General features: G+C 31.1%; 218 protein-coding genes, 2 tRNA genes, 3 pseudogenes and 1 riboswitch (1 of these 224 cut by a window edge). Of the genes and pseudogenes, 71 read left to right on the forward strand and 152 right to left on the reverse strand.

Translation table 11 applies throughout. The features are described from left to right. Positions 1-61: 61 nt before the first annotated feature. The 12 genes from LFT63_RS03320 to zapA form a co-directional block, all read right to left on the reverse strand. Complete coding sequence (locus LFT63_RS03320) at positions 62-580, reverse strand: YfcE family phosphodiesterase (protein WP_029055489.1); 519 nt, start codon at positions 578-580, stop codon at positions 62-64. Continuing rightward, a complete protein-coding gene (locus LFT63_RS03325; RefSeq protein ID WP_340767932.1) occupies positions 573-1,160 on the reverse strand; it encodes an XTP/dITP diphosphatase in 588 nt (195 codons plus the stop codon). Before LFT63_RS03325 ends, LFT63_RS03320 begins: the two co-directional genes overlap by 8 nt. Positions 1,161-1,175: 15 nt before the next feature. Then, on the reverse strand, positions 1,176-1,973 hold the full coding sequence (gene racE / locus LFT63_RS03330) for a glutamate racemase (RefSeq protein WP_017637635.1): 798 nt from the start codon (positions 1,971-1,973) through the stop codon (positions 1,176-1,178). A 173-nt stretch (positions 1,974-2,146) separates the two neighbouring features. Then, on the reverse strand, positions 2,147-2,980 hold the full coding sequence (gene sdhB / locus LFT63_RS03335; RefSeq protein WP_017637636.1) for a succinate dehydrogenase iron-sulfur subunit: 834 nt from the start codon (positions 2,978-2,980) through the stop codon (positions 2,147-2,149). Further along, positions 2,980-4,746: a succinate dehydrogenase flavoprotein subunit gene (gene sdhA / locus LFT63_RS03340; protein WP_029055491.1), complete on the reverse strand. Its 1,767-nt coding sequence runs from the start codon at positions 4,744-4,746 to the stop codon at positions 2,980-2,982. The genes sdhB and sdhA overlap by 1 nt, the downstream gene beginning before the upstream one ends. 53 nt (positions 4,747-4,799) lie before the next feature. Beyond that, complete coding sequence (locus LFT63_RS03345) at positions 4,800-5,414, reverse strand: succinate dehydrogenase cytochrome b558 subunit (RefSeq protein ID WP_029055492.1); 615 nt, start codon at positions 5,412-5,414, stop codon at positions 4,800-4,802. 410 nt (positions 5,415-5,824) lie between these two features. Beyond that, a complete protein-coding gene (gene uvrC, locus LFT63_RS03350; RefSeq protein WP_070452732.1) occupies positions 5,825-7,609 on the reverse strand; it encodes an excinuclease ABC subunit UvrC in 1,785 nt (594 codons plus the stop codon). A gap of 131 nt (positions 7,610-7,740) precedes the next feature. Beyond that, the gene (gene trxA, locus LFT63_RS03355; RefSeq protein ID WP_017637640.1) at positions 7,741-8,055 is read right to left on the reverse strand and encodes a thioredoxin; all 315 of its coding nucleotides are present in this window, start codon (positions 8,053-8,055) and stop codon (positions 7,741-7,743) included. A 172-nt stretch (positions 8,056-8,227) separates the two neighbouring features. Next, positions 8,228-10,576: an endonuclease MutS2 gene (locus LFT63_RS03360; RefSeq protein WP_029055494.1), complete on the reverse strand. Its 2,349-nt coding sequence runs from the start codon at positions 10,574-10,576 to the stop codon at positions 8,228-8,230. Positions 10,577-10,585: 9 nt separating this feature from the next. Next, a complete protein-coding gene (polX, locus tag LFT63_RS03365; protein WP_029055495.1) occupies positions 10,586-12,298 on the reverse strand; it encodes a DNA polymerase/3'-5' exonuclease PolX in 1,713 nt (570 codons plus the stop codon). 75 nt (positions 12,299-12,373) lie between these two features. Continuing rightward, positions 12,374-12,895, reverse strand: coding sequence for a CvpA family protein (locus tag LFT63_RS03370; protein ID WP_017637643.1), 522 nt, complete (start codon positions 12,893-12,895; stop codon positions 12,374-12,376). Then, positions 12,896-13,162 (reverse strand): cell division protein ZapA, encoded by a 267-nt coding sequence (zapA, locus tag LFT63_RS03375; RefSeq protein ID WP_017637644.1) that lies wholly within the window; start codon positions 13,160-13,162, stop codon positions 12,896-12,898. A gap of 375 nt (positions 13,163-13,537) precedes the next feature. Here zapA and rnhC point away from each other — a divergent pair, with 375 nt between their 5' ends. Further along, positions 13,538-14,476, forward strand: a complete 939-nt coding sequence (rnhC, locus tag LFT63_RS03380; RefSeq protein WP_029055496.1) for a ribonuclease HIII — start codon at positions 13,538-13,540, stop codon at positions 14,474-14,476. A 335-nt stretch (positions 14,477-14,811) separates the two neighbouring features. On the opposite strand, the gene pheT is transcribed toward rnhC, so the two are convergent. From pheT to isdC, 9 genes and pseudogenes are all read right to left on the reverse strand, one after another. Further along, positions 14,812-17,214, reverse strand: a complete 2,403-nt coding sequence (pheT, locus tag LFT63_RS03385; RefSeq protein ID WP_340767936.1) for a phenylalanine--tRNA ligase subunit beta — start codon at positions 17,212-17,214, stop codon at positions 14,812-14,814. Continuing rightward, complete coding sequence (pheS, locus tag LFT63_RS03390; RefSeq protein ID WP_029055498.1) at positions 17,214-18,272, reverse strand: phenylalanine--tRNA ligase subunit alpha; 1,059 nt, start codon at positions 18,270-18,272, stop codon at positions 17,214-17,216. The genes pheT and pheS overlap by 1 nt, the downstream gene beginning before the upstream one ends. 438 nt (positions 18,273-18,710) lie before the next feature. Then, on the reverse strand, positions 18,711-19,451 hold the full coding sequence (locus LFT63_RS03395; RefSeq protein ID WP_029055499.1) for a TrmH family RNA methyltransferase: 741 nt from the start codon (positions 19,449-19,451) through the stop codon (positions 18,711-18,713). Between the two features lie 227 nt (positions 19,452-19,678). Further along, the gene (locus LFT63_RS03400) at positions 19,679-20,002 is read right to left on the reverse strand and encodes an antibiotic biosynthesis monooxygenase (RefSeq protein ID WP_340767940.1); all 324 of its coding nucleotides are present in this window, start codon (positions 20,000-20,002) and stop codon (positions 19,679-19,681) included. A gap of 16 nt (positions 20,003-20,018) precedes the next feature. Further along, positions 20,019-20,747 carry a class B sortase gene (srtB, locus tag LFT63_RS03405; protein ID WP_029055500.1) on the reverse strand — a complete coding sequence of 243 codons (729 nt, stop codon included), beginning with the start codon at positions 20,745-20,747 and terminating at the stop codon, positions 20,019-20,021. 37 nt (positions 20,748-20,784) lie between these two features. Continuing rightward, complete coding sequence (gene isdF / locus LFT63_RS03410; protein ID WP_154827738.1) at positions 20,785-21,762, reverse strand: hemin ABC transporter permease protein IsdF; 978 nt, start codon at positions 21,760-21,762, stop codon at positions 20,785-20,787. 12 nt (positions 21,763-21,774) lie between these two features. Beyond that, positions 21,775-22,656, reverse strand: coding sequence for a heme ABC transporter substrate-binding protein IsdE (gene isdE, locus LFT63_RS03415; protein WP_017637652.1), 882 nt, complete (start codon positions 22,654-22,656; stop codon positions 21,775-21,777). Further along, positions 22,653-23,687, reverse strand: a complete 1,035-nt coding sequence (locus LFT63_RS03420) for a hypothetical protein (protein ID WP_108000284.1) — start codon at positions 23,685-23,687, stop codon at positions 22,653-22,655. The genes isdE and LFT63_RS03420 overlap by 4 nt, the downstream gene beginning before the upstream one ends. Further along, positions 23,687-24,334: pseudogene (gene isdC / locus LFT63_RS03425) on the reverse strand (heme uptake protein IsdC). Before isdC ends, LFT63_RS03420 begins: the two are co-directional and overlap by 1 nt. A 207-nt stretch (positions 24,335-24,541) precedes the next feature. Here isdC and LFT63_RS03430 point away from each other — a divergent pair. Then, entirely contained in the window at positions 24,542-25,732 is a 1,191-nt protein-coding gene (locus tag LFT63_RS03430) for an NEAT domain-containing protein (RefSeq protein WP_208970250.1), read from the forward strand. Between the two features lie 160 nt (positions 25,733-25,892). Further along, complete coding sequence (locus LFT63_RS03435) at positions 25,893-28,505, forward strand: NEAT domain-containing protein (RefSeq protein ID WP_340767948.1); 2,613 nt, start codon at positions 25,893-25,895, stop codon at positions 28,503-28,505. Between the two features lie 58 nt (positions 28,506-28,563). On the opposite strand, the gene rpmF is transcribed toward LFT63_RS03435, so the two are convergent. Then, positions 28,564-28,737 carry a 50S ribosomal protein L32 gene (gene rpmF / locus LFT63_RS03440; protein WP_017637655.1) on the reverse strand — a complete coding sequence of 58 codons (174 nt, stop codon included), beginning with the start codon at positions 28,735-28,737 and terminating at the stop codon, positions 28,564-28,566. Positions 28,738-28,815: 78 nt separating this feature from the next. Continuing rightward, positions 28,816-29,376: a YceD family protein gene (locus LFT63_RS03445; RefSeq protein ID WP_017637656.1), complete on the reverse strand. Its 561-nt coding sequence runs from the start codon at positions 29,374-29,376 to the stop codon at positions 28,816-28,818. A gap of 126 nt (positions 29,377-29,502) precedes the next feature. Here LFT63_RS03445 and LFT63_RS03450 point away from each other — a divergent pair, with 126 nt between their 5' ends. Continuing rightward, the gene (locus tag LFT63_RS03450) at positions 29,503-30,645 is read left to right on the forward strand and encodes a nucleotidyltransferase (protein WP_233074587.1); all 1,143 of its coding nucleotides are present in this window, start codon (positions 29,503-29,505) and stop codon (positions 30,643-30,645) included. A gap of 59 nt (positions 30,646-30,704) precedes the next feature. Here the strand turns inward: LFT63_RS03450 and coaD are convergent, their stop codons facing one another. Beyond that, on the reverse strand, positions 30,705-31,190 hold the full coding sequence (gene coaD / locus LFT63_RS03455) for a pantetheine-phosphate adenylyltransferase (protein ID WP_017637658.1): 486 nt from the start codon (positions 31,188-31,190) through the stop codon (positions 30,705-30,707). 1 nt (position 31,191) lies between these two features. Next, positions 31,192-31,734: a 16S rRNA (guanine(966)-N(2))-methyltransferase RsmD gene (gene rsmD / locus LFT63_RS03460; protein WP_029055506.1), complete on the reverse strand. Its 543-nt coding sequence runs from the start codon at positions 31,732-31,734 to the stop codon at positions 31,192-31,194. A 68-nt stretch (positions 31,735-31,802) separates the two neighbouring features. On the opposite strand from rsmD, the gene LFT63_RS03465 reads away from it, so the two are divergent. After that, on the forward strand, positions 31,803-32,192 hold the full coding sequence (locus LFT63_RS03465; RefSeq protein ID WP_017637660.1) for a DUF7147 family protein: 390 nt from the start codon (positions 31,803-31,805) through the stop codon (positions 32,190-32,192). Between the two features lie 26 nt (positions 32,193-32,218). On the opposite strand, the gene LFT63_RS03470 is transcribed toward LFT63_RS03465, so the two are convergent. After that, the gene (locus tag LFT63_RS03470; RefSeq protein ID WP_017637661.1) at positions 32,219-32,470 is read right to left on the reverse strand and encodes a YlbG family protein; all 252 of its coding nucleotides are present in this window, start codon (positions 32,468-32,470) and stop codon (positions 32,219-32,221) included. 270 nt (positions 32,471-32,740) lie between these two features. Between LFT63_RS03470 and LFT63_RS03475 the strand changes: the two genes are divergently transcribed. Next, positions 32,741-33,661, forward strand: coding sequence for a glycerophosphodiester phosphodiesterase (locus LFT63_RS03475; RefSeq protein ID WP_029055507.1), 921 nt, complete (start codon positions 32,741-32,743; stop codon positions 33,659-33,661). A 73-nt stretch (positions 33,662-33,734) separates the two neighbouring features. Here the strand turns inward: LFT63_RS03475 and hisIE are convergent, their stop codons facing one another. From hisIE to cyoE, 12 genes are all read right to left on the reverse strand, one after another. Further along, on the reverse strand, positions 33,735-34,364 hold the full coding sequence (gene hisIE / locus LFT63_RS03480) for a bifunctional phosphoribosyl-AMP cyclohydrolase/phosphoribosyl-ATP diphosphatase HisIE (RefSeq protein WP_017637663.1): 630 nt from the start codon (positions 34,362-34,364) through the stop codon (positions 33,735-33,737). After that, the gene (hisF, locus tag LFT63_RS03485) at positions 34,361-35,119 is read right to left on the reverse strand and encodes an imidazole glycerol phosphate synthase subunit HisF (protein ID WP_340767956.1); all 759 of its coding nucleotides are present in this window, start codon (positions 35,117-35,119) and stop codon (positions 34,361-34,363) included. Before hisF ends, hisIE begins: the two co-directional genes overlap by 4 nt. Further along, complete coding sequence (hisA, locus tag LFT63_RS03490; RefSeq protein ID WP_029055509.1) at positions 35,116-35,820, reverse strand: 1-(5-phosphoribosyl)-5-((5-phosphoribosylamino)methylideneamino)imidazole-4-carboxamide isomerase; 705 nt, start codon at positions 35,818-35,820, stop codon at positions 35,116-35,118. Before hisA ends, hisF begins: the two co-directional genes overlap by 4 nt. Then, positions 35,813-36,391: an imidazole glycerol phosphate synthase subunit HisH gene (hisH, locus tag LFT63_RS03495; protein WP_029055510.1), complete on the reverse strand. Its 579-nt coding sequence runs from the start codon at positions 36,389-36,391 to the stop codon at positions 35,813-35,815. The genes hisA and hisH overlap by 8 nt, the downstream gene beginning before the upstream one ends. Continuing rightward, on the reverse strand, positions 36,388-36,966 hold the full coding sequence (gene hisB, locus LFT63_RS03500; protein ID WP_340767960.1) for an imidazoleglycerol-phosphate dehydratase HisB: 579 nt from the start codon (positions 36,964-36,966) through the stop codon (positions 36,388-36,390). Before hisB ends, hisH begins: the two co-directional genes overlap by 4 nt. Before the next feature lie 59 nt (positions 36,967-37,025). Continuing rightward, positions 37,026-38,264 (reverse strand): histidinol dehydrogenase, encoded by a 1,239-nt coding sequence (hisD, locus tag LFT63_RS03505; RefSeq protein WP_029055512.1) that lies wholly within the window; start codon positions 38,262-38,264, stop codon positions 37,026-37,028. Further along, the gene (gene hisG / locus LFT63_RS03510; RefSeq protein WP_154827757.1) at positions 38,257-38,871 is read right to left on the reverse strand and encodes an ATP phosphoribosyltransferase; all 615 of its coding nucleotides are present in this window, start codon (positions 38,869-38,871) and stop codon (positions 38,257-38,259) included. Before hisG ends, hisD begins: the two co-directional genes overlap by 8 nt. A 30-nt stretch (positions 38,872-38,901) precedes the next feature. Beyond that, positions 38,902-39,720 carry an ATP phosphoribosyltransferase regulatory subunit gene (locus LFT63_RS03515; RefSeq protein WP_029055514.1) on the reverse strand — a complete coding sequence of 273 codons (819 nt, stop codon included), beginning with the start codon at positions 39,718-39,720 and terminating at the stop codon, positions 38,902-38,904. Positions 39,721-39,966: 246 nt separating this feature from the next. Then, positions 39,967-40,401, reverse strand: coding sequence for a YlbF family regulator (locus LFT63_RS03520; protein ID WP_017637670.1), 435 nt, complete (start codon positions 40,399-40,401; stop codon positions 39,967-39,969). Positions 40,402-40,420: 19 nt separating this feature from the next. Beyond that, positions 40,421-41,464 carry a CAP-associated domain-containing protein gene (locus LFT63_RS03525; protein WP_046466562.1) on the reverse strand — a complete coding sequence of 348 codons (1,044 nt, stop codon included), beginning with the start codon at positions 41,462-41,464 and terminating at the stop codon, positions 40,421-40,423. Between the two features lie 196 nt (positions 41,465-41,660). Continuing rightward, positions 41,661-42,122, reverse strand: a complete 462-nt coding sequence (locus LFT63_RS03530; RefSeq protein WP_029055516.1) for a DUF420 domain-containing protein — start codon at positions 42,120-42,122, stop codon at positions 41,661-41,663. Between the two features lie 27 nt (positions 42,123-42,149). Continuing rightward, on the reverse strand, positions 42,150-43,061 hold the full coding sequence (gene cyoE / locus LFT63_RS03535) for a heme o synthase (RefSeq protein ID WP_017637673.1): 912 nt from the start codon (positions 43,059-43,061) through the stop codon (positions 42,150-42,152). 246 nt (positions 43,062-43,307) lie between these two features. Between cyoE and LFT63_RS03540 the strand changes: the two genes are divergently transcribed. Continuing rightward, positions 43,308-44,225: a COX15/CtaA family protein gene (locus LFT63_RS03540; protein WP_017637674.1), complete on the forward strand. Its 918-nt coding sequence runs from the start codon at positions 43,308-43,310 to the stop codon at positions 44,223-44,225. Positions 44,226-44,279: 54 nt separating this feature from the next. Here the strand turns inward: LFT63_RS03540 and LFT63_RS03545 are convergent, their stop codons facing one another. The 3 genes from LFT63_RS03545 to LFT63_RS03555 all read right to left on the reverse strand — a co-directional run bounded on the left by LFT63_RS03545 (position 44,280) and on the right by LFT63_RS03555 (position 49,861). Then, a complete protein-coding gene (locus tag LFT63_RS03545) occupies positions 44,280-47,732 on the reverse strand; it encodes a pyruvate carboxylase (protein ID WP_340767964.1) in 3,453 nt (1,150 codons plus the stop codon). Between the two features lie 319 nt (positions 47,733-48,051). Further along, positions 48,052-49,275 (reverse strand): cell division peptidoglycan polymerase FtsW, encoded by a 1,224-nt coding sequence (ftsW, locus tag LFT63_RS03550; RefSeq protein ID WP_340767966.1) that lies wholly within the window; start codon positions 49,273-49,275, stop codon positions 48,052-48,054. Positions 49,276-49,585: 310 nt separating this feature from the next. After that, a complete protein-coding gene (locus LFT63_RS03555) occupies positions 49,586-49,861 on the reverse strand; it encodes a YlaN family protein (protein WP_017637677.1) in 276 nt (91 codons plus the stop codon). 147 nt (positions 49,862-50,008) lie between these two features. On the opposite strand from LFT63_RS03555, the gene LFT63_RS03560 reads away from it, so the two are divergent. Together LFT63_RS03560 and LFT63_RS03565 are read left to right on the forward strand one after the other, a co-directional pair. Then, the gene (locus tag LFT63_RS03560) at positions 50,009-50,491 is read left to right on the forward strand and encodes a hypothetical protein (RefSeq protein WP_017637678.1); all 483 of its coding nucleotides are present in this window, start codon (positions 50,009-50,011) and stop codon (positions 50,489-50,491) included. Continuing rightward, positions 50,492-50,671, forward strand: a complete 180-nt coding sequence (locus tag LFT63_RS03565; protein ID WP_017637679.1) for a DUF2197 domain-containing protein — start codon at positions 50,492-50,494, stop codon at positions 50,669-50,671. A gap of 80 nt (positions 50,672-50,751) precedes the next feature. Here the strand turns inward: LFT63_RS03565 and typA are convergent, their stop codons facing one another. Next, complete coding sequence (gene typA / locus LFT63_RS03570) at positions 50,752-52,599, reverse strand: translational GTPase TypA (RefSeq protein WP_017637680.1); 1,848 nt, start codon at positions 52,597-52,599, stop codon at positions 50,752-50,754. Positions 52,600-52,698: 99 nt separating this feature from the next. On the opposite strand from typA, the gene LFT63_RS03575 reads away from it, so the two are divergent. Next, a complete protein-coding gene (locus tag LFT63_RS03575; RefSeq protein WP_029055520.1) occupies positions 52,699-52,890 on the forward strand; it encodes a DUF5325 family protein in 192 nt (63 codons plus the stop codon). A 153-nt stretch (positions 52,891-53,043) separates the two neighbouring features. Here the strand turns inward: LFT63_RS03575 and LFT63_RS03580 are convergent, their stop codons facing one another. Further along, on the reverse strand, positions 53,044-53,862 hold the full coding sequence (locus LFT63_RS03580; RefSeq protein ID WP_017637682.1) for an inositol monophosphatase family protein: 819 nt from the start codon (positions 53,860-53,862) through the stop codon (positions 53,044-53,046). 166 nt (positions 53,863-54,028) lie between these two features. Here LFT63_RS03580 and LFT63_RS03585 point away from each other — a divergent pair, with 166 nt between their 5' ends. Then, positions 54,029-54,643 carry a YktB family protein gene (locus LFT63_RS03585; RefSeq protein WP_340767971.1) on the forward strand — a complete coding sequence of 205 codons (615 nt, stop codon included), beginning with the start codon at positions 54,029-54,031 and terminating at the stop codon, positions 54,641-54,643. 137 nt (positions 54,644-54,780) lie between these two features. Next, positions 54,781-56,127 (forward strand): Nramp family divalent metal transporter, encoded by a 1,347-nt coding sequence (locus tag LFT63_RS03590; protein ID WP_017637684.1) that lies wholly within the window; start codon positions 54,781-54,783, stop codon positions 56,125-56,127. 153 nt (positions 56,128-56,280) lie between these two features. Here LFT63_RS03590 and LFT63_RS03595 read toward each other — a convergent pair whose 3' ends face one another. From LFT63_RS03595 to LFT63_RS03655, 13 genes are all read right to left on the reverse strand, one after another. Then, on the reverse strand, positions 56,281-56,784 hold the full coding sequence (locus tag LFT63_RS03595) for a DUF4064 domain-containing protein (protein ID WP_340767973.1): 504 nt from the start codon (positions 56,782-56,784) through the stop codon (positions 56,281-56,283). Between the two features lie 137 nt (positions 56,785-56,921). Then, entirely contained in the window at positions 56,922-58,055 is a 1,134-nt protein-coding gene (auxB, locus tag LFT63_RS03600; protein WP_029055523.1) for a lipoteichoic acid stability factor AuxB, read from the reverse strand. A gap of 72 nt (positions 58,056-58,127) precedes the next feature. Then, positions 58,128-59,201: an ABC transporter substrate-binding protein gene (locus tag LFT63_RS03605; RefSeq protein ID WP_029055524.1), complete on the reverse strand. Its 1,074-nt coding sequence runs from the start codon at positions 59,199-59,201 to the stop codon at positions 58,128-58,130. Further along, positions 59,198-60,010: an ABC transporter permease gene (locus LFT63_RS03610; RefSeq protein ID WP_029055525.1), complete on the reverse strand. Its 813-nt coding sequence runs from the start codon at positions 60,008-60,010 to the stop codon at positions 59,198-59,200. Before LFT63_RS03610 ends, LFT63_RS03605 begins: the two co-directional genes overlap by 4 nt. Positions 60,011-60,015: 5 nt before the next feature. Further along, on the reverse strand, positions 60,016-60,819 hold the full coding sequence (locus tag LFT63_RS03615; protein ID WP_017637689.1) for an ABC transporter permease: 804 nt from the start codon (positions 60,817-60,819) through the stop codon (positions 60,016-60,018). Then, positions 60,812-61,906, reverse strand: coding sequence for an ABC transporter ATP-binding protein (locus LFT63_RS03620; protein WP_017637690.1), 1,095 nt, complete (start codon positions 61,904-61,906; stop codon positions 60,812-60,814). Before LFT63_RS03620 ends, LFT63_RS03615 begins: the two co-directional genes overlap by 8 nt. Positions 61,907-61,919: 13 nt before the next feature. Beyond that, complete coding sequence (locus LFT63_RS03625) at positions 61,920-62,459, reverse strand: helix-turn-helix domain-containing protein (protein WP_017637691.1); 540 nt, start codon at positions 62,457-62,459, stop codon at positions 61,920-61,922. A 128-nt stretch (positions 62,460-62,587) separates the two neighbouring features. Beyond that, on the reverse strand, positions 62,588-62,863 hold the full coding sequence (locus LFT63_RS03630; RefSeq protein WP_017637692.1) for a UPF0223 family protein: 276 nt from the start codon (positions 62,861-62,863) through the stop codon (positions 62,588-62,590). A 165-nt stretch (positions 62,864-63,028) separates the two neighbouring features. Beyond that, positions 63,029-64,435 (reverse strand): dihydrolipoyl dehydrogenase, encoded by a 1,407-nt coding sequence (lpdA, locus tag LFT63_RS03635; RefSeq protein WP_017637693.1) that lies wholly within the window; start codon positions 64,433-64,435, stop codon positions 63,029-63,031. 4 nt (positions 64,436-64,439) lie between these two features. After that, positions 64,440-65,753, reverse strand: a complete 1,314-nt coding sequence (locus LFT63_RS03640; RefSeq protein ID WP_340767978.1) for a dihydrolipoamide acetyltransferase family protein — start codon at positions 65,751-65,753, stop codon at positions 64,440-64,442. A gap of 63 nt (positions 65,754-65,816) precedes the next feature. Further along, positions 65,817-66,794: an alpha-ketoacid dehydrogenase subunit beta gene (locus LFT63_RS03645; protein WP_017637695.1), complete on the reverse strand. Its 978-nt coding sequence runs from the start codon at positions 66,792-66,794 to the stop codon at positions 65,817-65,819. Between the two features lie 3 nt (positions 66,795-66,797). Next, a complete protein-coding gene (pdhA, locus tag LFT63_RS03650) occupies positions 66,798-67,910 on the reverse strand; it encodes a pyruvate dehydrogenase (acetyl-transferring) E1 component subunit alpha (RefSeq protein ID WP_154872675.1) in 1,113 nt (370 codons plus the stop codon). Between the two features lie 172 nt (positions 67,911-68,082). Next, complete coding sequence (locus tag LFT63_RS03655) at positions 68,083-68,709, reverse strand: YkyA family protein (RefSeq protein WP_029055529.1); 627 nt, start codon at positions 68,707-68,709, stop codon at positions 68,083-68,085. A 311-nt stretch (positions 68,710-69,020) separates the two neighbouring features. Between LFT63_RS03655 and def the strand changes: the two genes are divergently transcribed. From def to rnjA, 3 genes are all read left to right on the forward strand, one after another. Next, positions 69,021-69,572 (forward strand): peptide deformylase, encoded by a 552-nt coding sequence (def, locus tag LFT63_RS03660; RefSeq protein WP_017637698.1) that lies wholly within the window; start codon positions 69,021-69,023, stop codon positions 69,570-69,572. A 551-nt stretch (positions 69,573-70,123) separates the two neighbouring features. Next, positions 70,124-70,342, forward strand: coding sequence for a DNA-dependent RNA polymerase subunit epsilon (locus LFT63_RS03665; RefSeq protein WP_017637699.1), 219 nt, complete (start codon positions 70,124-70,126; stop codon positions 70,340-70,342). Further along, complete coding sequence (gene rnjA, locus LFT63_RS03670; protein WP_340767984.1) at positions 70,342-72,030, forward strand: ribonuclease J1; 1,689 nt, start codon at positions 70,342-70,344, stop codon at positions 72,028-72,030. The genes LFT63_RS03665 and rnjA overlap by 1 nt, the downstream gene beginning before the upstream one ends. 177 nt (positions 72,031-72,207) lie before the next feature. Here the strand turns inward: rnjA and LFT63_RS03675 are convergent, their stop codons facing one another. The 3 genes from LFT63_RS03675 to LFT63_RS03685 all read right to left on the reverse strand — a co-directional run bounded on the left by LFT63_RS03675 (position 72,208) and on the right by LFT63_RS03685 (position 75,353). After that, positions 72,208-72,867, reverse strand: a complete 660-nt coding sequence (locus tag LFT63_RS03675) for a potassium channel family protein (RefSeq protein ID WP_017637701.1) — start codon at positions 72,865-72,867, stop codon at positions 72,208-72,210. Positions 72,868-72,984: 117 nt separating this feature from the next. Next, a complete protein-coding gene (locus tag LFT63_RS03680) occupies positions 72,985-74,001 on the reverse strand; it encodes a cytochrome d ubiquinol oxidase subunit II (RefSeq protein ID WP_017637702.1) in 1,017 nt (338 codons plus the stop codon). Next, positions 73,998-75,353 carry a cytochrome ubiquinol oxidase subunit I gene (locus LFT63_RS03685; protein ID WP_029055531.1) on the reverse strand — a complete coding sequence of 452 codons (1,356 nt, stop codon included), beginning with the start codon at positions 75,351-75,353 and terminating at the stop codon, positions 73,998-74,000. Before LFT63_RS03685 ends, LFT63_RS03680 begins: the two co-directional genes overlap by 4 nt. Positions 75,354-75,552: 199 nt before the next feature. On the opposite strand from LFT63_RS03685, the gene LFT63_RS03690 reads away from it, so the two are divergent. After that, on the forward strand, positions 75,553-75,783 hold the full coding sequence (locus LFT63_RS03690) for a glutaredoxin family protein (RefSeq protein WP_017637704.1): 231 nt from the start codon (positions 75,553-75,555) through the stop codon (positions 75,781-75,783). Between the two features lie 67 nt (positions 75,784-75,850). Here LFT63_RS03690 and ptsP read toward each other — a convergent pair whose 3' ends face one another. From ptsP to auxA, 5 genes are all read right to left on the reverse strand, one after another. Further along, complete coding sequence (gene ptsP, locus LFT63_RS03695; protein WP_017637705.1) at positions 75,851-77,569, reverse strand: phosphoenolpyruvate--protein phosphotransferase; 1,719 nt, start codon at positions 77,567-77,569, stop codon at positions 75,851-75,853. Between the two features lies 1 nt (position 77,570). After that, positions 77,571-77,837 carry a phosphocarrier protein HPr gene (locus LFT63_RS03700; RefSeq protein ID WP_017637706.1) on the reverse strand — a complete coding sequence of 89 codons (267 nt, stop codon included), beginning with the start codon at positions 77,835-77,837 and terminating at the stop codon, positions 77,571-77,573. 155 nt (positions 77,838-77,992) lie between these two features. After that, positions 77,993-78,535, reverse strand: coding sequence for a hypothetical protein (locus LFT63_RS03705; RefSeq protein ID WP_046466549.1), 543 nt, complete (start codon positions 78,533-78,535; stop codon positions 77,993-77,995). A gap of 58 nt (positions 78,536-78,593) precedes the next feature. Next, positions 78,594-79,766 (reverse strand): class I SAM-dependent rRNA methyltransferase, encoded by a 1,173-nt coding sequence (locus LFT63_RS03710; RefSeq protein WP_029055533.1) that lies wholly within the window; start codon positions 79,764-79,766, stop codon positions 78,594-78,596. A gap of 270 nt (positions 79,767-80,036) precedes the next feature. Further along, positions 80,037-81,335 carry a lipoteichoic acid stability factor AuxA gene (gene auxA / locus LFT63_RS03715; protein ID WP_029055534.1) on the reverse strand — a complete coding sequence of 433 codons (1,299 nt, stop codon included), beginning with the start codon at positions 81,333-81,335 and terminating at the stop codon, positions 80,037-80,039. A 154-nt stretch (positions 81,336-81,489) separates the two neighbouring features. Between auxA and graF the strand changes: the two genes are divergently transcribed. The 5 genes and pseudogenes from graF to LFT63_RS03740 form a co-directional block, all read left to right on the forward strand. After that, on the forward strand, positions 81,490-81,624 hold the full coding sequence (gene graF / locus LFT63_RS03720; protein ID WP_017637048.1) for a glycopeptide resistance-associated protein GraF: 135 nt from the start codon (positions 81,490-81,492) through the stop codon (positions 81,622-81,624). A 275-nt stretch (positions 81,625-81,899) separates the two neighbouring features. After that, positions 81,900-82,001, forward strand: a riboswitch (TPP riboswitch). A gap of 87 nt (positions 82,002-82,088) precedes the next feature. Then, positions 82,089-82,664, forward strand: a complete 576-nt coding sequence (locus LFT63_RS03725) for an ECF transporter S component (protein WP_029055535.1) — start codon at positions 82,089-82,091, stop codon at positions 82,662-82,664. A 12-nt stretch (positions 82,665-82,676) separates the two neighbouring features. Further along, positions 82,677-84,080, forward strand: coding sequence for an ABC transporter ATP-binding protein (locus LFT63_RS03730; RefSeq protein WP_340767991.1), 1,404 nt, complete (start codon positions 82,677-82,679; stop codon positions 84,078-84,080). Next, a complete protein-coding gene (locus tag LFT63_RS03735) occupies positions 84,073-84,879 on the forward strand; it encodes an energy-coupling factor transporter transmembrane component T family protein (protein ID WP_017637045.1) in 807 nt (268 codons plus the stop codon). The genes LFT63_RS03730 and LFT63_RS03735 overlap by 8 nt, the downstream gene beginning before the upstream one ends. A 475-nt stretch (positions 84,880-85,354) precedes the next feature. Further along, positions 85,355-85,716 (forward strand): annotated as a pseudogene (locus LFT63_RS03740) (hypothetical protein); the annotation flags it as partial. Here LFT63_RS03740 and purD read toward each other — a convergent pair. From purD to purE, 11 genes are read right to left on the reverse strand one after another with little or no spacing between them, the layout of a single operon-like run. Continuing rightward, the gene (gene purD / locus LFT63_RS03745; RefSeq protein ID WP_340767994.1) at positions 85,680-86,918 is read right to left on the reverse strand and encodes a phosphoribosylamine--glycine ligase; all 1,239 of its coding nucleotides are present in this window, start codon (positions 86,916-86,918) and stop codon (positions 85,680-85,682) included. The pseudogene LFT63_RS03740 and the gene purD overlap by 37 nt on opposite strands. Positions 86,919-86,945: 27 nt before the next feature. Continuing rightward, positions 86,946-88,424, reverse strand: coding sequence for a bifunctional phosphoribosylaminoimidazolecarboxamide formyltransferase/IMP cyclohydrolase (purH, locus tag LFT63_RS03750; RefSeq protein ID WP_340767996.1), 1,479 nt, complete (start codon positions 88,422-88,424; stop codon positions 86,946-86,948). Positions 88,425-88,441: 17 nt separating this feature from the next. After that, a complete protein-coding gene (gene purN, locus LFT63_RS03755; protein ID WP_017637042.1) occupies positions 88,442-89,008 on the reverse strand; it encodes a phosphoribosylglycinamide formyltransferase in 567 nt (188 codons plus the stop codon). A 2-nt stretch (positions 89,009-89,010) separates the two neighbouring features. After that, positions 89,011-90,039: a phosphoribosylformylglycinamidine cyclo-ligase gene (gene purM / locus LFT63_RS03760; RefSeq protein WP_029055540.1), complete on the reverse strand. Its 1,029-nt coding sequence runs from the start codon at positions 90,037-90,039 to the stop codon at positions 89,011-89,013. Further along, on the reverse strand, positions 90,032-91,516 hold the full coding sequence (gene purF / locus LFT63_RS03765; RefSeq protein WP_340767998.1) for an amidophosphoribosyltransferase: 1,485 nt from the start codon (positions 91,514-91,516) through the stop codon (positions 90,032-90,034). The genes purM and purF overlap by 8 nt, the downstream gene beginning before the upstream one ends. Next, on the reverse strand, positions 91,495-93,684 hold the full coding sequence (gene purL, locus LFT63_RS03770; protein ID WP_340768000.1) for a phosphoribosylformylglycinamidine synthase subunit PurL: 2,190 nt from the start codon (positions 93,682-93,684) through the stop codon (positions 91,495-91,497). Before purL ends, purF begins: the two co-directional genes overlap by 22 nt. Further along, positions 93,677-94,348 carry a phosphoribosylformylglycinamidine synthase I gene (purQ, locus tag LFT63_RS03775; protein ID WP_017637038.1) on the reverse strand — a complete coding sequence of 224 codons (672 nt, stop codon included), beginning with the start codon at positions 94,346-94,348 and terminating at the stop codon, positions 93,677-93,679. Before purQ ends, purL begins: the two co-directional genes overlap by 8 nt. A gap of 1 nt (position 94,349) precedes the next feature. After that, positions 94,350-94,610, reverse strand: a complete 261-nt coding sequence (gene purS, locus LFT63_RS03780) for a phosphoribosylformylglycinamidine synthase subunit PurS (protein ID WP_017637037.1) — start codon at positions 94,608-94,610, stop codon at positions 94,350-94,352. Continuing rightward, positions 94,610-95,314, reverse strand: coding sequence for a phosphoribosylaminoimidazolesuccinocarboxamide synthase (gene purC, locus LFT63_RS03785; protein WP_017637036.1), 705 nt, complete (start codon positions 95,312-95,314; stop codon positions 94,610-94,612). Before purC ends, purS begins: the two co-directional genes overlap by 1 nt. Next, on the reverse strand, positions 95,314-96,441 hold the full coding sequence (purK, locus tag LFT63_RS03790) for a 5-(carboxyamino)imidazole ribonucleotide synthase (RefSeq protein ID WP_029055543.1): 1,128 nt from the start codon (positions 96,439-96,441) through the stop codon (positions 95,314-95,316). The genes purC and purK overlap by 1 nt, the downstream gene beginning before the upstream one ends. After that, the gene (gene purE, locus LFT63_RS03795) at positions 96,428-96,910 is read right to left on the reverse strand and encodes a 5-(carboxyamino)imidazole ribonucleotide mutase (protein WP_017637034.1); all 483 of its coding nucleotides are present in this window, start codon (positions 96,908-96,910) and stop codon (positions 96,428-96,430) included. Before purE ends, purK begins: the two co-directional genes overlap by 14 nt. 199 nt (positions 96,911-97,109) lie before the next feature. Between purE and folD the strand changes: the two genes are divergently transcribed. Further along, positions 97,110-97,967 (forward strand): bifunctional methylenetetrahydrofolate dehydrogenase/methenyltetrahydrofolate cyclohydrolase FolD, encoded by an 858-nt coding sequence (folD, locus tag LFT63_RS03800; protein WP_029055544.1) that lies wholly within the window; start codon positions 97,110-97,112, stop codon positions 97,965-97,967. A 79-nt stretch (positions 97,968-98,046) separates the two neighbouring features. Here the strand turns inward: folD and LFT63_RS03805 are convergent, their stop codons facing one another. Further along, positions 98,047-99,192, reverse strand: coding sequence for a globin domain-containing protein (locus LFT63_RS03805; protein WP_017637032.1), 1,146 nt, complete (start codon positions 99,190-99,192; stop codon positions 98,047-98,049). A 261-nt stretch (positions 99,193-99,453) separates the two neighbouring features. On the opposite strand from LFT63_RS03805, the gene LFT63_RS03810 reads away from it, so the two are divergent. From LFT63_RS03810 to rihC, 6 genes are all read left to right on the forward strand, one after another. Next, positions 99,454-99,771 carry a DUF5011 domain-containing protein gene (locus LFT63_RS03810; RefSeq protein WP_029055545.1) on the forward strand — a complete coding sequence of 106 codons (318 nt, stop codon included), beginning with the start codon at positions 99,454-99,456 and terminating at the stop codon, positions 99,769-99,771. A 284-nt stretch (positions 99,772-100,055) separates the two neighbouring features. Beyond that, entirely contained in the window at positions 100,056-101,174 is a 1,119-nt protein-coding gene (gene qoxA, locus LFT63_RS03815; RefSeq protein ID WP_017637030.1) for a cytochrome aa3 quinol oxidase subunit II, read from the forward strand. Then, positions 101,174-103,162 (forward strand): cytochrome aa3 quinol oxidase subunit I, encoded by a 1,989-nt coding sequence (qoxB, locus tag LFT63_RS03820; protein ID WP_017637029.1) that lies wholly within the window; start codon positions 101,174-101,176, stop codon positions 103,160-103,162. Before qoxA ends, qoxB begins: the two co-directional genes overlap by 1 nt. After that, complete coding sequence (gene qoxC, locus LFT63_RS03825; protein ID WP_017637028.1) at positions 103,152-103,757, forward strand: cytochrome aa3 quinol oxidase subunit III; 606 nt, start codon at positions 103,152-103,154, stop codon at positions 103,755-103,757. The genes qoxB and qoxC overlap by 11 nt, the downstream gene beginning before the upstream one ends. Beyond that, complete coding sequence (qoxD, locus tag LFT63_RS03830; protein ID WP_017637027.1) at positions 103,754-104,044, forward strand: cytochrome aa3 quinol oxidase subunit IV; 291 nt, start codon at positions 103,754-103,756, stop codon at positions 104,042-104,044. Before qoxC ends, qoxD begins: the two co-directional genes overlap by 4 nt. A gap of 97 nt (positions 104,045-104,141) precedes the next feature. Then, the gene (gene rihC / locus LFT63_RS03835) at positions 104,142-105,050 is read left to right on the forward strand and encodes a ribonucleoside hydrolase RihC (protein WP_029055546.1); all 909 of its coding nucleotides are present in this window, start codon (positions 104,142-104,144) and stop codon (positions 105,048-105,050) included. A gap of 66 nt (positions 105,051-105,116) precedes the next feature. On the opposite strand, the gene LFT63_RS03840 is transcribed toward rihC, so the two are convergent. Then, positions 105,117-106,313 carry a serine hydrolase domain-containing protein gene (locus LFT63_RS03840; RefSeq protein WP_117239346.1) on the reverse strand — a complete coding sequence of 399 codons (1,197 nt, stop codon included), beginning with the start codon at positions 106,311-106,313 and terminating at the stop codon, positions 105,117-105,119. 782 nt (positions 106,314-107,095) lie between these two features. Between LFT63_RS03840 and LFT63_RS03845 the strand changes: the two genes are divergently transcribed. The 4 genes from LFT63_RS03845 to LFT63_RS03860 all read left to right on the forward strand — a co-directional run bounded on the left by LFT63_RS03845 (position 107,096) and on the right by LFT63_RS03860 (position 113,697). Beyond that, entirely contained in the window at positions 107,096-108,349 is a 1,254-nt protein-coding gene (locus tag LFT63_RS03845) for an LCP family protein (protein WP_340768006.1), read from the forward strand. A gap of 35 nt (positions 108,350-108,384) precedes the next feature. Continuing rightward, entirely contained in the window at positions 108,385-108,855 is a 471-nt protein-coding gene (locus LFT63_RS03850) for a DUF2538 family protein (protein ID WP_017638081.1), read from the forward strand. A gap of 76 nt (positions 108,856-108,931) precedes the next feature. Next, a complete protein-coding gene (locus LFT63_RS03855; RefSeq protein WP_017638080.1) occupies positions 108,932-109,357 on the forward strand; it encodes a GNAT family N-acetyltransferase in 426 nt (141 codons plus the stop codon). 236 nt (positions 109,358-109,593) lie between these two features. Beyond that, positions 109,594-113,697: a glucosaminidase domain-containing protein gene (locus tag LFT63_RS03860; RefSeq protein WP_340768008.1), complete on the forward strand. Its 4,104-nt coding sequence runs from the start codon at positions 109,594-109,596 to the stop codon at positions 113,695-113,697. 225 nt (positions 113,698-113,922) lie between these two features. On the opposite strand, the gene LFT63_RS03865 is transcribed toward LFT63_RS03860, so the two are convergent. Next, positions 113,923-114,342 carry a MarR family transcriptional regulator gene (locus LFT63_RS03865; protein ID WP_029055549.1) on the reverse strand — a complete coding sequence of 140 codons (420 nt, stop codon included), beginning with the start codon at positions 114,340-114,342 and terminating at the stop codon, positions 113,923-113,925. 153 nt (positions 114,343-114,495) lie between these two features. On the opposite strand from LFT63_RS03865, the gene LFT63_RS03870 reads away from it, so the two are divergent. Together LFT63_RS03870 and LFT63_RS03875 are read left to right on the forward strand one after the other, a co-directional pair. Then, the gene (locus LFT63_RS03870) at positions 114,496-115,503 is read left to right on the forward strand and encodes an acyltransferase family protein (RefSeq protein ID WP_017638077.1); all 1,008 of its coding nucleotides are present in this window, start codon (positions 114,496-114,498) and stop codon (positions 115,501-115,503) included. A gap of 138 nt (positions 115,504-115,641) precedes the next feature. After that, positions 115,642-116,823, forward strand: coding sequence for an aminotransferase class I/II-fold pyridoxal phosphate-dependent enzyme (locus tag LFT63_RS03875; protein WP_017638076.1), 1,182 nt, complete (start codon positions 115,642-115,644; stop codon positions 116,821-116,823). 78 nt (positions 116,824-116,901) lie between these two features. Here the strand turns inward: LFT63_RS03875 and menB are convergent, their stop codons facing one another. Genes menB through LFT63_RS03895 form a run of 4 tightly spaced genes read right to left on the reverse strand, consistent with a single transcriptional unit; the run spans position 116,902 to position 121,524 of the window. After that, a complete protein-coding gene (gene menB / locus LFT63_RS03880; protein ID WP_017638075.1) occupies positions 116,902-117,720 on the reverse strand; it encodes a 1,4-dihydroxy-2-naphthoyl-CoA synthase in 819 nt (272 codons plus the stop codon). Then, positions 117,713-118,516 carry a 2-succinyl-6-hydroxy-2,4-cyclohexadiene-1-carboxylate synthase gene (gene menH, locus LFT63_RS03885; protein ID WP_340768009.1) on the reverse strand — a complete coding sequence of 268 codons (804 nt, stop codon included), beginning with the start codon at positions 118,514-118,516 and terminating at the stop codon, positions 117,713-117,715. Before menH ends, menB begins: the two co-directional genes overlap by 8 nt. Continuing rightward, entirely contained in the window at positions 118,503-120,176 is a 1,674-nt protein-coding gene (gene menD, locus LFT63_RS03890; protein WP_340768011.1) for a 2-succinyl-5-enolpyruvyl-6-hydroxy-3-cyclohexene-1-carboxylic-acid synthase, read from the reverse strand. Before menD ends, menH begins: the two co-directional genes overlap by 14 nt. Beyond that, complete coding sequence (locus tag LFT63_RS03895; RefSeq protein ID WP_017638072.1) at positions 120,169-121,524, reverse strand: isochorismate synthase; 1,356 nt, start codon at positions 121,522-121,524, stop codon at positions 120,169-120,171. The genes menD and LFT63_RS03895 overlap by 8 nt, the downstream gene beginning before the upstream one ends. Before the next feature lie 175 nt (positions 121,525-121,699). Here LFT63_RS03895 and LFT63_RS03900 point away from each other — a divergent pair, with 175 nt between their 5' ends. Beyond that, complete coding sequence (locus LFT63_RS03900) at positions 121,700-122,638, forward strand: 1,4-dihydroxy-2-naphthoate polyprenyltransferase (RefSeq protein WP_017638071.1); 939 nt, start codon at positions 121,700-121,702, stop codon at positions 122,636-122,638. Positions 122,639-122,685: 47 nt separating this feature from the next. Here LFT63_RS03900 and LFT63_RS03905 read toward each other — a convergent pair whose 3' ends face one another. Next, a complete protein-coding gene (locus LFT63_RS03905) occupies positions 122,686-123,237 on the reverse strand; it encodes a GNAT family N-acetyltransferase (protein WP_017638070.1) in 552 nt (183 codons plus the stop codon). Positions 123,238-123,453: 216 nt separating this feature from the next. Here LFT63_RS03905 and LFT63_RS03910 point away from each other — a divergent pair, with 216 nt between their 5' ends. Further along, entirely contained in the window at positions 123,454-123,666 is a 213-nt protein-coding gene (locus LFT63_RS03910; protein WP_017638069.1) for a TM2 domain-containing protein, read from the forward strand. 103 nt (positions 123,667-123,769) lie between these two features. Then, a complete protein-coding gene (locus LFT63_RS03915) occupies positions 123,770-123,871 on the forward strand; it encodes an SAR1012 family small protein (protein ID WP_017638068.1) in 102 nt (33 codons plus the stop codon). A gap of 53 nt (positions 123,872-123,924) precedes the next feature. Here the strand turns inward: LFT63_RS03915 and LFT63_RS03920 are convergent, their stop codons facing one another. From LFT63_RS03920 to LFT63_RS03930, 3 genes are read right to left on the reverse strand one after another with little or no spacing between them, the layout of a single operon-like run. Then, on the reverse strand, positions 123,925-124,530 hold the full coding sequence (locus LFT63_RS03920; RefSeq protein WP_029055553.1) for an FMN-binding negative transcriptional regulator: 606 nt from the start codon (positions 124,528-124,530) through the stop codon (positions 123,925-123,927). A 16-nt stretch (positions 124,531-124,546) separates the two neighbouring features. Then, on the reverse strand, positions 124,547-125,056 hold the full coding sequence (locus LFT63_RS03925) for a GNAT family N-acetyltransferase (RefSeq protein ID WP_037555483.1): 510 nt from the start codon (positions 125,054-125,056) through the stop codon (positions 124,547-124,549). 15 nt (positions 125,057-125,071) lie between these two features. Continuing rightward, positions 125,072-125,524: a MarR family winged helix-turn-helix transcriptional regulator gene (locus tag LFT63_RS03930; protein WP_029055555.1), complete on the reverse strand. Its 453-nt coding sequence runs from the start codon at positions 125,522-125,524 to the stop codon at positions 125,072-125,074. Between the two features lie 302 nt (positions 125,525-125,826). Between LFT63_RS03930 and LFT63_RS03935 the strand changes: the two genes are divergently transcribed. Continuing rightward, complete coding sequence (locus tag LFT63_RS03935) at positions 125,827-126,183, forward strand: DoxX family protein (protein WP_017638419.1); 357 nt, start codon at positions 125,827-125,829, stop codon at positions 126,181-126,183. Between the two features lie 70 nt (positions 126,184-126,253). Beyond that, positions 126,254-126,388: a hypothetical protein gene (locus LFT63_RS03940; RefSeq protein WP_256219674.1), complete on the forward strand. Its 135-nt coding sequence runs from the start codon at positions 126,254-126,256 to the stop codon at positions 126,386-126,388. A gap of 705 nt (positions 126,389-127,093) precedes the next feature. Here the strand turns inward: LFT63_RS03940 and LFT63_RS03945 are convergent. From LFT63_RS03945 to LFT63_RS03955, 3 genes are all read right to left on the reverse strand, one after another. Beyond that, positions 127,094-127,182 (reverse strand) — tRNA-Ser (locus LFT63_RS03945). 1 nt (position 127,183) lies between these two features. Continuing rightward, a tRNA-Asn gene (locus LFT63_RS03950) sits at positions 127,184-127,258 on the reverse strand. A gap of 148 nt (positions 127,259-127,406) precedes the next feature. After that, the gene (locus tag LFT63_RS03955) at positions 127,407-127,976 is read right to left on the reverse strand and encodes a competence protein ComK (RefSeq protein WP_340768015.1); all 570 of its coding nucleotides are present in this window, start codon (positions 127,974-127,976) and stop codon (positions 127,407-127,409) included. Positions 127,977-128,193: 217 nt separating this feature from the next. Here LFT63_RS03955 and LFT63_RS03960 point away from each other — a divergent pair, with 217 nt between their 5' ends. Beyond that, complete coding sequence (locus LFT63_RS03960; protein WP_017637367.1) at positions 128,194-128,412, forward strand: IDEAL domain-containing protein; 219 nt, start codon at positions 128,194-128,196, stop codon at positions 128,410-128,412. Positions 128,413-128,490: 78 nt separating this feature from the next. On the opposite strand, the gene LFT63_RS03965 is transcribed toward LFT63_RS03960, so the two are convergent. Continuing rightward, positions 128,491-129,477, reverse strand: coding sequence for a lipoate--protein ligase (locus LFT63_RS03965; RefSeq protein WP_017637368.1), 987 nt, complete (start codon positions 129,475-129,477; stop codon positions 128,491-128,493). Between the two features lie 203 nt (positions 129,478-129,680). Here LFT63_RS03965 and LFT63_RS03970 point away from each other — a divergent pair, with 203 nt between their 5' ends. Together LFT63_RS03970 and LFT63_RS03975 are read left to right on the forward strand one after the other, a co-directional pair. After that, positions 129,681-129,866 carry a YkvS family protein gene (locus LFT63_RS03970; protein ID WP_002450747.1) on the forward strand — a complete coding sequence of 62 codons (186 nt, stop codon included), beginning with the start codon at positions 129,681-129,683 and terminating at the stop codon, positions 129,864-129,866. 5 nt (positions 129,867-129,871) lie between these two features. Then, a complete protein-coding gene (locus LFT63_RS03975) occupies positions 129,872-130,474 on the forward strand; it encodes a CPBP family glutamic-type intramembrane protease (RefSeq protein ID WP_017637369.1) in 603 nt (200 codons plus the stop codon). A 156-nt stretch (positions 130,475-130,630) separates the two neighbouring features. Here the strand turns inward: LFT63_RS03975 and LFT63_RS03980 are convergent, their stop codons facing one another. The 7 genes from LFT63_RS03980 to LFT63_RS04010 all read right to left on the reverse strand — a co-directional run bounded on the left by LFT63_RS03980 (position 130,631) and on the right by LFT63_RS04010 (position 140,101). Continuing rightward, positions 130,631-132,139: a bifunctional metallophosphatase/5'-nucleotidase gene (locus LFT63_RS03980; protein WP_029055556.1), complete on the reverse strand. Its 1,509-nt coding sequence runs from the start codon at positions 132,137-132,139 to the stop codon at positions 130,631-130,633. Between the two features lie 144 nt (positions 132,140-132,283). Further along, positions 132,284-133,642, reverse strand: coding sequence for a TrkH family potassium uptake protein (locus tag LFT63_RS03985; protein WP_017637371.1), 1,359 nt, complete (start codon positions 133,640-133,642; stop codon positions 132,284-132,286). Positions 133,643-133,658: 16 nt separating this feature from the next. Beyond that, positions 133,659-135,500 (reverse strand): trypsin-like peptidase domain-containing protein, encoded by a 1,842-nt coding sequence (locus tag LFT63_RS03990; RefSeq protein WP_108016842.1) that lies wholly within the window; start codon positions 135,498-135,500, stop codon positions 133,659-133,661. A 205-nt stretch (positions 135,501-135,705) separates the two neighbouring features. After that, complete coding sequence (locus tag LFT63_RS03995) at positions 135,706-136,512, reverse strand: TerC family protein (protein ID WP_340768020.1); 807 nt, start codon at positions 136,510-136,512, stop codon at positions 135,706-135,708. Between the two features lie 304 nt (positions 136,513-136,816). Beyond that, positions 136,817-138,379, reverse strand: coding sequence for a peptide chain release factor 3 (locus LFT63_RS04000; RefSeq protein WP_029055559.1), 1,563 nt, complete (start codon positions 138,377-138,379; stop codon positions 136,817-136,819). After that, entirely contained in the window at positions 138,379-138,636 is a 258-nt protein-coding gene (locus LFT63_RS04005; protein ID WP_231577495.1) for a YueH family protein, read from the reverse strand. The genes LFT63_RS04000 and LFT63_RS04005 overlap by 1 nt, the downstream gene beginning before the upstream one ends. Continuing rightward, a complete protein-coding gene (locus tag LFT63_RS04010) occupies positions 138,617-140,101 on the reverse strand; it encodes a UDP-N-acetylmuramoyl-L-alanyl-D-glutamate--L-lysine ligase (RefSeq protein WP_017637376.1) in 1,485 nt (494 codons plus the stop codon). Before LFT63_RS04010 ends, LFT63_RS04005 begins: the two co-directional genes overlap by 20 nt. Positions 140,102-140,690: 589 nt before the next feature. On the opposite strand from LFT63_RS04010, the gene LFT63_RS04015 reads away from it, so the two are divergent. Continuing rightward, positions 140,691-141,866, forward strand: coding sequence for a diglucosyl diacylglycerol synthase (locus LFT63_RS04015; protein WP_017637377.1), 1,176 nt, complete (start codon positions 140,691-140,693; stop codon positions 141,864-141,866). Then, positions 141,844-143,031, forward strand: coding sequence for a lipoteichoic acid biosynthesis MFS flippase LtaA (gene ltaA, locus LFT63_RS04020; RefSeq protein ID WP_017637378.1), 1,188 nt, complete (start codon positions 141,844-141,846; stop codon positions 143,029-143,031). Before LFT63_RS04015 ends, ltaA begins: the two co-directional genes overlap by 23 nt. 105 nt (positions 143,032-143,136) lie before the next feature. Here the strand turns inward: ltaA and LFT63_RS04025 are convergent, their stop codons facing one another. From LFT63_RS04025 to LFT63_RS04035, 3 genes are all read right to left on the reverse strand, one after another. Continuing rightward, a complete protein-coding gene (locus LFT63_RS04025) occupies positions 143,137-143,646 on the reverse strand; it encodes a YjcG family protein (RefSeq protein WP_017637379.1) in 510 nt (169 codons plus the stop codon). Positions 143,647-143,850: 204 nt separating this feature from the next. Further along, on the reverse strand, positions 143,851-144,597 hold the full coding sequence (locus tag LFT63_RS04030) for an esterase family protein (protein WP_340768026.1): 747 nt from the start codon (positions 144,595-144,597) through the stop codon (positions 143,851-143,853). A 183-nt stretch (positions 144,598-144,780) separates the two neighbouring features. Next, on the reverse strand, positions 144,781-146,346 hold the full coding sequence (locus LFT63_RS04035; protein WP_340768027.1) for an alanine/glycine:cation symporter family protein: 1,566 nt from the start codon (positions 146,344-146,346) through the stop codon (positions 144,781-144,783). A 209-nt stretch (positions 146,347-146,555) separates the two neighbouring features. On the opposite strand from LFT63_RS04035, the gene cozEa reads away from it, so the two are divergent. After that, positions 146,556-147,641: a lipoteichoic acid biosynthesis protein CozEa gene (cozEa, locus tag LFT63_RS04040; protein ID WP_017637382.1), complete on the forward strand. Its 1,086-nt coding sequence runs from the start codon at positions 146,556-146,558 to the stop codon at positions 147,639-147,641. A gap of 195 nt (positions 147,642-147,836) precedes the next feature. Here cozEa and fabI read toward each other — a convergent pair whose 3' ends face one another. The 7 genes from fabI to LFT63_RS04075 form a co-directional block, all read right to left on the reverse strand. Further along, positions 147,837-148,607 carry an enoyl-ACP reductase FabI gene (gene fabI / locus LFT63_RS04045; protein ID WP_340768029.1) on the reverse strand — a complete coding sequence of 257 codons (771 nt, stop codon included), beginning with the start codon at positions 148,605-148,607 and terminating at the stop codon, positions 147,837-147,839. Between the two features lie 212 nt (positions 148,608-148,819). Next, entirely contained in the window at positions 148,820-150,664 is a 1,845-nt protein-coding gene (locus tag LFT63_RS04050) for a monovalent cation:proton antiporter family protein (RefSeq protein WP_029055563.1), read from the reverse strand. A 10-nt stretch (positions 150,665-150,674) separates the two neighbouring features. Continuing rightward, positions 150,675-152,048, reverse strand: a complete 1,374-nt coding sequence (gene mgtE, locus LFT63_RS04055) for a magnesium transporter (RefSeq protein WP_371106437.1) — start codon at positions 152,046-152,048, stop codon at positions 150,675-150,677. 41 nt (positions 152,049-152,089) lie between these two features. After that, positions 152,090-152,944, reverse strand: coding sequence for an RluA family pseudouridine synthase (locus LFT63_RS04060; protein WP_029055564.1), 855 nt, complete (start codon positions 152,942-152,944; stop codon positions 152,090-152,092). Further along, positions 152,941-153,750: an NAD kinase gene (locus tag LFT63_RS04065; RefSeq protein WP_017637387.1), complete on the reverse strand. Its 810-nt coding sequence runs from the start codon at positions 153,748-153,750 to the stop codon at positions 152,941-152,943. Before LFT63_RS04065 ends, LFT63_RS04060 begins: the two co-directional genes overlap by 4 nt. A 12-nt stretch (positions 153,751-153,762) precedes the next feature. Next, a complete protein-coding gene (locus LFT63_RS04070) occupies positions 153,763-154,398 on the reverse strand; it encodes a GTP pyrophosphokinase (protein WP_340768034.1) in 636 nt (211 codons plus the stop codon). 16 nt (positions 154,399-154,414) lie between these two features. Further along, positions 154,415-154,762 carry a UPF0738 family protein gene (locus tag LFT63_RS04075; protein WP_017637389.1) on the reverse strand — a complete coding sequence of 116 codons (348 nt, stop codon included), beginning with the start codon at positions 154,760-154,762 and terminating at the stop codon, positions 154,415-154,417. 260 nt (positions 154,763-155,022) lie between these two features. Between LFT63_RS04075 and LFT63_RS04080 the strand changes: the two genes are divergently transcribed. The 3 genes from LFT63_RS04080 (at position 155,023) to yjbH (ending at position 156,891) form a co-directional block, all read left to right on the forward strand. After that, the gene (locus tag LFT63_RS04080; RefSeq protein WP_029055565.1) at positions 155,023-155,604 is read left to right on the forward strand and encodes a CYTH domain-containing protein; all 582 of its coding nucleotides are present in this window, start codon (positions 155,023-155,025) and stop codon (positions 155,602-155,604) included. Between the two features lie 89 nt (positions 155,605-155,693). Continuing rightward, the gene (locus LFT63_RS04085) at positions 155,694-156,065 is read left to right on the forward strand and encodes a truncated hemoglobin YjbI (protein ID WP_029055566.1); all 372 of its coding nucleotides are present in this window, start codon (positions 155,694-155,696) and stop codon (positions 156,063-156,065) included. Between the two features lie 16 nt (positions 156,066-156,081). Next, positions 156,082-156,891 carry a protease adaptor protein YjbH gene (gene yjbH / locus LFT63_RS04090; RefSeq protein ID WP_017637392.1) on the forward strand — a complete coding sequence of 270 codons (810 nt, stop codon included), beginning with the start codon at positions 156,082-156,084 and terminating at the stop codon, positions 156,889-156,891. Between the two features lie 322 nt (positions 156,892-157,213). On the opposite strand, the gene pepF is transcribed toward yjbH, so the two are convergent. The 4 genes from pepF to spxA form a co-directional block, all read right to left on the reverse strand. Continuing rightward, on the reverse strand, positions 157,214-159,022 hold the full coding sequence (pepF, locus tag LFT63_RS04095; protein ID WP_029055567.1) for an oligoendopeptidase F: 1,809 nt from the start codon (positions 159,020-159,022) through the stop codon (positions 157,214-157,216). Between the two features lie 43 nt (positions 159,023-159,065). Next, positions 159,066-160,058: a competence protein CoiA gene (locus tag LFT63_RS04100; protein WP_029055568.1), complete on the reverse strand. Its 993-nt coding sequence runs from the start codon at positions 160,056-160,058 to the stop codon at positions 159,066-159,068. A gap of 117 nt (positions 160,059-160,175) precedes the next feature. Then, entirely contained in the window at positions 160,176-160,895 is a 720-nt protein-coding gene (gene mecA, locus LFT63_RS04105; protein WP_340768041.1) for an adaptor protein MecA, read from the reverse strand. 262 nt (positions 160,896-161,157) lie between these two features. After that, complete coding sequence (gene spxA / locus LFT63_RS04110) at positions 161,158-161,553, reverse strand: transcriptional regulator SpxA (RefSeq protein ID WP_002450775.1); 396 nt, start codon at positions 161,551-161,553, stop codon at positions 161,158-161,160. A 289-nt stretch (positions 161,554-161,842) separates the two neighbouring features. Between spxA and trpS the strand changes: the two genes are divergently transcribed. Both trpS and LFT63_RS04120 read left to right on the forward strand, forming a co-directional pair. Beyond that, a complete protein-coding gene (gene trpS, locus LFT63_RS04115; protein ID WP_017637396.1) occupies positions 161,843-162,832 on the forward strand; it encodes a tryptophan--tRNA ligase in 990 nt (329 codons plus the stop codon). Between the two features lie 97 nt (positions 162,833-162,929). After that, positions 162,930-163,421 carry a GNAT family N-acetyltransferase gene (locus LFT63_RS04120; RefSeq protein ID WP_340768043.1) on the forward strand — a complete coding sequence of 164 codons (492 nt, stop codon included), beginning with the start codon at positions 162,930-162,932 and terminating at the stop codon, positions 163,419-163,421. Positions 163,422-163,546: 125 nt separating this feature from the next. Here the strand turns inward: LFT63_RS04120 and opp4C are convergent. From opp4C to opp4A, 5 genes and pseudogenes are all read right to left on the reverse strand, one after another. Beyond that, a pseudogene (gene opp4C / locus LFT63_RS04125) lies at positions 163,547-164,430 on the reverse strand (oligopeptide ABC transporter permease). A 14-nt stretch (positions 164,431-164,444) separates the two neighbouring features. Next, positions 164,445-165,407, reverse strand: a complete 963-nt coding sequence (opp4B, locus tag LFT63_RS04130) for an oligopeptide ABC transporter permease (protein WP_126568178.1) — start codon at positions 165,405-165,407, stop codon at positions 164,445-164,447. Further along, on the reverse strand, positions 165,407-166,378 hold the full coding sequence (locus LFT63_RS04135) for an ABC transporter ATP-binding protein (protein WP_340768046.1): 972 nt from the start codon (positions 166,376-166,378) through the stop codon (positions 165,407-165,409). The genes opp4B and LFT63_RS04135 overlap by 1 nt, the downstream gene beginning before the upstream one ends. A gap of 3 nt (positions 166,379-166,381) precedes the next feature. Further along, the gene (locus LFT63_RS04140) at positions 166,382-167,365 is read right to left on the reverse strand and encodes an ABC transporter ATP-binding protein (protein WP_119622817.1); all 984 of its coding nucleotides are present in this window, start codon (positions 167,363-167,365) and stop codon (positions 166,382-166,384) included. Positions 167,366-167,414: 49 nt separating this feature from the next. Further along, positions 167,415-169,127: an oligopeptide ABC transporter substrate-binding protein gene (gene opp4A, locus LFT63_RS04145; protein WP_340768049.1), complete on the reverse strand. Its 1,713-nt coding sequence runs from the start codon at positions 169,125-169,127 to the stop codon at positions 167,415-167,417. A gap of 159 nt (positions 169,128-169,286) precedes the next feature. Between opp4A and LFT63_RS04150 the strand changes: the two genes are divergently transcribed. Then, the gene (locus LFT63_RS04150; protein ID WP_225880643.1) at positions 169,287-169,649 is read left to right on the forward strand and encodes a DUF3899 domain-containing protein; all 363 of its coding nucleotides are present in this window, start codon (positions 169,287-169,289) and stop codon (positions 169,647-169,649) included. Positions 169,650-169,693: 44 nt separating this feature from the next. Here the strand turns inward: LFT63_RS04150 and fabF are convergent, their stop codons facing one another. Together fabF and LFT63_RS04160 are read right to left on the reverse strand one after the other, a co-directional pair. Beyond that, on the reverse strand, positions 169,694-170,935 hold the full coding sequence (gene fabF, locus LFT63_RS04155) for a beta-ketoacyl-ACP synthase II (protein ID WP_340768051.1): 1,242 nt from the start codon (positions 170,933-170,935) through the stop codon (positions 169,694-169,696). Between the two features lie 11 nt (positions 170,936-170,946). Beyond that, on the reverse strand, positions 170,947-171,888 hold the full coding sequence (locus LFT63_RS04160) for a beta-ketoacyl-ACP synthase III (protein WP_017637404.1): 942 nt from the start codon (positions 171,886-171,888) through the stop codon (positions 170,947-170,949). Positions 171,889-172,201: 313 nt separating this feature from the next. Between LFT63_RS04160 and LFT63_RS04165 the strand changes: the two genes are divergently transcribed. Continuing rightward, entirely contained in the window at positions 172,202-172,396 is a 195-nt protein-coding gene (locus LFT63_RS04165) for a YjzD family protein (RefSeq protein WP_017637405.1), read from the forward strand. Between the two features lie 56 nt (positions 172,397-172,452). Here the strand turns inward: LFT63_RS04165 and LFT63_RS04170 are convergent, their stop codons facing one another. From LFT63_RS04170 to LFT63_RS04185, 4 genes are all read right to left on the reverse strand, one after another. Further along, positions 172,453-172,986 carry a YbhB/YbcL family Raf kinase inhibitor-like protein gene (locus tag LFT63_RS04170; RefSeq protein WP_029055575.1) on the reverse strand — a complete coding sequence of 178 codons (534 nt, stop codon included), beginning with the start codon at positions 172,984-172,986 and terminating at the stop codon, positions 172,453-172,455. Positions 172,987-173,179: 193 nt separating this feature from the next. Next, positions 173,180-175,786, reverse strand: coding sequence for an ATP-dependent chaperone ClpB (clpB, locus tag LFT63_RS04175; RefSeq protein WP_340768055.1), 2,607 nt, complete (start codon positions 175,784-175,786; stop codon positions 173,180-173,182). A gap of 298 nt (positions 175,787-176,084) precedes the next feature. Then, complete coding sequence (locus tag LFT63_RS04180; RefSeq protein ID WP_029055577.1) at positions 176,085-177,887, reverse strand: acyltransferase family protein; 1,803 nt, start codon at positions 177,885-177,887, stop codon at positions 176,085-176,087. 493 nt (positions 177,888-178,380) lie between these two features. Beyond that, complete coding sequence (locus tag LFT63_RS04185; protein ID WP_017637409.1) at positions 178,381-178,689, reverse strand: metal-sulfur cluster assembly factor; 309 nt, start codon at positions 178,687-178,689, stop codon at positions 178,381-178,383. Between the two features lie 112 nt (positions 178,690-178,801). Here LFT63_RS04185 and LFT63_RS04190 point away from each other — a divergent pair, with 112 nt between their 5' ends. Together LFT63_RS04190 and LFT63_RS04195 are read left to right on the forward strand one after the other, a co-directional pair. After that, positions 178,802-179,626: a Cof-type HAD-IIB family hydrolase gene (locus LFT63_RS04190; RefSeq protein ID WP_029055578.1), complete on the forward strand. Its 825-nt coding sequence runs from the start codon at positions 178,802-178,804 to the stop codon at positions 179,624-179,626. 76 nt (positions 179,627-179,702) lie between these two features. Further along, positions 179,703-181,019: a CoA-disulfide reductase gene (locus tag LFT63_RS04195; protein ID WP_340768058.1), complete on the forward strand. Its 1,317-nt coding sequence runs from the start codon at positions 179,703-179,705 to the stop codon at positions 181,017-181,019. A 66-nt stretch (positions 181,020-181,085) separates the two neighbouring features. On the opposite strand, the gene LFT63_RS04200 is transcribed toward LFT63_RS04195, so the two are convergent. The 8 genes from LFT63_RS04200 to LFT63_RS04235 form a co-directional block, all read right to left on the reverse strand. After that, a complete protein-coding gene (locus LFT63_RS04200) occupies positions 181,086-181,487 on the reverse strand; it encodes a YisL family protein (protein ID WP_029055580.1) in 402 nt (133 codons plus the stop codon). A gap of 235 nt (positions 181,488-181,722) precedes the next feature. Next, positions 181,723-182,625 (reverse strand): fumarylacetoacetate hydrolase family protein, encoded by a 903-nt coding sequence (locus tag LFT63_RS04205; RefSeq protein ID WP_017637413.1) that lies wholly within the window; start codon positions 182,623-182,625, stop codon positions 181,723-181,725. Positions 182,626-182,760: 135 nt separating this feature from the next. Next, the gene (gene addA / locus LFT63_RS04210) at positions 182,761-186,420 is read right to left on the reverse strand and encodes a helicase-exonuclease AddAB subunit AddA (RefSeq protein ID WP_340768061.1); all 3,660 of its coding nucleotides are present in this window, start codon (positions 186,418-186,420) and stop codon (positions 182,761-182,763) included. Beyond that, positions 186,417-189,887, reverse strand: coding sequence for a helicase-exonuclease AddAB subunit AddB (gene addB, locus LFT63_RS04215; RefSeq protein ID WP_340768063.1), 3,471 nt, complete (start codon positions 189,885-189,887; stop codon positions 186,417-186,419). The genes addA and addB overlap by 4 nt, the downstream gene beginning before the upstream one ends. 462 nt (positions 189,888-190,349) lie before the next feature. Then, positions 190,350-190,925, reverse strand: coding sequence for a signal peptidase I (gene lepB, locus LFT63_RS04220; protein ID WP_017637416.1), 576 nt, complete (start codon positions 190,923-190,925; stop codon positions 190,350-190,352). An 18-nt stretch (positions 190,926-190,943) separates the two neighbouring features. Then, the gene (gene lepB / locus LFT63_RS04225; RefSeq protein WP_017637417.1) at positions 190,944-191,465 is read right to left on the reverse strand and encodes a signal peptidase I; all 522 of its coding nucleotides are present in this window, start codon (positions 191,463-191,465) and stop codon (positions 190,944-190,946) included. A gap of 4 nt (positions 191,466-191,469) precedes the next feature. Next, the gene (locus tag LFT63_RS04230; RefSeq protein ID WP_017637418.1) at positions 191,470-192,045 is read right to left on the reverse strand and encodes a TVP38/TMEM64 family protein; all 576 of its coding nucleotides are present in this window, start codon (positions 192,043-192,045) and stop codon (positions 191,470-191,472) included. Between the two features lie 205 nt (positions 192,046-192,250). Further along, entirely contained in the window at positions 192,251-193,582 is a 1,332-nt protein-coding gene (locus LFT63_RS04235) for a glucose-6-phosphate isomerase (protein WP_029055583.1), read from the reverse strand. A 323-nt stretch (positions 193,583-193,905) separates the two neighbouring features. Here LFT63_RS04235 and LFT63_RS04240 point away from each other — a divergent pair, with 323 nt between their 5' ends. The 5 genes from LFT63_RS04240 (at position 193,906) to LFT63_RS04260 (ending at position 199,230) form a co-directional block, all read left to right on the forward strand. After that, positions 193,906-195,108, forward strand: coding sequence for an argininosuccinate synthase (locus LFT63_RS04240; protein WP_029055584.1), 1,203 nt, complete (start codon positions 193,906-193,908; stop codon positions 195,106-195,108). Then, the gene (gene argH / locus LFT63_RS04245) at positions 195,101-196,480 is read left to right on the forward strand and encodes an argininosuccinate lyase (protein WP_029055585.1); all 1,380 of its coding nucleotides are present in this window, start codon (positions 195,101-195,103) and stop codon (positions 196,478-196,480) included. The genes LFT63_RS04240 and argH overlap by 8 nt, the downstream gene beginning before the upstream one ends. Positions 196,481-196,681: 201 nt before the next feature. Then, the gene (locus LFT63_RS04250) at positions 196,682-197,590 is read left to right on the forward strand and encodes a glycerophosphodiester phosphodiesterase (protein WP_029055586.1); all 909 of its coding nucleotides are present in this window, start codon (positions 196,682-196,684) and stop codon (positions 197,588-197,590) included. A 381-nt stretch (positions 197,591-197,971) separates the two neighbouring features. After that, positions 197,972-198,874: a glycerophosphodiester phosphodiesterase gene (locus LFT63_RS04255; RefSeq protein ID WP_425332002.1), complete on the forward strand. Its 903-nt coding sequence runs from the start codon at positions 197,972-197,974 to the stop codon at positions 198,872-198,874. 62 nt (positions 198,875-198,936) lie between these two features. After that, complete coding sequence (locus LFT63_RS04260; protein WP_029055588.1) at positions 198,937-199,230, forward strand: TfoX/Sxy family protein; 294 nt, start codon at positions 198,937-198,939, stop codon at positions 199,228-199,230. 75 nt (positions 199,231-199,305) lie between these two features. Here LFT63_RS04260 and LFT63_RS04265 read toward each other — a convergent pair whose 3' ends face one another. The 5 genes from LFT63_RS04265 to LFT63_RS04285 form a co-directional block, all read right to left on the reverse strand. Next, positions 199,306-200,550, reverse strand: coding sequence for a Glu/Leu/Phe/Val family dehydrogenase (locus LFT63_RS04265; RefSeq protein WP_029055589.1), 1,245 nt, complete (start codon positions 200,548-200,550; stop codon positions 199,306-199,308). A 109-nt stretch (positions 200,551-200,659) separates the two neighbouring features. Further along, positions 200,660-201,850: an ornithine--oxo-acid transaminase gene (locus LFT63_RS04270; protein ID WP_340768068.1), complete on the reverse strand. Its 1,191-nt coding sequence runs from the start codon at positions 201,848-201,850 to the stop codon at positions 200,660-200,662. 390 nt (positions 201,851-202,240) lie between these two features. Further along, a complete protein-coding gene (locus LFT63_RS04275) occupies positions 202,241-203,368 on the reverse strand; it encodes an NADH-dependent flavin oxidoreductase (protein ID WP_123186353.1) in 1,128 nt (375 codons plus the stop codon). Positions 203,369-203,603: 235 nt separating this feature from the next. Continuing rightward, a complete protein-coding gene (gene ygs, locus LFT63_RS04280; protein ID WP_017637429.1) occupies positions 203,604-203,984 on the reverse strand; it encodes a S1 domain-containing post-transcriptional regulator Ygs in 381 nt (126 codons plus the stop codon). A 313-nt stretch (positions 203,985-204,297) separates the two neighbouring features. Continuing rightward, positions 204,298-204,891 (reverse strand): peptidylprolyl isomerase, encoded by a 594-nt coding sequence (locus tag LFT63_RS04285; protein ID WP_340768071.1) that lies wholly within the window; start codon positions 204,889-204,891, stop codon positions 204,298-204,300. 65 nt (positions 204,892-204,956) lie between these two features. Here LFT63_RS04285 and kapB point away from each other — a divergent pair, with 65 nt between their 5' ends. The 8 genes from kapB (at position 204,957) to mnhG1 (ending at position 211,236) form a co-directional block, all read left to right on the forward strand. Then, complete coding sequence (kapB, locus tag LFT63_RS04290; protein WP_029055592.1) at positions 204,957-205,337, forward strand: sporulation phosphorelay system protein KapB; 381 nt, start codon at positions 204,957-204,959, stop codon at positions 205,335-205,337. A 127-nt stretch (positions 205,338-205,464) separates the two neighbouring features. Beyond that, positions 205,465-207,888 (forward strand): Na+/H+ antiporter subunit A, encoded by a 2,424-nt coding sequence (locus LFT63_RS04295; RefSeq protein ID WP_017637432.1) that lies wholly within the window; start codon positions 205,465-205,467, stop codon positions 207,886-207,888. Beyond that, positions 207,869-208,297 carry a Na+/H+ antiporter Mnh1 subunit B gene (mnhB1, locus tag LFT63_RS04300; protein WP_029055593.1) on the forward strand — a complete coding sequence of 143 codons (429 nt, stop codon included), beginning with the start codon at positions 207,869-207,871 and terminating at the stop codon, positions 208,295-208,297. The genes LFT63_RS04295 and mnhB1 overlap by 20 nt, the downstream gene beginning before the upstream one ends. Next, complete coding sequence (mnhC1, locus tag LFT63_RS04305) at positions 208,297-208,644, forward strand: Na+/H+ antiporter Mnh1 subunit C (RefSeq protein ID WP_017637434.1); 348 nt, start codon at positions 208,297-208,299, stop codon at positions 208,642-208,644. Before mnhB1 ends, mnhC1 begins: the two co-directional genes overlap by 1 nt. Next, a complete protein-coding gene (gene mnhD1 / locus LFT63_RS04310; RefSeq protein ID WP_340768076.1) occupies positions 208,631-210,127 on the forward strand; it encodes a Na+/H+ antiporter Mnh1 subunit D in 1,497 nt (498 codons plus the stop codon). The genes mnhC1 and mnhD1 overlap by 14 nt, the downstream gene beginning before the upstream one ends. A gap of 2 nt (positions 210,128-210,129) precedes the next feature. Then, positions 210,130-210,609 (forward strand): Na+/H+ antiporter Mnh1 subunit E, encoded by a 480-nt coding sequence (gene mnhE1 / locus LFT63_RS04315; RefSeq protein WP_026083494.1) that lies wholly within the window; start codon positions 210,130-210,132, stop codon positions 210,607-210,609. Next, positions 210,609-210,902 (forward strand): Na+/H+ antiporter Mnh1 subunit F, encoded by a 294-nt coding sequence (gene mnhF1 / locus LFT63_RS04320; RefSeq protein ID WP_017637437.1) that lies wholly within the window; start codon positions 210,609-210,611, stop codon positions 210,900-210,902. Before mnhE1 ends, mnhF1 begins: the two co-directional genes overlap by 1 nt. Continuing rightward, positions 210,880-211,236, forward strand: coding sequence for a Na+/H+ antiporter Mnh1 subunit G (gene mnhG1, locus LFT63_RS04325; protein ID WP_017637438.1), 357 nt, complete (start codon positions 210,880-210,882; stop codon positions 211,234-211,236). The genes mnhF1 and mnhG1 overlap by 23 nt, the downstream gene beginning before the upstream one ends. A gap of 71 nt (positions 211,237-211,307) precedes the next feature. On the opposite strand, the gene bioB is transcribed toward mnhG1, so the two are convergent. Beyond that, positions 211,308-212,291: a biotin synthase BioB gene (bioB, locus tag LFT63_RS04330; RefSeq protein ID WP_029055595.1), complete on the reverse strand. Its 984-nt coding sequence runs from the start codon at positions 212,289-212,291 to the stop codon at positions 211,308-211,310. Between the two features lie 218 nt (positions 212,292-212,509). Between bioB and LFT63_RS04335 the strand changes: the two genes are divergently transcribed. Then, positions 212,510-213,667: an NAD(P)-binding domain-containing protein gene (locus tag LFT63_RS04335; protein WP_029055596.1), complete on the forward strand. Its 1,158-nt coding sequence runs from the start codon at positions 212,510-212,512 to the stop codon at positions 213,665-213,667. 81 nt (positions 213,668-213,748) lie between these two features. Here the strand turns inward: LFT63_RS04335 and LFT63_RS04340 are convergent, their stop codons facing one another. The 6 genes from LFT63_RS04340 to LFT63_RS04365 form a co-directional block, all read right to left on the reverse strand. Beyond that, positions 213,749-214,123, reverse strand: a complete 375-nt coding sequence (locus LFT63_RS04340) for a PaaI family thioesterase (protein WP_340768080.1) — start codon at positions 214,121-214,123, stop codon at positions 213,749-213,751. A gap of 21 nt (positions 214,124-214,144) precedes the next feature. Then, the gene (locus LFT63_RS04345) at positions 214,145-215,461 is read right to left on the reverse strand and encodes a Na+/H+ antiporter family protein (RefSeq protein ID WP_029055597.1); all 1,317 of its coding nucleotides are present in this window, start codon (positions 215,459-215,461) and stop codon (positions 214,145-214,147) included. Positions 215,462-215,613: 152 nt separating this feature from the next. Further along, a complete protein-coding gene (locus LFT63_RS04350) occupies positions 215,614-217,098 on the reverse strand; it encodes a M17 family metallopeptidase (RefSeq protein WP_340768082.1) in 1,485 nt (494 codons plus the stop codon). A 182-nt stretch (positions 217,099-217,280) separates the two neighbouring features. Next, positions 217,281-218,489, reverse strand: coding sequence for an NAD(P)/FAD-dependent oxidoreductase (locus tag LFT63_RS04355; protein WP_017637444.1), 1,209 nt, complete (start codon positions 218,487-218,489; stop codon positions 217,281-217,283). A gap of 261 nt (positions 218,490-218,750) precedes the next feature. After that, positions 218,751-219,110, reverse strand: coding sequence for a HesB/IscA family protein (locus LFT63_RS04360; RefSeq protein ID WP_017637445.1), 360 nt, complete (start codon positions 219,108-219,110; stop codon positions 218,751-218,753). Positions 219,111-219,122: 12 nt separating this feature from the next. Next, positions 219,123-219,368, reverse strand: a complete 246-nt coding sequence (locus tag LFT63_RS04365; RefSeq protein ID WP_017637446.1) for a YuzB family protein — start codon at positions 219,366-219,368, stop codon at positions 219,123-219,125. A gap of 325 nt (positions 219,369-219,693) precedes the next feature. Between LFT63_RS04365 and LFT63_RS04370 the strand changes: the two genes are divergently transcribed. Next, positions 219,694-220,758 (forward strand): NAD(P)/FAD-dependent oxidoreductase, encoded by a 1,065-nt coding sequence (locus tag LFT63_RS04370; protein ID WP_123186352.1) that lies wholly within the window; start codon positions 219,694-219,696, stop codon positions 220,756-220,758. Between the two features lie 207 nt (positions 220,759-220,965). On the opposite strand, the gene LFT63_RS04375 is transcribed toward LFT63_RS04370, so the two are convergent. Then, complete coding sequence (locus LFT63_RS04375; RefSeq protein ID WP_017637448.1) at positions 220,966-221,286, reverse strand: YuzD family protein; 321 nt, start codon at positions 221,284-221,286, stop codon at positions 220,966-220,968. 99 nt (positions 221,287-221,385) lie between these two features. Between LFT63_RS04375 and LFT63_RS04380 the strand changes: the two genes are divergently transcribed. Beyond that, positions 221,386-221,628 (forward strand): NifU family protein, encoded by a 243-nt coding sequence (locus LFT63_RS04380; protein WP_002433501.1) that lies wholly within the window; start codon positions 221,386-221,388, stop codon positions 221,626-221,628. A gap of 170 nt (positions 221,629-221,798) precedes the next feature. Here the strand turns inward: LFT63_RS04380 and LFT63_RS04385 are convergent, their stop codons facing one another. Next, positions 221,799-222,653: a LysR family transcriptional regulator gene (locus tag LFT63_RS04385; RefSeq protein WP_017637449.1), complete on the reverse strand. Its 855-nt coding sequence runs from the start codon at positions 222,651-222,653 to the stop codon at positions 221,799-221,801. 134 nt (positions 222,654-222,787) lie between these two features. On the opposite strand from LFT63_RS04385, the gene LFT63_RS04390 reads away from it, so the two are divergent. Beyond that, the gene (locus tag LFT63_RS04390; protein ID WP_017637450.1) at positions 222,788-223,780 is read left to right on the forward strand and encodes a YeiH family protein; all 993 of its coding nucleotides are present in this window, start codon (positions 222,788-222,790) and stop codon (positions 223,778-223,780) included. A gap of 68 nt (positions 223,781-223,848) precedes the next feature. Here the strand turns inward: LFT63_RS04390 and dltD are convergent, their stop codons facing one another. The 8 genes from dltD to LFT63_RS04430 form a co-directional block, all read right to left on the reverse strand. Continuing rightward, positions 223,849-225,042 (reverse strand): D-alanyl-lipoteichoic acid biosynthesis protein DltD, encoded by a 1,194-nt coding sequence (gene dltD, locus LFT63_RS04395; RefSeq protein WP_340768086.1) that lies wholly within the window; start codon positions 225,040-225,042, stop codon positions 223,849-223,851. Continuing rightward, the gene (dltC, locus tag LFT63_RS04400; protein WP_017637452.1) at positions 225,039-225,275 is read right to left on the reverse strand and encodes a D-alanine--poly(phosphoribitol) ligase subunit 2; all 237 of its coding nucleotides are present in this window, start codon (positions 225,273-225,275) and stop codon (positions 225,039-225,041) included. Before dltC ends, dltD begins: the two co-directional genes overlap by 4 nt. 17 nt (positions 225,276-225,292) lie before the next feature. After that, entirely contained in the window at positions 225,293-226,507 is a 1,215-nt protein-coding gene (dltB, locus tag LFT63_RS04405; protein ID WP_340768088.1) for a D-alanyl-lipoteichoic acid biosynthesis protein DltB, read from the reverse strand. Then, positions 226,504-227,961 (reverse strand): D-alanine--poly(phosphoribitol) ligase subunit DltA, encoded by a 1,458-nt coding sequence (gene dltA / locus LFT63_RS04410; RefSeq protein WP_029055603.1) that lies wholly within the window; start codon positions 227,959-227,961, stop codon positions 226,504-226,506. Before dltA ends, dltB begins: the two co-directional genes overlap by 4 nt. 14 nt (positions 227,962-227,975) lie before the next feature. Then, positions 227,976-228,128 (reverse strand): teichoic acid D-Ala incorporation-associated protein DltX, encoded by a 153-nt coding sequence (locus LFT63_RS04415; RefSeq protein WP_017637455.1) that lies wholly within the window; start codon positions 228,126-228,128, stop codon positions 227,976-227,978. 361 nt (positions 228,129-228,489) lie between these two features. Next, positions 228,490-229,452 (reverse strand): 2-hydroxyacid dehydrogenase, encoded by a 963-nt coding sequence (locus tag LFT63_RS04420; RefSeq protein WP_029055604.1) that lies wholly within the window; start codon positions 229,450-229,452, stop codon positions 228,490-228,492. A gap of 22 nt (positions 229,453-229,474) precedes the next feature. After that, positions 229,475-230,254 carry a TIGR01457 family HAD-type hydrolase gene (locus LFT63_RS04425; protein ID WP_017637457.1) on the reverse strand — a complete coding sequence of 260 codons (780 nt, stop codon included), beginning with the start codon at positions 230,252-230,254 and terminating at the stop codon, positions 229,475-229,477. Next, on the reverse strand, positions 230,254-230,686 hold the 3' portion of the coding sequence (locus LFT63_RS04430) for a DUF86 domain-containing protein (protein ID WP_029055605.1). It continues 2 nt past the right edge of the window; only the last 433 of its 435 coding nucleotides appear in the window; the start codon is cut by the window's right edge — 1 of its three bases falls inside, at position 230,686; the stop codon is at positions 230,254-230,256. Before LFT63_RS04430 ends, LFT63_RS04425 begins: the two co-directional genes overlap by 1 nt.

Genomic DNA, 230,686 nt, shown 5'->3' on the forward strand with positions numbered 1-230,686 from the left:
TAATAAGCTTTCTTGTCCGTTGAATATATAATTCAACTTTGAAGAAAGCTTATGCATATTTTTAAATATCATTTAGTTTAAATTCAATTGTATCTATCACTTTATGCTCTCTATTTCTAAAATTTAACGTTGCTTTGTTCTCATCATCTACAATAATTAATTCGGCATATGTTTCTTCAACAGCACTTCTTGATTGAGAAATACTACCTGGATTAATCACATGTACATCAGCTATATTTTCATATTTAGCAACATGTGTATGCCCGTAAAATGCTAGTTGAGCGTTTAATGTTTTAGCTTTTTCAGCTAATTTCATTCTCGTTTGATTTACTTGGTATAAGTGCCCATGTGTATAAAAGGCATTGATCCCATTATTTGAGATTGTATTTTCTTCAGGAAATTCTGGATAAAAATCACAATTCCCTTTCACTCTGTTGTAAAGGCTAAGTTCAGTATCATCATATTGAAATTCTGAATCACCTAAATGAAGAAAAACATCTGCATCATTATGTTTCTCGTAAATATCGTAAAGAATTCCCGATTCATTATGATTATCACTTACTACAATCCATTTACTCATTATTCTCACCTGCTAAAAATTGTTGTAATTGATTAATAGCATTTCCACGATGACTGATTTTCGCTTTTTCCTCATCTGTTAATTGTGCCATTGTTTTACCAAGTGACGGAACATAAAAAACAGGATCATAACCGAAGCCATTTTCTCCTATAGGTTCAGTTGTGATTTCTCCTGATACCGTTCCTTTAAATTGCTGAGTTTGTCCGTTTGGTGAACTCAGACTAATAACGCATACAAATTGTGCAGCTCTTTCAGTCTCGTTATTCATATTATCAAGTAACTTTTTAATATTATCTTGGTCATTTTTATCTAAACCAGCATATCTTGCAGAATAAACACCTGGTTCTCCATTAAGTGCTTGTACTTCAAGGCCACTATCATCTGCAATGACTTGCTTATTTAATGCTTTAGCTGCAGCTACTGATTTTAATTTAGCATTTTCTTCAAATGTTGTACCAGTTTCTTCTACATCAAAATCTTTAATCAATTCACTTATTCCTATGACATTTTTATTAGGAAATATAGCTTTAAAATCATTTATTTTACCTTGATTATTAGACGCAATAACGATATCTTCCATTATTTTTCCCTCCATTTATCCAACATTAACTCGTTCAACTTCAGCATCCATACCTAACCATTCTTGAATAATATTTTCAATATATGTCGTATCTCCTGTAGCAAAAAAGCGATGTGCTGGATGTTCTGTATAACTAGCATGTTCATTACTAAATGTTAATAATGCACTTACTTCTCGAGCTGTCTCTAGTCCAGAAGAAATAACAGTTTTCTTACCACCAAAATAATCATATATAGGTTGATATAATAATGGATAGTGTGTGCAACCTAATATAACAGTATCAGCATCACTATTTCTCCATTGTTTCAATGTTTGATGTATGACAATACTTGTAATTGTCGGATCGTTATATCTCATTTGTTCTACTAAAGGAGCAAAAGCTGGACAAGCAATACCATATACTTCTACATTAGGATTAATTTGTTTAATGTGTTTACGATAAGCTTCTGATTTAATTGTACCTTCTGTTCCTAATATTAAAACATTTTGATTTCTTGTTGTCATAATAGCTGTTCTAGCACCAGGTTCAATGACACCTACCACTGGAATCGGTAATATTTTCTGTAAATGTTCTAATGCAACGGCAGTCGCTGTATTACATGCGATGACTAGCATTTTAATATCAAATTCTACAAGTTTTTGTGCAATTTCAGTTGTAAATTGTTTAACTTCTTCACCTGGTCTTGGACCATATGGACATCTACCAATATCTCCTAAGTAATAAATCGTTTCATTAGGAAGTTGTCTCATAATTTCTTTAGCTACTGTTAAACCACCAACACCTGAATCTATAACGCCAATTGGTCTATTCATAGTCTTACATCCTTATTTCATAATTAAGTTTTATTTTATCATACGCGATTCAATGTGTTTATTATTTTGAATTGTTACAGTCGTTATCTATTCATGGCCAATACAAAGTAAATCATTAAATAAAAAAGCGATACCCCTTTTATTGGGTATCGCTAAATCTGTTACTTAAATTATTAATCTACTTTATGGTCAGAACCAAAGAATGATTTGAACATATGGAATGAAGTTTCTCTATTCATTGCAGCAATTGATGTTGTTAAAGGAATACCTTTTGGACATGCATTCACACAGTTTTGAGAATTACCACATTGTTGTAGACCACCTGCGCTCATTAATGCATCTAAACGTTCATCTTTTGTCATTGCACCTGTTGGGTGTAAGTCGAATAAACGAACTTGTGAAATAGCTTGTGCGCCAACGAAGCTATTATTTTGTGTAACGTTTGGACAAACTTCTAAACAAACACCACAAGTCATACATTTAGATAATTCATAAGCTGTTTGACGTTTTTTCTCAGGCATACGTGGTCCTGGTCCTAAATCGTAAGTACCATCGATTGGAATCCAAGCTTTCATACGTTTCAAGTTGTCGAACATTCTTGAACGGTCAACTTGTAAGTCACGAATTACTGGGAAAGTACTCATTGGTTCTAAACGAATAGGTTGTTCTAATTGGTCAACAATTGCAGAACAAGATTGTCTTGCGCGTCCGTTGATAACCATTGAACAAGCACCACATACTTCTTCTAAACAGTTCATATCCCAAGTTACTGGAGTTGTTTTTTCACCATTAATATTAACTGGATTACGTCTAATTTCCATTAGACAAGCAATAACATTTAAATTTTCTTTATAAGGAATTTCAAATGTTTCTTCATATGGTTTAGATTCACTATCGTCTTGACGTTTGATAATTAATTTAACCGTTTTTTGTTTTGGTTGATCGTTTTGCTGTTGTTGTTGATTACTTTGAGTTTCTGGAGTGTCTTTTACTGATTGGTCAGCCATTATTTTTTACCTCCTTTAGACTTACTAGTGTAATCACGTTTACGTGGTGGGATTAAGCTAATATCAACTGGATCGTATTCAAATCTAGGTGCTTCTGTTCTACCTTGGTAATACGCCATAGTTGTTTTTAACCATTCATCATCATTACGATCAGGGAATTCTGGTTTGTAGTGTGCACCACGTGATTCATTACGGTTATAAGCCCCAATTGTAATTACTCGTGCTAGCACAAGCATATTCCATAATTGACGAGTGAAGAATACAGCTTGGTTACTCCAAGTTTGTGTATCTTCCATATCGATATCTTCATAACGTTTCATCAATTCTTGGATTTTCTTATCTGTTTCTAATAATTTATCATTTTCACGCACAACAGTTACATTTGCTGTCATAATTTCACCTAATTCACGATGAAGTTTATAAGCATTTTCTGAACCGCGCATGTTTAATAATTTATCAAAGCGTTCTTGTTCTTCTTTTACACGTGCTTCATAAATACTGTCATCTAAGTCAGTGTATGAAGTTTCAATATCATCAAGATATTTAATAGCATTAGGGCCAGCTACTGTACCACCATAGATGGCAGATAATAATGAGTTAGCGCCAAGTCTATTACCACCGTGTTGAGAGAAATCACATTCTCCTGCAGCAAATAAACCTTTAATGTTAGTCATTTGGTCATAATCAACATATAGACCACCCATTGAGTAGTGTACTGCTGGGAAAATTTTCATTGGTACTTTACGTGGATCATCACCAGTGAATTTTTCATAAATCTCAATAATACCACCAAGTTTAACGTCTAATTCATGTGGATCTTTATGAGATAAATCTAAGTAAACCATGTTTTCGCCGTTAATACCTAATTTTTGGTTAATACATACATCGAAAATTTCACGTGTCGCGATATCACGAGGTACTAAGTTACCATAGTCAGGATATTTTTCTTCTAAGAAATACCAAGGTTTACCATCTTTATATGTCCAGATACGTCCACCTTCACCACGTGCTGATTCACTCATCAGACGTAATTTATCGTCACCAGGAATAGCAGTTGGATGAATTTGGATGAATTCACCATTTGCGTATGCTGCACCTTGTTGATAAACGATAGATGCTGCAGAACCTGTATTAATCATTGAGTTAGTTGTTTTACCGAAGATGATACCAGGACCACCTGTTGCCATAATTACTGCGTCAGAACCGAATGATTGAATTTCAGAAGTTGTCATGTTTTGTGCAACAATACCTCTAGCAGCATTGTCGTCATCTTTAACTATACCTAAGAATTCCCAACCTTCGTATTTTGTTACTAATCCATCTACTTCAAATGAACGAACTTGTTCATCTAACGCATATAATAATTGTTGACCTGTTGTAGCTCCAGCAAATGCTGTTCTGTGATATAACGTACCACCGAAACGTCTGAAGTCTAATAGACCTTCATTAGTTCTACTAAACATAACACCCATACGGTCTAATAAGTGAATGATGTTAGGTGCAGCTTCAGCCATTGCTTTTACTGGTGGTTGGTTTGCTAGGAAGTCGCCACCATAAACAGTGTCATCAAAGTGAATCCAAGGTGAGTCACCTTCACCTTTTGTATTTACCGCACCGTTAATACCACCTTGGGCACAAACTGAGTGCGAACGTTTAACAGGTACTAATGAGAATAAATCTACATGTGCACCTTTTTCTGCTGCTTTAATTGTTGACATCAGACCGGCAAGTCCTCCACCGACAACAATAATTTTTTTCTCTGCCATAGAAATGTCACTCCCCTGAAATATAAAAACTAAGACTAGTTAATCTGTATTTGTTACATAAATGCGATAATAGCAGTTACGCCGATATAAGAGATAATTAAAAATACAATTAACGATACCCATGTGAAGACACGTTGTGATTTTTTTGATTGTAAAATACCCCATGTAACTAAGAATGACCATAATCCATTTGAAAAGTGGAATACTACTGCAATTACACAAATAATGTAGAAAATAGCCCACAATGGATTATGTAAAGTTTCGTGCATCATATTATAGTCAACTGCTTTACCGTAAAAAGCTTTTTGTAAGCGTGTTTGCCATAAGTGCATACCAATAAAGATGAATGCTAAAATACCACTTATTCTTTGGCAAAAGAACATCCAGTTTCTGAATAATGAGTAATGACCCACATTCTCTTTTGCTGTAAATGCAATGTGTAAACCAAATAAACCATGGTATAAAAGCGGAATATAAATAAATAGAAATTCAACTACCAATAAGAACGGTATTGATTCCATGAAACCTGAGGCTTTATTAAAAGCTTCCGCCCCTTGTGTTGCTTGATGATTGACCAATAAGTGAACAATTAAGAATGCACCGATTGGGATAATACCTAATAACGAATGGATTCGTCTTAAGTAGAATTCATTTTTTGATTGAGCCAAAAGGAGTCCCCCCTGTAAACATTTAATTAATTGACTAAAATTATAAAGTTGTATGTAAACTGCCGTAAAAAACCATATAAAATACTAGCTTCTTTTACTTCTTTATTTTGTACTCGTCTTAATTAAATCACTTTAAAGATACTTGGGAGCATCTTCCTGTTAAATTTAAAATCAAACAAGTATTTCATAAAAAAGAAAAGGGCTAGTCATGTTATAGATTTCATATAATGATGTCGTCATATGTGAGTATTCTATAGCAATTCATGTAACCCTACATGATTGATAACAATTCTCAATTAGAAAACGCTTCCAAACAACTTTAAAAAAATAGCCTTTTGTTAACTATATTGTAACATTATTTAAAGCACTTTTGGACATGAGAATAATTCTCATGTCCAAAATTTGTCAATTTATTTTGATTGAAGTGCGTGCTGTAAGTTTTTTGCAACATTTTCGGGTAGTCCAGATTTTTTTAATTCTTCTAAAGATGCTGCTTTCATCTTCTTAATTGATCCAAAAGTTCTTAATAATTTCGTTTTACGTTTACTTCCAATTCCATCTATATCATCAAGTACTGACTTAAGACCTGTTTTTTGTCTCGTTTGTCTGTGGAATGTAATAGCAAAACGATGGACTTCATCTTGAATGCGGTGTAATAAATAGAAAGCTTGGCTATTTTTCTTCAATGGCACTATTTCAGCACTCGCACCATATAATAATTCTGACGTTTGGTGTTTGTCATTCTTTTGTAGTCCTGCAACTGGAATATCCAAACCTAATTCATTTTCAAGTACGTCCATAACACCGTTCATATGCCCTTTACCACCATCAACAATGATTAAATCTGGTAATGGGGTACCTTCATTTAGAACTCGAGTGTATCGTCGACGGACTACTTCTCTCATTGATTTATAATCATCTGGCCCTTCAACCGTTTTAATTTTATATTTGCGGTAGCCCTTTTTATCTGGCTTACCATCTACAAAAGTTACCATGGCTGATACGGGATCCACACCTTGGATATTGGAGTTATCAAATGCCTCAATTCTAATAGGAGTTTGTATTCCCATTCTTTCACCGAGTTCCTCAATTGCTTTAACTGTTCTTGATTCGTCTCTAGCGATTAATTCAAATTTATTTGTTAATGACACTTCGGCATTATGGTTAGCTAAATCTATCATTTCTTTTTTTGCACCTCTTGAAGGTTGCACTATTTTAGTATCCACAACAGATTGAATAATTTCTTTATTTAAATTTTTAGGGACATGAACTTCTTTAGGTAGGATGTGTTGATTTAAACTGTAGAACTGACCTATAAATGTATAGAATTCTTCTTCTTCTGTTTGTTGAATCGGAATCATCGTTGTATCTCTTTTAATCATATTGCCTTGCCTAATGAAAAATACTTGGATACACATCCATCCTTTAGACACACTATATCCAAAAACATCACGAATCGTATTATCGGTAGACATAATTTTTTGCTTTTTAGTGAGATTATGAATGTGTTGAATTAAATCACGATATTCTTTAGCACGTTCAAAATCTAATGATTCACTAGCTTTCTCCATACGATCTTGTAAATTGTTTAATATCGTTTTATCTTCACCATTTAAAAAATCACTAATTTCTTTTGTCATTTGAGCATATTTATCTAAATCTACATCATAAACACACGGCCCCATACATTGACCAATATGATAATAAAGACATAATTTATCCGGCATTTTATCACATTTTCTAAATGGATATATCCGGTCTAATAATTTTTTTGTCTCTTGTGCGGAATAAGCGTTAGGATATGGACCGAAATATTTACCAGATCCTTTTTTAACTGTTCTGGTTACGATTAATCTAGGATGTTTTTCTTTAGTAATTTTAATGAATGGATAGCTTTTATCATCTTTCAGCAAAATATTGTAACGTGGTTGATATTGTTTAATTAAGTTTAATTCTAAAAGTAATGATTCTGTCTCGCTTGAGGTTACAATAAATTCAAAATTACGTATTTCACTCACTAAGCGCGTTGTTTTAGCATCATGTGCACCAGTAAAATATGAACGTAATCGATTACGTAATTTTTTAGCTTTACCAACATAAATTACTTGATCATTACGATCTTTCATTAAATAACAACCAGGTTCCAATGGTACGACATTTAACTTAGTTTTAATTTGTTCTTGATACGTTTCCATGTTTTTCCTCCTTTCTTGTTGGTTTTAATTACGATAAATTCTTTTATGAAAAAATATTAATATTAAATAGGAATAGACAAAACAAAGCTGGAGCATTCTTATGAAATGCCCCAGTCTTCATGTCTATATTCTTATAGGTGTTTATCTAATACTTCAGCTAAGTTTTCTTTAGGTTGGAAACCTACTACTTTATCAACTGGTTGTCCATCTTTGAATACAATTAAAGTTGGAATACTCATTACTTCGTATTTTGCTGCAGTTGATGGGTTTTCATCTACATCTAATTTTAAGATGTCTGCTTTACCATCATAGTCCCCTGCTAATTCTTCTAAAACTGGAGCGATCATTTTACATGGTCCACACCAAGTAGCCCAAAAATCTACTAATTTAACTCCAGATTCTATTTTACTATCGAAATCAGAATCAGTTACTTTTACGATTGCCATAATTGCCAATCCTCCTTAATTTTTAAATGATGAGCAAATTATAACAGAATTTATAAGGTAATGCATTGCAATCTGCTTGCTCTTTTTTTAAAGTGGCAAATTTCCTCAAGAAATCATTCAATTTTCCACTTACTTTAGGCTAATGCCTCAACAAAATATCTATTATGAAGATTTATTTTAAAGAAGCTACGGTAACACCAAATCCACCTTCACTTGGCATACCACCTCTAAATGTTTTAACACTTTTATGTCGTTTTAAATGTTGTTGTACACCTTTTTGTAATGCACCAGTGCCTTTACCATGAATAATATAAACCTGTTCGAAATTGCTTAATACTGCTTGATCTAAATACTGGTCTAATTCGATTAGTGCATCTTCATAGCGATAACCTCTTAAATCAAGTTCTGTTTTTACAGTTTGTCTATTCGCACGGGTAACCATTTTCGTTGGTTTCTCTTTTTTCTTTTTCATTTTTTCTAAATCTTCAATAGGTAGTTTCATTTTTAAAATACCCATTTGAACAACCGCTTCTTCATCGCCAACTAATTCAAGCACTTCACCTTTTTGTCCATAAGATAAGACTTTAACTTCATCGCCAGCTTGAATTTTATCATACTTTTGTTTTTGAACATGTTGTTTAATGGATTTCGCTTCATATTGATCATCTAATTGTTTTTTCTTATCAATAAGTTCATGTTCTTTAACGTCTGCACCTTTTTTATCTCTTAATTCTCTCAATTCTTTAAGAATCGCATCAGCTTCTTTAGTTGCAGATTTCACACGTTGATTCGCTTTTTCTTTCGCTTCATCCATTAATGATTTTTCATAATTTTGATACTGTTGATATTGTTTTTCTAGTTCGTCGTGTGTTGTTTGTGCTTCCTTGACTAGTCTATCTAATTCAATACGTTGTTCATCCACACGTTTTGAATTTTTCTCAAGTGATTCTATCATATTGTTTATTTCTTGTTCATCAGTACCAATCATTGTCTTAGCTCTATTAATAATATGAAGACTTAAGCCTAATTTCTTAGATATATCAAATGCATTAGAACGTCCAGGCACACCCATAAGTAATTTATATGTTGGACTTAATGATTCAACATCAAATTCAACACTCGCGTTCATCACGCCTTCACGGTTATAACTATAAGCTTTTAATTCTGGATAGTGAGTTGTCGCCATAACTAAAGCTCCTAGACTTCTTACATGATCTAGTATACTCATCGCAAGTGCTGCACCTTCACTAGGATCTGTTCCTGCACCTAATTCATCAAATAGAATTAAGCTATTTTTATCTGCATCTTTTAATATTTCAACAATATTTTTCATATGTGATGAAAATGTCGATAATGATTGTTCTATTGATTGTTCGTCACCTATATCACAATACACGTTTTCAAATACACTTAATTGGCTACCATCTAATGTAGGAATAAGCATCCCTGATTGTGCCATGACAATAATTAATCCTAATGTTTTTAATGTTACTGTTTTACCACCTGTATTCGGACCAGTAATAATGACTGTTTCGATGTCATCTATAAATTCAATCGTATTAGCTACAACTGTATTTTGATCTAATAATGGATGGTATGCATTGGGTAAATAAACGGTTCTCTCTTTATGAAATGTTGGTTTAGTTCCTTTGATAGAACGTGCATATCTCGCTTTTGCAATTAAAAAATCAAGGTGACCCATAATTGACTCTGCTGTTAACAAAGCATCCGCTTCAGCTGCTACTTGACCCGTTAACTCAGTTAAAATACGTTCACGTTCAACTGCTTCATCATTTCGCAATCGGCTAATTTGGTTATTCATTTCAACAACTGAAGATGGCTCAATATACAATGTTTGTCCAGAAGCTGATTGGTCATGAACGATACCATTAAAGTCCTGTCTATATTCTGCTTTCACAGGTATAACATTTCTATCATTTCTTACTGTCACAATGGCATCAGACAATTTTTTTTGATTAGCCTGACTTTTAACTACTCTATCTAAATTTTGTCTAATACGTTGGTTAGTACTTGATATCTTACTACGGATACTTTGTAACTCGTAACTTGCATGATCAAATAAATCATGTGTGTCACATTTTTCATTAATATCTTTAAAAAGGTCAGTTAGTATTGGTAGTTGTGCCATATTACTATCTAAAATTGGATATTTAACCTCTTCATCTTCTTCTAATAATTGATTATAGAATGTCTTAAATTGATTTTGAACTTGTATCAAACGTTTAATCGCAGTTAATTCAGTTACATTTAAGACGCCACCAATAGTTGAACGATGAATATATTGCGCTACTTTTGATAAACCACTCAAACTTGGAAGTCGATGTTTATTATATATTTGCGAAATTTCGTCAGTTTCATTGATTTGAAATTCAACTGTTTCAAAATCTGTTGCTGGAGACATTTCTGCTACCTTTTCTCTTCCTAAATCACTGATAGCTTCATTTGATACAAATGATTTTATTTTATCAAATTCTAAGACATCTAATGTTTTTTGTCTCATGCAATCCCTCTATTTCTTCATTTTTATGTTGTTATTAATAAACGATTTAAATGCCTCTCTAGACATTGTATTGATTACTCTATCTTTCGTAACAAATCCTTTTTGCGCTGTTGCAACACCATATTTCATAAATTCTAAATGATCAGTATGATGCGCATCTGTATTAATGGTTAATTTAACATTTGGATATTGTCGTACTGTTTGTGCATTTAAATCCAAACGCTTTGGATTCGCATTAATTTCTAAAATTGTATTTGTTTCTTCAGCAAGTTGAGCTAGTTTTTCAATATTTGGTTCGTATCCAGGACGACGGCCAATAATTCTACCAGTTGGATGAGCAATATGTCTTACGTATGGATTACGACACGCATTTTCTAAGCGTTTCATAATGTCTTCTTCAGATTGATTAAAACTTTGATGTATCGCTGCAATGACATAATCCAATTGTGCAAGAATCTCATCATCATAGTCTAATGAACCATCGGGTAATATGTCCATTTCAATACCTGAATAAATATCAATTTCATCATATTCTTCATTTAATTGTTTAATTTCTTCATTTTGACGTAACAAACGTTCCACTTGTAAACCATTTGCCACTCTTAAACTTTGTGAATGATCAGTAATAACCATAAATTCATATCCCTTAGCGATATTGGCTTCTATCATATCTCTAATTGAAAATGCCCCGTCACTATACGTGGTATGCATATGAAGATCACCGTTAATATCATCTAATTGGATAATTTGACTTAAATCTTTATCAAATTCGCTTCCATCTTCACGCATTGAAGGTTCAATCCAAGAAACTCCAAAATGTCCATAAATTTCCGCTTCGCTATTAAATTGCAATACTTCCCCATTATCTTTTTCAATACCATATTCACTAACTTTCTCATTTTGAGCTTTGGCTAATTGTCTAATGCGAATATTGTGATCTTTTGATCCAGTGAAATGTTGCAACGTGTGATAGAACGCAGCAGGTTCAATCAGTCTAAAATCTACGCCAATTGTTTCATCATCGTATTCTAGTTCTACTGATATTTTAGTTGAACCTATCGCTACATCTTTAACTTTATTAGGAATATTTAATAATTGTTGTTGTACTTTTTCTGGTTCATTCGTGCTAATAATAAAATCTAAATCTTTACTTTGTTCTTTATATCTTCTAAAACTTCCCGCTGAAGAGTATCGATCGATATCGTCTAATTGACTAATATAATCTATAATTTGGTGATTAAGTCCTCTCATTTGATCAATTGGATAACTTTCTTTTTTAGCACCTAATGCTTTAACTGCTTCAAGAATATTTTGTTCCGTCTTTTTAGCAAAACCACTTAATTCACTTACTTTACCTGATTCACATGCTTCTTGTAATGACGCTTTATCAGTAATATTAAGTTCTTTATATAATTTAGCGATTTTTTTACTACCTAACCCTTGTATCTTTAATAAAGGTACTAGTCCTTCAGGAACTTCTTTTTGTAAATCTTCTAATGCAGTTGAATGTCCAGATTGTCGATATTCATTAATGACATCACCGACTCCTTTTCCAATACCTTTTAATTCAGTTACATCCTCAATCTCATCTAGTGGTCGTTCATCTACTTCTAAACTTTGAGCTGCTTTTCTATACGCAGACACTTTAAAGGTATTTTCTCCTTTTAACTCCATATAAGTAGCTATTTTTTCTAATAATTGAATAACATCTTTTTTAGTCATATACATCTCTCCATAAAAATAAGACCAGGACATATTTCTATTTCAAATTGTCTGTCCTGACCTCAACATCATTTTTTATAAATTTAAAATTAATTGTGAAACATAAGGTGTGTGCAATAGAATATGCTTAGCTAATAATGAATGACCCAATGAATTTTGTATCATTACATTAGGATATAAAGCTAAAATATACATCATGATTTGAATAAATATAATACCCATTATTAAACTTAATATAATACCTAAGATACGGCTAATGATATTTAAAGGTTGATATGCAACTATATTATCAAATGTGACGATGATTAGATATAAAATCAACTTACTGCATAGCGCAATTAAAATAAAAGCAACTATAGATTCAAAACGATATTGTAAGTGATCAAAAGATATCGCATATTGGGTATCATATGCAACAGTCTTTGGAAAAGGTAAAAACACGATTAAACGTTTTGCGATGTCTCGATAAAATTGCATTGCAATCCATAACGACACTATTGAAGAAATAAAATGTAAACTTGTAAGCCACAATCCTCGTCGAAATCCAACGATTGCAAAATACAGTAAAATGATTAATATAACAATGTCTAATAACATCTAATCTTCTCGTTGTTTTAATTGATTAAGTTCTTGTTGTAATCGACGGTTTTCTTCCTCTAAGCTTACTTTTTCATGCATAATATTGACGGCTGTTAAAATAGCTTTCCTTGTTGTGTCTAGTCCAGCTGATTTTTGCCCTAATTCTCTCATTGTCTCATCTACTAAATGAGCAACATGTCGTATATGCTCTGGGCTATCATCACCAATTATTGTAAAGTGTTGGTCATTAATTGTTACATTTATTCTATTCTTAAAATCACCCATAATTATATCTCCTGACTTTTAATTAAATTATTCCGTATCTCTATTTAATTTAACCAAAATCATGTTTCTATATTATTTGTACATAATATTAATTTTTGGTTTTATTCTTTTTACTTATCATTAAACATTATACATGAGTCATAATTATTTTGTAAGTATGTGGTTTAATAAAGTCAATCTTTTTCTTTAGAAAATTACGCCTACCTTTTTAATTTTTAGTATTATATATTTTAGAAAAATCCATACTCAAAGACTTCAAATGTAATTTAAGTATCTAATCTCTTTTGATTTTCACTTATGATATAAAAGATAATGTTATGATATGATTTGATTAATGTACCATAATAGTATGAATAAAGAGAGGTTTAACAAAGTATGGCTAATATAGTCCATAAATTAACAACAAATGAAATCAATACTTTAATGTCTAAAATAAAATTTGATACTTTACAGTTGCCACAAGGTATGAAAGCTCGCACGAAACATAATGGTGCTGTTATCAATATATATAATTCTGGAAAAGTCATGTTCCAAGGTAATAATGCCGAAACCGTAGCGCAACAATTGCTACCTGAAAAACAAAGTAACACTACTAGTTTAAATACTTCCAAATCTTCTAAGACACAGGCATCTTATATTAAATACAATCAATATAATTGTATAGGTAGCGATGAAGCTGGCAGTGGTGATTATTTTGGCCCACTAACAGTATGTGCCGCATATGTTACAAAAGAGCATGTGAAAATTTTAAAAGAATTAGGTGTTGATGATTCTAAAAAATTAACCGACACTAAAATAGTAGAAATAGCAGAACAACTTGTTAACTTTATTCCCCATTCATTACTTACACTTGATAATGTTAAATATAATGATCGACAACGTGCTGGATGGTCACAAGTTAAAATGAAAGCTGTATTACACAATCAAGCTATTGCAAATGTTGTCCAAAAAATTGAAACTAATGATTTGAATTATATTGTCATTGACCAATTTGCAGAACGTGGCGTATATCAACGTTATGCTTTATCCGATTTGCCTTATCCGAAATTAACAAAGTTCGAAACAAAGGGCGAATCTAAATCTTTAGCAATAGCGGCTGCCAGTATTATCTCTCGATATGCCTTTGTAAAACATATGAATCATATATCTAAATCATTAAAAATGGAAGTTCCTAAAGGCGCAAGTAATAAAGTTGACTTATTCGCAGCAAAAATAATTGAAAAATACGGTATTGATAAATTGGACAGTATTTCTAAAAAACATTTCAAGAACAGAGACAAAGCTCAGGCTTTAGTTAAAAAGAAATATTTATAAATGCAAACTAATGCAAGTAAGTAGTATTTATATTGATTAGTAATTATATTAGACTGTCCGTAAAGTCCATGACTTTGTTGGCAATTTTTATACCCATGCTTTCCCAGGGTACAGTTTCAGTCAGAAATTCTACACAGATAAATCTTTGGGAATTTCTAACGTCTCAACAAATACTGTTACCTCTGGAGTCAGCGCATAAATACAGCTCATTATTCCTCAAATAATCTAACAATGAGATGATTTTAAAAAGACAAACCTATCGCCAAGATAGATTTGTCTATAAATATGGCAAGTATCAACCTTTAAGGAATGATACTTGCCTTTTACTTACTTTATTATCTTATTGTTGCGCCTTTTTCTTTCAATGCTTCGATAATTTGATCATGTACTTTTGATACACGCTCATCAGTTAAAGTATTTTCAGTATCTAAATAATTTAATCTGATTGCTACTGATTTTTTACCTTCTTCTAAATGTTCACCTTCATATACATCAAATACTTGTGTATCTTGAAGAATATCAGCACCATTATCATGAATTGTTGAGATAAGTTCATATGCTGGTACATCGTGATTTACCTCTAATGCAATATCACGTGAAACACCTGGATATTTTGGAATTGGTTGATAATTGATATAACCAACAGAAACTTTCATCATTTCTTCGTAGTTTAATTCAAACACATATGTGCGTTTTAAGTCATTATCAGCCGCTACAGAAGGATGTAATTCACCGATAAAACCAATATCTTTGCCATTTAAAGAGACAATTGCAGTTCTACCTGGATGTAAACCTTCAATTTTAGCTGCACGATAATCTAATGTTAAATTAAGTTTTTCAGCAACTCGTTCAATAACACCTTTAGTTAGATAAAAGTCGACTTCTTCTTTTTTACCTTGCCATTGATTTACAACATAATCACCTGTCATAATACCACTTAAATATTCAACTTCTTCAGGTAATTCACCTTCACCATTGCCGAAGAATACACGTCCAATTTCATATAATTTCACATCTTTATTTTTACGTGCAACATTATACGTTGTTGCCTCAATTAAATGTGGTAGTAAACTTTGACGCAATGTTGAATGTGCTTCACTCATTGGCATAAGTAGTTCAATTGTTGATCTATCTTGTAATGCAAAGTCTTTAGCATGTTCTTTAGATACAAGTGAATATGTGATAGCTTGGTTTAAACCTGCACCTTCTATTGTTTCTTTCACTATTCGTGTTTTACGTTGACGGTCAGTTAAAGTACCACTAGTCACTTCTTCAAACACTGGTAAAGTTGATGGTATCTCATCATAGCCGTATATACGTGCAACTTCTTCAATCAAGTCTTCTTTAATAGAAATGTCTTTACGACGAGATGGTACGAATACCGTAAGTTCATTATGATTCACTTCTGTTTCAAAACCTAATTGTTCGAAATTCTTTGTAATTTCATCTGCAGATAAATTAAATCCGACTGTTTCATTGATTTTGTCAGTTGTAATGTGAATTGGTGTTATGAATTCACCTAAATCGCCTGCAGACACTCTATCTTTAAGGACGCTACCAGAAGCATACATTTCTAATAAATAACATGCACGGTCAACAGCTTCATTGACAAATTCTGTCGCAATACCCTTTTCAAATCGACTAGAAGCTTCACTTCGTAAATTTAAGCGTCTTGATGTATGACGAATAGAAGCAGAATCAAAAATAGCGCCTTCTATAACAACATTAGTTGTTCGATCACTCACTTCTGAAAAATCTCCGCCCATCACGCCACCTAATGCAATTGGTGTTTGTCCATTAGTGATGACAATATCTGATTCAAGTAGCGTTCTTTCTTGATCGTCTAATGTCGTCATTGTTTCATTTTCTCGTGCTTGACGAACTTCAATATGATTAGAACCAATTTGATCTTGGTCAAACATATGTAAAGGTTGTCCATATTCTAATAGAACATAGTTTGAAATATCAACGACGTTATTAATTGGTCTAATTCCCGCTTTCATTAAACGTGATTGCATCCATATTGGTGATTGACCAATAGTGACATTTTTAACTATTCTCGCGCTATAATAAGGTACTTTATTTTCATTTTTAACGGTAACAGATAATTCATCTGTAGCGGATTCATTTAACTCATTACTAGCAGTTTGTGGTTTAGTCATTTGAGTTTGATATAACGCTGCTACTTCATATGCAGTACCTACCATACTTAATGCGTCTGCACGATTTGGAGTTAAATCAAATTCCATAATTTGGTCATTTAAATACAATGCATCTAATGCATCTGTACCGGGTGTTACCTCTGTAGAAAATACGAAAATGCCATTTTCAAATGCTTTTGGTACAACATTACTTGAGATACCTATTTCTTGTAATGAACAAATCATGCCTTCAGAACGCTCCCCGCGTAACTTGGCACGCTTAATTTTAATACCACCTGGTAAACGTCCACCTACTTTAGCAACAATGACATATTGTCCTTCATCAACATTAGGTGCACCACAAACGATTTGTACAGGCTCTTCCTCACCAATGTCTACTTGGCATATATTTAATTTATCTGCATCTGGATGAGACGTTTTAGATACGACATAACCTACTACTAAGTTTTTAATGTCTTTTGTATAATCAATAATATCGTCAACTTCGATACCAGTGCGTGTTATTTTTTCTGCTAAATCTTGAACATTTTGATTCACGTCTACATAATCTTTTAACCATTCATTTGAAATTAACATTAAATCTCACCTCTATCTTCTACAGCTTTAAACTGGTCTAAGAAACGTACATCATTTGTATAGAAATGACGAATATCCTCAATACCATATTTCAACATTGCGATACGGTCTGGTCCCATACCAAAGGCAAACCCAGAATATTCATTTGCATCAAAACCAGCCATATTTAAAACGTTAGGGTGTACCATACCTGCCCCTAAAATTTCGATCCATCCAGTATGTTTACAAACATTACAACCTTGACCTTTACATTTGAAACATGACACATCCACTTCAACAGATGGTTCTGTAAATGGGAAATAACTTGGTCGTAATCGAATTTCTCTATCAGCACCAAATAATTCTTTCGCTAATAATTCTAATGTCCCTTTTAAGTCACTCATTTTAATATTTTTATCTACTACTAATCCTTCAATTTGAGTAAATTGGTGGCTGTGTGTGGCATCATCTGAATCACGACGATAAACTTTACCAGGGCATATTATTTTAACTGGACCTTGACCATTTCGTTGTTCCATTGTTCTTGCTTGCACTGGTGACGTATGCGTTCTCATTAAAATTTCTTCAGTAATATAGAAACTATCTTGCATATCACGTGCTGGATGAGATTTAGGTAAGTTTAAAGCTTCAAAATTATAATGATCTTGTTCTACTTCAAATCCATCTACAATTTCATAACCTAATCCTAAGAATAAATCTTCAATTTCTTCAATAGTTCGAGTTAATGGATGTTTAGAACCTATTTCAATTTGACGACTTGGTAAAGTAACATCGATTGTTTCTTCTGCTAATTGTTGATTTAACTTTTCATTAGCTAAAATCGTTTGTCTTTCGTCTAGTTCTTGTTGAATTGTTTGTCTTAGCTCATTGACTTTTTGTCCATAAGCTGGTTTTTCTTCATTTGGTAAGTCTTTCATATTTTTCATTAATGCACTTACCGAACCCTTTTTACCTAAATATTTAACTTTCACATCTTGTAAAGCTCTTTCATCATTTGCAGCATTTATATCAACCAATGCTTGTTGCTTTAATTCACCCATATGATCATTTTGAGTCATACGTTTTTCCTCCTTTTATCCCATCAACAATATATTAATCAATCAATTATTTATTTATTTTTTAAACAAAAAAGACTTTCACCCCTCTAACTGGGACGAAAGCCTTCCGTGGTACCACCCAAATTTATGCCTATGCATACACTTGTATACGTTGTTAACGAAGACGTACTCCGACTTAAATCTCTTTAAGTAGCCAAAAAGATGAAAAAAACTAATCAAAATTGGAATAACTTTCAGTCATGGTTATTCTCCCTTAAACAATTTCACATGTTAGTTTACGTCTTTTTATAGGCTATTAATTCTCTTGTAGACCATATCATTGATTATTTATGAATTCATTATTTATTATAGACGATTGATTGATATAGGGTCAACCGGCAATAACCGTTTTGAATATCATTTATAAATTTTAAAGTCACCTAAATGTAGACAAATATTTTATCCTTTTAATTGGTAAAGTAAGATACTACCAGCAATTGCAACATTTAAACTTTCAGCTTTTCCATAAATAGGAATAGTTAAATTTTGAGTTGTACTATTTAATAGTGTTTCATTTACACCTTCACCTTCGTTACCCAAAATAAGTGCAAATGTGTCTTGTGCTTCAATTTCTTTAAAGCTTACAGCTTCATCTAATGCTGTACCATAAATGGGTCCATCAAATGTATCGATGAATATCTGTAATGATTCTGACATAACAGGAATATGAAATACACTACCTTGACTCGCACGTAATACTTTATCTTGATATGGATCTGCAGTGCCTTTTTCCATTACTATTAGATCAATACCTGCTGCATCTGCAGTGCGGATTAACGTTCCTAAATTACCTGGGTCTTGTATTCTATCAATTAATAATACTTGTTTCGCAGTTGATATATCATATTCTGGTTTTTTTATCACTGCGAAAAAGCCTTGAGGTGTCACAGTTCCAGACAACGCTTCTGCAACTTTTAAATTAATTTCAAATGTTTCATTAGCATACTCAATTAATTGTTCATCTGTTCTACTAGGATCAACAACAAATAATTGTTCAATGTCTAAACCACTTTGATATGCTTCATCTATTAAATGTATACCTTCGATAAGTGCTAAACCTGTTTTATCTCTATCTTTCTTTTTCTTAAGTTTATTCGCATTTTTAATTTTACTATTTTGAGCCGACGTAATTTGTTCCATATAATTAATCTCCAATATGATAATTTCTAATTATCCTTAATTGTATATGATTAAGTTATAAATTGAAAATAAAGTATCACTACTATTTTAATAGTTAAGTGATACTTACGTATTAGTTTTAGCTAAGTTGTTCTACTAAGAAACACCTTCATAATATTAAAATAAAAAAACTTCCGACTAAATTTATTGATATTTAATCGGAAGCTAATTGCTCGTTAAACGAATGGTTATTTCAAATAATGATAGCCAATATCATATGTATGAACGCTATTTTTAATAATCGGACTACTTTTATCATCAGATTGACTGCGAACATATTGATGTGCTTTTTTAAATACATCTGATTTCAACCAGTCTGTAAAAGCTTGTTTATCTTTCCATAAAGTTAAAATTTTAACTTCATCATAATCCTCTTTTTCTAATGTACGAGTAACAAACATACCTTCAAACCCGTCTAATGTCTCAATACCATGTCTAGTATAAAATCTTTCAACAATTTCTGTTGCTGTCCCTTTGTTTAGCGTTAATTTGTTTTCAGCCATAAATCTCATGATTGTCTTCATCCTTTTAGTTAATTTTAGTTAATTTGGCAACAACTGCTATTCTGCCTGCTGTTTGTCTAAATGCATCTTCACAAGTCGATAATGTCACAATTTTATCTCCTTCATTGACATCTACATTCGTTTTAATCAACGAACGCTTCTTTGTTTTGAGTAAAAATGCTTTAAACTGTTCATCATTATCAAAAGTCGTTTGGATATAATTGTCATTACTTGTTGTTTTAAATGCACTAAAAATTTGTAATTGATATTTACCATATTTAGTATCAAAGTGGATTGATTTGTGTTTGTCATAAAATGATTGTTTTAAATAATCATCAAGTACATCAAACATAGTTTGATCACCAATATGATGACCATATATCACCGTATTTTTATCTAAAGGGTTCAATGAATTTCGATAATCCATAAAAATACTTCCTTTACGACGTTGTTCTCTTTCAAAATCTAAATTTAAATATTCATGATTTGTTTTACCTTGTAAAATAGGATAATTGAGCGATGTTCCCTCTAATTGAATCCAACCAACGATGTCTTTATTAATTTTTTCTAAGGATTCAAATTGTGGTCTTACTGATGATTGATGTTCATTTGATAGTGTTTTAAATTTCTTTTGTATTTTGGCATAACTTTCTTGTTCATCTTTATCTTGAACATAAATTTTAATTATTTGATAAGTAAAAACGACAATAACAACGATTAAAATAATTTGTATTATTCTTATTATGTGTTTCATATAATGTGATAATCCTTTATTCTTCATTAGTTAAGCCTTACATAGATTTATAAATACGTTGACGTTTACCCTTACATAATAAATAAATCAATGTAGGTCCACCTACAATCATTAAAATAGCATTGGCAGGTATTTCTAATGGTGGATGTATTGTACGTCCTGCTAAATCAGCTAAAAGTAAGAACCAAGCTCCTATGACTATTGAAAATGGTATAACTGCTTTATAATTAACACCTACTATTTTTCTTACTATATGAGGTACAATAATCCCTAAAAAGGCCATTTGACCTACTATCGCAACTGTTGCACTTGCTAAAAATACTGCTAATAAGCCAATTATCCATCTATACGTATCTATTTGAAAACCAATACTCTTAGCTTGCATATCGTCTAAATTTAATAAATTCAACTTAGGAGATAGTAAAATACTTAAACTTAATCCTATCATTGCAGAAATCGCTATAATATATACATCTTTCCATGTTTTCATAGTTAAACCTTGAGACATTTTCAGTAATGGATTTTGACTTAAGATGTCATATACACCATTTAATAACACAAATAATGCTACACCTACTAAAATCATACTTACCGCATTCAACTGATATTTAGTGTGTAAAAATATAATGATTATAAATGGAATCAATCCTCCGATAAAAACTAAAAAGGGTAAATAATTATATAGTTGAGGAATATACATCATACATAGTGTTCTCATAATTAAAGCGCCAGTCGAAACGCCTATTAAGTTCGCTTCAGCTAATGGATTTTGAAGAGACGCTTGTAAAAGTGCTCCTGATACTGCCAACATAGCCCCTACTATCATTGCTATTAATATTCTAGGTAATCTCAAATCTAATATCGCATCCACCGCATTATTTTCACCAGTTGATAATTTATCTATCCAATCATTAAATGTAATTTTTAAAGTACCAGTAACAAATGATAAATATGCTGTTAAAACAGTTAATAGTATAAATATTATTAAAAATAACTTCTTATGGTTCTTTATCATACAATCATTCCATTACTTTTTATTGTTATAAAATAAGTCATATAACTGTTTCATTGCTTCGTCAGCATCAACATTCGCTGTAATTCCAAATGGAATTTCTTCTAAATCATAAACTTTATTATTTTTAACAGCTTTAAAATGCTTCCAAATATCATTTTGTTTAAATTCTTTTTTAAACATTTTTTTCACTTCATCTGGCATGCCATGTGGTAAACGTAAAATGATATCAGGGTCTACATTGAGTAAGTTTTCAGTATTTGACGAAATATACTGTCTATCTTTTACTTTAATTACATTTTCTCCACCAGCAATTTTCACTAAGTCGCCAATATAAGATTTATCAGTCGCAACTAAATAACTTCCTGGCACACCCATAAGTATTAGTACTTTAGGATGTTTACGTTGTTTAGCAGCTTTGTCTTCAATTTCCTTTTTCACTTTATTTAAGTGATCATTTAATTCTTTTGCTTTTTCAGTTCTATTAAACTGTTTACCTAATTCTGTAATTGAATTTTCCATACCTTGCAAACTATCGTAGTCATAATAGTAACCTTTCATATTAAGCTGTTTATAAAAAGGTTTCATTTCATCTTTGATTGTAGACACACTTAATACGTGAGTTGGATTTAATTTTTTAACTGCTTCTACACTAGGTTGCATAGGTTGTCCCACTTCGGGAACATCTTTATATCGTGCCGGTAATGTTTTATAAGATGTTGGTTTTCCAACGATTGGTAAATCCAGTTTGTCTAGTGTCATTGTCAATGCAACAGTGGTAGGTACTATTCTATATTTTTCAGCTTTTTCTTCTTTTTTTGGTTTCGACGATGATTCACAAGCGACTAATAAAATAGCACATATAATTCCTAAAATTATTGTTTTTACATGTTTCAATCTTTTTTACCTCGCTTTCTCATTAATAAATGAGATACAACTAGGAGTAACATTGCTAATACTATAGCTACGCCCAATATCGCATATTCTTTTTTATGACTTTTTGCTTTTTGATTATTTTCATATTTTTTATTATTTGGTTTATGTTTCTTTACATCATCATCTCTATTGAATGATGGTAATGTTTTATCTTTTTCCTTTTTAATATTGTCCCTAGTACTTTGAATTTTAGTTGATTGTGAATCAACATTATTTTTCAAACTTTGATCATTATTATTTGAATTTTCAGACGATTGAGTATGACTGCTGTTACTATTTTTAGTCACATTTATATTTGTTGTAGTTGATTTGTTTTTTTGTTCTTGAGTACTATTCTTATATTCTTTTGGTTTATTTTGACCAGTCTTTTTATTTTTAGATATATCTTTATCTGTAGTTCGTGTTTGTTGATTATTATTCTTATTTTGTTGAACTATTATTTGATTCTGATTTTTATCTTTTTTGTCTTCTTTATCATCTTTATTTTGTTTTAAATGAATGAATAGTACACTGTCTTCCTTATCATGGAGATTTTGTTTATAACGCATTTCCAAGGTTTGTATATTTTGCTTTAATAATATTCTTATCGTTGTTGTATTATCATTACTTTTAGTTACAAATGGTAATGGCTGAGAATTGGATGTCAAAAATTGATAATTTTCAATCTTAGTATGTGGAGATAATTTGATTTCTAGGTAAACTTGATTTTTACTATTAAAAATAAGTCGACCTTTTTCATCAAATACTTCTACTTTTTTATCATCTTTATCTCTTACATCTAGATAGATATTATTAGTCTTTTTAGGTAATTCTTTAAAAATAGCTTCATCTAATTTCTGAGGGTTATCTTGCTGTGTATTATAAGAATTGGCTGATGGACTATTCATCTCATCAGCCAATAATAATGCATCTTTATTATTTAAAATCATAAATGTCGATACACAACAATAAATGATTAACGTTTTAAAGCTAGTTTGTAATGATACATTCATTATTTCACATTACCTTTGTTAACCTTTTTAGCATAAAATGTAATGAAAACGAATGACATCAATGCAACTGCAGGAACGATATAAATATATCCTGGAATACCAGCACTAGTTTGTGGGTTTTCTACACCACCAGTACCAGTGTTTGTAGTACCCCCTGTAGTATCATTACCAGTAGTACTTGCACTGCTACTACCATTACCAACTACATTAGATGGTCCATTAAATTTATAAGTAATATTGTAATGGTGATCATATAAGAAAGGTTTGCCATTTACTTTTTCATTAATATATACATCAATTTTACCTTGGACTTTACCGCTCACTTTACTTACTTCAAATTCAGAAGTACGTTCATCTTTCGCAGCATTTTTATTAATAATTTTTTATTTATGGCCTTCGATACTCATACCTGTAATCCAATGACTGTGGTTAACAGTAATTTGAACATATAACTTACCGTTCTTTTTAACATATTTAGCTGGTTTATTAAAATAATCATTGGCAATAGATGTATCGTTAGTATTATATTTTAAGATTTCATAATTGAACGTTCCGCTATCTTCAGCAAAAGCATTATTAACAGTTGTCGCAAAAAACAATATAAAAGACAATACGGCTACACTAAAAATTTTATGTAATTTTTTCAAAATATATACCTCCCATTTAAGACGAATATTACGTCTTTACAAAAATAATAAATGATAACTATTATCAAAGTCAATATTTATTTTATAATAAAATTATATTATTGTTATAACGATATACTTGTGGTACTATTATTGATAACCATTTTCAATTAAATTGGTTAATCACTTTTAATGACATAGCACAATCATTTTTAGGAGGAAAACATCATGAACAAACATTATCTAAATCCTAAGTTTTATAAGGAGAATAATCATGCATCATTAAGAAGATTTACAATTGGAAGTGCAACTCTTTTATTAAGTGTATTACTTTATGCAAGTAATGGAGAAAATCATGCGCAGGCTGCTGAAACAAATCAAAATAATAATCAAAATACAGCAGTATCACCTTCTTCATCACAAAATAATACTGTATCTGAAGAATTGAATTTCCAAGTTCAAAGAGATGGTTCAAATGAAGTGTCACACATGGATGAATATATGAAGCATCCTGGTAAAGTAATTAAAAAAGATAATCAATATTATTTCCAAGCTACATTAACAAATGCTTCATGGTGGAAAGAATATAAATTTTTCGATAAAAACAATCAAGAATTAACTACTAATGTTGTTAATGATGACACAGCAAATGATACAAAAACGTTAGATATTTCAGTAGAACCAGGATATACAAATATCACATCAAGAATACATATCGTTATTCCAAACTTAAAGTATGATCATACTTATACAACGCATTTGGAATTTGCGAAACCTATTCCAACATTAGGCGAAATTAATACTAATAGTGATAATAATACAGCATCTCAACCTAACAATGATGTAGTAACTACTCCAGCTACTGGAGACAATAACAACGGTGCTACTGCTCCAAGTACTGGAGATAACAACAATGTACCTACTACTCCAGCTTCTGGGGACAACAACAATGCATCTACTACTCCAAATACTGGAGACAACAACAATGCACCTACTACTCCAGCTACTGGAGATAACAACAATGCACCTACTACTCCAAACACTGGAGATAACAACAATGCACCTACTACTCCAGCTGCTGGGGACAACAATAATGTACCAACTACTCCAGCTGCTGGGGGCAATAATAATAATGGAACTAATACAAACACTGGTGACAATGTCGGTAAAGATGGTAAAGATGGTAAAGGTGGCAAAACAGGCAAAAAAGAAGATGAAGGTAAAGATAGCAAATCTAATCAAAATAACGGGGATAAAGATGCTAAAAACTCACAAAATAGCGACGACAACAAATCAAAAGAATTACCTGATACAGGTAAAGTAGCTTCACATAGTTACTTTAATGAATTAGCTATGGCTACGATTGCCCTATTCACATCTATTACAATGTTTGTTTTCAGAAGAAAGCACTCTAAATAATCATATGAAACCTATATTAAGAAGTTGATATCTCTCAGTATAGGTTTTATTATTTTTTTATAAAATGGATTGCAATATATTTATACTTTGAGTTACAATACATGTGAACGATTGATAATGATTATCAATCTGTATTAAAACTATAGGAGTTGTTTACAACATGAACAAACATCAACAGCATAACTTCCCAAAATTAAGGTCTTTTTATTCAATACGCAAATCTACACTTGGTGTAGCTTCGATAGTAGTAAGTACACTATTCATTTTTACTTCTCATGGACAAGCCCAGGCTGCCGAAAATTCTAATGACAATAATGTACAAAATCAATCGGCATCTACGGCGAATTCTGATCAATCAAACCAATCTCAACCTGTAACTCAACCGGTTGAAAATAATAATCAAACACAAACAACGAATCAGCCTACTGCCTACCCTGCAGCGGATCAGTCTATAAAAGATGCTATTAAAAACCCTGCAGTTGAAAACCAACCTCATGACATTGGTCCAAGAGAGACAGTCAATTTCCAACTATTTGATCAAAATAATGAAACACAATATTATCACTATTTTAGTATTAAGAACCCTGCTGATGTCTATTACACAAAAACTAAAGCAAACGTTGAACTTGACCTTGATACAGGTTCAACTTGGAAGAAATTTGAAGTTTATGAAGGAAACACAAAACTTCCTGTTAACTTAGTGTCTTATAATCCAGACACAGATCATGCATATATTCGTTTCCCTGTGACTGATGGTACACAAGAACTTAAAATTGTATCGTCTACACAAATTGATAATGAACCTGAAACAAATTATGATTATACAAAATTAGAATTCGCTCGACCTATTTATAATGACCCATCACTCGTTTTAAATGATAATAGCAGTAATAATGCTTCGGAAAATGCAACTGATAACACAACACCAACAAACACTACCAACAATTCAGATAATAATGTAAATTCAACATCAAATAATAACGATGTAAACTCAACAATTGATAATAATCAAAGCGTTAGTAATCAAACTAATAATAGTCAAAATCAACCAAATGAAAACCAATCTGTAGATACAACACCAAATAATAATCAATCAAATACTACAGATAATAATAATCAAAATGATGACACTCAAAATCAAACTGCAGATACAACACCAAATAATAACCAAAGTAATAATGAAGAAAATCAGTCACAAGCTAATGATACAGTCTATCCTCCTGCTGATGTATCAATAAAAGATGCTATTAAAAACCCAGCAGTATTAGATAAAGATCATAGTGCACCCGTTACACGACCTATTGATTTTGAAATGAAAAAAGAAGACGGTGACAGACAATTTTATCATTATGCAAGCACATTAGATCCAGCAACTGTGATATTTACTAAATCTCAACCAGAAATTGAATTAGGATTAAAAACAGCACAAACATGGAGAAACTTTGAAATTTATGAAGGAGACAAAAAACTTCCTGTTACGCTCGTATCTTATGATTCAGATAAAGACTATGCTTATATCCGTTTCCCAGTTTCTGTAGGCACAAAAGAAGTTAAAATTGTATCATCTATTCAACTTGGTGAAAATAAAGTCGAAAATTATGATTATACTTTAATGGTTTTCAAACAACCGATAACTAATAATCCTAATGATTACAAAGATGATGAAACTTATACTGTAGATAAATTATTGGCACCATATCGCAAAGCTAAGACACTAGAAAGACAAGTATATGAATTAGAAAAGTTACAAAAAACTTTACCTGATAAATATAAAGAAGAATATAAATTCAAATTAGAAAAGACAAAAGCTGCTTTAAAACAACAAGTTCAATCAGCAATTGTTGAGTTTGAAAATGCAAAACCAACTAACGATCAATTAACGGATGTACATGATGCTAATTTTGTTGTATTTGAAAGTGAAGAAAATAATGAGTCAGTAATGGATGGATTTGTTGAACATCCTTTCCAAATTGGTACATTAAATGGTAAGCAATATGTAATTATGCGTACTAAAGAAGATAGTTATTGGAAAGACTTTATTGTCGAAGGTGAACGAGTGACAACTATTTCTAAAGATAAAGAAAAAAACACTAGAACATTAATTTTCCCTTATGACCCTAATAAAGCAGTTTACAATGCAATAGTTAAAGTCGTAGTATCTTCTATCGGTTACGATGGTCAATATCACGTAAGAATTATAAATAAAGATGTCCCAGTTGAAGATACATCTTTTACAAACGTAGACAATTCAATAATTGATGCAGAAAATAATCAAAATGACCCAACTACAACAACTAACAACGAAAACACTCAAATAACTGATGTAGTTAAAGATAACAACACTGATAATCAAACAGATGAAAATGTAGATAATAATGAATCAAATAGTGATAATACAACAATCCCTGATCATAATGTTGATGATATTGCAGATATTGTCGAAGATCACGATGTCGATAAAAACGAAGATAATGAAGTAACTCAAAAAGTTGATGAAGACAGTGATATAATAATACCTGAAAGTGTTAAAACAGATGAAGATATTGATAAAGAACATGTTAAGAAAAAAGGAACAACTGAAACCAAAACTGAGAGTAAAGATAATGTAAAAGATAGTGATAAACAAAAATCAAAAGAGCATGACATGAAAAAAACAACATCTCTTCCAGAAACTGGTCAATCTTCATCTCAAGGATTGACATGGTCATTATTGTTAGCGTTAACTGGTTTAACTTTTATCTTACCAAAGAGAATTAAACATTCTAAAAAATAATACAAAAAAATCCCGTCTGAAAATTAATTTCAGACGGGATTTTTAATAATATCTAAAATTATTTAGATACTACTTCTTCACCATTGTAAGAACCACAGTTTTTACATACGCGGTGAGTTAATTTGTATTCGCCACAACTTGGGCATTCTGTCATACCAGGTACTGACATTTTGAAATGAGTACGGCGTTTGTTTTTTCTAGTTTTAGACGTTCTTCTTTTAGGTACTGCCATGATTTATCCTCCTTAAAATTAAACACATAATTAAATGATATCAGTTTATTTAACAATATTATATCATTAATTAAACCGTTATTGTTCTTTATCGTATAATTGTTGTAATTTCTGAAGCCTTGGATCAACTTGATTACTATTTGAACCATCGTCTTCTTGATCTTGTTCTTGGACAAGTTCAACGAATTCATCTTCATCAATCACTTCCCAACCATTGCCTTCGGTTAACATTTGATCACTGTTGTCTGAATAAGCACGCATCGGTTTTTCGATGATAACTAAATCTTCAACAATATCTTTAATATTAATCATACCGTCAGTAGCTAGATGATAATGTTCATCCTGCTCTTCTTCATCGGTATAATAATCACTACCTTCTAAATCAAATATTTCAGAAGTTTCTACATCCAATGGCACTTCTACAGGAACTAAAGTACGAGCACACGGCATCGTATATGTCCCAGTGACATGTATGTCAGCAATAACTTCATTTGATTTGATAGTTAATTTACCGTCAACATTGATTTCAGAAAGATCAATGAGATCTAATGATTCTTTTAAATGCTCAAAATTCGCCGTTTGATTAAATTCAAAAGGCTTACCTTGATATTTTCTTAATTGTGTTATTGACCATTTCATATGGCTTCACCTCTAACAAGCACAAAATTTATTTTAACTTTCTCAGTATAATATGTCAAGATTTTTTCTTAACATACGTACTTCTGTTACAATACTAATAATGAATTCTGAAAGGAAGAAATGCAAATGAAAAGTGTTGGCTTGATTACTGAATATAATCCTTTCCATAATGGGCATCTATATCATGCTCAACAATCTAAAATAAATTCTCAAGCAGATGTTTCTGTTGCAATAATGAGTGGCAACTTTGTAATGCGTGGCGAACCAGCTATATTCAATAAATTCATTCGTACTCAAATGGCACTTTCTGGTGTTGATTTAGTTGTAGAATTACCTACTATCGCAAGTTTATCTTCTGGAGACTTCTTTGGAAAAATGGCTATTAAAGTAGCGAATTATATCGATATTAACACAATATCTTTTGGTAGTGAACATGGTAATATAGTTGAGTTACAAAATGCAGTCAATCACGTGCTTGAATTAGAAAATAATCCTATATTCAAGTCCAAAATTAAAGAAGGTAAAAGTTATCCAAGAATTATCAGTGAACTGATTAAAGACCAACAAACTTTAAATATTTTACAATCACCTAACAACATCTTAAGTATAGGATATCTTAAAGCAATCCAGCAATATGCACCACATATTGAAGCAATGACGATTTACCGTGAGTCAGCACAACATCGTGATAACACAATAAAGCATCAACAATTTGCGAGTGGGTCTTCCATCCGCCAATCTTTAATCAATCAAGAAACTGATTGGTATAAAGTAGTACCTCAAAATATTAAATCACTGTATCAAAATCAAATGACTACAGTTGAAGATACTTTCCCTTACATCAAACATCAATTGTTAACACAAGACACTAATACTTTAAACACTATATATACTGTCAGTGAAGGGTTCGAAAACAGATTAAAAACAATCATCAAAGATGTCAATTCGTTTAAAGAATTACTAAGTAAAACCAAAACCAAACGATATACCTATACACATATACAACGTATCCTAATGAATATCCTGCTCAATATTCATCAACATGATATTACAAACGATATACGAGCAATTAGAATTTTAGGTATGAATGAACAAGGTCGCGCTTATTTAAAATATTTAAAGCAACAATATCCAGAACGTCGTTTTATAACCAATATCAATAAATCTTCAGCTACATATTTCCCTATCGAAATTAAAGCAACAAATGTATACAACTTATTAAGCCAACAATCTCAAAATGATTTTAATACACCAGTGATTCAAACATAATTTAAGACCGTACTATCGATGATGACTATTAAAAGAGTCACATAGTACGGTCTGCTTTTTTATTTATAATATTTTTCTTTTAATGCTTCAGCAACATTAGGAGGTACAAATTCCGAAATGTCTGCTTTATAAGCTGCAACTTCCTTAACGATACTAGAACTAATAAATGAATAATTCGTACTAGTCATCATATACATAGTTTCAATATTATTATTCAACTTTTTATTCATTGATGTTAAGCGTAATTCATATTCAAAATCACTTACCGCACGTAATCCACGTACAATCGTTTTCGCACCGACTTGTTTGCAAAAATCTACTAATAAACCATTAAAATGATGTACTTCCACGTTGGAAAGATGTGCTACAGAGCCCCTAATTAAATCCATACGTTCTTCTATATTAAACGTGCCGCCTTTACTACTATTTTTCAAAACACAGACATGTATTTCGTCAAAACGATCTGCACTTCTTTCAATAATATCTAGATGACCGTATGTAATTGGATCGAAACTCCCGGGAATGACTGCTTTCGTCTTATTCATATTAATCTCCTTTTTCTAATAGCAATGTATCTGTCAAACCATAATGATATCTTTTTATTTCTTTAAACGGTGCACTTTGAATATGTTCTTCATTACTAAACTCACAAATGATAATACCATTTTCTTTAAGCAAATTAAACTCATCAATGCTTTTTAATGCTTCATCAATAAGACCTTTTTTATATGGCGGATCTAAAAATATGTAATCAAATTGAATCTCTCTTTTAGCTAAAGCTTTTAACGCACGATCAGCATTATTTTTATACACTTCAGATTGTGCTAATAAATCAAGTTGCTTAAGGTTTGATTTAATCACTTTAACTGCTTTAAAATTTTGATCGACAAAGATTACTTTATCCATACCTCGAGATAATGCTTCAATCCCTAATGCGCCGCTTCCAGCGAATAAATCCAAAGCTATACCTGATACTTCATGTAAACTATTAAAGATGCCTTCTTTAACTTTATCCATAGTTGGCCTAGTATTTCGACCTTCCAAACTTTCTAATGCCTTACTTTTATGTATTCCCGCAATGACACGCATCACTTTCACACTTCCATTTCACAATATAATTTAATATAATTTGGGATAAAAGGAGATTGATTAAACAAATGAAACAATCATTTATTGTTTTAGGTGAGGGTTTAACAGATTTATTCGAATTCACCACTCTCATCGACTACAACCATACTAGAATTGATAAAATAATCTATTTTCATTCCCCACAAACTGAAAAGCAATTATCATCAGTAGCTATCATTATGCAACCGACTGAAGGTAATTATTTCCAAGCAATGTATATGATGATTAATGCATTAAAATATCCATATCCAAATAGTAATAAGAAATTTGACATGATTAACCAGAAAGCAGAGGAATACGATATCCCAGTATTAGGTATAGATGTTCAACCTCCAGAAGCTTTCCATGACAATGACTTATATTTTAACTATTTAATTAGCGTTTTACGATTACAACGTTGGATACCACCATTACAATAGGAAACACATTTCTTAACGAACACGAGTTATATGACTTCGTGTTTTTCTTTTTCATACGTTTTCTTTAAAAATTTGTATGGTGAACCATCTATATGTTGAACATATTTTAATTTCATTAGTTTATTAACGACATCGTCCGCTTCACTTTCATTAACATACATGATAACGAATTTACGTTGACGATTAGAATGAACGATGTGTCCATATTTTCTAATTTGTCTTTCATGTTTGATATGTTTTAAATAAACAATAAGGCTCACTCTTTGAACTAAATTCATCTTTGCTCACTCCATTTAATATACACAGTTTTTATCATATCATGAGTTTAAATTTTATGAAATAACAATCACTTCCATATATTCCATCCCTATTTATATTGTTCTATTAAATCAAAACCAATCTTCATAATGGGATATTCCTATACTTAATTCGTCAAGTAAATATTTGTCTATAAAAAATAAAATAATATTCCGTTCTTCACGCACTTCATTTTTCAAATATGAAGGATATCTGTTAATATAACTTTAATACCTAAAGGAGGATATCAAATGGTTAAACTAAATAAGTGGTTCATTAATGGTTCATTCGCAATTGCAAGTATTGTTGGAAGTGTGATTTATGTAAATAAAAATAAAAAACCACGTGAAATTAATGCAATCCCTCCATTTTTCACAGGTGTAGCACCATATTTATTTGCGCATAGAGGCGGCATGGCTGTTAGACCTGAACAAACAAAGCTTGCATTTGATAATGCAGTACAATATGGCGTAGATGGATTCGAAACAGATGTAAGGCTCACTAAAGATAAGGAACTTATCGTATTCCATGATGCAACTGTTGATAGAACAACTAACGGTTCAGGTAAAGTAAGTGAACATACTTTAGAAGAATTAAGAAAATTAGACGCTGGATATTATTTCACAGATATAAATCGTCAATATCCATTTCGTGGACATGAAGATGCTAAAATTTTAACATTTGAGGAACTTTTAGAGCTTTATCCAGAGATGTATATTAATGTTGATTTGAAAGATCATCCAAACAGTTATGAAGGTTCTATTGCACCTGAAGTCATTTATCATCAAATTGTTAAACATCATGCAGAACATCGTGTATTAGTAACAAGTTTCCATAAAGAACAAATTGAACGCTTTGATCAATTAAGTAAAGGTACTGTAGCAATTGGTGCGAGTCAAAACGAAGTAGCAGATGCGTTTATTAAGTTTAATACGTTTAGAGGACATAAATTCCATCCGAAAGCTAATACTTTCCAAATGCCAACCGAATTTAAAGGAATCAAGCTTACTTCTTCTAGATTTATTAAATGGTTAAAAGTATTAAATATTGTACCAGGATTTTATGGCATTAATAGTATTGATTTAATGACAGATTTATACCAAAAAGGTGTGCATACACTTGTAACAGATCGACCTGATTTAGCACAACAATTTAAAGAGACATTAAAATAATAAATAGCAAAAATCCTTAACGAATAATCACCTTTTCGTTAAGGATTTTTACTTTTACAGACACCGATGTGTATTACCAATTTTCTATAGAATCTCTTTCACCTTTAAAATTGTTACTTTTATGATGACGTTGTTCTAATACTTTTTCAATTGCTGAAAAAGAAATATTTAACGAATGTAATAAGACAAATAAATGATATATTAAATCCGCCGCCTCGTTGATAACTTCTTTGTTATCATTTTTCATAGCTCCTATTACAACTTCAAACGATTCTTCTCCAAATTTCTTAGTGATTTTTTCTATACCTTGTTCTAACAAATAATTGGTATAAGATTTAGATTGATTAGTTCTAGATCGTTCTTTTATTGTATGTTCCAATAATTGAACTGCAAAATGTGTCTTTGTACTAAAACAGCTTTGATTCCCAGTATGACATGTTGGACCATTAGGAATAACTTCGATTAGTATTGCATCATTATCACAATCTGTATGTATCGTAACGACTTGTTGCGTATGCCCCGATGATTCCCCTTTAGTCCACAATCTTTGTTTAGACCTTGAATAAAAAGTTACTACGTTCTCTTCCATTGTTTTATTAAATGCTTCTTCGTTCATAAACCCGAGCATTAATACTTGCTTCGTTACATAATGTTGTAATATGACCGGTACTAAACCTTTACTAAAATCTACTGTGACTGTCATCTTACTGGCATACCACCTTTTCTTAATGTGTGCTTAATATCAGCTACTGTATATGTTTTACTATGTAAAATACTAGCAGCTAAACCGGCAGATACATCTGTTTCTTTAAATAAGTCTAGAAAATGTTGAGGATTTCCACCACCACCTGAAGCAATGATTGGTATATTCACCTTTGATTTAATATCTGATAAATGTTCAATATCAAAGCCAGTTTTCATACCATCGTGATGGATACTGGTTACAAGTAATTCTCCAGCACCAAGTTCTTCAACTTGTTGAATCCAATCATATACTCTTATAGAGGTTAATTGTTTACCTCCATGTGTAGTACAAAAATAGTCATTTTGTTCCGCACTATAATAACTATCAATAGCAATACAAATACATTGACTTCCAAATTTTTGGCTAGCTTCTTTAATTAAATTAGGATTTTGAAGTGCACTAGAATTTAATGACACTTTATCTGCTCCATGATTAAGTAATTGCGAAATATCATCTAAAGTTTGAATACCGCCTCCAACAGTCAATGGTATAAACAATTGTTTAGAAATGGTTTCGATAACTTCCAACATTAAGTCATGTCCTTTTTCAGTTTTAGAAATATCTAAAAATACAAGTTCATCTGCTCCCGCTTCATTATAGTATTGTGCTAATTCAAGTGGACTACCTATATCGATTAATCCCTTAAATTGTATCCCTTTAACAACACGCCCATCTTTAACATCTAAACAAGGAATGATTCTTTTTTTAATCAAGATAACCCCTCCCAAAAACTGGGATTATGTGCAGCTTTACCGATAATCGCAGCATAAACACCCAATTTTTCAAATTGGTTTAAATCTTCTTGATTTCTAATACCTCCAGAAGCAATAATACTTAATTCAGTTTGTTGTACTAATTGTCTTGTTAATTCAAAATTAGGACCAGCTAACTTCCCATCTTTTGAAATATCAGTATAGATGATGCCACCTAAAGGTAAATGATTCACTTGTTTAACAACATCAAACAAATTGAGTTGTGTATCTTCTAGCCAACCATTAATCTTTATATCTTGTTTGTATGCATCTATAGACAAATAAATCTTTTTAGGAAATAGATATGACATTCTTTCCAACCAAGTTAAATCTTGAATACCTTTAGTTCCAACTATGCAGTAATCTATACCTATATCAAAATAATGATTTAAAGTTTCTTGTGATCGAATCCCTCCACCTACTTCTATAGGTTTTTGAGATAATGATCTTAGCTTTTTAATATAATGACATTCTTGAGTTTGCTTTAATTTTGCTCCTATAAGATCCACAATATGTATACGTGAAACACAATCAAATTGATTATAAAATTGGATGCTTTCCTCAGCTGTCATTGTCATTTGCTCTTTAGATTCATATTTACCTTCAGTTAGTCTTACACTCGTTGAGTCAATCAAATCGATTGCCGGCCATATGTTAATCATTTATAAAACCGCCTTTCAATGCTTGATTTAAAATTGCCAATCCTTGTTCACCACTTTTTTCAGGATGGAATTGTATTCCTATACAATTGTTATATTGTACTACTGCAGGAATTTGACACTCATAATCTGCATATGCAACAACATGATTATTCATTATCGCTTGATAAGAATGTATAAAGTACACATCACATTGAAGTAATTGATGATCACTTTTCAATAAATTCCAACCTAAATGCGGGATAGGTTGTGTTGTATGGATTGGCACTATTCGTCCAGGTATCAGTCCTAGTCCTTCTACATTACCTTCCTCACTATATTCAAATAACAATTGCATTCCTAAGCAAATACCAATGATAGGTTGGTTTTTAATTTGGTTTAAGATAGTGTCTAATCTTTTATTTTTAATTTCTGTCATTCCATCTTTAAAATGTCCAACACCAGGTAATACAACTGCATCTGCCTTATAAATAATACTTTCGTTGTTGGTCAATATTGTCTCGTAGCCTAAGAATTCAATTGCCTTTTTCAAGCTATTAATATTGCCTAGACCGTAATCAACTATAGCTATCATTCAATCACACCTTTAGACGAAGGTATTACAAATTCAAGAGTTGGTGTTAATGCCTCTTGTAATGATTTAGCAAAAGATTTAAATAAAGCTTCAATTTCATGATGGGTATTTCCACCTCTAATTAAGTCCATATGCACAGTTAACCTCGCATTAATAATAAGTGCTCTAAAAAATTCTTCTACTAATTCTGTATCAAAATGACCTACTTTTTCTTTACTTAATTGAACATTAAATGAAAAATATGGACGGCCACTAATATCAATTACAGTTCTTGCTAACGTTTCATCCATAGGTATATAACTTGTACCATATCTTTTAAAGCTTTGCTGAGTCTTAACCATTTCCAATATCAACTGTCCTAAAACTATACCAATGTCTTCTGTCACATGATGATCATCAGCATATGTATCTCCTTTAGCTTCAATTTGTAATGATAAGCCACTATGAAAAGCAAAAAGTGTTAACATATGATCTAAAAATCCTACGCCTGTATGTATATTGGATTTTTCCTTTTCTTTACTTATAGCAATTGAAATAGAAGTTTCAGCGGTTTGACGTGATTTTTGATAGTTCATTGAACTTCCTCCTTGTTGTTAATTCTGAAAATCACTTTTAAATATGGCTTTACCATATGTCAATGTCGAATATGTATTGATTGTTGATGATTATTAAGTGATTCTACACATGCTAACCTTTCTGCAGAATATGCTACCTTTTTAAAAGTTGATTTTGATAGATTAATCACACTGTGACGTGTCATAAAGTCATTAACTGATAAACCATTCGAAAATCTAGCAGTTTGGTTTGTTGGTAAAACATGACTTGGTCCAGCAATATAATCACCAATTGCTTCTGGAGCATAATGCCCTAAAAATAATGCACCTACAAATTTGATTTGATCAATAAACTGTTCTGGATGTTTAGTTTGAATGGATGCATGTTCAGGTGCAATTTTATTCAAAATATGACAGGCCTCTTCCATATCACTTACTTCAATTAAGTAATGATGATTGGCTATACTTTTGGACACTATAGAATGACGATCTATTGTTTTTAATTTATTATCAATATTTAACTGAAGTTGTTGTAATATTTGAGCATTGTCGCTAATAACAAATGTACGAGCCATTTCATCATGTTCAGCTTGAGCAAAAATATCATATGTAATGGCGTCAATTTGAGCAGTCTCATCAATAATCATAGCTAATTCAGTAGGGCCGGCAATTTGATCAATGCCTACATCTCCATAAACATATTTTTTTGCAAGCGCAACATACTGATTACCTGGACCAACTATTTTATCAACAGGTTTAATAGTTTCTGTACCATATGTAAGCGCCGCTATACTTTGTGCACCTCCAACTTGATAGACATGATTTACGCCAGTTAAGTGACAGGCAGCTAAAACTTCTTTAGAAACGCCATTTGTTTTTGGAGGTGTCACAACAACAATCTCTTCAACGTTCGCGACTTGTGCAAGTGTAGCCGTCATTAGAACAGTAGAAGGATAGCTTGCTTTACCACCTGGAACATATATCCCAACGCGTTCTATTGGATGGTAAACTTCATAACATTCTCCCTTTTTAGTAGAGGAATACTTTATCTTTTCTTGATATGATTTAATCCTTTCATAGCTTTGGTGTAACGCATTAAGTGTATCTTTATTTAATTCATCATAGGCCTTTTGTATGTCTTGCTTTGAAATTTCTAGAGATGTTGTGTCTACATGATCAAAAGTTAAATTATACTTTTTCAACGCTGCATCACCATTGACTTTAACATCATCACAAATATTTTTAACTAACAGGTATAAGGACTCATCTAATGATTGATTGTTACAATAAAGTTCTAAAAATTGTTGTGCTTTAAGCATTTATCATCTGCACCCCTAACATATTAATAAATGATTCTATTTCTTCACCCTTTTTAAAATACTGTGTTCTATTTGTAATCAATCTTGCCGAAATATCAGTGATTTTTTCTTTTTCAACAAGACCATTTGCTTTTAATGTAGTACCTGTTTGAACAATATCAATAATTCCATCTACCATTCCTACAATGCAAGCGAGTTCTATTGAACCACTTAATTTTACAATTTCAATATCTATTCCTTTGTTTTTAAAATAACGTGAAGTTGTTTGAACATAACTCGTAGCAATTTTTTTATAATCATTCGTAACAGGTTTAGCTGCTAAGGAAAAATGACAGTGTCCAAATGGTAAGTCGCATAAATTATTAATATTATATTTATTTTCATTTAAGATATCACTACCTACAATACCTATATCTGCAATGCCTTGTTCCACGTATATTGGTACATCACTTCCCTTTACTATAATAAAATCAATACCATCTATCGTAACTAATAATTGACGTTGTCTATGCTTTAGTCCATTTGATAATAAAAATAGTTGTTCTGCCTCTAAATAGTTGATAAAACTTTCTAATAATCTCCCTTTCGCTAAAGCCACTCTAATCATATTGTCACCCCTATTCTTTGAATATGCTGATTATAAAGTCAAAGCCATACCGTATCCTTGGAGGTCACCAGAGTAAAATCCACCAGTTAGTATGCTAGTATCATGTTTATTTAAATAACATCTGATAAAAACACCTTTATAATAAGATCTTGATGGTTGTGCCGAAATATCTAAATGAATATTGGTCAAACCTTGTTTGATTAGTTGCTCTTCCCAACTTTTTACCGTAAGTAATGTTTGAGATGATTGGTCCAAATATTGACTTAATTTTGATAATTGATGACGTGTGCTTTCTGATAGTAATTTTAAGATAGGATGATTATGCGGTAATTGATGTTTTAATCCCGATAGATTTCTCTCTTCAATCATGTTTTTAATAACTAAAGTTCTATATTTTTCTTCTAATAATTCATTCAATAATTGATAATGACCTAAAATAATTAGCTGAATATCATCTTTTAAATACGTTTTAATAAAATGGTAGAAATCATTAAAACTATCATTGAATTGATTATATATAGGCAAATAATTCTCGATACCTATTTGTGATATGACCTCATTATTTCTGACAATAGGTCCAGAATAAGCAACCTTCTTAAAATCTGTTGGAAATATTGAATGATAACGTAGTAATTGATCAGTAAAATCGTGTCTTAAACTATAAATGTGATTGTTATTTTGCCAAAAATTCCTTTCTTTCATTTGTAATAAGTCCTCTTTCGTCAAATGACTCCAATCTAATTTTTCAATTAAATCTATATCTACAAGTTTGTAATTTTTATTTGAAAAGTACTTTAAGAATGCTAATTCAATTTCTTTTATTTTTATTATCTGATTTTGCTTATTCATACTCTACCTCCTTTACTTCTGACTTTAATGCTTTACTGTAGTAAAGTTATAGTTGTATTATAAGTTACCATAAAGACAAATAATAAACAATGTTTATTCATAATTTTCTGATAATTAAAATTAATATGATCTCCATCTTTAAACATAAGGGTTTATATGAATTAAAAAACTCCCCAAATATTGAGTTTAATCAATATTGGAGAGATATCTTGTATGTTTTATAAATTTGGTAAAATTTAAATCATTTTATAAAGAACAGTTACATGATCCACCTGAAGCACAACCTTGTGCAGTCGTTTGGAAAAATGGATTGCCTGTATCAATTTTTACATTATCCGAAACAGCTAAAGCAATTTTACTAATAACTTCATCAATTAAATTCTGTAATGCTACTTCTTTTGACTTATAGTCCATTACCACTGGTAACATTTCATATGCTCGTTTACGTTGGCGTGTTTCCATCATAATTGTCTTATAGTCAGGATGATATCTACCAAATCGCATTACATCGTCGTATTGATCTTTGGTCTTTAGGAAAGCCGAATATAATAAGTGTGCTTCATCATTTTGGTTTAATAATTCTTTCGCTTTAATATATTCATCATAAATTTCTGAATTAACTATCATATCTGATAAGGCTTCGACGTCATCTAAAATTGACAATGTTTCTTCATTTATCATTTGTCATTCTACCCTTCATTTATTTTTCTAAGAAAATTAACGAATAATAATCTTTCATTACTTCTCCGCCCATTTCTTCATATTTCGTATTTAACATTCTAGAGCGATGAATATCGGAGTTCATCCAACTATGGATTAATGTTGGGACATCATCAAAGTCGTAACCCACATTCTGACTTGTCGATTTATAACTAACATCTCTTTCATCTAATTGTTGTTTTAAAGCATTTTCAGTAAATTCTACTGAGTCAGAACCACTTTTAGTCGCGTCAAATAAATTTATTGAAGCAATATGTGCAATATCATTATTTACCTTTAACGGTTTTAATCCCTTTAGTTTTCTCATTTCATTAGTTACCTCATAAAGTGTCACTAATTGATTTGTATTTTGTTCATAAGGTATATCTTTATTTTTTAAATTCGCTGTAGAATGAGATTCATTCGTTTTATATGGTTGCAATGTAGCTAATGCATCTTTATCTAAAAAGCGTATTGCCATGATTTTATTCGTTTGTTGGTCTGAATAAACTTGCGCATATATATTACCATATTTAATTAAAGTTTGTGTTTTTAAATCTTCATCTGATAATTCAAATTCATATTTTTTATTATTTGATTTGATTGTAGGTTCGGGATTGATGCTTGTATTTTCGAATATTTTTGAATTGCTTTCATCTATATGTAAAGGGTTAATATGAGCATCTTTTCCAGTTGCATAAACAGATTTTATTTTATTGTCTTTTACACTGACAATGTAATATTGATTTGTTTTCTTGAATACATAATTTTTATAGCCATCTTTATATGGATATGTTCGGTTAGCTTGACCGTATTTTTTGGTAAGTTGATCAATGTCCTTACCAATCCATGTTCCTACACCATTTTTAGGTTTTGGATTTTCTATATTTTTATTTGAATTTTTGAATTGTTCCGTTCTATCACTTTTTTGGCTTTTATTTGGATTTTCTAATACATCAAATTTTAGCCGTGGTGAGTAAAATAAATAGATTAGAAATGATACTAAAAAAACAACTCCTAAAATTCGTATAACTAATTTTTTCATCTTTCACCCACCTTAACTGAATTATTACTATTGTACATAATTACTTATTTCATAATCAAGATAAGTCTATTGTTATTTCTTGAATTAGGAAGCACAATTTTACAAAATGGTGTCTTACATTGGATTAGATTCTTAATATAAAAAAACTGATAAAACTATACAGAAAGTTTTATCAGTCACAATCTTATTTATTCAATTATAAACCTAAAGTAGCTTTAATTAATGATGTTGTTTCTCCACCTGGATACAAGATGTATAACAGTACATAAACTGCTACACCAGTAATCGCTGTGAAGAACCATATTACTGAAGCAATAGGTCCAATTTTTCTATGAATTTTAAATTTCTCTTTAAAAGCTAATACAATTTGTATTATTCCTAAAATCCCACCAATTGTTGCTAAGTTAATATGGAAAATTAAGAAAATAGTATAATAAATTTTAACACTATCTGGTCCACCGAATGCGGTATTACCAATAAAGATTGTTCTACTAGCATAAATAATAAAGAATGTTGCGGCAAAAACGGCAGCCCATAACATTACTTTTTTATGCTGATCAATTTGTCTTTTCCAAATAAGTCTCCATCCAATTGCCACTAATATCGCACTAATGACAATACACGAAGTACTTATTGTAGGTAAAATAGGTACGTTCATATGTTTCATCCTTACTTAATTTTGTATTTATATCATTTTAATAAGTGATACGACTACAACGAGTACGAAAAATACTACTAAATAGTTTAATGAGTAAATAAACATTTTAGTTGCCCATTTATTTTGATCAGTATTCTTTTTAAATGATGTAAAAGCTAGTGCCATCCACCCTAAATTTAATAAAGTAGCTAAAACAATAAATGTTGTGCCTAAACTAGATAACATAAAGGGAAGTGGTAATAGTAATACTAACCAAATAAACATGCTTACTCGTGTTCTATTGAATCCTTTTACAGATGGTAACATTGGAATATTAGCTAATGAATATTCATCACTACGTTTAATTGCTAACGCATAAAAATGTATTGGTTGCCAACAAAATACTACTAAAAATAGTGCTATTGCTGCAACACTTATTGATCCATCTATAGCTACCCAACCAATTAATGGCGGTACAGCTCCAGGGAAACTACCTACAACTGTATTCCAAGTCGTATGTCGTTTTGACCAGATTGAATAATATGATACGTATCCTATGATACCAAATAATCCTAAAACACCTGATGGTATATTTAATAAAAATAAACAACCTTCACCTATTAACATCATACCAAAGCTTAAAATTAATAAGTGCTTATCTGAAATTCTATCATTTACAGTGGGTCTATTCTGTTTACTAGGCATAATTTGATCTATGTCTTGATCATAATAATTATTAAGTGCACATGCGCCACCCATTATTAATGTAGAACCTATAATCATTAATAAAATTTGAGGTATTGACGATAGGAAGGAGTGATTTGTCATTACAACAGCCAACCAAGAACCAGCAAATGCAGGGATTAAATTCCCTTGAACAAGGCCCATTTTAATAATCTGTTGTAATTCTTTAAATGTCACTTGGCCCGTTTCCTGTGACAATGTTTGTTCTTTACTCATAATTCCCCTCCTAGAATTTTTTCATATAATACAATGATATAGCAAATAGTCATAAAAGACTAGGTTTTAAAAAATTAAATTGTGACACTTTAACGACATTCCAAATAGTTGATTTTGTAACGTAATTAAAAATGGTATCATTGATATAATGTAAAAGAAAAATATATACGTTAAAATAAATTACAAAATGTCCATTTTTAATGAGAATAGTTGTTAGATTTTATTTTAATGATGGGGTGTTTATCATTGTTTAGAAAAGGAAACCTTAAATGGTTAAGTGTCTTAGCAACAATTATTATGACATTCGTACAATTAGGTGGTGCGCTAGTAACTAAAACTGGTTCGGAAGATGGTTGTGGTTCATCGTGGCCGTTATGTAATGGAGCACTACTTCCACAAAACTTACCAATACAAACAATTATTGAATTAAGCCATAGAGCAGTTTCAGGACTTTCATTAATTGTCGTAATATGGCTAGTCATTACCGCTTGGAAACACATAGGGTATATAAAAGAAATTAAACCATTATCTATCATAAGTATAGGTTTCTTATTATTACAAGCCTTAGTTGGTGCTGCTGCTGTAATCTGGCAACAAAATGCATATGTATTAGCATTACATTTTGGAATCTCTTTAGTTAGCTTTTCATCAGTATTTTTAATGACATTAATTATTTTCTCAATTGATCAAAAGTATGAAGCTGACGAATTAATGATTCAAAAACCATTACGTACGTTAACATGGTTAATGGCAATCATCGTATATTTAACTATATACACTGGTGCTTTAGTAAGACATACTAAATCAAGTCTAGCATATGGTGCTTGGCCAGTACCTTTTGATGATATTGTTCCACATAATGTACATGACTGGGTTCAATTTGCACACCGTGGTATGGCTTTTATTACTTTTATGTGGATTATGATTACGTTTATTCATGCAATTAAAAACTATAGTGATAATCGTACTGTAAGATATGGCTATACAGCTGCATTTATTTTAGTTATTTTACAAGTAGTAACTGGTGCTTTATCTGTTATTACTAATGTAAATTTATTTATTGCATTGTTGCATGCTTTATTTATTACTTACCTATTCGGTATGATTGCTTATTTCATCTTATTAATGTTGAGAACGACAAGAAGTCTTAAAAACAAAGCTTAATTATAAAGCCGAAACATTCTTGAATATTGAATGTTTCGGCTTTTTTAATATTTATTAAGATGGATCTTTTTCTAATTCAATTAATAAATCTCCTGTAGCTATAGAATCTCCATTCGATACTGTGATTTGTTTTATAGTACCGTCAAATGGTGCTTGTACCGTTGTTTCCATTTTCATTGCTTCTGTAATGAGTAAAGCTTGATTTGCTTTCACTTTATCTCCAACAGCTACCTTCACTTCTGTGACAGAACCTGGCATTTGTGCCCCAATATGATTTGGATTGGTTTTGTCTGCTTTTGGTTTTACATTTACATTAGCTTTTACACTTTCATCTTTAATATAAATGCGTCTTGCTTGTCCATTCATTGCATAGTAAATTGTTCGTTGCCCATTTTCATCGGGTTCGCTAATTGTTTCTAGTTTAATAATCAATCGTTTACCAGTATCAATTTCTATTTCAACTGTTTCACCGTTTCTCATACCGAATAAAAATGTTGGTGTATCTAACAATGATAGGTCCCCAAATTGTTCCTTAGTAGCAATAAATTGTTTATAGACTTTAGGATATAGGACATAGCTAATGATATCTTGTTCTGTTACTTCTGTATTTTGAATGTTTGCTAATTCTTTTCTGACTTCTTCAAAATCAACAGATTCTAAATATTCTCCAGGTCTATTTTCCAATGGCTTTTGACCTTTAAGTATGACTTTTTGCAACTGTGGATTAAATCCATTTACTGGTTGCCCAATTTCTCCTTTAAAGAAGGATACTACAGATTCTGGGAAATCTAATTTATGTCCTTGATTAATGATATCATCTTCATTTAAATCATTTTGAACCATGAATAGTGCCATATCTCCTACTACTTTAGAAGAAGGTGTCACTTTAACGATATCTCCAAATAGGAAATTAACACGACGATACATATCTTTTACTTCATCAAAACGTTCACCTAGACCAAGACTTTTAGCTTGTTGGCTTAGATTAGAATATTGTCCACCTGGCATTTCGTGTTGATATATTTCTGTATTCGGTGACTTAATATCACTTTCAAAATCTGTATAATATGGACGAACTGTAGCCCAGTAATGACTAATTTCTTCAAGTCCTTCTATATCTGTTCTCAAGTTACGTGGGAATCCATTTAACGCATAATACAATGAATTGGCACTTGGTTGACTTGTCAAACCACTCATTGATGCTACAGCAGTATCAATAATATCTACGCCAGCATCTATCGCTTGTTTATATGTTAGTAAACCATTGCCACTTGTATCATGAGTATGCAAATGTATAGGTAAATTAACCGCTGCACGTAAATGACCGATTAGTTCATATGCTGCTTTCGGTTTTAATAATCCTGCCATATCTTTAATAGCTAAAATATGGAAACCTTCTCTTTCTAATTCTTTAGCTAATTTGACATAATAATCAAGTGTATAAATATTTGATCTTTCTGAGTTTAAAATATCACCAGTATAACAAATTGTTCCTTCAGAAATTTTACCAGCTTGTTGTACCGCTTCATTCGCTACTTTCATTTGATCAATCCAGTTTAAAGAATCAAAAATTCTAAAAACATCGACACCAGCTTCTGCACTTTCTTTTACAAATTTTTGTATTACATTATCTGGATAATTTTTATATCCTACTGCATTTGAAGCACGTAATAACATTTGGAATAAAACATTGGGAATAGCTTTACGTAGACGTTCTAGACGTTCCCATGGATTTTCTTTCAGGAAATTATACGCTACATCAAATGTAGCACCGCCCCACATTTCTAATGAAAAACTATCTTTAAATACTTCTGCAGTTTTAGATGCAATATTTAACATATCTTTTGTTCTTACTCGAGTAGCTAATAAAGACTGATGTGCATCTCTGAAAGTAGTATCTGTAATGAGTACATCATCTTGTTCTCGTACCCATTTCGCTACTCCGTTTGGACCTTGTTGATCTAGTAACTGTTTCGTTCCTGAAAATGTATCTACCTTTGCTTGTGATACTTTAGGAAGAGAAGCCGTTTCATATAACGGTTTAGGTCGCTTTTCAACATTAGGAAATCCATTAATTGTTACATTCCCAATATATTCAAGTGTCTTTGTTCCTCTATCTAATGTTGGTTGAATGTTAAATAATTCTGGTGTTTCTTCTATAAATTTAGTAGTATAATCTCCACTTCTAAACTGGTCATTTCTCATAACATTAATTAAAAATGGAATATTGGTTTTAACCCCACGAATTCTCATTTCTCTTAAAGAACGTTCCATCTTTTCTTCTGCTTGTTTAAATGACATAGCATGTGTAGATAGTTTTACTAATAAAGAATCATAATACGGTGATATTTCAGCACCTTGGAATCCATCACCTGCATCTAATCGTACGCCAAAGCCTCCACTTGATCGATATGCAATAATGGTTCCCGAATCAGGCATAAAGTCATTTAAAGGATCTTCAGTAGTAATACGACATTGAATTGCATATCCTAATGTTTGAATATCTTCTTGCTTAGGCATACCAACTTCTTGGCTAAATAATTCGCCACCATCTGCAACTAATATTTGCGTTTTAACGATATCTATTCCAGTTATCATCTCAGTTATCGTATGTTCTACTTGCACACGAGGGTTAACTTCAATAAAGTAAAATTCATTCCCAGACACTAAAAATTCGACCGTTCCTGCATTAACGTAATTAATATGTGACATCAATTGGATTGCAGCATCACATATTTCTAAGCGTAATGATTCAAGTAACCCTACTGAAGGTGCTACCTCCACTACCTTTTGATGACGTCTTTGAACCGAACAATCACGTTCATATAAATGAACAAGATTACCATATTCATCACCGATAACTTGTACTTCTATATGTTTAGGATTATCGATGTAGCGTTCGATATAAATTTCGCTATTACCAAATGATTTTTCAGCTTCTGATTTAGCGCGATGAAATGCATCTTCTAATTCACTGGCTTCACGAACAATTCGCATTCCTTTACCGCCACCGCCACTTGTAGCCTTAATCATTAACGGATATCCAGCCTGACTTGCAAAGGCCTTTGCCGCTTCAAAGCTTTCAATAGGTCCATCTGTACCTGGTATCACAGGTAAGTTAGCTTTAAGTGCAGTTGTTCTTGCTTTAACTTTATCACCAAACATATCTAAGTGTTCTAGATGAGGTCCAATAAATTTAATGCCTTCTTCAGCACATCTACGTGCAAATTGTTCATTTTCACTTAAAAAACCGTATCCTGGATGTATAGCATCAACATTTGCTCTTTTAGCTACTTCTATAATTCTTTCGATATTTAAATAACTTTCTGCTGGTCCTAAATCACTACCTACTAAATAAGATTCATCTGCCTTATATCTATGTAATGATGATTTATCCTCATTAGAATAAATTGCTACTGTACTAATATTCAACTCTGCTGCTGCCCTAAAAATTCTGATAGCAATTTCACCACGATTGGCTACTAATAACTTCTTGATGTGTTTCAAGAGTAAAAACACCCCTTTTAAATATTTAGAATTTTCTAACTACTTATATATTAAAATTTTATCCTATATAGCAATTATTTTCTATAGTTAATATATATTAGTCATAATTCTTTAACTTAAGTGTCATAAAACCAAAACAAATTATTTTATTTTAATGATTCACTTATAATCAAATAAACTTATCATTAACAATAACTTTATATTATCATTATGTTGAAAGTATTTCCAGTTTAAAATAATTTACAAATAAAAAAGCTAATCCCTTACCTTTAGAAAATTCACTGTACAGAATTTCAATAAAGAGAGATTAGCTAAATAGTTATTGATAACGACGTCTAATATCGATTTTTCGTTGTTTACTTCTAATTTCATCCATTTTAATTTGTTTTGCAGTAATTAAGAGTAATCCCATTGCTATACTTAAACTAATCATAGCCGAACCACCAAAACTAATAAACGGTAATGGTACACCTGTTAATGGAATTGTTGCTGATATACCACCTAAGTTTACAAATGTTTGGCTTCCGATATAACTAGCAATTCCTACACATACTAATTTATAAAAATATGAATTCGTTTTATTAGCTAGTTGGAATGCACGGTAAACAATGAAAAATTCTAGTAGGATGACAAATAAACCACCTACAAGTCCTAATTCCTCACATATAACCGCAAATATAAAATCGGTATGTGGTTCTGGTAAGTAGCCAAGTTTCATAATACTATTTCCAAGTCCCCGACCAAATAATCCACCATTACCTATAGCCATAAGTGAGTTAGATATATGGTAACCTGTACCAGCTTCTGCGTTAAATGGATTAGTTAAGGTACTAAATCTAGCTTCAAGGTAACTTGGTAATAGTCCTAAAGCAAGCACTAAAATGGATATCACTATACCTGCAATGACTACCATAATACCGTATTTCAAAAGATTTTGTACGCCTATATCAGCGTAAAAAATTATTGAAAAGAAAATAATTAAAATTAATAATGTTTGCCCTACGTCTCTTTGTAAAAGTACTAGCGCAACACAGCTTGAAACTAAAATAATCGGTGCTGCAATAAGTTTAATTTTATTTCGTACTTGAGGCATTTTCTTCTCTATCATAAACGGTAAGTATAAGATGATAGCAATTTTTAATAACTCTGACGCTTGTAAATTCATAAATCCTAAATTGATCCAACTTTTTGAACCATTAATATTTTTACCAATTACAAGTGTTATTAATAACAAAGCGAATATACCTATCATCATCCACTTTTGAACATTAGGCTTTTTCAATATCTTTACATTCATTATAAATGCCATAAAAAAGACTATAACAAAACTCATAATGACGTAAAGTAACTGTCTCGTATAGAAATATGTACCGGATACTTCAGCACCGCCTGTTAATGTACCCTTAGTAGCAGCCACCATGCTGGCACTATAAACCATAACTAAACCAATTAAACATAGAATCACATATGTGACTAACAATGGATAATCGATAAATTTAGATGTTTTCCCAATATACCGCAATATATTTTTAAAGTTTTTCATATATCAGTTCATCCAATTCAATGTTTTTAAGATTTGTTTAAAGGGAATTAATCGAATATTAATCATTCCCACAAACTTATCTTTTTTATTATAAACTTCTTATGTATCACAAAACAAATATAAACATAATGATTTTACAAAAAGATAAAATGACTGAGAAAATATCAATTATGATACTATCTCAGCCACCATTCATACAATGTGTAAGTTGCATTTCACGTTTATATCAAAATGAATTCAAACTATGTTATATCTATACAAATTTGAATTAATATAAATAATAACGTTAGATTAAATCAAATCTATAAAATTAAACATTTGTAAAAGCTTCGTGTAGTTTTGAAAGTTCTTTTTCAAGTCTTAACATAAGTTCTTTGCCGACTTCTTTGTCAACTAGCCCTAGTTGTACAGCAAAATCTACTTCTTTTTGAAGACCGAACATTTGTGTATCTAAAACTTCTTCATAAAGCGGACAAGAAGGTACTGTTAGGTTATCCATTTGAACTTTGATTAGCTGTAAAATTCTATCAGCATCTTTGTTCAATTGCTCATATGCCGCATTATTTAATTTCGACTGATTAGCCATGACACACACTCCCCCTATCATTTCATTAAATATCTTCAATACTTAAAATTTTATCTTACTAAATGTTAAAAAGCAAGTATCTTTAAAATAAGTATAACCTATTTTATGATAAAATAGTATGAGATAAAAATTTAGGGAGTGGGCAAGATGATTCAAATTAAAGGTGCGGTAAAATTCCCCATCACATTAGATAGTACAACTTGGATATTTGACGATCGAAAGGTAAGTATTGAAGACTTAGAAAAAGGTGTCTTTGACGGCACTAAACCAGTTCGATTTGAAGACAATAGAGAATGGAATCGTGCTATTCTTGAAGGACAAACTAATCCGCCAACGCTTAATTCTGAAATAAAATATAAAAAACGTTCTGTTTTAGAAGGTTCATTTGTGATTAACATGACACCATTCTTTAAAACAGCAGAACCACAATCAAACGCAACTGCAATTAAATTATTTAATGATGAAGATTCAGTTGAAGTTCCATTAGATTTATTACCATACTTATTCTTCCAATTTGCTAAAGATGGAAAACGTATGTATGACGATAATTCAGTTGATAGTTTTGTATACGATACAGAAAATGGATACAGCTACGAATTTAAGTATGTAAAATATATTGAGGTGATTTAATTGGTTCCTGTTAAATGTATCATTTGTGATACTACAGTTCATATTGATGAAAATACTGTAGAAGCAAAACGGCTTAGAAACAACCCTATTCGTACTTTTATGTGTGATGATTGTAAAAGTCGCTTAGATACACCTAAACAACCTCAACCTTTTACGTATCACGATTCAAAAGAAAATTAACATAATAAAACCACTCGCTAGTTGTATTATCAACTAGCGAGTGGTTTTTTTGCTTATATTTTATTCATGTTAATTAAAAATTATTCTTCATCAGACATCATTTGTTTAACACGTTTAGCTTCTTTTTCACGAACTGATTTATTTAAAATTTTCTTTCTCAAACGAATACTTTCAGGAGTTACCTCTACTAATTCATCATCATTAATAAATTGTAAAGCCTCTTCAAGCGTTAAAATACGTGGGCGATTCATTGTTTGAGTTTGGTCTTTAGTTGCTGAACGTACGTTAGTTTGATGTTTTGTTTTTGTGATATTAACTGTTAAATCATTTTCACGGTTATGTTCACCAACAATCATACCTTCATAAACTTCAGTACCTGGTTCCATAAAGTTAGTACCACGGTCCTCTAGACCTAAAATAGCATAAGTACTAGCAGTTCCTTGATCCATTGAAATTAATGCACCATTTCTTCTGCCACCAATTTTTGCTTTAATACGAGGTCTAAATTCTTCAAATGTATGGTTAATAATTCCATAACCACGAGTCATTGACATAAATTCAGTAGTGTAACCAATCATACCACGTGCAGGTACCATAAAGATTAGACGAGTTAAACCATTATCTGTTGTCATCATGTCTAACATTTCACCTTTACGTGTACCTAAAGATTCGATTACTGCACCAGAATTTTCTTGAGGCACTTCACACTGAACTCTTTCAAATGGTTCACACATCACGCCATCTACTTCTTTAAGAATTACTTGAGGTTTAGAAACTTGTAATTCATAACCTTCACGACGCATATTTTCAATTAGGATTGATAAATGTAACTCACCACGACCCGCAACAATCCATGCATCAGGTGAATCTGTAGGTGTTACTTTTAATGATACATCTGTTTCAAGTTGTTGATCTAAACGTTCTTGAATTTGGCGCGCTGTTACAAAGTCACCTTCACGACCAGCAAATGGTGAATTATTGACTCTGAATGTCATTTCAAGTGTTGGCTCATCAATACGTAATACTGGTAATGCATCTTGGTGATCATGTGGTGTTACTGTTTCACCAACGTTAATGTCTTCCATACCAGATACTGCGATTAAGTCACCAGCTTGTGCTTCTTCAATTTCTTCACGTTTTAATCCAAAGTAACCAAAGATTTTAGTTACGCGGAAGTTTTTAATAGTGCCATCTAATTTAATAAGTGATACGTTGTCACCAACACGCATTTTACCTCTAAATACTCGGCCAATACCGATACGACCAACGTAATCATTATAGTCTAATAATGCTACTTGGAATTGTAATGGTTCATCACTGTTATCTATTGGTGCTGGTACGTAATCAATGATTGTTTCGTATAGTGATTGCATGTTTTCATCTTGTTGTTCAGAATTTAAACTTGCAGTTCCGTTAACAGCTGAAGCATATACAACTGGGAAATCAAGTTGTTCATCATTTGCTTCTAATTCAATAAATAAATCTAACACTTCATCAACTACACCTTCTGGTCTTGCTGATGGTTTATCAATTTTATTTACTACTACAACTGGTTTTAAATTTTGTTCTAATGCTTTTTTAAGTACAAAACGTGTTTGAGGCATAGTACCTTCATATGCATCTACAACTAAGACTACGCCATCAACCATTTTCATGATACGTTCAACTTCGCCACCAAAGTCAGCATGTCCTGGCGTATCTAAAATGTTAATTCTTGTTCCTTTATAGTCTACCGCAGTATTTTTAGCTAATATCGTAATACCACGTTCTCTTTCTAAGTCATTAGAGTCCATAGCACGATCGTCAACATGTTCATTCTCTCTAAAGATTCCTGATTGTTTCAATAATTCATCAACTAACGTCGTTTTACCATGGTCAACGTGCGCAATAATTGCTATATTACGTACATCTTCTCTTATATTCGTCATATTATAAATTTCCTTTCTTAAGTAAACTCCCACTTTTAATTACAACTTTTTTATTATATCATATATTAGAGAAAAAATAAGTAAAAGGTGGGGTATGGGATGCAACAAAAAAAATCTAAAGGCGTATTTTGGGTATTCTCAATTTTAGCTGTAATCTTTTTATTGCTTTTTAGTTTTAGTGTTGGTGCTGCAAATGTTCCAATGATGATTTTAACATTTATATTACTCGTTGCAACATTTGGTGTCGGTTTCACAGTAAAAAAGAAATATCGTGAAAATAATTGGTTATAAATGATATAACCCCTTAAAAACGAATTAAAACTTCTTTTAACACGAATTCATCATCATTTAATTTTATTTTAACAATATATTTTCAAAATAAAATTGTAAAAGTCCATGGAGGCATTAGAGTCTTCCATGGACTTATTTTTATCATTGTAGGTATTATCGACCAAATCTTCTTTTATGATGTTTTCGTAACGTTTCTTCAAACTCATTTAAATAATTATTTAATAGTTCATCGTGTAATGAAGGATTTGCCATAACAATAGAATTGGGTTGGTTAATTGTTAAAGCGTCACCAAGTAAATTAGTACCTTTACCGCCTACTTCATTAAGTATCATTAAACCGCCAGCATAATCCCAAGGTTGTAGTCTTGGCGTTACATAAGCGTCTAATTGCCCTTTTGCTACACTAACAATTTCTAGCGCTGCACTACCATATGCTCTAGCACTTCGAGCATCATCAACAATTGGTGTAAATATAGGCCCCATAATAGGTTTAGTTAACCAATTAGGATTAATACCAATAATACTTGTTTTTAATTGCGTAGATTTTAATTTTTCCAATGGATGATTATTCTCATAAGCACCTTCACCAACTTTAGTATGATACAAAATATCTCTCATTACGTCATATACAAATCCAGCGTATGGTTGACCTTCGTGGTAAATACCAATAGAAATCGCAAAATTTTCTTGTTGATGAACAAAATTTAAAGTGCCATCAATTGGATCAACGACCCAAACCACACCATTGATATCTTTTAAATCGTGACCATGACCTTCTTCACCTATCACTTTGTGTTCCGGATAATTTTGGTGAATCATTTCAAATATATAATCTTCTGTTGCTTTATCTACGTTAGTCACTAAGTCGTTAGGGTTGGATTTGGTTTCTATATTTAAATCCTCTTTCATCATTAAACGGACTTTGTTACCCGCTTCTAAAACTAATCCTTTAGCAAAATCGTAAAGTGCCATGGTATCATCTCCTATTAATATCTATTATACACGATAACTATCCCTTTTTTATAATGTTAGATTCCCCTTTTTACATGAAATTATGTATAAAATTGAAACTACAATTTAGAATTTCTAGTCATGGTTATGCTACAATAACTTTAATTATTACCCTAGGAGGCAAGTTATGACAAAATATACATTTACACCTGAAAATTTTAAAGCCTTTGACGTAGATGGTCTTGATGAACTTATGGAAGCACTTAATGAACATGTTAGACCTCAACTTCATCAATTAGGTGATTATTTCACAGAGTATTTTAGTACTCAAACTGGGGAAACATTCTATCCTCACGTCGCAAAACATGCCAGAAGAAGTGTTAACCCACCTAAAGATACCTGGGTTGCATTTGCTCCAAACAAACGTGGTTACAAAATGCTGCCCCACTTTCAAATTGGATTATTTAGAGACCAATTATTTGTAATGTTTGGTGTTATGCATGAAGCTAAAGACAAAGCTGAACGTGTTAAAACATTTGATAAGCATTTCGACACATTAAGACATCTCCCTTCAGATTATAGTGTGTGTCTTGACCATATGAAACCAGAAAAACCACTAATTAAAGATTTTACAGATGATCAATTACATGAAGCCATAGAACGCGTTAAAAATGTTAAAAAAGGTGAATTTTTCGTTGCTAGAGCAATCTCACCTGACGATAATCGTTTAACGTCTGACAAATCATTTATTCAATTTGTAGAAGAAACATTTGACCAGTTCTTAAAATTCTATCACGCATAATAATTTGTTATAAAATACCTGATACATTGAAATGATGTCCGGGTATTTTTTAATAGTGTAAAATATTTTTAGGTTGACCTAAAAATATAATTAGGTTAATATATCATTATGATTTTACATTAGAGGTGATTTAATTTATGAATAAGCAATCAGACAATCATGAACATCAAAAAAGCTTAGAAGAAATTAATAATACGATAGATTTTGACTACAAAAGTAATGCCAGTCAAAAACTATTAGCTTTTATTGGACCAGGTCTATTAGTTGCTGTTGGATATATGGATCCTGGCAACTGGATTACTTCAATGCAGGGTGGCGCACAATTCGGTTATACACTGCTATTTGTCATTTTGATTTCTAGTCTAGCTGCTATGTTGTTACAAAGTATGACTGTTAGATTAGGGATAGCCACAGGGAAAGATTTGGCTCAAATGACACGCCACTATTTATCTAAGCCTGTTGCTGTTATTTTTTGGATAATTGCAGAACTAGCTATTATCGCGACAGATATTGCTGAAGTAATCGGAAGTGCCATTTCACTTAATTTATTATTCAATATTCCATTAATTGTTGGTGCACTAATTACAGTATGTGATGTGTTTATACTTTTATTTATGATGAAATTTGGTTTTAGAAAAATTGAAGCTATTGTAGGTACACTTATCTTTACAGTATTAGCTATCTTTATATTCGAAGTTTATATATCATCACCTAATGTCATTAACTTATTAAATGGATTTTTACCTCATAAAGAAATTGTTACTAATCAAGGTATTTTATATATTGCTTTAGGTATTGTTGGTGCAACAATTATGCCACATAATCTTTATTTACATTCTTCAATCGTTCAATCAAGAAAGTATGATAGAAATAATAATGATGATAAAGCTCAAGCAATCAAATATGCAACAATTGACTCAAACATCCAATTATCAATTGCATTTGTAATTAACTGCTTATTATTAACTTTGGGCGCTGCTTTATTCTTTGGCTCAAATGCAGATGAATTAGGTGGATTTTATGATTTATATCATGCATTAAAAACTCAACCATTACTTGGTGCAACATTAGGTGGTGTTATGAGCACATTATTCGCGGTAGCACTCCTTGCTTCAGGGCAAAATTCAACAATCACTGGTACTTTAGCAGGTCAAATAGTAATGGAAGGTTTCTTAAGATTCCGATTACCAAATTGGCTTCGTCGATTAATTACAAGATCACTAGCAATTATTCCAGTTATTATTTGCTTAATTATTTTTAATGGCAATGAAGCTAAAATTGAACAATTACTAGTATTTTCACAAGTATTCTTAAGTATTGCATTACCATTTACATTAATACCATTACAATTAGCGACAAGTAATGAAAAATTAATGGGTCCATTTATTAATAAAAGATGGGTAAATGTGATTTCTTGGTCACTTATTATTATCTTAAGTATTTTGAATGTTTATCTTATTATTCAAACATTCCAAGAATTGTAAATGAAGCTAACAATATTCACTGAGATTAAATATAAACAAAACAACCTTTTGAGATTATTTGAAAATCCCAAAAGGTTGTTTTACTTTACGATATTTTATGAAGTTGCTCCATTTTTTAATCATTCAATCAATAGTTATTAGAAGGTGTTTTATCTAATAAGTATATGGCTTTTTGCTTTGTTGATGTTCTTTTAATTCTTCTTCTGGATTCCACTCTTGTCTCTTGGTTGAATCATCATAAGAATTATTATTTTGGAATTGATTAGTTGGTCCTTGTTTATCTGATTTCGCAAGTAGCATGATACCAGAAATTAACCATAATACCATCGCAATAATATTAGTTGCCATAATACCAACAATTGCAGCTGCAATTAATAAACCAGCGCCTAATTTACGTCTTCCTTTAACAGTTAGCGCACCAACAATTCCTAATATAGTAGAGAAAGCTAACACACCCATTGATAAAGCAATTGATGTTGCAAGCATGTCCATAGACATATCTTGATTACTTCCCATCATTTTGCTTACCATTTCTTCATTTTGAGATGCACCGCTTCCTGACTTCATAGCGAAATAACCTACGATTACTAATAATAAATATAAACTACTCAATCCATTAGCAATCCAAGCTAAAATAAGTTCTGTTTTTCTTTTCATTTCGGTACCTCCTTAAATCCTTACCTTAATAATACTAAAAACTGTCTTTTCTTGCTAATTAATACACTAAAATTTTAATACTCTAGAAAAAAAGACCAAAAATGAATACTAAACTTTCATTTTTGGTCTTTAAATTATTATTTAGAGTTGTTTTCTTCATCAATATTTTGATTATCTTGCTTAACGTTATCTCTCATTTTTTGTTCAGTTTCACCGAACATTTGACGACGTTCTTCGTAATTCATTCTACGTTGATTTACAGCACTTGGTTGATTTTTACGTTTTTCTTTCATGCGTTGATTATATGCTTTACGCTTTTCTTTTTTCTTAGCACGAATTTCTGCTTTTTCTCTCTTTTGTTGAGCTTTTAGTTCTTTTGGATCAATCTGAGGTTCATCATTATAATTATTTTGTGCTTCATCATATGCACTATCATTATAAGCCTCTGGATTAACTTGTGCTTCGTTATTAGAATTAGATTTCTTATTATACTTAGCTTGTCTAGATAATACTGTAGGTTCTTCTTCTTGTTCATCATCATCTGAACGATATTCACTTTCAACAGCACGCTTAGGAAATTGTTCATATTTATCATCATATGTTTCATTATTTTCTTCATTTTGTGCTGTAGCATCTTGAGTTGGTTCATATGCTTGTTCTTTACGTTCCATACTACGACGTGATGGTCGTCTACGTTGACTTGTTTTCTCAATTCTTTCTTCTTGTTCAGGTTCATATTGATGTGTATCTTGCTCTGGAACTTCATTATAAGGTTGGTAACCATAACCGTTATTATAATTTGGTACGACTTCTACCTTGTTCTTTCTTACAAACATCATAATTGCTATGATGAAGAATAAAATTGGAATAATTAAAGTTACAACAAGTAACACTAATGGTATCGTAATGATTGCTGATAATAAGAATAAAAATCCAGATAAAATTCTAATATTCATAGATATTAATGCTAAAAATGAAATCAGTAAACAAACAATGAAATACACTATAATAGCCCATACACCATTTTGTAACCAAATTACAAATTGTGTAGTACTTAAACTATTATTTGCCAACATTTGTTGAATAAGGTCATTATTATTTAATGTATTCTCTAAGTTAGCAATTGATGTATCATTACTAAATGACACTAAAGCTATAAACATCGTGACAATTGTCAACACTAGTAAGAATACCCAACTAAGCCAACCTAATACTTTTTCTGTTAGTCGACTGACTGGACGTTTGATTTGAGTATATTGCTCTCCTGTCATTCGTTACAACTCCTTACTTTACTTATCAAGTTATTATATCGAAAATAACATAAAATAACTACCATTTTCATTCTACTTTAACGACATTTTAAAATTTAAAAAACTTTCGTTATATTCACTTAATGTATCTTGACCTAAATCTTGATAAACTTCTAAGCGTTGTTGTTCCTTTTTATTAGGGTAAAATCTATGATCATTTTTAATATCATTTGGTAACATATTTCTTGCAGCTTTATTTGGTGTCGCATAGCCTACCCATTCGGTATTTTGTTTGTTGTTTTTTGCATCTAATAAGAAGTTCATAAATTTATATGCGCCCTCTTTATTTTGCGCTGTTTTTGGTATAACCATATTATCAAACCATAAATTAGACCCTTCTTTAGGAATAACGTAATTATATTTGTCACTTTCTTGTACTAATGGAGCAGCAACCCCACTCCAAACAACGGCCACATTACCTTCATTCTGTTGAAGCATCATTGTAATTTCATCACCTACGACACCTCTTACTTGTGGTGCTAAATTCTGTAAATCTGATTCAGTTTTTTTAATATGTTGTGGATTTTTATCATTCAAACTATATCCCAATTTATTGAGACCCAAACCTATAATTTCTCGAGCACCATCTACTAAAAGTACTTCATTTTTATATTTTGGTTTATATAAATCTTTCCAACTATTAAAAGAATCATTTGGATACTTATCTTTATTATATAAAATACCAACAGTACCAAAGAAATAAGGTAATGAATATTTATTATGGCGGTCATATGGCATGTTCATATAATCTGAATCTAAATTTTTAATATTAGGTATTTTTTTATGATCAAGTGGTTCTAAAAGATGTGCACGTTTTAATTTTTGTACTGTATATTCACTTGGAAACGCTACATCGTAATGCGTACCACCGTTACGAATTTTTGCTTCCATAGCTTCATTAGAATCAAATGTTTCATATACTACTTGTATACCTGTTTCTTTTTCAAACTTTTTAATTAAACTTGGGTCAATGTATTCTCCCCAGTTATATACATAAATTTTCTGATTGGTATCTGTATTCTCTTTTGATTTAAACCAATGACTGACTGCTAAACATAAAGCACCGATAATGATAGAGATTAAAATTAATTGTAAAAATCGCTTCATGTATTCACACCTCGTTTCGTATGTTTTTTACGTTGAACGATGTGCTGAATCGCGTAATAACCAATGACACCTATCATTATAACGACAAATAATATTGTTGATATAGCATTAATTTCCATACTTATACCTTTACGAGCCATGGCATAGACTTCTACAGAAAGCACACTAAATCCGTTACCAGTAACGAAAAAGCTCACTGTGAAATCATCTAAAGAATACGTTAATGCCATAAAAAAGCCACCGATGATTGCAGGCATTATATTAGGTATCACAATACTACTCAATAGTTGTGATTCTGTAGCTCCTAAATCTCTTGCAGCATTCAACATACTATCATTCATTTCATATAATTGAGGTAATACAACGATAACAACTATCGGTATACAGAATGCAATATGTGATGCCAAAACTGTCCAAAAACCAAGTCCTAATCCAGTAAAATGACCTATAGCAGTGAACATAATTAAAAAAGAAGCACCAATTACAACGTCAGATGATACCATCAATACATTGTTTAAAGTTAATAAGGTTACTTTAAATTGTTTATTTCTTAAATAATAAATAGCAATTGCACCTAAAGTACCTATTAAAGTTGAGACAGCAGCTGCAATTAATGCGACTGCGACCGTATTAAAAATGACAGAAATTAATTTATCATTTTGGAACAAGGTTTGATAGTGTTCTAATGTGAAATGTTCAAAATGAATCATATTACCTGCTGAATTAAATGAATATACCATCAAAAACAAAATGGGTATATATAACACAGCAATTAAAATACTTATATAAAGCTTGCCATACCATTTCACATTTCTCACCCTTTCCTATGATTAGATTTAGATTTTGTCATAATTAATATAAATGCCATGAAGATGATTAAGAATAATGCAATCGTAGATCCCATTCCATAGTTTTGAATAGTTAAAAATTGTTCTTCAATTGCTGTACCAATATTAATAACTTTATTACCTGCGATAAGACGAGTAATCATAAATAATGATAATGCTGGTATAAAGGTAACTTGTACACCTGTCATTACACCTTCTCTTGTTAATGGTACAATCACTTTTCTAAATGTCGTTAATGGACTGGCACCTAAATCACTAGATGCTTGTAGTAAATTATTAGGTATAGCTTTCATACTATTAAATATAGGCAGTATCATAAATGGGATATAGATATAACTAGCCACCACAATAAACGCACCTGCTGTAAATAACATGTTTATTGGAGATAAATGAAATATATTTAATAATTGATTAATTAACCCATCATGACTTAATAAACCAATAAATGCATATGTTTTTAATAATAGGTTAATCCAAGTTGGTATAATCATAATCATTAATAGTAAATTTTGATATTTTGATTGTGCAATATAGTAAGCAGCTGGATAACTTATCACGAGCGTTACAATTGTTATAATAGCTGCAAAAAGGATTGAATCAGTAAACATTTTTAAATAACTAAATGTAAAGATGTGTTCATAGTTAGTAAAGCTAAAATGTCCTTGGTTATCGAGAAAAGAATAATAAACGAGAAGTACCACTGGGATGATAATAAAAAGAACCATCCAAATTAAATACGGGATGAGCAATAAACGATTTGTATTACGCATTATCAACTTCCTCATAACTTTCAATTCGTTTATCAAATTCTTCTTCCGTTTCTCCAGGTACCATAATATGAATAGCTTCTGGTTCAAAATATAAACCAACTTCACTACCAACTTCTGCTTTACGTGTCGACTGAATTACCCACTCATATCCTTTTCTATCAACTACACAAATTTCGTAATGTACCCCTCTAAAAAGCATTGAATCAACTTTTACTTGGAATAAGCCTTTATCTGCTTCGATTAAAGAAATATCTTCAGGACGAATCACTACATCTACATTTTTATTTTCAGGAATTCCCATATCTACACATTCAAAATCTTGACCATAAATATTAACAACGAAATCTTCGACCATTCTTCCTTTTACAATATTAGATTCACCAATAAAATCTGCCACAAATCGATTGACTGGCTCATCATATATATCATTAGGTGTACCAAATTGTTGAATTTTACCATCTTTCATTACAAATATGTAATCACTTAAAGCCAAAGCTTCTTCTTGATCATGGGTTACGAAAATAAATGTAATCCCCAATCTTGATTGCAATTCACGTAGTTCATATTGCATTTCAGTTCGTAATTTTAAATCTAAAGCGGATAATGATTCATCTAATAAAAGTATTTCTGGTTCGTTAACAATCGCTCGTGCTATAGCAACACGTTGCTTTTGACCACCACTCATACCATTGATATTGCGTTCTTCATATCCTGAAAGTTTTACTAATCGTAAAGCTTCTTCTACTTTATCTTTTATTGCAGATTTACTCATTTTCTTAAGTCGTAATCCATATGCGATATTATCAAATACATTTAAGTGTGGAAATAATGCATAATCTTGGAATACTGTATTCACTTTTCGCTTATTTGGAGGTAACTTACCGATTGGTTTATTTTGGTATATAACTTCACCTTTATCAGGATATTCGAATCCAGCTATTAATTTTAAAATCGTTGTTTTACCACATCCAGAAGGACCTAACAATGTATAAAAGTGTCCAGACTCTATATCAATATCAATTTCATTTAATATTTGAACGTCATCATATCCTTTACTTACTCCCTTAAATGATAATAATGGTGCCAATTTCTACAACTCCTTATAAATATGATGCTGTTGCAACAATTAATATTTTCACTTCTTCATGACTTTCATTAAATAGACGATGATCATCGTTCGCTTTAAAATAAAATACATCTTCTTTGTTAGCATGATAACAAGTATTACCTAATTGAAGTGTAACTTGACCTTGCAAGCAATAGATAAATGTATCAGATTCTGATGGATTAAATGTTTTATAAGACGCACCAGGTTTTAATGTTAATAAAAGTGGTTCCATTTCAAATTCATTAGATTTAGTTACTAACCAATTTAATATATAGCCCCTATCATATTCATCATAAATGACCTGATCTTTCTTTTTATAAATGACCTTTTGTTGTTCTGATTCCTTAAAGAAATCACTTGCTGAAGTACCCAAGACTTCTAAGATACTTAAAAATGTCTCCATACTTGGTGATGCATTTTGACTTTCTATTTGGGAAATATATCCTTTTGAAAGATCAGTTCTTTCTGCCAATTCTTCTTGAGTTAAATTTTTTATTTTCCTAAGATTCTTAAGTTTATAACCTATATCCATATTGAAACCACCTAAAAAAAGCTATATTAAGTTTACTTTTATCAAACATTTTGTTTAACGCTTAATAAAAATACCAAAATATAACTTTATAATCAATACTTTTTAAAATAAATGATTTGTATTATGGATTATGACTTTGCAGAAAAGACTTGTTGATCGGGATTTTTAGTCACTTCTTGAACAACTTTGTAGCTATTATATCCACTACTTTTTTCAAATTCTTTAAATATTTGTTTTTCTTCTGCTTTACCAGGGACTATTTGTTTAAAAGTTTTGTAAGCATTTTTGACATCTTCGCCTTTAACAGATGATTCGTAATAATTTTCAATTTGATTAAAGAAATGAATGACTGACATCATTTCCTCATTGTTCCAGTCTATATCTAAGGGATATTGATATTCCATGTTTTTCACTCCAATATGTTTAATAGAATATATATTCAGTCTATCGAACAAGCATTTAACAAACAACTGATTTAATATTTTTAAACTAAGATTGTATATAGTTTTGACAACATAAAAAAACTGGCAACAATTATGTTGCCAGTCTCATTTAACTAATTCGTTAAATTACATTGTGTGGATTGGGTAACCAATCGCTTTTTCAGCTGCTTCCATTGACATTTCACCTAATGTTGGGTGAGCATGTACTGTTAAAGCAATATCTTCAGCGTTCATACCTGATTCAATTGCTAAACCTAATTCAGAAATAATATCTGATGCGCCAGTACCAACAACTTGAGCACCGATGATTGTGTCATCTTCTTTAAGTGTAATTAATTTAACAAAACCATTAGTATCATCTAAAGATAATGCACGGCCATTTGCAGCGTAAGGGAATTTAGAAGCTTTAATTGATAAACCTTCTTCTTTTGCTTGCGCTTCAGTATATCCAACTTGAGCTAATTCTGGCTCAGTGAAACATACTGCTGGCATACCAATGTAATCAACTTCTGCAGCTTGTCCATCAATAGCTTCTGCAGCAACTTTTGCTTCGTAGCTAGCTTTATGAGCAAGTGGTAAACCTGGAACGATATCTCCAATTGCGAAAATATTTTCGATTGAAGTACGGCTTTGTTTATCAACTTCTAATAAACCGCGTTCTCCGAATTTAAGACCTAATTCTTCTAAGCCTAATTCATCAGTGTTTGGACGACGTCCAACAGTTACTAATACATAATCAGCTTCGATTGTTTGTTCTTCACCTTTAGCTTCATAAGTAACTTTAACACCATTTTCAGTTTCTTCAGCTGATTTAGCCATAGCTTCAGTAACGATTTCGACACCTTTTTCTTTCATGCCTTTTTTAACTGGTTGTGTCATTTGTTTTTCAAAGCCGCCTAAAATATCTTTGGCACCTTCAAGAATTGTTACTTCTGAACCGAAGTTTGCAAATGCAGTACCAAGTTCTGAACCGATATAACCGCCACCAACTACAACTAATTTACCAGGTACTTCTTGTAAGTTTAACGCACCTGTTGAATCGATAACGCGTTTACCGAATTCAAAGTTAGGAATTTCAATTGGTCTAGAACCAGTTGCGATAATAGCATGTTTGAAATTGTAAGTTTGAGCACTTTTTTCATCCATAACACGTAAACTGTTATTATCTACAAAGTAAGCTTCGCCTTTAACGATTTCAACTTTATTACCTTTTAATAATCCTTCAACTCCACCAGTTAATTTGTTAACTACTGATGATTTGAATTCTTGAACTTTTTCATAGTTTAAAGAAACACTTTCAGCAATTACCCCTAAATTTTCTGAATGTTGTGCTTCAACAAAACGATGAGATGCGTGTAATAAAGCTTTAGAAGGAATACAACCAACGTTTAAGCAAACGCCGCCTAAATTACCTTTCTCAACGATTGTTACTTTTTGACCTAGTTGTGCTGCACGAATTGCTGCAACATAACCTCCAGGACCTGCTCCGATTACAATAGTATCTGTTTCAATTGGGAAATCTCCAACTACCATCTTTTTACCCCTCCATTAATAATAATTCTGGATTATTTAATAAACGTTTAATGTGATTCATAGCATTTTGTCCAGTTGCACCATCGATTTGTCTGTGGTCAAAGCTTAATGATAATGCAAGAACTGGAGCTGCTACAATTTCTCCATCTTTAACAATCGGTTTTTGAGCAATACGCCCAATTCCTAAGATAGCTACTTCTGGGTGATTAATAACTGGAGTGAACCATTGTCCACCAGCTGAACCGATATTACTGATTGTACATGTTGCACCTTTCATTTCATCAGAAGTTAATTTACCATCACGTGCTTTAACAGCTAGTTCATTAATTTCATCAGAAATTTGGAAAATAGATTTACGGTCAGCATGTTTAACAACAGGAACTAATAAACCTCTGTCTGTGTCTGCTGCAATACCAATATTCCAATAATGTTTGTGTACAATTTCGCCAGCTTCTTCATTAAATGAAGTATTAAGTGCTGGGTATTTTTTAAGTGCAGAAACAAGTGCTTTCACTACATATGGTAAGAAAGTAAGTTTTGTTCCTTGTTCAGTTGCAACTTCTTTGAATTTCTTACGGTGATCCCATAATTGTTGAACATCAATTTCATCCATTAATGTAACATGTGGCGCTGTGTGTTTAGAATTAACCATAGCTTTGGCAATTGCTTTACGCATAGCTGGGATTTTTTCAGTTGTTTCTGGGAAATCGCCTTCTGGAACTGTTTGAGTTGTTGCAACGTTACTATCTTCTGAAGTAGCATCTGATGCTGCACTTTCATTAGATGTAGTTTGAGCTGATCCACCATTTAAGTATGCATCAACATCTTCTTTTGTAATACGTCCATTTTTACCTGAACCTGCAACTGCTTTAATATTCACGCCATTTTCACGTGCATATTTACGTACTGAAGGCATTGCTTTAATAGTTCTATTTTCATCAACTTCAACGTCTTGAGTATTAGTTGCTGCTGGTTGACTTTCTTGAGATGAAGCATTGTCTTCTTGAGGAGCTTCTTCTTTAGGTGCATCACTTGATGATTCATCACTGTGATGACCTTTGAATGTCATTTCTTCAGCATCTGGTGCGTCAATTTTAACGATGATATCACCAACAACTGCTACTGTACCCTCATCAACTAATACTTCTTCAATTGTACCACTAACTGGTGATGGAATTTCTACAACAGATTTATCATTTTGAACTTCTGCTAAGACATCATCTTCTTCAATTGTATCTCCAGCTTTTACAAACCATTTTACAATTTCACCTTCGTGGATACCTTCCCCGATGTCGGGTAATCTAAATTCAAATGCCACGGTCTTTTTCCTCCTAAGATTTTATAATAAAAATCACTATTTAATATAAATTTTATTCATTTATTAAAATTCTAAAGTTGCTTTTGCTTTTTCAACAATATCATTTTTATTTGGTAACCAAACATTCTCAGCTTGAGTAAATGGATATACTGTGTCAGCTGCTGCAACACGAGCGATTGGAGCTTCTAATGATAAAATTGTACGTTCAGCTAATTCAGCTGCTACTTGTGCACCAACACCTGCTTGACGTTGTGCTTCTTGTACAACTACTGCTCTATTTGTTTTTTCAACTGAAGCTACTAAAGTATCAATATCAATTGGTTGTACTGTACGTAAATCAATTACTTCAACAGAATAACCTTCTTTTTCTAACTCTTCAGCTGCTTTTAATGATTCTTGAACCATTGCGCCATAAGCGATTAAAGTAATGTCGTTACCTTCTTTTTTAACATTAGCTTTTCCGATATCAATTGTATATTCTTCTTCAGGAACTTCTTCTCTGAATGAACGATATAATTTCATATGCTCTAAATATACTACTGGATCGTTACTTCTAATAGAAGAAAGTAATAAACCTTTAGCATCGTATGGACCTGAAGGGATAACAACTTTTAATCCAGGAGATTGAGCTAAAATACCTTCTAAGTTATCTGCGTGTAATTCAGGAGTATGCACACCGCCACCGAATGGGGTACGAATTGTTACAGGTGCAGTTTTAGAACCACCTGAACGGAAACGAGTACGTGCGATTTGTCCTGCTACAGAGTCAAATACTTCATATACGAATCCTAAGAATTGGATTTCCATTACTGGACGGAAACCTTCAATAGCTAAACCTAAAGCTAAACCTCCAATACCAGATTCTGCAAGTGGTGTATCGAATACACGATCTTCACCAAACTCTTTTTGTAAACCTTCAGTAACACGGAATACACCACCGTTAACACCAACGTCTTCACCGAAAACTAATACGTCTTCGTCTTTTTTAAGTTCAGTTTTAAGCGCGTCATTAATCGCTTGAACCATTGTCATTTGTGCCATGGCTTACTTCGACTCCTTCTCTTTGTAAATTTCATATTGTTCTGCTAAGTTTTGAGGCATTTCTTCATACATGATTTCCATTAGAGAAGTAACAGTTTGTTTTTCTGTATTGTCAGCCTCTTTAATAGCTGCTTTGATGTCTGATTTAGCACGTTCAATAACTTCATTTTCTTTCTCTTCATTCCAAAGACCTTTGTTTTCCAAGAATTTTCTGAAACGTACTAATGGGTCTTTTTTCTCCCATTCTGCGTCTTCATCTGAAGTTCTGTAACGTGTAGGGTCGTCACCAGCCATAGTATGTGGACCATAACGATATGTCATAGTTTCGATTAATGTTGGACCTTCACCTGCAACTGCACGTTCACGAGCTTCTTTAGTAGCTTGATATACTGCTAACGCATCCATACCATCAACTTGGATACCAGGGATACCAACAGCAATAGCTTTTTGAGCTAATGAAGTTGCTGCAGTTTGTTTGCTACGTGGTGTTGAAATCGCGTAGTTATTGTTTTGAATAACAAAGATTGCTGGTGCTTTGTATGCTGAAGCAAAGTTAATACCTTCATAGAAGTCACCTTGAGATGAACCACCATCACCAGTATAAGTAATTGCAACTGCATTTTTGCCACGTTTTTTAAGACCGAATGCTACACCTGCTGTTTGAATATATTGAGCACCGATGATAATTTGTGGGCTTAATGCATTAACGTCTTCAGGGAATTGATTTCCTTTGAAGTGACCTCTTGAGAATAAGAAAGCTTCAGTTAAAGGTAAACCATGCCAAATAATTTGTGGCACATCACGATACCCTGGTAAAATAAAGTCTTCTTTTTCTAAAGCGTATTGAGAAGCTAATTGAGAAGCCTCTTGTCCTGCTGTAGGTGCATAGAAACCTAAACGACCTTGTCTATTTAAAGAAATAGAACGTTGGTCTAAAATACGTGTCCATACCATTCTTTCCATTAATTCTACTAATTCTTCGTCTGTTAAATCAGGTACTAAGTCTTCATTTACAACGTTACCATCTACGTCTAAAATTTGAACCATTTCAAATTTCGACTGTGTGTCATTTAGTACTTTTACCGCATCGAATTGGGCTTGTAACTTAGGAGCCATACAATTCACCATACCTTTCCCATTTATAAATAGAAATTCATTTTATCCATAACAATTGTATCACAAATAAATAACCCTGTTAAACGATTTCATAAAGTTCTGTTTTATTATAAAAAGATACAGATGTGAGGACTGTACTAATACTTCCCCTACATCTGTATCAATCGTCAAATTATTTAAATTGATCTACGTCTTGTTTTTCCTTATTTACCTTGTTCATAGCTTTTGAATACGCTTTAAATTTCTTATTCATATCTTTGTAGGCTTTACTTAATTCTTTTGATTTTTCATCAACTTGTTCTTGTGTTGCACCATCTTTATTAATAAAACTAAACAGTGATTTTTCTTTACCTAAAGCTTTTTTGTAAGCCTTTGCATAGTCGCTATGTGTTTTATATTTATCTTTTATCGCTTTATCTAGTTCTTCAACTTCTTTTTTCTTATCTTTATTGTCTATATTATCAATGTGTGATTCTGCTTTTTTAAATTCTTTTTCAGACTCATTAAGCGCTTTTTCTTCTTTTTTAAATTCTTTTTCACGTTTTTCTGCATTTTCGACAATATCATCAGCAGCTTTCTCTCTAGTTTGCTGATCTTTATCATTAGCTTTTTTAAATAGCTTTTGTTTTTCTTCTTCTAACTTATTTATTTTTTTACTTACATCTGTAACTGGTTTTTCTTTATCAAAAGCATTTTGTACTTGATCGTCATATGCTTTAATTTCCTTTTTATCTGTAGTACATCCTGCTAACAAAACAGCCGATGTAGCTACTACTGCTATCGTTTTGTTAAATTTCATTTCTGTTTCCTCCTCAAAGTTGTACGCTTGTTATAATAAATAAATCTACATTATAAATCAACGAAATCGATATTATAAGCCGTCTAAACTATTCATGTATATAACGAGTATGCCTTTATTTATATTATAATATAAAATTATTATACTATATAGTATCAGTGAGTTTTGAATTTACACCTTCTACTTATAGAAGTTTGTCGACTATGATGTTATTCTAACTTTTATTTAGTATTTCTACTAATAATCTAATTTACATCAATGTACTTCTACCTATCTAATTTGGTATATTTATATTAAGGAAGGTGTCAAACATGTTAACAATGAAAGATATAATAAGAGATGGTCATCCTACACTACGTGAAAAAGCTCAAGAATTAAGTTTCCCTTTATCTAATGAAGATAAAGAAACATTAAAAGCTATGCGTGAGTTTTTAATTAATAGTCAAGATGATGACATCGCTAATAAATATGGTTTACGCTCCGGTGTAGGTTTAGCAGCACCACAAATTAATGTTTCAAAAAGAATGATTGCAGTTTATTTACCTGATGATGGTAATGGGAAATCTTATGACTATATGTTAGTGAATCCAAAGGTAATGAGTTATAGTGTCCAAGAAGCTTATTTACCAACTGGTGAAGGATGTTTAAGTGTTGACGAATCAATTCCTGGATTGGTTCATCGTCATAATAGAGTGACAATAAAAGCTCAAGATATCGAAGGTAATGATATTAAATTACGTTTAAAAGGCTACCCTGCTATCGTTTTCCAACATGAAATTGATCATTTAAATGGTGTAATGTTTTACGATCATATCGACGAAGCTAATCCTTTAACACCACATAATGATGCAGTAGAAGTTTAATATGAAATTTTAAAACTCGTAAGTATTAATTACTTACGAGTTTTTATTTCTGAACTTCTGTAAATATTATTACGAGTCTTAACTCCACTACTTCTCATTATATATTTCTTCATCTATTAAATACCTATCTATTATAATTTAAACAAATATCTAATAGTAAAAGTGGAACAATTCCATTTAAAAACTAGTCATTATTTAAATATTCTCGCTTAAAACACTTCTTACCACTTTACTTAAAGATAAAACTGCTTTATTTCTTCTTATACATCATGTAAAATATATATTAACTGAAAACTTAGTGAACTAATGCTATTTTTCAAAATTTGAACGACAATATTTCCCTGGAAAACATACTCGGTAGTGAAATTAAATAGAATCATTGTATATCTATTTAGATTGAGCTGGTATGTATTTTATTTTAAATAAGGAAGCATGCTTTATTGAAGAGTTATATCAATTAGAATTTTATTGTTTCTATCTTTAATAACCCGAGTTGTAAACCAAGGGACTTGAATAAATATTTAAAACAACCCTTAGGAGGAATTATATCAATGTCAGTATTTAAAGTATTCTATCAACATAATAAAGATGAAGTAATCGTGCGTGAAAACACACAAACAATTTATGTTGAAGCACAAACTGAAGAACAAGTTAGACGTTATTTAAAAGACCGTAATTTTAATATCGAATTTATCACTAAATTAGAGGGCGCACATTTAGATTACGAAAAAGAAACTTCAGATCATTTCAGTGTGGAGAAAGCTGAATAATGAAACAATTACATCAAAATGAAGTAGGTGTATATGCACTTGGTGGCTTAGGTGAAGTTGGTAAAAACACTTATGCTATTGAGTACAAAAATGAAATCGTGATTATTGATGCTGGTATTAAATTTCCAGATGATAATCTTTTAGGAATTGACTATGTCATTCCTGATTACACTTACTTAGAACAGAACCAAGATAAAATTGTTGGTCTGTTCATAACACATGGACACGAAGATCATATAGGTGGTGTGCCCTTCCTATTAAAGCAAATTAATGTACCTATTTACGGTGGTCCATTAGCTTTAGGATTGATTAGAAACAAATTAGAAGAACATAACTTATTACGTACTGCTCAACTGAACGAAATTAATGAAGATAGTGTCATTAAATCAAAACACTTTGAAATTTCATTCTACCTTACTACTCATAGTATCCCAGAAGCATACGGTGTTGTTGTGGATACTCCAGAAGGTAAAATTGTTCATACTGGAGATTTTAAGTTTGATTTCACACCTGTTGGTGAACCAGCTAATATTGCAAAAATGGCTAAACTTGGTGAAGAAGGTGTGCTTTGTCTCCTATCTGACTCAACAAATGCTTTAGTACCAGATTTTACACTTAGTGAACGTGAAGTTGGTCAAAATGTCGATAAAATTTTCCGTAATTGCAAAGGTCGTATCATATTTGCTACCTTCGCTTCGAATATCTATCGTGTACAACAAGCAGTAGAAGCCGCTGTTAAACACAATAGAAAAATTGTCACATTCGGACGCTCAATGGAAAATAATATTAAAATTGGTATGGAATTAGGCTATATTAAAGCTCCACCTGAAACTTTTGTAGAACCAGGTAAAATTAATAGTATTCCTAAACATGAATTACTTATTTTATGTACAGGATCTCAAGGTGAACCAATGGCAGCATTATCTCGTATTGCTAATGGTACACACAAACAAATTAAAATTATCCCAGAAGATACAGTGGTATTTAGTTCATCACCTATTCCTGGTAATACAAAAAGTATTAACCGTACAATCAATGCACTTTACAAAGCTGGTGCAGATGTCATTCATAGTAAAATTTCTAATATTCATACATCTGGACACGGTTCACGTGGAGACCAGTCCCTTATGCTACGTTTAATTCAACCAAAATACTTCTTACCTATTCATGGTGAGTACCGTATGTTGAAAGCACATGGTGAAACTGGTGTTGAGTGTGGTGTAGATGAAGATAATGTATTTATCTTTGATATAGGTGACGTACTTGCCTTAACACATGATTCGGCTCGTAAAGCAGGCAGAATCCCTTCAGGTAATGTCCTTGTCGATGGTAGCGGTATTGGTGATATAGGTAACGTTGTTATTAGAGATCGTAAATTATTATCTGAAGAAGGTTTAGTAATCGTTGTAGTTAGCATCGACTTTAATACTAACACTTTACTTTCAGGTCCAGATATCATATCAAGAGGTTTTGTTTACATGCGTGAATCTGGCCAATTAATATATGATGCACAACGTCGTATTAAAACAGATGTTATATCCAAATTAAATCAAAATAAAGATATACAGTGGCATCAAATTAAATCTTCAATTATTGAAACATTACAACCATATTTATTTGAAAAAACAGCTCGTAGACCAATGATTTTACCGGTTATTATGAAAGTTAATGAAAATAAAAATCAATAATTCTATAATAAACTCCCATAAGTAATAATTATCCTTCGATAATTTCACTTATGGGAGTTTTTGTATTGGAAAAATAAAATATTAGAACACAAAAATACACTCAGATGAATTGAAATTAATCTACTTCATCTGAGTGCTAGAATTGTAGGGTATATCCCTACTTATTACTAATATTATTTATTTAACGATATTCTTTTCAAAGCGACCTAAATCATTATCGTGTCCAATCATAATCAGTATATCCCCGATTTCAATACTTAAATATGGATCAGGTGAAACTATAAACTGCTTACCTCTTTTAATAGCAATAATATTAATTCCATATTGAGCACGGATATCTAAGTCTATGATAGTTTGTCCAGTCATTTTTTCTGTAGCTTTTAATTCAACGATTGAATGTTCATCTGCTAATTCTAAATAATCTAATACACTGGCACTTGCAACATTATGTGCAATACGTCTTCCCATATCACGTTCTGGATGTACAACAGTATCTGCCCCTATTTTATTTAATATTTTGGCATGATAATCATTTTGTGCTTTGGCTGTAACCTTTTTTACACCTAATTCTTTTAAAATAAGTGTAGTTAAGGTACTAGATTGAATATTTTCACCAATTGCCACAATAACATGATCAAAGTTTCTTATACCTAAACTTTTCATTACTGCTTCATCTGTTGTATCTGCAACAACTGCATGTGTTGCAATATCGCTATATTCATTGACTCTATTTTCATCACTATCAATAGCCATAACATCCATATCTAAGGCGTTAAGTTCACGAACAATACTGCCACCGAAACGACCTAAACCAATTACAACGTATTCCTTTTCCATAATTGTCCTCCGTAATATATACACATTTAAATAACAACGGCTAAATCAATCCTTACTAATGTAACACTTTAAAAATTGATTCAATACCGTTGTTATATATTGATAAACTTTTATAAATTATTTTTTGCCCTCAACATAATCTTTATCGAAAACAAATAATCTCAATAATAATATTAACGATGGAACTAATAAAAGTAAACCTAAAATAAATGCTATTACAAGTGCTAGACCCATTTCATCATTGACATGGGAACTTGAAATTTTCACAAATGGTTGTAATAAATATGGCAATTTACTGATACCATATCCGAAAAAGGCAAATAACATCTGTAGAATAACCATAATAAATGCCAAGCCATGATTTTTCTTAAATATTGTTAATGCACCAGCAATTAAGAAAAATATAAAACTAATAACAAACATCCACCAATAGTTAAAGACAGCATTATTAAAATGATATGAATTTTGAACTCTTAGTGATAAAAAGACAAATAATGAAATAATCATCATTGGTGGTCCCCAAAATATATGCCAACGTCTCATTAAATCGTATGCTGGTTTATCATTCGCTTTATTAGCATAAAACGTTAGGAATCCTGAAGATATATAAAGTACAGATATAATGGCTAAAAATACTACGGACCATGCGAAAGGACTTAATAACAATTGAACCCATTCCAAATCAACATGATTACCAACTTCTTTTATGTAGCCACCTTCTGAAATCGTTAATCCAGTCGCTAATGCAGCCGGAATCAACAAACCTGTTAAACCATATAAGACAATCCATGGTAATTTAGTATCTTGACCATAATTTTCAAATGCGTAAAAACTATTTCTAATTGAAATCAATATCGTTCCAAGTGAACCGGGAACAAGTAGCACTGTTCCTAAATACTTAACAGAATCCGGAAAGAAACCGACGAAACCGACAAAGAAAAATACAAAAAATACGTTGGTTACTTCCCAAACTGGACTTAAATATCTTTCAATAAGGTGATTAATTTTCTTTTCATCACCAGTAATTTTAGAGTGGAGTGCAAAGAATCCTGCACCAAAATCAATTGAGGCTACGATGATATAGCAAAATAAAAATATCCATAACACTGTAATACCTATATATGAATACATCATTTGCTATCACCTCTTTCTTTAATTACTCGATCAACATCATTGATTGCCGGTTTATTTTTAAACATTCTTAGTAAAACATAAGCTGAAGTTACTAAAAGTACTAAATATAATAAACCAAATAGTATTGTTACTAACGTAATGCCTCCAGCTTGTGTTGCAGCTTGTGAAACTCTTAAATAACCTCTTACAATCCATGGTTGGCGTCCCATTTCAGTTAAGAACCAACCAAACTCTATAGCTAACATAGAAGCTGGTCCAGTTAATAAAATACCGTATAACATAGCTTTATGAGTTGTAAACTTACGTAATTTTTTAATGATTAAAAATAACATATATATTCCAGAAACAATAAAACAAAATACACCCATAGATACCATTAAATCAAAGAAATAATGAACGATTAATGGTGGTAATTCATTTTTAGGAAAATCATTAAGTCCTTTTACTGTTGTTTTCGTATTATTATCAGCTAAAAAACTTAACATTCCAGGTATTTCAATAGCACCAGATACTTCTTTTGTTTTGTCGTTTAATACACCAAAAAATACTAAATTGGCATGTGACTGCGTATCAAAATGCCATTCATAAGCTGCTAATTTTTCAGGTTGTACTTTGTGCAAGAATTTTGCAGACATGTCCCCTGCTAACATAGATAATAATGTTGATATAAAACCAACAATCATAGTCATTTTTAAAGATTTTAAATGATATGTTTTATCTTCTGGGTGACGATTTTTTAATAACTTAAACGCTGCAATTGCTGCAAGAACGAATGCCATTGTCATACCTGCTGTCGCAACGACGTGAAATGATCTTACAATAAATGATGAATTAAACATTGCTTCTAATGGTTGAACATTCACCATTCGACCATTCTTCATTTCAAAGCCAGCAGGTGTATTCATAAATGAGTTAACTGACGTTATAAAAAATGCTGAGAACGACCCACCGATAATCACAGGTAAACCAATGAAAAAGTGAATCCATTTATTTTTGAATCTATCCCATGTATAAAGATAAATACTTAGGAAAATTGCTTCAAAGAAGAAAGCAAATGTTTCCATAAATAATGGTAAGGCTATGACATGACCACCCATTTTCATAAATGTCGGCCAAACAAGCGACAGTTGTAAACCAATAATTGTACCCGTTACAACACCAACTGCAACAGTTATTGTATAACCTTTTGACCATCTTCTTGCTAATGCTATATAATTCGCATCATTATTACGTATACCAAGAAATTCTGCAATAACAAACATTAATGGCATACCAACACCGATTGTTGCAAATATGATATGTACTGCTAATGTCATACCTGTAAGCAATCGGCTTATTTCTACTGAATCCATATATAATCACCTTGTACTTATAATTTTAAATATTTTACAATGCTTAAAATTATAAATCTTCTGTATCACAAACAAAATACATCTGCTTACAATTTTGATATAAAATTTATTAAAAGACACACAATGTTCACACCATTGATATTTTAAGAATTTATCTATAAGATAAGTCTATACAAATTTAAGAGAAAGGAAATTTTCGATGTCACAGATAACATTATATACTCAAGACGATTGTCCACCTTGTACATTTGTTAAAAATCATCTAAAAGCAAATAATGTTGATTTTATAGAAAAAAACATTAAAAATAATCAATATCGTATTGAAATGATGGATTATGATGCATTTGCTACCCCATTTATATTGTTAGATAACCAACCTATGTATCAAGTTGATATGGATAAAATTAATGATGCTTTTAATATTAAATAATCTTGAATGAACAAACAAAAAAGCAACTAGAGCAAAATTAATTGCCCTAGTTGCTTTTTAATATATATTATTTTGAAATGTTATTAACTAATTCGATAACTTCCTCTTGTGTAGCACAATCAATAGCTCGATTTGCTAATTCTGACATTTCGTTTTGGCTTAAGCCATTAATTTGTCTTCTAGCTTTAAGAATAGATGTAGGACTCATTGAGAACTCGTCTAATCCTAAACCTAATAATAATGGCACTGCAGTTGCGTCTCCTGCCATTTCACCACACATACCTGTCCATTTACCTTCTTTGTGAGAAGCTTCAATAACTTGTTTAACTAAACGTAAAATTGAAGGGTTGTATGGTTGGTATAAGTAAGATACACGTTCTGACATACGATCTGCAGCTAATGTGTATTGAATTAAATCATTTGTACCGATACTAAAGAAATCAACTTCTTTAGCAAATACATCAGCTAAAGCTGCAGTTGCTGGAATTTCAACCATGATACCAATTTCAATGTCATCAGATACATCATAACCTTCGTTTTGAAGATTTTCTTTTTCTTCTAATAACATAGCTTTAGCATCACGGAATTCTTTGATAGTTGCAACCATTGGGAACATAATATTTAATTTACCATAAACAGAGGCACGTAATAACGCGCGTAATTGTGGTCTGAAAATATCGGGTTGTGCTAAGCAAAGACGTATCGCTCTGTAACCTAAGAATGGATTCATTTCATCAGGTAAGTCTAAGTAAGGTAATTCTTTATCGCCACCAATATCTAATGTACGAACAACGACACGTTTACCTTCCATAGTTTCTAATACTTTTTTATAAGCTTCGAATTGTTCTTCTTCAGTAGGTAATTGATCTCTACCCATGTATAAGAACTCAGTACGATATAATCCAACACCTTGTGCACCATTTTCAATTACACCTGGTAAATCATTTGGTGTACCGATGTTAGCTGCTAATTCAGCATGAACACCATCTACAGATACAGTATCTGCATCACGTAATTTTTGTAATTCTTGTTTATCTTCAAAGAAACGTTCACGTTTATTTTGATAAGCAATTACTTCATCTTCTGTAGGGTCGATAATAACATCACCTGTTAAACCATCGACAATAATCATATCACCTTGTTTCACTTCTTTAGTGATTGATTTTGTACCTACAACAGCAGCGATTTCTAAAGAACGACTCATAATTGCTGAGTGGCTTGTTCTGCCACCAATATTCGTAACAAAACCTTGAACGAATTCTTTGTTTAATTGTGCTGTATCAGAAGGTGTTAAGTCATTACCAATAATAACAACACTTTCATCAATCATACTTGGGTTTGGTAATTCAACACCAAGAATATGTGCTAAAACACGTTTAGAAACGTCTCTAATATCAGCAGCACGTTCTTTCATATATTCATTATCCATAGATTCAAAAATAGTAATAAATTGAGTAGTAACCTCATTTAATGCTGTCGCAGCATTAACTTTATCATTTTTAATTTTATCTTGGATTGGTTGAATTAATTCTGGATCATCTAAAACAAGTAAATGTGCATCAAAAATAGCTGCTTTATCAGCGCCTAATTGAACTTCTGCATTATTTCTTATTTTAGTTAATTCAATTTTAGATGCTTCGATAGCGTTATTGAATTTGCTAGTTTCACCTTCAACATCAGTGATTGTTTCACTGCTGTCAAAAGTTAAGTCTGGCTCAACTATTAAGTATGCTTTAGCGATTGCTACACCGTCAGATGCCGCAATACCATTAATTAATTTAGACATATTACTTAGTTAAACCTTCTTTTGATAAGACATCACTGATTGATTCAATTGCTTCTGTTTCGTCGCTACCGTCAGCATAAATTGTAATTTCAGCATCTTTACCAACACCTAAACTCATAACACCCATAATTGATTTTAAGTTAACTTTTTTACCGTTGTATTCTAATTGAATATCTGAATCAAATTTTGAAGCTGTTTGTACCAACATTGTTGCTGGGCGAGCGTGAATTCCTGTTTCGTCGATAATTACATATGATTTTTGTTCCATAAATTTATTTCTCCTTCTATAAGTTAGAATCTTCAATATACTTACAATCTAACATAATTTTTTATACTTTAACTTTACCAAAACCAATAGTTAAATTCAATTTCTTTAAAACCGGTTTCAGTATATTTCTACAAAATTATAACAATTTATAGTCTTTAAAGTAAATCTTTGACGACTTTTTCACATTTTTCAATGTGATCCTGGCCTAATTTTTTCATGAAATAATAACTAATTGACGCTGAAACTGCTTGTCCAACAAATGGGAACCATTTCGTTTGTTTAGCAGCTGTTCTTTTAGCAACATCTCTGATAACTACTTTCATCAACGCATTAGTCAATTTTTTACCAATGAATTGACTACCTTGAATAGCTGCTGCTGACATAATACGTTCTCTAACATCATCGCTTAATGAATTAACTTGTTTATGATCTAATCCATAGATTTTGTTTACATCGCTTATGATATCTCTCATTAATTTGATATCAACACCAAAATCTAAACCTGGAATAGGTACAACACTCATACCAGATGATAATATAGATTTCTTTTTAACGAGTTTTTCCGCTGATTCTCGTCTATCTTGTAATTCACTTTGAGTTACTGGTAAATTACTTTTTTCTTTAATTTCTTCAATATTTAAAACTCTGTTACCAACAGTATTAGTAACTTTGTTAGTCACTTTATTTCTAATACTCATCTTATTCCCCTTCCCAGATTCATATTTCATTAAGACTATATACCCAGTTTATAAATATTTAATGCACAATATTAACGAAAATCGCTTTTAAATATTTTGAAGGTTTGTAGTGAGGATGTGTTTTAAAGTCTTTAGGTAATCCCATAACTTCTTTAATTTCATATTCAACTTCAGCATTATCTAAAGTCGTTTTAATTACATTTTTAAATGCTTTAAGTGAAAATACACTAGAATTCGTACATAACAATAATGTTCCCTTTTCAGATAAGATGTCTAAAGCACCGTCAATTAATTTATCGTAATCTTTTTGAACAGAAAATGTTTTTTTCTTGTTACGTGCAAAACTTGGTGGATCTATAACGATTGTGTCATATTGATGACCATGTCTTTTGGCATAATTGTAAAAATCAAATGTATCCATAACATAAATATATTCAGATTTAGGGTCCATCGCATTTAGTCCAAAGTTTTCCTCTGTTAATCCTCTTGAACGATTAGCTAAATCTACACTTGTTGTTGATAAAGCATTTTGTGCAGCTACCACAGAAAATGCACCAGTATAACTAAACACGTTTAAAATATGACGTCCCTCAGAAAATTGGTCACGTAATTTTTTCCTTACTTCTTTTTGATCTAGGAATATACCAGTCATTAATCCATCTTCTAAGTCAACATTATAAAATGTGAAATTTTCCTCTATAACAATTGGGAATGTCTGACGTTCTCCTTCAACAAATCCACCAGTATACTCTGTATCTTTGAAACGCATTTTTTCGTAGATAGATTGATACTCAAATGTTGATTTTATTGCTTCTAAAATATAGTAACGGTACTTATAAATTCCTTTTGAATACCATTGTATTAACAAGTTCCCATCATAATTATCAATTGTTAATCCTCCGACACCATCGCCTTCAGCATTAAATAATCTAAAAGCATTTGTTCCATCAATATGGTAATAATATTCTCTTTCAGTCAATGCCTGTTCGAATAGTCTTTTGAAAAAAGCAGTATTAATATCTTCAGAAGGATTATAACTTAACACCCATCCTAAACCTTTATGTTGTCGACCTACATAAGCGGTTGCGATATATTGCTCCCTACCATCTACTAATTTGAATAAATCCCCCTCTTTCAGGTGATCATGTGCATAAATATCATCTTCGTCTATTAGTGGATATTGATTATGGTATTTTGTTTCTTTTCCTCTATTTAAAGTTGCTATTTTCATATACTTAACTTACCTCTCTTTTAATATATTTCTACGGGAAATTAATTTAAATTCACAATCAAGCCTTATACTTTAATTTTTATAAGCTAACAAGTAAATATTTTAATTCAATCGCTATTTTAACAAATTTTTCATCTTACTCCTATTTTCTAACAAAAAAAGAGCGGTATCACAATTCAATCTTTAATAAGAAGGAACTGTAACCCGCTCAAAAATACGTATTATTATTGTTAACGATACATATCTATTTCATGCATAACTTCAATTGTATTATTTTGGTTTATCTCTTAATTGCAATGAGTATGCAATTATGATTGCAATTAACATTAGTAATAGCGTCGGTGTAATAAACACTGATAATAATAATCCATGAACCATAATATTCATAAATTCGGTTAATAATTTGAAGAATAAAATGCTTCCCATAAATAATTGAAGATAATAGAATTTACCTCTTAAGAAATAAGTTAATGTTGTCGCAATATATACAATGATAATAAATAACAGCAATAACAATGTTACCCATTCAATCACATATTGTGTTTGAGATAATTCCCATTCACCTGATAAGAATAAGGCGTTTCTGTTGTTAAATTCTAAAAATGTAAAGAAGAAAATAACTACACCGCAGAATATTTCAACATACATTGGTTTAATCCATTTAGGTTTTCTCATCCAATTTGGAATATCATCTTCCTGGATATCAACAATATTTTTAACTTTTTCTTTAAACTTATCTCTTTTAGTTCTAATTTTTTCTAAATCGACACTTCTTCTAGTATTACGTGCATATTCTGTTGTCTTATCTTGAAGTTGTTTTAAGTGAACTTTAGTTTGATTTGAAACGTTACCTTTACTTGTTCTTGATAATTCTGGTTCTTCTTCCCCTAATTCTTGTTTCGTTAGCGGTAAAGCTCGTCTTAAGAATAAGAAGTTCCAAATAGACATTTGTCCTAATAACCACATGATGATAAAGAATGTATTCACACTTAAAATATCAATAGATTCAATTTCATTAGAGTCAATACGACCATGCAATGCAATTTGTGTAATAAGATAGCTGATACCATATGATACGATTATCCACATATAGTGACTTTTTCGATTATTACTATTTAATTCATCTTTATAAACGATATAACCGATATGAATGATGAATGGAATAATAAATACGATACCGAAGAAACCATATACTTGCATCATTAGAATTAAAGTTATTAGGAAATACATAATCCCTATAACTAAGAAGAAAATAGAAATATCATAGTCATACTTAATTGTTCTAAATAATGTATGACCGAGTAACATAACTAAGATACCAAATAAAATAATGATAATGGCACTTATTATTGGGAAGCTCCCTATAAATCTACTCATCACTTTTATGATTTCAGCGAAAAATGCATTCAGGAATTCCCATATATTATGTACATGAGTATTTACCTTCTTATCACCATTTAATTGTTTAATAAGTGGTAAATTGATTAATATAATGAGTCCTGTGAAAAGTGAAACGATACCGATAATATAACTAAATATAATCTCGGTGTGTTTCTTAAGAAAAGACATACTATTCACCTCAAAAGTTATTATATATGAAGAACTTCTTCTTGTCTTTAATAAATCACTAAATACATCTATAGACCTAGAAAAGTTTAATATTAGCATAACTGGGTAAAAGTAGTATGTAAACAAATAAAACACAATTAGGGGTGGATTTATTATGAGTAACGAAGAATTAAATAAAAAATCAGCTGAAAAAGCAAAAGAAGCAGAAGAAAAATTAAAAGAGCAAAAAGAAAATAAATCTGATGATATTGAGCAAACTAAAAAAGATATCGACGATGCATTAAACTAATAGTTGACTAAATTTTAATTATACAGATAGGCACGTGTAGTGAATTAAAAATAAAGCTATGTAGATAGGTTATACTATTTACATAGTTTTTTTATTTTGATAAATTAATTTGAAATACCCTTTCTTTTAAAATTATTGTTCTAAAATCTTCATTTTTCTTGAATTGTATTTGTTGTCTAAAAGTATATTAAATTAACATCAATTTATACTTTTATATTCTATACCGCCTTGACATTCTTCACGAAAAAACTTACATTAAAGACAAATTAAATTAATGAACGCACTAGGGGTGTTTTGAACTGAGATGAGGTTAACCCTCAAACCCTTTGAACCTGATCTAGCTAGATACTAGCGTAGGAAAGTGTAACTAACAGAAGATATAAACGTATGTTTAGACATATTCTTATGTTTTGCGCACAACTTTCCTAGAGAAGGTTGTGCGTTTTTTTAGGAGGATGTTTTTTATGTCAAAAGGTTTAAAACTTTCTGAGATACTAGTGACAGTGCTTATCTCTGTTATTTTTGCAATCATTTATAATTTATGGTGGTTGTTTTACAATGTTGCTCAAGTTGCTGGCTTACATCTTGAACAATTAACGTATGGCGTTTGGTTTATGGCTGCAGTAGTTTGTTATTTAATTATACCTAAACCAGGTATCGCCTTACTCGCTGAATTTGCAGCTGGTGCTGGTGAAACAATTGTTATGGGGAAATTTGATATTCCGACAATCGTATATGCACTTTTACAAGGTTTAGCATGCGAAATTGTATTCGCTATCTTTAAATATCAATCTCGTTCAGTTATGGTTGCTATTTTAGCTGGATTGGTTACAGCACTTATTTCATTCCCTGTCGATTACTATTACGGTTATTTAAACGAAGTTGCCGGTTGGAATTTAATTTTATTTATTGTTTTTCGTGCACTTAGTGGCATCATTTTATCTGGTTTACTTTCTTACTTATTAGTAAAAGCATTGGATCAAACTGGTGTAACTAAATTATTTAGACCCGCATCTAAAGATGACTACGATTCATTATAAGGGGATTTTAAAGTGCTAAAAGTTACAAATTTACGTTTGAAGTACCCAAATGGTCACCGAAAAATATTCGATGATCTTAATTTAGAAATTAAAGACAAAGAAAAAGTATTATTGCTCGGCCCTTCTGGTTCTGGTAAAAGTACACTACTCCATGTATTAAGTGGCATCGTACCAAAATTAATTGAATTACCTATGAAATATGACACTTTAGAAATCAATGACCATAATGGCGTTATTTTTCAAGATCCAGATACACAATTTTGTATGCCTAAAGTTTATGAAGAATTAGCTTTTGTATTAGAGAATAGACAACTTCCTAGAAAAGATATGGATGAAGCTATTGAAAATGCATTAAACTCAGTAAACTTAAATGTAAATGAAACAACACAAATTAATCATCTAAGTGGCGGCATGAAACAAAAACTAGCAATTGTAGAAACAATTTTGCAACAAGCTGATACCCTATTTTTAGATGAACCTACTGCTATGTTAGATGTAGAAGCTACAGAAGATTTATGGCAGCGACTAATAGACCTATGGCAAGATCAAATGGTTCTGATTGTAGAACATAAAGTAGAACATATTTGGCAACATGTAGATAGAGTCCTATTGATGAACTATGAAGGTCAAATTATCGCTGATGGTAGTCCAGAACATATTTTACAACATTTTGAACATCTGCTAAGTGAATATGGAGTATGGCATCCTAAAGCATGGAATTATGCCCCAGAACCGAAAAAAATAACGCCATCTACACAACAACAATTATTTAAATTTAATGATGGAGAAATACTTCGTAGTAAGAAAACTTTATTTAAAGTAGACCAATTATCAATAAATTCTGGGGAATGGATTACAATTACTGGAAAAAATGGTACTGGTAAAACGTCTTTATTAGAGTCAATATTACAGTTAATTAAATACAAAGGTATAATGACATACCAAAATCAAGAATTACGTAAAATCAAAGATGCATCCCAACATATGTATCTTGTATATCAAAATCCAGAACTACAATTTATTACTAATTCAGTATATGAAGAAATTTTTATTCATTATAATCATTTAGATTCAACTCATGCAGATGAGAAAACATTACAACTATTAGAATTGCTTAATTTAACTAATGTAAAAAATCAACACCCTTATGAAATTTCAATGGGACAAAAACGTCGATTAAGCGTTGCAACAGCGTTAAGTTCTGATGCAGACATCATCTTACTTGATGAGCCTACATTTGGATTAGATAGCCATAATACTTTCCAATTAATCGAACTGTTTCAAGAAAGAGTTTCTAAAGGACAAAGCATTATTATGGTAACGCACGACCCTGAAATCATTAAGCGCTATCCAACTAGGAGATGGGCGATTAATAATAAGCAATTAACAGAGATTGAAGGTGAACAACATGTTTGAACACTGGAAAATCCGACATACCTTCGTAGATGATGTTAATATTATTACCAAACTTATATTAGGTGTTCTGTTATTTTTCTTTATTATTTTTATTCATAACTTTGATTTCATGATATATATCGTAACACTTATGTTCATTTTTTTAATTATATTTAATGGAACTGAATTTAAAATAACTGGTACTTTTATATTAGTAACTACATTCTTTGCCTTACTATCATCATTATTTATGATTTTATACGGTGATGGAAATCACATATTGTTTAAATTTGGAATTATTCAAATTAGTACAGAAAGTATTGTTCGCGGTATTCATTTATCACTTCGTACGATTACAGTATCTATGTTTGGTATTCTAATTGCATTAACTTCACAAGTTGTTATGATTTTTTATAGTTTAATGCAACATTTAAAAGTCAAACCTAAAGTAGCATATGCATTTATGGCTGCAATAAGAATGATTCCATTAATTATTAGTTCATTAATTCAATTAAGACGTTCTTTAAAAATGAGATACCAAATTATCGATAAATCAAATTATCGAGGATTTAAACGATTAAAACATTTAATTATTCCATTATTAAGTCAGAATATTAGACGTGCCCATCAATTATCTGTTGCAATGGAATCTAAAGGATTTAAAGATGGGCCTAGAACATATTACTATAGAGCACCTTTCTCATATAAAGATCTTATATTTATATTGAGTTTATTAGTCATCATTGGGCTATCTTATTATTTATCTACTACATTTCCTATCACAGGCATTCATGATGTTCGTATAGGTAAATTAGAATAATTTATTTTATCCATTCAATTCACATAAAAAAGTAACTAGGCTGGGAAATAACTCCCAAAATAATAGCACTAAGGTGATCTATTTTAATCATCTTAGTGCTTTCTTTATATCCAATACTTCGTATTGTATGGCTACGCTATGCCCAACTTGCTTTGCTTGTAGAAACTGATTTAATCAGTTTCTCTGTGTTGGGTCCCTTCCGATGGTACAGTTTCAGCCAGAAATTCTACACAGATAAATCTGTGGGAATTTCTAAGGTCTTCAACTTGTACTGTTCCCTCAGGAGTCTTGCCATAAATACTACGTATTTATATGTAATTTTACGCTAATATACTCAAAAAACTCTTTCGTATAATTTAGTAAACACAACTAAACTTAATTAACGAAGAGTCTTCTGTATAAAGACTAAAACAAGACTCAACTTACATTACCAATGGGAACTTCAATTATTATTCCCACACATGAGTCTAATTAATTGGTAATCATAGATGAATTTAATCAAACATCATTGATAACTTATGGCATGTTTATTAAAGGTAAAGCTAAAAATATAAAAGTTACATGTTTAATACTCAAAATTGGGACTATAACGAAAGTAATCTATAGTCAAAGGAAAATAGATGTAGAACCATTTTTTGGATTAATGTAGTAGCTCAACGAGCTGAAAATAATCAAAATAACAATGAAAAAGGTAATTTCTATATTATTTCAATAGAAATTACCTTTTTTCATTTGTCCAAGAACTTTATGTCCCGGACCTTTTTTGCATTTTATAAACTGTTAATCAGAGTACGGTGTCATTACTTTAGTGCTTTATTACCAATATCGTTTCTATAGAATAAATTATCACTATTAATTTTTTCAACATTTTTATAGGCTTCTTGTTGTGCTTTAGCTAAATTGTCTCCTTGTCCTATAGCTAATATGACACGACCTCCTGAATTAACGTATTGATTATTTTCTTTTTTCAAGCCACTTACATAATAGTTCTGATTCAATTCGAATCCACTTACTTTATGCCCTTTTTCATAATGACCTGGGTAGCCTTTAGAGGCTAACATCACACCAACTACAGATTCATCTTTCCATTCTAAATGAATCTCGTCACCTTTATCTAGAGCGATGATATGATCCATCAAATCACTTTTCATACGTGTTAATAATACTTGTGCTTCTGGATCGCCAAATCTTGCATTAAATTCAATGACTTTTGGTCCATCTTCGGTAAGAATAGCTCCGATATATAACAAACCGAAGAAATGATAACCTTCTTCAGCCATTGCATTAGCAATAGGTTGAGCTATTTCATCATTCGTTCTTTTTAGTATATCTTGGTTAATATGTGGTACTGGACAATATGCACCCATACCACCCGTATTAGGTCCTTCGTCATTATCATATGCACGCTTATGATCTTGCGCAATACAATCAAAAGGTATAGCTCTTTTACCATTAACAAAGGTCATGACTGAGAACTCTTCACCTTCTAAGAACTCCTCAAATACTACTGTACCAGAGTCCTCACTAAACATTTGATTCACAGCTTCTTTAGCATCATTTCGATTGGTAGCTATAACTACCCCTTTACCAGCTGCTAAACCATCTTTTTTAATCACAATTGGTAAATCGCAATGATTAACATATGTTAATGCCTCGTCTTTATTATCAATTTCTCTATATTGAGCTGTTGGAATATGATATTTATCCATAATTCTCTTTGCAAAAGACTTAGATCCTTCTATTTGAGCAGCATCACTATTAGGCCCAAATACTTTAATTTGATGTTCTCTTAATAAATCAGGCAGACCATCAATCAGTGGTTGTTCAGGCCCAATCACGACCCATTCAATTTGATGTTGAGTTACAAATTCTAAAATATCTTCATTATCATTTTCCTTAATATCTGTATGAATTTGTGCAACATTTACCATAGCTTCATTACCAGGTATAACATGCACCTGATCAACTAATGGAGATTGATTTAATTTATTTGCTAATACATGTTCACGACCACCAGCACCTATAACGAGTACGTTCATGAATTTACTCCCTTCATGTTTTAACTTTTAGTGTTTAAAATGACGCATACCTGTCATTACCATTGTAATTCCATATTTATTTGCCATATCTATCGACTCTTGATCTTTAATTGAACCACCAGGTTGAATAATTGCTTTAATGCCATTTTTAGCAGCTAATTCTACTGTATCGTCCATCGGGAAAAAGCCGTCAGATACTAAAGCTACATTCTCATTAATTTCTATTGCTCTTTCTAATGCAATTTTAGCTGATCCAACTCGGTTCATTTGGCCCGCACCAATACCTACTGTTTGTTTTTCATTACTTAAGATAACAGCATTACTTTTAACAGCACTTACAACTTTCCAACCTAATAACATTGCATTCCACTGCTTTTCTGTGGGTTGAACTTCAGTTGCAATCTTCATGTCTTCACGACTATCTTCGTAATTATCTTTATCCTGTACTAAATATCCACCAGATACTGATACAAATTCCTCTTCTCTACTATCAATCGTAGTATCTATTTCTAATAATCGAATATTTTTCTTTTGAGTCAAAATTTCTAGCGCTTCATCTGTAAATTTTGGTGCGATAACTACTTCTAAAAAGATTGAATGTAACGTTTGAGCTAATTCTGCCGTCACTGCACGATTTAGCGCAATAATACCACCGAATATCGATTGATTGTCTGCATCAAATGCATTTTGAAAAGCAAATTCTATAGATTTTCCAATTCCGACGCCACACGGATTCATATGTTTAACAGCTATTGTAGCTGGTTCTTCAAATTTCTTTATTAATGACAGCGCTGCATCTGCATCTTTAATATTGTTATAACTTAATTGCTTACCATGTAATTGTTTAGCACCTGCAATAGTATGTTTAGCATTAGATGTTCTTACAAAATAAGCTGATTGTTGTGGATTTTCTCCGTAACGTAATGTTTCTTTATTATCTTTGAAGAAATTAACAATTGCTTCATCATATTGAGTCGTATGTTCAAATACTTTAATCATTAGTGATCTACGGTATGCTTCATCCAATTGATTGTTTTTGATTCTACTAATCACTTCGTTATAGTCTGATGGATGAACAATTGTAGTGACATGTTTAAAATTCTTAGCTGCAGCTCTTAACATCGTCGGACCACCAATATCTATATTTTCGATTGCATCATCTTCCGATACATCAGGATTTTCGACTGCTTTTTGAAATGGATAAAGATTAACAACAACTAAATCTATAAGATCAATATGTTGCTCTTTTAATTGATCTAAATGTTCTTGTTTATCTCTATCAGCTAATATGCCTCCGTGAACTGCAGGATGTAATGTTTTAACGCGCCCATCCATGATTTCAGGAAATTGTGTGAGTTCTGTAACAGATTTCACATCAACTTGAGCTTCTTCTAAAATTTGTTTTGTACCACCTGTTGAATAAAGTTCATAGCCTAAAGAGTGTAATGATTTTGCAAATTCAACAATACCGCTTTTATTTGAAACACTTAAAATTGCTTTTTTCATTGTTTTGTAATACTCCTCTATTGAATGATTTTTGCAATAACGCTCGGATATAATTCGTATTCTAATTGTTTAACTCTTTCTTCCAAGTCTTCTTTAGTATCGTCCGTTTTAATATCACATTGTCTTTGTTCAATAATTTCTCCCGTGTCCATACCGCTATCAACATAATGTACTGTAGATCCTGTTACAATATCTCCACTACGATATGCCTGTCCTATTGCGTCAATCCCCTTAAATTTCGGCAATAATGAAGGATGGATATTTAAAATTTTATGTGGAAACGCATTTAATATATCTTGTCCTATTAATCTCATATAACCTGCTAATATTATCCATTGAACCCCTTCTTCGGATAATAATGTCAGTAAGTGTTTTTCATATTGTGATTTAGATTCAAAGTCTTTCGGTTCATTGATATGTACTTTGATACCTAATGCTTTCGCACGATCGATGCAGTATGCGTCATTATGGTCTGTATATAGTGCTGAAATTTCAATATGCGATAAATTTCCATTTTGTACTTGTCGTACTATATTTTCAAAATTGCTACCAGAACCAGAAGCAAAAATCGCTACTTTAATCACATTTATACCCCCTGAATGTGAATTGGTTTACGGTCATCTTTGATAATACGACCAATCTCATACGCATCTATATTTTGTTCTTTTAACACTTTTAAAGCCTGCTCTTTGTCATTTTCATTCACAATGACAGTGTAGCCAATACCCATGTTAAAAATGTTATACATTTCATCTGTACTTATATTTCCTTCTTTTTGCAACCAGTCAAAAATAGCTGGCGTTGGAAAAGCATGACTATCTATGTCCGCTGCAAGTCCTTCAGGTAATGATCGTGGAATATTTTCATAGAATCCACCACCTGTAATATGATTCATGGCTTTAATTGAGACATGTTTCTTCAATTCAAGAATCGGTTTAACATATAATTGAGTAGGAGCTAAAAACGTTTCTAAATAGGTACTATCTCCAAACGAATCGTTTAAATTAATACCTGACTTTTTGATTAATTGTCTAACAAGACTATAACCATTTGAGTGTATACCATTCGAAGCTAACCCGATGATGACTTGTCCAGGTTTGACTGCTGATCCATCAATATAATCTTCTTTTTCAACTGCACCAACAGCAAATCCGGCTAAATCATATTCACCTTCGTGATACATTTCGCCCATTTCAGCTGTTTCTCCACCTATTAATGCTGTATTGGTTTCTTCACATCCATCGCTGATACCTTTTACTATTTGTTCAATAATTTCAGGCACGACTTTATGTGTTGCAATATAATCTAAGAAGTATAGTGGTTCGGCACCCGTTGTTAAGATATCATTGACACACATTGCAACTGCATCTATTCCAATAGTGTCATGTTTGTCGTTGTCGATTGCTAATTTTAATTTGGTACCAACACCATCTGTACCCGATACAAGTACAGGTGCTTTCATATTAAGTTGGGACAAATCAAATGTTGCACCGAAACCACCCAATCCTCCAATAACTTCTTTACGCAATGTTCGTTTAACATGACTAGACATTCTTTCTACCGCTTCATAACCTGCGTGAATATCAACACCTGATTGTTCGTATGCTTTAGACATTTATATTTCCCTCACTATCAAAATAATGTTTATTTTTAGTAATATATTCTTTTTGGCGTTTACTTAAATGCTTTTTATAATTTTCTTCATAATCAAACAATCCTGCTGGATAATCTCCGGTGAAACTTTCTACACATAAGCCATGATATGGTGCATCATAATCTAAACCAATAGATTTAATTAATCCATCTACGCTAAGATAAGCAAGTGAATCAGCACCAATATACTCACAAATTTCTTCAGGTGATTTACTAGCTGATATGAGTTCAGCAGTTGTTGACACATCAATGCCATAAAAACTTGGAAACATGAATTCAGGAGAAGCAATTCTGACATGGACTTCATTTGCACCTGAATCTTTTAACATTTTGACAATTCGTTTAGATGTAGTACCTCGTACGATTGAGTCATCGACTAATATAATATTTTGACCATCTACGATATCTTTAACTGCAGATAATTTAACTCTTACACCTTGCTCACGTAATTGTTGGGTAGGTTGTATAAATGTACGAGCAACATATTGATTTTTTACAAGCCCCATTTCATATGGAAGTCCAATTTCTTCTGCATAACCAGTAGCTGCTGACAATGAAGAATTAGGCACACCAATAACCATATCTGCTTTTACAGGACTTTCTTGTGCTAAACGCTTACCAGATGCTTTACGAACGGCATGAACATTTTTTCCTGCAATAGTAGAATCTGGTCTTGCAAAATAAATATATTCCATAGCTGAAATAGCCGTATTAGTGTGTCGTGTATAAGATTTAACATGAACCCCTTCATCGTTAATAATGACGTATTCTCCTGCATGTATATCTTGAACAAATTCAGCACCAAGTACATCAATGGCACATGTTTCGCTAGCTATAATATAAGTATTATCCTGCATTTTCCCAACTACTAACGGTCTAATTGCATTAGGATCAACAGCCCCATACAATGCATCTTTCGTAAGGATAGCAAAAGTGAATCCACCCTTAATTTGACGTAAGCTTTCTTTAAGTGCTTCTTCGAATGTTGGTGTTTTACTTCTTCGTATTAAATGCATGATTACCTCTGTATCAGAAGAAGAATGGAATATCGCACCATGTTTTTCTAAATTTTGTCTTAAAGATTTAGCATTAATCAGATTACCGTTATGACATATCGCAACACTCATATCATAAAAGTGATATAAAAATGGTTGTATATTTTCAATGCCTTTATTTCCAGAAGTTGCATATCTGACGTGACCTATGGCGTGATTATAGTCTTTTAATCTAGCTAATTGATTATCTTTAATTGCTTCCGTTAGTAAGCCAAGACCTCTTTCACCAACTAATTTTTCGTGATTAGAAGCTACAATACCGGCGCCTTCTTGTCCTCTATGTTGTAAACTATGCAGCCCCATATAAGTTAATTGTGCTGCATCAGGATGATTCCATATGCCAAAGACACCACATTCCTCATTTAATCCTGAGTAGTTAAACATTGGTGAATTGCTCCTTCCCAAACATGTTTAATATCCGTTACTTCTTTGGTAATTTTAGTTTGTTCATTTGATACGTTAAATTGATTTGTATGTGTTAACTGACCAATTTCAATAGCACCATCAATATTTAAAGATTGATTTGCTTTAACCGCTACAATATATCTACCTTGAGATTCACTAAATAATTGTGGATTAGATACATTTACATGAGCTTCAAGTCCTAAATCATAATAAGCACTCATTTTAGCTAATGTAATTAATAGGCCACCTTTACCTACTGTTTGCACATGTGATGCAATTCCATTTCTAATGGCTTCTTTAATGGCTTCTCCTTTTTCAACTTCTTTACTTAAATCGATAGATTCAAATTCGTGATTGACTGAACCATATATTAATTTTTCAAGTTGACTGCCACCAAAATCATTACGGGTTTCTCCAACTAAATAAAGTTTATCTCCAGCTTGAGGTTTAAAATCAGTTAAGTAATCAATATTTTCAATTAAACCAACCATACCTACTACAGGTGTTGGGAATATAGAGGTACCTCTAGTTTCGTTATAAAGAGAAACATTTCCTGATACAACTGGTGTATTTAATACGTCACATGCTTCTGCCATACCTTTAGTAGAATCAATTAATTGTTGATAAATTTCTTTTTTCTCTGGTGAACCATAATTCAAGCAATCTGTCATAGCTAATGGCGTCGCACCGACAGCAATTAAATTGCGATACGCTTCAGCAACCACCATTTTCCCGCCTTCATAAGGTTGATTGAATACATAGCGTGCTTCCCCGTCAATTGTTGAAGCAATGGCTTTATTCGTTCCTTCTACTCTAACAACTGAAGCTTGTAAACCTGGCTTAACAATCGTATTTGCACCGACTTGTTGATCGTATTGTTCATACATATGTTTTTTTGAAGCAATTGTAGGATGATTTAATAATTGATTGAATGTAGATTCAACATCAATTTGACTGTAATCATTTTTAGAAGTGTTGTATTCCTTTTCTTCACCTTCAAGAACATAAACAGGTGCTTCATCAGATAATGGTTGAACAGGTATATCCGCAAATACTTCATCTTCATACGTTAATAGAAAACGATCAGTGTCAGTTACTTCTCCGATTACCGCACTATCCAATTCATGTTTTTCAAATAAATCTAGGAATTTTTGTTCTGTTCCTTTTTCTACAACTAGTAACATTCTTTCTTGTGTTTCAGATAGCATCATTTCATATGGAGAAATACCTGGTTCTCTTGTAGGAACTTGATCCAATTTTAAATGAAGACCGCTTCCACCTTTAGCAGCCATTTCTGAAGATGATGAAGTTAATCCAGCTGCACCCATATCTTGTATACCAACTAATTCATCAAAAGTGATAGCTTCTAAAGTTGCTTCCATTAATTTTTTACCAACAAATGGATCGCCAATTTGTACAGATGGTCTTTTGCTTTCACTTTCTTCTGTTAATTCTTCAGACGCAAATGTAGCACCGTGTATACCATCTCGGCCTGTTTTCAATCCTACGTAAATAACAGAATTTCCTACACCTTTAGCTGTACCTTTTTGCACCATGTCATGATCGATAATACCTACACACATCGCATTAACTAATGGGTTGCCATCATAGCGATCATCAAATTCAATTTCTCCGGCAGTTGTTGGTATCCCAATACAATTACCGTAACCACCAATACCACTAACGACACCTTTAAGTAATCTTTGATTTTGTTTATTTGATAATTCACCAAAACGTAAACTATTTAATAAATTTATTGGACGAGCGCCTATGGAAACAATGTCTCTGATGATACCACCTACGCCAGTTGCTGCACCTTGATACGGCTCTATAGCAGATGGATGGTTATGAGATTCAACTTTAAATACTACTGCTTGTTTGTCACCAATATCTACAACCCCTGCACCTTCACCCGGTCCCATTAATACATGTTCACCTGTTGTTGGGAATTGTTTTAAAAATGGCTTTGAATGTTTGTATGAGCAATGTTCACTCCACATAACTGAAAAGATACCTGTCTCAGTAAAATTAGGTTCTCTACCTAAAATCTCACAAACTTTATCATATTCTTTATCGCTTAATCCCATATCTTGGTATAACTTTTCTAACTTAATCTCTTCAATACTTGGTTCGATAAATTTAGACATTTTGTTCCCTCCAACTATTTACCATTGCTTCAAATAATTTGACGCCACTATCAGTACCTAATAATAATTCCATTGCTCTTTCTGGATGAGGCATCATACCACAAACATTTCCTGCTTTATTAACTATCCCTGCTATATCATCATATGACCCATTAGGATTATCAGTATATTTCAAAATAATCTGATTATTTTGGCTTAAATCCTTATAAATTTCTTCATTACAATAGTAATGTCCTTCTCCATGTGCCACAGGATAAACAACAATTTCGTCTTCGTTATATAAATTAGTGAAGGGTGTTTGATTATTAACTACACGTAGTGATTCATTTCTGCTAACAAACAAATGTGAATCATTATGAAGTAATGCACCAGGTAGTAAACCAATTTCAGTTAGAATTTGGAAACCATTACATACCCCGAGTACTGGTTTACCTTCATTTGCTAATCTTTTCACTTCATTGATGACTGGAGCTACACTTGCCATAGCACCTGATCTTAAATAATCTCCAAAAGAGAATCCACCAGGAATAAGTACACCATCGAACCCTTCTAAAGAGGTAGTTCTATAATCAACATATTCCGCTTCAACACCTGATTTAATTGCAGCATTATACATATCTCTATCACAGTTTGACCCTGGAAATACAAGAACAGCAAATTTCATGTTATGCATTCTCCTTTTCATCAATCACTTTATAGCTATATTCTTCAATAACTGTATTAGCAAATAATTTTTCACTTAATGTTGTAATAATGTTATCTACAGCCTCATCAGTTGCTTCATCGACAGTCATATATAATAACTTTCCTACTCGAATATCATTCACTTGGTTATAACCTAAATCATGAACAGCTCTGTTTAATGCTTGTCCTTGTGTATCTAATACCTGTGGTTGTAACGTTACGTGTAATTCAATAGTTTTCATTATTTTAAATCCTCCAATTTATTTAAAAATGATTGATACGTTTCAATTAGTGATCCAGTGTCATTTCGATATACATCTTTGTCAAAATTTGTATCAGAATATTTGTCCCATATTCTGCATGTATCTGGAGAAATTTCATCAGCTAATAAAATATTTCCAGTTTCTGTAATGCCAAATTCAATCTTGAAATCAACAAGTCTTAATTCCATTTCATTCATTAATTTAGATAATATTGTATTAATATCTAATGCCATTGATTTTAAAGTGTCGATTTGTTCGTTATTAGCAATATGCATTAATTTAATGTGATCCTCAGTGATAAGCGGATCATTTAAATCATCATTTTTATAGAAGAATTCGACTAATGGCTCATCAAAAACGTAACCTTTTTCAAAACCTAATCTTTTAGTAATAGAGCCTGCTGCTATATTTCTAACTACGACTTCTAATGGAATAATTTTCACTGATTCTACAAGTTGCTCTGTTTCTGATAATTGTTTTATAAAATGACTTTTCAATCCATTTTCGTTTAAATAATTAAATATAATAGAAGTAATTTGATTGTTTAATTTCCCTTTGCCTAGCATCGCATCCTTTTTAGCACCATTACCAGCAGTGACCTCGTCTTTATATTCCACTCTTAATTCATTAGGTTTATCGGTAGAATAAATTCGTTTTGCTTTACCTTCATATAGTAATGACATTAACCTTCTCTCCCCTCAAAACGCTTTAACATATCTTTTTCAGTTTCATCGATATCATTAGTTAGTATTGTCATATGGCCCATTTTTCTATTTGGCTTACGTTCAGATTTACCGTATATATGTACATGCCATTCTGGATGTTCTCCAAATTCATGTTCTAATAAATCTAAATCTTTACCTAATAAATTCATCATTACTGCTGGTTTTAAAACTTCAATTTGCTGGGGTAATGATTGTCCAGTTACTGCTAATATATGTGTATCAAATTGTGAATAATCACATGCTTCAATAGAATAATGTCCTGAATTATGTGGTCTAGGTGCAATTTCATTAACATATAAGTGATTGTTTTCATCAATGAAAAATTCAACAGTAAAAGTGCCGACAAAGTGAACTACGTTAGTTATTTTCTCTACTTCTCTCTTTGCACTTTCAGTTTTATCAGATCTTGCTGGAACAATTGTTTTAAATAAAATTTGATTTCTATGTTCATTTTCTTGTAGTGGGAAATAAGTGATTTGTTGATGATTGCCGATTGTAACAGTAAGTGAAACTTCTTTATCAATTTCCAGAAATTTCTCAGCTACACATTCTTGTTTCGATATGATAGTTTCTGCTTCTTCTAAATCTTCTTCTGCCTTGACCAATACTTGTCCTTTTCCATCATATCCACCAAAACGTGTTTTAACTATAAATGGATAACCTAATTCTGATACGGCATTTGATAAATCATCTTTATTTTTTATAGAGGTATAAGGAACAATTTGCGTGCCCGCTTGCTCCAAAGTTTGCTTTTCAGTTAATCTATCTTGAAGTAATTCAATCGCTTGATAACCTTGAGGAATATTATATTTATCTGTTAGCGATTTAAGTTGGTTAGCTGATATGTTCTCAAATTCATAAGTGATGACATCTGATCTATCTCCAAGTTGTTGTAACGCTTTTTCGTCATCATACTCAGCATGTATAAATTCATGGGCAACATATCTACATGGACAATCAATATTAGGATCTAAAACAATAACTTTATATCCCATTTTTTGTGCTGATTGCGCCATCATTTTACCTAGTTGGCCGCCTCCGATGATGCCAATAGTAGCGCCAAATGATAATTTATTGAAGTTCATTTTGCATTTCCTCCACTTTTTGTACGAGAGATTTTTCATAATTTTCCAAATTTTTACGAACTGAAGAATGACTAATACCGAGAATTCTCGCTGCTAATATACCTGCATTTTTAGCGCCAGATTTACCAATTGCTGTTGTCGCTACTGGAATTCCACCAGGCATTTGAACGATTGATAATAGTGAATCTAAGCCCTTTAAACTTTTCGATTCTATAGGTACGCCTATAACTGGCAATGTAGTCATTGAAGCAACCATACCTGGTAGATGTGCTGCTCCACCTGCACCAGCAATAATTAAGTCGTAGCCGTCATTAACAGCATGACTTGCAAAATCTACCATTAAATGTGGCGTACGATGTGCTGAAACTACTTTTTTTTCATACGGAATTCCAAATTCTTCAAGCATATTGCAACTTTCTTTCATAATTTCCCAATCGGAAGAACTACCCATAATGACTGCAACTTTCACAATGTACACCCTTTCAAAACTTTGGATTTATTTGTCTTTAAGTTGTATATTACAGATATAGCATAACAATCATTATATGCTTTTTCAATCAAAAATCGAACTTTGATTGAAAATTTTAATTAAATTTACGTCTTTTAGCTATTAAATGACGTATTATTAATGTTAAAGTTAAGTTATTAAATTATTAGGAGGAGATATTGTGGTAGCAAAGCTATTAGATGGTAAACAAATCGCAAAAGATTATAGACAAGGATTAAAAGAACAAGTGGAAGAGCTTAAAACAAAAGGTTATACACCAAAATTGTCTGTAATAATAGTTGGTAATGACGGTGCCAGCCTAAGCTATGTGAAATCAAAAAAGAAAGCCGCTGAAAAGATTGGTATGATTTCTGAAATTATTCATTTAGATGAAGATACATCTGAACAAGACGTGTTATCTGAATTAGAACGTTTGAATAATGATGATTCTGTCAGTGGCATTCTTGTTCAAGTCCCTCTTCCAGAGCAGGTAAGTGAACAAAAAGTATTAGAAGCTATTAATCCTGAAAAAGACGTAGACGGTTTCCACCCTAGTAATATTGGTAAGTTATATATTGATGAACAAACATTTGTACCATGTACACCACTTGGTATTATGGAAATTTTAAAACATGCAGATATTGATATTGAAGGCAAAAATGCAGTAGTAATCGGTAGAAGTCATATCGTTGGTCAACCTGTTTCTAAACTGTTATTACAACAAAATGCTACAGTGACTATTTTGCATTCTAGATCAAAAGATATGGCAAGTTTTGTTAAAGATGCAGATATTGTCGTAAGTGCAGTTGGTAAACCTGAATTAGTAACAAAAGATATGGTTAAAGAAGGTGCTGTCATCATCGATGTAGGTAATACACCTGATGAAAATGGAAAATTAAAAGGCGATGTCGATTTTGAAGAAGTTAAAGAAGTTGCTGGCGCTATTACTCCAGTTCCAGGAGGCGTTGGTCCATTAACAATCACTATGGTATTAAACAACACTTTATTAGCAGAAAAAATGCGCCGTGGTATTAAATAAGTTTTGACTTTTAACACATAAATAAAAGCCGAAGAAAATGTTTCTTCGGCTTTTTTAATGTTTTGTTTTTATTAATATTTTATACTTGGAAACTTAATTTAGGGATAAATGTTTCATAGTGAATTTTATTTGTGTCTATATCAAGTTCTTTTATAGATTTAATAATTGATTGAATGAATGATTTACCACCACATACATATATTTCTGTATTTTCATCGATCCATTCTTTTAAATCTTCGCTACCAATATATCCATTTTTAGTTTTATCATGTAGCATATATGTTGCATTGTCACTGCCATTAGCAATTGTTTTTAGTACAGAAGAGAATGGCGCATCATTAATATCATTTGTAACTTGTACAAAACGAGTAGTGCTATCATTATTAACTACTTCATTAAACATAGATACTAGTGGTGTTACACCAATTCCTGAACCTAAGAATAATTGTTTATTGTCTTTTTCAACTACGTGGAACGGACCAACTGGTGCAGATAAATTGATGTCGTCGCCTTCTTTAAATTCGTCATGTAATATAGTAGAAACTTCACCTTCATGTTCAGTAGTTACATCACGTTTAACTGCAAATGTTAAATAATTTTCGTCACCTTTAACTATTGAATAGTGTCTTTTTGCTCTATATGGCATTTTTTCACTACCTACATCAACAGTAATATATTGACCAGGTACAAATTGGCTTAAATCATAGTCTTTTGAAGATACTGTAAATGCTTTAATATCAGAAGAAACTTCTTCAATTGTTTCAACTTTAAATGGTTGGAATCCATCCCATAACATTTCTGCATAAATATCTTTTTCAACTGAAATAAACACATCTGCAATTTCTTGATATGCTTTTTTCCATGTTTTGATAATTTCATGATCATCATCTAAACCAACAACTTGTTTAATTGCTTCGATCAAATTTTCACCAACAATATCATATCCAGCTGGTGGTACTTGTAAGCCACAGTGTTTATAGGCAATTCCTTTAACTACAGGTAAAATAGCTCCAAGATTATCTATATTTACAGCTGCTGCTAATACAGATTGAGCTAATGCAGTAGATTGTAATCCTGTTTTTTGGTTTGTTTGGTTAAACATATTTCTTAATTCTGGATGTTGATTTAACATACGACCATAAAATTTCGAAGTAATTTCTGTACCTTTATCCTGCAATACAGGCACCGTTTCTTTGACGACTTCTTTTTCTCTTTCACTTAACATAATTTCCACTCCCACTAATCTAGAATTAAAATTAATTCAATTTGCATATTCATTCTAATCCTATGTTAATTGTATATGCAATATAATGTAGAAATGTTCACATATCGTTCAATTTACAAAAGCTTAATTAAATTTTTTCTTATTATATGTTTTAAATAATTAATCAATCAGGTATATTAAGACTATAGTATGATGTATTATTCTGAAAATTAAGGTATATTATAAATAAATCATAGTCGACTAATATTCGGAGGTTACTTTATGAACAAACTAATACAGTCATTATCAGCTATCGGAGTATCTGCTACTTTAGTCACACCGAATTTAAATGCCGAAGCTACAACTAATTCTGAACCTCAACTTAGAGGTGTTAATGATATGATTATTGAACAAGGCGAAGATTATAATTTATTAAAAGGAATTAGTGCTTATGACAAAGAAGATGGCGATTTAACTCATAAAATTAAAGTCGATGGCGATATTGATACTAATAAACCTGGTACATATAAAGTTAAATACAAAGTTACTGATTCAGATGGAGCACAAAATACAACAGTTAGAAATATCAAAGTTAAATAACAAGATACTTAAGTTGAGATTATTTCTCAACTTTTTTTATTTTTCTGAATTATTGCTTTTTTAGACTAAAAACGCTTTTATTTATTGTATTTTCACAAATTTGTCCTTTTTCACAAAATGTACACATAATTTTAACAAATCTTACAATCCCCGTCATATCTCAAACTTTTTAAAATTTTTGGCTTATATTAATAATTTTTTTCTTCTAGGTACTTGTAAATATTGTGTAATAACTTAAAATTAGTGGTAAGCCCTACATTTGTAGTATTAGGAGGTCAAAAAAAGTGTCAAAATTTAAGTCTTTGCTTCTAATGGTCGGAACCCTAATTTTACTTAGTGGTTGTTCGAACATTGAAGTTTTTAATGCAAAAGGGCCAGTAGCAAGTAGTCAGAAGTTCTTGATCATCTATTCAATTATCTTCATGCTTGTTATTGTTGTCGTTGTTCTTTCCATGTTTGCATTCTTCATCTTTAAGTACAGTTATAGTAAGAATGATGAATCTGGTAAGATGCACCACAATTCTTTAATTGAAACAATTTGGTTTGTGGTACCTATCATTATCGTTATTGCTTTAGCAATTCCAACTGTTAAAACATTATACGATTATGAAAAACCACCAGAGAAAGACAAGGACCCACTTGTGGTTTACGCAGTAAGCGCTGGTTACAAATGGTTCTTTGCCTACCCAGATCAACACATCGAAACTGTTAATACGTTAACAATTCCAAAAGATCGTCCAGTAGTATTCAAGTTACAATCTATGGATACTATGACAAGTTTCTGGATTCCACAATTAGGTGGTCAGAAATATGCCATGACTGGTATGACTATGAATTGGACATTAACAGCAGATCAAACAGGTACTTTCAGAGGTAGAAACTCTAACTTCAATGGTGAAGGTTTCTCACGTCAAACATTTGATGTAAACTCTGTAAGCCAAAGTGATTTCAACAAATGGGTGAAAAAAGCTCAAAGTAAGAAAACGTTAGATCAAGATACATTTGATAAACAAATCTTACCAAGCACACCTAACAAAGAATTAACGTTTAATGGTACGCATATGGCGTTCGTAGATCCTGCAGCTGATCCTGAGTATATCTTCTACGCATACAAACGTTACAATTACGTTCAAAAAGATCCTAACTTCGTTGATGAAAAAGATCTTTATAAAGACGTAAAAGATAAACCAGTCAAACCAGCTCGTAAGGTTACAATTTCAAATGCTAACTATAAACGTCACGGTATGACACCAATGATTCTTGGCAACAATGAAAAATACGACAATGAATTCAAGAAGAAAGAAAAACACAATTCTAAGGAAATGGAAAAAATTTCCAAAGAAGCTAAAGACGGTAATGCGTCTAAAAACAAAGAAAATGATGATCATGGAGGTGGACATTAATGAATTTTCCATGGGATCAATTACTAGTTAAGGGTAACTGGATGATTACGATGGCACAAATCGGTGCACCATTCTTAGTTATCGGCCTTATCGCAGTAATTACTTATTTCAAATTATGGAAATATCTTTATAGAGAATGGTTCACATCCGTAGACCATAAAAAAATCGGTGTTATGTATTTAATCTGTGCCGTATTAATGTTCGTCCGTGGTGGTATTGATGCGTTAATGCTTCGTACTCAATTAACTGTTCCAGATAACACATTCTTAGAATCTAACCACTACAATGAAGTATTTAGTACACACGGCGTTATCATGATTATTTTCATGGCTATGCCTTTCATCTTTGGTTTATGGAATATTGTTGTTCCATTACAAATCGGTGCACGTGATGTTGCCTTCCCTGTAATGAACAACGTAAGTTTCTGGCTATTCTTTGCTGGTATGATTTTATTCAACCTATCATTTATCGTAGGTGGATCTCCAGCTGCTGGTTGGACAAACTATGCACCACTTGCTGGTGAATTTAGTCCTGGACCAGGTGTCAACTACTATTTAGTTGCTATCCAAATTTCCGGTTTAGGTACGTTAATGACCGGTATTAACTTCTTTGTAACGATTTTAAGATGTAAAACACCTACAATGAAGTTTATGCAAATGCCAATGTTTACTGTAACTACATTCATCACTACATTAATCGTTATCTTAGCCTTCCCTGTTCTTACAGTGGCTTTAGCGTTAATGACAGTCGATAGAATATTCGGAACAGCGTTCTTTACAGTAGCTGATGGCGGTATGCCTATGTTATGGGCTAACTTCTTCTGGGTATGGGGGCACCCTGAAGTATATATCGTTATCTTACCTGCATTTGGTATTTACTCTGAAATTATTCCAACATTTGCGCGTAAACGCTTGTTCGGACATCAAAGCATGGTCTGGGCAACTGCTGGTATCGCGTTCTTAAGTTTCTTAGTTTGGGTTCACCATTTCTTCACAATGGGTAATGGTGCTTTAATTAACTCATTCTTCTCAATTTCTACAATGTTAATCGGTGTACCAACCGGAGTTAAGCTATTCAACTGGCTATTAACATTGTATAAAGGTAGAATTACTTTCGAGTCACCTATGTTATTCTCATTAGCATTTATCCCTAACTTCCTATTAGGTGGGGTTACAGGTGTAATGCTTGCGATGGCATCAGCTGACTATCAATATCACAACACTTATTTCTTAGTAGCTCATTTCCACTATACATTGGTTACTGGTGTAGTATTTGCCTGCTTAGCTGGTTTAATATTCTGGTATCCAAAAATGATGGGCTACAAATTAAACGAAACGTTAAACAAATGGTGCTTCTGGTTCTTCATGATCGGATTTAACGTTTGTTTCTTACCACAATTCATTCTTGGATTAGATGGTATGCCACGTCGTTTATACACTTATATGCCTTCTGATGGTTGGTTCTTATTAAATGTTATCTCAACTATCGGTGCTTTATTAATGGCAATTGGTTTCTTATTCTTAGTGGTAAGCATTGTTTACAGTCACATTAAAGCACCACGTGAAGCTACAGGCGATAACTGGGATGGACTTGGTCGTACTTTAGAGTGGACTACTGCATCAGCAATTCCACCTAAATACAACTTTGCTATCACTCCAGATTGGAATGACTATGACACATTCGTAGATATGAAGGAACATGGTCGTCATTATTTAGACAACCATAATTACAAAGATATTCACATGCCAAACGACACACCAGTTGGTTTCTGGATGGGAATATTCTTTACAATCGGTGGTTTCTTCTTAATCTTTGAAACAATCATTCCAGCCGCTATCTGTTTAGCAGGTATCTTCGGTACAATGATTTGGAGAAGTTTCCAAATTGACCATGGTTACCATATCCCTGCTTCTGAAGTAGCTGAAACTGAAGCACGTTTAAGAGAAGCACGTATTAAAGAAAGGGAGGCTGTAAGTCATGAGTCATGATACTAATACAATTGATTCACGTACGCATGAAGGCGAATTAAATAAACTTGGCTTTTGGATTTTCCTTACAGCCGAATTCGCGTTATTCGGTACCCTATTCGCAACGTTATTAACTTTGCAACATGGTGGCGATTACGCTGGCAAGATGACTACAGAGTTATTTGAATTACCTTTAGTTTTAATAATGACATTCGCGTTATTATTAAGTTCATATACATGTGGTATTGCAATCTACTACATGCGTAAAGAAAAACAAAACTTAATGATGTTTTGGATGATTCTTACTGTACTACTAGGGCTTGTATTCGTAGGATTTGAAATCTACGAATTCGCACATTATGTTTCTGAAGGTGTCAACCCTACTATCGGTTCCTTCTGGTCTAGTTTCTTTATTCTATTAGGAACACACGGTTGTCACGTTTCAGTTGGTATTGTTTGGATTATTTGCTTATTAATTCAAATTGGAACTCGTGGTTTGGATTCATATAATGCTCCAAAATTATTTATAGTAAGTTTATACTGGCACTTCTTAGATGTTGTTTGGATCTTCATCTTCACTGCCGTATATATGATAGGGATGGTGTATAGCGGATGAATACAATCGTAAAACATACAGTCGGATTTATTGCTTCTATCGTATTGACGCTTTTAGCAGTTTTCGTAACACTATACACATCAATGAGTTTCCATGCTAAAGTAACAATTATTTTTGGATTCGCATTTATCCAAGCTGCACTTCAATTATTAATGTTCATGCATTTAACTGAAGGTAAAGATGGACGTGTCCAAATGTTTAAAGTTATCTTTGCAATTATCATAACTCTAATTACTGTTATCGGTACTTATTGGGTTATGCAAGGTGGTCACTCACACCACTTATAAAAAGTATAAAGTTCATACTTTTAGACCTACTAGCATTGCTAGTAGGTCTTTTTTACGTCAAAATAGAACTAATGATAAATGAGAGGAGTTGGTATCAGTGGTCATACCTATTATTATAGATACTGATCCAGGTATTGATGATGCAGCTGCCATCAGCTTGGCATTGAGTCATCCTAATATAGAAGTTAAAATGATTTCTACTGTTAATGGAAATGTGAATGTTGATAAAACAACGAACAATGCACTTAAATTAGTTCATTTTTTCGATAGTAAAGTCCCAGTTTATAAAGGTGCAGCTCGTCCTTTAATTTCCGATCCTGTTGATGCAGCCGAAGTACATGGCGAGTCAGGAATGGACGGCTATGATTTTGAATCATTTGAAAATCATTATATTCCACAAACAAATTCAATAGAAGCAATCAAAGATGAAATTATGAAGAGTTCTTATCCAATAACTATTGTTGCTATTGGACCATTAACAAATATTGCATTACTTTTAGCTACTTATCCTGAAGTAAAATCGAATATCAAACAAATTGTTATTATGGGTGGTAGTAGCGGTAGAGGCAATGTCACACCTTTAGCAGAATTTAATATATATTGTGATCCAGAAGCAGCAAACATTGTTTTTAATGCACAAATACCAGTTGTGATGATTGGATTAGATTTAGCAAGAAAAGCTATGTTCTCACATGATTTTATAAAAGAAATTAAACAAGTTAATCAAACAGGAAATATGTTATATCATTTATTACAACATTACAGAACTGAAAATGTTCACGAAGGTATAAAGTTATATGATGTATTTACAATTTTATATTTAATTAATCCAGATATATTCAACGTTTATGATGCCAATGTACAGATTGAGCTTCATGGTTTATTAACTAAGGGTGCCACTGTTGTTGATTTTGAGTCGCTAGAACCAAATTGTAAGGTAGTACATTCCCCTATTTCAACACACTATCAAGATTTATTTTTAAACGCCCTTTCATATTGTAAATAAAAATAGAACGCACATATTTAGTATCTCAACAGACAATATATGTGCGTTCATTTGTTTAATTTATTATTATTTTACTTTAACACCAGGAACGTTATATTCCTTTTTTTGATGAAGCATATTATAGAAAATATGTTTCATTTTGTTTTCATTCGCTTTTTCATTTTCTGTAATTAAATTACTTGCTAAAACAACAGTATATTTATCATTATAGTAAACAGTAAATATTTGTCCGAAGAACACGCCATTAATCCTATTCATTGTAGGAGTAACGTAGAAACCATATCTATATTCAATTGGATATTCTTTAGTACCAAATTCATGTAAAAATGGATTAGCTGTATCTGCATTAAATATCTTATACTGTTGCAGTGCATTGACTAATTTGCCCATATCATATGGAGCCATATATAAATTACCAGCGCCATAATATTGGTTTAATATTTTAGGATGCATCAAAGAAAATTTATTATGAGTCAATTTGTATCCATTTGCCATATTTTTACGATATAATTTTTCATCAAAGAAAGCTGTATGTTGTAATTGATATGGATTACCTAATCTATTGTAATAATTGGCAACATAAGGCTTATTTGTAACCTGCTCGATAACTTTCGCAAGCACTAAATAATTCCCATCATTGTAATGATCTTTATGGTAATAATTTTCATCTATACCTCTTTGTTGAATTGTTTTGACTGCTTGATCTAAATTTTTAATATTTGTTGATGCTTTATATTTGTATAACCCACTTCGATGTAACATCAAATCTTTTAATGTGATTTCTTTACTTGTTTTAAACCAAGGTAAATATTTGGTTACTGGATCATTGATATTCACTTTATTTTCTAATTCAAGTTGTTTTAACATTAATCCAGTAGTGAATTTTTGTGATGAACCGATAAGATACATTGTATTAGCTGTATTCTTTTTACCAGATTCAAAGTTTTGAAAGCCATAACCTTTATTCAACTTAATCTTACCATTTTCAAATATAGCAGCAGTACCATTAAAATTTGTATCTTTTAAATAGTTATCAATTTCTTTATATATAGGTTTTTTCTTATTAACAACGGTTTTTAGCTTTTTAGGTGCTTTCTCATGTTTATCTTTTTTAATAATATATGTAGCATTATCATTTTTTTGGAAGTACCGACTATCCATGTGCAGATATTCGTTCCATTTTTTTCCAAAAATTACCATTAATATGATTAGTATAATTAACACAATGATGAAAAACACAATCTTAATCTTGTTTAGTTTCATTTCGAAATTTGCCTCACATAATAATATCAATATTTTTCTTAGAAATATAAACATTAGATATCAAGGTCTTACTTTTATATCCATAATACTCGCTGAAAAATATATCTATTTGTCTTTTATTTTGTCTTGAACGTATCTATCAATTTAATTTCTATTATCTTACTTTAAATTTAATCCTCCCTTTTTTTATTAATTACCTCTATAAAGATCTTAAAAAATTATAAAGCTATTGTGATTACTACGATGTTACACAATAAATATGATATGCATAATTATAAATCATTTTATGCATAAAATCACTTTAATTATATAGTACACCTTTAACAGAAAGATTACATAGTACTTTAGTACCATAAATAATAATATCTTAAAAAATTTTATGAAACTGACAACACAGTATTTTAACGCCAGTCAATTTAATAAAAATGGAAATGAATTGTTTAGATAAGATCATAATAGCAAATAGTTTCAACATAAATTAGCATAAGTATAAATATGCATAATAATAATTGTTGAATTTGAATTGTTATATTGGTTATTAAAGTGTCACAATAAATGTAATCAAATACTCACATTTCTTACCATCAATCATTTATACTATAAGATATAAATAAAATTTTAGAATTCAATACTATTTATTGATATATGAGTTGTAATTTTTACTATAAAGTAATACAATTTAGGGCTATAGTGTGAAAAATTATAGACAACAATACGAAGAAACTACATAAATTTTAATCATATATTTAAAAATAAGTTAATAATGTTTAGGAGCAACAAATATGAATAAATTCTTTAAATACTTTTTAATTCTACTGACTTTCGCTCTTATTGCTATTCCTGTTGTTTTTGCTAGTAACCTATTCAAATCTTCAGAAAAAGCGTTTGAATCTTCTCAAGATAAAAGTAACGCAGATCGTCAATCAAATCTAAGAAGTTCAAAGGTCAACCCTGAAAAAGATCCAATTTCTATATTATTTTTAGGAATTGATGATAATGAAGGACGAGAAAAAAACGGACAAAGCTTGGAACATTCAAGATCTGACGCGATGATTTTATCTACTTTTAATCAAAAAAAACATCAAATTAGAATGTTGAGTATCCCCCGTGATACGATAAGTTACATTCCTAAAGTAGGTTATTATGACAAAATCACTCATGCCCATGCATACGGTGGCCCAATTGCTGCAATGGATTCCGTTGAAGCAACAATGAATGTGCCAGTTGATTACTATGCACGTGTTAATATGAAAGCATTCGTTGAAGCTGTCGATGAACTTGGTGGCATTTACTATGATGTTCCATATAATTTAAACGAACCAAATAGTGATGATACAGGTAGAATTAAAATTAAAAAAGGCTATCAAAAATTAAATGGTGATGAAGCATTAGCAGTTGCTAGAACGCGCCACCATGACTCAGACTTAAAACGTGGACAACGTCAAATGGACTTAATTAAAATATTATTCAAAAAAGCACAAACACTTGATTCATTTGATAAATTAGATGAAGTTATTAATATTGTAGGTAAAAATGCTAAGCATAATTTAACTAAATCTGAGATTAAATCATTATCTAGAATGTACCTATCTGACGGTGTTAAAATGAAAAAATCACAACTAGAAGGTGATGATGATATGTTAGATGGCGTTTATTATTACAATCCTAGCATTAGTAGTATCCAGAAATATTCAAACATCTTGCGTACTGATTTAGGATTATCTAAAATTACTGATAAAGATGATTTCTTAAATCAAAGAGTTATTGATCATTATGGCTCTCTAGTACCATTAACTGAACTAGATGATTCTCTTTTAAGAAAAGGTCAAAATGATACAACTGATGACAAAAAAGATAAAGATAATAATGATAGCAGTAATGACAGTAATAATGATGATCAACAAAACAGTGGAACTAACGATCAAACTCAAAACAATCAACAAATGGATAATCAAAACAACGGTATGAACACGCAACAAGATAATACCGTTAATAATCAAAATTACCAACAACAACAAGATACTACTGCTTATTAATTTTAATATATTATTTAATGAGAGGAGCTGCTTAAATGTCACGAAAAACGTATGAAAAAATTGCTAATATAAATGGTATGTTTAACGTTTTAGAACAACAAATTATTCATAGTAAAGACATGGCTTTATTTAGAAATGAATTCTTTTATGTAAACCATGAACATAGAGAAAACTACGAGGCTTTACTCATTTATTATAAAGAAAGTGCAAATAATCCTGTTGTAGATGGAGCGTGTTATATTGTAGCCCTACCAGAAATATTTAATAAAGTAGATATTTTCGAATCTGATTTACCATTTACTTGGGTATATGATGAAAATGGTATTACTGAAGAAATGAAAAGTATTAGCGTACCGTTACAATATTTAATTGCTGCTGCACTTGAAGTAACTGATGTAAATCTATTTAAACCATCTGGTTATACAATGGGAATGAATAATTGGAATATCGCTCAAATGAGAATTTTTTGGCAATACACTGCAATTATAAGAAAAGAAGCATTATAAAATATTAAATATCACTTAAGGAAGAAGTCATCAAATAACCGGGCTTCTTCCTTTTTTATAATAAAGGAGACTATATATGTTCTATAAAGTTACGAATAAAGAAATGTTAGAAGCGTGTTTTGAAATTAGAAAAGAAGTGTTTGTTAAAGAGCAAAATGTGCCAGAAGATCATGAAATTGATGAATATGATGAGAATGCAATTCATGTCATTGGCTATGACAATGATAACCACCCTATTGCAACAGCACGAATACGCTTATTGAATGAAACTACCGGAAAAGTCGAACGCGTAGCAATTTTAAAAGATTATAGAGGTCGAGGCTTAGGATTAAAATTATTGAATTTTGTTGAACAAACAGCTAATGAAAATCAATTAACATTTTTAACAATGAATGCTCAACACTACGCAATCTCCTTTTATGAAAAATTAGGTTACAACGTTGTAGGCGAACCATTTGATGAAGAAAATATTAAGCATATCGTTATGGAAAAACATTTGTAACATATAGTATTCTCAAATTATTTTCTTTGTCATACTTTGTAATATTTCATTAACCACAAATTAATTTTTTATATGAAATTACTTGCGTACTATCAATGTTTAAACCCCTTACATCGTAATAAATTTAAAAAATTATAGGTTAAAGTTCTATTACAAATCTGTTAAAAACAATACACTTTTATTTTCGCATATTATAATTAATACAAATTCATAACATACAAGGAGTAATTATAATAATGGCGAAAAAATTCAATTACAAATTACCGTCAATGGTTGCACTAACTTTATTTGGAACAGCATTTACGGCTCACCATGCAGATGCAGCAGAAGCTACTCAAGACCAAACTAAAAACAAGAATGTACTGGATGACCAAACAACCTTAAAACAAGCTAACAATGCTAAAAAAGAAGTGAGTAACCCAACACAAAATATTTCTGGTACTCAAACTTATCAAGATCCAACTAAAGTAAAACCTGTACAGACTACTTCTACAGAAGATAATGATACATCTAAACAAAATGATACTGCAGATGTAACAAATATTACTAATACAACAAGTGATAGTACAAATTCTGATAAAGAATCTAAACAAAATGATACTGACAATCAAAAAGATGTGAGTACTGATGCTACTGATAATCAATCAACAACTAACGTTGACTCTGATAAATCAACTAACGAGAATAATGAAGCTGTTAAAGAACAAACTGACAATAACACTAATGCTCAAGCTCAACAGCAAACTCAAAATACAGATAATAATGTAAAAAATAAAACTAGCCAAGAAACTAGTCAAAATGAAAACACTGAATCTACTAACCAATCAACTAAGCAAACAGTTAAAAATAATGGTGGTTATAGTTTAATTGATGATGAAGATGATGTTGAGAGTGAAAATGTGTCAGATAACAATTCAAATGACACTACTAAACAAACAGTAACAACTGCACAATCTGAAAGTAATAAAACAGATAAATCAGCTATCTCTAATCAAACTACAAAATCAACAAACACTAATACTAATACAACAAACACTAAAAATGATACTAAGGAATCAGCTAAAGTTGAATCAGCACAAGTGAACGATTCATCAAATAATCAAGTGTCTACTTTTAGATCCGTAGCTAAACCAAGAATGATGTATGCAACTGCTAAAAAAGCAACATCTTCTTTACCAAAATACAAACCAGCAGTGAAATCTTCAATAAATGACTATATTCGTAAAAAGAATTTTAAAGCACCTCAGATTGAAGAAGATTATTCATCTTACTTCCCTAAATATGGATACAGAAATGGTGTAGGTAAACCTGAAGGAATTGTTGTCCATGATACAGCTAATGAAAATTCAACAATTACGGGCGAAATCAATTACATGAAGAACAATTACAACTCAGCTTTCGTACATGCGTTTGTAGACGGCAACAGAATCATCGAAACTGCCCCTACTGATTACTTATCATGGGGAGCTGGTCCATACGGTAATGAACGTTATATAAACGTTGAAATTGTTCATACACATGACTATGATTCATTTGCACGTTCAATGAACAACTATGCTGATTACGCTGCAACACAATTACAATATTATGGTTTAAAACCTAATAGCGCTGAAAACGATGGTAGCGGTACTGTTTGGACACATTCAGCAATTAGTAGATGGTTAGGTGGTACAGACCATGCTGACCCACATGGTTACTTTAAACAACATAATTATAGTTATAATGAATTATACGATTTAATCAATGAAAAATATCAAATTAAAATGGGACAAGTTGCACCTTGGGGTACTACTTCAACAAGTACAACTAAACCTTCTAGTGGAAGTACAACAACTAAACCTACTACTAAACCTTCAACTAGTAATAGTAAATTAACAGTTGCTGCAAATAGTGGTATGGCTCAAATTAACACAAAAAATAGTGGACTATACACAACTGTTTATGACAAAAAAGGTCACTCTACTAAAGAAGTACAAAAAGCATTATCAGTAACTAAAACTGCAACATTAGGTAATGATAAATTTTACCTTGTACAGGATTATAATACTGGGGAAAAATTTGGTTGGGTTAAACAAAATGAAGTAATTTATAATACAGCTAAATCACCAGTAAAAGTTAATCAATCTTATAATGTTAAATCTGGTACTAAAGCTTATACAGTACCTTGGGGTACTAGTAAACAAGTAGCTGGTACAGTTTCAGGAAAAGGAAATCAAACTTTTAAAGCTACTAAACAACAACAAATTGATAAATCAACATATTTATATGGTACAGTTAACGGTTTAACTGGATGGATTAGTAAAGCTTATTTAACTACACCTACTAACACTACTAAACCAGCTACAAAACCAACAACTAAGCCTACAACTACTAATAATAAATTAACAGTTGCAGCAAATAATGGCGTAGCTCAAATCAATTCTAAAAATAGTGGTTTATATACAACTGTTTACGATAAATCTGGTAAAACAACAAAAGAAGTACAAAAAACATTAGCAGTTTCTAAAACAGCTACATTAGGTAATGATAAATTTTACTTAGTTCAAGATTATAATACTGGCAAAACTTATGGTTGGGTTAAACAAGGAGATGTAGTCTATAATACGGCTAAATCACCTACTTCTGTAAATCATTCATATAGCGTTAAACCTGGTACAAAAGCTTATACAGTTCCTTGGGGTACTTATAAACAAGAAGCAGGAACAGTTTCAGGTAACGGTAACCAAACATTTAAAGCTACTAAACAGCAACAAATTGATAAAGCTACTTATCTATATGGAACTGTAAATGGTATCACTGGTTGGATTAGTAAGTATTATTTATCTGAACCAACTTCAACTAGATCAACTGTTGCTAAACCTAAAATGGCTTTTAAATCATATGCTGTAACAAACGAAGAAACACCTAAAACTCAAACTACGGCTAAAACTAACATTACTCAAACTACTAAAAAAATTGGTCAAGTAAAACTTAACAACTCTGGTATTCGTAGTTCTGTATATGAAAAAACAGCTAAAAATGGTGCTAAATACGCAAATCGTACTTTCACAATTTCTAAACAAAGAACTGAAGGTAATCAAACTTATGTGTTATTACAAAACACAGTATCAAACACACCATTAGGCTGGGTTAACATTAATGATATTAATGTTCAAAACCTAGGAAATGAAGCTAAAGAAACAGGTAAATATAAAGTGAATAGCAATAATAATGGGCTTTATTCAATTGCATGGGGAACTAAAAACCAACAATTATTACCTACAAGTCAATTAGTAAATCAAACTTTTAACGCTTCAAAAGCTATATATGTAGGTAACGAAAAATATTTATATGGTACAGTTAACAATCGCACTGGTTGGATTGCAGCAAAAGACTTAGAACAATCTAATACTAATAATCCTGCAACGCCATATAATTATACTTTCGTTATCAAAAATAATAATGGTTATTATTATGATGATCCTGCTGCAAAGAACGGTTATTCATTAAAAACTTATTATGAAAAACCATTTGTAGTCATTAAACAAAAACAACAAAATGGTGTTACTTGGTATTACGGTAAATTAACTAATGGTAAATATGCTTGGGTTAAAGCAAACGATTTAACAAAAGAATTGGTTAAGTATTCAAATACAGGACGTACATTAAACCAAATGGCTTCTATTCAAAGTAATTTAAGCTATGGCCCACAAGTTCAAAGAACTCCTGGCGTATGGTCAAATGCAACTTACTATGAAACAAAAAATGCTATGGATTCTAATAAATTAGCTAAAAATCCTGTATCTAAATATCAATTTTTACGTTTAGATCAACCACAGTATTTATCTGAAGCTACTTTAAATAAATTACTTAAAGGTAAAGGCGTACTTGAAAACCAAGGTGCAGCATTTAGTCAAGCGGCTAAAAAATATGGCTTAAATGAAATTTACTTAATTTCACATGCTTTATTAGAAACTGGAAATGGACAATCTCAATTAGCTAAAGGTGCTAACATTACAAACGGTGTAGTAAATACTCGTTCTGCAACTAAATATCATAATGTATTTGGTATTGGTGCTTATGACTATAATGCTCTAGGCGAAGGATTAAACTTTGCTAAAGCGTCTGGTTGGAATTCAGTTTCAAAAGCGATTATCGGTGGAGCTAAATTCATAGGTAATTCATATGTGAAAGCTGGACAAAACACGTTATACAAAATGCGTTGGAATCCTGCACACCCAGGTACACATCAATATGCAACAGATATTAATTGGGCAGATTCAAATGCACAAGTATTAAAAGGATTATATGATCAAATCGGAGAAGTTGGTAAATTCTTTGATATTCCTACATTTAAATAATTCTTATTTCGACTAACAAGATAATTCTTGTTAGTCGATTTTTATTACGTCCCCCTTCTCTTTTCTATGATCCTATAACCTTTAAAAGGAAATTTTCTTGTTAATATTATTCCGATATAAATAAAGAAAGCAATTTCTATCTTATTTCAATAGAAATTGCTTTCTTTATATTTATTAAATCTATAAATCATTGACTCACGACATTTTTAATATCTTTATCATCCATTAATGAAAACTATGGCGACTATTTAACTTGTTTAATAATTGATTTAAACTTTCGATTTCGTTTTCTGATAAGCATTGACATCTAGCCTCTATTAATTCACATCGAGCAGTATTTATCTGCTTAATTAATGCTCGTGCTTCCTCTGTAAGAATTAATTCCTTACATCTTAAATCTTCATGTGACTGCTGACTTGTAATATATCCTTTCAATACAAGTTTTTTAATCCATCGTGACACAATCGATTGTTCTCGACTAATCTTCATTGTTAAATCATATTGTGATAAACGGTCGTAATTATACAGTATTCGTAATAACTCTAATTGTTCTGATGTAATGTCTGTTCTTTGTCCAAAGCGTCGGTTAACTATATTCAAATCGTTGTTAGTAAGTGTAATAAGTTTTTCAAGTTGTTTATACATGCTGTTTCTACTCCACTTTATTTAGTTGATAATATTATATGCTTTTTTTATAAGATATACAATAGAATTTTATATTGTAGTCAAAATCGTTGCATTATCGCCATAAAATATAATAAATTAAGTACAGTTAAACAATAAAAAGGAGACATATTTATGCCTTCCATTAAGGACAGGGATTATTTTTTTGATAATGCCCGAGCGATACTTATATTTTTAGTAGTGTTTGGACATCTATTACAGCCGTATACTTCAGAAGATAAAAATTTATCAGCACTATATCTAGTTATTTATAGTTTCCACATGCCAACATTTTTATTTATATCAGGTTACTTTGCTAAAAATTTAGACAAACCTTATTATTTAGAAAATATTGCTAAAAAATTATTATTACCGTATTTCATATTTTTCGCATTTTACTCGGTGTATTATTTTTTAACTGGAAAAAGCGATAGTTTACAATTAGATCCATTCAACCCTGTATTTGCATTATGGTTTTTATTAACGTTATTCTTCTTCCATGTCGTTTTAGTTATTGTAAGAAGATATAATCCATGGATTGTTCTTACTATTTCCATTGTTTTTTCAGTATTTGCCGGTTATTCGGCTAACATTGATGAATACATGAGTATTTCTCGTACCATTGTATTCTTCCCAATTTTCTATTTAGGTCATTTATTTACTAAAAACCAAAGTATGGTGTTAAGAAGTAAAAAATGGGTGCCTATCTCCATTCTTGTATTTATCCTTTACTTTGTAGGTTATTATTTACATCCAATTAATTCTGATTGGTTATTGGGTAGCACACCTTACACTTCATTAGAACAAAATGCCGAAGACGTATATAGTCCACTGAAACGTTTACTATTGTATGTAGTTATATTAGTTTCGATGTTTGCATTCTTAAATTTAACATCTCAAAAATTACGTTTTTATACCTATATTGGTAGTAGGACAATGTATGTCTATTTATTACATGGTTTAATTATTGGTATTATTCGTGGATTTGAACTCTATCCATTTAAATCGCCAATTTCTGTATTTACTTATCTATTTTTATTTATTACATCTGGCATTATAGTTTATATCTTATCGAACCGGTGGATATGTAAATGGACAAATCCAATCATAAACTTAAAATCCCCTTCTAAATTCAAAGGGTAATGTTTATTATAAAATTAATTCGTATACCAAAATGTAGTGCTTAAAATATGTTATGATTGTAATAATTTGAAAGAATTATACGACATTTCAAACATTAAAAGTACTATATTTTGGTATTTTTTAGAGGAGTAATGATTTATGAAATTACAATTAAATGAGCAGTCAAAATTTTTAAAAGCACCTAGTATTCGACAATTTTCAAACCGTATGAAAGATATTGATGATTGTATCAATTTAACAATTGGGCAGCCTGATTTTCATATGCCAGAAGTGGTAAAAGACGCTTACATCAAAGCCATTAAAAATGACCAAACAAGTTATTCTCACAATAAAGGGATCATAGAAGCTAGACAGGCTATAAGTAATTATTATCAAAATAAATATGGTTTCGAATATAGTGTTGATGAAATAATTATGACTAATGGTGCTAGTGAAGCTTTAGATACTACATTGCGTAGTATTATCAATCCAGGAGATGAAATTATCATTCCAAGTCCTACATATGCGGGCTATATCCCTTTAATTCAAACTTTAGGTGCTGTGCCAAAATTTATTGATACTACCGAAACATCTTTCAAAATCACACCAGAATTGTTGAATCAATATATCAATGAAAATACAAAAGCTGTTTTACTTAATTATCCTACAAATCCTACAGGCGTGACATTAAATCGTGAAGAAGTCAGCGATATTGTAAATACATTGTCTAAATATAATGTATTTATCATTAGTGATGAAATCTATGCAGAAAACACGTTTAATGGTGTTCATACTTCTTTCGCTGAATTCGATGAGATTAGAGATCAATTAATACTCATCAGTGGTTTAAGTAAATCACATTCAGCAACTGGTATCCGTGTTGGATTTTTAATTGGACCAGAATATTTAATTGAAAAATTAACTTTCATGCATGCATATAATTGCATTTGTACAAATGTTCCAGCTCAACATGCATGTATCGCTGCATTAAATGAAGGTTTAGAAGCGCCAAAATATATGAATAAAGCTTATATTGAGCGTCGTGACTATTTAATCGAAAAACTTCAAGACCTTGGTTTCGAATTAAATGCTGTACCTGAAGGCGCATTTTACATTTTCCCAAGTATAAAAAATTATACAGATGATGATTTTAATTTTTGTGTTGATGTGTTAGAAAAAGCTCACGTTGCTATGGTACCTGGTTCGTCCTTTACAGATATTGGGAAAGGCCATGTAAGAATTTCTTATGCTTATGATATGTCATTACTCAAAGAAGGTATGTCACGTTTAGAAGATTATTTAAAAGAGCAATATCCGGAACAATTTCCAACTAATAAATAAATCATAAACACAGTAAAAAACCCCTTAAAGTATGATGGCTTTAACACCATACTTTAAGGGGTTCGTTTATATCAAATCTTATGGGAATTTAGGGAATTGGTCAAAGTCAGGGTCACGTTTTTCTTTAAATGCGTCACGACCTTCTTTAGCTTCATCAGTTGTATAATAAAGTAAAGTTGCATCTCCAGCCATTTGTTGTAAACCTGCTAAGCCATCTGTATCTGCATTCATAGCTGCTTTTAAGAAACGTAGTGCTGTTGGTGAATGTTTCATGATATCTTGACACCAAGCAACTGTTTCGTCTTCTATTTGATCTAATGGAACGACAGTATTAACTAATCCCATGTCTAATGCTTCTTGTGCATTATATTGACGACATAAGTACCAAATTTCTCTTGCTTTCTTATGTCCAACAATTCTTGCTAAATAACCAGAACCATAACCAGCATCAAATGAACCTACTTTAGGACCAGTTTGTCCGAAAATAGCATTGTCTGCTGCAATAGTTAAGTCACATACTACGTTTAATACGTTACCTCCACCAATAGCATAACCACGTACCATTGCGATAACTGGTTTTGGAATAACTCTGATTAAACGTTGTAAATCTAATACATTTAAACGAGGAATGTCATCTTCGCCAACATAACCACCGTGTCCACGTTTCTTCTGATCTCCACCAGAACAGAATGCTTTATCTCCTTCACCAGTTAAAATAATAACTGATATTTTTTGATCATCACGCGCACGTGAAAAGGCATCAATCATTTCAGCTACTGTCTTAGGTGTAAATGCATTACGTACTTCTGGACGATTAATTGTTACCTTTGCAATTCCATCGTAAAATTCATATTTAATTTCATCATATTCTCTAAGTGTTTCCCACTGTCTAGTCATTTTGCTCCTCCTTTAAAAAACCTAATATTATTGTATCAAATTCCGCGCTATCTTCCACGTGAATTGTATGACCTACTTCAGAAACTATTGTTTTTCTACTATTAATAATTTGTTCATTCATCTTTTGAGCAATATTTACAAATTTCTCATCTTTTTGACCAGCTAATATAATTGTCGGTATTTGAATGTTAATAAGTGATGGCCATAAATTTGGCATTTGCCCTGTACCATAATCTCTCAAAGCTTTTGCTAACATACTAGGATCTTGATTCATTCTGTTTTGACGAATTTGTTTTTTAACTGATTTATCTAAATCATATTGGGATGCAAATAACGGTAATCTTTCCCAATCGTTAACAAATATTTCCAGTCCAGCAATTTCTAATACTTTCGCTCTAGCATTATCAACTTGTTGTCGTTCTATCTGATCTTCTTCTTTTTGTATACCGGGCGACGTGCTTTCTAATATTAAACCTGACAATTCATTAGTACCATGTAATGCATAGTAAAGTGATACTCTACCACCCATAGAATAACCTAATAAATATTGATGATATTGATGATATTCACTTAATATTTGGTCTAATTGTTGACTTATATATGAAAAGTTCCATTCTTGATCCATAGGTGAATCATCATTACCATGTCCTGGCAAATCAACAGTCAATACATTAACTTGTTTAGTCAACGTATCTATATGACTATCAAATGTTGATCCATCACTAATAAAGCCATGTAACATAATCAACAATTGATTGGATGGTTTGTTGGATGAATAAAATTTATGATGTAGCATTAATTATTTCACTCAATTTCTTATATAAAATTTGATGTTGCTGTAAATTGTCTTCTCTATCAGTAATGATTTCATATACGATAGCGCCGGATTGTGAAAGCGTCATATCTTTAAATTCAGATAAAGTATTAAAACGTTTGAAATTAAATTCATATAATAATGCGGCATGTTCAAAATCCAACCCAGTTGGTGTACCAAATAAACGCTCAAAGTATTCTGATGCAGATGATTTTTGAGGTAAATATGAAAAGATACCTCCCCCATCATTATTCAATAAAATTACATTTAAGTGTATGTTATTTAATTTTGACATGAGTAGTCCATTCATATCGTGGTAAAAAGCTAAATCTCCAATTAATAAAGTAACATGTTTATGAACTGCCATACCTAATGCTGTAGATACAACACCATCAATACCATTGGCACCACGATTGGCATAGATTTCAGCTTCACTATTAAATAATAGATTATCAACATCTCTTACTGGCATACTATTACTTACAAATAATGCATCTTGTTTAGTTAGTTTTGAAATCAATTCTCCTACATAAGCCGCTTCATCAGTAGCATGTTGTAGATAATCATTTATTTCAATACGAGCTTGCTTTTCTAATGTTTGCCATTTCTCTATCCATGCTTTTCTATTAATAGGTTGGTTATTCTTTAAAGATCTGAAAAAGTCATTCGCAGATATTTCATAAGAAACATCAGGCGGTACTGGAAATACATCAATTTTATCATTATTTTGAACTAATATTTGAAACGCTGATGTATTCTTCAACCATTGATTTAACTTTTTAGATATAACAGGTTTACCAACTCTAATTACAAAATCGACTTCCCAATCCCTACCAGCTCGATACAATAAATCATAAGTAGTAATAATATTAGGATGGTTATTACGTCTTAACTGACTTAGCGGATCGGCTAACACAGGTAAATCATTTTCAGTTGCATAAGATAATATTTGGTCAACTTCTTGGTGTTGCATATCACCTACTATGATTAAACCTTTATCTTTTTCTATTTTTTCTTTGATTGGCATAACATCAATCATTTTTTGATAATGTGGTAGTGTCTTAGATTCTGATTTTAATAATTCTGTTCTATCTAAATTAGGTGTTAAAGGTTCTCTAAATGGTAAATTAAAGTGAATTGGTCCTTTGTGTGGTCCAAATAAATATTGACTAGCAATTTGCATTTGATAATGAATAGTATCTAGCATGTTAGGTGTTCCATCAGCAATTGGCATATCAAATTGGAAATTCACATAGTTACTAAACATATTCACTTGATTAATTGCTTGTGGCGCTCCTACACTTCTTAATTCATGAGGACGATCACTAGTTAAGACAATAAGTGGTATACGACTAATCTGACTTTCAGCAATTGCAGGTGTATAATTAGCCGCTGCTGTGCCAGAAGTACATAATATAGCTACAGGTCTCTCGCTACCTTTTATTAAACCTAATGCAAAAAAGGCAGCGCTTCGTTCATCTGGATGAATCCAAGTTTTAATGTTTGGATGCGCTTCTAATGCGATAGCTAATGGGGTCGAACGAGATCCCGGACTAATTACAACTTCTCTTACGCCATAAGCATATAATTCTGATGCAAATGTAAATACTTGAGTTGTTAATGCTTCATTATAATTACTCATTTTCATCTACTCCTAATGCATTCATCATTGGTGAAAATTTTACTGCTGTTTCAGCAATTTCACTATCTGGATCAGAGTCTTTCACTATTCCACAACCTGCAAATAATGTTGCTTGATCGCCTTTAATTAACATCGAACGAATAGCTACTATAAATTCACAATCATCATATACATCAATAAAACCTACTGGTGACCCATATAAACCACGTGTTCCAAATTCTTTTTTCTCAATAAATTCTAATGCTTCATCTTTAGGGTATCCACCTAATGCAGGTGTAGGATGCAAACGATCGATTAAACTAATATATGAATGATCATTTAACTTACCTTCTATTTGTGTATATAAGTGATATAAATGGTCATTTTTTAAAATATTAGGTGTTTCATTGTAGTCTACATCTTCAACATAAGGTTGAATATCATTTAAGATACTTTCAACGACAAATTGATGTTCACCTAAATTCTTTTTGTCATTTAGAAAAGCATTTATATTCGCTTGATCTTCCTGTTCATCATGAGATCGTTTAATTGTTCCAGCAACAGCTTTAGTAGATAGAACTTGATTCTCAACTTTGATTAATTGTTCTGGTGTTTGTGAAAAGAAGACAGATTGATTTGATTCAAGTAAAAAGATATAACTATTTTTTTCATTTTTTAAAGCTTTAGATAAAACATATGGAATGCTGATTTCTTCATCAAATTTAATTAAACGTCTACGTGCTAAGACAATTTTCTTAGAATAATCTATACTTTCGATGGCTTCTTTAACCAAGTCACGCCATTCGTCTAAATAAATATCTTCCATTCTTGTCACATTACCTATATGCTCATCGTATGAATCTACATTGGCCTGCTCAAATTGACTAACTAATGTTTTAAAAGCATCTATATCAAATTTATCTCTTTCTGTTGTGTAAGTGATAAAATGACGTTGTCCCTCTGTTGAGATTAAAACTTCAGGTAATACAAAATGATTTAAACCGTATTCTCTCCACTCATCATCTGATTTATGTTTTGAAAATTGAAAACCACCACATAAACGTAAATGGTGTTTTTCACTATCTGGATGTATTAATTCTATATCTTTTTTTAAGGCTTCCCATTCTTTAAAGATAGACTGTTTATTTTCGAAATTATTTTTGAACTTTCGAATTGCATGATATCCGAAATATGAAGATTGATTATCGTTTAGACGTAAATAAAAACGATCACCTGCTTGTGATTCAGTTAAATGAAATAACGTACTTGGATCTATACTTTGGTTGATTTCAACTTCTACTGAGACCCAATCTTTAGAGCTTCCATATAACTTATTGACAATCTCATCTTCTTTAACGTTAACAGCCATTCATTTCACTTCTTTCTTCTATATTTACTCATTAGTATATTGTATCATTTTTCAAACTTAATTTTAGTGGAATTGCTTAATAAAGTAATGCAATTTTTCACGTGAATTGACCTTTATTAATAATTACTTTAAAATATTAATGTTAAAACTATAAAAAAATAAGAGGTTATAAATTATGGCAGATCAATATCAACAATATTCAACTGTGAAAAAATATTGGCAATTAATGAGACCTCATACTTTAACTGCTGCAGTTGTTCCCGTGTTAGTGGGTACTGCATCGGCTAAACTATATCTTCTAGGAAGCGAAGATCATCTAAAATTTAGTTTATTCTTAGCAATGTTACTTGCTTGTTTGTTAATTCAAGCAGCTACCAACATGTTTAATGAATATTACGATTTTAAAAAAGGTCTAGATGATCATACATCCGTAGGTATTGGTGGCGCTATTGTACGTAATGGTATGAGCCCTAAATTAGTTATGAACATCGCAATTGCCTTTTACATTATTGCCGCTTTACTAGGTATATTCCTCGCTTTCCAAAGTTCATTTTGGATTATTCCTATTGGGATTGTATGTATGGCGATTGGTTATTTATATACTGGCGGTCCAATTCCAATTTCTTGGACACCGTTTGGTGAATTATTCTCCGGCTTGTTTATGGGTATGATTATTATTCTTTTATCATTCTTTATTCAAACTGGAAATGTACAAGGATTAATTGTATGGTTAAGTATTCCTATCGTTATTACAATTGGTCTTATTAACATGGCTAACAACATTAGAGACCGTGTTAAAGATAAAGCAAGCGGACGTAAAACTTTACCAATTTTACTTGGTAAACGAGCATCTGTTATCTTTATGGCAACTATGTATATCGTTGCGTATTTAATTGTCATTTTCACTGCATTATTTAAATCTGGTGGATCACTCTTCTATTTATTAGTATTATTGTCATTCCCAATGCCAATTAAAGCTGTTAGAAGATTTAATAAAAACGACACACCAGAAACAATGATGCCAGCAATGGCTGCTACAGGAAAAACAAATACTATTTTCGGTATTTTATATGCATTAGGCATTTATATTAGTGCATTACTTGGCGCAATTTAATTAAATATATAGATAGTCGACAATGAACATGTTCATTGTCGATTTTTTTATTGTTTAATCATATGTTGATATATATGACCGTACAGATCAATATCGCTAACTGTTTTAAAACCTAGTTTTTCGTATAATCTTTGTGCTCTAGTATTACCATAATCGCAATTTAAACTCCATTTTTTATCGGAATGATTTTCAATCACATACTTTAATAAACTTGTGGCTATTCCTTTACCTCTATATTCCGGGAAGGTAGCAACTGTTTCGATATACATTTCATCATCTTCTGCTTCTTTAATAGGTAATGGTGTACCAAATGCTCTGATATCTTCATCGAGTGGAAGTTCAAGCCATTTCTTTTCATATTCAAGTTCATTTTCACCATCATATGCAATTAAACAACCTGCTACTTCGCCATCTTCCTCATAAACCCAAACGTTCTCATAATAACTACGATATTTAACATTGACCACACTCAATTCTAAAATATGAATAATTCGTTCTTTACTTATTTGCTTCACCATATCTAATTCCATGTCTTCCCATATCATATAACATAATTCAGCTATTCTTTTATTATCACTAGGATGCGCTTGTCTAATCATCAAATACCCTTCCTTTATTAAGTGTCTTAATTTAATTATATAGAAACTAAGCTACGATATAAACGAAAGTCATCATCTAATTTCCAATAGTTATCATGACTCATTTTAAAAATGTCTTTGTTGATATCATAATATATAACACATACCTATAATTACAGTTTAATTGAATAACTAACCCTTAATTGTTTAAAATAAAAATTAAGGAGGCAGTCAATCATGAAAGTGAACAAACTTATTTATATACTTGTAGCAATCTTTTTAGGCGGCGTGGGTGTCCATAAATTTTATGCCGATAAAGTTGGTCAAGGCGTACTACATCTCGTTTTCTTTTGGACAGGAATTCCTAGTATTGTAGCAATTGTACACGCTATTATCGTTGCATTTACTAAAAAAGCTGATAAAGATGGATATATTGTATTCGAAAGGTAAAAAATGATTATAATATTCATATAAAAATCATATCTTACATTTAAAATGTTGAAATTTGGGTATATATAACTTAAATAGAACAAAAATAAAGGGAGATTTTTTAATGATGAATATTATTAAACGCGCAATTAGAATAGTTATTACAGGTTACATTGTAAAAGCTATCCGCAATTTAATTTCAGGTAAATCAAACGGTGGAAAATAAATATTTGAGTTATGTGAAAAAGTCAGTCCTAAATGGGCTGACTTTTTGCTTTACTATAATTTTTTAAGTTCACAAGCTAAATCTTTATCATTTAATTGATCGCTTTGATTAAGATGTATGATAATATTTTCCTTTTCAGATTGAGTTCTATTTTGACTCATTTTAAATGCTGCTTCAAGTTTGTTAATTTTAACTTTAAATCCAACAATACCTTTAATTTGTTGTTTTGCTTCTTTAGATAAATTATTCCAAGTTGCACCATTAGGTCGATGGTTTTCATATTTATCAAGCATTTTAATTAATTCACTTTCTAATTCTTCAGTTGTTAATAATTGTCCTGTTCCATATGCATGAACGCTTTGGTAATCCCAAGTCGGCACATTTTCAGTATCATACCAAGTTGAAGATATATATCCATGAGACCCTTGAAAAATGATTAATACTTGCTGATTCTGATCGATCGTTTTCCATTGTTCATTACCTTTAGCAAAGTGACCCGAAATGTATAATTCATTATGTTTTTCTTCAATATTTACTGGTAAATGAGTAGCAATTGGTGTCGTTCCATTATAAGTAACTATCGTGACAAAATTATGTTCATTCATAAATGATTTAATCATTTCATAATCATGGATTTGATATTGCTTTGGAATATACATATAATTCTCCTCCCTTTTATATAGCAATAGACATTATTTCATCAATTTGTTTATCTTCTCCCATATAAAAAGCATGTTCCCCTATTTTTTCAAAGCCAAGTTTTTTATAAAATTGAATTGCTTTTAGATTGTGTTCCCAAACGCCTAACCATATTTGGTTGTATCCATGTTCTCTTGCAACCTTTAAAGCATGATTATAAAGTTCTCTTCCAACACCCATTTTTTGAAAATGGTTAAGTACGTAAATTCGTTCAATTTCAATATATTCATTACCAAAATCTTCGGTTTGTGCCTTGTTAATATTGAGTTTTAAATACCCAGCCAATTGATCTTCAACATAAATAAAATATATAAATGAATCTTCATTTTGCAATTCTTTAAGCACATTATTATCAGTGAAAGTTTGTTTCAAATAATTATCAATATCTTCATCTTTATTTTGTGGTCTAAATGTTTCATTAAAAGTCTTATACTCAATATTTTTTAATTTTTCTAAGTCCTCTTCATTACATTGTCTTATTAACATAGTAATAACCCCTTTTTAATATATTCGCTTGTTACCATTTTTAACATTTTTCCAATCCTCAGATATATTATGTTTAACTCTATTCAACATTTTTGATAATTCATCAATTTCTTTATTATTGAATCCCTCTAATGCCACTTCATTGGAATGATTGTTTTCCCTTATAATAAATGGATATAAATTCTGCCCTTTTTCAGTAGGATATAACAATTTGTTCTTTTTATTATTTTCATTATAGGTTTTATATATAAAATTGTTCTTTTCCAAATTTTTAATTGATCTTGATGCTGTAGCTCTATCAATTTTCAACATATCTACAAGTTGCTCTTGTATCATACCTGGATTTTCACAAATTCTTACTAAATAGATAAATTGACCTTTTGAAAGTTTCAAATCTTTAAATTCAATATTACTGATTGAATCTAATGCTCTTGCTATTATTCCTATATCTCTTAAAATATCTTGCAAATTCTACACCTCTTTTTATTGCATTTGCAATAATTTTACAAACTAAGAATAACACATTTATGGTATATTTACGAATTTAATATGATTTTTAGTACATGTTTCTGCGTATCTCTGAATTATTTTAAACTACCTTACCAAATGAATACTAAGTGACAAGAAATAAAAATCAATATATAATAAAATAAATTTTATAAGTAATAATATTTATAACTATATCTAGAGTTTCCTTATTAATATACATGTTAGATTAGTAAACTTATAAAGTTTAATTTTAAATCTTTATTGTTGGAGGTCATGTATCAATGAGAATTGGCATATTATTAATTAGATGGATGTTGGCAGTGTCTTTCTTAGTACATGGAACACTAAAATTCCATGATTTAAATGGAACTATTCATTTCTTAGGTTCATTAGGGCTAACACCTACAATTGCTATTTTAATGTCTATTGGTGAAGTCATTGGTGGAGTTTTTTTAATATTTGGTATCTTAACGCCTTATGTTAATGTTTTTTATATTTCTGTCATGCTTGGATCAATATTCACTTTAAAGATTACACGAGGTTATGTAAGCGGTTATGAGTTTGAAGTTATACATATTGTGATGAATATAGCTGTAATGATGAGTTATAGTTGGAAAAAATGGATTCAATTTTATTAAATAAATTAACTTGGCTGTTGTGATTTTTAATATATCAAAACAAATTATTTAAGCAAAAGGAGAATTGATTTTGCAGACACCTGAAGATAAATTGATTGAAAAAGTAAAAGAGCTACGCAAAGAATATGAAGAAAATGAATTGATGACTGAACTCATTCTTGAGTTTTTAGTTAAACAATACGTTAAAGAAGAATATAGGAAGTAATATAACTTAGTAGTGTATTTTAAACGATTAAATTTAGAAACATTTTGATTAGAATCGAATTGAGTTGAAATAATTAACCAAATTTAATAGATTAAAGCCACGTATCAAAAGGATAACTAATAATTTTATAATTATTAAATAAATAAGATAGACTAACTGAATAGTCTATCTTATTTTTTTATTTTTTATCTTTTTTAGTTGGTGATAAAAAATATAATGGTATTAATATAGCTAATGACAACATTAAATATCGTCTTATTATTTCATAGGTATCTGTCCAAGGAATACAAATTAGGGCAACCCCTACTAATATAATTAATATGAGATAAATATGTTTTTGTCTAATAATACCACCTCTTATAAGACTGCAATAACAAATACTTGGTCTAAAAAATAAATGTTCACTAAAACAATGCTAAATATAAAGTAAATCTTATGATTACTGAATTTCTATTTTTATTATAAAGGCTTATTTGTAAACAAAAAATAAACCTGGAATGGATTTAGACCATTCTAGGCTTTTGAAGTCTAAGCCGACAACCAAACCGACAATATTGAATGAAAATTTAAATGTTGTCGAATTCGTTGACATTTTAATTCAAAACAGATTGTAACAGATTTTCACCAAAATAAAAAAGAACGTTGATTTAACAACGTTCTTCGGAAATAGTGTTAATCAGATTTTCACTGATTTTTACTAAAATACGGAAACGGAGGGATTCGAACCCTCGCGCCGCTCTCGCGACCTACACCCTTAGCAGGGGCGCCTCTTCAGCCAACTTGAGTACGTTTCCATGGCTCCGCAGGTAGGACTCGAACCTACGACCGATCGGTTAACAGCCGATAGCTCTACCACTGAGCTACTGCGGATTAATTAAATTTTATTGATATCTCTATCAAGCACAAATATTATTATATCAATATTGTACAAATTTTCAAGAGATAACTTAAAAAAATATGCGGAACATTTACACTAAATTAATATAACGTTCCACATATTATAAACTTCAACATATTTTTATTTGTCTACAAATAGGGAATAACGTGAAAGTGCTTCAAAGATATTTAAAGAGGATTTTTCATAATCAATAGGTTTATCGGGGTCATTTGATTTCATGCGGGATTGTTTATCAACCATGTAATAAAAGATAATTGCATTGGTGTATTGATGCCATAAACTGTGAAATGATATGTTCAAAATAATCGTTTCATTATTAGCAAATGTGATTTTACATTTACGATGTTTTAATTCTTTAATTGATTCAACATAATGCATGTCAATCCATAAATTTTCTTCTTGCCTGTCAGAATGTGTTGGGAAAAAATAAGTAGGAAAAATGGGTGTTAATAAAATCGGGGGTTTACTAGAAATACCTGTAATACGATTAGTTTCTGCTTTTTTACTTAAATAATTATTACCGTAAAATTTGCATGATCTTTCAATAATCTTTTGAACCTTAAATGGACTCTGAATAATTGACTTATCATACCTTAATATTTCAGAACCATTTTGCTGATTATTTTCATCATAGTTAGGTCTGATAACCATATCTCCCTTTCTAATAACGTAAATACTCTGAGTTGTCATAGGGAAAACCTCACTTTTTTTAGTTTTATTATTACCCTTAATTTTTTGAGTAATAATACATTTTTTATTTTATAACAAAATTGTGTAAAGTCAAGTTCTCCTTTCGGTGTAATAATATACATATTTCTTGATAAAAAGTCAGAAAATTCATTGATTTCAAAATTCAAAATATGTATAATATTTATATAATAAATACAATTGAAAGGTCGAGATCTTTATGAATCATAATACTCATGTGAAGCATACGACACTAGAACAATTTGTAACTACTGTTAATGATTTAGGCGTTGAACTTGTCATTGACGAAGCACTTAGAGAAGTAAGAAAAAAAGAACTGAGAACTTTAATCGATGAAGCATTAGTCAATAAAGACGAAAATGCATTCAACGAGTACATGGTAGAATATAAAAATTTGGAGGCATTACTCAGTGAATAATTTAGATTCGAGTCATTCAAAATAAGGTCTATTCCCTACTTAATTGAGCTAGAGAATAGACCTTTTAATTTATATTAATTAAGACATTAATCTTAATATTTCATTTCTATCTATATCACCAAAATAATGATATAAATCGTAATTTGCTAAAGCTTCTTCCAAGTGATTAAAGTCATGTAAACAACCTTCCAATGCATGTTCTAATTCGGTAATATCCCCTTCCCCAAAGAAATCACCAAATATTTTAGCGTGTTCTATTTTTCCTTTTTTTACATCAAATTTAATTTGAATGAAACCTCTATCAAATTTCTCTTCACGTTCAAAATTATATTTAGGATTTTTACCATAATTCCAATCCCATGTGCGGTATTTCTCATTACTGAGTTTTTCGATATTTTTCCAGTCTTCATCTGTTAGAATATATTCTTCAACTTGTTGTTCACCAAATATCGTTTTCAATATAATTTGTTTAAATTGATCAATATTAATTGGCTCATTTAAAAATTCTTCAATGTTTGCAACACGTTTACGTACTGACTTAATACCTTTAGATTTAATTTTTGCTGGATTTACTTTTAATGCATTTTGAACTTCATCTAACTCACTATTTAACATCAAAGTACCATGACTAAACATTCTATCTTTCACTTTAACCATTGCATTACCAGAAATTTTTGCAGCTCCCACTTGAATATCATTACGGCCTGTCATTTCCGCATTGACGCCAAGTGATTGTAAAGCCTGCACAATAGGCTCTGTAAACTTTTTAAAGTTATGGAAACTATTACCGTCATCATCAGTGATAAAACTAAAATTCAAATTACCAGTATCATGGTAAACTGCACCACCACCAGAAATTCTTCGTACTACGTCAATTCCTTTTTCATCAACGTATGTTTTATTAACTTCTTCAATGGTATTTTGATTTTTACCTACGATTATTGATGGGCGATTAACATAAAATAAAAAATAGCTTTCTTCAGCTGGAAGGTTTTTTAAGACATATTCTTCCATAGCTAAATTCAATGTTGGATCAGTTATATTATTGTTACTTATAAATTTCATATAAAACTCTCCTTAATAGATTCTATATATGCCCTTACTTTATTTATGCCTTATTTACATTTAAAATTCCAATTATTTACTCAATAATGACAAATTTTTCATAATTTATGAATTAAATTGTAGGGTTTTTAGTGTTATTAGTTTATTTGTAGCGTAATTTTTAGTACAATATAGTCTAGCTATGAATTAAGGGAGGACTCGAAATGACTGTTGCAGAAGTAGGTAATATCGTAGAATTTTATGATGGTTTAAGAGGCCGTGTAGAAAAAATAAATGACAACTCAGTTATCGTTGACTTAACTATTATGGAAAACTTCAATTCACTTGATTTACCTGAAAAAACGGTTATTAACCATAAACGTTATAAAATTGTTGAACAAGAAGGTTAATTGAAATGAAAAAAGTTTCGAAAGCTTTGCTATGGTTTATAATTAGTTTCATAGTTTTTCATGCTATTTTACTTATCATGTGGGGCGAGCATCAAGAATACTGGTATTTATATACAGGAATTATGCTTATTGCTGGTATTAGTTATGTGTTTTATCAAAGAGATATCAAATCAAAGCGTTTATTAACCTCTATAGGCATTGGTATTATAGCCAGTATTATTTTAATTATTATTCAATTGGTTTTATCACTGATAACATCTGATTTAACCTATGCTTCATTGATTCGAGAATTAACTAAAACAGGCGTTCATTGGAAATGGCAAATGCTAATTACATTATTATTTGTTATACCATGTCATGAATTATATATGCGTACTGTTTTACAAAGTGAGTTAGATAAATACAATTTGCCTAACTGGTTATCTATTTTAATCACTGCAATTTGTTCAAGCTCTCTATTTATATATTTAGATAATTGGTCGATAGTGATATTTATTTTTATAACTCAATTATTATTATCAATCAGTTACGAATATTCTAGACGTATTGCTACAACATCAATTGCACAAATTGTTGCTATCATTTTATTATTAATTTTTCATGGATAGATTCTGATTTTATTTTTCAGAAATATTAAAACATAACATATTATAAAAGAGCTTCAAATCGGTTATAGTAACTCGATTTGGAGCTCTTTTATAATAAATAAAGTAATTTTCATTTTTACAACGTTATTATAAGTGAGAGGGTAAATATTAAAAATGTTATTTAAACACCTCAAAGTTTTGTTCTAAATTAATCTTATATTTTGAATCAGCTAAATTTTTAGCAATTAACATGCTCATAGTTTCTTCACTAGTATGATGAATCGTTGCATCTTTTAAATACGATTGATAGTTTCTGAAACAATAATCAGTCATTACTATTCTATATAAATTATTTGGATTAATATTATCCAACGTGACACGATTAAAAGGTTCTTTAGTCATATCTACTTTATAATCAAATCCCTGCCACAATGTGTATAGTGTTTCGTCAATAAGCGTAGATTTTAGTGTATCCGCTTCAAACTCAATATATGAATAAGAAAATTCTAATATATCTTTAATACATTGACCTTTTATTGTTAAATCTACAGGTTTATCTGGATATGGATAAGCCTCATAAATTTGACGATTAGATATAATACCATGCAGCCCTTCTTCGCCATTCTTAGGTACGTGAACGCAACTAATTGGGTAATCATAAGCTAATCTAATACTATCATGTAATAATTGAGCAAATGGATGTGGTTGACCTACTAACTCAGCTAAATCTTTAACAGGTAAATTAACATGTTCATCATTTATAACTTCATTTGCCCAATGTTCAACTGCTTTTCTATCATAATACGTTACTTTAAGTAGATCTTCATCTTCGTCATAATCATTTAAATCAATGACCTCTGGCGATATTTCTTCCACTTCATATGTATTCGTTCTTTTTTTAAATTTAATTTTCACATGAACAAGTTCTTCGGCATCTTGTCCGGCTTGAACGTAGACTGTATCATGGTCTTGTCCTACAAGTGTTTGATGTTGGTGTGCAGTTATAATTAAATCAATCACACCAATTTCTTTCATCAATATTTCAGCTTGGTTAACGTTATCTTCATTTTTCTTTTCTGAATTACTAAATTTATCTAATCCACCGTGATATATTACAATTAAAAAGTCAGGTTCTTCTATTTCATGAATATATCTAATCCATCTTTTAGCTGACAGTATTGTTTTTTCAATACTAACGTCTTGTTCCATTTCTGCATATTCATTTTTCATAAGTCCATCTGCAGTTAGTCCAACGATAGCTATTTTCAAATTATCAAAATTTTGAATTGAGTATGGTGTTGAAAAGTATGGTTCTTTAGTTTTGATATATTCTATATTAGCTGATAACCACGGAAATCTTGCTAAAGCAACTGAACGTGTTAAAAACGATAATCCAAATTTAAATTCATTTGGGCTAATACCACTTGCATTATATTGCATTGCATTCATTAATTTTATCATTGGATGACGTTTATATGGCGCAACAATTGCATAATAAAATGCCGCTAGTGAGCCGGCTAAACTACCACCGCTATCCAATAAAATAACTCTTTGATTATTCTCTCTTACTTTATTAACAAATGTTCCAGCACGATAGATATTTGATCCATAATCCCCATTTAAAAAATGACTATGCATATCCGAAGTTACGATTACATCTACGTTTATATTTTCGTTTCTCTCCATCTTAAAACACCTCTCATTATGCATAGTTTAACATGTAATCATATCTTTACGATAACACTTTTACTATACCTATAATTTTTAATTAAAAAAAGACACTCCAAGTAAAAATAGCTTTTAATACTTGAAATGCCTTTAATATAGAATTTAACCAATTTGAATACGTTCTTTAGGATAATGATATTTTTTAGGTTCTTTTCGTCCCCCTATCATTATGATAAAGGAGATTAACCCTACACGTCCGATAAACATTAATATCATCAAAATAATTTTAGTTAAATTACTAATATCATCTGTAACACCTAATGTGAGTCCACACGTACCAAATGCTGACATCACTTCAAAGAACACTTGTAAGAAGGTTAGTTTACCTTGTTCTGCTGCGGATATAATTATCATACTCGTGAATGTTAAAATTGAAGCCATTGTAAACACCATAAATGAACGTTGAATATCCATTATATGAATTTCACGGTTAAACACTTTGATGGATGTTTTATCTGCCGAATTACTAAAATTAATAACAAATAGTATTAAAATAGCAAATGTAGTAGTACGTATACCACCACCTACCGAACTAGGAGATGACCCGATAAACATTAATAAACTCATAATAATATTTGTGGGGTCGCTAAATTGTGAAACGTCTATAGTTTGCAATCCTGCACTTCTCGTTGTAGCAGATTGAAACAGAGAGTAAAACAATGACTGGTGCCAACTCATGCCTTTAAATGCATGATTATGTTCTAAAAGAAATATTATTATCACACCAAATACAAATAAAAATAAATATGTTGAAGTAGTAATTTTCGTAAATAATGAGAATCTAAAGTTAGTTACTCTATTTTTTATATATGCTTTAACTTCAAGTAATACTGGGAATCCTATCGAACCTAAAACTATTAAAAACATTACTATCGTTTGTACAAAATAATCTTTTGCATAAGGCACTAGCGAATCACCAGTAATATCAAGACCACCGTTTGTTGTTGCAGAAATAGAAACAAATATTCCTTGCATGATAGCATATTTTAAATCTGGATTGTCCCTGTAAAAATAAAATGCAAGCAATATTGCGCCGATAAATTCAATAACGATTATTGTTCTAACTATTTCAAGTATCAGCTTAACTGTTCCACTCATTGTATCTTTATTATTATCAAGCATAATGAGTTGACGTTCACGAATACCTATGTGCTTACCTAAAACAACCCACAACAAGGTTCCAATAGCCATAACACCAATGCCACCGATATTTAAAATTACTAATATAATAATTTGACCAAAAGTTGAATAAGTATCCACAATACTGATTGGTGTTAATCCAGTCACACTTATGCCTGATACAGCCACAAAAAGTGTATCTATTGGATTTACGTCAACGCCAGACTTATGCACATATGGTAAATTCAATAATAAAAATGCGACGATAATAGCTGCTAAATAATAAAGTACTATCCCTTGTTGAGGACTGGACCTTTTTAATAGTTGACCAAAAATCGACATTCATTTCACCTCAACATCATTTTAATTTAATATCTATACTTTTCTCTTTACCGTTTCGATATATTTTAGCTTTTAATGTATCTTTATCTTCCCTATGACTAAAAATAATTTGTCTATAACGTAAATTGTCTTCTAATCTTTTACCATCTAATTCTACTATTACATCATCTTTTTTCAACCCTGATTTATCTCCAAGTGAATTAGGTTTAACTTCACCTATTAAAACGCCATTTTTAATTTGATCAGGTAAATTGATGGATTGACGTTCACTATTGTCTATATCAGCAATATTTTTAATTTTAATACCAGTATTAGGATATTCAATTTTACCATCTTTTTCTAACTGTCTAGCCACTTTTTGAGCTTCATTAATAGGAATAGCAAATCCCATTCCTTCAACGTTATCCATATCTATTTTAAGCGATACAATACCTATAAGTTTACCATCTCTATCAACTACTGCACCACCTGAATTCCCTGGATTTACGGGCGCATTAATTTGAAATGCTTTCATTAATACATCATAGCTATCGTCTTTATCTATATCTACTGGTACATGTCTATTCAAACCAGAAATGATACCATCTGATACACTCTCTTTAAAATCTACACCTAAAGGATTACCTACTACTAATATAGGCTCTCCCAAAACTAAATGATTGGAATCTCCAGTTTTAATTGCTTTAACGGACTTATCTACACTTTTGGCTTTTACAACTGCAATATCAGACCATTTATCAGTTCCAACAACCTTACCTTCAACTGATTTATTATTTCCAAATGTAATTTTTTGTTTATCCTTATCACCCACTACGTGAGCGTTAGTCATAATAAAAAGAGAGTCGCCCACTTTTTTGTAGACGACACCTGAACCAATTTCATTATCTGCTTTAGATGTGTTATTAGGAACCGAAGTATCTTTTACTTCTTCATTTTCCACAGTAACAACAGATTTAACTGAACTATTGGCACTTTTCATTGTATCTGTATAATGTTTATTCGTTGGTGATAAAGCACTATCATTGGTGTGATCGTTTTTATTAACGTTAGTAAAAATAGCGTTAAGGATAATTATTAATAAAATAATACCAATAATAATAGCAATTTTAGGCCAATGTTCAATAAAGAATGATTTAATTATATCAATATAATCTTTATTCTTATTATTAGATTTATTTTCTGATGAAGATGCGCTCATATGTATAGCTTTATTGTTGTGATCTTTATCGCGTTCTTTTTCATTTTGATGATGGCTTCTCTCTTTACTTTCTGTTAAACCACTATTTTTAGCTGAACGTGTTTCGTTGTCATTTGTAGCATTTTCTTTTTCATTCTTTGATTTATGCTTACTATTAGATTCGATGTTATTTTCACTAGAATCTTTATCAGTATCTATTTTATTTTTTGACTTATTTTCATCCAAATTATTAAACTCTGAGCTAGTATTTATACTTTTATCAGCATTAATACCATTTTCGTCAGTTTGTTTTAAATCGTTCGTGTTATCTTTTGATTGATTTTTGGATCGCTTTAATTGATGTTCTTCAGGTAACGTTAAATTTGATTCATTATGTGATGATGAGTCTTGGTCGTTGTCCATTTTATTACTAGATTGTGAAGCGATATTTTGTTGTTGTTGAATTTCATCTTTAGTCAATTTTTCTATTCTTGCTTTTCTTAAATTGTCTTTGACTCTTTCTTCATTAACTTTAGATTGATATTCGTCTTTTTTTGCTTGAATTCTTTCTTCTTCCTTTTGTTGTTCTACTCTAGCTTCTCGTTCTTCATTATGGAAGAATTCACGACGTTCTCGTCGATAGTTTTTACGAGGGATGACTTGTTTTTTATTTTTATCCACTAGATAGTTCACTCCTATCATTTCACTCAATTATCTTTATTATGACATACTCAAATAATAATGAGGTAATATTTTCTAGAAAAGATTGTATATTCCTAAGAAAAAGTCCTATGTATACGTAAATTTTAATATTTTATAATTAAAACTGCAATGTTGTATAGTAACAAAAAAGACTTCGTTCTAATTTGAACGAAGTCAATTAATACTATTTCTTTTTCTTTTTATTATTCACTACTGATGTTAACCAACCGATAACAACAAGTAAAATAAGTACTGCCCAGAAGATTGATTGCCATAAAACAGTATGTGGGAATTCTTCAGGTAATATACCAACATCTTCATGTGCTAACACGAGTACTACTAATTTAATACCTACCCAGCCTACAATCGCAAATGCTGCGCCTTCTAAACCAGGATATTTGTTTAATAGTTCAACGAACCATGTAGCAGCAAAACGCATTAAAATAACACCAATCATTCCGCCAAGGAACATTACTGCAAATTGACCTAAATCCATACCTGCGAAATCAATATCAATTTCAGGTAAGGTAACTGCTATTGCTAATGCAGCTAACATTGAGTCAATTGCAAATGCGATATCTGCAAATTCAACTTTAAATACTGTAGCCCAAAATTCTTTCGATCCAACAGCTTTCTCTTGGCCTTCTTCATCAAAATGATGGTCATCATTTTCATGTTTTTGATGGTCTTCTTCAGTCTTATGGAAGAAATCCCATAAGTTTTTAATAGACATGTAAATTAAGTAGATCGCACCAATTGCTTGAATAAACCAAAAATTAGCTATAATACTTATTAAGAATAATGCTATAAATCTAAATACAAATGCACCTAATAAACCATAAAATAATGCTTTTTTTCTTTGTTTAGGTGGCAAATGTTTTACCATAACCGCCATTACGATGGCATTATCAGCAGCTAGTAAACCCTCTAAAAATACTAGTACAATTAGAACCCATCCATAGGATAATAACATACTCGGTTCAAATTCCATTGTGGACAACTCCTTTGATTTAAATTACAAATAAAGAGACCTATGCTAAAAAATAGCAAAGGTCTCACTTAGCAAATATTATTGCCCACTTTACCGGAAGATAAGACTTCGTAATGACGATAAAGTGTAAAATCACTTAATTGTTAAAGTGACCATCAAGTTACTCCCCTCTGACATAAATGTCATAGGTATTTATTTGTGAATATGGTTATTATACAGACATATGTGCATAATGACAATTTATTTTTTTATAAAATTGTAATAACATACTGTTTAATACCCAAACCACTCAATATCAAACATCTTAAAGTAAACTATATAATTTAATTTCTGGGAATTTTTCTTCAAACCAACGTGTTGCAAATTCATTTTCAAATAAGAATACTTTATTATCATAACGATCATTTACAAGTATAGAACGAGATGTATTCATATTATCTTTAATATCATCTTCATTTTCTATCCATCTAGCAATTTTACGTCCTACTTGTTCCATGACAACATCTACATTGTATTCATTTTTCATACGATGTTCGAATACCTCGAATTGTAACTGACCAACAGCACCTAAAATAATTTGATTAGTGTGTAACGTTTTATAGTATTGAATGGCACCTTCTTGAACAAGTTGTTCTATACCTTTATGAAAATGCTTTTGTTTCATTACATTTTTAGCAGAAACTTTCATAAATATTTCTGGAGTAAACTGTGGTAAATCTTGGAAACTGAATTTTTGCTTACCGCCTACTAACGTATCTCCAATTTGGTAATTACCTGTGTCGTATAACCCAATAATATCTCCAGCTACAGCATGGTTAACAGTTTCTTTATCGTCTGCCATAAATGAAGTTGAACGTGTAATTTTTTGTTTCTTACTAGTACGTTGCAATGTAACATCCATACCACGTTCAAATGCACCACTAACAACTCTCATAAATGCAATTCTATCTCGGTGTTTAGGATCCATATTAGCTTGTATTTTAAAGATAAATCCAGAAAAGTCAGTATCAAATGGACTCACTTCAATGTCTTCTTTTGTTTGTCTTGCATTAGGCATTGGTGCATGGTCAACGTATGCATTTAAGAAATTTTGAACACCAAAGTTAGCTAAAGCAGATCCGAAAAATACTGGAGTCAATTCACCATTTAATAATGCATCATTATCAAAATCTTCTCCTGCTCCTTCTACTAACATTAACTCTTCGATAGCTTGTTCAAATGCACTATCATTTTTAATGGCATGATCTTCTTCTAATTCATAATCATCATTTAGATGTAAAATATTTTCTTCATCTCTAAAAGGTTCAATTGATTTACTTTTTCTATCAATAATACCGAAAAAGTTTTGTCCCATTCCTACTGGCCAATTCATTGGATAAGTATCAATATTTAATGTTTCTTCAATTTCTTCTAATAAATCAAATGGTTCTTTACCCACTCGGTCTAATTTATTAATGAAAGTAAAAATAGGTATACCTCTCATTTTACAAACTTTAAATAATTTAAGTGTTTGTGGTTCGATACCTTTAGCACAGTCGATAACCATTACAGCACTATCAACAGCCATTAACGTACGATACGTATCCTCTGAAAAGTCTTCGTGTCCAGGTGTATCTAAAATATTAATTTTATAATCGTCATAATCAAACTGCATGACTGAACTTGTTACTGAGATACCACGCTCTTGTTCAACTTTCATCCAGTCACTTGTAGCAAATTTCCCAGATTTTTTACCTTTAACTGTACCCGCTTCACGAATGGCTCCACTGAAATATAATAGTTTTTCAGTTAATGTTGTTTTACCAGCATCGGGATGGGAAATAATAGCAAAGGTCTTTCTTGACTCTACTTCTTCCTTTAAATTCATTAATCATTCTCCTTTAGTATTGTTTCAATCCAACTTGTTACTTTATTAGCAAGATTTTCTGCTTCATTTTCATCATTAAATGTAAAAAATTGCATTAATAATGTTTCATTAATTTCTTCTATACTTAAGTCATTTGAAATTTCAACTGACCAAAATTGATCAGGTATTGCTATCAATAGTGTTTGATTTAATTTTTGAAAATATACATAAAATTTGTTCGAATCATCTGTATATTCCCTAATCTTCAACTGGTCCACCACCAAATTTTTTATATGCTGCTTCTAGACCTATTAAATCATCTCGATGAGGAACTTTGATATGTCCCGGCATAATTTGGTAAGGTTCTCTACCTTTAGATGCGAGAACAACAGTATCACCTGGTTCAGCGATGTCAATTGCATGTTTAATTCCTTCTGCTCTATCCTCAAATTCTACATAATTTGAATGTGTAGCGCCTTTAGCTAATTCAGCTGTAAGCATTTTCGGATCATCATTAGCGGGATTGTCAGGCGTAAAAATAACATAATCTGCACGACAAGCGACACTACCCATTTCAGGAGTTTTTGTCATATCTCGCTCTCCGGCCATACCCACTAAAAATATTAATTTTTGTTTAACAAATGGTTTAACTGCATCAATTAACTTATTCATTCCATCTGCTGTATGTGCATAATCGATGATTAAATCAATTGGCAAACTAGGATCCAGTACTTCTAAACGTCCCTCAACTGGTTCAAGTGATTTAACTGCTTTAATAATTTCTTCAAATGAAATTCCTTTACTCCAAACCGCAATTATTGCTGCCATAATATTCGATATATTGAATTTGCCGACATATGGACTTTCAACATGATAACTTCCGAATGGCGTTTCAAATTCAAATTTCACGCCTTGCAATGATTCATTAATATTTGTCGCCATGAACTGTGCTTCATTATCAATACCATATGTAAATATTTCATAAGGTGTCACAGAAGCAAGATATTCTGAAAAAGAGTCATCGTTATTTATAACGGCGTATTTTTCTTTTGCTAAGTCTTCACCTAACTGACTAAATAACAATGATTTAGCATGTCCATATGCTTCCATTGTTCCATGAAAATCTAAATGGTCTTGCGTTAAATTGGAGAATATAGCAACATCAAATTCAACACCTCTTAAACGACCAAGTGATAAACCATGACTTGATACTTCTAATGTCATAGCTTCAGCACCTTCATCAGCAGCTTCTTTAATTTTTTTAGTTAAAGATACTGTCTCAGGAGTTGTATTTGCGCCTTTCGTTTTCTTTTCATTAATCTGGAAACCATTTGTACCTAAATAAGCACTATTTTTATTTAGTTTTCTATATATTAGATGAATCATTGTAGCAATAGATGTCTTACCATTTGTACCTGTTACCCCATATGTAACTAGTTGATGGCTTGGAAAGTTAAATAACGTATGTGCTAATAGACTCGCTACTCTCAATGTATCTGGCACAATGACTTGTGTTACTTCACCATTTAATTCTTGTTCTCTATTAACTACAATTATTTTACATCCTTGATCAACTACATTTTGACAAAATTTATGACTATCTACTGTATAACCTTTTGATGCGACAAAAATACTGCCTTCTTTAGCTGTTCTTGAATCAGTAGTAATATCTTCTACTTTTCTTTCTAATGTTCCAATTACTTGTTTTACTCGAATTTTTTCGAACAATACACTCGCATTCAAAATGAATCGCTCCTTTTTTTACAATAAGTCTATTATACACGTTTTAATGGTTATGATAAATTTATTCTTCATATTTAAATGTAATCATTGTCATCGACTTTTTTATAGTAATGTTCTCAACAAAAATTAACATTATTCTATTATATATGTAGTAAATTGGTTGATTATACGATTTTAATCGCCATTTCTTTCAAAAAAGTTTCAACAATTAAATGTAAATTAAAAGCTCATTTATTAATCTAACATTAAAAATGGTTAAAAATACTGTTAGCTCTAGGAAATTAATGATACTTATTAATTGAATCATGCTAACATAAAGTATAGATAAACATTTTATTTGATGTAATTATAAAGAAAATACTTCATCACTATTAAGTATTTTCGAATTTTATTTTAAGATAGTTATGGTATAATGCATAAATACAAATTTTACATCTACATATAAAGTATTACTTGTAGTTTAATCACAAGAAAATTGCTTCAAGTCAATGGTAATGAAATTAACGGAAATCGTGATATTCCTTTTATAATGTATTAAAATACGTTACACTTATTATAAATTTTAAAAATTAACGGAGGGTGGCTTTTAATGGTTACTCAAAATAAAAAAATATTGATTATTACTGGTTCTTTCGGTAACGGTCATATGCAAGTTACTCAAAGTATCGTAAACCAATTAAATGAAATGAATTTGGACCATTTAAGTGTTATTCAACACGACTTATTTATGGAAGCACATCCGATTTTAACTTCTATATGTAAAAAATGGTATATCAATAGTTTTAAATATTTTAGAAACATGTATAAAAACTTTTATTATAGCCGCCCTGATCAACTAGATAAATGTTTTTATAAGTATTATGGTCTAAATAAATTAATAAATATACTGATTAATGAGAAACCAGATTTAATTTTGTTAACATTCCCAACACCAGTAATGTCTGTATTAACAGAACAATTCAATATTAATATTCCAATTGCGACGGTAATGACTGATTATCGAATGCAAAAAAATTGGATTACACCAAAATCAGAACGTTATTATGTTGCTACTGAAACAACTAAAGAAGATTTCATGGAAGTAGGCGTTCCTGCCTCTAACATTAAAGTCACTGGAATCCCTATTTCTAGTAAATTTGAAGAATATATTGATCAAAGAGCGTGGTTGAGTAAACATCATTTAGATCCAGATAGACCAACTATCTTAATGTCTGCAGGCGCATTTGGAGTTTCAAAAGGTTTTGACCAAATGATTAATGAAATCTTAGAGAAAAGTAAACATTCACAAGTTGTTATGATTTGTGGACGCAGTAAAGAATTAAAACGTTCATTACAAGCTAAATTTAAAAATAATCCTGATGTTTTAATATTAGGATTTACTAAACATATGAATGAATGGATGGCATCAAGCCAATTAATGATTACTAAACCAGGCGGAATAACTATTTCAGAAGGATATACTCGCTGTATTCCAATGGTATTTTTAAATCCTGCTCCTGGTCAAGAATTAGAAAATGCGCATTATTTTGAAAAAATGAATATGGGTAAAATTGCTAATACGCCAGAAGAAGCTATTGATATCGTTACGCAGATTACAAATGATGAAACTTTATTAAATAAAATGACTTCTAATATGAAAGAATCTAGAATTGAATATTCTACTTTGAAATTATGTAAAGACTTATTAGAATTATTAGGCCACTCTTCACAACCTGAAGAGATATATGGAAAGGTACCTTTATATGCCAGATTCCTCGTTAAATAATTATTCTAATAATAAAAACTTTATTATTATGTTAGTCATTTTATTTTTAATGGAATTTGCTAGAGGTATGTATATTTTAAGTTATATTAATTACTTACCTACTGTTACATCAATTGCAGTTGCAGTGACATCACTTGCTTTTTCTATTCATTTTATTGCAGATGCTGCGACAAATTTTGTTATTGGCTTTTTATTAAAAAAATTCGGTGCTAGATTAGTGCTAACATCAGGCTTTTTAATGGCATTTCTAAGTTTATTCTTAGTCATCTGGTTTCCGTCATCATCAATTATCATCATTATTAGTGCAATTATGCTCGGTATTGCTGTTAGCCCCATTTGGGTGATTATGTTATCAAGTGTTCAAGAAGATAAACGAGGCAAACAAATGGGCTATGTTTATTTTGCTTGGTTATTAGGTTTATTGGTAGGTTGGGTAGTCATGAATTTTCTAATTAAAATTCATCCCCTACATTTTGTATTTATGATGTCACTAGTAGTTTTAATTGCATGGGTTTTATACTACTTTGTCAATATAAGACTCACAAACTACAATACTAAACCTGTAAAAGAGCAATTATTCCAAATTGTCGATGTAACTAAACGACATATGATTTTATTTCCAGGCATCTTATTACAAGGTGCAGCTATTTCAGCGCTAGTTCCTATATTACCTACATACGCAACTAAAATCGTACATGTATCAACTGTTGAATATACACTAGCAATTATGATTGGTGGCATAGGTTGTGCTTTTTCTATGTTATTCCTTTCAAAAATTATAGATAAAAATAGCAAAGGCTTTATGTATAGTATTATATTTGGCGGTTTCATTTTATATACATTAATGATATTTGGATTATCTTTAATCACAAATATTTATATTGTATGGGGTATCGCTTTATTTATTGGATTAATGTATGGTATTTTACTTCCAGCTTGGAATACATTCATGGCAGGCCATATTAATCCTAAAGAACAAGAAGAAACTTGGGGCGTTTTTAATAGTGTACAAGGTTTCGGTTCTATGATTGGTCCATTATTAGGCGGTTTAATTACTCAATTCACAAATAACTTAAATAATACATTTTATTTTTCTGCATTTATTTTCTTAGTTTTAGCCCTATTTTACGGTTATTACTTTATAAATCGAAAACATGCAAAATAACAGAAAATGGAGTGAGATAGACATCTATTATAAAATAGATACCACTATCTCACTCCATTTTGTTTATGTTTTAACTATTAATAATTATTGGTTTTCAAAATCTAATTAATTTAATTTAAATGTATCGATAACGTTCCATTTGTCATCTTCTGAATGATATTGAAGTAACGATAATTCATCAATTACCTCTTTATGATCTACCCCTGCTAATTCTACTTGACCATAAATATCTTCAAATTCTTGACTTGAAAGACCTTGTGCAATTGTAAAATGAGGTACAAATTGATGTTCAGCCTTACCATAAAAATCATCTGTATCAAATCGATTAAAAATTTCTTCAAGTTCGTCGTTTTTAGCAACTTTAAAGTAAATAACATTATTTACTGGTTTGAAACTTGATGCTTTAGTAGCATGGATATCGATTGATGAGATACCTTTAATTCGAGTTTCAATTTCTTTTTTAACTGAATCTAAATCCGCATCATTAACTTCAAATTGAGATTTCACAGTAATATGTGGCATAATTTGTGCGTAATGAGTGTCATAACGCTTACGATATGCATTTACCTCTTCTTGAAATGACTTTGATGGGATTAACGCTAATCCTAAAATCATTTGAATTCCTCCTTTGTTTAACCTATTTCCATTATAGCAAAATTCCATGAAAACCGTTACTTTAAACTTAAAAATATTTTTTCTATTTTAAACTATATTCTTCAAAATTTTTATACGATGTATAGTTGATTATGATTTTTTAAACAGTATTATTTCAAATTATATCTTTAAAAAACATACCTATTTTTATACTCATTCATTAAGTTAGTCCGGAATTTCTTCATTTAAAAAGTATTTTAGTATATCGCCTAACATTGGTTTCCATGATTTCCAGTTATGGCCGCCATCGAATTCTTGGTACTCATACTTCACATGGTATTGTTTAATAAGTTGATTTAATTCTCGGTTTGGCGTTAAGAAATTCGCACGTTTTCCATTGGTTGGCAAGGTAAAATCTTCTTCTTCTAAACCAATAGCATGCCAAATTGAAAGTTGTTCTTTTGTTTCACAATCTATCAATTTCTCTTTAATGATATCGTCATATTGTGGACTAAGCATAGCTACTTGGCTAAATATAGTTGGATACGTTAATGAAGTAAGTAAAGCTATACTTCCAGCCAAACTATCACCCATTAATAATCGTGCATTACCTACTTTGTAAGTTGAGAAAGTAGCATCAATAAATGGTAATAACTCTTTGCCGATTGCTTTAACAGTTAAATGTGATCGACTACCTTGTGGGTGAAATTCTTCACGTCGTTTTTCAACACTCTCGTAATGAAATCCTACAATAATAGCTCGTTGTATTTCCTGATCTTTACGCAATCTTTCATATTCTCTTTGAATTCTTCCAAATCTTAAAAAATCTAATCCATCAAAACAAATAATCACTTGATGTTTAAATAAATCTGTATAATCTTCAGGTAAATAAATCGATATCGTAACTTCTCTTTCTAAAATATCGCTATAGAATTGATGTTTATTAATTTTACCTGGTTTAAATTCAGACATGTTAAAACGCCCCCTAGTAGTATTAATAACATTGTACCAAGAGACGTTATATTTTTAAATTATGTAGATTTTAAAGTTTTTAATAAATTAAGAAATTCAGTTGTTAATTGTAATTTTAATTCTTTAATAAACAACTATTTTCCGTAAATAAATTCATTAACGTTATATATATAACATCCTGTTTTATTTACTTACTTTTTTCAATCTTTCAGGATAGGTTTTCAACCAAAAGATAGCATTAGGTAGTTTTTTCGCATCAGGTTTATATAATGCATGATAACCTGAACCTAAACGTGACTTCTGTACTTCATAATCTTTTAATGCTTCTATAGCTGGTTTATGTAGTATCCATATCGCTATAATGTTTAACCACGCCATAAGACCTGCCCCTAAATCACCTAAAGCCCAAGCAACATCTGCAGTTTTAATACCACCATATAATGTTGCAATAATGATTCCTAATCTTATGAGAATAAATGCAATATTGGTTGTATGATTGTTTTGCTTTCTAGTTATATAAGCTACATTTGTTTCAGCAATATAGTAATAAGCTATTATTGTCGTAAAAGCAAAGAAGAATAACGCAATTGCTACAAAATAAGAACCTATTCCAGAAAAATGAGTATCAAAATGGTAACTACTACCATGAAATGCTTTATCTATACCTGCTTGTACATACATAGCTGTACCTGAATAATCTTTACTACCATCTGCATTTTCTACAAATACACCACCATTTTTTATTAAATGTGGTGTGCCATTAGCATTATTTTGACCATCTGTAACGTTATATGTACCTGAAAGCAAAATAATTAACGCTGTCGCTGTACATACAAATAAAGTATCCACATAAACTGAAAATGATTGAACTAATCCTTGTTTTGCTGGATGAGATACTTCTGCAGCTGAAGCTGGATGCGGTCCAGTACCTTGCCCTGCTTCATTAGAAAACAGTCCTCTTTTAACTCCAATTTCAATCATAGCGCCTACAATTCCACCAAATGCTGATTGTAATCCAAATGCAGATTTGAATATTTCTGCTAATAATGCTGGAACAGCTTGAATGTTAATCACAATAATGATGATTGCCATCAAAATATAAATTACAGCCATAAATGGTACGACAGCAGTAGCTACATTAGCAATTGAACGTAATCCACCAAAAATGATTAACGCTAAAATAATTACGACGATCACAGCAACTACCCAATTAGGTATATTGAAAGCGTTACTCATAGAACTTGCGATTGCATTTGCTTGTACACCAGGCAATAATAATCCGGCAGATATAATCGTAACTATTGCAAATGCTAATCCGTAAATCTTACCCAACTTACCACCGATACCATATTCGATATAATATGCTGGACCACCACGATATTCACCGTTAACTTCACGTTTAAAGATCTGTCCTAATGTTGATTCAATAAATGCACTACTCGCTCCTAAAAAGGCACTCATCCACATCCAAAATACTGCACCAGGACCTCCAATAAAGATTGCTGTTGATACACCAACTATATTACCAGTACCAACACGCCCCGCTAATGACATGGCTATAGCTTGAAAACTAGAAATACCACTAGGTGATTTTTCTCCCTGAAACATTAAACGAATCATTTCTTTAAAATGTCTTACTTGGAAAAAGCGCATCATTAAACTAAAAAATATACCCGTAAATAATAATCCATATACTAATGGTTTACTCCAAACCAGTTCATTTAAAAATGCAACGATATTTTCAATCATCGTATACCTCCCTAATCAATAGATTAAAAAAATTATACGATGTATATTTACACTTATCAATATATTTTTAGAATTTTATATAAAATGTATTATATTATTATCTATTTGTGCGCTTTATTTAAACGATATGGCTCTTTTGTAGTATTGAATTTTGAGATATACTATATAAGACTATCAAAAAATGAAAAATTTCAGGAGGACTATCATATATGTTAAATAAAGTTTGGTTCCGAACTGGCATAGCTTTAATTATGTTGTTCATACTCATCAAACTATTTATGCAAGTACATGAAGTATTTACCCCTATTGTTACCATTATTGGATCTGTTTTCCTTCCATTTATTATTAGTGGTTTCTTATTTTATATATGTTTACCATTTCAAAATTTATTAGAAAAATGGGGATTTCCAAGATGGGCTAGTATTGTAACTATATTTGTCGTGTTAATAGCAATAATTGCTATAGTTGTAGCCTTTATTGCACCAATCTTAATTTCAAATATGAATAATTTGATTAAACAAACACCAGCATTACAAAGAGAAACTGAGCGTCTGGTTAATTTCGCACTAACTCAAATTGATAAATTACCAAATGATGTCACTCACCGTATTAATAATATGGTTAAATCAATGGGTGATGGCGTAACAGATGTCTTATCAAACTCACTTTCATATATCACATCATTAATTTCTACTATTTTCTTATTGATTATGGTACCGTTCTTCCTTATTTATATGTTAAAAGATCACGAAAAATTCATTCCAGCAGTTGGTAAATTTTTCAAAGGAGAACGTAAAGTATTTGTAGTAGATTTATTGAAAGATTTAAACTACACGTTGAAGTCATATATCCAAGGACAAGTAACAGTTAGTGTTATTTTAGGTATTATCTTATATATTGGTTATACAATTATTGGACTACCTTATACACCATTATTAGTATTATTTGCTGGTGTAGCTAATTTAATACCATTCTTAGGTCCATGGCTTTCATTCACGCCAGCAGCTATTTTAGGTATTATCGATGGTCCGACGACTTTTGTTTGGGTGTGTGTTATCACTTTAATTGCACAACAATTAGAAGGAAATGTCATTACACCAAATGTTATGGGTAAATCACTAAGCATGCATCCATTAACAATCATTGTGGTTATTTTAGCAGCTGGAGATTTAGGTGGTTTTACACTAATATTAATCGCTGTACCTTTATATGCAGTATTAAAAACAATAATTAGCAATATCTTTAAATATCGTCAACGAATTATCGATAAAGCGAATAGTAACGTTAAAGATTAGATATTCTTTCACATAACATAAAATTATAACTAAAAAAAGCTGTGAAGAGGCCTATAGCCTTCTTCACAGTTTTTTATTATTTTCCAATTCTTCTTTCAACTAATCACATAAAACAAAAACCAAGTGAGTTGTATAGACATCTCACTTGGTCATTTGATTTATTTTGTAGCTTTCGTTTTAAAATTCCTAGCTTTATTATTTAATTGCGTGGTATCCACCATCAACATGGATGTTTTCACCTGTAACACCGCTAGAAAAATCACTTAATAAGTAAGCCGCTGTTTTACCTACTTCTTCTTGGTCAACGTTACGTTTTAATGGTGCACGTTCTTCAATTTCTTTAAGAATTGTGTTAAATCCACCTACACCTTTAGCACTTAAAGTACGAATAGGACCAGCTGAGATTGCATTTACACGGATGTTATCTTCACCTAAGTCTAGTGCTAAATATTTAACATTTGCTTCTAAACTTGCTTTAGCTACGCCCATAACATTATAGTTTTGTACAGCAAATTCTCCACCTAAATAAGTTGTAGCAACAATGCTTCCACCTTCAGGCATTAATTTTTTAGCTTCATTTGCAACAATAGTTAGTGAATATGAACTAATATCTTGCGCTAATAAGAAACCTTCTCTTGATGTTTCAGAGAAACGTCCTCTTAAATCTTCCATGTTGGCAAAAGCAATTGAATGATAAACGCCATCAATATTGCCTACATCTTCACCGATGTTAGCAAAGCCATTAATAACATCTTCATCACTTTGAACATCGATTTGATATAAACGTTGTTCTGATTGATTAAGTTGATCTAATAATTTTTCTAATTCTTTACGGCTTCGATCTTTACGATATGTAAATACTAATTTAGCACCTAGTTGATCTAGTACTTTGGCAACGCCAAAACCAATACTACGTTTATTGGCAATTCCCATAATGACATAAGTTTTATTTTCAAGATTTAACATGCAAATAACTCCTTTTAATAAGATATATAATAAATCATTTCAAACGTTTCTAAATTTTTCACTCAATATATTTTAACATTTTTAGTACCTGATAATAAAGCATTTTAGATTTACTCTATAGTTCACACTATACTTATATTAAATTTCATATTATTTATATAATTAAAAAGATCTGTAAGTATGATGTATACTTACAGACCCATAATCCTTTATTAATAATAGAATTCTAATTCTTGTTTTAACTCATCTACATATTCTTTTGAACCTGTCACAATAAGTCTATCTTTATAACGTAATTGCGTATCACCATGAGGAACAATGGAATCATTATTGCGCACAATTCTTACAAAAATAATATCTCCACCGAATGGGAAATTTCGTAATTGGATGTTCTCATATTTATAATTCAACATTTGAATTTCATATAGAGATGTTTCTACATTACTTAATAAGTTAAGCATATTCGGCGTTTCAATTAATCCTTTAAGTAATATTTTATTACTTAGATAATTACTAAATATTTCTATGCCTAACGATTTCATTTCTATGTCTTCATTTGTACTTTCAAGTCTACATATCACTCGTTCTACGCCATGTTCTTTAGCCATCAAAGCGACTTTCCGGTTAATTTCATCATCATTAGTCGCACATACAACGATGTCACGATCGAATAACCCTAATCTTTCAAGTATTCCTTGTTCATAATCAGCGATTTCGACCATAGTAATTTCATCGGATAATTTACGACTATCACTTAAATCTTTACGATAATAAAGTGAAATGTCATACAATTGGGAAGTTAAATTCTGTACGATAGGAATAGTCAGTTGGTTTTTACCTATCAAGCTTACCTCAATACGACGATTCATTTCATTAGGTACTGGGAATAGCTTTTTAAAAATAACAGGCACAAAGACACAAGTAATGACTGCACTTAAAATAAGTAACCCTGATGTTTCTGCTGAAATTGTCTTTAATTGTTCAGCGATTTTAGCTGCAGCAATAACTAATGATAGCGTTGACGTTAATAAGAATGCTGAAGCAACAGTCGTCTTCATATCAAACCATCGTTTTATAAGAAATACTGGAATTAGCTTAGATACTATAAAAGCCAAAATTAAAATAGGTATAATGATTAATAATGATGGTTCTTTCACTAATGATGGAATGTCTAAATCTACACCCACCATAATAAAGAATATAGGAATGAAAAATCCGTATCCAAATGAGTCTAATTTCTCAACCATTTCTTCATCAGGATTTAATAATGATACAACTACGCCAGCTAAGAATGCACCAAGTATGTATTCAGCACCAACACCTTCTGCTAATGCAACAAGTAATATAATCAATGCAAATACGGCACGTATACCAATTTGTGTAGTACCACCCATTAATTTTTGTAAAAATGACATTCGTTTAAATAGTACTCCAATCACGTAGAAAATAATTGTAAATACTACCAAAATGCCTGTAAGCCAGATGGTACTACCACCGTGACCGTTAACCGCACCATAAATTGTTAGTAATATCATTGTTACTAAATCGGCTAATACCGCAACTAACAAGATAAATTGTCCAATAGTCGTTCTCATTATATTCATTTCTTTTAATGTCGGAACTACCACACCTAATGAAATAGTAGATATGATAATTATCATTAATAATACATCATCTATTAAACCAAACCATTTTAATGCGTATGCTAAAATAATTGAAACAATCATGATTAATGCAAATACTGTCATTGCGAGGTTTAAATGACCTGGTAATTTCTTCTCTTCTTTTCTTTCACCTTGTCGAGGACGAGAATCTTTTTTAAAGGCGTTAAAATCAATTTCTAATCCACTTAAAAACATTAAAAAGATAAAGCCTAATGTTGATAAAATACTAAGCATAGAATCTTTGGTTACTAAGTTTAAAAATGAATTACCTATAATTATCCCCATTAATATTTCAGCAACTACGACAGGTAAAAAATTAATATTCAACCTATTTATTATAATAGGTGTTAAGAATGCAGCTACAACTACAATCACAAGTGATAAGAACTCCATTAGTTCCTCCTTAAGTTAAATATGACATAAATGATGTTGCTAAGCCGAAATAAATTAACATACTTACAATGTCGTTAATTGTTGTAATAAATGGACCACTTGCAACTGCTGGGTCAATTTTTAATTTATTCATTAATAATGGAATCATTGATCCAACTAATGTACCAACTGTCATAGCACACGTTAAACTGCCACCAACAATGACTGCTAATAAGGGTTGTCTATAAATAGCAATAATTATAATGATTAAAATGATGGAACAAACAATTCCTGATAAAAAGCCACTTCCCGCTTCTCTTAAAGCAACTTTAAATTTACTTTGTTCGTCGATATCACCAGTTGAAATATTACGTACAGATACGGCTAAAGATTGCGTACCAGAATTACCTGACATCCCACTAATAATTGGTATAAAGGCTGCTAATAAAGCGACTTTTGCTAAAGTGTCTTCAAAGCTACCTAAAATTGTTGCAGTAATCATACCTAAAAACGTTAAAATGATTAGCCAAGGTAAACGTTTTGTTGCCGTTTTGATTACTGAATCATTAGTAGAATCAATATCAGAGACACCGGCTAAACGAGAGTAGTCTTCACTTGCCTCTTCATCCATAACATCTAAAATATCATCAATTGTAATAATACCTAATAGATGATTTTGGTAATCAACAACAGGTACTGCAATGAAATCATAGTCTCTCATTGTTTGTGCAACGTCTTCTTGGTCAGTTGCGACATCTACACTAATAACACGTTCACTCATCACATCTTCAATATAAGCATCGTTCTCAGCTGTGATTAAATCTCTTAAAGATAAAACCCCAACTAATTGATCATCTTCATTGATAGCAAAAATCACGTAAATTGTTTCAGCATTTGGCGCTTGTTCTTTAACATGCATTAATGCTTCTTTAACAGGAGTAGTAGATTTTAATGAAAGATATTCTGTTGTCATAATACCGCCGGCGGTATCTTCTTCATAATGTAGTAATGCCTTTATTTCATTGGCATCTTCTTTATTCATTAATGTAAGTAAACTAGCGACTTTAGGTTTAGTTAATTCGTTTAAAATGTCTACTGCATTATCGTATGACATTTCTTCTAAAATATGACTTGCGTAGTTTGCATTAATTTTTTCAAATAATTCTTCGTAATCCTCATCGTCTATATCCAAGTGATCAAAGAAATCAGCAACTTCTTGTGGTGATAAGAATTGGAATATTTTTTGTCTATTCTCATCATCAGTGTCTTCAAAGTATTCACTTTGTTCGTAATTATGCATTGATAAAAATTCTTCTCTAAATGCATCTATATCTTCATTTTGTAATAATTGATCTAATAAGTCTTTATCGTACACATCTTCGCTAGCGTATTCTTTCTCTTTCATTTCTGTGTCGTTAGACAATTTAAACACCTCCAAAATGCTTTTTATATCATGTCATACCATTGATTTAGTTGTTTATAATCAGTTGTTATTTCAATTGTATTTTTACTTACTGGGTGTTCAAATGTTAGTTTGTAACACTGTAAACATTGCCCCTCTATTTTATCATGTTTACCACCGTATAATGTATCACCAATTAAAGGATGACCTAAATGTTGAAAATGCACCCTTATTTGATGAGTCCGACCAGTACATAATTGGACTTCACATAAACTTACATGACTCTTTTGTTTAATCGTCTGATATATGGTTTTAGCATACTTACCATTTTCTGATACTTGTCTTTCAATAATACTATGACTAGTTCTTGAAATGGGCGCTTCAATCACATCACTTGGTTTTGTTAAACCATGGGCTAAACATATATATTTTTTATTCATATTAATTTTTGAAAATAAGTAATGAATATATCCATATTTTGCAAATAAAACAATACCAGTCGTATTACGATCTAATCGTGTAACAATATGTGGGTTAGTATTTTCACCTTTGTCTTGTAAATAACCTAAAACTTGTTCAACTAAGCTCTCATGTGGATGTTCACGAGAAGGTGCACAATTTTGTCCATTAGGTTTGAAGACAATAATAATATAGTCATCTTCAAATAAAATATCTAATGGTTTCAAATATGGAACTAAGTTAGCGCTCGGAACTTCCTTTGGTAAACGCACTTCTAATTTGTCATTGATATCAAGTTCAAACCTTACTGTTACAGGTTTATTATTTACAAGTAAAGCGCCATTAGTTTTAATGGCGCTAATCGTTTTCTTAGAAAAATCATGTCGTTTTAAAAATGTTTTAAGCGTTTCTTTTTGCGTAATTGTATAACGGAATATCATATTTCATCATCACTTGAAATAAAGGAATCGTGTACCCTTTTCCAAAATGGGAATGGTCTAAAGCGTGCAAACCTTACTTTTTCATTTGCTACTCTATATTGAATCGCATTCACATTTTTATGTTTAATGCTGACATGGTCAATAGTCGTACGTATCGTATCATGATTCACTGGGGTAATAAGACAAGTATGATGTTTAGGTAACACAAGTGGTGACCCTACCGTTCTAAACACGCGATTGTTAATTGACGCAATCTCAGCAATTTGCATTGCTTCAAGAGAAGGATGAATTAACGCTCCACCTAATGCTTTGTTATAGGCTGTAGAACCTGATGGTGTAGATATACACAAACCATCACCTCTAAAACGCTCAAAATGTTTTCCACGAATATTAACATCCACAACTAATGTTGATCCATTTTCAGTTTTCATGGTTGCTTCATTCAAAGCTAAGTACCTTGTTTCATAACCATTATTATTATATCGGACTATGATTTCTAATAATGGATATTCAATGACTTGAAATTCTGAATTGTTAATTTCAATAATCAATTTTTCGACTTCATGAGGTAACCAATCAGCATAAAATCCTAAATGGCCAGTATGAACACCGACAAATGCTACTTTCGATAACATATGACTATACTGATGAAAGGCTTGAAGTAAAGTACCATCGCCACCAACTGATATGACTATTTCTGGATTTTCTTTATCTTCAATCATTTGAAAGTCTTTCATATGGCTAATCATTTTATGCTTTAACGCATTGGATTTCGAATCGCCTTTAGTTAGGATTGTATAACGCATCTTTACACCTCATTAGTCATTTTCATGCTTTTTTGCACGCTTTTGAGTATAGTATTTTTGTGCTTCTTGAATTTCATCTTTGATTTCAGACATTTCTTCATCTAATAAGTATGCCGCTTCAGCTGCTCTTTCTAAACGATGTTGTATCTCACTTGGATAATCCCCATCATATTTATAACGCAATGTATGCTCAATCGTTGACCAAAAGTTCATTGCCAATGTTCTAATTTGAATTTCAGCTAATATCGACTTTTGTCCACTCAATGTTTCAATTGGATATTCAATGATGACATGATAAGAACGGTAACCACTTTCTTTAGTATTACGAATATAGTCTCTTTCTTCAATGACGCTAAAGTCTTTACGTTGACGTAAAATATTGACAACTACATCGATGTCATCAACAAATTGACACATAATTCGTAACCCAGCTATGTCATACATTTCTTCTCTTAATCTATCAAATTGAATTCCACGTTTATTGGCTTTATCAATTATACTTGAAATAGGTTTTACGCGGCCTGTTACGAATTCAATGGGAGAACTATGTTCACTAATTTCATATTGTCTACGTAATCCTTTTAATTTTACTTTTAATTCATTAACGGCCTGTTTATAAGGTGTTAAAAATTGATCCCACTGGTTCATATTCATTCACTCCGCTTCATTCTAGTTCAAAAGTTTTTTCAACAGCAGAAACAAACTCCTTACCATAGTTATTATTACCTTCTATATTATCCAATATGTAATCTAATTCTTCTTGGAAATGTTTAAGTTCTAACGTTTCATTTACGACTAGTTTTTTACCTTTATTTTCATGTAGCATTGACCATGTTTCTTCAACAAAGATCAAATACGAATAGGATTGTCCATCATCTAATATGTATGCAAATCCGTAGTTATCACTGTCAACAAGCATTTGTCCTACTTCTTCTAATCCTTCAATAGAATCTTCTGAATAACAATAAATTGTATCATCTTTCACTTTTATCTCATTTATATATATACGCATGCTTGCCCCTCCTTATTCCATATTAGTTTAACATAATTTGGCCATTCAACACACATATCTATGCCATTATTCTTACATTATTATTAGGTTTATGATTGTTCAGATTAAAACCAAAAGTATATGTCTGATATTATTAAAATATATGTAAAATTGTACATCGTCAAAATGATCAAAATTACTTTAAATCATAGATAATTTACGGCATAATATTGATAAATTTAAAATAAATACAAAGAAAAGTATCGGGGTGTATCTCTATCATGGCAACTAATAATGAAATTGAATTTAAACAAATACTAAATGAAAATGTTTATAATGACATTAAACACAAATACTTTAAGGACGATACTCCTTTTAAACAAATTAACTATTATATTGACACTGAGGATTTTAAATTAAAATCAAATCAGTCGGCTTTAAGAATACGTGTGAAAGACGATACTTATGAAATGACGCTTAAGGTTCCAGCAGAAGTCGGTTTAACAGAATATAATTTTGATGTATCTATAGAACCTAAAATTAATAAAGTAATTAGCCACGATCAATTACCATCAGATATTAGACATATTATATCTGAAAAATATGGCATTCAAGATGGTAGTTTATCTATTTTAGGTGCATTAACAACATATCGAATGGAAACCAATTATAAAAATGAATTACTTGTACTGGATAAAAGTGAATATCTGGGCACTGAGGATTATGAACTTGAATTTGAAGTTAACCAATATGAAGAAGGATTAATAAAATTCAACGAGTTACTTCAGTCATTTAATCTGACTCACCAAAAACCATTGAATAAAGTTCAACGATTCTTTGAACGAAAAAAAGAATTATCTTAAATTAGCAAAAAATAGCTATAATGCAAATTACTTTCATATGTAAAAATTCATGTTATATTAGATATATATTAATGGAACACGGTGATAATATGCCTAGAACACCTTATGACATCATCGGGCAAGACGCACTATATCAAATGATTGATCATTTTTACTCGTTAGTTGAACAAGACGATAGAATTAATCATTTATTCCCTGGTGATTTTAAAGAAACGAGTCGAAAGCAAAAACAATTTTTAACTCAGTTTTTAGGTGGCCCTGATTTATATACTCAAGAACATGGACACCCCATGTTAAAAAGACGACATATGGAATTTACAATTACTGAATTTGAACGCGATGCTTGGTTAGAAAATATGTCTATTGCGATTACCCACGCTAATTTTCCCGCTGGGGTTGGAGACTATTTATATGAAAGATTGCGACTAACAGCTAATCACATGGTAAATTCCGAAAATTAATTGTAGGTGAAATGACATGGCTGAAGAGTTAAGAGTAATGGAGAATAAGAGTTGTGAAGATGCAAATACTGATCTATCACCTGTATGCAAAATAGAAATTTACTCTTTTTTCGATCCCTTTAGTAAAGATTGCTTTAAATTATCCGCAATTTTATCTAAATTAAGAATTGAATATAATCAATATATACGTGTTAGACATATTCTTAATCCTTCATTAAAAGTTTTAACAAAATGCCAAGCACAAAGCACCTCTGATTTTGATAATATTGCCCTTGCTTATAAAGCGGCTGAATTACAAGGTCGTTTAAGAGCTGAGCGTTTTATTCATTTAATGCAAAATGAAATTATTCCAAAGCGTGATATTATCACTGAAGAAATGATATGTGATTGTGTAAAAAATGCTGGAATAGATTATGAAGTGTTTAAAGAAGACTTACAAAAAAGTAAACTTACTGAAAGTTTAAAAGTTGACTTGCATATAGCACGTGAAATGGAAATTGAACAATCCCCTTCTCTCGTCTTTTTCAATGAAGATGTGCACGAAGAAGGTTTAAAAGTTGAAGGATTATATCCTTACCATATATACACATATATTATTAACGAACTTATGGGTAGTCCTATTGAAAAGAACTTACCACCAAAATTAGAGACATACATTCAACAAAAGCAACTTGTTACAATGGAAGAATTGCTTACTATATATGAATGGCCTGAGAAATTACTTAATAAAGAACTAAAAAAATTAATGCTTCAGCAAAAAGTTGAAAAACTTAATTATCCTGAAGGTAAATTTTGGAAATCAAAAATGCCCAAACCTAATTGTTAAATATAAATATTAATAAAGCCAACACAAAATGATTTTAAATAATCTTTTGTGCTGGCTTTTTGTTTATTCATTAATTGTATAATTTATGTATATTGTTCAACGTATAATTTTATAATAAATAAAAAAAAACGCCGTGTCTGATTACACGACGCTAAACAAAGGGGATGGGAGAAATTTTTTCACTTCAAACAAAGGGGTATGTTTGTTATGTGATTAATTTCATGTTCATAATATAACACGACACATACCCCATTTCAACCATTCAGTTTATTAAATTTTAAATTGTCACAATCTGTTCATAATGTAAGCGAATTCAATCATATTAAGCTTTCATTAGCTTTTCAAAAGCATCTAATTTTTGTTCAAAGACTTCACATGCTTGTTCAATTGGTTCTGGTGTTGTCATATCTACACCAGCATTTTTTAGTATTTCAATTGGATAATTTGAACTACCTTTTTTCAAGAATTCATTAATATATCTTTCAACAGCTGGTTGCCCTTCTGTCAAAATTTGATGACTTAAACTTTGTGCAGCACTATAGCCTGTTGCGTATTGATATACATAATAATTCATATAGAAGTGTGGAATTCGAGACCATTCTTTACTGATATCTTCATCAGTTTCGACAGCATCTCCAAAATATTGTTTATTCAATTTGGCATATTCTTCATTCATACGATTAGGTGTTAATGGTTCACCCGCTTCTTCAATTTGATGAATTTTATGTTCAAATTCAGCAAACATAGTTTGACGGAATAGAGTTGCTCTAAATCGTTCTAATTCTTGGTTTAGAAGTAATAAGCGTCTTTCATCGTCAAGATGTTTATCCATATAGTCACTTAGTAATGCTTCATTACAAGTTGAAGCAACTTCTGCTACAAATATAGTATAATCACTTAAGTTTGAAGGTTGGTTTTGACGACTGAAATAACTATGAGCTGAATGACCAAATTCATGAACTAATGTATATAAATCAGATACTGTATCTGACCAATTTAATAAGATGAACGGGTTTGTTAAATGCGCACCTGATGAGTAGCCGCCTGAACGTTTACCTTTATTTTCATATACATCTACCCAGCGATTTTCTAGTCCTTCTTTAACTACATTTAAATATTCTTCACCCATAGGTTCAAGTGCTTTTAACATCCATGATTTAGCTTCTTCATAAGGCATTTCAAATTTAACGTCTTTTACTAATGGTGTATATAAGTCATACATTTTCAAATCATCAATACCTAATAACTCTTGACGCAATTTAGTATATCTATGAAGTAAAGGTAAGTATTTGTGAACTGTTTTCACTAAGTTATCATAAACTTCTTCAGGAATATGATTATTACTTAAAGCTTTTTCACGTGCAGAATTGTAATGGTGTGTACGAGCGTTAAAGACATTTTTCTTAACTTCACCTGCTAATGTTGCACCTAAAGTATTATTATGTGCTCCATAAGCTTTATAAACATTTCTGAAAGCAGATTCTCTTAATACTCTATCATCTGATTCTAGATATTTAATAAAAGTACCTTGTGTAAGTGGATGTGCTTCTCCATCTTTATCTATAGCATCTTCAAATTCTAGATCAGCATTACTGAACATTCCATATACATTTGATGGTGTAGATAAAGCATCTTGAGCTTCAGTAAGTAATTTTTCAGTATCAGCATCTAAAATATGTGGACGTTTTTCATTAATAAGTTGTAAATCGAACTCATATTGTTTCAATTTATCGTTAGATTGAATAAACGATTGAATTGTCGCTTCATCAATTTGTAAAATCTCTGGCACTAAGAAACTCCATGCTGAACTGTATTTAATAATTAATTGGTGTGCACGTGATTCCATACCAGTATATTGATCATTAGCAGTATCTTGGTCTTGTTTAAGATGAGCATAAACATACACCTTCTCTAATTTAGTACCTATTTCATCTTCTAATGCTAATGCTTCATATAAAGTTTCGGCACTGTCTCCTAAGCGCCCTTTAAATTGCTCTTCTTTACCGATATCATTTTCAACTTCTTTAAATGCTTCTTCAAATGCTTCATTGTTTGGGAAAATCGTTGTTAGATCCCATGTATATTCAGGATATTTAAGTTCCTGTTCTTCTCTAGTTAATTGTTGATTCATAAATAAACCTCCTCGAAATTCTCAATAACTTAATTTTCTCATTTTAGTAGATAATTTGCACGTCTTTACTGTTAAGATTTATAGCATATTGATATTCCATTATTATCGCCTTAATAATCTCAATTTTAGCTTTTGTAGGATTTGAAAATTGTCTGAAATCAAGGCATTTTTCAAAGTATTGATAATTCAATCGTTTTTCTTTCTCTAATAACAATAATTGAAGTTGCCATTCGATAGGATGGGTTTTGATATATATTTGATGAGGTACGATAAATCCCACTTTATACGCCACCTTATCCTCAAACAATTGTAATTGATACATCGCACTTAAAGTAGGCTCTAATACTGAATTCTTCCAACGACATCGTTGTATATATTTTAAAATCTTTTGATTACTCAGTTTATAAATTGTATTTGAACTATGACTAAGTTTATTAGCCTTATCTAAATAGTTTATCAATGTTTGTCTTCTTGCTTTAAACGTCTTACCACCAATATGTTGTATATCTGAATAAACTATAGGTGACTTATCTTGTTCATTCCAAGTTAAAAGTCTCTTAGTTTCACAATCAATAGTACTTGCTTGAAAGTCACTTAGACTTAGCATCATTTTGCTTTTATCATATTTAATATCTTTAACAATCCATATGGGATGTAATCCAATACTATTCAGACCGTCACTACGTAGTCGTATCTTGGATAAACTAATCATAGAAAACTGTAATTCTAACGCTATTTTATCGTTAACTACTATATCTGGTAATTGATTAATCAATTTGTAAAATGGCTCAATTCGGACAGTATATCCTAATCGTTTTAACATAGTTGCTAATTGGTATTTTGCGTGATAGTGAAGTTCTGATTCACCTTTTGCACACCATCTTTGACTCTGGCTTTCATGTGCAAAATGAGGCATAACTTTTATTCCTTTTTTCAAAATTAATTTTGAATGGCAATGAGGACAATAATAATCCACATTTTTAATGGCATTTTTAGCTAAGATATGTTCATTGTTATGATTTAAAGCTACTAACATACGTTCACCTCATAAATATTAACGAAGCAAACACTATTTTTACTTTTGACAACATATAAGTTTAAAGAAGTCCATAAAAAAACGAGACATTTTCATGTCTCGTCTAAAATACTATTTTTATTCAGTTGCGTCAGTAAAATAACGACGCATTTGAGAAGTGACATTGTGACTCATAATGATTTTACCGTAGTCATTCAAGTACACTTCAGTTTTATCTGTTGGATAAGCAAATTCTAACAATTGACTATAACTATCATTAATTGTCTCTTGATCTACATTTTCATCAAAATGGATAGCATAATAATATTGTGAATCAATCATGTAAAGTAAATCTTCAAACTCTACTGTACTTTGATTGTTGTGATAAGCATAATTTATTACTTGCTCTAGATCTTCAAATTTAACTATGACAGTACGCATACTTGCTTGTTTACGCTGTCTTTGAGGTTGTTCTTGTTGTGCTTTCTTTTGTTGATCGCGTTGTTCAAATATATTTTCTACATTATCTTCACTTTCAAGTGTTTGAGCTAGAAGTTCATTTACTTGGTCATCAAATTGATCAAAATGATTATCATTAGCCATATTCATAGCTTCTTCATTTTTAGACTTAGAAATAGTCACTTCCACACCCTTTTCAAAGGCATGTACTTGAATCCATAATGGACCTTCAACAACAAAATCTTCTTCTTCATTGATTTCATCCATCATAGACCAAAAGAATTCTTCTCCACGTTTGCGGTTTGTCCATAAATCTTCACGACTAAAGCCACGCGCTTCTATATCGCTATATGTTATAAACAATTTAACTGTTGTATCATCTACGCGTTCTATTCTCATATCATCTCACTCCTTACAGTCGATGAATAGTAACCATATTGTATTAGAACGTGACTTAAATTACAATCTATTTGTTTGATTAAATTTAACTATATTTTTATGGGGTTCTTATAGTGTTATATTCCCCATTTTCATAGGTAAAAAACAACCATCTATGACTCAATTCAACTTCTATAATATACAAAAAACAACACCATTTCAAAAATAGTGTTGTTGTAATATCTTTTAGTAAAGTGATTAAATCACATAGTTATTAAAGTTATTAGTCAACCAAACGTTGAGCTTCTTGTAATTGGAACGTACGGACTTTTCTTGGTAAGAAACGTCTAATTTCATCTTCGTTATAACCAACTTGTAAACGTTTATCGTCTAAAATAATTGGACGACGTAGTAAACCAGGATTATCTTGAATAATTGAGTATAAATCTTGTAATGGTAAAGAATCAATATCAACATTCAATTTTTGGTATGTTTTAGAACGAGTTGAAATAATCTCATCAGTTCCGTCTTCAGTCATTTTTAAAATTAATTTAATTTCATCAATTGTTAAATGTTCAGAAAAAATGTTACGCTCCGTATATGGAATGTCATGTTCTTGTAACCATGCTTTCGCTTTACGGCAAGATGTGCAACTTGGTGAAGTAAATAATGTTACCATACATCTCACTCTCCTATAATTGGATTCATTCGTTATTTTTAAATATGTTATAGATTAAAGAAATTTATGTTTCTTTTGCTTTCTTAACCTTACATTTTACATTATACCCATCTAACATTAAAATTAAATGAGAAAATCCTAATTTTTCTGAGAAATTTTGAAATAATTCAAAATAGTCTCTCAAAATATTTCAATGCTTAAATATACATTCATCTTAACACAACTTACATTTTAAAGAAATACTGTTATAATGATATGTAAATATTATTTGAGAAAGTAGGCATCTTATATGGAAACATTATTTTCAGGCATTCAACCAAGTGGTATACCTACAATTGGTAATTATATAGGTGCATTAAAACAATTCGAAGAAATTCAAAATGACTATGAATGTTTCTTTTGTATTGTTGACCAACATGCTATCACAGTACCACAAGACCGCTTGAAGTTACGTAAACAAATCAGACAATTAGCTGCGATTTATTTAGCATCAGGCATTGATTCTGATAAATCAACACTATTTATTCAGTCAGAAGTACCAGCACATGTCCAAGCTGGATGGATGCTCACTACAATCGCTTCAATCGGTGAATTAGAACGTATGACACAATTTAAAGACAAAGCGCAAAAACGAACTGACGGAGTACCAGCAGGATTACTTACATATCCACCTTTAATGGCAGCTGATATCGTTATTTATAATACAAATATTGTTCCTGTTGGAGAAGATCAAAAGCAACATATGGAATTAACTCGTAACTTAGTAGATAGATTCAATAGTAAATATAACGACGTATTGACTAAACCAGAAATTCGTATGCCTAAAGTCGGTGGACGTGTTATGAGTTTACAAGACCCTACTAAAAAAATGAGTAAAAGTGACGATAACCAAAAGAACTTTATCTCATTATTAGATGAACCAAATGTTGCAGCTAAAAAAATTAAAAGTGCTGTCACAGATTCCGATGGTGTTATTAAGTTTGATCGTGACAATAAACCAGGCGTTTCTAATTTATTATCTATTTATTCAGGACTAACTAATGAAACAATTAAAGATATTGAAGCGAAATACGTTGGAGAGGGTTATGGTAAATTCAAAGGTGATTTAGCAGAAATTGTAAAATCATTCTTAATCGATTTCCAAGAAAAATATGAATCTTACTATAATTCTGATGAACTAGATGATATCTTAGATAAAGGTAGAGACAAAGCTCAAAAAGCCTCATTTAAAACGTTGAAAAAAATGGAAAAAGCTATGGGCTTAGGACGTAAAAGATAAATTATTATCGAAAATTAATTTTCCATTCAAAGTGTTTATACTTTGAATGGTTTCTTTTATACCAAAATTTCATAAAGTATTTTAGGGGGAATCTATTTTGTATCAATTTAGAAATGCCAAAATAGATGATTTAGAAGAAATCTTAATTATTGAAAACCAAGGTTTTACACCAGAAGAAGCAGCAACAAAATCAGCTTTAATAAAAAGAATTGAAATGATTAATGATACGTTTATTATCGCTGAATTGAATGAAAAGGTTGTTGGTTATATTAATGGACCGGTAATTAATCAACCATTCATTACCGATGATTTATTTGAAAGTATAGATGAGAATTCAACAACTGGAGGTTATGTAGCTATATTAGGATTAGTCATTGATCAATCACAAAGAAATCAAGGACTTGCTGGTAAATTACTAAATGAAATAGAACAACGAGCTAAAACACACCATCGTTTAGGTATAACATTAACCTGTAAAGAAGAACTGATACCATTTTATGAAAAATATGGTTACGTTAATAAAGGGGTTTCTAGTTCCCAACATGGTGGTATAAAATGGTTTAATTTAATGAAGGAATTTAAACATTAGTTGATCATAAATGATATAAATTAAATGGCGAAGAAAAAACGTATCGATACGCTTTTCTCCGCCATTTTTAATTTAATTATTTTTTCTTTTTACCAGTTTCTCTATCGATTGATTAACTATTTTCTTTACCTGCGCCCTTTAGGATTAAATGCATCTTTTTTAAACCTTCACCAACAAAATTAATACTTAAAATAGTTAATGTTATCATTAACGCTGGTGGCATCCATATCCATGGTTTTCCACTAATCACATCACCCTCTTGAGCATCACTTAACATATTTCCCCAAGATGGTATTGCTTTACTAATTCCAAATCCTAAAAAACTTAATCCAGATTCTACAACAATCATTCCCGCAAATGTTAAAGTAGCTTGCACTATCACAACACTTATTATATTTGGTAATAAGTGCTTAAATATAATTTTATGAGTAGGAGTACCTATAGATTTAGCAGCTAAAAAATATTCGTTTTCTTTTTCTTGCATAACCTTGCCTCTAACTAATCTAGCAATACCACCCCAACTCAAAATGATAATTACAAATACTAAAATAATCGCTGACCCGTATGGATTTTTAATCTTATCACCTAAAGCTGCATTTAATACAATTGCAAATATTAAGAACGGAAACAGCATCACAAATTCAGTAATTCTCATCATTACAGTATCAATAATGCCACCAAAGTACCCAGATAATGTACCTATTGTAATACCTATTATTAACATTCCTAAAGTTGAAATTATTCCTATACTTAAGGAAATTCTACCGGCATAAAGCAATCTGCTAAAGTTATCTCTACCACCTGAGTCAGTTCCTAAAATATTTTCTAGAGACATGTCACCTTTAATATTCAATAAATCTTGTTTATTTATAGGAAGTGGTGCAATCAATGGTGCTAATATTGAAATAATAATAACAGTTATCAAAAAAAATAAAGATATCATCGCAATTTTGTTATGATAAAACTTATTTAATGCAATTTTAAAAGGCGATTTTGACTTTTGATTCATAGTTGTCCCCCTTGTTAATTACTTCTAATTCTAGGATCAACTAAACCATATGTTATATCTGATATTAAATTTCCAAGTAATCCTAAAAATGAAAAAAATAAAGTTAAAGCCATCATTAGTGAATAATCTTGCCCAGTTACTGATTCTAAAAATAATTTTCCAACTCCATTATATGAAAATATAGTTTCAGTTATAACTGCTCCTCCAAGAATACTAACTATATCTGCACCTAAAAAGGTAATTATAGGAATCAAAGAATTTCTCAAAATATGTTTAAAGTAAATTTTATTATCTGACAATCCTTTTGCTCTAGCAGTTAATACATAATCCTTTTTAGAGTTCTCAATTATGTCGTTTCTTAGATATTGAATATAACCAGCCGTAGATAGTAATCCGAGTGTTGTAGCAGGTAGTATTGTATGATATAACTTACTGAGATAGTAAGCTAATGAACCTTCTTCTAAATTGATATCGACCGAACCTTGAAACGGGAAAATATGAAAATTAAATGCAAAAAGAAAAATTGCAAATACACCAGCAATAAACGATGGAATGGCTAACATTAGATAGTTAAATACTTGTATTGAATAGTCTCCAATACTATAAGCATATCTTCCAGAATATATTCCTAAAGCAAAAGAAATTACATAAGTAATAATTAGTGACACTGTTCCTAATAAAATAGTGTTAGGTAATCTTTCTTCTATTAAGTCAAGAACAGGCCGTTTATATTTTATGGATTCTCCAAAATCTCCATGTAGAATATTATTAGCCCATCTTATGTATTGAGTAGTTATTGAATCATTTAAACCCAGTTTTTCTCTTTGAGCTTCTATTGCTTCTTGTTTTACATTTGGTCCATGTTGCCCAGAAAATGGATCTCCTGGCTGAATAATAGCTAATGCAAATACAACCATTGATATTAAAATTAATAACGGTACCATTAGACCAAGTCTTTTTAAAATTAATTTAAGCATTAAATCCCCCCCACTTTCGGATAGAAACAAGCTACTTGATGTCCTTTTATATGTTCTTTTAATTTAGGCATTTTTTCTCGACATATTTCTTTTACATATGGACATCTAGTTTGAAACGGACAACCTTTTGGTGGGTTACTTGGAGAAGGTAATTCTCCTTTCAACAATTCTCTTTTCTTTCTACTAGAATTGAATTGTGGAATTGATGATATTAATGCTTGAGTATAAGGATGTAAAGGTCTGTTGTAAATATCTGAATCAGAAGCTATTTCTACAATATAGCCAAGATACATTACACCAATAACATCACTTATATGCTTAACCACACTTAAATCATGAGCTATAAATAATAAACTTAGATTAAATTCTTCTTGTAAATCCTTTAAAATATTTAATACTTGTGATTGAACTGAAACATCTAAAGCACTAACAGGTTCATCTGCAATAATAAGTTTAGGTTTTAATGCAATTGCTCTAGCGATACCCACTCGTTGACGCTGACCACCTGAAAATTCATGTGCATACTTATAATAAGCATCTTCATTTAAACCCACACATTTTAATAAATGTAACACTTCAGCTTTTACATCATTTTTATTTATCTTTTTATAGTTCAATATTGGTTCAGCAATAATGTTACCAATCATTTGCATAGGATTTAATGAAGCATAAGGATCTTGAAAAATGATTTGAAAGTTTTGTCTAGCTTCTCTTAATTTTCTCCCTTTTAAATGTGTGATATTTTCCCCATCTAAAATGATGTCACCTGAAGTTACGTCTTCTAAACGTAAAATAGACTTTCCTATTGTAGATTTTCCACAACCAGATTCTCCTACTAAACCAAAAGTTTGTCCTTTTTTTATATGAAATGAAACATCATCTACAGCTTTGACAAATCTTTTTTTATTAAATATTGAACTTTTAATTGGGTAGTATTTTTTAAGCTTTTTTACTTCTAAGATGTTCTCCATAAATTACCCCTCACTTTTATTGTCATATAAATGACAACGTACTAATCTATCCTTATCTTTCATAAATTTTGGATGGACTTTGTCACAAATTTTTATTTTTTCAGAACATCTATTTGCAAAACGACAGTGGTTATGACCAAATTCTAAGATAGAAGGAACAATTCCTTCTATTGTATCTAGACGTTCTTTAACTTCATCAAGTTTTGGTAATGTGTTTAGTAGTTTTTTAGTATATGGATGTTTAGGTCTTACAATAATATCTTCCAAATCACCATACTCTACAATTTGACCCGCATACATTACCATCACCTTATCACAAAATTCTGAAACAACACTTAAGTCATGTGTAATTAAAATAATTGCCATGTTATTTTCTTTTTGGATTTGTTTTAATAGTTCTAATATTTGAGCTTGTATTGTTACATCAAGGGCAGTTGTTGGCTCATCGGCTATTAATAGTTTAGGTGAACAACATATTGCCATTGCAATCATTACTCTTTGTCGCATACCGCCTGAAAGTTGATGTGGATAGCTATTTAATATTTCATCTTGTCTAGGTATACCTACCTTTGTTAATAAATCTTTAGCCTTTTCATACGCTTCTTTTTTAGATAAACGCTGATGTATTCTTATATTTTCAATAATTTGATTTTTTATTTTAAATACAGGATTCAACGCAGTCATTGGCTCTTGAAAAATCATAGCAATATCATTACCACGTAATTTATTAAATTCTTTAGCATTAAAATTATCAATTCGTTGACCTTCAAATATAATTTCACCATGTGTTATTTTAGAAATTTTCTCAGGTAAAAGATTAATAATAGATTTACTCATGATTGATTTACCACAACCCGACTCTCCTACAACTCCTAAAACTTCACCTTCATTTAATTTAAAAGTTATGTCTTCTACAGTTGGATGCCAGCTATTATGTATTTTTAATGATGTTTCTAATTCATTAATTTCAAGTAATTCTTTTTTCATACTGTCCCCCTAAAAAGCAACCTCGACACAATGTCGAGGTTGCATAAGATTAATTATCTTTTGTCATTTTATACAATGGTGAATCATTTCCAAGTTCTATATCGTAGTTTTTCACTTTATCGTTAGCGATACTAATAGATTTTATTTGTAAAATTGGCAACGCTGGTAACTCTTCATTCAAATATTTTTGCCATTTAACATAAATATCTTTACGTTTTTGTTCATTGTTTCCAACTTTATTAAAGTCTAACGCATCATCTAAATACTTATCTGATTTAGGCATTACTGTTCTCATTTCATTTTGTGGTCTATCAGTATGGTATAAGTCTGACGGATCTGGATCAGTACCGCCTGTCCATGATCTGAAGTAAACTTCCATATTTTTAGAAGCATTAGCTAAATCATCATTATATTTTCCAAATTCCACCATTTTTACTTTCGTCTTTAGTCCTACTTTTTCCCAGAAATCTTTTATTGCAGCTGTTCTTGGTTCAAAAGTTGGGTTTGTTCCTGCATAATGTTTTAAATTAATTTCAAATGGTTTACCTTTCGGATCTTCTCTAAATCCATCCCCATCTTTATCTTTATATCCTAATTTATCTAAAATTTTCTTCGCTTTATCTGGATCATAATTATAGTGATTTAATTCACTATCATTTGCTGCAATCCAATGAACAGAAGGTACGAAAGTATTTAACTCAGTGCCATATCCTTGGAAAAATGCATTTATCCATTTTTTTCTATCAAATGCATAAAGTAATGCTTTTCTTAGTTCTTTATCCTCATATTTAGGTCTAACTTTTCCAGTTTTGTTTGTAGCTTTATCATAATCATGAGATACGAATCCTATAAATGCATAATCAAGTCCTGGTGCTGATAGAACTTTTAATTTCTCTTTTGACTTTTTAGCTTCTTTAGCCATACTACCAGTTGCATTATTTACTAAATCTATATCTCCTTTTTCTAGTGCTTTTATCATCTGTGGTTGATCAATAACCTTTAATTCTATTTTATCTAGAGCAGGTTTGCCTTGCCAATAATCATCAAATCTTTCAAGTTGCACTGCCTCTCCTGGAACAATTTTCTTAACTTTATAAGGACCAATACCAATAGGGTATTTCCTAATTTTATCCGATTTAGCTAAATCTTTTACAGGAATATCACCGACATATTTTTTACTCAATAATGCGTCACTAGGAAATCCTGTTAAATAATTAACTTTTTTCTGATCAAAAGTAACTTCCATAGTATAATCATCTATTTTTCTAATACCGCTTATTGAGTTAGCTTTACCTTCATGTTTTTCTTTAGCACCTTTTATATTTTCAACACTTGGATAATATGATCCGTCATAATCTTTATCAGCTAAAACCTCTAAAGTGTATATCCAATCATCTATTTTTAGTTCATTTCCATCATGCCATTTGATTCCTTTTTTTATTTTAAATTCAATTTTTTTACCAGGATCTATATCTTTCCATGAGGCAATATATGGTTGAGATTTAATTTTTTTATCTATTTTTAGTAGGCCTTCATTAAAATAATTTACAACTTCAGAATCACTAGCATCTGAAGATAATATTGGAGAATAGACACCACTTGGTGCATGGCCAAGTCCTACCTTTAAAGTACCTCCTTTATGATTGGAAGTTTCAGTTTTTGAGACGTCTTTATTATTTTCTTCTTTACTAGTTCCACAAGCACTTAAAATAAAAATTGTTGTTAATATAAGTATGAAATACTTAGATATCCTCTTTTTCATAAATTTAATTCCTTTCGTAGATTCTAGTTGTTATTAATGTATTTTACTATTGATGGAAAATAAGACAAGTTTGTTTTTAGAATTTTCAGTTTTCAATGTTTTTGTTAAATTACTAATATATTGATTTTGATTTATTATTTAATTTACAGAATCAAAAAAATTTCAAAACCTAAAAAATTATTTATAACAGTCATCATATCTTTTCTATTTTGGATTTGGACTTCTCATACATGGACTGATTATATTAACGTCTTATTTTATGTATCTTTAATTTCTTTCATACTATTGTTTATTATTCTTTTAGTACAGGAAGGCATATTCGATGTCACTAGTTATGGTTTTCGACGTTTAACATACCAACTTTCATCTAATTCGAAAAAGAAAAGTATGAAAGATGATGCGTTTTTTAATCCTAAAAACGCAAAAAAGGAACACTACATGATTTCCTCATGGGTGCTCCCTAGTCTTTGTATTAATATATTGTTAGTTATCGTCACTATTATTGTTTCTTTCACTATTTAAAAACGCAAGTGTCACATTAAGCCGACACTTGCGTTTTGTATATTTTAGTCTTCGAATTTTTTGAAAATCAGTACTGCGTTATGTCCACCAAAACCTAAACTATTACTCATTGCATGTGTAATTTCTAAGTCTTGAGCTTCATTAGGCACATAATCTATATCACATTCTGGATCAGGTGTTTCTGCATGAATCGTTGGAGCAATTTTTGAATCTCTAATTGATAAAGCAGAGAAAATCGCTTCAATACCACCAGTTGCGCCAAGTAAATGACCTGTCATAGATTTTGTTGAGCTAACTTTTAATGTATTAACTGCATAACCAAAAGTATTCTTGATAGCTTGTACTTCGTATAAGTCACCCACTGGAGTACTTGTACCATGCGCATTTAAATATTGAATATCTTTTGCTTCAATGCCCGCATCATCAAGTGCTGCTTGCATTGCTCTAGAACCGCCTTCACCTTCTGGCGCTGGTGCAGTAATATGGTAAGCATCACCTGTTGTACCATAGCCCACAATTTCTGCATAAATTTTAGCACCACGTGCTTTTGCAGATTCAAGAGATTCTATAACTACAATTCCTGCACCTTCACCCATAACAAAGCCATCTCTGCCTTCTTGGAATGGACGGCAAGCCGTTTCTTTATCATCATTTGTAGATAATGCACGACTCGCACTGAAACCAGCAATAGCCATATGTGAAATAGGAGCTTCCGTACCACCAGTTATCATTGCGTCCGCATCACCACGTTGAATGATTTTAAATGCTTCACCAATTGAGTTAGTTCCTGTTGCACAAGCAGTTACAGTTGAGCCACTTGGACCTTTAGCACCTAAATCAATAGATACTTGTCCTGTCGCCATATCTGGAATTAACATTGGCACGAAGAATGGACTTACACGTCTTGGTCCGCGTTCAACTAATTGAGTATGGGCTTTTTCGAATGTTTCCATTCCTCCGATACCTGAACCAATCCACACACCAATACGATTTGCATTCGCTTTAACGTCTAACTGGGAATCTTGTACTGCTTCTCTAGCAGCAACAACTGCATATTGCGTAAATCTATCCATACGACGTGCTTCTTTTTTATCAATAAAATCTTCTACATTAAAATCTTTTAATTCGCCTGCTAGATGCACATTATAATTTTCAGTATCAATTCTTGTAATAGTATCGATACCATTAACTCCTTTTAGTGCATTCTGCCATGTTGTTTCAGCATCGTTACCGATTGGAGATAAGGCTCCGATACCAGTAATAACAACTCTATTATTTTCACTCATTAGTTATCCTCCTATTTTCCCCATTTAATAACCATTGCACCCCAAGTAAGTCCGCCACCGAAACCTACTAAAACTAGCGTATCGTCATCTTTAATTTTACCATTTTGTAACTCTTGATTAATACTTAACGGTATTGAAGCAGCAGATGTATTACCGTATTTATTAACAGATACACTCATTTTTTCAGGTTCAATACCTAATCTTAAACGAGCTGATTCCATAATTCTTATATTTGCTTGATGAGGTACAAATAAATCGATATCTTCTGAAGTTAAACCTGCTTTTTCAACAACACGTGTTGACGCATCGCCCATTATTCTTACAGCAAATTTAAATACTTCACGACCATTCATTTTTAATTTCTTAGTTTCTTTATCTAAATATAAGTATTTTCCGCCACTACCATCAGATCCCATTTCGTAACTAATAATACCACGACCTTCTGATACTTCGCCAATAACAACTGCACCAGCGCCATCGCCAAATAAGACAGCTGTAGAACGGTCAGTTAAATCAGTAATTTTAGATAATTTATCTGCGCCTACTACTAGTATATTTTTATAATCACCTGATTGAATATATTGTTTAGCAGTAATCATTGAATACATAAAACCAGAACAAGCTGCTAACTGATCCATTGTAGGTACTTTTCCTGTACCTAAACGTTCTTGTAAAATATTAGCAACACTTGGGAATGGCATGTCACCTGTCGCAGTCGCTACTATAATCATATCTATATCTTCTGGTTGAATACCAGCATCTTTAATTGCTTTTACACTAGCTTCGTAAGCTAAATCTGATGTATCTTGATCTTCATTAGCCCAATGTCTTTCTTTGATTCCAGTCATTTTAGAAATCCATTCATCTGATGTTTCTAAAAATTGTTCAAAATAGGCATTGTCTACAATATTTTCTGGAGCGTATGCCCCGAAACCTTTAATACCCACATCCATGGTTGTACACCTTCTTAATAAATTTTTAATACCAGGTATTAATTTAACATATTTTTCATTTTAAACTCAAGTATATAGAAATCTAATTGAATAGCTGCTATCTCTACACATACTTATATGATTAGCTATACAATCATTAAATACCGTCATTTAAATAGCTTTTTAATTTCAACTAATACAAAAATGCTTTAATTAAATCATATCATATATAAGTTTGATACCACTGTTTCAAACTCATTTGGATTCACTCTATACAAACAATCTTTTTTCCATTAAAATATATGTATATATACTATATTGGAGGTTGCATGCAATGAAATACCTCATGACATTCTTTTGGGCATTCGTTTTATTACAAATGGTCAATTTCGTGTTGAACAGTTTAAATGGTGAAGGTAACAGCTTAAATGTTGTTTCCCCTATCATTATGGCAGTTATCTTTACAATAACAACTGCTATTTTAGGTGCAATAATTAGTCCTAAAAATAAATCTGAACAATACGAATAAGTAAAAACTGGTAGCAGACTTTTATACAGTTGCTACCAGTTTTTTTATAATTTATATCATAAATTTACTATTTTTAAATTTTTCTCCCCCGTCAATTGTACACTTGTTTCGTCAATTTTATGTTTGTTTACTTGTTTTAAAAAGTCATTCAAATAAAATCCATTATCTAAATCTAATTTTTCTTTTAATGCATAAACTGTTAATTCATATTGATGATCTTTGTCAGGAGGTGTGGGTCCTACATAATACTTATCAATTGCTGAGAAATCTTCTCCTAATAAGCCACTTGTGAAACTATTCTTTCCTTGAATACCGTCAGTCGTAATTCTAGAGAAATCTTCTTTTACAGAAATATTTGAATTTGAAACTTTAAGATTTGCTACACTCCAATGAATCCAGGCAAATCCACAAACTGGAATAGCATCATAGTCTATTAATGACCAAGCAAGATATTGAGTATCTTTAGGAAGTTCAGTCACTTCAAAAGGAAATGATTTTATTGGATTGCCATTGATTATGTCACTTTCATTTGCGCCAGCTGCATAGGCATATGGGATAAAATTGTTTTTAAATTCTGTGTTGATTTTCATGATGTTCACTCCTCGAATAATTACTATTATTTCTTATTATATTATAAATTAACTAATTAAAGTATATGCATCATTTGTTTAGTTCATTATGTGAATCAATCCATACTTTTAAATACTGAAATCAACCATTTACATCACAAATAAAAAACCAAGAAGATGAATTTTCATTCAAATTCTTGGTTTTAGTTATTTATTATTCAGGTTTGTTAACATCAAATGTTAGTTCATTGTTTTCATCTAAATCTACATCTATTTTAGTACCTTCTGATAAGTTTTCTTTAATCATCATACGTGCTAATGGTGTTTCAATTTGTCTTTGTACAAATCGTTTCAATGGTCTTGCACCAAATTGAGGTTCATAAGCTTCTTCACCTAACCATTTTTTCGCTTTTTCAGTTACTTCAATAGTTATTCTTTGATCTACTAATCTCATATTCAAGTTACCAATAATTTTATCGACAATCATACTCATATCGTCAACTGATAATGGTCTGAATAATACGATGTCATCCATACGGTTTAAAATTTCTGGTTTGAAGTATGCATGTAAGCTATCCATAACAGCTTTTTCAGTAGATTCACTAATATCACCTGTTTCAGATACTTGATCTAACAATACTTGTGAGCCAATATTACTTGTCATAATAATAATTGTATTTTTAAAATCAACGCTTCTACCTTTAGAATCAGTTAATCGACCTTCATCTAAAATTTGAAGTAATACGTTAAATACATCACTGTGGGCTTTTTCCACTTCATCAAGTAAGATAACTGAGTATGGGTTACGTCTTACCGCTTCAGTTAATTGACCACCTTCATCATGACCTACATAGCCTGGAGGGGCACCAATTAATCTAGACACAGCATGTTTTTCCATATACTCACTCATGTCGATTCTGATCATGTGTTTTTCAGAATCAAATAATGACGCTGCTAATGATTTAGCTAATTCAGTTTTACCTACACCAGTTGGTCCTAAGAATAAGAAACTACCAATTGGTCTATTAGGATCTTTGATACCTGCTCTGGCACGTACTACAGCGTCAGAAACTAAATCTACTGCTTTATCTTGACCTACTACACGTTTATGCAAAATATCACCTAAGTGCAGTAATTTATCTCTTTCAGTTTCTACTAGTTTTGATACTGGGATACCTGTCCATTGACTTACGATATCTCCAATTTCTTCGTCAGAAACGATTTCACGAATCATTCTGTCGTTATCTTCACCTTGCTCATCTTGGAAGACATCTTCTAATTCTTTTAATTCTTTTTCCAATTGTGGTATTTTACCATATTGTAATTCTGCTGCTTTTTCAAGATTATTATTAGTTTGCGCATCTTCTAAAGCTTTTCTACTTTCATCCAATTCAGCACGTTTTTCTTGTAATTTAGCAATTTTTTCTTTTTCTTGTTCAACACGAGATTGTAATGAGGCTTGTTTTTCTTTTTCATTAGATAATTCTTCTTGAAGTTCTTCGAGTCGTTGTTTACTTGCATTATCTGATTCGTTTTTTAATGCACTTTCTTCTATTTCTAACTGCATTACACGTCTATTGACTTGGTCTAATTCAGTAGGATTTGAGCCCATTTCTGTACGAATAGTTGCACAAGCTTGGTCGACTAAGTCAATCGCTTTATCCGGTAAGAATCTGTCAGTAATATATCTATCAGATAATTCTGCTGCTGCAACTAAAGCACGGTCTTGAATACGTACACCATGATATACTTCGTAACGTTCTTTTAAACCACGTAGGATTGAAATTGTATCTTCAACATCTGGTTCGCTTACGCCTACTTTTTGGAAACGACGTTCTAAGGCAGAATCTTTTTCAATATACTCTCTATATTCATTTAATGTTGTAGCACCAATACAATGTAATTCACCACGTGCTAACATAGGTTTTAACATGTTGCCGGCATCCATAGCACCGTCTGTTTTACCTGCGCCTACTAACATATGAATTTCATCAATAAATAGGATTATTCTACCATCAGATTCTTTAACTTCTTTAAGTACTGCTTTCAAACGTTCTTCGAATTCTCCTCGGAATTTTGCACCTGCAACTAAGGCACTTAAATCAAGCTCGAAAATAGTTTTGTCTAATAATGATTCAGGCACGTCTTTTTTAACAATTCGTTGAGCTAAACCTTCAACTATTGCTGTTTTACCTACACCTGGTTCACCTATAAGTACTGGATTATTTTTTGTTTTACGGCTTAAAATACGAATCGTATTACGTATTTCCTCGTCACGGCCAATGACAGGATCCATTTTACCTTGACGCACTTCTTCTACTAAGTCACGGCCATATTTTTCTAATGCTTCATAATTTACTTCTGGGTTCTGGCTAGTCACATGATTTCCCCCTCTTATTTTATTTATAATTTCTTTGATAACTTCAGATTTATTACCTATGAATTCTTTAGTTGTTTGATCAATGTCCATAGCTGCTCTTAAAACATGTTCCATAGAAATGAATTCATCATCATAATCATTCATGTAAGTTTCAGATTTGTTCATTAATCCGTTTGCTTTAGAACTGATATATTGTCCATATTGAACATTATCACCTTGAACAGTTGGATAAGATTTTAACTTCTTATCATAAGCTTTTTCTAATTGGTCTACGTCAATATTTGCACGTTCTAACACACTTTTAAATAAACTTTCACTTTCGTTTAATGTTGCTTTTAGTATTGCTTCTATTTCTATATTTTGTAATTCAAATTCTTTACTATATTCAATTGCTCTTTGTAATGAGCCTTGAATAGCATAAGTCATTTTATTTATATCCAATTGTTTTCACCTCTATTTATTTAGAGTCAGTCATTCATTTATCAAAGTTTATTTTTGACTTTGACTTTCTTTGACCTTAACTATATTATAGTCCTCTTTTTAAAATTAATCAACAACTTGAACCTAAAATTTTTATTAATTTTAATCAATTAAATTTTGAATGGATAATACCGAAAAACTCAAACTAAAACCTCTTTATGTATTGAATTCACATTTTTTAAAATATAAACAAAGAAGTAGTATTGAGTACGTTTAGTTTAATAAACATCTTTCAATACTACTCCTTTATGTGATTAGATTATTTCTTTTTAATATGTTTTAAAATTTCGTCAGTAAGTGCTTTTACGCCACTATTTTCTAAATGAATGCCATCTGGTGCAAAGTATTCTGTATGACCCTCTGATCTTTTATACCAATCAATTAAAGTCACATTGCTCTTTTCTTTTGCTGCATCAGCCATTAGCTTATTAACGTGATTTTCATAACCTCTTGGTACTCGTGTATTGACTAAATAAATTTGAGCTTTACCAAATTTACTAATTAAATCATCAAGTTGTTCTTTATTAAAATCACCATTAGTACCTAATTCTAATACAACTTGATCAGATTTTTTATTATAATGAGAATAATTTTGTTCTGCTAATGGAATCGCTTGATATAAATTTCTACCAACTTTACCATCAATTTTAGCTTTTGGTACACTGTCTTTAAAAGTTTCCCCTATGTCTACCATTACTGAGTCACCTATTAATAATGGACTAATATCTGTATCTACATCTGTATCATTTTTTCCATTTTGACCAATTTTATCAATAGGAATCATTCTAATTAAATACTTATCTTCTAAATCTGTGTTAAATGAATTGGACTTATGATTAATTTTATCTTTACCTAATCCATCAAATGAACCAATCATAATAAAAGCAAATGGAATAATTAAAATAATAATCGTAATCGTTCTAATAAGTGCAGGTTTATACTTACGTTTCAAAGTAAATGCCTTTAAACCTTGTTTTCTGAATGGCGTTTCTACATAACGATATGACAACTCAGCGCAAACAAATGTTAAAACAATATCTATAATGTAGACATATAAAGGAATTTGTCCATCAATATAATAGCTATGAATAAAACTAATAATCGGAAAGTGCCATAAATATAAACTATAAGACCGTTTACCTATGTATACAAACAAAGTATTACCTAATAGTTTAGACACAAATGTTGCTGGATGCACCACACTAGCAATGATAAATAAAGTCATAGCAGAAATAATATAAAATCCACCATTATAAATCCAGTCACTTTCGTCTTGAACAGTTACAAATAATAGAATTAAAAATGCTAATCCTAATATGCCTACAATATCTATTGCACGTTGTAACGCTTTAGGAGGTTGTGCTTTTAATTTGAATGGTGGCCATAAAAATGCCAATATGACACCCAATAATAATGTTTGTAAACGCGTATCTGTACCAAAATATACTCTTGAATGGTTCAGATGTGGCTCTGAAATGATAATCATTAACATAAGTGATAATAATGAAATGATCCAAAAAATGAGCGTCACATTACGGTATTTCTTTAAAGTTAGTAATAAAGTAATTAAAACTATTGGAAAAACTAAATAAAACTGTTCTTCAATAGCTAATGACCATAAGTGTTTAAGTGGCATAAAAGAGAATTGTTCAAAATAGTTAACATCTTTAGCGATATACCACCAATTTGAAACATAAAATATTGCAGCAATAATATCATGTTTTACTCTAACTATCTCTTCTGATTTAAAAAGTAATGTGGCTATACCAACTACTAATAATAGCGCTAATACAGCTGGAACTAACCTTTTCAAACGACGTAACCAAAAATTCTTTAAATTGATTATGCCATTTTCTTCGTATTCTTTTAATAATAAGCTCGTTATTAAATAACCTGAAATAACAAAAAATGTATCTACACCTAAAAATCCGCCTGTTAACCATTGTTTATTTAAATGGTAAATAATAATGCCGATAACAGCAATTGCTCTTAAACCATCTAAACCAGGCATATATCTTAATTTCTTTCCCCTATTTCTAGTGCTTTTATATTCCTTATTCATATTTCACTTTCTTCCCCATCAAATCATTTTCGAATATTCATAGTAGTTTAAGTTTTATATTAAAATAGTCATGTATCTTGTATTTAATCTAAGTTTCATTACTTATTGAGAAATAATTAAAACAACTTGATAAATCTTATGACTAATAATGATTTGGTTAAAATAAACTTGCAACAACTTATTTATTACTTAAATTTATTGCATTCAAGTTACAATTAGTCTTAATTATTGTAATACAACCGTAATATAAATTCAATTTAAATAGCAATTGAATATTATTTATTTAATGACGATTGGATTTTTTTAAATTTATTAATAAATACATTTTTATTTTCAGAATATTGGTTTCTTATCGTTTAGATAGCGTAAATTTTTAAATTTAATTCATCTTAATTTGCCATCTCTAATTTAGACCACATAAAAAAGAATGGTATGTAATGTATACACGCAATGTGTATATTACTACATAACCATTCTTATTATCAGAATTAGATTAACCAACACCTAGAGCAATTTTCGCGTATCTAGACATCATATCTTTATTCCAAGGTGGATTCCATACGATATTAACTTCAGTATCTTGAATTTCTGGAATCTCTGCTAATACAGTTTTAATTTGATCAATAATTTGCGGTCCTAAAGGACAACCCATAGAAGTTAATGTCATCTCAACAGTACAAAGTCCTTCGTCATCTACATCAACTTTATATACTAATCCTAAATTAACAATATCAATACCTAATTCAGGGTCGATTACCATTTCTAGAGCTCCTAGGATACTATCTTTTAATGCCTCTTCCATTAGTATCACCTCTCTATATTTTCTTTATACTAATATATCAAATATCCGACAAAACGCCAATAAAATGCTATGATACAACTACAATATATTATTACGACATAAGGAGAACGTTATGCAGCCTCATTTAATTTGCTTAGACTTAGATGGAACATTATTAAATGATAATAAAGAAATTTCTAATTATACAAAACAAGTTTTAACAGAATTACAACAACGTGGTCATTCAATCATGATTGCTACAGGCCGTCCATATCGTGCCAGTCAAATGTATTATCATGAATTAAATATGGATACGCCTGTCGTAAACTTTAACGGTGCGTATGTACATCATCCTAAATCAAACGATTTTGATACAATACATGAAGTTTTAGATATAGATATTTCTAAAAATATTATCGAAAAATTACAGCAATTTCATGTAACTAATATTATTGCTGAAGTAAAAGATTATGTGTTTATTAACAACCATGATCCTCGTCTATTTGAAGGTTTCTCAATGGGAAATCCTAGAATACAAACTGGTAATTTATTAGAACAACTTAACGAAGCACCAACATCTCTATTAGTAGAAGCAGAAGAAAGCAAAATTCCAGAAATCAAAGATAAATTAACACAGTTTTATGCTGAAAATATTGAACACCGTCGTTGGGGTGCACCATTTCCTGTCATTGAAATTGTTAAACGCGGTATTAACAAAGCTCGTGGTATTGACCAAGTTAGACAATTTTTAAATATTGAACCAGAACATATTATTGCTTTTGGTGATGAAGATAATGACATCGAAATGATTAAATACGCACAATATGGTATTGCTATGGACAATGGTCTTCAAGAACTTAAGGATATTGCTGATGAAACAACATTTAGTAATAATGAAGATGGAATTGGAAGATATTTAAATAATTTCTTTGATTTGAATATACGTTATTATTCATAAGAATAGCGTTTCAACACATCTGAGATAGATATACTATGCTGTCTCAGAATTTTATTATATCAGGGGGTATAACCGCATGAGTAAAATAGTTGTCGTCGGTGCAGTTGCAGGTGGTGCAACTTGTGCAAGTCAAATTAGACGTTTAGACTCTGAAAGCGAGATTATAATTTTTGAAAAAGATAGAGATATGAGCTTTGCCAACTGCGCATTGCCTTACTATTTGAGTGATACAATTACTGAAAGAGAAAAAGTGTTAGCTTATACTCCGGATAAGTTTTTCGATAAAAAACAAATATCAGTTAAAACGTATCATGAAGTCATTGCAATTAACGATACCAAACAAACTATAACTATTAAAAATAAAAATACAAATGAATCGTTTGAAGAATCATATGATTACTTAATTTTAAGCCCTGGTTGTAGTGCAAACCGACTTAATTTTGATACAGACTTAGCTTTTACATTAAGAAACCTAGAAGATACAGACGCTATCAATTCATTTATTGATAAAAATAATGCTCAAAAAGCATTAATTGTAGGTGCTGGGTATATTTCATTAGAAGTATTAGAAAATTTATATCATAGAGGATTAGATATCACACTTATTCATCGTTCTGAACAGGTAAATAAATTAATGGATCAAGATATGAATCAACCTATCTTTGATGAATTAAAAGATAAACATATTCAATATCGTTTAAATGAAGAAATTGCTGATATAAATGGTAATGAAATTACATTCAAATCAGGAATAAAAGAAGACTACGATATCATTATTGAAGGTATAGGTACTAAACCTAACTCTGAGTTTATAAAAAGTTCTAACGTTCAACTTGATGAAAAAGGATTTATTCCAGTGAATGATGCTTTCCAAACAAATATAAATAACATTTATGCTCTTGGAGATTTCATTACATCACATTACAGACATGTTGATTTAAAAGCAAATGTTCCTCTAGCCTGGGGCGCACATCGTGCTGCGAGTATTATTGCTGAACAATTAGTAGGAAATGATAATATTAAATTTAAAGGATATCTAGGATCTAATATTGTTAAATTTTTCAATTATACGTTTGCTAGCGTTGGTGTTAAACCAGAAGAATTATCTCAATTCAATTATAAAATGGTAGAAACTAAACAAGGCGCACATGCAGGTTATTACCCAGGAAATACACCATTACATCTGAGAGTATACTTTGATCAAGATACTAGAAAAATTATACGTGCAGCTGCAGTTGGGCAAGAAGGTGCTGATAAACGTATTGATGTATTATCTATGGCAATGCAAAATAATATGACTGTTGATGAATTAACAGAGTTTGAAGTTGCGTATGCCCCACCTTATAGTCATCCTAAAGATCTTATTAATATGATTGGATATAAAGCACAATAAAAAACATGCAAAACGGTTAATTAAAATCGTTTTGCATGTTTTTAAGTTTATAAATGATTTAATGACCTATCCTAAACCTAACATTTTTGAGATAGGACCCCAAGGAAGAATAACACCAATTGCCATTGTTATAATAATTAAGACAATTGTACTCCAAAATAATTTTGTAGAATCTTCGTGTTTCTTTCTTTTAGTAATAGAAATTTCCATTAATGCAATAACACCTAAACCACACAACATTTTCAATGTTAAAAGCATATGATTGCCGCCTTCACCATTACTGGCTGCAGCAAATTCTTTAATTAATTCCCAAAAACCAGAAATTAATGTTAATAGCATAAACAATCTTAATGCCATCTGTAATGGTTTAAAATATGGTGTAGCTCCTTGTGCTTTAGAAATGTTTAAGTATGCAGCAATAAAAAGAATAATTGCTAATACCCAACTTAAAATATGAACATGTAACAAATCAATGTTCCCTCCACTTAATATTTTATTTAACTAATGATACCACAAAACGAACAATTTATTTTAAATGATATAAGTATATAATTTATTACCCTTTTTAAGAGATTGTTCGTCATAGTAATAAACAAAAATATAAAACTCTAACCCTAAGCCCAAACATAATTATAGCCTGAGACATTTACTTATGTCCCAGGCCTTTAACTATATTATCTAATTAATTATAACTAGTTTAATCTTATTCAGAAATGTAAGTAGTTAACGTACCAATATTATCGATAGTTACTTTAACTTCATCACCAGGTTGTAAGAATTTTGGAGGTTGCATACCAGCACCAACACCAGCTGGCGTACCAGTAGCAATAATATCTCCAGGATGTAAAGCAACGTATTTAGAAATTTCTTCGATTAATTCGTCAATTTTTAAAATCATTTCACCTGAGTTACCATCTTGACGAATTTCATTGTTTACTTTAGTAACAATATTAACGTTTTCAGGTGTAGGTAGTTCATCCTTAGTTACGATGTATGGTCCCATTGGGCAACCACCTGTTAAACTTTTAGATAAGAATGCTTGGTCGTGGTTATTTTGGGCATTACGGTCAGTAATATCATTGATAATTGTATATCCATAAATATAGTCTAACGCTAATGCTTTAGGAATTTTCTCTCCTGATTTACCAATTACAATACCTAACTCGCCTTCATAATCTAATTGATCAGTAATATCTTTGTGATTTGGAATTGTTGCTAAATCACCTGTTAATGATGATGCTGCTTTAGTGAAAACATATAATCGTTGTACTTCATGGTTTAATTCACTTGCATGATCTTCATAGTTACGACCAAATGCGATAACGTTATTTGGTGGAGTAACCGGTGGTAAAAATTCAATATCATTAAATGAAATTTTATAATCTTCAGCTTTACCGCTATCTTCAGCAGCTACAACTGCTTTACGTACTTGTTCTTGGAAATCTAACGTTTGGTTTTGTTGTAATCCTGCTAATAATGTTTTCGGATGAAAATCACTTTCTGCAAAATCTGCAAATACTAATGTTAAATCCCAAACAGCATCTTCACGTTTAACTTTAACACCATATGAAGTTCTGTCATTATGCTTGAATGATAAAAATTTCATTCATAATCAACTCCTCATCTATATCTTAATACATATTATAACTGTTATGACCATGAAATAACAAATATATAAGTAAGAAAATTAAGAAAGTTTCTACATATTCGTTTTTTCAAATTATCCGTAAGTAAGAGTATCTTAATTGTCATCAATTTCTAACATGCCAAATTTAAAGAAATATAAATAACCTTTGACCTTAGTTTGAAGTATCGTTTCTAAAGTATTGCGGTAATACTTCATCTGTATGCGATACTTATCCTTCAATTGTTGACCGATTTCTTCATCTGTTAATCCTCTTCGACGGTTAAAAGCGTCTGTCTTATAATCTACAAAATAATATTCTTTATCTTTAACATAGATTAAATCAATCATCCCTTGAATAATTGAAACGTCTTCATCTTTCAGTTCTAATTGATCAACTTTAGATTGATTCACTACAAAAGGTAATTCTCTATAAACTTGATCAGCGTTTGCTATTTCTAAATACAAATTACTATTTATAAAACGCATAATTTCTTTATATCTAATATCTTCTTTTGCATCAGATTCAATGATATTTTTATCTATAAGCTGATTGATATATTGATCTAAATCATCTTCAGTCATTCTTTCTTGGTTAAATGGTAAATGTTGCATTACTGTATGCATCAATGTACCCACTTCATTCGCTTTGCGTTTTCCTTGTTGACTTAAAAATTTAGGACGTTCATATGTTGAGACACCTATTCTATACTGTCGCACTCTATCATAGTTAGTACCACTTTCTTCCGTTTCAAGTTGACGTTTTAATTCTGATACAGATTGTTTTGACGGTTTTTCAGTGTCGACTAAATAAGGATATTCGAAAGTTAACTTGTCTTTTATTTTAGCTTTAACATCTTCGTTTCCACTTTGATACATTTCAATATCTTCTATACTTCTATGTTCTTGATCAGTAGTTGCAATCTCTGTAGAAATATCTTCGAAATGATCAATAAATAATGTCACTCTTGGTTTTACATTACTATCCAATTGTTCAACATCTTTTTCAAATTTTTGATCATTTGTAATACTAGACGATTGATATTTTGATAATATGCTATAAATCATTGTAAATGGATTAGATGCGGTTAAACGTTCATTAACAGCGATATGATTTCCCGAAATAGGCAATCTTTCTAGTTTATCTAATTCCTTTTCATCTTTAATTCTACCTATTAATATCAATTGTTCCTTGGCTCTTGTTAATGCTACATAGATTAAACGCATTTCTTCAGAAATCATTTCTTTTTCATTAATTGCAGAATAAGCGACTGAAGACAACGATGGATAAGCAATATCTTTTTCTACATCAAAGTAATCCATCCCTAATCCATATTTCTGATTCAAAACAACTTGTCCTCTTAAATCTGTTTTATTAAATTTCTTAGATAAACCAGAATATATGACAAATGGAAACTCTAAACCTTTACTACTATGAATTGTCATCATACGTACTACGTTATCGTTTGGCCCTACAATATTTTCTTCACCAAAGTCTTTACCTCTATCAATTAGCTCATCTATAAATCTAATAAATTGATACAATCCACGGAAACTGGAGTTTTCAAATTCAATAGCCTTATTAAATAGTCCATATAAATTTGCTCTACGTCCTCTACCACCTATTAAGCCACTAAAATATTGAATAACAAAATGATCGTTATAAAATTTATCAATTAATTGATAAACCGGATAACGTTGGCTATATTCTTGATAGTGTTGAATATCATCTAAAAAGTGTTTTAACTTTTTAACTAACTTTTTATTAGCAACATCATTATTAATATATTGGTGAATTGATTGATAAAAATAATCATCATTAGGACTAAACACACGAATATTTGCTAATTCATCTTCTGTAAATTGATAAATAACTGAGCGCATTAATCCAACCAAATAGATATCTTGTAACGGATTATCAACTGTACGTAAAAACGATAATATAAGTCGTACTTCTGTCTGTTCGAAATAACCTTCTCTACTGTTCACGTGAAATGGAATATCATTATCTTTAAAAGCTTGCTGTAAATTACGCGCTTGACCATAACTGCGTTCTAATATAACGATATCTTTATATGTCGCAGGTCGATATGAATTAGATTTCATATCATATACTTTTTTATGGTCTAAAATGTCTTTAACTTGCTCAACTATATAATAAGCCTCTTGTTCAGTACCAGTTAAATCACTATCTTCAGAACTCGCTTCAACCATTGTACGTAATTCTACATTATGATTAACATCGTCAAATGGCGCACCATAATATAATTGTGCCGCTTCATCATAAGTAATTTCTCCTACTTCTTCATCCATCATGTGTTTAAATAGATAGTTTGTCGTTGATAATACTTCTTTTCGAGATCGGAAGTTTTGAGACAAATCTATACGCATCCCTGCTTCTTGTCCTTCGGTATTAAAACGGTTATATTTTTCGATAAATAAACTTGGATCGGCCTGTCTGAATTTATAAATCGATTGTTTAACGTCACCAACCATAAATAAATTCCCATTAGATTCTTCACCTGTTTTGATACAAGATAAAATCTTCTCTTGAACACGGTTGGTATCTTGGTATTCATCAACCAATATTTCAGAAAAATGTTGACGATACATTTCAGCAATTTGTGAAGGTGAACCATCTTCATTAGTTAAAATTTGTAAGGCAAAATGTTCATAATCCGCAAAGTCTAATACATTTCTTTGGCGTTTGTGTTTCCCAAATTCATTGATAACATCTTTCACAATATCCGATAAATATGAAACTCTTGGCGCTAACAATTGCATGTCATGTTTCAAATCTTCTGCAGTTCTTGAGAAATAATCACTTTTAACTTTAGTAATCATATCTTTATATTTAGTGTACGCAGCTTTCGCATCTTCTAATGCATCTACCATCATGGCATTTTGTTCTTTGATTTTTGTTGTTATAGCTGGAAATCTACTTGCAAATTGATGATTCACAAGCTTTTCAATTTGTAATGTATCATTTTCAAATAATTGACTCATAAATCGTCGTTCTGATTCTATGATTTCTAACTGCTTATCTACACTTTCCATCATTGAAAATAACTCATAACTTTTATCAAGTGATTCTTGTGCAGCATTTATAAAAATCATTGCCAAATCATTTAATAATTTTAATAACTCATCTTGTTGTGATTCATCCATATATGGTGTTGAAAGTTGATTTAACCATTCTTGAGGATTCGGGTTAGCAATACTAAAGAAATAAAGTTGTTTAATAATACTTCTAAATTGTGTATCACTACGGTCATTAGATAATTGTTCAGTTAAATCAATAAATTCTGGTTTCAAATAATCATAATGTCGCTCTAACACTTCATCAATCGTTTGTTCTAAAAGTAAGATATTTTCTGCTTCACTACTCGTTCTAAAATTAGGATCAATATCTAGTACGTCATAATGTTGTTGAATTAATTTCAAACAAAAACTATGTAAAGTGGAAATCTGAGCTTGATGTATTTTGATACGCTGATTTTTCAAGTGTTCATTATTTGGATCTTCAATCGAAGCTTGTTGAATACGTTGGTCAACTCGATGTTTCATTTCTCTTGCACTTAAATTAGTAAATGTCACTACTAGTAAACGGTCTACATCAATTTCATCTCTTAAAATACGTTGAATAATTCTTTCAACCAGTACAGCTGTTTTACCAGAACCAGCAGCTGCAGCTACTAAAATATCTTGACCTTTGGCATAAATACTGCGCCATTGTGCATCTGTCCAAATAACATCTTGTGGTTTCGTAGGTATCATTCAGTTCCACCTCCATTTTCTTCCATTTGTTGAATCGCTTCTATTGGATTAATGGACTCATCAACAGTGCGATATCTTTTACTATCAATCATGCCATCTACATGACAAACAGATTGGTAACTACAATATTGGCATGGCAATGTTTGTTTATATTTGAGTGGTGCTACTTCTGTATGTCCATCCATAATATGACTTGCCGTTTCAATAAAATTCTTTTTATTATGTTCTATAAATTTGTAAATAGTGTTTTCATCTGCAACCTGACTACTAGCTTTATTTATTGTTCCTTTAGCAGTTAAACCAACTGGCACAATATCAGATTTGAATTTAGGTTCTAATCTAATATCTAAAGCATCTAACACATTTTCATCACTATTAACTAATCCACTCATCTTAAATTTATTAATGTGCTCTTTTTCTAATTTTTCTTGATCAATTTCTAACCAATTTTTCAATTTGAGTCTTGGTTCATGAACATGGAAGTATAGTAAGCCACCTGGTTTAACGATATCTGTTAAGCCTAATCTTTCTTGGTTTTGTAATACGATGTCCATATAAGTCATCATTTGCATTTGTAAACCATAGTAAGCTTTTGTTAAATCAAGTGTTGCACTATTTTTTGATGATTTATAGTCAATGATATTAACGTAACTTTGATTTTCTTTTGTATAAGTATCTATTCGGTCAATTTGACCACGTATATTAATAGGAACACCTTGTGTAGTTGTTAATGATTTAGCCATCAATTCTTCATCAGATTTAGGTGATTTACGGAAGCCCGTTTCAAATTGTTGTGGTTTGAATTTCGTATAGTCTCCTTGATATTTCAAAGCACTTAAAGTTGTTTCAACAATTGCGCCTATTCTTCTAGATAAATAACGATAATAAGCTGATGAATTTAATAGATTAAATTGAACTTTAGGTAAAATTTGTTCAAGCGCTTCTGATGTTAATGTTTTGATTTTTTTCTGATCAAGATGTTTAAAGTCTCCATCTATACGATCAGATATATATTTCAATACAGAATGGAAAATATCACCTAAATCAAAGTTTTGTAGTTCATATTTTGTTCGCTCATTTAATCTTAAACCATGTGAAGCAAAATGTTTAAATGGACATTGTTGATACCCTTCGAATCTAGATACACTCGCATTAATCGTTTTACCGTATAAATCCTGTGCCAGTGTTTCACTAAGCTGCTTCGTCTCATTATCGTAAGTTAACGAAGTGATTAAATAATTCAATCCCTCATTAAGACGCTCATCGTCTCTCATTACTTGATATGCATCAAGCCATGTATCTGCTACAATTTCTTCATCTAACCAAGCTCTTAGTGACTCAAACAAATTAATTTTTGTTTGATGAACATGCTCAATTAATGAAATAGGATGTTCTTGATGCATTTGATGAATATTTATTACATCTAAATTGTCATAAATATCTTTTATTTGTGCTAAAAATGGACTCATTTCTTTTTCATCACCTGATGATCCCATCAAGCTATATGAAAATGTAACTCTATTTGTTGCACGAGTCATAGCAATATAGCATACAAATGCTTCATCCATTTGTAAGATATCTGACGTTGGGCTTAATTCTATTTGAACATTTTGTTCGAATAATTTTTTCTCATCATCACTAATTAAGCTTGAAGAAGAAATAGGTTGAGGCATAGAACCATCATTCATACCGACAAGATAGATATGCTTTTTATTATCTACTTTAGCTAAATCCATCGTACCAATGCTTATTTGATCAAGTGTTTGAGGAATCATCACAAATTCTAATTGTTCTAATCCAATATCAAATACTTCTAAAAAGCGAGTTAATGTCATGCTTTCATGTTCAAACACAGTTACCAAATCATCTAGTATTTGAATTAAACTATTCCAAATTTGATCAATTTCTTCAGCTTCTTCATGGTAACCATCATTATCTAAAATATCTCGTTGTGTCATTAACTGATTGGGTAATTCAAAATATTCCATACTTTCATAAAATGCAGTAGCAAACTCACGAACTGTGTTACCTTCATTCATTGCTTGTTCAAAATGAAGAATTTTATCAATCACATCATTTTTTAATTTAACAACTTGTTCGAATGTCTCTCTTTCTTCTTGTGTAAGTTGATGTTCTTTACGACCCATTTTTCTAAAATTATCTACATTAAATAAATCGTCATCTAACCATCTTTTTCCATAAATACCACGTTCTATAGCAAAATTTTCTAATAAATCTATTAGGTGTGTACTATTTTTATATTGGTTAGTCAGCACATCTGTTTTCAATAAACGCATCATTGCATTGATATGCCAATTAGTTTGGATTACTTCGATTAGTGAACGAATCATTTCCATAATAGGATGATGTGTCATTGAACGTTTTGTATCTATGTTAAAAGGAATTTGATATAGCGGTAAAATAGATTCAAATAAATCGGCATATGATACGTCTCGATATAAGATTGCAATATCTTGAAATCTCAATTGGTTATCACGTGTATCTTTAAGAATTTGTCTTGCAATTTCATTAATTTCTTCTCTCATACTAGAAGATTCAAGAATATCGATATGCCCCTGATTTTGTTGAGGCGTTAGTTGTAATGCGTCGAATTGGGATTCTAAAGCTTTTAGATCATTGTGATTAAATCGATAGACTTCATTGAAAAGACGCTTTTGAAGTTGGATATGTAAATCTTGAGCAATCTCTTCTAAATGATTTAAAACTTCAGATGGCTTTCTAAATAAACTGAAAGCATCTTGATTACCATCAGTAGTTAATAATACCGTTACTTTTTTAGCATTTCTTACTAATGCTTGAATCATTTCGTATTCAAGAGTTGAAAAGTTATGGAAACCGTCTATGTATATTTCTGAGCGTTTTAGCCATTCAGATTTATCCATTTGTTCGATAAATTTTCGTAACGAATCTTCAACTGTAATAAAATTGCCGTGAGTTCGAGACTCAAATTGTTTGTATATTAAAGAAATATCTTCTAATTTATGTTTAGTTCTGGTTTGAATATCGTGTGTATTTAGAAATTCATCAATATGTTCAGGTAAGACAGAATATTTTTTAAAATCTTGAATTTGTTCGGCTAATTTCTCACTAAATCCAAAGTATTTGGCTTGTGATTTATATAATTTCATATCTGATTGATATTGTTGTACTAAATGATAAATCATCATTTCAGTTGCCGCTTTAGATAATCGTTGTTCCGTAAATCCCCCAACTTCTTGGAACACTCTATGGCTTAATCTTTCAAAGTGAAGTACCTCTGTTCTCAAACTTCCATTTAATGTTGAATCATTAACAAATGCTTGTTCAAATTGAAAAGTACTTTGAGTTGGAGCGATTAAAATAATTGGATCACCAAGTGGGTCAGTTTTCATTTTATCTTTAATTTCATTAACCATAGCTGTAGACTTCCCTGTCCCAGCTCTCCCTATATATGCATTTAATTCCATAACAACCCTCACTCCTTTGACAACATTTTAACATGGGAGCGGGACAGAAATAACATTTTTACAAAATTTATTTCGTAGTCTCGCCCCGGCAAGGTTGACTAAGTTAGTAAAGTATCACTACTATTTATAATAGTTTAGTGATACTTACACATTAGCTTTAGCTAAAGTGTTCAACTAAGGATTACATGAGTTAACACTCATGCATAAGTAATTCTAATTTCTAAAGAAAAAGAATTACTTTATCAGTCAACTACTGCCAATTTGTAACTTATTTCTATTTTTTAAGTTCACTTCATTTTCACAGAATTACATTATTGAACCTAATAGCTATCACTATTAGGTAAGTCATACTAATTTGTTTTACAAAAAGTATGACTTTCCGTTATACATATTTATTCATTAATATATCTACACAATTTTACACACAAAAAGCGATAGACTTAGCGTCTATCGCTTTCAAAATTAATTTTTAGTATTATCAGGATTAAAGTTAGCTTTAAATTCATTTAATGGCCAGAATCTGAACGAAACTTTACCAACAATTTGATCTTTATTAATCAAACCAAATGAACGACTATCTTTACTTACTTCACGATTGTCCCCTAATACTAAGTATTTACCTTTAGGGATGACATTTGATTTAGGGTTAGCATTAGGTAAATCTTTCACTTGGAAAGTACCAGTAATATATTCAATCTGTTTTCGTTTCTCATTATAATTTAAATAAGGTTCATCCTGTTTCTTACCATTTATATATAATTGGTCTTTTTTATATTCTACCTTATCTCCTGGAGTACCAATAACACGTTTAACGTAGTCATCTTTTTTATTAGCATGGAAAACAATGACGTTACCTTTTTTCACATCGCCAATTTTATAACCCATAATGTTTACGCCAACACGTTCCCCATCTTTTAATGTTGGATCCATTGAGTCACCTTTAATTGTATAAGGTTGACCAACAAAATCCTTTATAAACCATACAAGCAAAACTGCTATTGCGATGGCGACAATCCATTCTATAATTTCCTTTTTCAAATTACACACCTCTTATATTCATTTAAAGTCTGTCGTAAATGCATCAAACGGATAATATTTTACACTTACATCACCAATAATATTACTTTTATCAATTAGACCATAACGTCTTGAGTCTGATTTTACACTATCGTTATCATTTAATACAAAATAGTGTTTGGGTGAAATGATATCTCCATCTGAATGTTTCATATTTCTTAACGAAACATTATTCAAATCTCTATTTTTAGCGTACTTATCTTGAACTACTCTATCGTCTCGATAAAGCTTGTTATTTCTAATTTCAATAGATTGTCCTGGTTTCCCAATTATTCTACTAAAATGGATTCGTCCATTATCTTTATACATCACTATATCACCAGTATCTAATAAATTAAATGTGACTTTAATTTTATTAACAATCAATCGGTCACCTTCATTTAATGTAGGTGCCATACTTTGATCCTGTACAACAGCACCTCTGATGATAAATGTTTGAATGAACATTACAATAATAATCGCAAATATTAAGGAAATCAAATATTTAATAACAGTTTTCAACTTTTCACTCCTTAGTAGAGCCCATAAAATGTTTTTCTACCTTTTTACTTACAAACCAAAGTAAGACAAATAATAATAACGTCACAATAGCTCTTATCGGATTAGTGAAAATCGTCGTTACCTCTCGACCCATTATCCCTAATACAGTTATGGAAATCAATTTAGATAATGTTAAAACGATAAAATAATACTTTGTTTTAATATGTGAAAGACTTGCTACCACATTAATCAATGTATTTGGCGTAAATGGAAAACATAATAAAATAAATAGTGGTATTAAACCTTGTCTATCTATAAAACTAATTAATCTTTGTACTGACTTTTTAGTTTTGAATTGTTTCATTTTTTTAGTATTGACTAACCTTTTAAAGATTAAAAACATTGTAAATGTACCTGCTACAATGCCTAGCCAACAAATTATAATGCCTACGACCGCACCATATGTATGCATAATTAAAATGACATAAAGCGTTAAGGGTAAAATGGGAATGATTGCTCTAAAATATATAAGCACAAACCCAGGAATATATCCGAATTGCCGAAATAAATCAAACCATTCTTCTAATTGTTCAAACGACAAAACATCAAATCCTTTCTTGGTAAACATTACCTTATTTATTATAGTTGTAATTATAGTATTTTGAAATAGCAATCTTCTTTTAAAGCAATAAATACATCTGAAGTTTGAGAAAACAAAACCCCTTTACAACATGAAAGGCTAGGACAAGTTAGTCCTAGCCTTATAATTATAACATTTATTTATTATAAAATATATTTTTTATAGATTATAGACGTGCTTCAAGATCTTTTTTCATTTCTTCAAATCCTGGTTTACCTAATAATGCAAACATGTTTTGTTTATAAGCTTCAACACCAGGTTGATTAAATGGATTTACGCCTAATTGATATCCACTCATAGCACAAGCTAATTCGAAGAAGTAAACAACATATCCAAATGTTTCTTCATCTAATCGAGGAATATTAACAACGATATTAGGAACTCCACCATCAGTATGTGCTAATAATGTACCTTCAAATGCTTTAGTATTTACCTCATCAATTGTTTTACCAGCAAGATAATTTAATCCATCTAAATCATCACTATCTTCTTCAATTGTAAGATCATGTTTAGGATTATTAACTTTAACAACTGTTTCAAATAAGAAGCGACGGCCTTCTTGAACATATTGTCCTAATGAATGTAAATCTGTAGTATAGTTCGCGCTTGAAGGATAAATGCCTTTAAAGTCTTTACCTTCAGATTCACCGAATAATTGTTTCCACCATTCATTGAAATATTGCATAGAAGGTTCATAGTTAATTAACATTTCAGTAGTGTAGCCTTTGCTATATAAAAGGTTACGGATTGTAGCATATTGATAAGCAATATTCTCTTCTAATTTATCTGAAGATAATTCTTCACGTGCTTTTGCTGCACCAATCATCATTGCCTCAATATTAATACCTGCAGCTGCAATTGGTAATAAACCAACGGCTGTTAATACTGAATAACGTCCACCAACATCGTCTGGTACTACAAATGTTTCATAACCTTCATTTGTAGCTAATTGTTTTAAAGCGCCTTTTTTCTTATCAGTAGTAGCGAAAATACGTTTTTTAGCTTCTTCTTTACCATATTTATTTTCTACTAATTGTTTAAATAAACGGAAAGCAACTGCTGGTTCAGTTGTTGTTCCTGATTTTGAAATGACGTTTACAGAAAAATCTTTATCTGCTAAATAATCAACTAATTCTTTTGTATAACTAGAAGATAAGTGATTACCTACAAATACAATTTCAGGATAGTCATTATTTGTTCTGAATGAAGAAGTAAGCATTTCAATAGCGGCACGTGCACCTAAATAAGAACCACCGATACCAATAACAACTAATACATCAGAATTGGCTTTAATACGTTTAGAAGCTTCTACAATTCTTGAAAACTCTTCTTTATCATAATCAACAGGAAGATCAACCCAACCAAGGAAATCTTTTCCAGCGCCAGTACCTTCATGTATCGTTTTGTGTAATGTTTTCACGATATCTTTTTGTTGTTCTAATTCATGTTCTCCAAAAAATTCTAAAGTCTTACCATAATCTAATTGAATATGAGTCATCTAAAAAGCCTCCTATGTTTTTACTACTTTAATTCTACTAAGTTTATATTTGCTATTCAATTCACAAGTCTCCTTTTTACTATTAAAAATGAACTTTCAGTGTCATTTCAGTTTCCAAATGTAATCTCTTATCAATACAATATGCATTTTTCTAAAAATTTAATAACTTTAAAAATTCTTTTATATCAGCATATATTAAAGATAATATTGAAAACATCTCATCTATTAAATGTATATTTATGTAGTTTTATGGTTTATTTTTCATTAGCAGTCTGTTATGATGAATTTATATTAAAATTCTGAAAATAATTTGAGGTGTAAATATGAAAGAGAAAATTGTTTTAGCATATTCTGGAGGATTAGACACAAGCGTAGCAGTACAATGGTTAATAGATAAGGGTTACGATGTTGTAGCATGTTGTTTAGATGTTGGAGAAGGAAAAGACTTAGATGTTGTACATGAAAAAGCGTTAAAAATGGGCGCAGTAGAATGTCATATTATTGATGCTACAAAGGAATTTAGTGATGATTATGTAAGTTATGCTATTAAAGGTAATTTAATGTATGAAAATGCATATCCATTAGTATCAGCATTATCACGTCCACTAATTTCTAAAAAGTTAGTAGAAATTGCTGAAAAAACAAATTCAGTCGGTATTGCTCATGGATGTACTGGTAAAGGTAATGACCAAGTACGTTTCGAAGTCGCAATTAAAGCACTTAATCCAAAACTAAAAGCATTTGCACCTGTAAGAGAATGGGCATGGAGTCGTGAAGAAGAAATTGATTATGCAATCAAACATAATATTCCAGTATCAATTAATCATGATTCTCCTTACTCAATTGATCAAAATTTATGGGGTAGAGCTAACGAGTGCGGTATCTTAGAAGATCCTTATGCTGCCCCACCTGAAGATGCATTTGATTTAACGAATGCACTTGAAGATACACCCGATGAATCCGACGAAATTATTCTTTCATTCAAAAACGGTATACCTGTTCAAATAGATGGCAAAGATTATGATTTAGACGATTTAATCCTTTATTTAAATCAATTAGCTGGTAAACATGGTATTGGTAGAATTGACCATGTTGAAAATAGATTAGTCGGTATAAAATCAAGAGAGATTTATGAAACACCTGGTGCAGAAGTGATTTTAAAAGCTCATAAAGCACTTGAAACAATTACTTTAACTAAAGACGTTGCACACTTTAAACCAGTGATTGAAAAGCAATTTTCTGAACAAGTATATAATGGTTTATGGTTCTCACCTTTAACTGATAGCCTAAAACAATTTATTGACAGTACACAACAATATGTCGAAGGAGATGTAAGAGTTAAATTATTCAAAGGCAATGCTATCGTAAATGGTAGACAATCACCTTATACTTTATACGATGAAAAGTTAGCTACTTATACAAAAGAAGATGCGTTTAATCAAGAAGCAGCTGTCGGATTTATCGATATTTATGGTTTACCAACGCAAGTTAATTCTATGTTACATGGAGGCTACAGTAATGAGTAAAAAAGCTTGGGGAGGAAGATTCGAAGCACAACCAGAAGATTGGGTTGATGACTTTAATGCATCAATTGATTTCGACAAAAATTTAATAGACCAAGATATTCAAGGTAGCATTGCACATGCAACAATGCTCGCTAATCAACATATTATTAGTCAAGATGATGCCAAAACCATTATAGAAGGCTTAAAAGAAATCCAAGTAGATGCGCATCAAAATAAAATTGAATTTAAAGCATCGCTAGAAGACATTCATTTAAACATTGAACATGAGCTAATTCAACGTGTAGGAGAAGTTGGCGGTAAACTTCATACTGGTAGAAGCAGAAATGATCAAGTCGCTACTGATATGCATTTATACACTAAAGAAGAAGTTCTAGAAATTATTGAATTAATTAAATCATTGCAGCAAACGATATTAAAAATTGCTAATACCCATATAGACACAATTATGCCAGGTTATACGCACTTACAACGTGCTCAGCCGATATCTTTCGCGCATCATATTATGACTTATTTTTGGATGTTAGAGCGTGATAAATCTCGATTCCAAGATAGCATCAAAAGAATCGACATCTCCCCTCTTGGTGCTGCAGCATTAAGCGGAACAACACATCCTATTGATCGTCACGAAACACAATCACTGCTTAATTTTAGTGCTATATATGAAAATAGTTTAGATGCTGTCAGTGATCGTGACTATATTGTTGAAACACTGCATAATATTTCATTAACTATGGTTCATTTATCAAGATTTTCTGAAGAAATTATTTTCTGGTCCACTGATGAAGCAAAATTCATTACGTTATCAGACGCTTTTTCTACTGGTTCGTCTATTATGCCTCAAAAGAAAAATCCAGATATGGCAGAATTAATTAGAGGTAAGGTGGGTCGTACAACAGGTCATTTAATGAGTATGTTAGTTACACTTAAAGGCCTACCATTAGCTTATAATAAGGATATGCAAGAAGATAAAGAAGGTTTATTCGATGCTATCCATACAATTAAAGGTTCACTCAAAATTTTCGATGGCATGTTAGACACGATGACTGTTAATACTGATCGTCTTAATGAAACAGTTACAAAAGACTTTTCAAATGCAACAGAATTAGCTGATTATCTTGTAAGTAAAAACGTACCATTTAGAACTGCACATGAGATTGTTGGAAAAATTGTATTAGATTGTATTAATAACGGTATTTATTTACTCGATGTGCCTTTAACAGATTATCAATCCTATCACCAGAGTATAGAATCTGATATTTATGATTATCTAAAACCAGAAAATTGTTTAAAACGACGTAAAAGTTATGGTTCGACTGGTCAAGATGCAGTTAAACATCAACTATCAGTTGCTGAAAAATTATTAAAAGCATAAGTTATTTTATAGGAAGTCGTTCAGAATTATAGAGTTGTAGCCTGAGACATTGATTTGTCCCAGGCTTTTTCATTTTGCGTAGAAACCACTTTTTTATATTTATACTTAATAGTTTCACAACTTTTAAAAATAAACATTATATTGTTATACAACTTATAGTATAATTGATAAGTATTTTAAAATTATTGGAAAGGTCATATTATGTGTAAATTTCTAAAAGCTGTCTTATTATTTATTTTAATATCTACAATTTGTGTATTTATTTATTCAAAGTTTCAACCAACAATTGATGCAAAAAGTTCTAAAAAACATTGGTTATCCAACCCTACAAACGAAAAATTTGTAACTATCGCCCATAGAGGTGCAAGCGGTTATGCACCTGAACATACTTTTAATTCTTACGATAAAAGCCATAAAGAAATTGGTGCTTCATATATCGAAATTGATTTACAAAGAACGAAAGATGGGCAACTTATAGCTATGCATGATGACTCAGTAGATCGTACAACCAATGGGCATGGTAAAGTGAAAAATTTAAACTTATCTCAAATAAAGCAATTAGATGCTGGAAGTTGGTTTAATAAGGCAAATCCTAAATTAGCTAAATCAGAATATATAAATGCCAAAGTTCCTACTTTAGATGAGATACTTACTCGCTATGGTAACAAAGCAAATTATTACATCGAAACAAAATCTCCTGATGTTTATCCTGGAATGGAATCTCAACTATTACAAACACTTAAACAGCATGGTTTATTATCCAAGACATCTTTAAAAAACGGTCACGTTATGATTCAATCATTTTCTGAAGAAAGTTTGACAAAAATACACAAGTCTAATCAAAATGTTCCCCTAGTTAGATTAATCAAAAAGCATCAGCTACAACATTTAACAGATAAAGATCTTAAACATATTAAAAGTTATGCAACTGTAATTAGTCCTGAATTCAGTGACTTAACTCGTTCTAATACTTCTCACATCAAAGATTTAGGATTTCTTATCCACCCATTTACTGTTAATGAAACTGCAGATATGAAAAGATTAAATGGCTATGGTATTGACGGTGTTTTCACCAATTATCCAGATAAATACAAAAAGGTATCACATTAATTTATTACAAAGGGAGCGGGACAGAAATAATATTTTCTCAAAATTTATTTCGTTGTCCCACCCCGGCAAGGTTGACTAGAGTTGAAAAAAGCTTGATACAAGTGCATTTTCAATTCAGTCAACTACTGCCTATATATAATTGTAGCCTGAGACATTGATTTATGTCCCAGGCTGTTTTTATGTAAAATTACAGTTAAACTTTAATGATATTTTGAAGAATGTATTAATTTTTTTAGAGTTAATTAATTATTCAGTAAATTCTATTTCTAGTATTTGGAAATATTGTCATGATAGTGATAACACACTTATTGAAAGGATGTTATTACGATGAAAATAAACAAATGGGTTTTCGCAAGTGTTGCAACTGTATCTTTATTAGGTATAGCTAATCCTGTATATGCAAGCGGTAATGGACAAACTAATAATGGTCAATATGATCAGCAATCCACACAGTCCTCTTCAAATCAAAATCAATCAACAAATTGGCAAAAAAACCTAACCGGAGAAGCACATACTACAATTGCGCATAGAGGTGCAAGCGGATATGCACCCGAACATACATTCAATTCATATGATAAAAGTCATAGAGAATTAGGTGCTTCATACATAGAAATTGATTTACAAAGAACGAAAGATGGGCATCTTGTAGCTATGCATGATGAAACTGTTGATCGTACTACAAATGGACATGGTCGTGTTGAAGATTATACTTTAGACGAATTAAAGAAACTTGATGCTGGTAGTTGGTTCAATAAACAACACCCTAATTTAGCTAAATCAGAGTATAAAAATGCTAAAGTTCCTACTTTAGATGAAATTTTAAGTCGCTATGGTAAAAATGCTAATTATTATATAGAAACAAAATCACCAGATGTCTATCCAGGTATGGAAAATCAATTAATTCAATCATTAAATAAACATGGTATGCTGACAAATCAATCCCTTAAAAATGGTCACGTCATAGTTCAATCATTTTCTGAACCGAGTTTACAAAAAATGAAACAATTAAGTCCTAATATCCCATTAATTCGTTTATTAGATAAAGGAGAACTAACATCTCAAACTGAATCAGACTTAAAACGAATCAAATCATATGCTATTGGTGTAGGACCAGAATATACAGATTTAAACGAAAACAATACAAAACATTTAAAAGATTTAGGTTTCCTCATTCATCCATTTACTGTTAATAACGAAACATATATGCAACGTCTAAATGATTATGGTGTTGATGGTGTGTTTACCAACTATGCTGATAAATATAAAAATATAAGTCACGAATGAAATATATGAAGAATATAGGGTATATATTAATAATATTCATATATTAAAAAGGCAGTGAAAAAATGGCAACAAGCGAAGAAACATTAAATCAATTTTTGGATCATTTAAAAGACGATCATATTACTACTCGTAAAATGATGGGAGAATATATTATATATTATGATAAGGCAGTCGTTGGCGGTTTGTATGACAATCGTTTACTAGTTAAAGCTACAAATTCTTCACTAAGTACATTACCTAATTATGAATTAGTAGAGCCTTATCCTAATTCCAAAAAAATGATACATTATCCTTTTACGGAAGATAGCGATATGATTTTAAAAGTTTTATCCCAAATTAAAAAGGATTTAACATAATTAATCAAAAAAACATTCACTCAATTGTCTTTGAGTGAATGTTTTAATTTAATTTAAAATTATAACAATTTGTGTTTATGCCCAACCACGGTAACGTGCAGCTTCAGCAGTACGTTTAATACCAACGATATAGGCTGCTAAACGCATATCAATTTTTCTATTTTGTGATAATTCATAAATAGTATCAAATGCTGTGATTAATTTTTCACGTAGTTTTTCATTAACTTCTTCTTCTGTCCAGTAATAACCTTGATTATTTTGAACCCATTCGAAGTAAGAAACTGTTACACCACCAGCACTTGCTAACACGTCTGGTACTAATAATACACCACGTTCAGTTAAAATACGTGTTGCTTCTGGAGTAGTTGGACCATTTGCTGCTTCAACTACGATACTTGCTTTAATGTCATTAGCATTATCTTCAGTAATTTGGTTTGAAATTGCAGCTGGAACTAAAATATCGCAATCTAATTCAAATAATTCTTTATTTGAGATTGTTTCTTCAAATAGATTAGTAACAGTACCGAAACTATCTCTTCTATCTAATAGATAATCTATATCTAAACCATTAGGGTCATGTAGCGCGCCATAAGCATCTGAAATACCTACTACTTTAGCACCTAAATCATATAAGAATTTTGCTAAGAAACTACCAGCATTACCAAAACCTTGGATAACAACTTTAGCATCTTTAATATCCATACCTTTACGTTTAGCTGCTTGTTCGATAGCTATAACTACGCCTAATGCAGTTGAGCGGTCACGACCTTCAGAGCCACCTAATACAATTGGTTTACCAGTGATAAATCCAGGTGAATTGAATTTATCTAACGCACTATATTCATCCATCATCCAAGCCATAATTTGTGAGTTTGTAAATACGTCTGGTGCTGGAATATCTTTGTTCGGCCCTACAAATTGTGAGATAGCTCTAACATAGCCGCGTGATAAGCGTTCTACTTCGTGAATACTCATTTGACGAGGGTCACAAACGATTCCGCCTTTACCACCGCCGTATGGTAAATTAACAATACCGCATTTTAATGTCATCCACATTGATAAAGCTTTAACTTCTTCTTCATCAACATCTGGGTGGAAACGTACGCCCCCTTTAGTTGGACCTACAGCATCATTGTGTTGTGCACGATATCCAGTAAATGTTTGAACAGTTCCATCGTCCATACGAACTGGTATACGTACTTGTAACATTCTTAGTGGTTCTTTGATAAGGTCGTACATACCCTCATCAAAACCTAATTTATGCAAAGCTTCTTTAATAATTCCTTGAGTAGAAGTCACTAAATTATTATTCTCAGTCATGATCCTTTTCGCCTCTTTTTTAACTAATGATTTCGCTTTCATTCATTATTGTAACACAACTTTATCCTTTTTAAAGGGGTTACAAAATGATTGTTACAACTTTTTGAACTTATTGAAATACTTGTTTAATTTTTTCAATAGCAATGTCTAATTCTTCTTTAGTAATCACAAGTGGTGGTGCAAATCGAATAACTGTTTCATGTGTTTCTTTACATAATAAACCTAATTCTTTCAATGATTCACAGTATGGTCTTGCATTTTCAGTTAACTCGATTCCGATAAATAATCCACGTCCGCGTACTTCTTTAATAGATGGATGTTCAATTTTTTGTAATTCTGATTTAAAGTATTCACCTAGTTCTAATGAACGACCAGGTAAGTCTTCATCTACAATGACATCTAAAGCTGCTAATGACACAGCACATGCTAATGGATTACCACCGAATGTTGATCCGTGAGAACCTGGTGTAAATACATCTAACACTTCTTTGTCAGCTAATACAACAGAGATTGGTAATACACCGCCGCCTAATGCTTTCCCTAAAATATAAACATCTGGTTTAACATTATCCCAATCAGTAGCAAATAGTTTACCAGAACGACCTAAGCCAGCTTGAATTTCGTCGGCAATAAATAAAATATTGTGTTCATCACAAAGTTCTCTTATAGCTTTTAAATAACCTTCTGGAGGAACATTAATACCAGCTTCACCTTGAATAGGTTCAACTAAAATAGCTGCAGTATTGTCAGTAATAGCTGCTTTTAATTTTTCAACATCACCAAAATCAACTTTGCGGAAACCATCAAGTAATGGACCATATCCTCTTTGATATTCTGCTTCAGATGATAATGATACTGGAGCCATTGTACGACCATGGAAATTACCATTAAATGCAATAATTTCAGCTTGGTTTGGTTCAATACCTTTTACATCGTAAGCCCAACGACGTGCTGCTTTTAATGCTGTTTCAACAGCTTCAGCACCTGTGTTCATTGGTAATGCCTTTTCTTTACCTGATAATTCACAAATTTTCTTATACCATTCGCCTAAATTATCACTGTGAAAAGCACGTGATACTAAAGTGACCTTTTCAGCTTGGTCTTTAAGTGCTTGAATAATTTTAGGATGTCTATGACCTTGGTTTACTGCTGAATAAGCAGATAACATGTCCATATATTTATTACCTTCAGGATCTGTCACCCATACACCTACCGCTTCTGAAATTACAATCGGCAGTGGCACATAGTTGTGAGCTCCATAATGATTTGTTAATTCAATGATTTCTTCTGACTTAGTCATAATATCTCCCCTTTGTTTAATAAATATTAAAGCTAATTACCAATATCATAACTGATTTTTACCGGCTCTCAAACTGTTTATACAAATATATTTCAAAATTTTCTAATTATAAAGATTAGTTGAGATTTTCTATTAAAATGCTCAAGAAAATAGGATCAACCTTTAGTTTTGAAAGCCCTTACAAATATAATGACACAAGCCTACTATGTTGTACAAGTAAAAGTTTAAAAATTCATCATTATATATAATTTTAAGTTTTAAAAACATTGTGATATCAGTATTATTAGTATATTTTTCATCTGAAAAATTATGATAATTTTCTTTTTGTTTCTATATAAAAAACTAGGATGATATCAATTGGTTTTTGATATCATCCTAGTCATTTAAATATTATTTATCTTTTCTTGGTAATGGATAAAAGCCTTTATTAAATTGTTCCCATAAATTTGGTGGTAATTCATGATTATCTTCACGTTCAGAATCAAAGTTATTAATAATTTCTGATTCTCGACCTTCTTCAATTTTACTTACAAAGTTATAATCTAGAAGTATCTCACGACCTAGTGCAACTAATTCTACACCTACATCTTCAATAGCATTTAAAGCATCATCTGCTGTAAATACTGAACCTATTCCTATTAAAGGCATACGTCCATTAATCCATTTATGAATTAATTTAAGTCTATTTTGTCCTTCGTATTGACCTTCACGTGTTTTAGAATAAACGTCCATAAGAGATACATGTATATAATCAATATCTTTTTTAGTAATTGAATTAATTAATTCTTCTGTGATATCCATTGTAATACCAGGAGATTCTGCTTCTTCTGGTGATAAGCGATAACCTACGATAAAGTCATCTGAAGCATGTTCTTTTTTAGCTTTTAAAACTTCATCAATAACAGCATTAGGGAATTTTAAGTTTTCTGCCCAAACATCGTTTCTTCTATTATAGTAAGGAGAAACGAATTGATGAATTAAATAGTGGTTAGCACCATGTATTTCCACACCATCAAATCCTGCTTCAATAACACGTCTTGTTGCTTCACCAAAATCTTTAATAGTTTGTTCAATTTCCTCAGCGCTCATTTCTCTCGCGTCATGTTCTTCTTGTTGTCCAAAACTTTTTAATGAGATTGGGCTTGGTGCAACGACATCACCATTAGGTGTTAAATTAGGCAAAGCTTGTGCACCACCATGATGTATTTGAACTAATGCTTTTGCACCATTCTTTTTCATTGCTTGTGCTAATTGTTTTAGTCCTTCTATATCAGAGTCATGTGCTACTGAAGGTTGTCCAGGGAATGCTTTACCCACATCATTTACATTACTAGCTGCATTAATTGCAAGTCCTACATCTTTAGAACGTTTTTCAATATAAGGTAATTCAACATCAGAAATGGTTCCATCATCGTTTGAAGAAACATGTGTTAATGGCGCTAAAACAAAACGATTTTTTAGTTCTACACCATTACGTAATGTTACACTCTCAAACAATCGATTATATTTACTGTTCATATATTTAACCTCCACATTTAATAATACATGCGACTATATCACGAAATATATGTACGCTCTATTTTTTTGCTTACAGTCATACACAAAACTTTTCAGTTTATTCATACTATGATTTTTAAGTTGTACTATTTATAAAATACAAAATAAAAACGATAACTTCCAATATTTATTGGAAATTATCGTTTCTATAAGTTCTCTATACTTTTGAAATATAAAGAATTTAAATTACGTCAATTTAATCTTGACGTATAGTACGTTTAGACCGTTTGATCCAGACCGGTAAGCGTTCTTCAAGTGTTTGAAACCCATACTTTTCTGTTTCTTTTATCTCATCTAGCACCGACTGTTTTTCTTTCTTACGTTCATAATTTTTAAAGTAATCGTTATCTTTAAGTGACAAGTTAAGTTTGCCTTCATTATCAATAGATAAAATCTTTGCTTTTACTACTTGTCCCTCAGATAGAAATTTCTTCAAGTTATGGACATAATCATCCATGATTTCTGAAATATGGATAAGTCCTTCAGTATGGTCAGGGGCCTCAACAAATGCGCCATACGGTTGAATACCAGTCACACGTACCTTAATATGTTGACCTTCTTTATAGTGATTATTCAACTTGATAACCCCTTATTTCGTTTTCTTAACACTATTATCATAGCATAAAACAAATTAAGGGACTAACTATAACGTTGAATTTTTTGAATTATTTTGCAATAAATATAACAAAATATAAATCAATAGCTTTTCACATAGTAAAACAAATTATCCCTCAGAATTTTTAATATCGTTTAACTCCTAAGAATAACTATTAAAAAATCACGATAACAGGTAATCAACCTACTATCGTGATTTTTAATTTATATTTAATTCTCACGCGATACTTTTTGACTTTTTCAAAAAAACAATAAGAAGTATCTCGTATTAATTTTTATTCTTCAACGTCTATAGATTCAATAACTACATCGTGAACTGGTTTATCTTGTGGACCTACTTTAGTGTTAGCAATATCTTCTAACGTAGATTCCCCTTCAATAATTTGTCCGAATACTGTATGTTTTTGGTCCAACCATGGTGTTCCACCATTTTCACCATATGCTTTAACGATAGGTTCTGGCCAACCACCATCAGCTAGTTGACTTAACATATTTTGAGGAACTTCTTTCATTTGAACAATGAAAAATTGTGATCCATTTGTATTTGGACCAGCATTTGCCATTGATAAAGCACCATAAAGGTTAAATGCTTCTAATGAAAACTCGTCTTCGAATGCACCGCCATAAATACTTTCTCCACCCATACCAGTTGCTGTTGGGTCACCGCCTTGTACCATAAAGTCATTGATGACACGGTGGAAAGTCACACCATTGTAGTAACCATTTTTAGCATGTGTAACAAAGTTTTCAACTGTTTTAGGTGCAATGTTAGGGAATAACTTAAATGTCATATCATCTTTATTAGTATGCATTACAATTTTAATTTCATCTTCTTGAATCTCTTTATTTAACTGAGGATAGTTCGTCATTAAAATTCTCCATTCATGTTATGATATATGTATATATTAACATATTTGAAAGGAAGTAATATAGAATGTTATATCGATTTTCTCACAAGACTGGAAGTTATGGCGTTTCCATAAAAGAGGAAGATGATGATCAAGTCTTAGTTCAAGTCGAACAAGTGATCAAACATCCTAAACAGGGTGATTTACATTCACCAAATGAATCAGAAGATGTATTCTTTCATGAACGTAGAGCATTAAGTCACTTTGAAAAGAGATATGCTAAGCGTTCACAATTACGTGACTTTAATGTTGAAAAAATGTCATATGAGGAATCATTACAACAAGCCATTTCCAATTTAGAAGAACAACTTAAAGAAAAGAATGATGCCCACGCGAAACGTTCATTGCAAAATTTAGAGCAACTTAAACATGATTATTCAATTCAATACAAACAAAAATTTTATTAAAAATGACGTGTTTCTTCATATTTAAAAGCGATTGAAATACAGTGATTTCAAGCAGTATCACGTTTTTCAGAATGATATGATTCATGTATAATAAATATCATAAACATTTTTAAAGGAGGACAATTTAGTGAGTTTGTTACATATTGCGGTACTATTACCGTTAATATTTGCACTCATTATCCCAATCTTATATAGATTCTTTAAAAGAATTCACATAGGTTGGTTCGTGTTACCTGTCCCCGTCGTCTTATTTATATATTTCTTAACTTTTATTACGACTACTATGTCAGGTAATACCGTAATGAAAATTTTTAAGTGGATGCCACATGTCGGTATGAATTTTAACCTTTATGTAGATGGATTAGGATTATTATTTAGTTTACTGATAACAGGTGTCGGCAGTTTAGTTGTCTTATACTCCATTGGTTATTTAAGCCAATCAGAACAATTAGGGAATTTTTACTGTTATTTATTACTTTTCATGGGTGCAATGTTAGGCGTTGTACTTTCAGATAACCTTATCGTTTTATATTTATTCTGGGAGTTAACTTCGTTTTCAAGTTTTTTACTTATTTCATTTTGGAGAGACAAGCAAGCTTCCATTTATGGTGCTCAAAAGTCTTTAATCATTACTGTTTTTGGAGGACTAAGTTTACTAGGCGGTATTATTTTACTTTCTATTTCTGCAGATTCGCTAAGTATTCGTTATATTATTCAGCATGTAGCTGATATACAAAGTAGTCCTTTCTTTATCTTAGCAATGATTTTTGTACTAATTGGTGCGTTTACTAAATCAGCACAAGTTCCCTTTTACATATGGTTACCAGATGCAATGGAAGCACCTACACCTGTAAGTGCTTATTTACATTCTGCAACGATGGTAAAAGCTGGTTTATATTTAATAGCTAGAATGACTCCTATTTTCGCAGTGTCACAAGGATGGATTTGGACAGTTACTCTAGTTGGATTAATTACCTTGTTTTGGGCATCATTAAACGCTACGAAACAGCAAGATCTCAAAGGGATTTTAGCATTTTCTACTGTGTCACAACTGGGAATGATTATGTCTATGCTAGGTATTGGTGCTGTTAGCTATCACTTTGAAGGTCAGGATAGTCAATTATATATCGCGGCTTTCACAGCAGCTGCATTTCACTTAATTAACCATGCGACGTTTAAAGGTGCATTGTTTATGATAACTGGTGCAGTCGACCATAGTACGGGTACTCGTGATGTTAGAAAATTAGGCGGTTTATTAACGATTATGCCAATTTCATTCACAATTACAGTGATTACTTCTTTAAGTATGGCTGGCATACCCCCATTCAATGGCTTTTTATCAAAAGAAAAATTCATTGAATCCGTTATTGAATTAACGCATGCAAATACCATGAGTTTAAATACAATAGGTATTATCTTTCCAATATTAGCTATTGTTGGTAGTATCTTTACTTTTGTATATTCAATTAAATTTATTATGCATATATTCTTTGGACAATATAAACCAAATCAATTACCTCATAAAGCTCATGAAGCATCGATATTAATGCTTATTTCGCCTGCTATATTAGCAATATTAGTTATTGTATTTGGTTTATTCCCAGGAATTTTAACACAATCAATCATAGAACCAGCAACAGCTTCAATGAGTCAAACTTCTCAAGTGAGTGCTGAGTTCCATTTATTCCATGGTATAACTCCAGCATTTATCACTACAATTTGTATTTATATCGTAGGAATTTTATTAATTTTAACGTTTGCTTATTGGATTAAATTATTACAGGCACAACCTAAACAAATTACTTTTAATTATTGGTACGACGGTTTAGGAAAATATATCCCAACTTATTCTAAAAATATGACTAATAGTTATGTGACTGGCTCTGCTAGAAATAATCTGGTCATTATCTTTGGCTTATTAATATTATTAACAACTGTTGTATTACTTAGCGTGCCATTTACTATTAATTTCAAAAATGTTAGTCATATTAGAATTTTTGAAGTTGGAATTATCGCTTTACTTGTTATAGCAGCATTTTTAATTATATTTGCTAAATCTCGTTTGTTTAGCATTATTATGTTAAGTGCAGTGGGTTATTCAGTATCTGTGCTATTCATATTCTTTAAAGCACCTGACTTAGCCCTTACACAATTTGTCGTAGAATCAATTTCTACTGCATTATTTTTACTATGTTTTTATTTCTTACCTAATCTTAACCGTTACAACGAAACACGTTCATTTAAAGTAACAAATGCATTAATCTCAGCAGGAATTGGACTTGTCGTGATTATTTTAGGATTAATTGCATATGGTAACCGACACTTTGAATCTATTACTCATTACTATCAAGACCATGTCTATGATCTTGCTTCTGGTAAGAATATGGTCAATGTCATATTAGTCGATTTCCGTGGTATGGATACGTTATTTGAATCATCAGTATTAGGTATTGCAGGATTAGGCATTTATACAATGATTAAACTGCGCAAAAAGCATCAACGTCATACAGAAACGAGTGAGGTGAAACGTCATGAACAGACAGAAAAATGATTTAATGTTTCAATATACAGCTGTCATTATTTTCTTCATGATTATGATGTTTGGTTTTTCTTTATTCCTTGCAGGTCATTATACTCCTGGTGGCGGCTTTGTCGGTGGTTTATTATTTTCTAGTGCCTTAGTTATCATTACTATCGCATTTGATATTAAAACGATGCGAAAAATTTTCCCTATAGATTTTAAAATAATTATAGGTATTGGGTTATTATTTTGTGTTGGCACACCAATGGCTAGTTGGTTTATGTCTAATAACTTTTTCACACATGTTACTTTTGATATTCCGCTTCCATTGTTACAACCAATGCATATGACAACCGCTGTATTCTTTGACTTTGGTGTTTTATGTGCAGTCGTAGGAACTGTAATGACTATTATTTTATCGATTGGAGAGAACGAATAGTGGAGATTATTATGATATTTGTTAGTGGCATACTTACAGCAATCAGCGTCTATCTCGTTTTATCTAAAAGTTTGATACGAATCATTATGGGAACTACGCTACTAACACACGCAGCAAATTTATTTCTAATTACTATGGGTGGATTAAAACATGGCGCATCACCTATCCACGAAAAAGGAATTCATAGCTATGTTGATCCAATCCCTCAAGCACTTATATTAACAGCTATCGTTATCGCATTTGCTACTACGGCTTTCTTTTTAGTACTAGCCTTTAGAACATACAAAGAGTTAGGTACTGATAACGTGGAAAGTATGAAAGGAGTTCCAGAAGATGTCAGAGAGTAATATGCTAGCCCTTACTTTAGTTGTACCTATTCTAACGGCAATATTACTCGTCTTTATTGGAAAACGAACATATATAAAACGTTATGTCGCTTTAGCAGGTACAATGATTACTTTAGTTATATCTATTATTAATTTGTATAATGTATTTAAAAATGGACCTATTAAATTGGAATTAGGCTCATGGAAAGCACCTTACAGTATTGTATTTGTATTAGATACTTTTAGTGCATTACTAATCATTACAAGTATTATTATTACTGCACTCATCATTCTATATTCTTATAATTCGATTGGTGTTGACCGAGAAAGATTCTATTATTATTTCTCTGTAATGTTCATGCTTATAGGTATTATTGGTGCCTTTACAACAGGAGATATATTTAACTTATTTGTATTTTTTGAAGTATTCTTAATGTCTTCATATTGCCTTTTAGTTATTGGCACTACAAAAATACAACTACAAGAAACGATTAAATATGTATTAGTTAATGTTGTTTCTTCATCATTCTTTGTTATGGGTGTCGCTATTTTATATTCCGTTGTCGGAACTTTAAACTTGGCACACATCAGTCAACGTTTGAATGAATTATCAGCACATGAAAGTGGCTTAGTAAATATTGTATTTATACTATTCATTTTCGTCTTTGCTACTAAAGCTGGCGTCTTCCCAATGTATGTATGGTTACCTGGTGCTTACTATGCACCACCGTTTGCTATTATGGCATTCTTTGGTGCTTTACTTACAAAAGTAGGCGTATATGCCATTGCCAGAACATTAAGTTTATTCTTTAATAGTTCAGTAGGTTTTTCTAACTATGTCATATTATTCTTAGCGTTATTAACAATTATTTTTGGTTGTGTTGGCGCAGTATCCTACTATGATACGAAAAAAATCATTTTATATAATATCATGATTGCAGTAGGCGTTATTTTAGTCGGTGTTGCTATGATGAATGAAACGGGCATGATTGGTGCTATTTACTACACTATTCATGATATGTTAGTTAAAACATCCCTTTTCTTCTTAATAGGTGTCATGTATAAAATTACAAAAACTACGGATTTACGTCAATTTGGTGGACTAATTAAACGATATCCTGTTCTTGGGTGGACATTCTTTATAGCTTCGTTAAGTTTGGCAGGTATACCGCCACTTAGTGGTTTTTACGGTAAATTGTATATCGTAAAAGCTACATTTGAAAAAGGATTTTATTTAACAGGTATCATAGTATTAATCTCTAGTTTAGTGGTTTTATATTCTGTTATAAGAGTCTTCTTAAAAGGATTCTTCGGAACACCTAAAGGATATGATATATCAACTAAAGTAAATAGTTATGGTTTAATTACTGTTTCAGTGATTGCTGTTGCCATTACTGTATTATTTGGATTATCAGCGGATGTCCTATACCCAATTATTAAAGATGGCGCAGAAACATTCTATGATCCAAGCGTATATATTAATAGTGTATTGGGAGGTAAATAATGATGGCAGTCCAAATTGTTGTTAATTTATTAGTTTCAATTGTGTGGTTACTCATTTCAGATAGCTATACATTAAACAATTTCGTATTAGGTTATTTATTTGGTCTCATATTGGTTTATCTCCTTCATCGCGTAATGCCAGGAAAGTTTTACTTAATTCGTATATATAGAATGATTCGATTAGTCTTTATTTTCTTATTAGAATTAATAAAAGCTAATCTAGATGTCTTAAAAATCATCTTAAAGCCACAAATCACTAATAAGCCGGGATTCTTTGTATATCCAACAGATTTGAAGACAGACTGGCAAATAGTGTTACTTTCCAATTTAATTACATTAACACCCGGGACTGTAGTTCTTGGTATTAGTGATGATCGTACCAAAATCTATATACATGCTATTGACTTTAGTACAACCGAAGAAGAAGTTGAAGGAATAAAATCTTCTTTAGAAAAAGTTGTTAGAGAGGTGGGCGAAGAATAATGACAATTAAAACAATAATTATTATTGCATTAGTCATAGTCGTTTTATCAATGTTGGCTATGCTAGTTAGAGTTATTTTAGGACCCTCTCTAGCAGATAGAGTAGTTGCATTAGATGCCTTGGGTCTACAACTAATGGCCGTTATTGCACTCTTTAGTATTTTAATGAATATTAAATATATGATTGTAGTTATTTTATTAGTAGGTATTTTAGCCTTCTTAGGTACAGCCGTTTTCTCAAAATTCATGGATAAAGGTAAGGTGATAGAACATGATAGAAACGATAGTCATTAGTATTTCTCTTATCTTAATCATTATTGGAGCAATCATCAGTGCTGTAGCTGCTATTGGTTTATTAAGACTTGAAGATATCTATTCTCGTGCACACGCTGCTGGTAAAGCCGCTACATTGGGAGCAATGAGTTTATTAATGGGAGCATTTTTATATTTTATTGGTACTGAAGGTTATACAAACATGCAATTAATCATTGGTATTATCTTCGTCTTAATTACTGGCCCCCTATCAAGTCACATGATAATGAAAGCAGCTTATAATACAAATACACCTTATAGTAAAAATACTAAAGTTGACGAAATTAAAGAAGATTTAAAAGATAAAAAATTATAAATATTATTTGAAAAGGACCAATCGATAAAATCATACTTCGATTGGTCTTTTTAATAATCATTGATACTATTCTAGATTTGGGTAACTTTATCATTCACTACATCTATATCGAATCCTAAATCCTTTAACATATCATAATCTAATTGATTAGGTTGACCACCTGTTATTAAGTAATCACCTACAAATATAGAATTAGCAGCTTGTAACGCTAATGGCTGTAATGAACGTAAGTTAACTTCTCTTCCACCTGCAATTCGTATTTCTTTAGTTGGATTAATTAATCTAAACATTGAAATGATACGCAAACATTTCATTGGTGTTAATTCGTCCATATTTCCAAATTTAGTTCCCTTTATTGGATGTAAAAAATTTATGGGAATACTATCTGCATCAATCGCTTTGAGTGCTAAAGCCATATCTATAATATCCTCATTCGTTTCACCCATACCGCATATAACTCCAGAACAAGGTGAAATCTGGTTTGCTTTCATAACCTCAATAGTATTAACTCGATCTTCATATGTATGTGTAGTTACCACGTTATCATGATAACGTTCACTTGTATTAATATTGTGATTATAGCGGTCTACGCCTGCTTCTTTTAATTGTGAAGCTTGCTCTTCATTGGTTAAACCTAAGCATGCACATATTTTAAGTTGTGGATGTATAGTTTTAATTTCTTGTACGGTATCACAAATATGTTTAACTTCTTTATCACTAGGACCTCTACCACTCATAACAATACAATACGTTCCTATCTGATTTTCATAAGCCACTTTTGCCCCTTCTTTTACTTTCTCCTTATCAACTAAACCATATCTTTGCTTTTGTTTCATTTCTCTAGATTGCCCACAATAACCACAATCTTCAGGACATATACCACTTTTAGCATTAAGTATCATATTTAATTTTACTTTTTTACCATAGTAATGTTTTCTAACGATATATGCTTCATGTAATAACTCCAATGTATCTATTCTGTCGCTTTCGAAGATACTTAGCCATTCTTTTTTAGTAAAATTGTCTTCTTTCATAACTCTTTCTGATAATTTCATTCAATTTTCCCCCTATTATCATAAAATAAATCTTCTTTATGTATATATGAGAATCTAAATACTATTCTATTATAATGTAAACTAATTTATTTTAAAAGTTTACATTATAGCTATGGGTTATTATTTTCATGAAATTGTATTAGAAGTAGAAATGTGCTATAATTTTTAAATCGTAATAATTACGTTTTATATAGTAAATTAGAAAGCGAGTTGATAACATGCACTGGACAATTATTGGTGGTGGCATTCAAGGTACAACAATAGCTTTAAAACTAAGACAAGCCGGCTTATCATCTAACGAATTGACAATAATAGACCCTTATCCTTCATTATGTGAACAATTTAATACTTATACTCAACGTATTAGTATGCCATTTTTAAGATCTCCATTTGTACATCATATTCACCCTGAGCCATTTCATTTAAAACAATATGCTAAATTTAATCAATATACAGGTGCTACATACGGTCCTTATAAACGACCACAGCGTGATATGTTTATGCATCATACTCATGAACTTATCCATCAATATCATTTAAATGAGAGTCACATACAAGGATTTGTTAAACATATAAATCGAAAGCAACATCAATGGCAGTTAGAATTGGCAAACGGTCAAACCATTCAAACAGAATTTTTAATTATTGCACATGGTTGTAACCATCGCGCGAATATTCCACCTATGTTTCAGCAACAACCCGATGTCCAGCATATTTTCAACGAAGCGGAATCGCAAATAAATATTAATCAAACTTCTCATGTCGTGGGAAGCGGAATATCAGCCGCACATTTGACACTTAAATTAATTAATACTAATCATCAACGAACAATTCATTTATGGTTAAATAAAGATATTGAAATTCATGATTTTGACGCCGACCCAGGTTGGCTTGGTCCTAAGAATATGAAACATTTCTTAAATATCGAATCTTCACAGGAACGAATGAGAATTATTAAGGCAGAACGTCATAAAGGATCAATGCCTCACGAACTATATCTTCGTATTAAAAAACATGTAAATAATGGTCGTTTAGTTCTTCATAAAAATGAAATTAAAGATATTAAAGATCATCATATCATTACAACTCACAAATCGATTTATTATGACCATATTTTATTAGCTACTGGATTTGAAAATACTGTCATGAATCAACCTATTATCCAAGATTTAATTACTCAATTGAACGCTCCATTAACAAAATGTGGTTTTCCTAACATATCATATGAGTTAGAATGGTTACCTAATTTATTTGTAGCTGGTGGACTAGCAGATTTAGAACTTGGTCCCTTTGGTAGAAATATTATGGGCGGTCGAGAAGCTTCTGAAAGAATCTGTCATGCATATAATCGCATACTAAAAGAAAAAGTATCCTAATAAACAACAAATTACCCCTATAATTGAAATTATATTTCAACTATAGGGGTATATATTATTTATAAATTTATGAGATATATTTTACTTCAAAGCTTTAATTGCCATTGTCCCTCTCATAATACTAATTAGGTTATCGTTTTCATCTTTAATTTCAATATTCCAAACTTGTGTTGATTTACCTTGGTGGATAATAGTAGCTATTGCAATAACCTTTCCTTCTTTTACTGAATGGACATGGTTAGCATTCATTTCTAAACCTAATGGAATATACTCAGTCGTATCTATTAAATTCGCTGCTCCAAGTGAACAGGCAGTTTCTCCTAAGGCCAAACTCGCACCGCCATGTAAATATCCAAATGGTTGTTTCACTTTATCAGTAACTGGCATTGAAATAACTACTTTGCCTTCTTCTTCAATTTCAACATTCATTTCAAATGTTTCTAACAAATTGGTCAACTTAGAACACCTCTTTTTATACTATAATACCATGGCTGCTATCGTACCAAAAATAATCAATGGTATATTATAGAATAAAAAGTTTGGAATACATGTATCTCTAATATGGTCATGTTGTCCATCCATATTAAGTCCTGCTGTTGGACCTAAAGTTGAATCACTAGCTGGTGAACCTGAATCACCTAATGCACTAGCTGTACCTATCAATGCAATTAAAGCCATTGTATCTAAACCAATTGAAGAACCAAATGGAATAAATAATGAAGCAATAATTGGTATCGTCGCAAATGATGAACCGATACCTAGCGTAACGATTAAGCCTATAATATACATAATTACTATACTTAGTAATTTATGATCACCTGTAATACTTGTTAAACTTTTTACTAAGTTATCTATATCTCCAGTAGCATTCATGACACCAGCAAAACCATTAGCCGTCAATATTACAACACCTATATATGCCATAATTTTGATACCATCTACAAATTGTTCGTCTAATTCGTGCCAACTATATGCACGTGAAATGAAGAATACAAGAACACCTGCTAAAGCACCAAAAATCATTGAATCTGTTAATGTTTGAACAATAAAAGTTGCTAAAATCGCAATGATAGTAACAACTAAAATATATGGTTTTACTTCAGTTACGGTTGCTCTATCATTAATATTTCGCTCTTCATATTTTCTTGGTTTGCGGTAAACAATTAAACCTAAAATTAAACCAACGATATAGCCCATTGAAGGAATTATCATCGCTTTCCAAATCATATTAAACTCGATAGGATGGTGTGCTTTTTGAAAACCACTTTGAATAATTTGATGATATATTTGACCAAAACCATAAGGTATTAAAACATAAGGCCAACATAATCCAAATCCAATGACTAAACCAATGACTCTTCTATCAATATTTAAATCATTGAATAAACTTAATAATGGTGGGATAACAATTGGAATAAATGCAATATGTACAGGTATTAAATTCTGACTCATAATACTCATTGCTAGTAACGCAACGATAATAATTATTTTTACTTTAATTCTTGAAAGTCGACTATTTTCAGAGTGAATTGCATTAATTATTTTTCCAACTAAATAGTCTGTAATACCACTATAGGAAATTAATGCAGCAAATCCTCCTAATAATGAGTAGCTCAATGCGACTTCAGCACCGTCAACAATATTCTTCCCAAATATACTTATAACTTTTTCAACACTCATACCAGATAGTATGCCGCCAACAAGTGCACTAATAAATAAACTTATAACGACATTCAATCTACACAAGCATAAGATAATCATTAATATAACAGCTATAACTACTGCATTTACCATAAGCAAAACCATCCTTTATCACTCTATCGAACTAAAGCGTTTATGGATAATATCATAGCAATTCAATAATATAAAGTCAATATAAAAATAAAACCAATTGCATATTATAATTAACAACAAGAAAGGAGGTTCAAACCTCCTCCCTTAATAAACTAATTCATTGTTTTCAACCATTCTATAATAGTAGGAATCATATAACCGGTTGGTCCCTTTGGTCCTTTATAAGACATTTTATTTATAGTAGCTGGTCCTGCGATATCAAAATGCATATGCGGAATTGATCCACTAAAATGACTAATAAAGGATGCTGCAAATAAAGCTTTTCCTTGTCCATTCGTATGATTAACTAAATCAGCTACGTCGCTATTTTTTATTAATTGTCTTTCAGTTTGAGTAATAGGCAGCTCAAATACTTGTTCATCAACATTTTTAGCCAATTTTAAAATTTCTTGTAGCTGATTAGAAGCATCTGATTCAAATGCAGCAGCTTTATCTTCACCTAAGGCTACAATAGCTGCACCTGTTAATGTTGCAAAATCTAATATAACTTGTGGCTTAAATTGGGTAGCAAAGGCTACAGCATCACCCAATACTAGTCGCCCTTCTGCATCGGTATTTAGAACTTCAACGGTTTCACCATTAAACGCTGTGTATACATCATCAGGTTTCATAGCTTTTTCATTTATCATGTTTTCAGCTGAAGCAATTACACCAATAATATTGATAGGAAGTGCTAATTGATGAGCAACCTTTATCATTGCAACAACATTAGCTGCACCACACATATCGTATTTCATTGTTTGCATGCCTGTTTTACTTTTAATGCTATAACCACCGGAATCATAAGTAATTCCTTTACCAACTAATGCGATTGGATCTGCATCATCTTGACGACCTTGATAACTTAACGTAATGAGTCTTGGACTATGAATAGAACCTTTTCCTACTGCATGTAATAATCCAAATCCTTCATCTTGTATAGTTTGTCCATCTTTAATCTCAACACTAACTGACGTATCTTTAAATAGCTTATCTACACTTTCGGCAAAATATTGTGGAGTTAAAATATTAGGTGGTATTTGGCTAAAGCCACGTGCTATATTAATTGATTCACCTAAAATTTTACCTTCTTGTATCATTGATTCTATATCTTCATGTCTTTGACTTACGCTTATATATAAATTAGGTTGATATGGTGAGCGTTTATCAGATCTATAATTATCAAATTGATAAATAGATTGTTCACTTTGTAATCCCAGTGTTTTAGCTATAATACTGTCATCAATATACTTATTTAAAAATGATGATAATATTAACTCCGCTTCAGTAATAAATTCTTGTTTTAAATATTGAAATAAATTTCCCCATATTTTTAAAAAATCCGCATAATTCAATTGTTTGATATTACCTAAGCCTACTGTTATTAATCTTTTAGGTTGTTCTTGAATATATATGATTGAAGTCGCAATTTTTCCAATGCCACCTTGGATAATATGATTTTGCTTTAATGTTTGTAAATCTTCAATTAATGATTGACCATTATAATTTATATTTTCTAATTGATTTATATGTTCAGGGATCCCAACGATAATATTATGTATATCGTTGGGAGTCGTCGAATTAAAGTGAATTTTCATAAGCGTTTCCTCCTTTTTTATTTTGATTCATTTGTAAATCATTTTATATCATTTCAAAATAGAAAAAATGACTATTACTGAAATAACTATTTAGTGTTTTATTTACAAATCATCTTTTCTTAATAAGCATACAAAAAAGCCTCCAAACTATTAAGTAAGGAGGCTTACATTATTATAAAAAGTTAGAATTTACCTTTTTTGAATGCTAGACCTATGCCACCGATTTTGAATACGGCACGAGTGTCGATAACTTTTTTCATGAACGCTGCTTTTTTACCAGTAATATCTTTACCGTAAACAATACCTACACCGTCATGTGAACCTAATGAACATACTGTACCACGGTCAACATATTCAAATTCTTCTTTAGCTTCACCATTTAAGATATGTTTGATGTTTTTAGCAACATGTTCACCTTGTTGCATTGCAATTTGTGCTGTTGTTGGTAATGGACGTTCTTCACCAGCAGGAACGAATGCAGAACAGTCACCAATAACAAAGATATCGTCATGACCTGCAATTGTAAGATCTTGGTTAGTAACAATACGACCACGTTTAACGCCTTCGAAAGATTCTTCCATTAAGTGGCTTCCACGTACACCTGCAGCCCAAACTGAAGTGCCTGCTTCTAATTGTTGTTTTTCACCATTGATTTCAACAACAAATCCTTTTTCATTACATGCAACGATTGGTGTAGCGATTTTGAATTCAACGCCACGGTTTTCTAAGTAGTTTACTGCATGATTAACTAAGTCATCTGAGAACATTGGTAACATTTTAGGTGCCGCTTCAACACAAGTTACTTTAACTTTGCTTTGATCGATACCATATTTGCTACATAATTCAGGGATTCTGTCAGTTAATTCACCTAAGAATTCTATTCCAGTGAATCCTGCACCACCAACTAAGATGGATAAATCATTTTCATCTTTCTCTTTAGAAGCTGCATAATTAGCAAATTTATCTTCAATATGACGAGATAATTGACGTGTAGTTAAAACGTTTTCGATTTGGAAAGCGTAATCTTTCATACCATCAATACCAAATGTTTCACTAACAAATCCTAATGCTACAACTAAAATGTCGAAGTCATAGATACCTTTGTCAGTTTCTACTTTTTTAGCATTACGGTCAATTTTAGTAACTTCTGCTTTTACAAAGTTAACTTTGTCTTTTTTCAATACACTTTCAACTGGGTATAATAAATCTTCATAATTAATTGTACCTGCTGAAGCTTCATGTAACCAAGTTGCTTCATAGTGATAATCATTTTTGTTGATTAAAGTAATTTCTGCTTCTTCTGCAGAAACTTCTTTTTGTAATTTAGTAACAGCTTGTAAACCTGCATAACCTGCACCTAAAACTAATACTTTTTTACGTTCTTGAGCCATTATTTTCACCTAAGCTTTCATAATATTTTAACTCTAGTGTAGCATAACTAAAAATGATTAAACTTAAATAAGTAACACATTTTAAAACTACGACACACAATAATTATTACGTCTTTTTCATCAAGCTATTTCTCGTGAAGTTCACAGAAAAGACAATATTAAATCCAAGTTTAATTCTATAGCTTTTGTACAATATTTTCAAGCGACAATAGTGCACTTTGTGAAAAATTTAATTTATTAAATTAATTGCTGTATATCGCTTTAACAATCTTCCGGGTTTCCTGCAACTTTAGCTGTTCTAAATGAACTACCACAACCACATGAAGCAATAGCGTTTGGATTATCAATTTGGAAACCGCCGCCCATTAATGATTGCTTAAAATCGATTGTCGTACCATTTAATACTGGGGCATCATGTTTATCTACTAACACTTTTAAACCAAAGAATTCTAATATTTCATCATTTTCGCCTGGTTCAGCTTCTGCTGACATGCCATATGTTAAACCCGTACATCCGCCACCATTAACTTTAATTTTTAAATAGCCATCGGGCATATCATTACTTTGTAACATATCTTTAACTTCATAAGCTGCTGCTTCAGTTAATATAACTGTTTGCATAATCATAACCTCCTATAATAAGTTCGTGAAATCATTTTCTTCTATATGTTTATATATATTATTTAACAAATCGTCCGGTGTATCTCCTTCAACAATATCACCATCGACAAGTGCGTACAAGCCGTCGGAACATATACCGCAGTTTTGTAAACATCCATATTCTAAAACATCTATATCAGGATCATTTTCTAATTTTTCATAAACTACATCCCCACCTTTAGCCATATTGGAAATGCAGAATTCAACTAACGGAAACATACGACACCCTCTCTAAAATAATAGTTATAATATTATAACAAACTACCAGTTGTTATGACTATCTTTGAGCTTAAAATGTTAAAAATAGAAATTTTTACAAATAAAACAATATATTCAATTTCATTCGATATATGTTTGTAGTCAATTTGAAAAACCGATATAATAATCATATAAATACATAGTCTATAAAATAAGATGTTAAGGGGTTATTCTTTTCATCATTTTAAGGGGCATAATTGCATAAAATGACATTAAATAAGTGTCTTTCTAAATCAATTGCACACTTATTTATAACAAGATTTTTAGGATAAAGGGGTATACTAAAATGAAAAATATTGTTTTATTAGGCGGGGGTTACGGTAATATGCGCATCATGTCTCGTATATTGCCTAATTCATTACCAGATGGTTATAGGTTAACATTAATCGATCGTATGCCATTTCATGGCTTAAAACCTGAATTTTATGCACTAGCTGCTGGAACAAAATCTGACAAAGATGTTCGTATGGAATTTCCTGGAGATTCTAAAATGAATACTGTCTATGGGGAAATTAATGAGATTAATTTAGATGAACAAATTATTTCAGTAGGTAATTCAAAAGTCGATTATGATGAGTTAGTGATTGGTTTAGGTTGTGAAGATAAATATCACAACGTTCCAGATGCTGATACATACACACATAGTATTCAGACACTATCAAAGGCTCGCGAAACATTCCATAGTATTAGTGAATTACCTAATGGGGCTAAAGTTGCTATTGTCGGTGCTGGTTTAAGCGGCATTGAGTTAGCAAGTGAGCTAAGGGAAAGCCGTGCTGATTTGGAAATTTTATTATACGATAGAGGGTCTCGAATCCTAAGAAACTTCCCAGAAAAATTAAGTAATTATATTGCAAAATGGTTCTCTAAACATAATGTAACAGTTGTACCTAACTCAGTTATTGATAAAGTTGAACCAGGTAAAATATATAATAATGGTGTTCCTGAAGATGTAGATTTAGTTGTGTGGACAGCAGGTATTCAACCAGTTGAAGTTGTTAGAAATTTACCAATTGATATTAACAATAATGGTCGTGTTATTTTAAATCAGTATCATCAAATTCCAACATACAAAAACGTTTATGTAGTTGGGGATTGTGCAGATTTACCGCATGCACCAAGTGCTCAATTAGCAGAGTTACAAGGTGAACAAATTGCTGATGTCATGAAAAAACAATGGAATAATGAGCCTTTACCTGAAAAAATGCCAGAACTTAAAGTTCAAGGCTTCTTAGGTTCACTTGGTGATAAACAAGGATTCGCTTATATCATGGATCGTACCGTTACAGGTAGACTTGCTTCCATCCTTAAATCAGGCGTACTTTGGTTATATAAATATCATAATGGTTAAAAATATAAATTAAGACAGCCTGGGACATAAATCAATGTCTCAGGCTAAAATTTTATATTGGCAGTAGTTGACTGATTTGAAAATGCACTTGTATCAAGCTTTTTTCAATTATAGTCAACCTTGCCGGGGTGGGACAACGAAATAAATTTTGGAAAAATGTTATTTCTGTCCCACTCCCTCTTTTTCTATAGATAAAAATTAGACATTTTAATATTTAAAATGTTGCTCCACAAATTGTGTTATTTGTTTCGTTTGAATATATCCATCTGCCACATACTCATCGTTCATAGTAATTAATGGATAAAATAATTCATCTTCTTGAATACGTTCAATAAATTGTTGATCATGATCTGTTAAATTTTCTGTATCTTTTTCAATATCGATATATGTAAATTCAAATTGATGTTGTGGAAATTTTCGCTTAAGTAATGGTTGTAACCAATCGAATGTATCTTTTGATGTCGGTGCATTAACACAACTCGCACATACAATATCTGCCCCATAAACAACAACACTTATTTTAGTCATTGAAATCCCTCGTTTTGATTTATAGATTTTTCGTTCTTAATCTATTATAATGTACTAATAATGATAATGAAATAATATACTTGAAAGGAGACATATCTCATGCCTACTGAGAATGCGACAATGTTTGATCAAGTAGCTGAAGTTATAGAACGTTTACGTCCATTTTTATTACGTGATGGCGGCGACTGTACATTAGTTGACGTTGAAGACGGAATTGTTAAATTACAACTACATGGTGCTTGTGGTACATGCCCAAGTTCTACAATTACTTTAAAAGCTGGTATTGAACGTGCTTTACACGAAGAAGTACCTGGTGTTATCGAAGTTGAACAAGTATTCTAATTTGTTTACAAGTAATTATTTACTTTGTTTTACATATTATGAAAATCTTCATATATTATAGATATTTAAGACATAGTAACCACTCAGATGGATTGAATTCAATCATTTGAGTGGTATTTTTATGTCTCTGAAATTTTGGATTTGTTTTATTTTTATTAAAGTTAATAAAATCATTCTTTTTTCGTTTCATCATTATAATAATGGCATTCGAATAGATCTATGATGGCTTTTAAATTATTGTCCACGTATTTATCTTTGTGCTTAGTAAGGTAGAAATTACGAAACACGTCTAACTCGATAGAAGCAAGCACTTCTTTTGGTTCTTTTTCTAATACTGATTTAGAAATTACTGTAAATCCCTTACCTGCTTTTACCATATCTACTATCACTTGATTTGAATTAATTTCCACCAAATAAGGATGCAATTCTAATCTAGTTAATCCAATTTCCTGATACACCCTTGTTCCAGATCCTTGTTCTCTCACATAACATACTTGATTCTTATCAAAGCCTATTTGCCTATTATAAATTAAAACCATTTCATCTTGGGAAATACATGCTAAATCAAGTGTGTTATCTTGAATTTCACGTTCAATAATGCCAATATCAACAATATTATGTTTTACATTATCTATGACCGTATCTGAATTCATTAAATAAGCATTAACATGTAAGTCTGGATATTCATTAGCAACTTTAATTAATTTTTCAGATAAATATTGTTCGCCGTATGTGTAACTACTACCTATCGATATTGATCCAGCAATAATATTAAGGTCATTTTTTAGATCATGCCATAACTCTTGTTCAATATTTTCACGTTGCAACGCATAACGTAGAATCTTTTCTCCATCTGATGTTAAACATATTGTTGGCCGAGTAAACTCAAAAATTTTAACATTATATTTTGCTTCTAATCTTTTAATATCTCGACTAATCGATGGTTGAGATGTATATAGATTCTCGGCCGCTTTAGTAAAATTAGCTGTTTTGACCACTTCTATTAATACTTTGTAAGGATCCATGTACTTTCTCCTTGTTCTATACTCATTTATATTTTTAATATGATTATAACAAATTTGATATAGATAGTATGTTAAATATTTATTTAACGATATAATTATGTAATGCTAAACTTTTCGTAAAGGAGGAACATGTCATGAATAAAATTAAGGATAAGCACTTTATTATAGGTATCTTATTTACATTTATCATCGCAATCATAAGTCTTGTATTATCTAAATTACCTGTCCTTAGTCAAATTGGCGGTTTATCAATCGCAATTCTTATTGCTATACTTTATCGACATTTCAAAGGATATCCAGAAGATTATAAAAGTGGAATAACATTTTCATCTAAATACTTATTAAAAATTGCGATTGTCTTTTATGGTCTCAAATTAAATATCGATGAAATATTAGGACATGGTGGTCAATTATTATTAATGGATGCGTGCGTTATTGTTTTCAGTATCCTATTCACCTATTTTATTAGTCGCATAGTAAAAGCAGATACTTCAATAACAACATTATTAGGCGTTGGTACTGGTATCTGTGGTGCAGCCGCTATCGCAGCAATAGCACCAATTATAAAATCAAGAGACAAAGATACAGCTATTAGTGTCGGCATCATTGCATTAGTAGGGACTGTCTTCTCATTAATTTATACATTTATTTATTCAATCATTCATATCTCCCCTGTACATTTTGGTATTTGGTCTGGAACTAGCCTTCATGAAATTGCACAAGTTGTTTTGGCTGGTAATTATGCTGGGGTAGAATCTCTTAAAATAGCTTTATTAGCAAAATTAGGACGTGTATTTTTATTAATTCCAGTTATATTAATATTTATTTTTATTGTGAAATTTAAGAATAAAAATGATAAACAAGCACACCATATTGATTTTCCGTATTTTTTAATTGGATTTATATTAATGGCATTAATCAATACATATATTCCTATCCCTCACGCATTATTAAAAATAATAGAGGTAGTAACTAATATTTTCTTATTAATGGCAATGGTTGCATTAGGATTAAATGTATCATTCAAAGATTTAAAATCAAAAGCTTTAAAACCGTTATTCATAATTATTTTTGTATCTATTTGTTTATCAATTATAAGCTATTTTATTTCTACTTCTTTATTCTAAAAAATACGCCTTTCAAGTATACTTCGATGAACTATTTGTCATCTTAGATTCTTGAAAGGCGTTAATTATTAATTTGATTCTTTTTGTTTGTGTTTGTCTTTATCAACTTGAGGTTGTTTTTTGTCATTCATATGTTTGGCAATTTGTTGATCTACATAGACCCAACCTTTCCAACCAATATGAACCGCGTCACTAATGACATATTTTTCATAATCTTTATCAGTCATATCGTATATTTTACCGCCATTATCAACGACAGTTGAATGAATTTTTTTGTACACTGCTTGGCGTCTATCACTATCGATACCAATATGATCATACCATTTACCATTTGATGGGATACTTACATATTGTACATCTGCGCCAGCTTTATTCATTGTTTGAACAAGTAATTTTAAATCTTGGAACTCTGGAGAATTAACGTTAAATTCATAATCACGATTTATTTTACGTTTATTTTCTTTGATCAGTTTCCAATATGGGTCTCTAATATGATAATCATTAGTTTTGGTATTATTTTTACCAATTACTTCTGCTTTGTCTTTCATTTGGCCCCATGATGCTTTTTCATCAGTTGCAGGTTTAACATGAGATAAAGGTGGTTTAGTGATAGAGAATAATGATTTAATTGCTTCAATCTTAATTAATTGATTTTCTTTAAATGCTGAAATATAGTGACCTGATACATTATGTGGATCTTTAGCAACTTTTCTTAAATACGCTTTGTTATGTACATGCGGGAATTGCAATAAACGTTTGGCATAACGTTGTTTCAATTCAGCAGGCATATTTTTTTGATTAAACATCGTGTTAATTTGATTTTGAGACATACGAGCATCAAAGTTTTGGTTTGTTAATCCATGATTAGTAAACCATTGTGGTGAGATAATAAAAGTTAATTTTTTACCTTTTAAATTATCATACTGAGATGCAAGTTCTACTGCATTAATTAAATCTGTTGACCCACCAGTGCCTAGTAAAAATACTGGTTTATCTGAATTGTGCTTATTTAACGCAATTGCTGGATTAAATGGATCATCTTTACCTAATTCACTTGAACCATAAACTGGATAATATTTATCCGACTTATATAGTTGATTTTGAATGAGCATGCCTTTTAATACTTGATCTGTTAATGAAATTCTATTATTAGCAAGCGTTTTATCATTAATTAGCCCTGTAAATAATTGTGCGGGTAACAGAACAAATATAATAAATATAACGCCGCTAATTAGAATGGGTAAAAAAGGTTTTAATTTCATCGTAGTTCTTCTAATGCTTCCACAATTTTATTTGGTGTAGCCCACTCATCACGATCAAAGTCCATAATAGAAACTTCGATATCTAATTTATTTTGAATTTCTAATAATAAACCTACTGTTTGGAAAGAATCAATAATACCTTCTTCGAAAATTTCTACATCTGGATTTTCTTTTACAATATCGTTTTCTGCAACCTCTGCTAATAAGTCTAATACTTGTTCTCTAAATTCCATAATTAATTACTCCTTTATTAAATAAATTTACCTGAGAAAATTAAAAAGCCGAACGTTACAAAATGGAATGTGATGACAACACTTAACGCGTTAGTCCATTTATTTTGCCAACGTGAAGGATGATTTTTTCTCCATTTTTCATAATAACCATAACCTATAAATAATGCTGCATGGTATAAGCCATAAATAATATAATAAACTTCTAATCCGTGCCAAACTCCCATGATAAAGAAATTAAGGAAGAAAGCCATGTTTGACATAGCCAATTGACTCTTAAACATCTTCTTACGAGACATATAAAATAATGATCTCATATAAATACAGTCTCTAAACCAAAATGATAAAGTCATATGCCATCTATTCCAGAAATCTTTAATATTTTTAGATTGGAAAGGTTTATTAAAGTTTGGTGGTGTTTTAATGCCATATAAATAACTGAGTGCTATAGCAAATAAACTATAACCTGCAAAATCAAAGAATAGATAGAAACTGTATGCATACATATATAACCACATGTGTGTAAATCCATGTAAATTCATTTGCAGTGGGTTAATCGCATATACTTGAATGAAGTAAGCGATAATATATTTATACAAGAAACCTAACATAATCATGTGAATTGCTTTTAACACTAATTCTCTATATTCCCCACCAGTAGGTACCTTTTTATCATCTTTAACAAAACGTTTATATCTATCAATTGGTCCAGATGAGATAGTTGGGAAGAATGAGATAAATTGAATTAATTTGCCAATTTTGATTTCTTTAATTGAACCATCTCTGATTTCCATGATTAGTTGAACACTCTTAAAGGTAACGTATGAAATACCTAAGAAACCAACGAATTCAATTAATTTACTTTCATGGAAATGAATTTGATGCCCACCTAACCATGTACTTTGTAATACTTTAACTAGTGCTAATGGCAATATTGACAGAACCATGATAATCACAAATTTTGAAAAAGTATTATTCTTTTGTCTAGATTTATAATAAAACATGATTAAGCCAACTTGCCAAATAACATATATGATAAAACTGATTAATTGAACACTTAAATACTTTTGACCAAACAAATTATGTTTATCTGATGAAAATATCAGTATAACCATTATTGCTGTCGTAATACCGTTATATATATAGCTTCGCTTACCTAAAAAGCCAAGAATTATAACAGGAATTAGTACAATGAATGAAATTAAGAAGAATGTAAACGTGCCATAAGGTATCATCCGTTAACAACCTCTGCAATCTTCTTACGATCTAGTTTACCATTAGATGTAAGTGGTAATTGCTCCATCCAAACAAACTTTTGAGGAATCATATATTCTGGTAAGCGCGTTTTAAGTTCATCTTTGATGTTCTTTGTCATTTGTCTATCATCTTCTACTTTTTCAGTTGCAACAACAGCTCCTATAAGATGAGTTACTTTGTCATTTTTATAAACAGGAACTACAATAGCTTCTCTAATTAGTTCAGAATCTCGTAATTGTGATTCTATCTCTTCCAATTCCATACGGTAACCATTCAATTTGATTTGGAAGTCTATACGACCTTGAATAAACCATAAACCATCTTCTTCTTTAGCTTTATCTCCTGTGTGATATGTTCTCACTCTATCTTCAAAGTTAAACACGGCAGCTGTTTTTTCTTCATTTTTTAGGTAACCAACACTTACACTTTGACCTTGAATGACTAATTCACATTCATCAGTTGTCGTTAATTTAGTGCCAGGTCTTGAAACACCTACTGGAAGTGGATTATATTGCTTAAGAATCTCTGGCGTAATTTGTATACTAGTCACCGCTACAGTAGCTTCCGTAGGACCATAAGTATTGTATATAACACCATTAGGGAATCTATCAACTAATGCTTTAGCTGTTCTGTGTCCAAGAATTTCTCCACAGAAAAAGAAATGATTTAAACTACCATATTGTTCTTCATTTAATGTTGGTAGTAATAAGCACATTTCAATAAATGATGGCGTAGAAACCCATATATTAATCGGCGTAGCTAATAACATATCATTTAATAGTTTTGGTTTTTTAATCATGTCTTTATCAACAAGATTTAAAGTGCCACCAGAAACTAAACATGGGTAAATTGCCATAACTGATAAATCAAATGAAAATGGCGCTTGGTTCAACCATTCTTTCCCATTACCTAATTGATTCAATGAATTCATCCATTCAGCAAATTCAACAAGACTAGCGTATTCGATCTGAACACCTTTTGGCTCACCTGTAGAACCTGATGTGAAAATAGTATATACAACATCATTATCCTTCATTTGACTATCAAAAATAATTGAGTCTTGTGAATTAACAACATCTTCAATCGTAATCATCTGTACATGTTGATGATCTAATTCACAATCGGTTGTGTTAAAAATATATTCTGGTTGAACTTTATCGATTATCATCTTCACTCGCTCTTCTGGTACAGATGTATCGATAGGCACATAGCCGCAACCTGCTTTAATCGCACCAATCATACCTACAATCATATAAGGTGACATATGACCAAATAAAATCATAGGTTGTTGACTGCCTTGTAATCGATGTGCAAGCTTACTAGAAGCTTCATCTAATTGCTTATATGTTATTTCATCAGTCGTATGTCTAACTGCTACTACATCTGGTTGTTCTTTACTCAATTGACTGAGAATATTAATAATATCTGTCATAGTTTTCTCCCTCATTAAAATTCATTATAAATGAAGTTATTATGTGTATCTCCACTACCATATATTAAATATAAAGCGATAAATATTGCTAAATATAATAAAGTTAAAAGATACGGCTTCATTGCTAGGTAATATTTATTCGTAGGTTCCTTACCTTTAGTTTTCATTGGGCAACTCTCCTAAAATTTACTTATCATAAACCAAAGTTCTTAATCGTCTGTATTCAATGTAAATAATTTTAATATATAATAGCCGTTTTATATTTTTTTACAATTCATTATACTCATGTTTCGAATAAAATTCAAAATTATTTTTAGCATAAAAATTTAAGTTAATTACTCCAAGTTGCGTAAGCTATAAATATAGTATGAGCATATTACTTATTGAATAATATTATTTTAAATCTTACATTGTAATTAAACAATTACAGACGGTATAACAAAATTGTTAGATTGAGCTATTTTAAACATAATAAAAAGCCTATCTATTTAATTAAACTAAATAGATAAGCTTAAATTATAATTAAAACTATGAATTTACTGGGGTAATTGCAGATTTATTATTTAATACTGCTTTAATATTATCCACGCATAATTGAATCATATTATTCCGTGTATTTTCAGATGCACTACCAATGTGTGGAAGAATCACAGCATTAGGCATTTTTAATAGTGGATGATCCATAGCAATTGGTTCTTGTTCTAACACGTCTAAACCGCATGCTAATAACTGTCCTTTGTTTAAAGCATTTACTAAATCTTCTTCATTTACAATGGCACCTCTACCAATATTGATAAATATTGAATCAGATTTCATTTTTTCAAATGCGGATGCATTAAATTTATGTTTGGTTTCATCTGTTAAAGGTGCAGTACATACCACAAAGTCACTTTCTTCAAGTAATTCATCAAATGAAACCCATGTAGCACCCAATTCGTTTTCAGTCGCTTCTTGTCTTGAACGATTATGATATAAAATCTTAGTATTAAAGCCTTTCAAACGTTTAGCAAAAGCCTTACCAATATCTCCCATACCAAAAATACCAACAGTTGAACCATATACGTCTTTACCAGATAATAAATATGGCCCCCAACTTTTCCATTGTCCTTCTTGAATATATTGTTCAGCTTCTACAATGCGACGAGCAGTTGCTAACATAAGTGTAAAACCTAATTCCGCAGTCGTTTCAGTTAAAACTTCTGGTGTATTAGTCACAGTGACACCTTTTTGTTTGGCAACATCAATATCTATATTATCGAAACCAACAGCCATATTGGCTACTACCTTTAAATTTGGTGCTTCATTTAAGCACGTTTCATCAATTTTTTCACTTAAAGTAACAAAACAAGCTGTTGCATCTTTGATAGATAATAAGAATTTTTCTCTAGGCATGGGTATAAATTCTTCATTCCATACTTCGACTTCTGCAATTTCTTCTAACTGTGCTATAAACTTTTGAGGAATTTGACGTGTTACAACAATTTTGTTCAATCTTTGAGCCCCTCTCACCAAGTTAATTTGTTAATTCAACAATTGTTTCATTTAAATCTTTAAAAGAATATGTTGGTGGAATATCTTTTGTCTGAATTTCTTCTAGTGTAGTCACACCTGTTTGAACATGAATAGTATCGATACCAACGTTTATACCAGACATAATATCTGTGTCATACAAGTCTCCAACCATGGCCACTTCTTCTTTATTAAGTTGTAATAGTTCTAAAGATTTATTCATAATTATCGTTTCTGGTTTACCAATAAACTGTGGTTGTACTCCTGTAGATACTGATACCACACTTGTAATTGCACCATTACCTGGTAAGAATCCTCTTTCTTTTGGTATAGAAACATCAGGATTTGTTGAAATAAATGTTGCTCCTTTTCTGACAGCAAGTGTTGCTATAGCAAGCTTTTCATAAGTAACATTTTCATCAAGTCCGATAACAACATAATCAACATTTTCATCATTTTTAACTACTAGACCCGCTTCAGTCAATGCAGAATGTAGACCTTCACCGCCTAACATATAGACAGATGCACCTGGAGATTGTTCAGAAATATAATCTGCTGTTGCTAAAGCTGATGTAACAATTTCATCAGGTGTTGCGTCGATATTCATTTCATGCAATTTATCTGCAACTTGATCTGGCGTCTTGGTAGAATTATTTGTTACATATAGATGTGGAATTTGATGTTCATTTAAATAATCGATAAATTGACTTGCACCATCAATTTCATCAGTTCCTTTATACATCGTCCCATCTAAATCTATTAAATATGCCTTGTATTGCTTCACTATTTGTTCTCTCCTTTGCCAAATGCAGTAATTGGAACATTTTCATTATTTAAAAATTGAATAACTTCATCAATAAATTGTTTGTAGTAAGGTATTGCTTGATCAAATAACGGTTCAATTTCATTAGTATCAAGTTGAATATAGTTATGTGCAAATTGCTTTCTTACATCTACAGTTTTATTAATATTTTCTTGAGTTTCTTTAGAAATAACATTTTCTAATTCTAAAATATCAATCACGTCTTTATAGTTACCAGGATCTCTTAGAATAAATCCATCAATAATCATATTTCCAATATCTACTGATGATTCAATTAACATTTGTGCGATTCTTTCAAAAGCATAATGATTATCTTTGTTTTGATTATAATCTTCTGTTAATTGTCTTAAGTAATTTAGTTTTTCTGAAAGTTTATCTTTATCTACAAAATAC

The organism is Staphylococcus sp. FSL H8-0121, assembly GCF_038008425.1.
Taxonomy (GTDB): domain Bacteria; phylum Bacillota; class Bacilli; order Staphylococcales; family Staphylococcaceae; genus Staphylococcus; species Staphylococcus pasteuri.

Coding starts and splice junctions, on each gene's coding strand:
- qoxD (WP_017637027.1), top strand. CDS start 103,754: ATGAATACAATCGTAAAACATACAGTCGGATTTATTGCTTCTATCGTA.
- mnhB1 (WP_029055593.1), top strand. CDS start 207,869: ATGAACAGACAGAAAAATGATTTAATGTTTCAATATACAGCTGTCATT.
- dltA (WP_029055603.1), bottom strand. CDS start 227,961: ATGACAGATATTATTAATATTCTCAGTCAATTGAGTAAAGAACAACCA.
- LFT63_RS03935 (WP_017638419.1), top strand. CDS start 125,827: ATGAGAATTGGCATATTATTAATTAGATGGATGTTGGCAGTGTCTTTC.
- LFT63_RS04385 (WP_017637449.1), bottom strand. CDS start 222,653: ATGGATCCTTACAAAGTATTAATAGAAGTGGTCAAAACAGCTAATTTT.
- hisA (WP_029055509.1), bottom strand. CDS start 35,820: ATGATTAACATATGGCCGGCAATCGATTTGATTGACTCAACGAGTGTA.
- LFT63_RS03690 (WP_017637704.1), top strand. CDS start 75,553: ATGTCACAGATAACATTATATACTCAAGACGATTGTCCACCTTGTACA.
- trpS (WP_017637396.1), top strand. CDS start 161,843: ATGGAAACATTATTTTCAGGCATTCAACCAAGTGGTATACCTACAATT.
- mnhG1 (WP_017637438.1), top strand. CDS start 210,880: ATGATAGAAACGATAGTCATTAGTATTTCTCTTATCTTAATCATTATT.
- mecA (WP_340768041.1), bottom strand. CDS start 160,895: ATGAGAATAGAACGCGTAGATGATACAACAGTTAAATTGTTTATAACA.
- dltB (WP_340768088.1), bottom strand. CDS start 226,507: ATGATACCTTATGGCACGTTTACATTCTTCTTAATTTCATTCATTGTA.
- LFT63_RS03915 (WP_017638068.1), top strand. CDS start 123,770: ATGATGAATATTATTAAACGCGCAATTAGAATAGTTATTACAGGTTAC.
- LFT63_RS04270 (WP_340768068.1), bottom strand. CDS start 201,850: ATGACTAAGTCAGAAGAAATCATTGAATTAACAAATCATTATGGAGCT.
- LFT63_RS04235 (WP_029055583.1), bottom strand. CDS start 193,582: ATGACTCATATTCAATTAGATTATGGTAAGACTTTAGAATTTTTTGGA.
- LFT63_RS04205 (WP_017637413.1), bottom strand. CDS start 182,625: ATGAAATTTTTATCATTCAAGCATAATGACAGAACTTCATATGGTGTT.
- srtB (WP_029055500.1), bottom strand. CDS start 20,747: ATGAAACACATAATAAGAATAATACAAATTATTTTAATCGTTGTTATT.
- LFT63_RS03980 (WP_029055556.1), bottom strand. CDS start 132,139: ATGGAGAGAAACGAAAATATAAACGTAGATGTAATCGTAACTTCGGAT.
- spxA (WP_002450775.1), bottom strand. CDS start 161,553: ATGGTAACATTATTTACTTCACCAAGTTGCACATCTTGCCGTAAAGCG.
- LFT63_RS03855 (WP_017638080.1), top strand. CDS start 108,932: ATGTTCTATAAAGTTACGAATAAAGAAATGTTAGAAGCGTGTTTTGAA.
- LFT63_RS04370 (WP_123186352.1), top strand. CDS start 219,694: ATGAAAAATATTGTTTTATTAGGCGGGGGTTACGGTAATATGCGCATC.
- uvrC (WP_070452732.1), bottom strand. CDS start 7,609: ATGGAAACGTATCAAGAACAAATTAAAACTAAGTTAAATGTCGTACCA.
- hisD (WP_029055512.1), bottom strand. CDS start 38,264: ATGCTTAAAGCACAACAATTTTTAGAACTTTATTGTAACAATCAATCA.
- opp4A (WP_340768049.1), bottom strand. CDS start 169,127: ATGAAAAAGAGGATATCTAAGTATTTCATACTTATATTAACAACAATT.
- LFT63_RS04345 (WP_029055597.1), bottom strand. CDS start 215,461: ATGGTAAATGCAGTAGTTATAGCTGTTATATTAATGATTATCTTATGC.
- LFT63_RS03560 (WP_017637678.1), top strand. CDS start 50,009: ATGATTCAAATTAAAGGTGCGGTAAAATTCCCCATCACATTAGATAGT.
- LFT63_RS03580 (WP_017637682.1), bottom strand. CDS start 53,862: ATGGCACTTTACGATTTTGCTAAAGGATTAGTTTTAGAAGCGGGTAAC.
- LFT63_RS03445 (WP_017637656.1), bottom strand. CDS start 29,376: ATGAAATGGTCAATAACACAATTAAGAAAATATCAAGGTAAGCCTTTT.
- LFT63_RS03475 (WP_029055507.1), top strand. CDS start 32,741: ATGGTTAAACTAAATAAGTGGTTCATTAATGGTTCATTCGCAATTGCA.
- LFT63_RS03860 (WP_340768008.1), top strand. CDS start 109,594: ATGGCGAAAAAATTCAATTACAAATTACCGTCAATGGTTGCACTAACT.
- hisIE (WP_017637663.1), bottom strand. CDS start 34,364: ATGACAGTCACAGTAGATTTTAGTAAAGGTTTAGTACCGGTCATATTA.
- LFT63_RS04035 (WP_340768027.1), bottom strand. CDS start 146,346: ATGATTGAAAATATCGTTGCATTTTTAAATGAACTGGTTTGGAGTAAA.
- addB (WP_340768063.1), bottom strand. CDS start 189,887: ATGGAATTAAATGCATATATAGGGAGAGCTGGGACAGGGAAGTCTACA.
- LFT63_RS03645 (WP_017637695.1), bottom strand. CDS start 66,794: ATGGCACAAATGACAATGGTTCAAGCGATTAATGACGCGCTTAAAACT.
- LFT63_RS03325 (WP_340767932.1), bottom strand. CDS start 1,160: ATGGAAGATATCGTTATTGCGTCTAATAATCAAGGTAAAATAAATGAT.
- LFT63_RS03685 (WP_029055531.1), bottom strand. CDS start 75,353: ATGGATTCAGTAGAAATAAGCCGATTGCTTACAGGTATGACATTAGCA.
- ftsW (WP_340767966.1), bottom strand. CDS start 49,275: ATGAAAAACTTTAAAAATATATTGCGGTATATTGGGAAAACATCTAAA.
- LFT63_RS03520 (WP_017637670.1), bottom strand. CDS start 40,401: ATGATAAATGAAGAAACATTGTCAATTTTAGATGACGTCGAAGCCTTA.
- ptsP (WP_017637705.1), bottom strand. CDS start 77,569: ATGTCTAAATTAATTAATGGTATTGCGGCATCTGACGGTGTAGCAATC.
- LFT63_RS04285 (WP_340768071.1), bottom strand. CDS start 204,891: ATGACGAACTATCCTCAGTTAAATAAAGAGATTCAAGAAGATGAAATT.
- mnhD1 (WP_340768076.1), top strand. CDS start 208,631: ATGTCAGAGAGTAATATGCTAGCCCTTACTTTAGTTGTACCTATTCTA.
- LFT63_RS03870 (WP_017638077.1), top strand. CDS start 114,496: ATGCCTTCCATTAAGGACAGGGATTATTTTTTTGATAATGCCCGAGCG.
- LFT63_RS04355 (WP_017637444.1), bottom strand. CDS start 218,489: ATGGCTCAAGAACGTAAAAAAGTATTAGTTTTAGGTGCAGGTTATGCA.
- LFT63_RS03955 (WP_340768015.1), bottom strand. CDS start 127,976: ATGACAACTCAGAGTATTTACGTTATTAGAAAGGGAGATATGGTTATC.
- LFT63_RS03630 (WP_017637692.1), bottom strand. CDS start 62,863: ATGGAATATCAATATCCCTTAGATATAGACTGGAACAATGAGGAAATG.
- opp4B (WP_126568178.1), bottom strand. CDS start 165,407: ATGCTTAAATTAATTTTAAAAAGACTTGGTCTAATGGTACCGTTATTA.
- LFT63_RS03805 (WP_017637032.1), bottom strand. CDS start 99,192: ATGTTAAGTGAAAGAGAAAAAGAAGTCGTCAAAGAAACGGTGCCTGTA.
- LFT63_RS03530 (WP_029055516.1), bottom strand. CDS start 42,122: ATGAACGTACCTATTTTACCTACAATAAGTACTTCGTGTATTGTCATT.
- LFT63_RS03845 (WP_340768006.1), top strand. CDS start 107,096: ATGAATAAATTCTTTAAATACTTTTTAATTCTACTGACTTTCGCTCTT.
- LFT63_RS03970 (WP_002450747.1), top strand. CDS start 129,681: ATGACTGTTGCAGAAGTAGGTAATATCGTAGAATTTTATGATGGTTTA.
- hisH (WP_029055510.1), bottom strand. CDS start 36,391: ATGATAGCTATAGTTGATTACGGTCTAGGCAATATTAATAGCTTGAAA.
- LFT63_RS03975 (WP_017637369.1), top strand. CDS start 129,872: ATGAAAAAAGTTTCGAAAGCTTTGCTATGGTTTATAATTAGTTTCATA.
- LFT63_RS03680 (WP_017637702.1), bottom strand. CDS start 74,001: ATGATGTATTCATATATAGGTATTACAGTGTTATGGATATTTTTATTT.
- sdhB (WP_017637636.1), bottom strand. CDS start 2,980: ATGGCTGACCAATCAGTAAAAGACACTCCAGAAACTCAAAGTAATCAA.
- LFT63_RS04335 (WP_029055596.1), top strand. CDS start 212,510: ATGCACTGGACAATTATTGGTGGTGGCATTCAAGGTACAACAATAGCT.
- LFT63_RS04185 (WP_017637409.1), bottom strand. CDS start 178,689: ATGGAAGAGGCATTAAAAGATAGTATCCTAGGAGCTCTAGAAATGGTA.
- racE (WP_017637635.1), bottom strand. CDS start 1,973: ATGAATAGACCAATTGGCGTTATAGATTCAGGTGTTGGTGGTTTAACA.
- LFT63_RS04140 (WP_119622817.1), bottom strand. CDS start 167,365: ATGAAAAAAGAATTACTTGAAATTAATGAATTAGAAACATCATTAAAA.
- purQ (WP_017637038.1), bottom strand. CDS start 94,348: ATGAAATTTGCTGTTCTTGTATTTCCAGGGTCAAACTGTGATAGAGAT.
- LFT63_RS04080 (WP_029055565.1), top strand. CDS start 155,023: ATGGCAACTAATAATGAAATTGAATTTAAACAAATACTAAATGAAAAT.
- LFT63_RS04075 (WP_017637389.1), bottom strand. CDS start 154,762: ATGCGTATATATATAAATGAGATAAAAGTGAAAGATGATACAATTTAT.
- LFT63_RS03465 (WP_017637660.1), top strand. CDS start 31,803: ATGAAACAATCATTTATTGTTTTAGGTGAGGGTTTAACAGATTTATTC.
- LFT63_RS04180 (WP_029055577.1), bottom strand. CDS start 177,887: ATGAATAAGGAATATAAAAGCACTAGAAATAGGGGAAAGAAATTAAGA.
- fabI (WP_340768029.1), bottom strand. CDS start 148,607: ATGTTAAATCTTGAAAATAAAACTTATGTCATTATGGGAATTGCCAAT.
- LFT63_RS04015 (WP_017637377.1), top strand. CDS start 140,691: ATGGTTACTCAAAATAAAAAAATATTGATTATTACTGGTTCTTTCGGT.
- LFT63_RS04025 (WP_017637379.1), bottom strand. CDS start 143,646: ATGATTTTAGGATTAGCGTTAATCCCATCAAAGTCATTTCAAGAAGAG.
- LFT63_RS03850 (WP_017638081.1), top strand. CDS start 108,385: ATGTCACGAAAAACGTATGAAAAAATTGCTAATATAAATGGTATGTTT.
- LFT63_RS03985 (WP_017637371.1), bottom strand. CDS start 133,642: ATGTCGATTTTTGGTCAACTATTAAAAAGGTCCAGTCCTCAACAAGGG.
- LFT63_RS04190 (WP_029055578.1), top strand. CDS start 178,802: ATGCAGCCTCATTTAATTTGCTTAGACTTAGATGGAACATTATTAAAT.
- LFT63_RS03925 (WP_037555483.1), bottom strand. CDS start 125,056: ATGTTAATAAGACAATGTAATGAAGAGGACTTAGAAAAATTAAAAAAT.
- LFT63_RS03725 (WP_029055535.1), top strand. CDS start 82,089: ATGTCAAAAGGTTTAAAACTTTCTGAGATACTAGTGACAGTGCTTATC.
- LFT63_RS03400 (WP_340767940.1), bottom strand. CDS start 20,002: ATGAGATTTATGGCTGAAAACAAATTAACGCTAAACAAAGGGACAGCA.
- LFT63_RS04275 (WP_123186353.1), bottom strand. CDS start 203,368: ATGAACAGTAAATATAATCGATTGTTTGAGAGTGTAACATTACGTAAT.
- LFT63_RS03905 (WP_017638070.1), bottom strand. CDS start 123,237: ATGATTAGACAAGCGCATCCTAGTGATAATAAAAGAATAGCTGAATTA.
- cyoE (WP_017637673.1), bottom strand. CDS start 43,061: ATGAGTAAAGAACAAACATTGTCACAGGAAACGGGCCAAGTGACATTT.
- qoxB (WP_017637029.1), top strand. CDS start 101,174: ATGAATTTTCCATGGGATCAATTACTAGTTAAGGGTAACTGGATGATT.
- LFT63_RS03435 (WP_340767948.1), top strand. CDS start 25,893: ATGAACAAACATCAACAGCATAACTTCCCAAAATTAAGGTCTTTTTAT.
- coaD (WP_017637658.1), bottom strand. CDS start 31,190: ATGAATAAGACGAAAGCAGTCATTCCCGGGAGTTTCGATCCAATTACA.
- LFT63_RS04065 (WP_017637387.1), bottom strand. CDS start 153,750: ATGCGTTATACAATCCTAACTAAAGGCGATTCGAAATCCAATGCGTTA.
- purH (WP_340767996.1), bottom strand. CDS start 88,424: ATGAAAAAAGCAATTTTAAGTGTTTCAAATAAAAGCGGTATTGTTGAA.
- LFT63_RS03875 (WP_017638076.1), top strand. CDS start 115,642: ATGAAATTACAATTAAATGAGCAGTCAAAATTTTTAAAAGCACCTAGT.
- LFT63_RS04390 (WP_017637450.1), top strand. CDS start 222,788: ATGAATAAAATTAAGGATAAGCACTTTATTATAGGTATCTTATTTACA.
- dltC (WP_017637452.1), bottom strand. CDS start 225,275: ATGGAATTTAGAGAACAAGTATTAGACTTATTAGCAGAGGTTGCAGAA.
- rnjA (WP_340767984.1), top strand. CDS start 70,342: ATGAAACAATTACATCAAAATGAAGTAGGTGTATATGCACTTGGTGGC.
- LFT63_RS03615 (WP_017637689.1), bottom strand. CDS start 60,819: ATGCGTAATACAAATCGTTTATTGCTCATCCCGTATTTAATTTGGATG.
- LFT63_RS03705 (WP_046466549.1), bottom strand. CDS start 78,535: ATGAGTATTAGAAATAAAGTGACTAACAAAGTTACTAATACTGTTGGT.
- LFT63_RS04085 (WP_029055566.1), top strand. CDS start 155,694: ATGCCTAGAACACCTTATGACATCATCGGGCAAGACGCACTATATCAA.
- menH (WP_340768009.1), bottom strand. CDS start 118,516: ATGCTACATCATAAATTTTATTCATCCAACAAACCATCCAATCAATTG.
- LFT63_RS03895 (WP_017638072.1), bottom strand. CDS start 121,524: ATGGCTGTTAACGTTAAAGAAGATGAGATTGTCAATAAGTTATATGGA.
- LFT63_RS04030 (WP_340768026.1), bottom strand. CDS start 144,597: ATGTCTGAATTTAAACCAGGTAAAATTAATAAACATCAATTCTATAGC.
- purS (WP_017637037.1), bottom strand. CDS start 94,610: ATGAAAACTATTGAATTACACGTAACGTTACAACCACAGGTATTAGAT.
- hisG (WP_154827757.1), bottom strand. CDS start 38,871: ATGATTAGAGTGGCTTTAGCGAAAGGGAGATTATTAGAAAGTTTTATC.
- LFT63_RS03840 (WP_117239346.1), bottom strand. CDS start 106,313: ATGAAACTAAACAAGATTAAGATTGTGTTTTTCATCATTGTGTTAATT.
- LFT63_RS03605 (WP_029055524.1), bottom strand. CDS start 59,201: ATGAAGCGATTTTTACAATTAATTTTAATCTCTATCATTATCGGTGCT.
- polX (WP_029055495.1), bottom strand. CDS start 12,298: ATGACTAAAAAAGATGTTATTCAATTATTAGAAAAAATAGCTACTTAT.
- purD (WP_340767994.1), bottom strand. CDS start 86,918: ATGAACGTACTCGTTATAGGTGCTGGTGGTCGTGAACATGTATTAGCA.
- LFT63_RS04360 (WP_017637445.1), bottom strand. CDS start 219,110: ATGCAAACAGTTATATTAACTGAAGCAGCAGCTTATGAAGTTAAAGAT.
- LFT63_RS03920 (WP_029055553.1), bottom strand. CDS start 124,530: ATGTATATTCCAAAGCAATATCAAATCCATGATTATGAAATGATTAAA.
- qoxC (WP_017637028.1), top strand. CDS start 103,152: ATGAGTCATGATACTAATACAATTGATTCACGTACGCATGAAGGCGAA.
- LFT63_RS03430 (WP_208970250.1), top strand. CDS start 24,542: ATGAACAAACATTATCTAAATCCTAAGTTTTATAAGGAGAATAATCAT.
- LFT63_RS03960 (WP_017637367.1), top strand. CDS start 128,194: ATGAATCATAATACTCATGTGAAGCATACGACACTAGAACAATTTGTA.
- LFT63_RS03555 (WP_017637677.1), bottom strand. CDS start 49,861: ATGGCTAATCAGTCGAAATTAAATAATGCGGCATATGAGCAATTGAAC.
- trxA (WP_017637640.1), bottom strand. CDS start 8,055: ATGGCAATCGTAAAAGTAACTGATTCTGATTTCGATAGTAAAATAGAA.
- rnhC (WP_029055496.1), top strand. CDS start 13,538: ATGGCTAATATAGTCCATAAATTAACAACAAATGAAATCAATACTTTA.
- LFT63_RS03625 (WP_017637691.1), bottom strand. CDS start 62,459: ATGGATATAGGTTATAAACTTAAGAATCTTAGGAAAATAAAAAATTTA.
- purM (WP_029055540.1), bottom strand. CDS start 90,039: ATGTCTAAAGCATACGAACAATCAGGTGTTGATATTCACGCAGGTTAT.
- LFT63_RS03865 (WP_029055549.1), bottom strand. CDS start 114,342: ATGTATAAACAACTTGAAAAACTTATTACACTTACTAACAACGATTTG.
- pepF (WP_029055567.1), bottom strand. CDS start 159,022: ATGAATCAACAATTAACTAGAGAAGAACAGGAACTTAAATATCCTGAA.
- LFT63_RS04265 (WP_029055589.1), bottom strand. CDS start 200,550: ATGACTGAGAATAATAATTTAGTGACTTCTACTCAAGGAATTATTAAA.
- LFT63_RS04250 (WP_029055586.1), top strand. CDS start 196,682: ATGTGTAAATTTCTAAAAGCTGTCTTATTATTTATTTTAATATCTACA.
- mnhF1 (WP_017637437.1), top strand. CDS start 210,609: ATGACAATTAAAACAATAATTATTATTGCATTAGTCATAGTCGTTTTA.
- LFT63_RS03700 (WP_017637706.1), bottom strand. CDS start 77,837: ATGGAACAAAAATCATATGTAATTATCGACGAAACAGGAATTCACGCT.
- yjbH (WP_017637392.1), top strand. CDS start 156,082: ATGGCTGAAGAGTTAAGAGTAATGGAGAATAAGAGTTGTGAAGATGCA.
- auxB (WP_029055523.1), bottom strand. CDS start 58,055: ATGACAGGAGAGCAATATACTCAAATCAAACGTCCAGTCAGTCGACTA.
- graF (WP_017637048.1), top strand. CDS start 81,490: ATGAGTAACGAAGAATTAAATAAAAAATCAGCTGAAAAAGCAAAAGAA.
- LFT63_RS04165 (WP_017637405.1), top strand. CDS start 172,202: ATGAAATACCTCATGACATTCTTTTGGGCATTCGTTTTATTACAAATG.
- LFT63_RS04060 (WP_029055564.1), bottom strand. CDS start 152,944: ATGATATTCCGTTATACAATTACGCAAAAAGAAACGCTTAAAACATTT.
- LFT63_RS04375 (WP_017637448.1), bottom strand. CDS start 221,286: ATGACTAAAATAAGTGTTGTTGTTTATGGGGCAGATATTGTATGTGCG.
- addA (WP_340768061.1), bottom strand. CDS start 186,420: ATGATACCTACGAAACCACAAGATGTTATTTGGACAGATGCACAATGG.
- isdF (WP_154827738.1), bottom strand. CDS start 21,762: ATGATAAAGAACCATAAGAAGTTATTTTTAATAATATTTATACTATTA.
- mgtE (WP_371106437.1), bottom strand. CDS start 152,048: ATGAAAGAGAAAGAATACGCTAGCGAAGATGTGTACGATAAAGACTTA.
- LFT63_RS03675 (WP_017637701.1), bottom strand. CDS start 72,867: ATGGAAAAGGAATACGTTGTAATTGGTTTAGGTCGTTTCGGTGGCAGT.
- fabF (WP_340768051.1), bottom strand. CDS start 170,935: ATGAGTGAAAATAATAGAGTTGTTATTACTGGTATCGGAGCCTTATCT.
- LFT63_RS03735 (WP_017637045.1), top strand. CDS start 84,073: ATGTTTGAACACTGGAAAATCCGACATACCTTCGTAGATGATGTTAAT.
- LFT63_RS03395 (WP_029055499.1), bottom strand. CDS start 19,451: ATGGAACAAATTACGTCGGCTCAAAATAGTAAAATTAAAAATGCGAAT.
- zapA (WP_017637644.1), bottom strand. CDS start 13,162: ATGGGTGATTTTAAGAATAGAATAAATGTAACAATTAATGACCAACAC.
- LFT63_RS04240 (WP_029055584.1), top strand. CDS start 193,906: ATGAAAGAGAAAATTGTTTTAGCATATTCTGGAGGATTAGACACAAGC.
- LFT63_RS04100 (WP_029055568.1), bottom strand. CDS start 160,058: ATGTTAGTAGCTTTAAATCATAACAATGAACATATCTTAGCTAAAAAT.
- LFT63_RS04260 (WP_029055588.1), top strand. CDS start 198,937: ATGGCAACAAGCGAAGAAACATTAAATCAATTTTTGGATCATTTAAAA.
- purF (WP_340767998.1), bottom strand. CDS start 91,516: ATGTTTAACTACTCAGGATTAAATGAGGAATGTGGTGTCTTTGGCATA.
- LFT63_RS04050 (WP_029055563.1), bottom strand. CDS start 150,664: ATGGAGTTCTTATCACTTGTGATTGTAGTTGTAGCTGCATTCTTAACA.
- LFT63_RS03665 (WP_017637699.1), top strand. CDS start 70,124: ATGTCAGTATTTAAAGTATTCTATCAACATAATAAAGATGAAGTAATC.
- menB (WP_017638075.1), bottom strand. CDS start 117,720: ATGACTAGACAGTGGGAAACACTTAGAGAATATGATGAAATTAAATAT.
- LFT63_RS04170 (WP_029055575.1), bottom strand. CDS start 172,986: ATGAAAATCAACACAGAATTTAAAAACAATTTTATCCCATATGCCTAT.
- LFT63_RS03525 (WP_046466562.1), bottom strand. CDS start 41,464: ATGAAAAAATTAGTTATACGAATTTTAGGAGTTGTTTTTTTAGTATCA.
- bioB (WP_029055595.1), bottom strand. CDS start 212,291: ATGAAATTATCAGAAAGAGTTATGAAAGAAGACAATTTTACTAAAAAA.
- auxA (WP_029055534.1), bottom strand. CDS start 81,335: ATGTCTTTTCTTAAGAAACACACCGAGATTATATTTAGTTATATTATC.
- kapB (WP_029055592.1), top strand. CDS start 204,957: ATGTTATATCGATTTTCTCACAAGACTGGAAGTTATGGCGTTTCCATA.
- ltaA (WP_017637378.1), top strand. CDS start 141,844: ATGCCAGATTCCTCGTTAAATAATTATTCTAATAATAAAAACTTTATT.
- lpdA (WP_017637693.1), bottom strand. CDS start 64,435: ATGGTAGTTGGAGATTTCCCAATTGAAACAGATACTATTGTAATCGGA.
- rsmD (WP_029055506.1), bottom strand. CDS start 31,734: ATGCGTGTCATTGCGGGAATACATAAAAGTAAGGCATTAGAAAGTTTG.
- purK (WP_029055543.1), bottom strand. CDS start 96,441: ATGAACTTCAATAAATTATCATTTGGCGCTACTATTGGCATCATCGGA.
- LFT63_RS03910 (WP_017638069.1), top strand. CDS start 123,454: ATGAAAGTGAACAAACTTATTTATATACTTGTAGCAATCTTTTTAGGC.
- LFT63_RS04365 (WP_017637446.1), bottom strand. CDS start 219,368: ATGTTTCCGTTAGTTGAATTCTGCATTTCCAATATGGCTAAAGGTGGG.
- LFT63_RS03470 (WP_017637661.1), bottom strand. CDS start 32,470: ATGAATTTAGTTCAAAGAGTGAGCCTTATTGTTTATTTAAAACATATC.
- LFT63_RS03320 (WP_029055489.1), bottom strand. CDS start 580: ATGAGTAAATGGATTGTAGTAAGTGATAATCATAATGAATCGGGAATT.
- LFT63_RS04160 (WP_017637404.1), bottom strand. CDS start 171,888: ATGGATGTGGGTATTAAAGGTTTCGGGGCATACGCTCCAGAAAATATT.
- LFT63_RS04195 (WP_340768058.1), top strand. CDS start 179,703: ATGAGTAAAATAGTTGTCGTCGGTGCAGTTGCAGGTGGTGCAACTTGT.
- argH (WP_029055585.1), top strand. CDS start 195,101: ATGAGTAAAAAAGCTTGGGGAGGAAGATTCGAAGCACAACCAGAAGAT.
- pdhA (WP_154872675.1), bottom strand. CDS start 67,910: ATGGCTCCTAAGTTACAAGCCCAATTCGATGCGGTAAAAGTACTAAAT.
- LFT63_RS03575 (WP_029055520.1), top strand. CDS start 52,699: ATGCAACAAAAAAAATCTAAAGGCGTATTTTGGGTATTCTCAATTTTA.
- LFT63_RS04000 (WP_029055559.1), bottom strand. CDS start 138,379: ATGAATTTAAAGGAAGAAGTAGAGTCAAGAAAGACCTTTGCTATTATT.
- LFT63_RS03900 (WP_017638071.1), top strand. CDS start 121,700: ATGGCAGATCAATATCAACAATATTCAACTGTGAAAAAATATTGGCAA.
- LFT63_RS04070 (WP_340768034.1), bottom strand. CDS start 154,398: ATGAACCAGTGGGATCAATTTTTAACACCTTATAAACAGGCCGTTAAT.
- LFT63_RS03965 (WP_017637368.1), bottom strand. CDS start 129,477: ATGAAATTTATAAGTAACAATAATATAACTGATCCAACATTGAATTTA.
- LFT63_RS03590 (WP_017637684.1), top strand. CDS start 54,781: ATGAATAAGCAATCAGACAATCATGAACATCAAAAAAGCTTAGAAGAA.
- sdhA (WP_029055491.1), bottom strand. CDS start 4,746: ATGGCAGAGAAAAAAATTATTGTTGTCGGTGGAGGACTTGCCGGTCTG.
- cozEa (WP_017637382.1), top strand. CDS start 146,556: ATGTTAAATAAAGTTTGGTTCCGAACTGGCATAGCTTTAATTATGTTG.
- LFT63_RS04380 (WP_002433501.1), top strand. CDS start 221,386: ATGCCTACTGAGAATGCGACAATGTTTGATCAAGTAGCTGAAGTTATA.
- LFT63_RS04350 (WP_340768082.1), bottom strand. CDS start 217,098: ATGAAAATTCACTTTAATTCGACGACTCCCAACGATATACATAATATT.
- LFT63_RS03515 (WP_029055514.1), bottom strand. CDS start 39,720: ATGAATAAGCAAAATCAGATAATAAAAATAAAAGAAATTGAATTAGCA.
- hisB (WP_340767960.1), bottom strand. CDS start 36,966: ATGAACTATCAAAAATCACGTCAAACCGCTGAAACTTCTATTTCAATT.
- def (WP_017637698.1), top strand. CDS start 69,021: ATGTTAACAATGAAAGATATAATAAGAGATGGTCATCCTACACTACGT.
- LFT63_RS03450 (WP_233074587.1), top strand. CDS start 29,503: ATGAAAAGTGTTGGCTTGATTACTGAATATAATCCTTTCCATAATGGG.
- LFT63_RS03595 (WP_340767973.1), bottom strand. CDS start 56,784: ATGAAAAGAAAAACAGAACTTATTTTAGCTTGGATTGCTAATGGATTG.
- LFT63_RS03360 (WP_029055494.1), bottom strand. CDS start 10,576: ATGAGACAAAAAACATTAGATGTCTTAGAATTTGATAAAATAAAATCA.
- LFT63_RS03370 (WP_017637643.1), bottom strand. CDS start 12,895: ATGTTATTAGACATTGTTATATTAATCATTTTACTGTATTTTGCAATC.
- LFT63_RS03710 (WP_029055533.1), bottom strand. CDS start 79,766: ATGAAAATAGCAACTTTAAATAGAGGAAAAGAAACAAAATACCATAAT.
- LFT63_RS04415 (WP_017637455.1), bottom strand. CDS start 228,128: ATGAAAACTAAAGGTAAGGAACCTACGAATAAATATTACCTAGCAATG.
- typA (WP_017637680.1), bottom strand. CDS start 52,599: ATGACGAATATAAGAGAAGATGTACGTAATATAGCAATTATTGCGCAC.
- LFT63_RS03420 (WP_108000284.1), bottom strand. CDS start 23,687: ATGAATGTATCATTACAAACTAGCTTTAAAACGTTAATCATTTATTGT.
- purL (WP_340768000.1), bottom strand. CDS start 93,684: ATGTCTAAATTTATCGAACCAAGTATTGAAGAGATTAAGTTAGAAAAG.
- dltD (WP_340768086.1), bottom strand. CDS start 225,042: ATGAAATTAAAACCTTTTTTACCCATTCTAATTAGCGGCGTTATATTT.
- purC (WP_017637036.1), bottom strand. CDS start 95,314: ATGTCATTACTATATGAAGGTAAAGCAAAACGAATTTATTCTACCGAT.
- LFT63_RS03585 (WP_340767971.1), top strand. CDS start 54,029: ATGACAAAATATACATTTACACCTGAAAATTTTAAAGCCTTTGACGTA.
- LFT63_RS03810 (WP_029055545.1), top strand. CDS start 99,454: ATGAACAAACTAATACAGTCATTATCAGCTATCGGAGTATCTGCTACT.
- rpmF (WP_017637655.1), bottom strand. CDS start 28,737: ATGGCAGTACCTAAAAGAAGAACGTCTAAAACTAGAAAAAACAAACGC.
- pheT (WP_340767936.1), bottom strand. CDS start 17,214: ATGTTAATTTCAAATGAATGGTTAAAAGATTATGTAGACGTGAATCAA.
- pheS (WP_029055498.1), bottom strand. CDS start 18,272: ATGACTCAAAATGATCATATGGGTGAATTAAAGCAACAAGCATTGGTT.
- LFT63_RS03995 (WP_340768020.1), bottom strand. CDS start 136,512: ATGGAATTTGAACCGAGTATGTTATTATCCTATGGATGGGTTCTAATT.
- LFT63_RS04135 (WP_340768046.1), bottom strand. CDS start 166,378: ATGGAGAACATCTTAGAAGTAAAAAAGCTTAAAAAATACTACCCAATT.
- LFT63_RS03655 (WP_029055529.1), bottom strand. CDS start 68,709: ATGAAATTTAACAAAACGATAGCAGTAGTAGCTACATCGGCTGTTTTG.
- menD (WP_340768011.1), bottom strand. CDS start 120,176: ATGAGTAATTATAATGAAGCATTAACAACTCAAGTATTTACATTTGCA.
- mnhE1 (WP_026083494.1), top strand. CDS start 210,130: ATGGCAGTCCAAATTGTTGTTAATTTATTAGTTTCAATTGTGTGGTTA.